The sequence below is a fragment of the Mucilaginibacter robiniae genome (assembly GCF_012849215.1).
GTDB lineage: Bacteria > Bacteroidota > Bacteroidia > Sphingobacteriales > Sphingobacteriaceae > Mucilaginibacter > Mucilaginibacter robiniae.
This window is the reverse complement of record NZ_CP051682.1, coordinates 460,710-691,395: the sequence shown is the minus strand read 5'-3', so window position 1 is coordinate 691,395 and position 230,686 is coordinate 460,710. Positions and strand designations below refer to the sequence as shown.

Sequence of the window (230,686 nt, the reverse complement as noted above, 5' to 3'; positions counted from 1 at the left end):
AGTTACCGATATGCTGATCAATACCTTGTTGTAAACGGATTACATTAGTAACAAACAAATCATCACCAACTAATTGAACTTTTTCGCCTAAACGTTCAGTCAGTAATTTCCAACCATCCCAGTCATCTTCAGACATGCCGTCTTCTACCGAAACAATAGGATATTTTTCTACTAATTGAGCTAAATACTCAACCTGCTCTTCGCTGGTACGAACGGCACCTTTTTCGCCTTCAAACTTGGTATAATCGTATTTGCCGTCAACATAAAATTCTGAAGCAGCACAATCCAAAGCTAAAAATACTTCTTCACCTGGTTTGTAACCTGCTTTTTCAATGGCTTTTAAAATGGTTTCTGCCGCATCTTCAGTGCCTTCAAAAGTTGGTGCAAAACCACCTTCATCACCTACAGCAGTTGATAAATTTCTGTCATGCAAAATCTTTTTCAAGTTGTGGAATATTTCACTACCCCAACGCAGCGCTTCTGAAAAAGATGGAGCACCCGCAGGCATAATCATAAACTCCTGGAAAGCAATAGGCGCATCAGAGTGTGAACCACCGTTAATGATGTTCATCATCGGGATAGGCAGGGTGTTAGCGTTTACGCCACCTACGTAGCGGTATAAAGGCTGACGGCTTTCTTGAGCAGCAGCTTTAGCCACGGCTAATGATACGCCTAGAATAGCGTTAGCACCTAAGTTACCTTTGTTTTCTGAACCATCAATTTCCAGCATCAGCTTATCAATAGCATTTTGCTCGAATACGTCCATGCCCTGTAGTTCTTTAGCCAGTTTATCGTTTACGTTGGCTACAGCTTGCAGTACACCTTTACCCATGTATTTGCTTTTGTCATTATCGCGAAGTTCAACAGCTTCGTGGGCACCGGTTGAAGCGCCTGAAGGTACCGCCGCCCGACCCAGGGCTCCGTTTTCAGTTAAAACATCTACTTCAATAGTAGGATTGCCGCGAGAGTCCAGAATCTGGCGGGCGTGAACATCAATTATTAAGCTCATAGTGCTATCAGTTTGATAAGTGTATAATTATTATACAAAAATTTGCGGGGCTAAGATAAGTGCAATAAATGAAATTGTAAATCTTAAATCACTAGCCTTAGTGTTTTATTTACAATAGCTGCCGCAAATTGTTTTAGCTTAATGAAGCGTTATTTATTTGCGCTGTATATTGTAGGTAGCTGTGAGTATCAGGTAATTTTTATCGTTGCTGGATAGGGTAGCATAATTGCGCTGGTTGATGTAACCCGCCTGTAATAAGAATGCTTTGTTGAACTGATAGCCTAAGGATGGCGAAAAGCGATTTCGCTCCAAATTAGGTTGTTTATTGTTAAAGAAAACCTCTCCAAACGCTGCGGCAAAAAAGGTTGTGGGCGATAGCACAGGTTTATTAATGGGTACAGTTACATTAAGCCGATACCGGAAGCGGTTCAAATAACCGGTATTCAGAAAGCGTTGCTCAATACGGTAACGGTGTTCCAGTTTAACGCGGCTGATATAATGGTTGTAGGTAAGCTGTTCCCATAAGCGGGTTTCAGTAATTTGCGGACCATCATCAACTGCATCATAGCCGTAAGTAGTGTACCGGCCTGTACCTAATAATACATAACTGTTTTTATCCAGATTATAACTAACTCCGGCTTTTACTTCATAGTAATAGAAATGGCTAGTTACATCGTAGTTCCGGTTTTGAGCTTCAGCATAGCCGCCCCAATGGTGCAGGTCATTACCCGGAAGGTTTACGGTAATGATATTCCAGCTACCTAAACCTTTATATTGCGCTTGCGCAGTAAACTTTGTAATTGTTGATAATAGAAGTAAGAGGAAAAGTTTTCGCATAAATGCCATTGTTAAATAATTGTTAACAATGGCGAAAGTATAAATCTTATACTTAATATTAGCTTAATGCACTATTCCCATTTAAAAGTTTTTACAGCAATTATGTAAATGCCAATTCCCCAAAGTAACAGAACAAATAACTGATGAGTAACATCGGTGATGGCGGCACCCTCAAAGGCCACTTTACGCATGGCATTGTTAAGGTGTGTTAAGGGCAACACATTGCTAATGGGCTGTAACCATTTTGGAAAAGCAGCTGTTGAAAAAAACGTTCCTGATAATAAAAACTGGGGCAGGGTAATAATGTTAGACAACGGCGGTACACTGGTTTCATTTTTAGCCAAGCCGGATATGATGAAGCCAAAGCCCATGAAGATAATCAACCCGATAAAAGCTAAAAGCAGCATATTGAGTACGGTAACCGCCCCGTGTACTAAGGTAAAGCCAAACGCCAGATGTCCGATCATGATAATAATAATGGCTCCTAACAAAGCAAAAGCAACACGGGCTAGCATTTCGCCCAGTACAATGCTGTATTTTCTTACAGGTGTTGCAAAAAACCTTTTGATAACCAGGGTTTGCCGTAAGCTTAAAAATACGAAAGCCGTTCCAAATACCCCAATGTTAAGTAGGGAAAAACCGAGCTGTCCAGGCAAAATAAAATCGATGTATTTGTATTCGCGACCTTTTACCGTAGTTTCGGTTAGCTGGGCTACTATAGGAATATCATTTGAAACCTGAGTATTAGTTTGATACAAAATACTACTCAGTATTGATTTTAAGATGCTTCCTTTATCAGGAGAAGCAGAGGTATAATGCACGTTTATTGATAATGACGGTTTTATTTGTCCTGCTAAAGGCGGATAAATTATCCATCCACCTGATTTGTTGTTCTTACTTTGATTGTTAGTGATTTGAACAACTGCATCAATGCTCCCTTTTATTAGGTTCTTTTGCATTTCGGCTTGATTTTGATTAGTAATTATATTAACAACCTTGCTGTGTTTCAATATCTGATACACCGAGTTTAATGTATCACTGCCTTTTGCCAAACCAACATCCACACTAACGCCGCCATTGCCAATATTGGCAAAGATGACAATGAAGATTAATGGAAACAATAAGCTGAATACTACTGCTGAAGGGCTACGCAGTATAGAACGTAAACTGGCACGCGCAATAGCTAACGTAGCATTAAGATTGCTGTAAGGTTTGGTGTTCATGTGTATGGGATAGTGATTGATAGGGGAGATTGATTAGTGCATAATGATATATGAGGAGTTCATTAGCTTATAGTGAATGGTGCCATACTTCAACTAAGAACCATTAACTGTGAACTAATTTATCCTTCACGCCATTCCTTCCCGGTTAGGTTGATAAAGACATCTTCTAAATTGGCTTGTTTAACCTGCTTTTTGCGTTCAAAACCTGAGGCTACCAACTGGTCAATAAAGTGGTCAGGTGTATCTAGACCGATAATTCGGCCACCATCTACAAAGGCGACACGATTGCACAGTTCTTCTGCTTCATCCATGTAATGAGTTGTAATTACTATAGTAGTACCGCTGTCTCGTATTTGTCGTATTAAATCCCAAAGGTTACGGCGGGCCTGTGGATCGAGACCGGTAGTCGGTTCATCCAGAAATATAATACGCGGATTGTTGAGTAGGGTAGTGGCAATAGAAAAACGTTGCTTTTGCCCGCCAGACAGGTCTTTGTATTTTGCTTTCGCTTTATCAGTCAAGGCTACTTTTTCCAGCATATCCATTGGGTTTACCTTTACACCGTACAAGCCCGAAAACAGGACCAGTAGCTCATACAAGTTCAGATTAGGATAATAACCAGCTGCTTGCAACTGCACACCAATACGCTGTTTAATGCTGTTGGCATCCGCATCAATAGAAAAGCCATCTACCATTACCTCGCCCGAAGTTTTGTTGCGAAGGGTTTCAATAATCTCCAGTGTGGTAGTTTTACCTGCGCCATTGGGGCCTAGTAAGCCAAAAATTTCACCCTCGTAAACCGTAAAGCTGATGCCATTCACGGCGGTAAAATCACCATATTTTTTAACCAGGTTGTTAACTGTGATAATAGGTTGTGCTATCATGGTATAAATATATACCAACAAAAAAAAATCCTGATGCACTTTTCGGTAAACAGCATCAAATAAGCGGTGAATGGCAAAAAAACTTGGTTGATTATTATAAACCTTTAATAAAAGGTATGTTGCTGGTATCAGCTAATACTACCCAATAAATAGGCCCGCTTCTAAGGGCGGGTCTATTTATTGGGTATTGGATGTGGATGTTACTTCTTTCCTTTTTCTAACTCGCTTTCTGACTTGAGTACTTTATTGCCGTTAGCCTGTTTAATCTCGTAGGCAGGCTCATCTTTACTGGCATTGCGTTTTACCTTAGTGCCTTTAATGGTTTTTTGAACTGGCTTGTCATGCTTTTCTTCAATTTTGCCTTCAGCTTCTGATTGGCCCCAGTTCCAGTGTACGGTATCTCCCTTTTTCATAGTGATGTTGTTTTCAAGGGATACAACAAAATTGCTGCCGTATTTGGGCCTTAGAACTTTTAAAAGTAAATGAATCTATTTTACAGTAACGGTATCTACAATAGTGTGGGTACTATCGCGGCCTAAAAACTTCAAGTAGTAAGTACCCTTAGCAGTTGGTTTAAATTTGTAGGTAGCAGTTGTAGTATTTACGATGCAGGTTTGGCAACTATTGCTATCTACATATAAAGTAATATGGCTGGTTTGGCCCAGCGTATCTGTTTTAAAGTTGCGAAAGGCGGTGTAAGTGCGGCTATGCGGCCAGGTAACTAAATAGCTTACTTCCTGGTTAACAGAAGTAGTAGTAGGCCCGCTTACACTAGCTACACTAATTTTGATAGTACTTACCGAGTCGGGCGTAATCAGCATATCTTTCAAATCTGCTTTTTGGCAGGAAGCAGCAAAGAAAAGTATAATCAACATTACAATAGGTAAGCTTTTGGCCATAGTTATTTATTAATTAAAAACAGTTTACGCAGTATAGTAATACAAGGTTTTAGTGAGTATGTTTAATTAGTTAATAGTAAAGCTACCCGTTTAGTTTTAACTTAACAATAAGTATGGATGAATATTTAAATTGTATCGGTTAAGTTGCAATTGCAGATATAAAAAAAGCCAGGCAATTATACCTGGCTTTTATACAGAGATTAATCTGTTATATTATTTCATTAAATCTACAAAATCATCAAACAAGTAGCGGCTATCATGTGGGCCGGGAGATGATTCAGGGTGATATTGTACCGAGAATGCTTTTTTATCTTTTACCCGAATGCCTTCAATAGATTGATCGTTCAGGTTTACGTGGGTAATTTCCACTTTATCTGATGCGCGTACCGCATCCTGCACCACACCAAAACCGTGGTTTTGTGAAGTTACCTCGCAATGATCTTTAATCACGTTTTTAACCGGATGGTTCAAGCCACGATGACCGTTAAACATTTTTTTGGTTGGAATGCCATTGGCCAAAGCCAATAACTGGTGGCCTAAGCAAATGCCAAACAAAGGTTTGTCGGCATCTAAAATTTCTTTTACGGTATCAACAGCGTAAGGCATAGCCGAAGGGTCGCCGGGGCCATTGGAAATGAAGTAGCCGGTTGGCTGAAAATCTTTCTCCATTTCTTCGAAAGAGGTTTTAGCCGGATATACCTTAGCATAAACATCACGATCAGAAAAGTTACGCAGAATATTTTTCTTTACGCCTAAATCCAGCACTGCTACCCGGTAAGGAGCATTTTCATTGCCAAAAGTATAAGTTTCAGTAGTAGATACTTGTGAAGACAACTCCAAACCATCCATAGAAGGTACAGCCGCCAATCTGCGTTTCAGTTCTTCCACATCTAAAATTTCTGAAGAAATAATAGCGTTCATGGCGCCTTTATCACGTATGTGGCGTACCAGTTGGCGGGTATCAATATCTGATATACAGGTAATGTTCTGCTCCTGAAAATAATCCTGAATAGATTCATCAGCTTGTTTGCGGCTATAAGCAATGTTATAATTTTTACAAACCAAACCTGCAATCTGTATTTTACTCGATTCGGTTTCTTCCTTGCTGATACCGTAGTTGCCGATATGAGCATTAGTGGTTACCATAATTTGCCCGAAATAGGAAGGATCGGTAAAAATTTCCTGATAGCCGGTCATGCCGGTATTGTAGCAAATCTCGCCTGTAGTGGTACCTATTTTGCCGGCTGCTTTGCCATGAAAAACAGTTCCGTCAGCCAGTAACAATACAGCCGGTAATTTGGTGTAATTTGTCATCTTACAAAAATTATAAAAGGATTAACGATAAGCCGGTTGGCCTGGTGTGCAGCTCCGTGAAAACAGTTGGAAAGAAGAAGTAAACATGCTTCTGTATTCACGCTGCAAAAATACGTAATTTTAATATTGATAGCATGTCAAAAATGCAATAAATTATTAACAGGTAGTTTCTACCTTTGCAGGGCAGCTTTAACCACTGTTTAGCATTTACCATGTCAGTAAATAAAGAAATTAAACGCGTTACCACCCACAGCCTTCAGGCTATGAAAAGTAAAGGCGAAAAAATAGCCATGCTTACTTCCTATGATTACTCAATGGCTGCTATTGTTGATAATGCCGGCATTGATGTGATTCTGGTAGGTGACTCAGCTTCTAACGTAATGGCGGGACATGAAACCACATTGCCTATCACGCTCGATCAGATGATTTATCATGCTTCATCAGTAGTGCGGGCAGCAAGCCGGGCACTTGTGGTGGTTGATTTGCCTTTTGGCTCATACCAAGGCAACTCAAAAGAAGCGCTGAGTTCGGCTATCCGTATCATGAAAGAATCGGGCGCGCATGCGGTAAAATTAGAAGGTGGTATAGAAATTGCCGAATCAGTAAGCCGTATCCTGACTGCCGGTATTCCGGTAATGGGGCATTTAGGTTTAACACCGCAATCTATTTACAAGTTTGGTACTTACACCGTAAGGGCTAAGGAAGAGGCTGAAGCACAAAAGCTGAAAGATGATGCTTTGAAACTACAAGAATTGGGCTGTTTTGCGGTGGTGCTGGAAAAGATTCCGGCTGTATTGGCGGGCGAGGTTACGCAAAGCCTGCAAATACCAACTATTGGTATTGGCGCTGGCCAAGGTTGTGACGGACAGGTGCTGGTTATTCATGATATGTTGGGCCTGAACAAAGGTTTCCGTCCGCGGTTTTTACGCCAGTATGCTAGTTTGTACGAGGTAATGAATGATGCTATAAAGCATTATGTAAGTGATGTAAAAGCACAAGCATTCCCAAGCGATAAGGAACAATATTAAAACTAGAATTAATAAACAAGAGCTGAGAGCCAAGACTCACATTTTAAGTAAAGTTTAAATTAGGTATAGCTTGATTAAACGTTCATTTTATTTAACTGTATCCGAAATATACTTACGGATTTGCTGATATCCGGATTCAAATACCTGCCATGCAAAATTCTCGTACCGACATCACCGACAACGATGTTTTATATGAAGACAACCACCTGATTGCTATTAACAAGCGGGCAGGCGATATTGTGCAGGTGGATGATACCGGCGATGAACCTTTGGATGAAAAGGTAAAAAGGTACCTGGCTCAAAAGTATAACAAACCTAATGGCGCCTTTTTAGGTGTAGTGCACCGTTTGGATAGGCCCGTAAGTGGCGTTATCCTGTTTGCCAAAACCAGTAAAGCGCTTGATCGGATAAATCAAATGTTTAAAACGCGCGAAATGCGTAAGACCTATTACGCCGTGGTACGCAACCAGCCTAATCCGCCTTATGGTGATTTGGTACATTGGCTGGTTAAAAATCCGCAAAAAAATGTAACCAAAGCCCATGACCACGAAGTAAAAGGAAGTTTACGCTCCGAGTTACATTACCGTATGGTGGGCGAACTGCAAGGCTACTATTTAATCCAGGTAAACCCGATTACTGGTCGTCCGCACCAAATACGTGTACAGTTATCTACCCTAAACTGTCCCATAGTAGGCGATAACAAGTATGGCTACCCACGTGGCAGCTTAAAGAAAAGTATTTGCCTGCATGCCCGGCGTCTGCAATTTATACATCCGGTTAAAAAAGAACCCATCGATATCATTGCCTCTCTGCCTAAGGATGGTTTCTGGGACAAGTTTGTTCATTTGGTTCATGAGAAAGATGATGCCATCACTTTGAAAGGACAAGCAGAATAAGCTGCTATCATAATTATTAATCGTTCCCTAATTAGAAAGGCCGAAAATTAGGTCGGCTGATTAAAGGCGAAAATGACCAGGGAATAGAAGATAGGATGATAAGCAGTGCAATGGTAAACCATGTAACCATCGTTTTAAATTTTTGCTGATCGGTAGCTTGGCGTTTAGCTTTTGCCGAGCCTATGGTAATTAGCGTAACAGCTGTGAGCATCATCAAGCTGTGTTCCATCCCGAAAAAACGGAACTGCCGATCGTGTACAGCCGTGCTGAAATGATCCCGGAAGTATTCTGTTAGCGGACTAATAATGTACAGCCAAACGCCCCAAGTAAGTTGTATATGCGCTATCGTAGCCGTAACATGCCGAACGGTGTTATCAAACTTAGTGAAAGGCAAATGCTTGTGTTGCCCCCGGTAAGCACGGTAAATAGCATACATCAGGCTGATCAGAACCAACCACCGGGTAAGCGAGTGTAGGGCTAAAAGGGTAGGGTACATATCAAGCTAATTTAAAAACTATTTACGAAACCAAGTAAATACCGACGGCGCTTTGCAAAAGAACCACAAGGCCAGTAAGCTATCACAAACCGCACATCCGGCTGATGAAGTGGGCAAAAAGGGGATGATGGGACTACCATATAAATGATGCATTACATCCCAGCCTACGTGCAATAACCAACCTGTTCCTATAAAATAATAATGCCTAAAGCCAAAGTAAGCTAAAGCCGTCATGGTAGCGCAAAAAGTAAATTCCCATACACCTAAGCCTCCGCTCAAATAAGTTGCACTGGCTCCAGCAATAAGTAAAGCGTTAAATTTTTGTCGTTCAGGTTCTCGAAATAGGGATAACAAGGTAATGGCTACTAGTGCTACAACAATTGCCATGAAAGCATCTGATAAAGAAAAAATTTCAGTAGTAGTATGTGTCATAACTTTAACATTGATCTATGCAAAAGTATAAAAACATACCAATTGGTATGTTTTTAATGAAAAAAAATTATTTCAACGTTTCTAAGTATATTTTAAGCTCATGCAGGTAAGTGTGGTAACAGTCTGCTCCTAATATTTTACCCAAGTTGCGTATACCACCATAACCTGCCATAACAAACGTGGCTACTTGCGTGGCATTTACTTCATTATGTATTTTGCCGGTTGTTTTACCGTTGTTTATACATTGTTCAATAGCTTTTTGCCATTGTGCAACCAACTTGGATAAGGCTTGATGAAAAGCTTCATTTAAAGGCGACATTTCTTCGATCAGGTTAATAGCCGGGCAGCCATACTTTACTTGAAAAAACGGATTGCCAATTAACAGGGCCTTCATCATGGTATATATTTCTTCGGCTGGATCCTGACCGGCTTCAAGAGGGTGCACTAAAGCCTCGTACATACCTGGGTACATGACATCGTTAATCATGGCCAGGCCCATTTCATCTTTATTTTTAAAATGGTAAAAGAACGCACCTTTAGTGACCTGCGTAGTGGCAATAATATCATCAACGCTGGTAGCCTGATACCCTCGGGTATAAATCAGTTGAAAAGCCTTCTGCAGTATATTTAAGCGGGTAGTTGCACCTTTCGACATAAACGTGTAAGCTCGTATTGCGTGGCAAATATAAGCAGGTAATATTCAGGTTCAGCTATGAGCTAGACCTTTAAGCTTGGTTTTGGCAGCCCTGTTTACAAAGCTAGTACCTTATTCCAGATGGTTTCATCTACCGGAATACCCTCCTGTAAGTTCTGGGCCCTGATTCTTAGGGTGCTTTCACCGGGGTAGCGTATGGCATGGCCTTCATGTTCGGGCGTACTGGTTTTAGTATAGCTGATAATCTGCTCAATCAAGTTTTGAGTCATTTCATCAGAGTTAGGCTTAATGCAAATAAATACCTGCGATACGCCATACTCTGCCTGGCTCTGGGTAACTGCTGCTGTAGATTGTCCCCCGCTCAGGATAGTTACCAGCAAATCCAGCATCATAGATAAACCTGAGCCTTTCCAAAACCCTACCGGCAATAACCGACCCGATTCTACAACTTCACCGGCGTTCAGCGTTAACTCTCCATTTCTATTGTAGCCTCCGGGTAAAGGTAACTCTTCACCACTGGCCTGGTATTGCAGCAGCTTGCCAAATGAATACTGCGAGATAGCCATATCTAAAACCACATGCCCACCTTCACGAGGTACGGCAATAATTAACGGGTTATTACCCAACCGCGGATCAATGCCCCCCAAGGCGGTAAGTTGGCAATTGTGTTGGTAAAGCAAATGCCGATGCCACCGGCTTCGGCAGCCTGCCATCCGTAGGTACCGCCTCGCATCCAATGGTTCGTGTTTCGTATAGCTACACAGCCTATACCATGTTGCCGGGCTAGGTTAATGGCGCGATCCATACAAAATTGAGCATTGAGCATACCAGGGCCCAAATTGCCATTCCAACGTTCCACTAAACCCAAGCCTTCTTCGGCTGTGGGTTCGGCATCGGGCTTTATATAGCCTTCTTTAATGTATTGCACAAACACCGGGAAACGGTTAAGCCCGTGCGTGTAAATTCCATTCAGGCTGTTGTCGGCAAAAATAGAGGCGCAGGCATCTGCTTTGTCATCATTAAAGTTAAGTTGCAGCAGTACGCGTTTAAATTCGGCCTGCATGGTGTCAAATGGAATGCGCATGCTGTTTGAAATTTATTAATTGGGCAAACCACGTTATACCCGCTTTATGCTAAAACCATATTTAGCAGCAGTGGTTTTAAGATATCATACACCAAATAAAAACCTATGGAAAGCACACAAACAAATGCTGATGGTAAGTTGACCTCAGGAACACACTTATCCTACTGGACGGATAGTGTTGAGCCGTTGCAATATGCCAAACTTGGCGCCGACATCAAAACCGATGTGGTAATTATAGGCGCCGGTATAGCTGGCGTAACCATTGGCTACTGCCTGGCCAAAGCCGGCAAGCAGGTAGTTATTGTGGAAGATGGCTATGTAGGCAGCGGCGAAACCGGCCGTACTACCGCCCACCTGGTTAATGCGCTTGATGACCGGTATAGCGAAATTGAAAGTTATTTTGGCGAAGAAGGTGCCCGCAATGCAGCCGAAAGCCATACCGCAGCTATTGATTTAATTGAAAAAATTGTACAAGAAGAAAATATAGATTGTGATTTTAAACGGGTAGATGGCTACCTGTTTCTGCACCCAACTGATAAGCAACAAACTTTAGATGAGGAACTACAAGCTACCCAAAAAGCCGGTATTGCTACTGAAATGGTGTACAGCGTTCCGGGTATTCCAGTGGAAAAAGGGCCAAGTCTAAAGTTTCCGCACCAAGGTCAGTTTCATCCTTTAAAATATTTGAGGGGAGTAGCCGAAGCCTTTGTTCGTCTTGGTGGAAAGATATTTACTGAAACCCGTGCAGATAAAGTAGAGGAGGGGCTGGTAGAAGCCAATGGCCATAAAATAGAGGCAGAAAGCGTGGTTGTGGCTACCAATACGCCTGTTAACGATTGGTTTACCATGCACACCAAACAGTCACCATACCGTTCGTATGTTATTGTGGCTAAGGTGCCGAAAGATAAAATTGAACCTGCTTTATGGTGGGACACTGGCGATAAGGATTCGGTTTGGCCTACTATGCCTTATAACTATGTGCGTACCCAGCCTTACAACGAACAGTATGATTTGCTGATACATGGCGGAGCCGACCATAAAACCGGGCAGGCCAATAAAGAGGAAGAACCGGAAGAAGGCAGATATAAACAATTGGAAACCTGGCTGCGTGAGCGTTTCCCGCAGGTTGAAGATATTGTATACCGCTGGTCGGGCCAGGTGATGGAGCCGGTAGATGATATGGGCTTTATTGGTAAAAATCCGGGTAATGAGAAAGTATATATCGTAACCGGCGATTCAGGTAATGGCATGACCCATGGTACCTTAGCCGGGATATTGATTACAGACCTGATTATGGGTCGGGAAAACCCTTGGACTAAACTGTACGATCCGGCCCGGATAACGGTTAAGCTGCGAACTGCCAAAACTTACCTGGAAGAACAGTACACCACCCTGAGCCAGTTTGTAGATTACTTGCTGCCATCCGATGTAGAATCGCTGAAAAGCATTAAGCCTGGTGAGGCCGCTATCGTGGGCAAGGTGAAGAAAGTAGCCGTTTACCGTACACCCGAAGGTCGTTTTCAAGCGTATAGCGCCATTTGCCCGCACATGGGTTGCGTGGTGCAGTGGAATAACGATGAAAAATCTTTTGATTGCCCGTGCCACGGTTCACGCTTTACTTGCGAGGGTAAAGTAATTAATGGGCCAACCAAACACGATCTGGAATCAGTTGCTGTGCCTGAACAGCAGTAAACTTATAGGTGTAGTGTTACAGGTGTTACATGTTTCAGTGTGTAACACCCTGTAACACTGACAAGCCATTGGCAGTGGTGGCACTGTTTCGTCAGTACTTTAACGAACAGTAACTGTTCGATTATGAACGGTTATTGTTCGTTACTTATATAATATTGTGCTGATATACAATACTTTGAAGGTTTGGTGCGTGGTATGCGATGAAAGAGTGTTAACATCTTGCCGTCATGTTTAAAAACTACTTTACCATTGCTTACCGGCATCTGCTGCGTAACAAAGTTTTTTCACTGATTAGTATTGCTGGTTTAGCCATTGGCTTTGCTTGTGTAATGTGGATCAGCCTGTACACAAAAAATGAACTGGCTTATGATGGCTTCATTCAAGATGCCAACCGTGTATACCGGGTAAACATGGAAGGTAAAATGGGCGATAGCGAATTTAATGCTGGCTACACACCACCACCAGCTGGCGATGCCCTCCTGAACAACTTTCCGGAAGTAGAAAGTTATACCCGTATTTATCGGCCCGGCAATCAGCTCATTCGATATAGCAGCGGCGACACGTACAAGGCATTTACCGAAAGCGGCATGTTTGCGGTAGATGCAAACTTTTTACAGGTACTTACTTATCCGCTAAAGCAAGGCAATGCGGCTACCTGCTTGCTACAACCTAATTCCATTGTTATTACAGAGGCTATTGCCAAAAAATACTTCGGTAATACGGATGTAATAGGCAAGTTGCTGATGACCGATGTAAGCAAAAATCCTTTAAAAGTAACCGGCGTATTGAAAGATGTGGGACCGCAATCCTCTTTAAAGTTTGATATGCTGATACCTGTTCAAAACTGTGGCGAAGTAAAGTATTTTAGCTGGAGCTGGGTTTGGCTGAATATGGCTACCTATGTTAAACTTAAACCAGTTGTGGCGGCCAACCCGGATGTGGTAAAAAACATGGAGGCTAAATTTCCGGCAATGGTGAAAGTACAAGCGGCTACAGCCTTTAATCGTATCGGTCAGCATTATGAAGCGTTTCTGAAAAAGGGTGGACGGTGGAACTTACATTTACAGGCTTTAAGAGATGTCCATCTGCGGTCAGCCGGTATCACATCAGCCATTACCAATCAGGGCGATATTAAGAATCTGTACATTTTTGCTGCCGTTGGGTTGTTTGTAATTACACTGGCCTGCGTTAATTTTATTAATCTTTCTACCGCCCAAGCTGCAAAGCGAGCTAAGGAGATAGGCGTACGCAAGGTGGTTGGTTCTGGCAAAAAAGCACTTGTTCAGCAATTCCTGACCGAAACATTTTTGTTCGGCTTAGTTTCTATGGCTTTAGGCTTGGTGTTGATTATTGCAATAATACCTTTGTTCAACCAGTTATCTGGGAAGAATTTTCAACCGCAGATGATGTTTAACAGTTTCTACCTGGCTTTGATGGTTGCGTTAATTGGGGTAGTTACTTTTCTGGCTGGTGGTTACCCTGCTTTTTACTTAGCATCGTTTAAGCCGGTTAGTGTGCTCAAAGGTGCCGGTTTATATAAAACCGGTATGGGCGTATTGAATATCCGTAACGGTTTGGTTGTTTTTCAATTTACGGTATCTACCGCGCTCATGGTATGTACATTGGTGGTTTACCTGCAACTGCATTATATTCAGAACCGAGACTTAGGTTTCAATAAAGAGAATGTTGTTGTGCTGCCTAATGCTGAAAAGCTGGGTCAAAGCGAAGAAACCTTCAGGCAGGAACTAGCTGCCATGCCGCAGGTGAAAGCGGCAAGCATCTCTACCAGTATATTTACCAAAAGCTCTTTCGGCGATTTTTATGTGCCTGTAGCTAACCAGACAGAACCCCATGTAGCCAAAGATATTACGTTGAACTCTTACCTGGTTGATCAGGATTTTACCGCAGCGCTCAACTTGAAAGTGTTAAAAGGCCGATCATTTAACAAAAATTTTAATGATTCTTTATCCGTAGTTCTGAACGAGGCTGCTGTAAAGCAAATCGGCTGGAAAAATCCGATAGGTCAGTACATACGTTATCCCGGAGGGAAGTATGAAGCCTACAAAGTGGTAGGCGTAGTGAAAGATTTTAATCTGGAATCATTACATGATATAATTACTCCTTTTGCCTTATTTAACCAATCATCTAAAAGTTATGATACCCATACTTCTTTTGTGATTGTGAAATTAAAGGCAGGTAACCCAGCAGCTACACTTAGGCAAATAGCCACTAAGTGGAAAAACTATAACGCTGTTGAACCTTTTGATTACACTTTTTTGAACAACGATTTAAACGCTTTGTACATTACTGACCAGCGTACAGGCAATTTGCTGACTATATTTACTTCACTATCCATATTCGTTGCCTGCCTCGGCTTACTAGGGTTGGTAGTATATACTGCCGAGCGCCGTACCAAAGAGATCGGCATCCGTAAAGTGTTGGGAGCATCTGTGGCGCAAATTACCTTGTTATTGTCTAAAGACTTTGTGCAGCTGGTACTATTAGCCATCCTGATTGCTTCACCCATAGCTTGGTATGCTATGCACCAATGGCTGCAAAACTTTGCCTATCATATAGCCATCAGCTGGTGGATATTTGCCGTAGGCGGAATGCTGGCTATTGTTATAGCTTGTGTGACGCTAAGTTTCCAATCGGTAAAAGCAGCTACGGCCAACCCAGTTAAAAATTTGAAAACAGAATAAAAGATGCTTGATTGTAATTAACCTTGGCTAGCAACGTTATACCAGTATTTGCATTTAGAGCTGTTTTGATAAAACGTTAGTTTGTAATGTCAGCAGTTTTCAGGGAATTTATACTTTTGTAAGGTGCATATCCTAAAAAACAAGTTTTCGGTTTTATTTGTACTAGCTGGTATTTTGCTGGTATGCTGGTTAACTAATGCCTGCAAAAAGCAGGATGAACAAGCCAGTATTACTACTTTTTTAACGGGTTATGGCTCGTGGCAGCTGGCCTCGTTGCAACGGTATAACTATAGTGGCGATACGCTTAAAACTACTGATACTTTAAATACCGCCTGTATGTACACACAGACGGTCAACTTTAATGATGCTGGTACTTATATGTATAATCACTTTAATTGTGCAACCGATTTAAAAAACGGTAACTGGCATTTTAGTACGGATAAGTTGGTGCTTTTGTCTGCTACGCAGTTTAAAGTAGATACAGGATTGGTTATGCCTTTTAAGTATGCACGGATTGTTAACCTGGGGCGTAACTCATTGGTGTTGCAGCAAACTGACACACCAACCAAATACCAGTCAAGTACGGTAAAGAAGTACACCGTAATGCGATACGGTTTTATTCACATAGCCGATTAAGTAACCGCTATTTTATAGTATTAGTCTGCTTTTTGGGTAAAATGTTATTTTTACCCGCAACTAAATATCAATGATCTTGAAAACCAGAGTTGCTGTTTTGGCATCGGGCTCGGGCTCGAATGCACAAAAAATAATGGAGTATTTTAAAGGGCACGCCCAAGGCGAAGTTGTGCTGGTGCTGAGTAACAACCCTAATGCTTATGTGCTGCAAAGGGCTGATAACTTTGAAATACCCACTCATGTATTTACCCGTCATGAATTTTACCAAACTGATGAGGTAGTCAGATTATTGCAGAATATGCAGGTAGATGTAATTGTGCTGGCAGGTTTTTTATGGCTTGTGCCCGCTTCTTTGTTGCAAGCATTTCCGAATAAAATTATCAATATCCATCCTTCGCTATTGCCTAAATATGGTGGTAAGGGCATGTATGGCGATCATGTACATAAAGCGGTGCTGGCTAATGGTGAGGCAGAATCAGGCATCACTATTCACTTTGTAAATGAGCATTTTGATGAAGGCGAAATTATTCATCAGGCTAAATACAAAATTGAGCCGAGCGATACGCTGGAAATAATTAAACTCAAAGGTCAGCAGCTGGAACATCAGCACCTGCCCAAAGTAATAGAAGGTTTATTAAGCAAAATGCGTGGATAACTCATCATTGCTCATTTAGCAGCAATACCGTAAAACAAAAAAGGAGGCACTTGGAAAGTGTCTCCTTTTTTGTTTTACGCAAACTGTCGTTAGTCGATCAGTTTAAAGCTTTTTTGTAGCCGTACATCATCTGATGCGCTGCCGATGAATAAGTCAAACATACCAGGCTGGCTAACCCAATCCAGGTTGTCGTTGTAAAACGAAAGCTTGTCTTTGTTGATCACAAAGGTGATGGTTTTGCTTTCGTTAGGTTGCAACATTACTTTCTGAAAATCTTTTAGCTCTTTCACCGGGCGAACAGGCTGAGCAACTACATCGCGCAGGTATAACTGCGCTACCTCTTCACCTGCATACTTACCGGTATTTTTAAGGGTGAAAGATACCTTTAGCTGGTCGCTGTTGTGCAGCGAATCCTGGCTTAATTTCAGGTTGCTGTACTCAAAAGTAGTATAACTTAAACCGTAACCAAAAGCATACTTTGGTTTTTTAGTTAAGTCGATGTAACCGGAGCTATAGTTCGATACGGCATTATCTTGAGCCGGGCGACCGGTATTTAAATAGTTGTAGTAAACCGGTATTTGTCCTTCCGTTTGCGGGAATGTCATAGGCAGCTTGCCGCTAGGGTTGTACTTGCCGTACAACACATCGGCAATGGCATTGCCACCCTCGCTACCCAGCCACCAGGTATAAACAATAGCCGGAACGTGGTCGGCAGTCCAGTTGAATACCAATGGTCGGCCCGCCATTACTAATACAATAACCGGTTTGCCGGTAGCTTGTATGGCTTTAATCAAATCTTCCTGCACGCCCGGTAAGTGAATATTGGCACGGCTTTTTGATTCACCGCTCATGTTGGCTCTTTCGCCCACAGCCATTACCACTACGTCGGCACTTTGGGCAGCTTTAATGGCTTCTGCAAAGTTTGCTTTAGAAGTATCGGTCACATCGCAACCTTGAGCATAAACTAATTTGGTGTTGCCGGCTTGCTTTTGCATACCTTCAAACAGCGATACAATATGGTCCTGGTTTTGCCACTCTACTGACCAGAAACCTTTCATGTCGCTTTCTGCTTTCACCAATGGGCCAATTAATGCGATAGATTTGGTTTGTTTAGCTAATGGCAGCAGTTGATTTTGGTTTTTCAATAATACAATACTCTTGCGAGCAACATCACGAGCTGCTTCCTGAAATTCTGGTTTGTTCAGGGTTTTCTTTTCACACGCAGCATTACTGAAACGGTACGGGTCATCAAATAAACCTAACTCATATTTTTTGCGCAGAATACGTCTTACCGCATCGTCAATCAATGCAATGTTTACTTTGCCATTGTGCACCAGGGCGGCTAAATGGTTGATATAGCTACGGCTTTCCATATCCATATCACTACCAGCATGTATGGCAAAGTCGGCAGCTTCGTAATTATTGGCGGCATAGCCATGTGGCACCATTTCACCTATCGATCCCCAATCGCTCACTACAAAGCCGGTAAAGTTCCATTTACCTTTCAATATGTCGCGTTGCAGATAGCTGTTGCCGGTAGCCGGTATGCCATTTAAAGTATTAAACGAGTTCATGAAGGTGGCTGCGCCAGCATCTAAAGCGGCTTTAAACGGTGGCAGGTAGTATTGCCACAACGTTTGCAGGCTCATATCTACACTGTTATAATCACGGCCACCAATGGCAGCACCATAAGCGGCAAAGTGCTTCACGCAAGCCATTACCGCATCGGTATGCCCCAAGCCTTCACCCTGAAAGCCGGTTACACGAGCCTTGGCAATCATAGAACCCAGGTAAGGGTCTTCGCCGGCGCCTTCCATTACACGACCCCAACGCGGATCACGCGATAAGTCAACCATGGGGGCAAAAGTCCAGTGAATGCCCGAAGCGGAAGCTTCAGTAGCAGCCACCCGAGCCGATTTTTGTATAGCTGTCATATCCCAACTGGCAGCCTCGGCCAGCGGAATCGGGAAAGTTACCCGATAACCATGAATAACATCCTGACCAAACAATAGCGGAATTTTCAAGCGCGATTGCATGGCGGCTTCCTGTAAAGCACGGGTATGTTCATATCCTCTGATGTTCAGCATCGAGCCGATTTTGCCATCCTTTACATCCTGTAGCTTGTTGCCTTTGTTGGTAACCGGGCCGGTTACTTCCCAGTCGCCGCTGTATTGGTTAAGCTGGCCAATTTTCTCGTCGAGCGTCATTTTGGCCATCAAATCGGTAATCTTGCTCTCAATTTGTTCTGGCGAAATCTGCTTTTTACTTTGCGATATCACCTGATGCGTTTCTATCAGGAGCAATGGAATAAGGAGAAACTTTTTAAACATAATAGGTATTTGAAGCTGCATAGTTAAAGTTATTTCAATTATTTTAAAAGCAATTGCAGGTATTGTTTTTACAACCCTGCTTATTCTTTTAGGGGGGCTACAGTAGTTTGCGGCATGCCATATTCATCTTATCAGGTAATTACTATCAGGGTATGTTATAGATAAATTTAGAAGAGTGCCTTTATGATACTCTTGTGCCAAAAAGTTTCATATTCCGGCGTATATGCACGAGAAATTACACTATGCTTTAACTGGTTTTAGCTTTTACAGGCTAAAAAGCGTTCAATGAATTGTTTCAAAACCTTGTTTTATAATAAATTGTGATAAAAGTATGGCGTAGATGACTATTAAAAATAATGTTCAGCAACTGGACTTATTTTATCTTGCTAAAAACCACTACCTTTGCGGCTCAAAAAACACCGTTGCTATGAGCCAGTCTGTTCAAATCAAAAATGCATTAATTTCGGTTTATTATAAAGATCATCTGGAACCCGTAATACAAGAGCTAAAACGCTTAGGGGTGAAGATATACTCAACAGGTGGTACCGAAACATTTATACGCAGCTTAGGCGCTGATGTTATTGCTGTAGAAGATTTAACTTCTTACCCTTCAATTTTAGGAGGCCGGGTAAAAACATTGCACCCTAAAGTGTTTGGCGGCATATTGGCCCGCCGCAATTTTGAAAGCGATGAACAGCAACTGGCACAATACGAAATACCGCAGATTGATTTAGTGATTGTGGATTTGTATCCGTTTGAAGAAACCGTGAAATCGGGTGCCGGGCAAGATGATGTGATTGAGAAAATTGATATTGGTGGTATATCCCTGATTCGTGCGGCTGCTAAAAACTTTAAGGATGTAGTGATCGTAGCTTCTAAAAACGACTACAACGATCTGGAGAATATCCTGAAAACACAAAATGGCGAAACTTTTTTTGATCAGCGCCGCCGGTTTGCACAGAAAGCATTTAATATTACTTCCGATTACGATACGGCTATTTTTCAATATTTTAACCAGGATGAAGAGTTGCCGGTATTTAAAAAGAGTATACAGCAAAGCCAGGTTTTACGTTACGGCGAAAACCCGCACCAGCAAGGCGTTTTTTATGGTAACCTGGATGCTATGTTTACCAAACTGCATGGCAAAGAACTATCTTACAACAACCTGGTTGACGTAGATGCTGCCGTTGCTTTAATTGACGAGTTCACCGACCCTACCATTGCCATTTTAAAGCACACCAATGCCTGCGGTATAGCTACTCGTTCATTTATTAAAGAAGCCTGGATTGATGCTTTAGCCTGCGATCCGGTATCGGCATTTGGTGGTGTTATCATTGCTAATGACGAGATTAACGCTGAAACGGCGGCCGAAATCAGCAAGATATTCTTTGAAGTATTAATTGCCCCGGCTTATACCGATGAGGCTTTGGAAATACTAAAAGAGAAAAAGAACCGTATTATACTCATTCGTCAGCGCGTGGAGCTGGCTGTTAAGCAGTTTAAAACTTTATTAAACGGCGTAATTGAGCAAGATAAAGATTTGGTGATTGAAGGTCCGGATCAAATGACAACCGCTACCGACAAGCAACCTACCGAGCAGGAGTTAAAAGACTTGTTCTTCGCCAATAAAGTAGTAAAGCATACCAAATCAAACACCATTGTACTGGTAAAAAATAACCAGTTGCTGGCTAGTGGGGTAGGGCAAACTTCAAGAGTAGATGCCTTGCGCCAGGCTTTGGCTAAAGCCGAAAGTTTTGGTTTTGATGTAAAAGGAGCCGCAATGGCTTCTGATGCTTTCTTCCCGTTCCCGGATTGTGTAGAGATTGCTGCCGATGCTGGCATTACAGCTGTAGTACAGCCTGGCGGCTCCATCAAAGACAAAGAATCAGTAGCAATGGCTAACCAAAAAGGAATAGCTATGGTTACTACCAGTGTACGCCATTTCAAGCATTAAAAACCAGGCCTGTGGCTGCCTTGAAAAGTAGCTGGGTTCGTAGTAAAAATAGCTTTGAAAAACAACGGGTTATTTAGATAATTAAACATATTTTTACAAACTTTGCAGATTAACTGAAATACAGATTAAATGGGTTTATTTAATTTTTTTACACAAGAAGTTGCTATTGACTTAGGTACTGCAAATACCCTCATTATACATAACGATAAAGTTGTGGTTGATGAGCCCTCTATTGTGGCTTTCGATCGCAAAACCAATAAAGTAATCGCCATAGGTCGCCAAGCCATGCAAATGGAAGGCAAAACCCACGATAATATACGTACTGTACGCCCGCTGAAAGATGGTGTAATTGCCGATTTTGATGCGGCCGAGCACATGATACGCGGTATGATTAAAATGATTAACAAAGGCAAAGGCTGGTTCTTCCCGTCATTGCGTATGGTAATCTGTATTCCATCAGGTATCACCGAGGTGGAAAAACGTGCCGTACATCAATCTGCCGAAATTGCAGGCGCTAAAGAGGTGTACCTAATTCATGAGCCAATGGCTGCGGCTGTAGGTATCGGTATTGATGTGGAAGAGCCTATGGGTAACATGATTATCGATATTGGTGGTGGAACTACTGAAATTGCCGTTATCGCTTTATCGGGTATTGTTTGTGACCAGTCTATCCGCGTAGCCGGTGATAATTTCGACTCGGATATTGTACAGTACATCCGCCGTCAGCACAATATTATGATTGGTGATCGTACTGCCGAGAAAATCAAAATTGAGGTAGGTGCTGCATTGCCTGAACTGGTAGATCCTCCGGGCGACTTTGCCGTACAAGGCCGCGATTTAATGACCGGTGTGCCTAAGCAAATTACCGTATCTTATACTGAAATTGCGCATTGCCTGGATAAATCTATCTCTAAAATTGAGGAAGCTATCCTGAAAGCGCTTGAAATTACGCCACCCGAACTATCAGCCGATATTTACCAAACCGGTATTTACCTGACTGGTGGTGGTGCTTTACTACGTGGTTTGGATAAACGTGTGGCTGCTAAAACCAAGCTGCCGGTTCACGTAGCCGAAGATCCGTTGCGTGCTGTAGTACGTGGTACCGGTACTGCCCTGAAAAATATTGGTAATTATAAATTTTTAATGCAATAATTGAGTTTCGTGTTGCGGGTTGTAGGTTGCGTGTTTTAAAATAAGCACCTAAATACAGCCCGCAACTTATCACTCGCAACCCGCCACTTACCGAACATGCGTAACCTTTTGATATTTATCAGTAAGTACAACGCATTTTTTTTATTCCTGATTTTTGAGATTAGTGCATTAATAATTTACGTAAAGTATAATACTTTTCAGAAAGCTACTTTTATCAATACCACCAATCAGATTACCGGCAATCTGGATGCTCAGGTTAACCGGCTTACAGGCTATTTATCTTTGCAAAAAGTGAATGATAGTTTAGCCCGCGAAAATGCACGTTTGTACAACCAGTTGAAATCCTCATACTATGTGGATACCAGTACCAAAAAAGCGGTAATTGATACCATATACAAACAACAGTACACCTACATTGAGGCCCGCGTAATTAACAATTCTGTTAACAAGCGCAATAATTATATTACCATACAAAAGGGAAGTGAAGATGGTATTAGTAAAGGTATGGGGGTAATGTCTAGTGCTGGCGTAGTAGGTTTGGTGGTATACACCACGCCACATTTATCATTAGTGCAGTCGTTGCTGCATAAAGATACCAAAGTAAGTGCTATGCTGGCAGGTATGCAGGATATTGGTACCATAATTTGGGGTAATGATATGAATCCGCATAAAGGTTTGCTGATTGATATTCCTAACAACGTAAAGCCTCGTATTGGGCAGGCTGTGGTAACGTCTAACTATTCTACACTTTTCCCGGCAGGTATTCAGGTCGGCAAAATCAGCAATCTGCATGCTCGTGGCGGTGGTTTCTTCCTGAACATGGAAGTAGCGCTTTCCGTTGACTTTAGTAAATTACAATACGTGTATGTGGTAAATAACAAGTTTGCTACCGAGCAGGCGGGAATGGAGGCTCAGGAAAAGAAAGATGATTAGGGTTTTTGTTGTTAACATACTCCGTTTTATAGCGCTGCTATTTTTGCAGGTTTTTTTGCTGAAGAACATCAGCCTATATAACCTTTCGGTGCCGTACCTGTACATTCTGTTTATTCTACTGCTGCCGTTCGAAACGCCTAATTTGCTGCTGTTCGTACTGTCGTTCATACTCGGTATATGCGTTGATGCTTTTTACGATACACCAGGTTTACATGCCGCCGCCTGTGTGTTGTTGGCTTTAGCGCGGGTGTTGTTTATTAGCATTACCGTACAAAAAGAAGGCTTTGATAATGAGCCTGAGCCCACTTTAGGGAATATGGGTTTCCGGTGGTTTTTTGCTTATGCCTCTATTTTAACCCTGTTTCACCATTTCTTTTTATTCAACCTGGAAGTTTTTCGTTTTTCTGAAATACAATATACGCTTATCCGTTTTTTAACTAGTTCAGTTTTTACATTATTTTTGATACTAATCTCCAGCTTCTTATTTTTCAGAAGAAAAGAACGTTAAATGAACAATTATTTTGAGCGCCGTTACGTTATTGCCGGAATATTCATAACGCTGGTCATCATTTTGCTGGCCCGCTTATTTTATATACAAATTGTGGATGACAAGTATACCTTGTATGCCACCCGAAATGTTATTCGCCAAAAAATTATCTTTCCAGCCCGTGGTCCAATTCTGGATCGTAATGGTAAAATATTGGTGCAGAACTTGCCGGTATATGATATTACTGTAATACCTAAAGAGGTAAAGCCGTTTGATACTTTAGAGTTTTGCCGGTTAATTGGTGTTGATAAAGATGGGTTTGATAAACGGTTAATCAAGGCCCGAAAATATTCGCCTTACCGGGAATCCATATTTGAAAAGCAGCTTTCGGTGCAGCAATATGCAGCATTGAGTGAAAGGATGTCTGAATTTCCAGGCTTTGATGTGCAACGGCGTACCATTCGTACTTACCCAGATTCAACCGCCGCTCAGTTTTTAGGTTATATTAGTGAGGTAAACGATCAGGATGTGGAACGCTCTGGTGATTACTATCGTCCTGGTGATTATATCGGTCGTACAGGTGTTGAAAAATCATATGAAACCATTTTGCGTGGACAGCGTGGTGTGCAAAACTTTATGGTTGATTCGCGTGGTGTATTTCAGGGCCAGTTTGCAGGTGGTAAGCTCGATACACCGGCTATTGCAGGAGAGCAGTTAACTTCATCGCTGGATATCCGCATACAAAAATTGGGCGAGGCGCTTATGCATAACAAGGTAGGCAGTATTGTAGCCATTGAGCCCTCAACCGGCGAAATTTTGTGTTTTGTAAGTAGCCCTACTTATGATCCGAATTTGATGGTAGGCCGGCAGCGTGGTAATAATATGGCTGCCATGTACAAAGATTTTTATCGGCCTTTGCTAGTGCGCCCTATTCAGGCGTATTATCCGCCTGGATCATCCTTCAAGCCGTTAGATGCTTTGATTGCTTTGCAAGAAGGTATTATCACACCTCAAACCACGTTTTTCTGTCCGCATTATTACCAAGCTGGCAATCATAGAGTAGGATGTGAGCACTTTGATGGCGTTACTGATTTGCGCAAGGCTATATCACAATCTTGCAATACCTACTTTTGTAATGTATTTGACCGCTTAATTAACAAAAATGGCGGTGGTCATCGTACAGCCGATACTTACATGAACTGGCGGACCAATGTGAACAAATTCGGTTTTGGCGTAAAGCTGGGTTTGGATTTGCCGCACGAACGTAAAGGCTTAGTACCTAGCAGTAAGTTTTATGATAACCGTTATCATAAAGATCATTGGCGGGTAAATACCATTATTTCTGATGCTATTGGGCAGGGAGAGCTATTATCAACCCCGCTGCAAATGGCCAATATTGAATGTACCATAGCGAATCGTGGCTTCTATTATACGCCGCACTTGATTAAAGCTATAGGCGATCGTAGAATTACGAAGGCAGAATATACTACCCGTAATTATGTGGGTATCGATTCTACTTATTTCAACCCAGTAATTGATGGTATGCAGGATGTGGTAGATCGGGGTACAGCGGCCGAGTCTCGTATACCGGGCATCATCATGTGTGGTAAAACGGGTACAGCGCAAAATAGAGGTAAAAACCACTCCATATTTGTGGGCTTTGCCCCACGTGATAATCCTAAAATTGCCATAGCTGTTATTGTTGAAAATGGTGGTTTTGGTGCATCATGGGCAGCACCTATTGCCAGTTATCTGGTTGAAAAGTATTTGCGTGATGCTATTACCCGGCCTAAGGCGCAGGTAGCGTATATTATGAACAAAAATCTGCTGCCGCCGCCGCCGGGATATAAGCCTCCTGTTCCCAAATATAAAATGGGGCCGGATAGTTTGAAAAAGACACAAAAAGACACCGCTCCTAAGCCGGTTATTTTGAAGTCAGTATCAGGCAAGCACAAAAAAGATACTTTTAGCCGGCAGTTGGCGGCTGTACAATTTAAACGCAGAGAGGATGAATAACCAACGCAGCTTTTTTTTCAACGTAGATTGGCTGACGGTAATATTGTACCTGGCGTTGTGTACCGTGGGTTGGTTTAATATTCATGCTGCTGTATTTGATGATCAGCATCCGGGCTTTTTAGATTTAGAAACTAATTACGGTAAGCAATTCATCTTCATCTTGTCGGCAATTGTACTGGGGACGGTTATTTTACTGCTGGATAGCCGCTTTTTTAGTGCCTTAGCTCCTGGCTTTTACGTAGTGACTGTGCTATTGCTGATGCTGGTGCTGATTGTTGGCCGCAATGTGGGTGGTAATCAGGCCTGGATACCTATAGGCAGCTTTAGATTGCAACCCTCTGAGTTTGCCAAGTTTACGACTTGTTTGTTGCTGGCCCGTTACTTAAGCGGAACTAATATTCGCATTACGGAGTTTAAATCTTTCTTAACGGTTGCTGCCATCATTGGCTTCCCTATGTTGCTGATTATGTTGCAGCCGGATACCGGTTCAACACTGGTATTTTGTTCGCTTATTTTTGTGTTGTACCGCGAGGGGTTATCGCCGTTGTTCCTGATTATTGCAGGTTTGCTGATTACCTTATTTGTGCTTTCCTTGTTGTTTAATCAGCTAATTTTAATCGGAATATTGATTGCTCTGGTAGTTGGAGCTATTTTCCTGTTCAAGCTGAGGCGCGAAACATTGGTGGTTCTGGTAGGAGGTTTGGCCATATCTGTTTTGTTCGTTTTTAGTGTAAATTTCATCTACAATAACGTATTAAAAAGCCATCAAAAATCACGCATTGATGAGTTGTTAGGTATTGCAAACGATGTGCGTGGGGCAGGGTATAACGTTAACCAGTCTAAAATTGCTATTGGTTCAGGCAAAATGTGGGGGAAAGGTTATTTGCAAGGCACACAAACCAAATACTCCTTTGTGCCCGAACAAAGCACCGACTTTATTTTTTGTACCGTAGGTGAGGAGTGGGGCTATGCAGGTTCATTAGGCGTTATTGGTTTGTACCTGTTTTTGCTGTTGCGTATAATTTATTTAGCCGAACGACAGCGAGCTCCTTTTTCCAGAATATATGGTTATGGGGTAGCCTCCATTATCTTTTTTCACGTCATTATCAATATCGGCATGACGATAGGCTTGGTGCCGGTTATTGGTATTCCGCTGCCTTTTATCAGCTATGGTGGCTCCTCATTATGGAGCTTTACCATTTTGCTGTTCATCTTGATTAAGCTGGACGCTAACCGACTTGGCTTAATAATTTAAAACAGGTTAGATAACCTATATACTTATCGCCGAAGAAATTCAAACCGTCCATCAGGCTCTAAGCGCATAATGGTGGATGGTTTTTTAGCAGAACGGTTATCTTGCTCCAGGTTAACTACGTAATCTACACCCGTTTTGATCTCTTCTGATACTTGCGCAAAATTTTGTGGTGAAGGCTGTCCGCTGATGTTGGCCGAGGTAGATACCAGAGGCTTGCGTAAACGTTGTATTAGCTGTTGGCAAAAAGGATGAGAAGTAACCCGGATGCCCACGCTACCATCAGCACTAATCAAGGCCGGCGAAATATTTTTAGCGCCAGGCATCACCAACGTCATCGGGTTTTCGGCATACTCAATCAATTCATAAGCAATGGCTGGCACTTCGCGTATGTAGCTTTCCAGTTTATTTTCGGTATCTACCAAAATCAGCATACTTTTGGCTTCGTCCCGCTGTTTAAGCTGGTATATTTTTTTAATAGCTTCGGTGTTGGTAGCATCGCAGCCTATACCCCAAATAGTATCGGTAGGATACAAAATGATGCCGCCTTGTTGTATAACTTCCAAGGCCTTATTTACTTCATCTCTAAGCATAAGTAAGCGTGTTTTTGTAAAGTTGCATGTATTGCTCAGCTAATGCCTCATCATTAAATTGCCTGGCGTAAGTTAAGCCCTGCGTTATCATGCGATTTCTTAATTCTTCGTTATGGAGTACTTGGCTAATGGTTGTTGCCAGTTCCTGTTCATCATCCGGATCAACATACAAACTATGCGGGCCTCCTGCTTCTTCCAGGCACGAACCTTTAGCTGCAATGACCGGAGTGCCTGAGTTCAATGCTTCCAGTATCGGTATGCCAAAACCTTCGTAGCGCGAGGGATAAATAAATGCCTGAGCCAACTGGTACAAGGCCGGCAGTTCATCAAAACTAACCTGATGCAAAAATATAACTTGACTGGTTAGCTGATGTTGCTGAATAAAGGCTTTTACCTCGTTCAGGTAATCTGTAGGTTTTCCTACCACTACTAAAGTAGCTTTAGCTTTTAAGCAAGATAAAGCCTTAACCAGCAGCATTAGGTTCTTGCGTTCTTCAATGGTGCCTACTGTTAGTATAAACTGTTCAGGAAGCTGATACTTTTGTTGTATAGATGCTTTTTGTGCGGGGGGGTGAGCTTGTGCAAAAACCGGATCGCAGCTTTGGTAAATGACACTGATTTTACTAGCAGGTACCTGCAGCAATTCAATTAAGTCATCCTTAGTTTTCTGACTGATGGCAATAATGCTGTCAGCTGTTTTACAGGCGTATTGTAGTTTAGCCCGGTAAATCATTCGGTTTACCCACCCGAAGTACTGCGGAAAGCGCATGAAGATTAAATCGTGCACCGTAAGTACCGATTTGATACCGCTTTGAGCTATACCTAGAGGTAATTCATGGCTTAAGCCATGATAGAGTTTCACACCATCCTGTTTCATGTTGTTAACAATGCCCTTAGTTCGCCACCAGGAAGATAATAGCTTGCTACCTGGTGCAACAGTGTTGGTATGTGGCAAATGGTTTAACAAATACGCGTGACGATTATCCTTAACTTCGGGTGTGTATAAGCTGTATTGATTTTCCGGGTAATACCTAGTCATAACACCAATGAGCCACCGACTGTAATTACCCAGACCGGTATTATTTAAAAAAGCTCTCTTGGCATCATAGCCTATGCGCATGGTGTGGGAGTACTTTAAAACGTCATTGCGAGGTACGAAGCAATCTATGCACCAGACATATTCAATATATCTTTACACCAATTGCTTCGTACCTCGCAACAATGCTTGGTAAATTTAAAACAAAATAACTTTCTTACACAGCCACGTTATTGTCCCGCAGTGCATTATTTAACGAAGTTTTTTTATCGGTTGATTCTTTACGTTTGCCGATAATCAGGGCACAAGGTACCTGGTACTCGCCGGCAGCAAATTGTTTAGAGTAAGAACCTGGAATAACTACAGAACGGGCAGGTACATGGCCTTTGTACTCAACGGGAGTAGAACCGGTTACATCAATAATTTTGGTTGATGCCGTAAGTACTACGTTAGCACCCAATACAGCTTCCTGCTCTACGTGAACGCCTTCCACTACAATAGCGCGTGAACCCAAGAAGCAGTTATCTTCAATAATTACCGGGGCTGCTTGAACGGGTTCTAACACACCGCCAATACCCACACCGCCGCTTAAATGGCAATGTTTACCAATTTGAGCGCATGAACCTACGGTAGCCCAGGTATCTACCATGGTGCCTTCATCTACATAAGCACCAATGTTTACGTATGATGGCATCATGATTACACCTTTAGCCAGGTAAGCACCGTAACGGGCAATACCATGTGGTACTACACGCACGCCAGCTTTGCGGTAATCCTCTTTCAATCTCATTTTATCATGAAATACAAAAGGGCCCACTTTAATTTCTTCCATCTGACGGATGGGGAAGTATAAAATAACCGCTTTTTTAATCCAGTCGTTTACATGCCAACGGTTGGTAATCAGTTCTGCTACACGGATTTCGCCTTTGTCTAATCGGGCAATCACAGTTTCAATCGCATTGATATAGGTATTTTCGCTGAGTAAGGCACGGTCTTCCCAAGCCTCTTCCACCATTTTCTTTAAAGTTTCAGCCATCATTCAAATTTTTGGCAAATTAAGGGATTTTTGAGGAAATTTGTTTTATACATTGTGATATAGGGGCTTAATTCAAAATTGCATGTTCAAGAAAGTTAATTATCTGAGATTACTGTCTAACAGCCTTGTTATGGCCATTTTAGCAATTCTTTCTTTCTTTATTTCATTTGCTGATAGTGAAGGTGGTTTTAGCGATAGTGTTTTCACTATAATCATTGTAGGTCTATTCACTGCATATTTCAAAGTAATTGCTTTACCATCTGTCTGTATTGGTTGGCTTTTAGGGAAAAATCATTTTCCTGGATACTTTTTAATTCTTGCCATAACCTGCCTTCTTTATGGATTGATTATTGAATGGATAATCATTAATTTTCAAAGTAAAACACGTGCTGAAATAGCGGAGAATGATCAATAAAACGAAAATAGAACAACTATAAATGCCTGAAAAAGAAAAACTACGAATAGATAAATACCTGTGGGCTATCCGCATTTTTAAAACCCGTACGCTAGCTACGGAAGCTTGTAAGGCTGGCCGTGTAAAGCTGAATGGCCAGAATGTTAAAGCATCCCACGAGGTGAAACTGGGTGAAACTTACAATGTATCGAAGGGTTTGGAGCGTAAAATATTAACAGTAACCGGCCTGCTCGAAAACCGCGTAGATGCCAAAACTGCGGTGAACTTTTACGCCGACCTTACCCCGGTGGAGCAAACGCCAGCTTTTAAATCCATGTTTCACTCTCCGGTATTGCGACGCGACCGGGGTACGGGCCGGCCTACCAAGCGCGACCGGCGGGAGATTGATGATTTACAGGAAGGGTATTTTGAAAAGCCACAAGGGGAAGAGGAGGAATGAAGCCGACCATCAGTATTGAATATTGCCCCAAGTGCGGCTGGATGCTGCGGGCTGCCTATATGGCGCAGGAACTATTAACCACGTTTACGGATGATGTGCATGGTGTGCTATTGCAACCTAGCGAAGTTAGTGGTAGTTACATCATCAGAGTTAATGAGTTGGAGGTTTTTAACCGTAAACAAATGGGGCGCTTTCCGGAAATTAAAGAATTAAAGCAGCTGGTGAGAGATGTGGTAAACCCTGAAAAGAGTTTAGGCCATTCAGACCGGTAACCTCAACGGAGGTTGATGTTATTAAAAACAAAGCCATCCCATTGTATCAACAGGATGGCTTTTTAGTTAGCATTAGTTACAATAATCTAGTTCAATATTATGCCTAATAATGTGTTTTCTGCGTGTTGATTTCCCATGCTTTAAAGGCGCTTAAAGCTTCCTCGTGCAAGAGTTGTTCTACAGGGAGTTTACGGGCAGTCATGGGCCGGTCTAACTCTTCGTAGATAAATTGGTCGTCAAAACCGATAGCGGCGGCATCGCTTTTGGTATTGGCGTAATAAATCTTATCCAAGCGGGACCAGTAAATGGCGCCTAAACACATCGGGCAGGGTTCGCAGCTGGTGTAAATAACACAGCCTTGCAGATTAAAGGTATTCAGTTGCTGGCAGGCCAGCCGTATGGTTGATACTTCGGCATGAGCAGTAGGGTCATTAGAAGGTACCACTTTATTGGCACTGGCGGCTATAACTTCCCCATCTTTAACAATCACTGCACCGAAAGGCCCGCCTAAGCCCTGAGCTACGTTCTGCTCAGATAAGGCAATAGCCATGCGCATAAATTTTTCGTGTTCTATATTTTCCATAAAATATCAATTCAAATTGGGTTATAGGTTTGATAAATGACCAGCGGTATCAGATATTGTTTTTCAAAAATCAGGAGACTGATTACAGCAGCGTGTTTCACAAGTGTTACATGTTTCAGTGTGTAACACCCTGTAACACTGACAAACCATTGGCAGTGGTGACACTGTTTTGCCAGTACATCGGTTAACTAGCTCTCAAAAACAGTAAATAATGTTCATAAAAAAACCTCAACGGTTTAGCTGAGGTTTTTTCTATCATTTTAACAGTTAAAATTATTTTTTGTCTTTGGCGTAAGCCTCGTTTAGTTTTTTTACCACGTCTGAAGTAATATCCAAGCTAGGGTCGCCGTATAAAATACCGCTGTTGCCTTTTTGGTAAGTCATTACCATTTTGTAACCCTTGTCTTTAGCATAAACCTTCAAGAATTCGGCAACTTTTTCATAAAGCTTACTTTGCTCGCTGGCGGTTTCATTTTGTACTTGGGCGCCTGCATTTTGCTGGTAAGCTTGCAGTTCCTGCTGTTTGCGTTGTAAACGTTGTTCGGTAGCTTGGCGTTGCTCGGCAGTCATGGTACCGGCACTTTTCTGGTATTCAGCTACTTCACGTTGAAAAGCCTGACCTTTGCTTTGTAAATCGCTTTGAGCGGCTTTGCCTTTGGTTTCCAAACGGGCCGACATATCTTTAAAGTAATCGTATTTGTTTAGCAGTGAGTCAGAGTTTACAAATACTATTTTGGCTGATTCATCAACGGCAACCGGGGCAGCAGCTGGTGATGAAGTGGTGGTTGTTTTATCCGCAGGTTTGTTTTGGTTGCAGGCAGCTATGGTGCCGGCTACTAACAGGCTTAAAGTAATTTTCGTAAAAATCGAAGCAGGGTTTTTCATTATGCTAACTTAAAAATTTCACAAATATATAACTTCATTACCAGTATCCTAATGTTTTAATGGCCCGATAATGACGTGTTTAGTTATCCACAGTAGCAAGAAATAGCTGTAAAATGCGTATATTTGTTAGTTAGTTTTTAAAACAAAATAATGAGCGAAGAACAACAGGATAGGTCCAATTATTCGGCAGATAATATCCAGGTTTTAGAAGGCCTGGAAGCGGTGCGTAAGCGCCCGTCTATGTACATTGGTGATACCGGCGTAAAAGGTTTGCATCACTTGGTGTATGAGGTTGTAGATAACTCGATTGACGAAGCTTTAGCCGGCTATTGCGACGATATTAAAGTTTTCATTAAACCCGGTAATGCCATTGAGGTACAGGATAATGGCCGTGGTATTCCAACCGCTATACATACTAAAGAAAAACGTTCGGCACTCGAAGTGGTTATGACCGTACTGCATGCCGGCGGTAAATTTGATAAAGATACTTACAAGGTTTCCGGTGGTTTGCACGGTGTAGGGGTAAGTTGCGTTAACGCCTTATCTACTCATTTAAAAACTACCGTTCAGCGTGAAGGCCAAATTTTTCAGCAAGAATATGAAAAAGGTAAGCCGCAATATGATGTTAAGGTAGTAGGTGAAAGCGAAAGAACCGGTACTACGCAATGGTTTCAGCCCGACCCTGAAATTTTTACTACCACGCTTGAGTATAAATACGATACGCTGGCTGCCCGTTTGCGGGAGTTGGCTTTCCTGAACAAAGGCATACGCCTGAGCTTAACAGATGAGCGCGAGCCGGATGAAACTGGCGAATTTCGCACCGAAATTTTCTTTTCAGAAGGCGGCTTAAAAGAGTTTGTTAAGTTTTTAGATGGCACCCGGGTGTCAATTATTCCTGAGCCTATTTATGTAGAAGGTACCAAGCAAGGTATTCCGGTTGAGCTGGCTTTGCAGTACAATGATACCTACTCAGAAAACGTATTTTCATACGTAAATAACATTAACACTATTGAAGGTGGTACACACGTAGCGGGTTTCCGTATGGGATTAACCCGTACCTTAAAAGCTTATGCTGATAAATCAGGTTTGCTGAAAAACGTAAAAGTAGATATTACCGGCGATGACTTCCGCGAAGGTTTAACCGCTATTATTTCGGTTAAAGTAGCGGAGCCACAGTTTGAAGGTCAAACCAAAACCAAGTTAGGTAACAGTGAGGTAAGCGGTGCGGTAAACGTAGCGGTAGGTGAAATTTTAAGTGTTTACCTGGAAGAGAACCCGAAAGAAGCCCGTCAGATTGTTAATAAAGTAATATTAGCTGCTACAGCTCGTGCTGCTGCGCGTAAAGCACGCGAAATGGTGCAGCGTAAAAGCGTAATGAGTGGTTCTGGTTTGCCGGGTAAACTGGCCGACTGTGCTAACAGTGATCCTGCTGTTTGTGAAATTTACCTGGTGGAAGGTGACTCGGCAGGTGGTACTGCCAAGCAAGGTCGCGCCCGCGAGTTTCAGGCTATTTTGCCGTTAAGGGGTAAAATCCTGAACGTGGAAAAAGCCATGGAGCACAAAATTTACGAGAACGAGGAGATCAAGAACATGTTTACCGCTTTGGGTGTAAGCATTGGTACCCCGGAAGATGATAAGGCCCTGAATATAGCCAAACTCAGGTATCATAAAATCGTAATCATGACGGATGCTGACGTGGATGGTTCGCACATTACTACCCTGATTCTGACTTTCTTCTTCCGTTACATGAAAGAACTGGTAGAAAACGGTTATGTGTACATTGCTTCACCTCCATTATACTTGGTTAAAAAAGGCAAAGATTTTGAATATTGCTGGACAGACGAGCAGCGTATGGCGGCCATTCAGCGTCTGAAAGGTGCCGGTCGTGAAGATAGCGTACACGTGCAACGGTACAAAGGTTTGGGTGAAATGAATGCGGAACAGTTATGGGAAACTACCATGAACCCGGCTACCCGTACTTTGCGCCAGGCCAGTATTGAAAATGCTGCTGAGTGCGATCATACTTTCTCTATGCTGATGGGTGATGAAGTAGCCCCACGCCGTGAGTTCATTGAAAAGAACGCCAAGTACGCACGTATTGATGCGTAATTGAAAGTAGAGTAAAATAAAACATAAATCATCGTCATTGCGAGGTACGAAGCAATCTCTGCACAAGTAGTTTAACTATAAATAGTCCATAGATTGCTTCGTACCTCGCAATGACGATGTGCAAGATAAATCTATAAGTTTATATAAAGCCCTGCTGATCATTCAGCAGGGCTTTTGCTTTTTTATTTTACAACAATTTGGCTTGCAGGTTTGTTGCTGAATATGTTGTCACTTATTTTTAACTTGCAACACAAAACTGCCGCACTACTAACCAATTATAAGTTCTCGCGCAGTTTGGGTACGTAAACTTATACTGCTTTACCGTGAACGATTATGTGTTATTTGTGGATACCGAGGCCTCCGGCTTGCCGGTAAACTGGACTTTGCCTTATTCTACTGAGGGCAACTGGCCTTCGGCTGTACAAATCAGTTGGCTGGTGTACACCAAAGATGGGCAGGAAATTAAACGCGAGAACCATTACATCCGCAATACCGATTTTTTTATAACGCCTAAAGCAATCGAGATTCATGGTATCAACTCCGGTTTTCTGGCGGTTAAAGGGGAAGACCGCAAGCATGTGTTAGAACTGCTTACGCAAGATTTAAAACAGTATGAACCTTTAGTAGTAGGCCATTTTGTACAGTTTGATTACCATGTACTGAGCGCCGATTTTTACCGCGCTAGCTTGCCGAACCCGTTAACTAATCTGCCGGTATTTTGTACCATGTTGGCTACTACCCAACTGGCCTGGACACCGATGCCTAAAAGTTTGTTGCTGGGCGATTTGTATGCTTTCCTGTTTTATAAGCCATTGGAAAATCAGCATGATGCTTTATGTGATGCCAAAGCTACTGCCGATTGCTTTTTTGAACTGCTGAAGCGTACCGAGATTACCGAAAAAATGATTGCCCAGCAGGATGCGCATCCGAGTATCAGGAAATTGCGGGTCTTATCGGGTAACTTGCTTACTTTGGTGATGCCGGTATTTATACTGCTGCTTATAATGATATTAGCCCATACTTTATGAACGAACGTGTCGAATTTTTAAAGCAATCAGCTCCGTTTAATTTACTGCCTGATGAGGTACTACAGGAAGTAGCCGAACGGTTGGAGGAAATCAGCTATAAAAAAGACAAGGTTATTTATGAGCAGGAGGTTAGCAAGCTAAAAGGAGTAGATATTATTGTAAAAGGGGAGTATGAATCTTTCTTTTACGATAGTGTACAAAACCGAAGATTGGTAGAACATCATTATCCGGGTTTTTGCTACGGTGGGGTATCGGTGTTGTTGAACCGTCGTCAGTCGTTACGAACAGTAATCGCTAAAAAAGGCACTGTAGTTTATTTTCTGCATCGTCGAGATTTTAGGGAGCTATGTAAAACTTACGAGGACTTGTTCCTGTACTTTACAGCCGAGTTTGGCAAACGGATGCAGAACGAAGAGTTTGTACATTTTTTTAAGCGTCCGGCTGTGTTTGAAGAAAGCTATGCAGCAGCCGATCAGCTGTACTCGCGCAAAATTGAAAGCGTGGAATATCGTCCCATCGTACAGAGCGATGAGCAGACGCCGATTTATAAGGCTGCCCGCCACATGGCAGCTAGTAAGGTAAGCTGTTTGTTTGTAACTAATCAGCAACAGCAAATTGTAGGCTATGTAACCGATATTACCTTGCGCGATAGCGTAATTGCCGAACTTAAAGATGCCAGCGCGCCGGTAAGCAGCGTAATGGCAAACCCTATAGTTACCATTGATGCCCAGGCTTATGTGTACGAAGCCATACTGATGATGTTCAGTACCAAAACACGGTATTTGCTGGTACGTAAAGAAGGTGAATACGTAGGTTTTCTAAGCCGTAATAAACTACTGAGCGAGCAGGCACAATCGCCGCTAGTATTTATCCAGTCGGTAAAATCGGCCGTATCTGATGAGGAACTGAAGCGTAAATGGGAATCGGTGCCACAGTTTGTCAATCAACTGCTGGAACGTGGCGTGAATGCGCAAATTGCCAATCAGGTAATTACCACTATTGCCGATACTATCGCTCAAAAAGTAATTGAGGATGTAATAGCTCTGGTAGGGCAGCCGCCTGCCAAGTTTGTATTTATGGTGCTGGGTAGCGAAGGCCGTAAAGAGCAAACCTTTAAAACCGATCAGGATAATGCCATTATTTATGAAGATAAGGCTAATGAACATCGTGAAGAAGTGCGTGCTTATTTTCTGGACTTTGCACAGCGCGTATCTGATCGTTTAAACAGTATTGGCTTTGTGTATTGCACTGGCGGCTACATGGCGCAAAACCCGAAATGGACGCACTCGCTATCGCATTGGAAAAGAAATTACCTGAACTGGATGGCCGAGTCATTGCCTGAAACGGTAATTCAGTTTTCTACCTTTTTTGATTGTCGCTTAATCTATGGCGAGCCGGCCATTATGGATGAGCTAAAAGCTTTTCTGAACGAAGAGCTGCAAAAGCCGATGGAAAAGCTTTTTGTAAACATGGCTAAAAACGCTTTGCAGTACGTACCGCCGCTTACTTTCTTCAACACCATCCGTACGTTTACCAAAGGCAAGCGTGAGGTGTTTGATATTAAGAAAACCATGACGCCGATTGTAGATTTGGTGCGGGTGTATGCCCTGAAGCACCGGGTATTTAAAGTAAACACCGGCGAGCGCCTGAAAGCCCTGATCCAGCTAGAGGTGTTTAGTGAAACCGCTTACCACGAGCTTTCGCAATCTTATTATTTCTTAATGAGTATGCGCCTGAAAAAGCAGGCGGTTCAAATTATACAGGATAAAAGCGAACCCGATAATTACATTGACATCTCGCATCTGACAAAAATTGAACGAGTAGCCTTAAAAGAGATTTTTAAAATCATCGATAACTTCCAGACTAAAATCAAAATGGAGTTTACTGGTAATCTGCTGGGCTAGCCTGGCTAATATCCACGATTTTAATGGATATTTCTAAAGTGTTCATGTTTGATTTTGAATATAAATCAGCATAGTTAACCTGTCTGAACGTGGACAACACCTCGCTATTAGCTTTTCCTGTTTGAAGCATCCAAAAGCTTAATCATCAATGCATTGTCATAGCATCGTCATCGTAGTTTTGCGTTATTTTTAATTAAAAAGGTTTCACAAACTTATCCACTTTACCAACATACTTTAATTAATATTAGTCTAATTGGTTGATTTACAAAACCCTTGAATGTGGATAACTTTTCGACAGAAAAAGTTCTGTACACGAATGTTAATAACTATTTCAGGCATGTGAAAAACTACATTAAACAGCATGAAAATCGAAATGTACTTAGTACGTACATTTGATTTACCGGAACATAACAAGGGGTAATCAATCCGTACATGTTAGTTCTGAAAAATAAAAAAAGGCAGCCCAATAATCTGTTGTGGCAGGCCAGGAGTGGTGTAAGCGATTGTTAATAATCAACATCATGCAGCAGAATCTTTAAACTCAATAACAGGTTGAGTCGAGAACTTGTCTGCCAACGTTTGAGACATTAAAAAGAGATTAGAAAGATAAGGTTATGAGTCAGGAAAACGAAGTATTACTAAGAGAGAACAAGGACCGGTTTGTGATCCTTCCAATCAATTATCCGGTTATTTGGGACATGTACAAAAAACATGAAGCCAGCTTCTGGACGGCCGAGGAGATCGACTTGTCGGATGACCTGAAACACTGGGAGAGCCTGAACGATGGCGAACGCCATTTCATCTCGCACGTGTTGGCTTTTTTTGCCGCTAGCGATGGTATTGTAAACGAAAACCTGGCTGTTAACTTCATGAGTGAAGTGCAGGTGCCAGAAGCCCGTTGCTTTTATGGTTTCCAGATTATGATGGAAAACATTCACTCCGAAACTTACGCGCTGCTGATTGATACTTATGTGAAAGATCCGGTGGAAAAAGATCGTCTTTTCCATGCCATTGAAACCGTTCCATGTGTTCAGAAAAAAGCCGAATGGGCCCTGCGCTGGATCAACAATGGTACTTTTGCTCAGCGCCTGGTAGCTTTTGCTGCGGTTGAAGGTATCTTCTTCTCCGGTAGTTTCTGCTCTATATTCTGGCTTAAAAAACGTGGTTTAATGCCAGGCTTAACCTTCAGCAACGAGCTGATTTCACGTGATGAAGGTATGCACTGTGAGTTTGCCTGTTTGCTGTACAGCATGTTGCAAAACAAGTTAAGTAAAGAGGAAGCTACCATGATTATTACCGACGCGGTAGAAATCGAGAAAGAATTTATCACCGATGCGCTTCCGGTAAACTTGATTGGCATGAACGCCAAACTGATGAGCCAGTACATCGAGTTTGTAGCCGACCGCTGGTTACAAGAACTAGGTTATGATAAGGTATACAACGCTACTAATCCGTTCGACTTTATGGAGATGATTTCTCTGCAAGGTAAAACCAACTTCTTTGAAAAACGCGTTGGTGATTACCAAAAAAGCGGCGTCATGAACGCACAACCTGCTAGCCAAGCTTTTTCACTAGACGAGGATTTTTAAAAGAAGTGTCAAGTACTTAGTATCAAGTATCACGATTAATAAAGCTCATAATCAAATTCAACATAAATCAGCCGGTAAAAGTCTTGCTACTTGATACTGGCTACTAAATACTAAAATCATACTACCATGTTTGTAATAAAGAGAGACGGAAGAACGGAGTCGGTAAAGTTTGATAAAATTACCGCGCGGATCGAAAAGTTATGTTATGGTCTGAACCCGAATCTGGTAGATCCGGTGGATGTTGCCAAAAAAGTAATTGAAGGCTTATACGATGGGGTAACCACTTCCGAGCTGGATAACCTGGCTGCTGAAACTGCAGCTTCATTAACCACTAAACACCCTGATTATGCTTTGCTGGCATCACGCATTGCTGTATCAAACCTGCATAAAAATACCATCAAGTCGTTTTCTGAAACGATGCGTAAGCTGTACAATTACAAAGATCCTAAAACCGGCCGCAACGCAGCTTTGCTGGCTGATGATGTTTGGGATGTAATTGAGGCAAACGCTGATATACTGGACAGTAACATTATTTACGACCGCGATTTTGGCTTTGATTATTTCGGCTTTAAAACCCTTGAAAAATCATACTTGCTGAAATTGGATGGCCGCATTGCCGAGCGCCCACAGCATTTATTTATGCGTGTATCGGTAGGTATTCATAAACAGGATATTGACAGCGTAATTAAAACTTACAACTTAATGAGTGAGCGCTGGTTTACCCACGCTACCCCAACCTTATTTAACGCTGGCACACCTAAGCCGCAAATGTCGTCATGCTTTTTATTAACCATGAAAGATGACAGCATTGAAGGTATTTATGATACGCTGAAACAAACCGCACAAATTTCACAAAGTGCTGGCGGTATCGGTTTAAGCATCCATAATGTGCGTGCTACCGGTTCATACATCAGCGGTACCAACGGTACCAGCAACGGTATTATCCCGATGCTACGTGTGTTTAACGATACTGCCCGTTACGTTGACCAAGGTGGTGGTAAACGTAAAGGTGCGTTCGCTATCTATCTGGAGCCTTGGCATGCCGACGTGTTTGAGTTTTTAGATCTGCGTAAAAATCACGGTAAAGAAGAAATGCGTGCCCGCGATTTGTTCTATGCCATGTGGATTTGTGATTTATTCATGAAACGCGTAGAAGCTAACGAAGACTGGAGCTTATTCTGCCCTCATGAAGCACCAGGCTTAGCTGATTGTTTCGGTGCTGAGTTTGAAGCTTTATATACGCAGTACGAAAATGAAGGTCGCGCCCGTCGTAAAGTAAAAGCACAAGAACTTTGGTTTGCTATACTGGATGCTCAGGTAGAAACCGGTACGCCATACCTGCTGTATAAAGATGCTGCTAACAGCAAATCAAACCAGCAAAACCTGGGTACTATCAAAAGCTCTAACCTGTGTACCGAAATTATGGAGTACACCTCTGCTGATGAAGTAGCGGTTTGTAACCTGGCTTCACTGGCATTGCCACGCTTTGTTAAAGACGGTGCTTTCGATCACAATAAATTATATGAAGTAACTTATCAGGCTACGTTGAACCTGAATAAGATTATCGACAACAATTATTACCCGGTTAAAGAGGCCGAGTATTCTAACCTGCGCCACCGGCCAATTGGTTTAGGGGTACAAGGGTTAGCCGATACTTTCATCTGCCTGCGTATGCCGTTTGAAAGCCCGGAAGCTAAACAGCTGAACAAAGAGATATTTGAAACTATCTACTTTGCTGCCATGACTGCTTCAAAAGACCTGGCTATTCAGGATGGCGCTTATGCAACCTTTAAAGGGTCACCGCTATCACAAGGTAAATTCCAGTTCGACCTTTGGGGTGTAACACCAGAAAGCGGCCGTTGGGATTGGGAAAACCTGCGTCTGGATGTAATGAACCATGGTGTACGTAACTCCCTGCTGGTAGCACCTATGCCTACTGCATCTACCTCACAAATTCTAGGTAACAACGAGTGTTTCGAGCCTTACACCTCTAACATTTATACCCGCCGTGTATTGAGTGGTGAGTTCATCATTGTGAACAAACACCTGTTGCGTGATTTAGTAGATTTAGGTTTGTGGAACAGCCGCATGAAAGATCAGATCATCAGCGCTAATGGTTCTATACAGGATATTGCTGAAATTCCGCAGAATATTAAAGAACTGTACAAAACGGTTTGGGAAATTAAGATGCGTAACATCATTGATATGGCTGCCGACCGTGGTGCTTATATCTGCCAGTCACAATCTTTAAACTTGTTCATCAATGCACCGAATGCATCAAAACTGACTTCGATGCACTTCTATGCCTGGAAAAAAGGTTTGAAAACCGGTATGTATTACCTGCGTACCCAAGCTGCATCACAAGCAGTTAAGTTTACAATCGAAAACCAAGGTGGCAAAAACATGGATCCGGTTATTCCGGCCCAGGTTGCCCAAATGAGCGACGATGTTCCAGCTGGCCCAACCTGTTCTATGGAAGAAGGTTGCGTGACCTGCTCTGCATAAGCAATCAACCTTTTATTATAAAATGACTAAGCCTTGAAGTTTCGCACTTCAAGGCTTTTTATATTTGTATAATGTCTATCGTTTTTCAAAAGCACGAAATTATTCAATGCGAACGCTGCCGTGCGCCTTTTGAATGTAAAGCTAATTCGTACACCAAATGCCAGTGCAGTGAGGTGCAGCTTAGCATTAACGAGGTACAGTACGTAAGCGAACTATACGATGGATGCCTATGCGTAAACTGTTTGCGCGAATTACAGCAAGAATACCAGGAATCTGGGTACTAGTTGAAGAATCAAGAGTATAGAGCCAAGAACCAAGACAAAATCTGTCCTTTTACTGTAACAAAAGAAATTAGATAAAAACACGTCATTGCGAGGAACGAAGCAACCTCTGCGCTGACAAGAATAAACGTTTGCCTACCAATGCAGAGATTGCCACGCTATTGCTCGCAATGACGTGCTTTTTTTATGTTATCTTGATTCCTGACTCTATACTCTTGATTCTATCTACTACTCCTTCACATACACCTCACCTTTATACGGGTGTATAGAAGAATGATATTTATATCCGGCTACATGCAGTATGTAGTAAGTCATGATATCGCACCAGCAAATTTCATCATGAAACATGGGCACTTTCGGGAATTTACCTTCTTGCCGGCTTTCGTCTTTATTGTAGTTGTATTCGCCGCCATGCTGGGCAATCCATTCTCTAAATTGATCAAATTCGGCCGGTTCAGAAAAAACGATCTTAAAAAAGGTTTCTTCTTTAACCGATTTCAGGTCATCATTCAGGTAATGATGATATTTATGACGATGACGTATAATTTTAGCGGTGCGCATAAGCTGTTACAATCAAAATGTCCTGTTGTAACAAAAAATATAGGCCAGCGTTTGAGCAAATACTAACTAATGACAAGCAAAAAACATTTAGTAGGCTATCATTGAAATAGCAGCGCACCTTTATATGATCAGGTAAATGTTCATACTTTATTGGCAATAACTTTATGCCCCATTGTAATCGTTATCCCAATATTTCCCTGATATCTTCTGCCGAAAGTGATTTAATAAAACTTTCTTCAGTCGTGATGAGTGATCGGGCTACGCTGAGCTTACGTTGTTGCAGCGCCAGAATTTTTTCTTCTACCGTATCTTTAGTGATAAATTTGTAAATAAACACGTTTTTGGTTTGGCCAATACGGTGGGTACGGTCAATGGCCTGTTGTTCCACCGCCGGGTTCCACCACGGGTCTAAAATAAATACATAATCGGCCTCGGTTAGGTTCAGGCCCACGCCACCAGCTTTAATCGAAATCAGGAATACTCGTGTTTTAGCATCCTGCTGAAAGCGTTTTACCACCTCGCCGCGGTTTTGCGTGCTGCCATCCAAATAAGTGTAAGCAATGCCTTGCTGCTCAAAGTAATGCCGGTAAATAGCCAATTGCTTTACAAACTGCGAAAAGATCAGCACCTTGTGACCGCCATCCAGCACGTTGGCGAGGGTATGCACCACGTTTTCAAACTTGCCCGAATCACCTTCATAAGCCTCGTCAATCATGGAGGGGTGGTTGGCAATCTGGCGCAGTTTAATCAACCCTTGCAATACCTGCATTTGGGTTTGGGCAAAGGTGCCATCTTCCAAGCTTTGCAGCAATTCATTACGGTACTCTGATTTTACTTTCTCATAAACAGCCGATTGCTCGTCGCTCATTTGGCAGTAAAATAGGTTTTCAATTTTGGGTGGCAGCTCGGTAGCTACCTGTTCTTTAGTACGGCGCAGCACGAAGGGCTTAATCAACGCTTGCAGTTTGCGAGCCTTATCTTCATCTTTCTTTTTTTCGATAGGGGTAACAAATTCATTCAAAAAAAACTGCTGATTGCCCAGTAAGCCCGGATTGATAAACGACATCTGCGTCCATAAATCGTTCACCGAGTTTTCAACCGGCGTGCCGCTCAAAATCAGCTTAAACCTGGATTTGAGCTGCCTTACGGCTTGGTATGATTTGGACGATGGATTTTTGATATTCTGACTTTCATCCAAAATTACGTAGTCGAAGAAGAAAGCTTTCAGCAGTTCTGCATCAATACGGCTGATGCCGTAAGTGGTAATCACCACATCATAATTCGCAAACACATCCGGCGATTTATACCGGAATGCGCCGGTATGCACCATAATGCGCAACTGTGGGGTAAACTTGTGGGCTTCGTTAATCCAGTTATAAATTAACGAAGTAGGCATAATAAGCAGGGAAGTAGTTTTAGCATCAATGGCCTCGGCATCTTCCTTGTTTTTTTGTAGTAAAGCCAGCGTTTGTATGGTTTTACCCAAACCCATATCATCAGCCAGGCAGCCGCCAAAATGGTAAGTTTTTAAAAAGTGGAACCAATTATAGCCCGCTTGCTGGTAAGGGCGAAGGCTACCGGCAAAATTTACCGGCGGAGCTACTTCTTCCAACTCTTCAAAGTTGCTAAGCTTTTGCAGCTTACGGTTAATGGTTATGCTGGCCAGTTCACCTTCAGCTAAATCATTAATGAGGCCGATGTGGTGTTTGCGTAATTTTAGTTCTTTATTGCCCTCGGTAAAGTTAAGCAGGTTGCCATATTGGGCAAACCACTCATCCGGAATTACGGCGACTTCTCCCGAAGGCAGCACAAATTCTTTTTTATGGTTCAGAATATGGTTACGCAGTTCCATGAACGGTATCTTGTATGGGCCGAAATGAACGATGGCGTAAATATCAAACCAATCATTATTTTCCTTTACCTGCAGGTCAATTTTTGTATTGCCAAACAGGTAACGTTTTTGCCCTTCAGGTTGCTCAATAACAAAACCGGCTGTTTGTAGCTCGTCGTGGTGCGTATTCAACCATTCAAATACCGAAAAAGCCCGGTCGGTATCTTCATGTTCAGGTTTAACTTCCAGGTTCTGGAACAGTGAAGAGGAAGGCATAAGGCCCATCGCTTCCAGTTGTTGCAACTTATTTTTCTCCCAGGTTACCGAACGTTTAATGCGATGAAAAATGTAATCATCACCGTTGCGTTCCATTTTAACCGAAATTTGCCGGCCATCTCCATACGGAAATACGTAACCTGCATATCTAAAATACAATTGCAATTGCGATATGCCACCCTCTACATAAATGGGTTTTACTACCGGTGTGGCTTCGTGTTTTTCGGTATTGATGGTAAAGCCTTCGGCATGTACGTGGTGCTTTTCAATCAACGGCGCTACAAACTTTTCAAAGTACGATTGCTCGGCACTGCGCGGAACGCCTATGTAGCGCTTGTTTAAAAAGGGTTGCAGTTTTTTACCTTCCACCTCGCGGTCAAAGTAATATAAGGTATCTTCCAGCATCATCCAGGCTGGCTGGTTGCACACAATTTCGGCACCCTTAAACATGAATTCAATTTTCATGCCTTGGTACTTGATGGTAGGGTAGTAACGCACTTCCGTTTCGTTCCGCTTGAAATGGAACAATACCGAAGCTGCCTCGTCAGCTATATGCAGCTTCCGGCCGGCAGGATAGCCTTCTTTACTCATCAGGTAAATCTGTTTATCACGCATTTGGCTCAGCGCTTCTGTTAGCCTTTTTTCAATTTTGGGGCGAATAGTTTCGTACAGCTGCTCATTGAAAATACGACTGAAAAACTCGTAAGGTCGCAGGGGTTTTTTGTAGTACTTTTTAATAATGTTACCCTGTTCAATATCTTCCAGCAACTTAATAAGCTTAACATCGCTCTCGCTGATGCACGAACTGAACTCCTGCGCTGTATTGGAAAATAAACGTTGGTGGGTGAGTGAGAACTCGCCGTTGGGGTTGAGCTGAACTATGTGAGGCTCAAGCAACCACGACAAGTACTCGTGGCGGGCAAGCGAGTAAATTAATTGGCATGGTTTGCTGCTGTCAACACGTAGCATAAGTACTGGTAAAAAATTTATGTAAGCTACAGCAACAAAAAATTCAAACGTAAAGAGAAAATGGAATAATTAAAAGTTTTTTTCGTGAGTGTTGAAAATTTAGAATTAGTTAACTAAAAATACTTTCGCGCAATAACAAACAAAGCCCTTTTTGATAACATCAAAAAGGGCTTTGTTTATGATAGATGGGGATGAATTACCCAGCGTTTTGTTTAGCTTCTTGTTTAAGCTTATCGTTAGCTACAATAACAATTTCCACACGGCGGTTTTGTGCACGGCCGGCTTCGGTGCTGTTATCAGCAATAGGTTCGCTAAAGCCTTTGCCTTGGGTAGCTAAGCGGGAACCGCTTACACCATTAGTAGTAAGGTATGATTTTACTGATTCAGCTCTGCGTACCGATAAATCTTGATTAAGCGCTGCACTGCCGGTATTATCAGTATGGCCTACAACCAGTATATTGGTTTCCGGGTTGTTGTTCATGGTAGTAGCCAGGTTTTGTAAATTGTTTTGTGCTGCTGATTTCAAGGCAGTTTGGTTCACATCAAACAAAATACCTGAATCAAATTTCACCAGGATACCTTCGCCGCTACGTTCTACAGTAGCACCCGGTACGGTTTGTTTAATTTCGGCAGCCTGGCGGTCCATTTTGCGACCAATAAATGCACCAGCTGTACCACCTACAGCACCACCAATAATAGCACCTAAAGCTGTATTACCAGCACTTTTACCAATTAATGCACCTATAGTACCACCGGCACCAGCACCAATAGCTGTACCTTTTTGTGTTTTAGTTAAAGAATTACAGCCTGGATTGATAAAAGCAGCCGCAGCCATAGCTACGCCCACAATGGCTGTTTTGAATGACAATGTTTTCATAATGTTGTGAATGTAAAGTGAATGTTACAAGCGTGTAGCTTGCAAACCCAGTGCCAGTTTTTAAAAAAGGTGTATAAATAATAAAGGAGCATTGTAACCAACGCTCCTTTTTAAAGTGAAAACTTATTAATAATTATTAATTAGAAGGCTGTTCTGAATTATCATCCTCGTCTGGCAAGCCTACTACACGGTAAGCTGTATTGTTATTATCATCTTTTATTTCCTCAAAGTGGATGCCTTCAGGGGATACAAAATAGGTTTTACCGTTTAGTTTAATTTTTGAGCAGTCGGCAGGTAGCTCATCTACAATATCGCCTAAGCGTAGCATGTTGCCGGCGTTGTTGCTCATGTTATCATTATTAACCGTAGTATCTAAAACGCCATCTTTACCGGCTACTACATAAACCGTTTTGCCATCATTGGTTTGGCGGGGTTTGTAGTAAACACCGTTCACTTCATAATACTGTTGCCCGTCAATAACAATTGAACTGGCATTCGAAGGCAGTTTCGGGATTTCGGCACCTACCGGTGGTGTTACTACTTGGTAGTTACCATCACCATAAGGACGATAAAAAATACCATCAGCATAATAGTACTGGTTAGCGCCGATAAAAAACGGATAATAGCCAAATGGCAATACACCAATGCTGAAGCCAATACGCGGATAGCCTAAAACGCGATAGCCGCCACCGTATCCGCCAAGATGTATGCTGCCGCCAAAGCCCCCACGAAAACCTCCGCCGAAGCCGCTACGGAAACCACCGCCGCCATGAAAACCACGTTGTGCATCAGCACCTGTATGTAATAAGGTAACCAGCGCACCGGTTAACAATAAGTGACCTGAATATTGAAATAACTTTTTCATGATTGTAATTCTGCCTATCTGCTGCAAGCCTTGTAAATAGTATGCTGCCGGGATCAAGTAAGTTGCTATATTAGACTTTTTGATAAGCAGAAGGTTTAATCTTTATGCCCGATTTTTCTTAAATTATATTAGGTTTATTATCTTTCAAAAAAGTTAAGCAAACGTTTGCGCAAATTTTTATAGCTGTTTATAGTGCCTTATTTGTAAAATCTGTTAAACTTGCGAATAATTGTTGAAATGACATTTAGTAACTGTGGCCAATTACACAGTAATTGAGTTTACCATTGTAACCTGAAAAACAAAATGCAGCCGCCAAGTGCTGCCTTATGAAATATGAAAAACTTTTTAGATGAGAATTTTTTGCTGCAAACAGCAACTGCTCAACGTTTGTACCATGAGTACGCTAAGGGTTTACCAATAATTGATTACCACTGCCATTTGCCGCCCGATCAGATTGCGCAAAACCTGAACTTTAAAAATATTACCCAGGTTTGGCTTTACGGCGACCATTATAAATGGCGGGCCATGCGCACCAACGGCGTAAATGAAGATTACATAACCGGCAGCAAAACCGATTATGAAAAATTTGAAAAGTGGGCCGAAACCGTACCTTATACCTTAAGAAACCCACTATACCATTGGACGCACCTGGAATTGCAACGCTATTTTGATGTGCATGATTTGCTAACGCCTGATACTTCTCAAAAAATATATGATGATTGTACGGCCAAGTTGCAAACCCCTGAATATTCCGTTCAAGGCTTAATTAAAAAGATGAATGTGGAAACCATCTGTACTACAGATGATCCGCTGGATAATTTGCAATATCATCAGCAACTTAAGCAAAGTGGCGCAGCTATAAAAGTGCTGCCGGCTTATCGTCCTGATAAGGCCATGAATGCCGATGATACTGTTGCCTTGAATGCTTACATAGATAAACTGGCCGAAGTAACCAATACTTCGATTGATAATATAGACAACTATTTGCAAGCTTTAAAAAGCCGTCACGACTTTTTTGCAGAAAACGGCTGCTCAGTATCTGACCACGGCTTGGAGCAAATTTATGCGGAAGATTATACAGATGATGAAATCAGAACCATCTTCAACAAAATACGTGCAGGCGAAACTTTGCTGCCGGGCGAAATTTTGAAGTTTAAATCAGCTATGTTGTTTCATTTTGCCGTTTGGGATCATGAAAAAGGATGGGTTCAACAATATCACTTGGGTGCTTTGCGCAACAACAATACCCGCTTGCTTACTAAACTAGGTCCTGATACAGGCTTTGACTCTATTGGTGATTTTAGCCAAGGCAGAGCTTTATCCAAATTTCTGAATAAACTGGATACCGAAGATAAATTAGCTAAAACCATCATCTACAACCTGAACCCGGCCGATAATGAGTTGATGGCTACCATGATCGGTAACTTCAATGATGGCTCAGTAGCTGGTAAGGTACAGTTTGGTTCGGCCTGGTGGTTTTTGGATCAGAAAGATGGCATGACCAAGCAAATCAATGCCTTATCCAACATGGGCTTATTGAGCCGCTTTATCGGTATGCTTACCGATTCGCGCAGCTTCCTGTCGTTCCCTCGCCATGAATATTTCCGCCGCTTGGTATGTAACTTGTTTGGTGAAGATATTGAAAATGGTGAGCTACCTAATGACATTGAATGGACTGGCAAAATCATTCAGGATATTTGCTACTATAACGCTAAAAATTATTTCACCTTTTAATTGATTTTAAATGAGTGAATTGCTAGAAAAAAATTACAGCACTGGTTCGGTTTTATCTTTTGGCGAACTGCTGTTGCGTATTACACCTGATGCCGACGGCGAATGGTTGCGAGACAACTCGTTGCCTGTTTTTGTAGGCGGTGCCGAATTGAATGTAGCTACGGCGTTGGCTTTATGGGATGTGCCAACCCGTTACTTTACGGCATTGCCGCAAAATGGCATGTCGGCTCAGGTTATTGAATTTTTGAAGGATAAGGATATTGATACCTCATCCATTCTGTACCATGGAAAGCGCATTGGTTTGTACTTTTTAACCAAAGGGCAGGATTTAAAACATGATGCCTTGATTTACGACCGTGCCCATTCGGCCTTTGCCGACCTGACTACCGGCTTGATTGATTGGGATAAAGTGCTTGACGGTATTACCTGGTTCCACTTTAGCGCTATTTGCCCAGCCATCAGCCAAAATGTGGCTGATGTGTGTAAAGAAGCATTGGAGGCAGCCTCACGTAAGGGTATTACTATCTCGGTTGATTTAAATCATCGCGCTAAGTTATGGCAGTACGGCAAAACGCCACAGGATGTAATGACCGGCTTGCTGCCTTATTGTGACGTGGTAATGGGTAACGTCTGGGCGGCCGATACCATGCTGGGCATTCCGGTAATACCGGATATTCATGAGTCGGGGCAAAAAAGCGTGTACTTGAAAGAGGCGCAAAATACCTCGCAGGCTATTATGCAGCAATACCCGAAGTGTAAAGCAGTAGCTAACACCTTTAGGTTTGATGCCAATAACACCAACGTTAAGTACTATACGGTTTTATACACCGATGAAAAACTGTACCAATCGGGTGAGTACGAAGCCGAGCATATTGTAGATAAAGTAGGTAGCGGCGATTGCTACATGGCCGGTTTAATATACGGCTTCTACAACCAGTACACCCCGCAACAAACTATTGATTTTGCCACTGCTGCTGCTTTTACCAAATTATTTGTAAACAGCGATGCCACCAACAAAAGCGTGGACGAAATTGAAAAAGCTATTAAACCATGAAAAGCAAACAAGAAGTTTTAGATAGTATTTTAACCCAGGGCATGTTGCCGCTGTTCTTTTATGAAAATGCAGAAGTAAGCCTGGAAGTTACGCGTACCCTATACAAAGCGGGTGTACGTGTATTTGAATATACCAACCGTGGTAAAGCCGCGCTGGAAAATTTCAAACAACTGAAAGAATTACAACAGGCCGAAATGCCTGATTTGCATTTGGGTATTGGCACCATAAAATCAATTAATGAGGCAGATGCTTTTATTACTGCAGGTGCTGATTTTATTGTGTCGCCTATTGTGAACCCGGAGGTAGCCCGTATGGCGCACGATCAGCACATGCTATGGATACCTGGCTGCATGACGCCTACCGAAATCTACACTGCTCAATGCAATGATGCCGCTTTAATTAAGCTATTCCCGGCCAATATTTTAGGTCCGGCGTTTTTAAGCTCTATTAAAGAGTTGTTTCCTGGCCAATTATTTATGCCAACCGGCGGGGTAGAACTGGAAGCTGAAAACATAGCTACCTGGTTTAAGGCTGGGGTATGTGCAGTAGGGATGGGGAGCAAACTTGTCAGCAAAAAAGTGCTGGAAGACAAACTATACGATCAGTTATTTAATGACACACAAAAGGCTATTGAGTTAGTTCAAACCAGCCGGTAAACACTTTAGCTACGACAACTACATGGAAAAATCCAGCATCGGAAAGTACAGATGGGTAATTGTTACCCTGCTGCTATTTTCAACCACTATCAACTACATGGATCGCCAGGTAATCGGCTACGTGAAAGAATTTTTCTGTATGCCCGTTGCCAAGGGGGGCTTTGGATGGACTGATACCGACTACAGTGATGTAACCTCCGCATTTACCGCTTTTTATGCAACGGTAACTATATTGGCCGGATACATTATTGATAAAATTGGTACCAAGCTGGGTTTGGCTTTATCGCTCATCATCTGGTCAATATTTGGTATACTTAATGCTTTTGTAGGGGGTAGCGTGGCCGTACATGCTTTTGTACGCAGTTTATTTGGTATTGGTGAGGCAGGTAACTTTCCGGCATCTATTAAAACCGTAGCCGAGTGGTTCCCGAAAAAGGAGCGTGCTTTAGCAACAGGTATATTTAATAGTGGAGCAAACCTGGGTGCTATGGTTACTTCGTTGTTTGTGCCTTGGTGCTTAGTATATTTTGGTTATCAGCAAGGCTGGAAGCTGGCTTACATTATTACGGGTGTAGTGGGCTTTATATGGCTGTTCTTTTGGTTTGCTATTTATACCACGCCTGCTAAAAGTAAAAAGTTAGGGCAAGAAGAATTCGATTTCATTCATAGTGATGATGTAGCTGTACATGCAGCGGCATCGGAAGATGTGGCTGTAAAAGAAGTAAATACCAGTGTGCCCTGGAAAAAGCTGTTTGGTTACCGCCAAACCTGGGCTTTTTTTACCGGCAAGTTTGTAACCGATGGCGTGTGGTGGTTTTTGCTGTTCTGGCTGCCTGATTACTTGAAAAAGCAATTTGGCTTTACCGGACATTCAGTAATGCTGCCTACCTTTATTGTGTATGGTATTGCTATTATCGGTAGTGTATTTGGCGGTAGTATTCCACTCTTCTTCATTAACCGGGGTATGGAAGTATATAAAGCGCGCATGACAGCCATGCTGATTATTGCTTTGTTCCCTTTAGTTTTAATATCAACCCAATATTTTGGCGATAAAGCCATATTTGGCGATTCGGCAGCTACGTTGGCTATAGCAGTAATCTGTATTGGTGCTGCGGCACACCAGGCATGGTCGGCCAATTTGTTCTCTACCGTGTCCGATATGTTTCCTAAAAAAGCCATCGGTTCGGTAGTTGGTATTGGTGGTATGGCCGGTGGTATAGGCGGGGTGCTAATCCAGCAAATGGCAGGCAGACTGAATACGCACTATGCTGCTACACCGCAAACCGCTTACCTGATTATGTTTGTATTCTGTGCGGTAGCCTACATTATCCCATGGACAATTATGAAAATTTTAGTGCCTCGTTTCAGACCTATCACCGATTTGTAATCTGTAACAATTCATAAAACTTTGTTACGGCTGGTAATGTTGCACTAACAAAAATCAACCTGAACATATATTTAATCTGAAAACAAAACATCATGAGTTTTAAAGACGAACTGAACAGTCTGTTTGTTGATGAAAGCCAGATACCGGAAGAATACCGGATTGAGCCTATTCATCAACGCGAGTACCTCGTGAACGGGGAAATGCGGACCTGGGATGGCGATGTAAGTGAGGTGTCATCACCTATTTGCGTACCTACCCCCGAAGGCTTGCAGCGTAAGGTTATTGGCAGCTACCCGCTAGGTACCGAAAAGGAAGCCATGGAAGCCTTGGATGCTGCTATAGCAGCTTATGACAATGGCCGTGGCGAATGGCCTACCATGGGCGTAGCCGACCGCATTAAATGTCTGCAAACCTTTGTGTACAAAATGAGCGAGCAGCGCGAACTGGTGATTAAGCTAATTATGTGGGAAATTGGTAAGTCGCTTGCTGATTCTACTAAGGAGTTTGACCGTACCATCGAATATATTAACCTGACTATTGATGCCCTGAAGGAAATTGACCGTGAATCGTCACGTTTCACAATGGCCGAAGGTGTAGTAGCGCAGATACGTCGTTCACCATTGGGTGTGGTGTTGTGTATGGGACCGTTCAACTATCCATTGAACGAAACCTTTACCACCTTGATTCCTGCTATTATCATGGGGAACACGGTACTTTTCAAACCACCAAAGCATGGTACTTTATTACACTACCCTTTACTGCGTGCTTTCCAGGAATCGTTCCCGAAAGGTGTGGTAAATACCGTTTACGGTCGTGGTGCTAATGTAACACCAGGGTTGATGGCTACCGGCAAAATTAACGTACTGGCCTTCATTGGTTCCAGCAAGGTAGCTAACGATTTGAAAAAACGTCACCCTAAAATTAACCGCCTGCGTGCAGTGTTAAGCCTGGATGCCAAAAATGCTGCTATTGTTACCAAAAGCGCTGATTTGAGCATTGCAGTAAACGAATGTATTTTGGGTGCTTTATCTTACAATGGACAACGTTGTACGGCTATAAAAATCATCCATGTACATAAAGATGTTGCTGATGAGTTTTTGAAGTTGTTAAGTGAAGGTGTAGCCAAATTGAAATTTGGTTTGCCTTGGCTGAAAGGGGTAAACCTGACCCCGGTAGCCGAACCCGGCAAACCTGCCTACCTGGAAGAATGTATCACAGATGCGAAAGCTAATGGTGCCCAGGTAGTTAATGAGAACGGTGGTGAAAACGTAGCTTCATTCGTGTATCCGGCTATAGTTTATCCGGTGAATGATAAGATGAAACTGTACCGCGAAGAACAGTTTGGTCCGGTTATCCCGGTGATTCCTTTCGAAAGTATCGAGGAGCCTATTCAATACCAGATTGATTCGCCGCACGGTATGCAGGTAAGTATTTTCAGTAACGACCCTATTGAAACTGCCCAACTGATTGATCCGTTCGTGAACCTGGTAAGCCGTGTAAATATCAACGCTCAGTGCCAACGTGGTCCGGACGTGTTTCCATTTACTGGCCGTAAAGATAGTGCTGAAGGAACCCTGTCAGTAAATGATGCATTACGTTCATTCTCTATCCGCTCGTTAGTAGCTACCAAGCTGAACGATGCCAACAAAGAGTTGTTAAATGAAATTGTGCACGATCATGATTCTAATTTCCTGAGCACAGATTACATTTTCTAGTATTTAGTTTTTTATATAATAAAGGGCGGCAAACGAAAGTTTATCGCCCTTTATTATTGGAGTAAAATTGTCTATTTAGCTGATGGTAGCAACTTTAAAGTGAAGTACATAAATGTATCATCTTTGGCATTACCGAAAGTTCCGTAGCACTGTCCAGGTTGATAACCAGCCTTTGTAATTTTGATTTGAAACTTACCTGCACCCGGATAAGTAAAGTTGGTTACACCATCTTTCTTAGTGACTTGTTTGTCCATCACCGTAGTGTCTTTCAGGTTAATGAATACAGCTGTCGCCTCATTAAGCGGTGTTTCAGATGCCTTATCTTTCAAAGTTAATTTGATGTTTTTGGTTTGAGCATAGCCTTGGTTGTTCAATAAGCATATAAAGAAAATGCTTGCAGATACAATCAGGTTAGTTTTAAGCAGTGGGTTGAAGGTTTTTATACACATATTTAAAAGTTTTGTTTAAATGACACCTGCATTTTCTTAACGTTGCATTTAGGGGAGTTATTTAAGCTTTTTACCACAAACAAATTTTGGCATACCGCCTTTAAACTTATACTTTTGCGTATACGATTATCAAAAAAACATGGCACATCATAGAGAAGAACAAAAAAGCGTTGACAGTTACTACTATCTTATCGCTTTATTAGCCGGCTTGTTTACTGGCGCTATTATCAACCGCGGTTTTATCTACATTCCAATTGGTGGTGTGCTGGGTTTATTATCAGCTGCATTGTTTTTGAAAGCGCTGGTAAAAGGTCATGAAGACATCGACTGATCGGCAGGATTTACCGCCGTTTATTAAAAATTGGAACCAGTTTTACGGTATAGTTATCGTGTGGCTGGTTTTTTTAATTTTTGTATTTTGGCTCATTACTATATCATATAAATGAGCCTGATTGATTGGATTGTTTTAGCCGTTACCTTACTCACCATTATTCTGTACGGGCTCTGGAAAAGCCGCGGCAATAAAAACATTGATCAATATCTTGCCGGGGGGCGCTCATTACCCTGGTATAACGTTGGTTTATCGGTAATGGCTACACAAGCCAGCGCCATCACCTTCCTTTCGGCACCCGGGCAGGCTTATAGTGACGGGATGCGCTTTGTACAGTTTTACTTTGGCTTGCCGCTGGCCATGATTGTACTGTGCACCACCTTTGTGCCTATTTTTCATCGTCTTAAGGTTTATACCGCATATGAGTATCTGGAACAGCGTTTTGATTTAAAAACGCGGGCGTTAACCGCTGTTTTGTTTCTGCTGCAACGCGGCTTATCAACCGGGATTACTATTTATGCACCTTCCATTATTTTGGCTACTATACTACAGCTCAATTTGGTTTATACCACGTTTTTCATTGGGCTTTTAGTTATCATTTATACGGTTTATGGCGGCAGTAAGGCAGTATCATATACACAGATGCTGCAAATGAGCATTATATTTTCGGGTATGTTTCTGGCCGGGTTACTGGTGGTTATGCTACTGCCTGGTGGCGTGAAGTTTGGTCATGCGCTGCATTTGGCTGGCAAGCTGGGCCGCATGAATGTGATTGACTGGAAGTTCAGCCCCAAAAATCAATATAATATCTGGAGCGGATTGATTGGTGGCTTCTTTTTGCAATTATCGTATTTCGGTACCGACCAAAGCCAGGTTGGTCGTTACTTAACCGGTAGTTCGGTAGGGCAGAGCCGGCTGGGGTTAATCATGAATGGTCTGATTAAAATACCCATGCAGTTTTTGATACTGCTGATTGGTGTGTTGGTATTTGCTTTTTATCAGTTTAACCGACCTCCTATGTTCTTTAACCAGTATGAGGTACAGCAGATCAAGCAAAGCCGTTATGCTACGCAGTACCAACAACTAGAAAAAGAATATGACACGGCATTTGCGGTAAAGAAGATTAAAGCAGAAGCGCTGGTGAGTGCTATGGATTCTAAGAACCAAAATGTTATTAATACAGCCAGTCAGGATTTAAAAGCAGCCGAAGCACAAACCGATACTTTGCGTAAGCAGGGTATGGCCTTAATGCAGCAAAACAGTGAAAAGGCTAATACCAACGATACTAACTACATCTTCTTAACCTTTGTAACACACTACCTGCCTCGCGGATTGGTGGGATTATTAATCGCTATTGTTTTTCTGGCATCCATGGGATCAACAGCCAGTGCTTTGAACTCATTAGCTTCTACTACGGTTGTTGATGTTTATAAACGGATTATTAACCCACAGGCTTCGGAACAAAGCTATTTGAACGCTTCCAGGCTGGCTACGGTTTTTTGGGGTGTGGTGTGTATTGGCATGGCTTTATACGCAGGCCATTTAGGTAACTTGCTGGAAGGCGTCAATAAATTAAGCTCGTATGTTTACGGTACGGTGCTGGGCGTATTCGTAGTAGCTTTCTATTTAAAAAAGATAGGCGGTCGTGCTGTATTTATAGCTGCTATCATTACCGAAGCTATAGTAATACTATGCGGATGGAAAGAATGGATAGCCTACCTATGGTTGAATGCCTTAGGCTGTATATTGGTAGTTATGCTGGCAGCCTTATTAGAGATAGTACTTCCTAAACGGGTAGTAACATAAAACAAAAGAGGCTGTCTCATAAGGGACAGTCTCTTGTTGTTTTAAGGAGATTTTTGTATCTTAAAGGCATGGGAGGCAAGATAGTCTTTAAGGAATATGATCCAGACCAGTTAACGTTTTTACCGTACAAACTGGAGGAACTGGTACCGACAGGTCATCCGGTCCGTATCGTTAAACAGGTCGTGGACGCGGTAGATGTCAAACCGATCAACCGGAAGTACAAAGGCGGCGGGGCGTCAAGTTCCCATCCCCGGCTGATGCTGAAGCTGCTGGTTTACGGCTATCTGACCAATACTTATTCCTCACGCAAACTGGAAGAACAGGCCGCGCAGAACGTACACTTCATGTGGCTTTTAGGGATGAAAAAGCCCGACCACAACACCATCAACCGTTTTCGCAGCGAGAAGTTGTCAGGCGTCTTAAAGCAGATCTTCTCACAAATCGTGTTGCTGCTCGAGCAGGAAGGTATCGTATCCTTGAAAGAAGCCGTTTTTACTGATGGTACCAAGATCGAATCAGCGGCGAACAAGTACACCTTCGTATGGGGCAAAAACATCAAGGCGAATAAAGATAAGATGAAAGCCCAGCTTGATGAACTGTGGGGTTATGCGCAAAGCATTGCCGCCGAAGAACTAAAAGATACAGCGCCCTTGGAATATAGTGAGATCAACCCGGAGAAAGTAAAGGAAACCATCTCAAAGATCAATGCAGCCTTAGATGATAAAGAAGACGTAGACAAAAAAGTAAAGCAAAAGCTGAACTACGCAAAGAAGCACTGGCCGGAGAGCCTGGCACGGTATGACGAGCAGGAAAAGTTATTAGCCGGCCGTAACAGCATGTCAAAGACCGACCCGGATGCCACCTTCATGCGGATGAAGGAAGACCATATGCTGAACGGACAACTTAAGCCGGCCTATAACCTGCAGATATCCACCCAGGAGCAATTCATCCTTAATTATACCCTGCATCAAACCTCAACCGATTACCAAACCTTGTCTTCCCATATTGAACAATACCAAGCCTTATATAAAGACCTGCCCAAAGCCATTGTTGCCGACGCCGGCTACGGATCGGATGAGAACTACGGTGTGTTAGCGCGAAAAGGCATTGAGGCTTACATCAAATACAATACGTTCGATAAGGAACAAAAGGACGGTATCAAAGCGTTCAGTAACGACAGCCTGCATTATAACGAAGCGGAGAATTACCTTGTTTGTCCGATAGGTCAATGGATGGCGCATATCGGTAACGGTCAGCGAGTCACTTCATCTGGTTTTGTACAACTGATCAGCCTTTACCGTGCCCAGAACTGTGAAGGTTGCCCGATGCGTGGTGTTTGCCATACTACACAGGGTAACCGGGTCGTTGAGATCAACCACAGCCTAAGACAACATAAACAGGCAGCCAAAGAACGGTTGAATACAGAACAGGGTATCAACCTCAGGAAACGAAGGCCGGCCGATGTGGAACCGGTATTCGCCCAATTAAAGCATAACCATGGCTTCAGACGATTCCTGCTGAAAGGGATGTCCAAGGCCGAGGTCGAAATCGGCTTATTATCCATCGCACATAACCTAAGAAAATGGAAAACCTGAAAACAAGCTTTTTATAGACTTTTAGAACCTGTTAGAATCAATCCCCGGTTCTTAAACGGCTGCTGACATCTTTCACTCAACCTTCCAACCAAAAATCATAACTAAATAAAAAACCGCCTCATATTTGACTTATGAGACGGCCTCTTTTGTTTTATACATTGTGTAGCTGACTATTATTTAGCTTGTGCAATTACGGCTTCATTCAAACGAGCATACTCTTCGTTTTTGGCCTCTTTAGCTAGTTGTGCACCTTCCTGGGCAGTAGTTATAGCAGCAGCTTTATTACCCATCTTTAACTGAATGCGGGCTTTCCAAACTTTATATACCGGGCTTTTCGGGTTCGTTTTTTCTGCTTCGGTAATCCAACCCAAAGCTTTGTTCAGGTCTTTATTGGTATTGTAATAGTACATGGCGGCAGCATAGTAAGGCTTCTTTTCGCCTTGCATAGCCGCATCTATATTCGCCATGGCACGGGTATCTACATCTGTAGTCAGATGCAGGATTACATCAGTACGTTCCCACATCAAATGCAAATCGGCAGTTGAGGGCTCCACATTGGCAAATTGCATAGTAAAGGTTTCCAGCAGGCTGTTTAAATGAGCTGGTTTTACTTTAAAGCGTAATACATCATCACCTTCTTTATAGCTGTAAGCGCCCCATTGCTTGGTGCTTTTATTTAATATAATCGTCCACTCCTTAGGGTTGGGTATGGTAAACAAGGCATACTCACCGGCTGGTATCTGGTGACCATCTATAGTTACCGCATCAGTAAAGTTAATAACGGTAGCCGTGTTGGCACCAGTACGCCATACTTCACCATAAGGTAGCAAACCTCCGAATATTTTGCGGCCATGTACATTTGGGCGAGAGTAGGTAAGGTTAATTTTACCTAAGCCAAAATCTTGCGTAACGGTTTGTGTTGAACTGGGTTGAGGTAATTTAAGCTCCTGAGCCTGGGCCTGCAGCATACTGCCTGTAACCAGCAGCATAAGCGGAGCAAATAACTTTTTCATGTTAGGAATGAGTTTAGGTAACGAAGATACTGGATTATTGCTGTAATCGGTATAAGTAAGCTAATAGCCACTACAAAGAATTACAAAATGCTATAAAAAATAAAAAGCCCCCCGGACTTGCTCTGGGGGACTTTCAACCTAAACCTTATCACAATTAAATTGGTAAGTTTACCAATTCGCTTAATTTATAACAATTACAATGCCAAAAGTTAAATACTGTTAAAGTTTTCTAAAGGTTAAGTTTTAGTAGTAATTAGGCTTGTTTTTGATTTATCGTTAAATATAGGTGTTTCAAAATGTCAGCACCTCCTGTCATGGTGTGTATTATTTTATACAATAGTGTCAGTATTTTCTAACTAGCGAGCTAAATTAGCCTTCCGACGTAAATAACCATCGGCCAGAAATAGTACGAGTACAACATCAAAAAACAAGAAAATTCGTAACGCTGAACCATTGGTATAGCTTTTTACAGGCAATAATGATTTCAGATCAACAGGTACGGTTAAGCTGCTGCCTGGTGCCGACCAGTTCATGTTTGCTAAGGCAATACCTAATAAGGCTAAAATGCTTACTATAAAAAATCCGGCAATGGCTTTTATAATGTGCGGGTTAATAGCTGCCTTTAAAGGTTTTTGGGCTTCTTCGGTACGAATGGCCTCCATCACGTTATAAGTGAAAGCCATAGATGGTTCATCCAACTCAATAGCTTGCAACTCCTGGTTAAAAGCCAGTAGTTGCTGGTATTGGTGGCGGTAAACCTCATCATCTTCAATCAGCCGGATTATGGCTTGCTGTTCTTCAGGCGTACAGGTGCCGTCTATATAGCTCCATAGTTTTTCTTCTATGTTGTTCATAGTAACTCTTTTACTTCGTGTTGTAAATTACGTTCTAGCTTTTCTTTCAAACGCTGGCGTGCTCTAAATAGTTTCACTTTCACATTATTAGGTTCAATCCCTAACGTAGCTGCAATTTCTTCTAAACTTTGTTCGCCTTTGTAAAATAAGGTAATTAATAAAGCATCATCTGCCGATAATTGCTCAATAGCCTGGTTCAGGTAGTATGACCTGGATTTATTTTCAGCACTATTATTATCAAAGCCGCCCGATTGATTTTCTAGCTGTATGAAATTATTTTCATCATCAATAGATGAAGTATCCAGCTTTTTCTTTCGTAAAAAGGTCATGGCGGTGGTATATACAATGCTGTACAACCAGGTACTGAATTTGGACTGCCCCTGAAAGTTTTGTAATGAACGGTATGCTTTTATAAAGCTATCTTGTGCAATTTCTTCAGCATCTTCACGGCTTTTGGCAAAACGCATAGCCAGCGTAAATACAAAACGCTGATGGCGCTTTACCAGATCAGCATAGGCTGATTGGTTGCCCGACAACGTTTCGGTAATTAATTCTATATCGGAGAGCTTGCTTTGCATTTTACAACCTCTCTGACTACAGCTAGTTTGTTAAGGTTACAGGTTAAATGAAAAATAAATTTATAAAAATATATTAAATAAAAGTGTGTAACCCCTGTAACCTGATTAGAAATGAGGTGGTCATAGTTTACAAATCACCGGTTGAAAAAACTTTAAAATAAATTATTAACTTAAAAGAATTAAATATCATGGGAGTCTCTAAAGAATTAGTCGGAATTTTGGTGCCACTTGGCTTTTTTGCTATGGTGTTCGGCATTGTATACTTATACAAACGTGAACGTATGGCGATGATTGAACGCGGGATGGATCCACGCCGTTATAAACCACAATCAGCACCCTATCAAAATTTAAAATGGGGGTTATTATTGATTGGTGCAGGCTTAGGTATGTTCTTTGCCTTTTTACTGGATGAAACAGTTTTTGCACATACAGATAACGATAACGATGTAATTTATACCGCCTTGGTGGCTATATTTGGTGGTGCAGGTTTGTTATTATCTTACCTGATTGAAAAGAAAGATATGCATAAAGACAAAGATAAAGTTGAAGTTCACGTACCTGAAAAAATTTACGAGTAAGCTTACTACCAACAATCAATTTGTAAAAAGCCTTGCCTGTAAAAACAGGCAAGGCTTTTTAGTTTACAAATACCTTTCGTTTAAAATATGCAGATGGTGTAATTCATGGCCGGCCGCAATATAGAGCAGCGCCCTGACAGATATAATATTACCATTGGCTAAGCCAGTCTTCAATGAATCAGGTTCAGTAATGGTGCGGAAAAAATATAAGTTAGATTCACGTACGGTTTTGAATTCCAATGCCAAATCATTCAAATCGCGTTCATTAAAGTGGGCATTGGTTACAAATAAATCCTGATCAAAGCCCGGTAAATTGGTTTGATCGTTGCGAATAAAGCGGAGTGTACGGTAAGCAAAAATACGTTCCGAGTCAATTAAGTGACCCAATACTTCTTTAATGGTCCATTTGCCTTCGGCATAAGCAAAGTCGCCTTTGCCTGCTGGTAAGCTTATGAAAAAGTTATAAGTGCTGTCTTTAAGCCGGGTAAGTGTTTCTATGGTATTGCCTTGACTAGCCAAGCTTATATAGTTGGCGTAAAAAGGAGCATACTCATCAGGCTGCGGTTGGTTGATCATCTTTTACCTTCTTTAATATAATTCTGAAAGTAGTGCCTTTGCCCAGTTCCGAATCTTTTACAAAAATTTGCCCATTATGATAGTTTTCTACCATACGCTTGGTTAACGACAGGCCTAAGCCCCAGCCACGTTTACGGGTAGTGTAACCAGGCCTGAAAACCGTTTTGAATTTAGATCTGGCAATACCTTTACCGGTATCAATCACATCAATATAAATCAGGTTTTTGGTTTTGCTACTGTTGATGTTCACTTTAATGCTGCCTTTACCTTCAATGGCATTCACCGCATTTTTTAGCAGGTTTTCAACTACCCAAGCAAATAAGGGTACATTCAAGCTGGCCATAAATTGCGGGTTGCCATTAAGCTCAAAGCTAATTTTATCGCTAACACGCACCTTAAAGTAATCCATAAAATCTTTTACCACGGCATATACCGAATGTGGCTCCAACACGGGCTTTGAGCCAATTTTTGAAAATCGGTCAGCCACAATTTCCAATCGTTGCACATCATTAGCCATTTCAGCTATGAGTGGGTCGTCCTCGGCATCAAACTTATCTTTCAATAGTTCAATCCAAGCCAGCAATGAAGATATAGGCGTACCCAGCTGATGCGCTGTCTCTTTAGCCAAACCTACCCAAACCTGGTTTTGCTCTGATTTACGTGCCGAACTAAATGCCGTATAGGCGACCACTAAAAACACAGCAATAATAGTAAGCTGTATGTAAGGGAAGATACGTAGTTCGGTAAGCAGCAAAGAATCTTTGTAGTAAACCAACCAATACCCTCCAAAAGATTCTGGCACCTTAATCTTAATAGGGCGGTGCTGATCTTTCATAATGCTTAACTCCCCTTGAAAATAAGCCAAATCATACTTCTTTTTGCCGGCTAACTCTGTAATGCCTTGAGTTGGGATAAAAGTTTTGTTGGTATCTAACCCGCGCTGAAACTTAAAATCTCCTTTTTCATCGGTAACCAGGGCTGGTACAGTTAAACTATCACGTACCTCAAAAAAGTAATTAAGCTGATCGTTATCATCGGTTGATAAAATCTGCTTCATGGTAATAGCCCAAACCTGAGCGCGGGTACGTTCTGATTTGGCTATATTTTTAACCAGGTACTGGGTATATAATAAAGAGCTGCTGGCAATAATGACGGCAAAAATCAGCAGTAAATATTTCCAGCGTTTTTTTCGTTGATAGGGGTTGGGGGTGCTCATAAATCAGTTCAAAAGTACATAAAACCCATTGAGGTTGATACGGTTTGTATTTGCCTAAAGGTTTTATTTGTATAGCGGTTTACTTGTACTGTTAAGGTACTTGTTAGGTGGCTATTACCTATTAACACTTAAATTACTATTTTTTGTTGTTATTTTGAGAGTACTAAGCATAAACTAAATCTGCCGGCATTTATTGTTCATGACCATAACGCAAATACTTCAACATTACTGGAGGCACGATCAGTTCAGACCCTTACAGCAGGAGATAATTGAATCGGTAATGCAGGGGCAGGATACTTTGGCTTTGCTGCCTACCGGTGGTGGTAAATCTATTTGCTATCAGGTGCCGGCTATGGCTAAAGAAGGGATTTGCCTGGTGATTTCGCCGCTGATTGCCTTGATGAAAGATCAGGTAGATAATTTAAAAGCGAAAGGTATTGATGCCATTGCTATTGTATCGGGCATGGGCAAGCGTGAGGTAGATATTGCTTTAGATAATTGTATTTACGGGCCGGTTAAGTTCCTGTATCTATCGCCCGAGCGCCTGCAATCTGATTTAGTGCGCGAACGCATTAAATACATGAAGGTAAGCCTGATTGCAGTAGATGAAGCCCATTGTATATCACAATGGGGATATGATTTCAGGCCGCCTTACCTGCATATTGCCGATTTGCGACAATTACTGCCTAAAACACCTGTGCTGGCGCTTACCGCTACGGCCACTACTGAAGTAAAAGCTGATATTCAGGAAAAGTTATTGTTTAAAGCTACCAATGTATTTCAGCTTAGCTTCGAACGCAAAAACATTAGTTACCTGGTGCAGTATGAAGAAAACAAGCTGCGGAAAATGCTCGATATTGTACGTGGTGTAAAAGGTACAGGCATTATATATGTACGTAGCCGCAAGGAAACTACCGAGATGGCTAAGTTTTTAACCGCTTACGGTTTTGAGGCCGACTATTACCATGCTGGCCTGACTGCCGATTTACGCTCGGCTAAGCAGGAGCAGTGGAAGGCCAATAGTACCCGAATAATTGTAGCTACCAATGCATTCGGAATGGGGATTGATAAGCCGGACGTGCGTTTTGTAATTCATAAAGACTTGCCCGAAAGTTTGGAAGCGTATTACCAGGAAGCAGGTCGGGCTGGGCGCGATGAGCAGAAAGCGTTTGCCGTACTGTTGTTTAACCAAGCTGATCAGCAAAAGCAAGAAAAGAAGTTTGAACTTAGCTTCCCGACGTTGGAAGAAATTAAACAAACTTATCATTACTTGGCTAACTACTATCAACTGGCTTATGGGGCAGGCGAGGGGTTAAGCTTTGATTTGGATTTGGCCGAGTTTTGCAGCCGCTTTAAGCAGGATGCCCTGAAAACGTTGAACGCTCTGAAGTTTTTAGAGCAAGCCGAATACCTGTCGTTTAATGAAAGCGTGTTTTTGCCATCACGATTTAGGTTTGAGGTTTATAATGAAGAGTTGTATAACTTTCAAATACAAAACCCGGCATGGGATCCTTTCATCAAAACCTTATTACGCTCGTATGGTGGTGCTTTTGATAACTTTGTACGCATACGCGAGTTTGATGTATCAAAGCGCACCAACCTTAACGTGCAGCAGGTTATAGATGCTTTGCAGCAACTGCATGATTTTGGTGTGCTCAATTATCAGCGCCAAACTGATAAACCACAGGTAACCTACTTAAAACCTCGCCAAACCTCCGAACACCTCTTGATTGACAAGCGGTATATGGACCAGCGCAAAGCCGTTTACCAAAAGAAGATGGAAGCTATTATTGCTTATGCTCAGCACAAGCAATGCCGCAGTCAGCAACTGTTGGCTTATTTTGGTGAACTGAATGCACCCAAATGCGGCGTATGTGATATTTGCCTGCAAGAAAAGCGCCAGCAAGGTGCCGGTCAGTTGCAGGAGATGATTGTAGATGACATACTACAACTGCTTAATAGCGGCCCGGCCGATTTAGAACATTTGGTGAACACGATTAAACAAGGTCAGAAAGCGGAGCGCTTAACCGCCATACGCCAGCTTTTAGATAGCGGCAGGATAAAAACTAATGGTGAGAAGTATTACCTATAACTTAAATAAGTAGTACTTAAATACCATAGCCTACAAAAAAGAAATCCCTTTGCTTTATTCACAAAGGGATTTTTTATGCTTGATAAAGATTAACTTATTTTACCAGTTGCAGAATCTTGCTGGTACGTTCGCGAGCTTCATTAGCCAGTTGCACGTTTTTAGCCAGCGATTGTCCGTAAGACGGAATCATGCGTTTAAACTTAGCCTGCCATTCCGGTGATTGAGCTTTATCTTTAAAGCAGCGTTCAATCAGCTGAATCATGATAGAAACTGATGTAGATGCACCTGGTGATGCACCCAGTAAAGCGGCAATGCTACCATCGGCAGCGGTAACTACTTCAGTACCAAATTCAAGTACGCCGCCTTTTTTAGGATCTTTTTTAATTACCTGTACACGTTGACCGGCAATATCTAAACTCCAATCTTCCGGACGAGCATGCGGGAAATATTCACGCAACGCTTCCATACGATCATCTTGCGATTGGGTAACCTGGCTAACTAAGTAACGGGTAAGCGGAATATTGTCAATACCGGCTTTCATCATAGGGGCTATGTTGCTCAGTTTGATGGAGCCAAATAAATCCCACAAAGAACCCTGCTTCAGGAAACGGGTAGAAAAACCAGCATACGGGCCAAATAGTAAAGCCTTTTTACCATTAATCATCCGGGTATCCAGGTGAGGAACTGACATAGGTGGCGAACCTACCGAAGCTTTACCATATACCTTAGCCTGGTGCCGTTCAATAACTGATTCATTGTGGCAAACCAGCCATTGTCCACTTACCGGGAAACCGCCAAAGCCTTTGCTTTCTGGGATGCCAGATTTTTGTAGCAGATGTAATGCACCACCACCAGCACCGATAAATACAAACTTGGCGTTTAAGGTACGGCTACTGCCAGATTTTAAATTTTTAACCGAAACTTTCCAGCTTTGGTCTTTATTACGTTTTACGTTGGTTACATCGTGTTGCAAATGCAAGTTTACGCCCGATTGTTTCTGCATGTAATCGAACAAACTGTTAGTTAAGGCACCAAAGTTTACGTCGGTACCTAAATCCATTTTGGTTGCCGATACTTTCAATGATTTGTCGCGGCCTTCCATTACGAGCGGAATCCACTGCATCAGCTGGTCGGTATGTTCAGAGTATTGCATACCGGCAAACAAGTGGTGTTTAGCCAATGCTTCATAACGCTTTTTCAGGTAAGCTACATTATCATCACCCCACACAAAACTCATGTGCGGCACGGGGGTAATGAATGATTTAGGCTCGGGCAATAATTTCTGCTCTACCAAAAACGACCAGAATTCTTTAGTAGTTTCAAACTGTTCCGCAATCTTGATGGCCTTCGAAATATCTACCGTACCATCAGAAAGTTCTGGCGTATAGTTCAGCTCGCAAAAAGCCGAGTGGCCTGTACCGGCATTGTTCATCGCATCCGAGCTTTCGGCGGCCATGGTATCCAGCCTTTCAAACATTTCAATGGTCAGGTCGGGTTGTAGTTCTTTCAGCATGGCGCCCAAAGTAGCGCTCATAATGCCAGCCCCGATTAAAACTACGTCAGCTTCCGTATTTTTATTAAGTTGGTTATTACTCATTTTGGTTTCGAACAGTACAAATGTACACGCAAATTACTTTGTACCTAAATTTTAAGGAACTATTATCCGGTTTAGCTACATAAAAATTACAATTTCATGTACCTGCCCGCACTTTAAACTAAACAGTTACACAATGGATTGTTTTTTCAGAATGCATAAATAAAAAATATACCTGCCTTATGCAATTTTATAAGGAAAGTAGTGAATTTATGATATTCGTAATTTCTCAATATTGTGTACAGCCGTTTGTAAGTGTGGGTAAATTATTCATGATGCTTCAAATACGGGTAAGTCCGTCACGCCACAACTTCAAATGAAAATACAAGCAGTCACAACAAAAAAGCCCGCTACCATAATGAAATGGAAACGGGCTATTACTATAATCTATCTACTTAATGCAGTATTTCCTGCAATAAATCTTTAAACGACTGGCGGATTACGTCTTTTTCTTTGTCGTCGCCTTTAATCAAGGTTTTGGTAAAGTTTACCATCTGGTTAAAGGTAATATGTGGTGGCAGCGGTGGCACTGATGGGTCAACCATGGCTTCAATCAAGGTAGGGCGGTCAGCCGACAAAGCGGCATCCCATGCCGGACCAATTTGCTCTGGTTTGTCAATCTTGATACCTTTCAAACCTAGCAGCTCTGCATATTGCGCAAAGTGGAAATCAGGAATAGATTGTGAACCCACAAATTCAGGGTTACCATTGGTTACGCGTTGTTCCCAAGTTACCATATTTAAATCCTGATTGTTCAGTACCAGGATAATCAGGCGCGGATCGCTCCATTTCTTGTAATACTTAGAAATGGTAATCATGCCATTAATGCCCAGCATCTGCATAGCACCATCACCAATAATAGCAATTGGCACACGGTCAGGATAAGCAAACTTGGCAGCCGTAATATAAGGTACCCCCGGGCACATGGTAGCCAATGAGCCAGATAGCGAAGCCATCATGCCTTCTCTAAATTTCAAGTTACGCGCAAACCAGCTGGCTGATGAACCTGAATCGGCCGTTACAATACAACGGTCGGGTAAACGTGATGATAGTTCTTGTACTACCAACTGTGGGTTCAATGGTTTAGCTTCAACTTTCGATTTGGCTTCTACCACTTTCCACCAATCGGCTACATTTTTCTCAATGCTTTCACGCCATGAGCGGTCTTCATGATATTGTAACAATGGTAATAAGGCTTTTAAGGTAGCTTTGCTGTCGCCAATCAGGTTTACTTCGGTTGGGTAACGCAGGCTCACCATTTTAGGGTCAATATCAATCTGTACTGCACGGGCTTGTCCTTCTTTCGGTAAAAATTCTGAATAAGGGAAACCTGTACCTATCATGAATAAAGTATCACACTCGGACATTAGTTCCCAGCTGGCACTAGTCCCCAGCAAGCCAATTGCACCAGTAACATAAGGCAAATCATCAGGTAAAATGGCACGACCTAATAAAGCTTTAGCAATACCGGCACCTAATACATCAGCCAGTTGCTTTAGTTCTTCGGCGGCATCTTTAGCACCAATACCGGCCAATATGGCTATCTTTTTACCTGCATTTAAAACGGCAGCAGCTTTCTGTAATTCAGATGATGGCGGAACAGGTAATTCAATGCTATGGCCAATGCCCGTAAATACACTACCGTGTTTACGTGGCGGCGCCTCTACCGCATCCATTTCTTGAACATCATTCGGAAGAATTACGCAGGTTACCGTACGTTCAGCTTTAGCAATGCGGATAGCGCGATCAATTACCTGACGCGCTTGGGCCGGGTCGGTAATCATGTGTACATATTCATGAGCCACATCTTTAAACAAGGAAATTAAATCTACTTCCTGTTGGTATGTAGCGCCTAATGATAATTGCGATTGCTGACCTACAATAGCCACTACAGGTTGGTGGTCAAGCTTAGCATCATATAAGCCATTCAGCATGTGTATAGCGCCTGGGCCGGAGGTTGACATACATACGCCTACTTCGCCGGTAAACTTGGCGTAGCCACAGGCCATAAAAGCCGCGTTTTCTTCGTGTGCAACCTGAATGAATTCAATTTTATCCTGGGCTTTATCTAAAGCGCCCATTACTCCGTTAATACCATCACCGGTATAACCAAAAATACGGTTAATTCCCCAGGCATGCAGCCGGTCTACTATGTATTCGCTAACGTTTTTGCTCATGGTTTTGCTGTTAATCTATAATCGGCCTGCGCTTTAGGCAGGTGTAATTATTAACTGGCAGTTGATAAAATTGTTTCCAAAATATCTGATTTAGAAAAATGGCGTAAGCGTAAATAATATATTGACTTTTAATTTTTTTTAATAGAACATTGCTCCGTTTATTATCGTTATAACTTATTAAATATCAAATCTTATGACAAAAAAATTACTTAACTCTTTTGCACTGGCTGTATGCGGTGTTTTGTTGTGTTTGATTGCAGCTGATATTAATGGAAAATGGGTAGGCGCATTTGATTACAACGGAAATGATGTGGCTGTTGCTGCCGATTTTAAAGTAGATGGTGATAAACTAACCGGTACTATAACTACACCATTTGGCTTATCGGAAATTAAAGAAGGCAAGATTGATAAAGACCAGCTTAGCTACAAAATTAATTTGAATGGCGAAGACATTCCAAGTGAGGGAAAGGTTTATTCTGATTCGATTAATGTGAAATTTAACTACCACGGGCAGGATTTTTTAGGTACACTGAAAAGACCCAAAAACTAAAAACATCACCGTGCATAAAAAGAGGCCGTCTCATAAGTCAAATATGAGGCGGTTTTTTATTTAGTTATGATTTTTGGTTGGAAGGTTGAGTGAAAGATGTCAGCAGCCGTTTAAGAACCGGGGGATTGATTCTAACAGGTTCTAAAAGTCTATAAAAAGCTTGTTTTCAGGTTTTCCATTTTCTTAGGTTATGTGCGATGGATAATAAGCCGATTTCGACCTCGGCCTTGGACATCCCTTTCAGCAGGAATCGTCTGAAGCCATGGTTATGCTTTAATTGGGCGAATACCGGTTCCACATCGGCCGGCCTTCGTTTCCTGAGGTTGATACCCTGTTCTGTATTCAACCGTTCTTTGGCTGCCTGTTTATGTTGTCTTAGGCTGTGGTTGATCTCAACGACCCGGTTACCCTGTGTAGTATGGCAAACACCACGCATCGGGCAACCTTCACAGTTCTGGGCACGGTAACGGCTGATCAGTTGTACAAAACCAGATGAAGTGACTCGCTGACCGTTACCGATATGCGCCATCCATTGACCTATCGGACAAACAAGGTAATTCTCCGCTTCGTTATAATGCAGGCTGTCGTTACTGAACGCTTTGATACCGTCCTTTTGTTCCTTATCGAACGTATTGTATTTGATGTAAGCCTCAATGCCTTTTCGCGCTAACACACCGTAGTTCTCATCCGATCCGTAGCCGGTGTCGGCAACAATGGCTTTGGGCAGGTCTTTATATAAGGCTTGGTATTGTTCAATATGGGAAGACAAGGTTTGGTAATCGGTTGAGGTTTGATGCAGGGTATAATTAAGGATGAATTGCTCCTGGGTGGATATCTGCAGGTTATAGGCCGGCTTAAGTTGTCCGTTCAGCATATGGTCTTCCTTCATCCGCATGAAGGTGGCATCCGGGTCGGTCTTTGACATGCTGTTACGGCCGGCTAATAACTTTTCCTGCTCGTCATACCGTGCCAGGCTCTCCGGCCAGTGCTTCTTTGCGTAGTTCAGCTTTTGCTTTACTTTTTTGTCTACGTCTTCTTTATCATCTAAGGCTGCATTGATCTTTGAGATGGTTTCCTTTACTTTCTCCGGGTTGATCTCACTATATTCCAAGGGCGCTGTATCTTTTAGTTCTTCGGCGGCAATGCTTTGCGCATAACCCCACAGTTCATCAAGCTGGGCTTTCATCTTATCTTTATTCGCCTTGATGTTTTTGCCCCATACGAAGGTGTACTTGTTCGCCGCTGATTCGATCTTGGTACCATCAGTAAAAACGGCTTCTTTCAAGGATACGATACCTTCCTGCTCGAGCAGCAACACGATTTGTGAGAAGATCTGCTTTAAGACGCCTGACAACTTCTCGCTGCGAAAACGGTTGATGGTGTTGTGGTCGGGCTTTTTCATCCCTAAAAGCCACATGAAGTGTACGTTCTGTGCCGCCTGTTCTTCCAGTTTGCGTGAGGAATAAGTATTGGTCAGATAGCCGTAAACCAGCAGCTTCAGCATCAGCCGGGGATGGAAACTTGACGCCCCGCCGCCTTTGTACTTCCGGTTGATCGGTTTGACATCTACCGTGTCCACGACCTGTTTAACGATACGGACCGGATGACCTGTCGGTACCAGTTCCTCCAGTTTGTACGGTAAAAACGTTAACTGGTCTGGATCATATTCCTTAAAGACTATCTTGCCTCCCATGCCTTTAAGATACCAAAAATATCCTAAAACAACAAGAGACTGTCCCTTATGAGACAGCCTCTTTTTATGTGTATTCATTTTACTGCCTGGTTGATGGAAACAACAATGCAGTTAACAGTTTATTAAGTACAAAAACAAAGAGTGGGGCTGCCAGTACATCAATGGTATAATGCACGTGTTGTACCAATACCAATACGCCTACCACTACGGCACCCAGTAAGGCAAACCGCTTATCTGATTTTTTATGCAAGCAGTAATACATAGCCAGCAAGGTAGATACGTGGCCTGAATAAAATAAATCTTTAGTAATGTTAGCATGACCGTAAAAAACACCCGTAAGCGGATCTACCAAATTCATAAGATTTGCCGGCGGGGCTAATGGAATTAGCGTAATGGTAATCATGCGCGTAATGCATATAGCTGAATACAGCCACAAGTATTTAATAAAAATTTCAGGTTTATACACGGCCCTAACCAGTGTTAGCAGCGCCATGCTCCAAATAATCAGGAAGAGGTAAATGGACACATTGTAAGCTGGAGTGTGCGACAGTATCCGATCATTCAGCTGTATGCCGGGGCGTTTTTCAATATTTTGAAAAAAAATAGGTAGTACAGAAATAAGTATAGCGGCTATAAAACAGCCAATAAGCATCAATATGCGTAATGATGGCGTTTGCCAAGTAGTTTTCCAGTTGCGTTTCAAAGAAAGTGTTACGTTACGGCTCACAATAATAAAACTAAGGGTGGTCAAAATTAGCGTTTGCTGTTAATATGTTAAATAATTTTTATGTCAATATTAAATTAATGTACAATTTGACTGGTGTACTATAGTTTGGTTTAAAGTAACTTTGACCTGTTAAAAACCTAAGATGATGAAATATAAGTTGGGTGATTTTGTGCGCTTTGTGGATGAAAGGCGGGAAGGCTATGTAACCCGTATAATTGACGACCAGATGATTGGCGTTACCGACGAAGACGACTTTGAGATACCCGTACTGGCCAGTAAAGTAACATCAGTACACGGCCATGTATCCAAACGCGATAAAACCGATGTGGTTCATGATACGCCGGTTGTGCCTGCTGCTGAGTTCAAAACTAAAGGTATCTACCTTGGGGTAGTGAGTGATGCTAAGGCGGCATCAGTAGTGCATTTTCATTTAATTAATAATACTTCTTTCCAGTTATTGGTAGCCCATAGTACCGGTAAGCAGGAGAGTTATAAAGGAGAGTATGCCGGTATTGTAGCGCCACAATCGGCTACAGAAATTTATTCGGCACAGTTGGCCGATATACAACTATGGCCTGAGTTCCAATTACAGGCTTTGTATTTTACCCGCCAGCAAACTGCACCGCATGAGCCGCTTGTGTTTAAAGAAAAATTTAAAGCTAAAGATTTTGCCGGCGCTAAAAAGCCATTGCCTGTACTCAACCAAAATGGTTGGCTCATCAGGTTGGATGAGGATGATCTGGTTATAGATGCTGAAAAATTAAAAGAAAGCTTTTTCAAACCCGCTCAGGAAAAGCAGCAGGTAGATAAACCTGGCAACGAGGTGGATTTGCATATTGAAAAATTACGGCAAGACCACCAGTTTATGAACAGCAGTGAAATACTGAATATTCAGCTGGAGCATTTTAAAAAGGCGCTGGATGCGGCTATTGTACACCAATTGCATGAAATTACTTTTATACACGGAGCAGGAAATGGCATACTGCGCCATGAACTGCATAAGCAATTAGGTAAACACCAAAAGGTAAAAACCTTTTTAGATGCCCGTAAAGAGAAGTTTGGCTACGGGGCTACCAAAGTAATTCTAAAATAGGTATGCCTAATAAGCTGAATAATTCAGTTACTTTGCGCCAATTTTAAATCAAGTTTTACGGGTATAGTTACTTCATGCAGGAGCTAGTTTGCCCATTTGCAAAAATGAAAAGAGTTGTTGTAACCGGATTAGGTGTGGTATCGGCCTTAGGCACTGATGTAAGCACTTTCTGGCAAAATATAGTAAACGGACAAAGCGGCGCTAAAACTATCACCCGCTTTAATCCTGAAAAGTTTAAAACGCAGTTTGCAGCCCAGTTGCCTGATGATTTCAGCACGGCACAGTTTCTGGATCGGAACGAGATTAAACGGAACGATCTGTATACGCAATATGCATTAATTGCTGCTCAACAAGCCATTACAGATTCTGGTTTTGATGTATCTGCCATGTCGCCGTATGATGTAGGGGTGATTTTTGGTTCGGCACAGGGTGGAATGGAAACCTTTGAGGAGCAAATCAGCGAGTACACACAAGCGCAGAATGAGCCGCATTTCAACCCGTTCTTTATCCCTAAAACGCTGGTGAATATGGCAGGAGGTTTAATTTCTATCAAATATGGTTTGATGGGAATTAACTATACTACTGTATCCGCATGTGCCAGTGCCAATAGCGCCATTATGGATGCGCTAAACTACATACGCTGGGGCAAGGCTAAAATCATGATTACCGGCGGCGCTGATGCGCCTATTACCGAAGGTTCTATTGGTGGGTACAATGCATTAAAAGCTTTATCTACCCGTAACAATGACCCTCAAGCGGCATCACGCCCGTTTGATACCGAACGTGATGGCTTTGTAATGGGCGAAGGTGCCGGCGTACTAGTATTGGAAGAGTACGAACATGCTAAAGCTCGCGGTGCTCATATTTATGCCGAACTGGCTGGTGCAGCCATGACATCCGATGCTTACCACATTACGGCTACGCACCCGGAAGGTAAAGGTGCCATTAAAGGTATGGAATTGGCCTTACAAGATGCCGGATTGAATGCCGACGAAGTAGATTACTTGAATGCCCATGCTACCTCTACGCCAGTGGGCGACTTAAGCGAAGCGAAAGCTATACATGCAGTTTTCCAGAACAATGCAGGTTTAGCAGTAAGCGCCACCAAATCCATGACGGGGCATTTGCTTGGAGCAGCTGGTGCAGTAGAGGCTATTATTGCTATCCGGTCGGTTACTGATAATGTGGTTCCACCAACTATCAACACTACACAGTTAGATGAACGTTTACCATCCGGCTTGCAGATTGTAACCGGACAAGCTTTGCAAAAAACTGTTAATGCTGCGCTGAGCAATACCTTTGGCTTCGGCGGGCATAACAGTGTAGTCGTATTTAAAAAGATATAAATTACTTAATCAGGGAACAGGTAATTGTAGCCTTATAGCTCATTAAGCCTATCCAAATAGCTTTCTGCCTGTTCCATGATTTTCTGTTTCTCATCAGGCTTCATCTTTTTTAAAGTCAGGTAAGCCATGCCAATACGCGGATTGCCTTGCAGCTTTTCGGCGTTCCGGTCAAAGAAGTTCCAGTACAAGCTATTGTATGGGCAGGCGCGTTCACCATGTTTGGTTTTATAATCATAGTGACAATGCTTGCAATAATCACTCATTTTATTGATGTAGGCCGCAGTTGCTACATAGGGCTTTGAAGCAATAAAGCCGCCATCGGCAAACTGGCTCATGCCTCGGGTATTGGTAATTTCAACCCATTGTATGGCATCCACATAAACACCCAGATACCAGGCATCCACCTCATCGGGGTGTAAGCCAGCCAGCAGGGCAAAATTGCCGATGACCATAAGCCGTTGTATGTGGTGTGCCCAAGCATGGTTTAAGGACTGACCGATACATTTGTTCAGGCAGTTCATGCGGGTTTTACCATCCCAAAACCAGTGGGGGAGTGGCGTTTGATGATTGAAGAAGTTTTTCTCTTCATAACCCGGCATTTGTGCCCAATATACGCCCCGCATAAACTCGCGCCAGCCTACCACTTGTCTGATATAGCCTTCTACTTGTGCTAATGAAATTTCATCCTGGTGCTGGTTATAGTAGATTAATACCCGACTCACCACCTCGGCTGGTGATATCAGTTTGGAGTTTTGCGCAAACGACATGCGCGAGTGAAATAAGCTGATATGGTCTTGCAACATGGCATCTTCATAAGTGCCAAAATGGGGTAGCAGGTGTTCGCAAAAATAGTCAAGCGATTTCAACGCTTCCTGGCGGGATAATGGCCATTCAAGGTTGGCGGCATCTACATTACCAAAATATTTAACGCCCATTTGGTCAACCAGTGCTTTCAGTTCCGATACATCATGGTGATATTGTATTGGTTCTTCCAGCGGTACCTTGCCATCGTATTTTTTACGGTTATCAGCGTCAAAGTTCCAGCGGTCGCCTACTGGCTCATCGCCTTGCATTAAAATGTGGAGTTTTTCGCGCATGTAGCGGTAGAAGTTTTCCATCAGGTATCGCTTTTTGTCGCCAAAAAAGTTTTTTACATCAAAGCGTTCAGTCAGGAAATGTTCAGTATCTGCATAGGCTGTTTCAATAGCTAACTTTTGGCAAATGCTTTTAAGCTGTTCATCCAAACGGTATTCATCCGGTAACTGGTATTCAAAACGGGTAATCTGTTGCTGCTCAATAATGCGTTGCAGATTCTTTTCAAAGTCTTGCTGGTTATGCTCATCATCCAGCTTGATGTAAATTACCTGATGACCTTTCTTTTGAAGCTGATAAGCAAAGTTCCTCATCGCCCCGAAAAAAGCCAATATTTTTTGTACATGATGCATCACATACGCCTGCTCTTGCATCACCTCAAGCATAATGTAGGTAATGTTAGTATCAATTTGTTTGTACCAGCTATGGTTGCTGTTTAACTGATCGCCCAAAATTAGGCGTAGGGTTTTGGTCATGCATTACATAACGCAGTGGTTAATTTGTGGTTTGGTTAGGTAAGCAGCATGGTACTACTAAAAAGAGTATAGTGTTTACGGTAAACTTATTTTTTAGTGGTGCTTATAGATAGCTGGTTAATCCAACTGGATACTTTTTGTAAAGCTGCTGGATTTGCCGTTTCAGTAATCTCGCTATACTCGGTTGTAGAGCCGGTTTTTGCTTGTTGAAACAAATGGTTCAAGCCAAGCATGGCCACTTCCTGGTGGTTTTTATTACCAGCTTTTTGCAAATTGGTTTTAATAGCAGCTAAGTTAGTGGTACTGTTCACCTGCATATCCAACGTCCCGTTGATAGCCAGCACTGGACATTTTATTTTGGTGAGGTAATCGGCAGGCTTAAAGGTGATAAAGTACCTAAACCAAGGGTTGCTTATTGCATTTACGCTGCTGTTAACAACATCCTCTAATTTGTTGTTACCTAAAGCACCAGCCGGATAGTTGTGAAAATCCTGGTACAAAACGGTAGCTAATTGAGCCTTGAAAGCACTATCGGGTAAGTTTTGGTACTGCTTGGCAGCTGCATAAAGTTTTTGGTTAGTAGCCTCGTTGCGCTGAATAACATCGGCAGGGGTACCAGCCAAACGCATAAAACTGGCATTCTGCTGTACCATCAATTCATTAATCGGTACGCCTGGGCCTGCTAACAGTACAAGGAACTTCACATTGGCATTACGGCTGGCTACCATTGGGGCAATCATGCCGCCTTCGCTATGGCCGATCAGCCCTACAGTCAGCTGCTTCAGATCAGTTCTGGAATGAATATAGTTAACCGCAGCTTCTGCATCATCAGCCAGGTCAGCAGTAGTGGCAGTGGCATAATCGCCAGTTGATTGATCAATACCCCGATCGTCATACCGCAGAGTAGCTATTCCTTGGCGGGTCAGCCAATCGCTCCAAACCAGAAAGGGACGATGATTATACTGTGCTATCTCTTCATTCCTGTTTTCCGGACCTGAACCTGTAATAAATACTACGATTTTACTGGCTTTTCCGTTGGGAGGTAATGTAAGTGTTCCCGCTAATCGGTTACCTGCTTTAGGGTTAGTAAATGTTACATCTTCCCTGTGGTATGGAAAACTGGTTGGATCTTGCGGTCGGGCTGCCAATGCCGACTTGATTCCCAATGGTTTGTTAGCCGATAAGTTAAGCGGAAAGGAGCCGCCGCCTTGCAAAAAGTTGCCAGCAATTTGATTACTATCGGGGTGGTAAGTGCCAACGTATTTGATACCGAATTTGGCTAAATCAATGGTAATCTGGTTACCGGTAACAGCAGTTGCTGTAGCAGGTAAGCCATTAGCCCCTTGTGTAGGGCTATCCATACTGCCGGTGTAAGCATCTCCGGTTTTATTAATATGGAATACCAGCGGTATTTTGTTGCCTTGTACATTTAATGTACCGTACCAGGTACCCACCAAGCTTTGGGCATGCAAGCTAAAAGCTATGATGATAAGGGTTAAGGTGATGAAAAGCTTTTTCATGATGGTTGGATTGGACAGACGAACAGTTGCATACCTCTGCAAGCTATCATCTGCAAAATGATGCTTGATAAGCAGGTGCAGTATACCATAAATTCAGGTTTTTTAAAAGTGCAGGTAGTAACAATTTAAACCATATACTACCCAGGTCTCAATCGGTGTGATTATTTACAAGTGTTACCCGACTTCACAGGTATTTGCTATATGGAGTAAGCTTAAACAAGTGTAATGAATTAAGAGTTATGTTGGATAAGAAGGCTGATTATGAAGCATGGGCTGGAGCAAAAGCATCTGTATAAAACCGCAAAATACTTAGCAGTTGGCACTATGCTGCTGGCGGGTAGGTATGTCATATCTCGGCTGGTGTCTCGTCGATGGGGCAAAAAGCTGCATTGGGCATCACCAGAAAACAGCATTGATGTAACCTGCCCCAGTGGTAACGTATGGTATGCCGAGTTTGACGGAACTGCGAACAAACAAACAATAGTGTTTATTCATGGCATTAATGCCAATCATCGGCAGTGGTATTACCAGCGAGAGCATTTTCGTAATACCTATCGCTTGCTGTTTCTGGATATGCCAATGCATACGGGTAAAAACCTGTCGAGCCAACTATCAATATCCATTTTAGCTGCCGATTTAAATAGTGTATTCAGTCAATTGAATATTCAGCATGCAATTATTTATGGTCATAGTATGGGCGGTATGGTATTACTGCAATATGCGGCACAGTTTACTTCCAATACCAACATGCAGGCTATGATTTTGCAAGGGGCATCATACACGAATCCTATACGTACCAATCCGTTTGCCTTTTTATTGAAACCGTTGCAACAGTCAATACTGATCCCATTATTCAGTTTTATAAAAAGCAATGCCTGGTTTTTTAACCTGCTAAGCTATGTTAATTTATGGAATGGTATATCGTGCCTGGTGTATCGGTTTATCTTGTTTTCAGGTAATCAAACGGCTAATCAACTATTGTATGCATCTGCAATGGCGCCTACTAATGATAGTGCAGCTGCGGTAGAAAGTGTATTACAGTTAATGCGGTATGATGTAACCGAACAATTGCCTCATCTGCAATGGCCAGCCCTTATTATCAGCGGCATACATGACCGGTTTATCACGGTACAGTGTAATCGATACCTGCATCAGCAACTACCGCAGGCACAACTTAAACTTATTAATGCCGGTCACCAGGGAATGATAGAAAACCATGCTGAAGTAAATGCTTTAACAGAAACTTTTATCCGGCAGGTGCTGGCGGTACAGTAGCAGATGGTGGATGGAGCAGGGCTTGTCCAGTAGGGCAAATATCCAACAGTACGCAATTCCGGCAATCGGGCCGATAATGGAAACATACTTTTTGGCCATGTCTCATCGTCACCTGATGGTTGTCGTACACATCTTGTGCAGTAAAATCAGGAGGTAACAAGTTTTCCAGTACACGATTGGCTTTGGTTTCGCCGATTTTAGCTTCAATAATACCTAAACGAACTGCTACACGAAAGTGGTGCGAATCAACCGGTAGGGCCTTGGCCCGAAGCGTACTGAACGACATAACTGCCGCGCTGGTTTTCGGACCCACGCCGGGCAAATCTTCCAGCCATTGCCGTGCGGCGGATACTTCCATGTCGGCTAAAAAGTCCAGATTAAGTACGCCGTGGCGTTCGGTAACCAAGCGTAATACCTGTTGCAAGCGCGGAGCCTTTTGCTCAGGCCAGGTACAAGGGCTGATGGCTGCCTGCACCTCGTGGGTAGGTGCATCACGTACCTGCTCCCAAGTGCCGAAAATTTCGCGTAAGTTGGCAAAAGCCTGTCCGGAGTTTTTGTTTTGCGTACGATGTGAAAGCAAGGCAGATACCAGCTCGCTTAAAGGATCCAGATCATGAAAGTACTTAATTTGCCGGCCATATACAGCCGATAGGCGGTGATGTACTTCCAGTACAAATTCTTCTTTGGTAGGAGCAGAGGCTAGTATCATATTTGAATGGCTTTAAAATGAATCGCAATCCAGCTTAATCAACTTATCGTTGCAACCAAACTGCATAGCATCATTAGCTACCAAATGTTATGCCGTATATAAATTGTCTTGATAAAGAGTATGCACAACTGAGAGTGCTTTACATGAATCAATAGTTTGGTCGAAAAACAACCACGATCAGCAAAAAAAGCCTGAATCGCTCAGGCTTTTATGCTTTTAAACTATTAACTGATCAGACAAATAAAGAGGTTTATAATTGGTTATGGAGTGTGCGTTTTCTTTATCTATCTAAGTACTAAGATAAACAGAGAAACTTAAAATCGTATGCTCATGTTTTCTCAAATTACTACACAAAGTAAAGTGTTTTATGAGTAATAATTGAATAAAGCTACAGTTAACTTATTGTAAACTCCTGCTACTATTAATCTTCTGGCCTTTCTTTCGCTTCAGCCATACGCACAATGCGGGGCTGAAACTTAGCTATAACATCAACCAAATCGTGCTGCGCTTCCATTACGGCATGAATGTTTTTGTAAACTTGGGGAGCTTCGTCAAGGTCGGAACCTAAAAGAGTAATTTTCTTGTCGTGCAGTTCGGCAGTAATTAGTTCCCGCTTCAATGTCTTGAAGGCTGCGCTTCGGCTCATTACCCTTCCGGCGCCATGTGAGGCCGAGTTAATGCTTTTAATATTACCCTTGCCACGCACCACAAAGCCTGGCGTACTCATGCTGCCTGGAATAATGCCCAGCACGCCTTTGCCCGCTGGCGTAGCACCTTTACGATGCACCATTACCGGTGTACCATCAGCCAGTTGCTCCTGCCAGGCAAAGTTGTGGTGGTTTTCAATGCGCAGTAGCGGCTGCAAGTTCATGGCTTTAGCAATTTTGTTATGTATTTCATGGTGGTTGGCACTGGCATAATCGCCGGCCAGGTTCATGGCCAACCAGTATTCTTGTCCCTCATTACTATTTAAATCTAGCCAAGCCAGGTGTTTAGCTTCTTTAGGCAGCTGTGTTTTGGTCATGGCTATTTTTGAATAATAATCGGCAATGCCAGCCCCAAACCCGCGCGAACCAGAATGTGAAAGCAGCCCCAGGTAGTTGCCGGCGGGTACCTCTTTCAAAGCACCTTCCTGTACCGTAAGTTCGCCCCATTCTACAAAATGGTTGCCGGTGCCTGAAGTGCCTAGTTGTCGATAAGCCTTATCTTTCAGTCGATTGATAAGCTGGGTAGCTTGCCATTCCGGGCGGTCAAACAGACTGGTATCATCATGCTTTTTAGTTTCGCTGCCTATACCAAAGTGCGTGTTTTTAAGTAACAAACTTTTTAAATCGTCTACTTTGGTATCAATGGTATCAGCAGGCAGTTCAAACAGGCTGAGGCACATACGGCAGGCAATATCTACTCCAACGGCGTAGGGGATAATAGTACCGGCTGTAGTAGCCAGCACGCCACCAATAGGTAAACCATAACCCTGATGCGCATCGGGCATTAATGCGCCAGCACGTGATACAGGCAGTTGCATAGCAATACGCATTTGCGCCAAAGCACCGGCTTCAATATGTTCAATGCCATACACCGGAAAATCAGCCAGTTCTTTTTTTAACTTCTGTTCAGGCCGGGGCTGCTTAGTTAATTTACCTTGCTGTTGTAATTGAATAACCTGTTCGGCCAAATTTTTAAACTTGCCGCCTTGTTTCAAGGCATAAGGTTCGGGGTTGACCAGCATGGCTTCCAGATTAGCTAAAATCTGTGCTTTGTCCATCACTTGGTGTTTGAGCAAGCCATTAGCAACCCGGCTAAAACTGACCAATACGTCCAAATCTTCTATTCCTAAAGTGCTGAGGTCAGCATTTGTTATCTTTTCCATAAAACTGTCTTCTCTATAAAAAGTAAGCTTACCTAATTACATAAAGTAACAACAGGTCATTTTTGTTCCTTTCATCTTGGAGACGAGCAGTTGAAGTTAATTAATCAGGCATTTCAACCTAAACTATAAAGCAACAAAAAAGGTGCATCAGCTTATGCCGATACACCCTTATGTATATGATGGAGTTAATAGCGCGAATTATTGAGCTTTAGTAAACTCACCGGAAGCTTTGAAAGTTACTTCGTCGCTCAGCATAGGTGCGCCGTATTTGCTGCCGAAACCATAATCAGAACGTTTGATAGTACCTGTAGCTACAAAACCAGCATCAGGAGCTTTAGTCATAGGGTTGGTGATGGTACCACGGTATTGTAAATCAAACACAGCAGGTTTAGTAACACCATGCAGGGTTAAGTTACCATTTACTTTGTAGTGGTTTTTGCTAACGGTTTTAATACCGGTGCTTTTGAAAGTAACGTTAGGGTATTTAGCTACATCAAAAAATTCAGCAGTTTTCAGATGAGCATCACGCTGATCGTTATCTGTGTTTACGCTGTTAGCGTTAGCTGTAAAATCAAATTTAGCATCACTGAAATCAGGTTTAGTAGCAGTGATGGTTGCATCAAAATCTTTGAATGAGCCATCTACATCAGATACAGCCAAGTGAGTGATGGTAAAAGTAATGTGTGAGTGCGCTCTGTCAGCTTTCCAGGTTTGTGCAAATACAGCTGTATTTAATAGAGCTGCTGCGATAAGGGTAATTGCTTTTTTCATGTTCTGTAATATTATCTGCCGCAAATGTAATGGAATAGATGAAATGTCAATAGAGCCTAGCTTAAGTTCTAATAATCAGAAACTTGTGTATATGTATGTTGTAACATGTAATTTGTTTAAAATGAGTTAGTTTGCACAAGGAATAAATTAGTTTTTATTTAATGTATATGATAAATAATGACGTTCTGATGAAAAAGAAGATCTATAGTAGAAGCATCAAATGCTTGTTAAACAAACTCTATAGCTTGAAAATAGGCAGAAGAATAGTAGTATTTCATGTTGTTTAACAACGTATACTTCAGCAATAGTCAATAATCCTCTTTAAATAATTGGATGTTTCATGAAGTCAGGGCAAACCTGTATTAAGTTTATTACTAGCTGTTTGCACGTATTATTCAACCATAACACATGCTTTTCTTCTTAAATTTTGACTAAACAACTATTGCTGTATCGCTCATGGCTTGTGCTATCCATGAAAATACCTGTAAACTTGTAATGTTGGCATGTAGCCTTTCTTCTGCATTATGAAAAAAATAAGTACGCTGCTTTTGTCAGGAGTAGTTTTTTTGATGGCCTTTAGGTATAGTTCTGATAGAGAAATAACGGCAAACTGGCCGGTGTACAAAGGCGACGATTTAGGCGTAAGTTACACACCTAAGCAAACCCGGTTTAAAGTATGGGCACCACAAGCTACAGCCGTAAAGCTGCGGTTATATACAGCAGGCGAGGGTGGAACGCCTATTCAAACCATCAGTTTAACTCAAGCTGAAAATGGAACCTGGCAAACTGTTGTACATCAGGATGTGAAGAACCAGTATTACACTTTTCAAACCGAACAAGATGGTAAATGGCTGTTGGAATGCCCGGATATTTATGCTAAAGCGGTAGGAATTAACGGCCACCGTGGCATGGTGGTGAATATGGCTACTACTAACCCTACTGGGTGGGAGCACGATAAGAAACCTATGCTGAAAAACTTTACCGACATTATTATTTATGAGCTGCATGTTCGTGATTTGTCGGAAAGCCCCACATCGGGCATACAGCACAAAGGCAAGTTTTTAGGCTTAACGGAAATCGGCACTAAAAGCTCAACAGGCGAGGTTACCGGATTAGATCATATCAAACAACTGGGCGTAACCCATATCCACTTACTACCTTCTTTTGATTATAGTTCGGTAGATGAAGCCAGTAATCGTCCGCAGTTTAACTGGGGGTATGATCCGTTAAACTATAACGTGCCTGAAGGTAGTTATGCTACCAATGCCTACAATGGTGCGGTGCGCATTCGCGAATTTAAACGAATGGTGAATACCTTGCATGATAATGGCTTGCGGGTGATACTGGATGTGGTGTACAACCATACTGCTGATTGGCAACATGCTAATTTTACACAATTTGCACCCGGTTATTTTTACCGGCATAACCCCGATGGTAGCTACTCGGATGCAACAGGCTGTGGCAATGAAACAGCCTCTGAACAGGCCATGATGCGAAAATTTATGGTGGAGTCGGTAGTGTATTGGGCAAAGGAGTACCATTTGGATGGTTTTCGTTTTGACCTGATGGGCGTACATGATATAGCTACGATGAATGCCATCAGTGAGGCTCTGCATAAGGTTGACCCTACCATATTTATTTATGGTGAAGGCTGGACAGCAGGAGCAAGCCCATTGGCCGAAAATCTGCGGGCTGTAAAAAAGAATGTGCCCGAACTAAACCAGATTGCTGCTTTCAGTGATGATATTCGCGATGGCTTGCGTGGCCCGTTCAGTGATGTTAAAGCTAAAGGTTTTGTGAGTGGCGCTGTTGGTTCAACCGAAAGCGTAAAGTTTGGCATTGTAGCTTCTACACAGCATCCGCAAATTAATTATCAGCAGGTAAACTATTCTAAAGCACCCTGGGCGCGTGAGCCTTACCAAACTATCAGCTACGTATCATGCCATGATGATAACACTTTGTTCGACCGCCTAAAAATAGCCAACCCGAATGCATCTGAAGCAGAACTGATTCAAATGGACAAGCTGGCTAATGCTACCGTGCTCACTTCACAAGGTGTTACTTTTCTGCAAGCTGGTGCTGAAATGTTGCGCACTAAGAAGGGTATTGCCAATTCATACAATTCGCCTGATTCTATTAACGCATTAGATTGGAGCCGTAAAACAAAATACAAGTCTGTATTCAATTATTATCAGGGACTGATTGCTTTACGCAAACATCATCCAGCTTTTCGTATGCCCAGTACGGCTATGATTCAGCAACATTTAGAGTTCCTGAATATGTCCGATCCACAGGTAATTGGCTATCAACTGAAAGATCATGCCAATAACGACCATTGGAAAAATATTTTGGTGCTGCTTAATGGCAATACTTCAGCCAAAACTGTACAACTGCCAGCCGGAAAATGGATACTGGCTGGTAACGAAAATCAAATTCAGGAAAAGGGAATAGGGCAGCCGCACGAGGGCAGCTTAAATTTACCTGCTACTTCAGCTTATATTTTGTTTCAGCTGTGATGACATGGTAGAAGTAGGGGGGTAATGTTTACTTTCTAATATAAAGGGATAGCAATACTATCCCTTTATATTAGATTATGATTTTACCATTCCATACAATGAATGGCCTATTTATTATGGCTGACCACTACCTCCGGCTGAACCGTACACTTGGCCGTTAGCATAGCTAGCATCTGATGCTGCCAACTGAACATAAATGCTCGCCAACTCGGCTGGCTGACCTGGACGGCCTAGTGGTGTTTGACCGCCAAAGCTTTGCAGCTTTTGTTGGGTGGCACCGCCGCTTACTTGCAATGGCGTCCAGATTGGGCCGGGGGCTACACCATTTACCCGAATACCTTTCGGTCCCAATTGCTTAGCTAACGATTTTACGTAGTTCATGGTAGCGGCTTTGGTTTGCGCATAATCGTACAAATCGGGTGAAGGGTCATAAGCCTGCTCTGAAGTGGTTCCAATAATTACTGAGCCGGGTTGCATATGTGGCAATGCGGCTTTAATAATCCAAAATGGCGCATAGATATTGGTTTTCATCGTCCAGTCGAACTGCTCGCTTGAAATATCCAATATAGATTCATGAGCTTGCTGACGGCCGGCATTGCTTACCAAAATATCTAAACCACCTAATTGGCGTACAGCTTCTGCAACTAATTTCTGGCAAAAAGCTTCATCGCGCAAATCACCAGGAATGGCTACTGCTTTGCGGCCTTCTTTTTTTATCAGTTCAATTACTTCACGTGCATCCGGTTCTTCGGTAGGATAGTAGTTAATGGCTACATCAGCACCTTCACGTGCATAGGCAATAGCTGCTGCACGACCCATGCCTGAATCCCCTCCGGTAATTAATGCTTTGCGGCCGGCTAAACGGCCTGATCCTTTATAACTGGTTTCACCATGATCCGGCCGCGGGTCCATCTGGCTGGCTAAGCCCGGCCATGGCTGCGACTGACTTTTAAATGGTGGCTTGGGGTATTTGGTCGTAGGGTCTTGCAAGGGTTGTGCTGGTACAGCTTCTGATTGTGATGCGGCTTGTGCATCAAAAACAGGCAATACCGTAGCAGCAGCTAACCCAGCCCCTAAACCGCCAATTACTTTACGGCGGTTTATTTTATCTTTCTCGTTCATGGTAGCTTTTGTTTAGGTTAAATAACCGATACTGATAGACTTAGTTTTCCGAAAAGCTCATTTAAAAACCAGTAGTACTAAACGTCGCTCCATTAACAACACCTAATGCATTACAAAAAATTTAAAAGATATTTTAAGTAAATAATCGTTTACTTACTTTTATGTTGTAATTGTTTTTACAGGAACTTGATAGAAGATGAGACCTAAGAACTTAGAAAAGGAACAAGCCATTCGCACACTGGCGTTGGACATTATAGCCAAAGAAGGATTGGAAAATTTAAGTATGCAAAAGCTGGCGCAAGCGGCTGGTGTATCTCCACGAACTATATATATTAAGTACGAGAATAAAGAAGACTTGTTAATTAAGCTTTTTATAAAAGAGGTATTGCAAGTCTATGAGCAGGCTGTATTAGTAAATTTTAGTGAAGAAATGGATTTTGCTACCGGTGTAAAAAAGCTTTGGTTCAATGCTTTTGAATACCTGAAAAATAACCGGTCTGCTTTTGCCTTAATGCAATACGGTAAATCATCGCCCTTGTTAAATAAAGCCTTTCAGCAGGAAAACATTCAGCAAGGGCAGTTTTTTGCACCTATTAATCGCTTTGTACAACTTAAAATTAGTCAGGGCATTATCAAGCCCTTTCATGATGATGTTTACCGGGCTTTGCTGTTCTCGCCTTTGTTGGATTTGGTAAATGAATATTTCGATTATACCGAACGACCAGTACAAATTATTACAGATGATGTGCTGATAGCCTGCTGTGAAACCGTAATAAAAGGATTGCTGAATTAAGTTAAATACATATTTTATGACTGCTATTAAAAACAAAACTGTCGCCATTATAGGCGGCGGTCCTGGAGGGTTAACCTTGGCTCGCCTTTTACAAATGAATGGTGTTGAAGTAAAAGTTTACGAACGTGATACCCACCTCAACGTAAGGGTACAAGGTGCTACGCTGGATTTGCATGATGATTCGGGACTTAAAGCATTGCGTGCTGCTGGATTAATAGAAGCGTTCGAAGCCAATTACCGACCTGGAGCTGATAAAACCTGTGTAACCGATAAGCATGCCCATATTGTATATGCTGATGAAGGTGGCGGCGAAGGTGAAGCCTTCCGACCCGAAATTGATCGTGGACCTTTGCGTGATATTTTGCTTAATTCGTTACAGCCAGATACCATAATATGGGATAGCCAGTTTGTTTCATTACACCAACAAAATGGAGGTGTAAAAATTGAGTTTAAAAATGGTAGTAGTGCTTATGCAGATGTAGTGATCGCAGCTGATGGTGCCAATTCTAAAATCAGGCCATATATTACACCTATAAAGCCATTTTATTCGGGTGTTACCGTAATTGAAGGTAGCGTATATAATGCAGAGAAAAACAGTCCGAATGTTTACCAGCTGTTAAACGATGGAAAGATATTCGCCATAGAGGATGAAAAAACATTGATTGTAGGTTCGAAAGGAGATGGTAGTTTAACGTACTATGCTGGCTTTAAGGCTGATGAGTTTTGGTACAAAGACAGTGGAATTGATTTTACCGACAAAGCACAGGTGCTAGCCTGGTTTAAGAAAGAGTTTGCAGGCTGGGCTTCTATTTGGGATGAACTCTTTGAGAATGCAAGTTCGGCATTCACCCCGCGTCCGCAGTACTGCATGCCTTTAGATCAAACTTGGGAGGCTTTACCTAACCTGACTATGTTGGGCGATGCTGCACACTTAATGCCGCCTTATGCTGGTGAAGGCGTAAACATGGCTATGCTTGATGCGCTGGAATTAGCAGAATGCCTGCTCAATGAAACGTTTGCAGATACTCATGCAGCTATAGCTGCTTATGAGCAGCAAATGCGTGCCAGAGCTTCTGAAGTTGCCCGAATAACGCTGGAACAAACGGCCATTTTGCATTCTGCTGATGGGCTTACCAAGCTGGTAGCAATGTTTCGAGGCATTGAACAATAATTTGTTAAGAATATTTAAGAGTTTTTGATCTTGATAAGGTAAATAACTTATTGGTTTTGCTTTCAATGATAAACTAATATATTTAAGTGTTGCATTGACAATTAAGATATATTTCATTAATTAGCAACGTGTTTGTACACATAAGCATACCAATATAAACCCAAGCATCCAGTTGCTAAATTATAAGTCAGTTTATTGTTCCATAGCATAAGGCTATATTTAACAAAGTAGTACTTAGCATGGTGCTAACGCATGCCTGATTTTAGTTGCTGCTTGCTGAATACGATATCAAACTTTTATGAAAAAAAGTTTAGGACAGGCAGGCTGCTATGCTTCAGCTGTATTGGATAATAAAACCAATGAGGTAGTAATTAAATTTGCAAATACAGCTAACTAAATGCAAAATGCCAGCTTTGTTATTAATGGGGCAAAAGGTATACAGACACAAGGGCAATTAATTACGCTGCAAAACGATCATTTGGATGAGGTAAATTTACTAACTGTTCCGATGGCTGTAAGCCCGAAAGGGGAGCCTCTGAAATTAACCGGTAATTAGGTTAACTTAGTAGTTAAGCCTTATTCATTTAGCGTAATCAGGGTTAAGTTGAATCAATAAATTATTGTAGTGCGTGTGCTAAAAGTTTCGATATCAGGTATAGCAGCATGGCTCGGAGTAATATTATCTGGGCATCATGTGGTGCATGCGCAAGAATTGCAAATTCGTATTCCGGCGCACGATCCGGTAATGATTAAGCAGGATTCAGTTTACCATATGTATTGTACAGGTTGGGGTATCGCTTCCTGGAGTTCAACCGATATGGTGCACTGGAAAGCTGAAAAACCCGTTTTTGCTGCAGCACCTCAATGGGCAGTTGAAGCCGTACTAGGTTTTAAAGGGCATTTATGGGCTCCGGATATTTCGTATTACAATGGCCTGTATTATCTATATTACGCTGTATCAACCTATGGCAGTAATACCTCTTGTATTGGAGTAGCTACCAATAAAACGCTTGATGTCGCAAGTGCTGATTACGCCTGGACAGATCATGGCAAGCTGATACAATCTGTTGCTGGTAAAAACAACTGGAATGCTATCGTCCCCAATTTAATTACCGACAAAGATGGTACGCCTTACTTAGCCTTTGGTTCATTTTGGGGCGGAATAAAAATGGTAAAGCTAAATCCTGATAGGCGTAGTTTAGCCCAATCGTTAGATGACCTGCCTACAATTGCTAGTAGAATCAAATCTGCGCCTGATGTAGCCGGCCTCAATCCGATTGAGGCACCCTTTATATTTAGAAGTGGTAAGTACTACTACCTATTTGCATCGATAGATTACTGTTGTAAAGGGCCTCAAAGTACTTACAAAATAATTGTGGGCCGTTCCAAAAAACTGTTAGGACCTTATGTAGATAAAGAAGGTGTTGAACTGACTTATGGTGGAGGAACCATATTGTTGCAGGGTGATAAGAACTGGTATGGGGTAGGGCACAACGCCGTATGTAATTTTAACGGTACTGATTACCTGATTTTTCATGGCTATGATGCTAACGATCAGGGTAAATCAAAATTAATTATAGACAAGCTGACCTGGAGTAAAGGCTGGCCTGAAGCAAAAGATAGTTCGGTTAATTGATAGTGGGCTATTGAAAGAAGTTATTAGAATTAATGAAAGTTTCATTACTGTAAAATTGTTGAATGTGGCGCCTGAACTTGCAGGATAGTTCAGGATACAGCTTGTTCGTATTCTGTTTATATATTAGCCGCTTAACCAATTGTAATCTGCGGAGCTGCTCCGCTATATAACCAATTCCCATTCAAAACCAACCAAGTTTTGGTGGATGGCTTACGTAATTTTAAGGCTGCTTTTAGGCATAAGTTATACTCATGAGAAAAACATCGGCTATTTTGCTGGCTTTATGCCAGCTTTTGTTTTGGGCAACATCGGCCACATCACAAAGCATCAACAAGCAGGTACAATATTTATCAGGTACAGATAATCTGCATACCACCACTTGGGATTTTTGGTGCACCGGGGGACGGAAAAGCGGTTATTGGACCAACATACAGGTGCCTTCCTGCTGGGAGCAGCAAGGTTTTGGTGCTTACAACTACGGGCGCGATTATGTAACTTATGGTAAAAACTTTCGCTTTGCAGATGAAAAAGGTATTTACCGATACCAGTTTACTGTACCTGCCAACTGGAAAGACAAAACCATAAACTTGGTTTTCGAAGGTTCCATGACGGATACAGAAGTGAAACTAAACGGCAAATCAGTTGGGCGTACCCATCAAGGTTCATTTTACCGCTTTATGTATGATGTTACCGATAAACTGAATTATAACAAATCTAACCAATTGTATGTAACTGTAAATAAAATGTCGGCCGATGGTTCGGTAAACAATGCAGAGCGCCTGGCCGATTACTGGATTTTTGGTGGCATTTTCCGACCAGTTTATTTGGAAGCTGTGCCCCAGCAGCATATCAGCCATATAGCTATTGATGCTAAAGCCAATGGTTCATTTGCCATGAACGTGTTTTTGAAAAGTGCTGCCGTTGGTAGTGAGGTAATTGCCGAAATTATAAATAATAAAAATCAGGTAGTAGGCACTGTTAAAAAAACAACAGCAGCTAATGACACTTTAGTGCAGCTGAAAACCAGCATCAATCATCCGCTGCTCTGGACTGCCGAAACGCCCAACCTGTATTCAGTTAGAGTTTCTTTAGGTAAAAACGGGAAAAAGCTTTATCAAACTACCGAAAAGTTTGGCTTTCGTACTATCGAAATCAGGAAACAGGATGGTATTTACGTAAACGGCGTAAAAATCAAGATGAAAGGCATTAACCGCCATGTGTGGTGGCCGGAAAGTGGCCGTACCGTAAATGCCAGTATTGATTTGAATGATGTAAAGCTGATAAAAGGAATGAATATGAACGCCGTACGGTGTTCTCATTACCCACCCGACCAAAGCTTTTTACGCTATTGCGATTCATTAGGCCTGTATGTGCTGGATGAACTGGCGGGTTGGCAAAAGGCTTACAGCACTAAAGCTGGAACTCCGTTAGTAAAAGAAATGGTAGTTCGAGATTGCAATCACCCTTCTATTATTTTTTGGAGCAATGGTAATGAAGGCGGTCATAACTTTGACTTGGATGATGATTTTGCAAAATATGATTTATCAGCCCGGCCGGTTATTCATGCACATCATAAACCTGGCAATGCTTTTAACGGCATTGATTGTAACCATTATGAAGATTACTATAGCACCAAGAAAATTCTGGCAGACACCAATATTTATATGGTTACTGAATTTCTGCATGCGCAGGATGATGGCGGTGCGGCAGCGGGTTTGTCGGATTTTTGGGATTTACACTGGAACAGCAAAAAGGGTGCAGGTGGTTTCATTTGGGCATTGCTGGATGAAGGTATTGTGCGTACCGATATGAACAACCGCATTGATGTAAACGGCATTAACGCTCCTGATGGTGTACTTGGTCCACACCGTGAAAAAGAAGGAAGCTACAATGCTATCCGCGAAATATATTCGCCGGTAAAAATCACCTTGAAGGAGCTGCCTGAAAACTTTAATGGCATTATACCTGTCGAAAACCGGTACAACTTTACCAACTTAAACCAATGTACTTACCGCTGGGAACTAATCAATTTCAACAAGCCCGGCAACCAGGCAGCGGGTGCACGCATGGGGAAATGGGGAGCAATTACAGCACCCAGTATAGAACCAGTTGAAAAAGGAAACTTAAAGCTCGATTTACCATCCGATTGGAAAAATTATGATGCTTTAGCACTGGCCGCGTATGATCCTTTCAAGAATGAGCTATACCGCTGGACCTGGAAAATTAAAACAGGTATGCAGTTGCTTGATAGCATGGTAACTACTACCGGCGCTAACGCGGTTGATGCTATCGAAACGGATAGTAGCCTTACACTGAAAGCCAGCGGTATAGCTATTACCCTCAGCAAAAAAGATGGTAAGTTAACCGGTTTGGCAAATGATAACAGCAAGCAGTTATCCTTCGGTAATGGGCCAGTTCTGGTAAGCGGTATATCCCATTTTACCGGCTTAAAGCACTACAAAGCTAATGATGCCTACGTAGTAGATTGTAGCTACAGTGGCGATATGAAAAAGCTGCAATGGAAAATGTACCCGAGCGGCTGGGTAGAACTGCATTATGAATATGAGTTAAACGGTACTTATCCGTTTACCGGTGTTACATTCAGTTATCCTGAAAATTATGTTTTTGGTGCCAAGTGGCTGGGGGGCGGTCCTTATCGCGTTTGGAAAAACCGACAGTTTGGTACTCCGCTAAATGTATGGCAAAACATGAACAACAATACCCAAACCGGTAGTTCACCTTGGATATATCCTGAGTTTAAAGGTTATTACAGCAACGTTGTTTGGATGGAAATGAATACTGCTGAAGGCAAATTTACCATAGCTTCTCCCGATGATAACTTGTACGTACGATTGTTTGATTTCTACGGGTTATCAGGTGCCAAGCCTGCACCTGCACTGCCAGCCGGTGATATTTCTTTCTTAGATCGTATTCCGCCTATTGGGGGTAAACTGGCTTTTAACATCAGTAACAATACAACGGCATTAGGCCCATTAAGTGAACCCAATAAGGTAAATGGTTTAACTAAGCGAACTCTTTACTTTTATTTCGGCCTCCCTAAAGCTGCTGTAGAAAATCACCAGTTCACCATGCCTAAAGAGAATATCCTGACTGATGAAAAAACTAATTGAACCAACTCATGAGTAAAATAGCTTTTAAAATGAAATTGAAGCCGGGCTATAAACAAGAATACCAAAAGCGGCACAGTGAAATATGGCCCGAATTGGTCAGTCTGCTTAGTGCTAGCGGTATTAGTGATTATAGCATTTTTCTGGATGAAGAAACCAACAGTTTGTTTGCTGTTCAGCAGCAAAGTGGGCAATCATCGCAAGATTTAGGAAAAACTGAAGTTGTACAGAAATGGTGGGCTTACATGGCCGACATCATGGAAACGAACCCCGATAATTCACCAATTTCTGTTCCTTTAACACCAGTGTTTCATCTGGATTAAGAAAAGTAAGCTGGTTAATATCAATAGTTTGAGCAATTGTAAGTTAAACATTGTAAATTACCGCTCTGTAACCAAGGTTTATGGCTCAAGTATGTAAACCTACCAACCAATTACCTGTAAAATGAAAAATATACTTAGTGTGCTGTTGTTATGTAGCGGATTAACTTATGCGCAGCAAAAAGATTACCCCATTAAACCTGTTGCATTTACAGATGTAAAACTAACCGACCAGTTCTGGAGTAAGCGCATTGAAACCAACCGTACCGTAACTATTCCGGCTTCATTTGCCCGTTGCGAGAATACGGGTCGCGTTAAAAACTTTGAGATGGCTGCTGTACAAAAAGGAAAGTTTTGTACCAAGTTCCCGTTTGATGATACTGATATTTATAAAACCATAGAAGGTGCCTCATACTCGATGGCAGTGCATCCTGACCCTAAGCTGGATAAGTATGTAGATTCATTGATTACTATTGTAGGTAAAGCGCAAGAGCCTGATGGTTATTTGTACACGGCTCGTACTATCGACCCTTTGCATCCGCAGAGTTGGGCCGGGCCTGAGCGTTGGGTAAAAGAAAATGAATTAAGCCATGAATTGTATAATTCAGGACATATGTTTGAGGCCGCCAGCGCACATTACATGGCTACTGGCAAACGCAACTTTCTGAACATTGCCCTAAAAAATGCCGATTTGTTGGTGGAGACCTTTGGTCCGGATAAACGGCATGTAGCTCCTGGGCATGAAATTGTAGAAATGGGATTGGTAAGATTGTACCGCATCACCGGAAAACAAGATTACTTGAACTTAGCTAAGTTTTTTATTGACGAACGGGGGCATCGTAGCTATGATAAGAGTAGCAAAGACGAATGGAAAAACGGTATGTACTGGCAAGATAATGAACCTGTAACCGCGCAGGATGAAGCCGAGGGTCATGCCGTGCGGGCTATGTACTTATATTCCGGTATAGCTGATGTTGCTGCCTTAACCGGCGATAAGGAGTACATAGAAGCGATTGACCGGATCTGGAACAATATGGTCGGCAAAAAAATATATGTACAAGGCGGTATTGGTGCAGTACCTAATGGTGAACGTTTTGGCGATGATTATGAATTGCCCAATACCACTGCCTACAACGAAACCTGTGCTGCTATTGGCAACGTGTTCTGGAACCAACGCATGTTTTTACTCCATGGCGATGCCAAATACGTTGACTTGTTGGAGAAAGTATTATACAACGGATTAATTTCGGGTGTTGGCTTAGATGGCAAATCGTTCTTCTACACCAACGCCATGCAGGTAACTAATGGCTCTACCTATCATGATTTAGAAAAGGGTAGATCGGGTTGGTTTGAGTGTTCTTGTTGCCCTACTAATATGGCTCGCTTTCTGCCTTCCTTATCAGGTTATGTTTATGCACAAAAAGCCAATGATTTGTACGTTAACTTGTTTGTAAGCAGTACGGCTAACTTGCAAATGCACAACCATCCGGTGCAAATTACGCAGCAAAATGGCTATCCATGGAATGGCTTACTGAACTTTACAGTACAGCCGCAATCGGCTGATCGTTTTAACATCCGTATTCGCATACCTGGCTGGGCTCAGAATGAAGCTATACCTTCCAGCTTGTATCACTTTCAGGATAAATCTAATGCATCTTATACTATCAGCATTAATGGCAAACCAGCCAAGTACCATTTAGAAAACGGATATGCTGTTTTAAACAGAACCTGGGTAAAAGGTGATCGCATACAAGTAAATCTGCCTATGCCAGTCAGAAAAGTGGATGCCAACCCAGTACTGACGGTTAATGCTGGTAAAGTAGCGTTGCAACGTGGCCCTGTTATGTACTGCGCTGAATGGAAAGATAATGGTGGAAACGTAAGTAATTTGGAATTACCAGCTAGTGCTACCTTTAAACCACAATACAATGCAGCTTTACTGAATGGCGTAATGGTGTTAAAAGGCCAAGCGTTGCAAAAAGATACTACAGCAACTCAAGCTAAACCGCAGCTGCTTACCGCCATTCCTTATTATGCCTGGGCTAACCGCGGCGAAGGTGAAATGCAGGTTTGGTTTCCGGAGGTAAGTAACGCGGCTAAATAGTTTTATCGTTAGCCGCATGAAAAATATCTTATGTATGAACAGGTGCTGGCTTTGGTGTCTGATGGTTGTTTTTGTACAACAAACCGTTTCTGGCAAGGTCCTTAACCGGAAAGATGTGCCCGATTCTGCCTACTTGTTCTCGTATGCTACAACCAAAAACAATAATCATGATGGGTTGCAATTTGCTTGGAGCCGAGATAAAGAAACTTGGCATGTTATAGGGGAGGATTTCAGCTATTTGAAGAGTGATTATGGCCCTTGGGGTTCCGAAAAGCGAATGATTACGCCTTACTTGTATAAGGATGCAAAGGGCCTATGGCATTGCGTATGGAGCTTAAATGATAAAGACCATATTTTTGCTCATGCAGCTTCAACTGATTTAATTAATTGGCGGCGGCAAAGTTACCCCATGCTGCAGCAGGGGGCTAATTGTCTAAGGCCGGTATTGCAGTATAATCCTGATCAGGATATGTACAACGTTACTTATGCCGATGCCAATCAAAAGTACTATACAGTTGCTACTCATAATTTTAAATCATTTAGTTCAGCAAAAGAGATTCCGGCTGCATCGTATGTAAATTCTACTTTTAATATTGCCTTACCTGAAGGGAGGGTGAATGGCCAGCTAAACCGGGTGCCTTGGGCTGTGATAGATCGTTTAATTAAGTATTATGAGCAGCGGCAGTATAAAATAACTCAAAATGGCGAAGCCTTTAGTCAGGATACCCAGCGCTTTGCCGGATTAAAGACTTTGGAAGCTGCTATTACGGTTGAACCCCAAAAAGCTAAGCCAATTAGCGACATGCTAGTTGGTGTTTTTTTTGAAGATATTAACTATGCGGCCGATGGTGGCCTATATGGCGAATTGATTCAGAACCGCGATTTTGAGTACCAGTTAACCGATAAAAAAGGTCGTGATAAAAGCTGGAACAGCACACATTCTTGGAAGCTAACCGGTGATAACAGCACGTTTACTATTGATAGTGTATCACCCATACACCCGAACAATTCGCATTATGCTGTATTAAACACACAGGTACCCGGCGCGGCATTAATCAATGCTGGTTTTGATGGTATAGCGGTAAAGGCTGGTGAAAAGTATAATTTTTCGGTTTTTACAAAGCAGCTAAATGGTCATGCCGGTAAACTGTTAGTTCGCTTAGTGAGCGATAAAGGAGGCGTATTAGCCCAAGCTACAATCAATGTAGCTAATACACAGTGGAAAGCACAAGCGGCTGTACTTACTGCCAGCGCCAGTGCTACAGATGTTCACTTAGAACTAACCCCCCAAACTTCAGGCAGGTTAGCTTTGGATATGCTTTCCTTGTTTCCGCAAAAAACATTTAAAAGCCGAAAAAATGGTATGCGTGCCGATTTGGCACAGGCCATAGCTGACATTCACCCACGTTTTGTTCGCTTTCCAGGCGGTTGCGTATCTCATGGCGATGGTTTGGCTAATATCTATCGTTGGAAGAACACGATTGGTACTTTAGAAGCTCGTAAACCTCAGCGCAACATCTGGAATTATCACCAGAGTGCGGGCTTAGGATATTTTGAGTATTTTCAATTTTGTGAAGATATTGGTGCACAACCCGTACCGGTAGTGGCAGCAGGAGTACCCTGTCAAAATTCATCAACAGGTGGGAATGGTCAGCAAGGCGGTATTCCGATGAGCGAGATGAACGCTTATGTACAAGATATTCTGGATTTAGTGGAATACGCCAATGGCGATGTTTCTACTACTTGGGGTAAAAAGCGTGCAGAAGCTGGTCACCCTAAGCCTTTTAATCTGAAATATATTGGCATAGGTAATGAAGACCTAATTACCGATGTATTTGAAGAACGCTTTGCCATGATCTATAAGGCTATGAAGCGCGTGCATCCTGAAATTACTGTTATTGGAACTGTTGGGCCATTTTTTGAAGGTACGGACTATGATGAAGGTTGGGATGTAGCCACCCGGATGCATGTACCCATGGTAGATGAACATTATTATGAAACTTCGGGTTGGTTCATCAACAATCAAGACTTTTATGATAAGTATGATCGTTCCAAATCTAAAGTTTATTTGGGTGAATATGCTGCCCATTTACCCGGCAGTAAAACCAATCTGGAAACTGCCTTGGCTGAAGCACTTTACTTAACCAGTCTGGAGCGGAACGGTGACGTGGTGAGCATGTCTTCATACGCACCCTTACTGGCTCGTGAAGGCCATACGCAATGGAACCCTGATATGATTTACTTCAACAATTCGGAAGTGAAGCCAACAGTCGCCTATTATGTACAGCAACTATATGGGCAAAACGCGGGTAATCAGTACTTGCCTTCTACCGTGGCCCTATCAGATACACATACTGCGGTAACAAAAAGGGTAGGTATTTCCGTAGTTCGTGATAGCCAAACGCAGGATTTAATTGTTAAACTGGCTAATCTTTTACCTGTTGCCGTGCACTCCAACGTAGATTTAAAAGGCATATCTGTTGCTAACCAAAAAGCTGTTGCAACAATATTACAAGGTAATCCAGCTGGTAAAGATGCTAAACCAGTTGAGTCGACAATAAATGTAGCTAATAAATTTACTGCTGATTTACCGGCTTATTCATTTACTGTTATTCGCATCAAAACCAAATAGCAGATGTAAACGTCTGATAGCGTATATATACATAACTAAAAAGGGTTGTCTTTTGATCAAAAAACAACCCTTTTTAGTTAAAATTAATTAGCTGATTGCAAATACCATCAGCTAATTAATTGATTACTCTTCGTTTTTGTTGGTAGGCTCCATCATTTTGTGCATGTTTTCAGCTACCATGCTGTCGGGTACTACTTGGCTGGCGGCTACCATGGCTTTATTTTTAAAGCCTGATATCACTTTATCTTTACCGGCCATTAAACCCTCAAACCCATCTTTAGCTACTTCAGCCGGATCAGCTTTGCTACCTTCTTTTACACCTTTGGCTTCTTCTTGAGATGCTTTATGGAAAAAGTCGGTATTAGTTACACCGGGCTCTAACAAAGTAATGCTAACTTGAGTATCTTTAATTTCATTGTTTACGGCTTCGCTAAATGAAGTAACAAAGGCCTTTGTGGCATGGTAAACAGATTGCAGCGGACCTGGCATTTCACCACCTATAGAAGATACGTTCAGGATTTTACCTTCATTGCGGGCTACCATTTCTTTCAAAAAGCATTTGGTGAGCACTACATAAGCCCCAACGTTCAGTTGTATAATATCCAGTTCCCTGTTTACATCAGTTTCGGTAAATGCACCATATTGGCCTTGTCCGGCATCGTTAACCAGTACGTTAATGGCAATACCTTTATCTTTTACTTCTTGATATACCTCAAACGGACTTTCTCTTTTAAACAGATCTTTAGCAATCGTAGTTACTTCAACTCCATATTGTGATTTCAAGTCAGTAGCCATTTTTTCCAGTTCATCCTGGCCGCGGGCTACCAAAACTAAATTATATTTATCTTGGGCGAACAGTTTGGTTAGCTCAAGTCCTATACCGCTGGTAGCGCCGGTAATCAGCGTATACTTCTGATTTGACATGATTATGTTGTTTTAAATGTATAGTTCAATAACAACATCTACTGCTTTAATGTTTAACTAGTAATTAATAAACACAGCCTTTCACGATGATTTTGCTCCGGTCAATTTAATTGAAATAAGTTTGTAAAATATTCGGCTTAACTGATGATGGCTATTTAATAAATTTATGAGCTGATTAAAGAAATGAATTGTTAACTGATATAATCTGGCCAAATTACAGGCTTGATAATAATTGAACATATTATGGCATCATACGAAGAACTTTTTGAAAATAACCGCAAGTGGATTGCGCAGAAAACAGGCAACAATAAAGATTTTTTTAAGGAACTGGCCCGCGAGCAAAACCCTGAGTATTTATATATTGGTTGTAGCGATAGTCGTGTAACAGCAGAAGAACTGATGGGGTTAGGGCCCGGCGAAGTTTTTGTGCATCGCAATGTGGCTAACTTGGTTAATAGTGTTGATTTGAATGCCATGTCGGTAATACAATATGCAGTAGAGTACCTGAAGGTAAAGCATATTATTGTATGTGGCCATTACAACTGTGGCGGTGTAAAAGCAGCCATGACGCCAGCTGATATGGGTATATTGAACCCATGGCTACGCAATATTCGTGATATTTATCGTTTACATAAGTCAGAGCTGAATGCCATAACTGATGAGCAGAAACGCTATGACCGGCTGGTGGAACTGAATGTAGAAGAGCAGTGCATTAATGTGATCAAAATTGCAGCTGTACAACTGGGCGTGGCAGCTGATGGCTATCCGCAGGTACATGGCTGGGTATTTGATCTCCATAATGGAAAAATTATAGACCTGAATATTGATTTTAATCAGGTTTTAAAAGGCATCAGGGAAATTTATGATCTCACTGCCGGAGAAGATAAATAAAATATAAAGTGTAGAATCAGATAGCAGGTATTTGATCTCTACTAATTTATTGATGCTAAAAATTAAACAGGTATTTTACCTTGTAGATACATAGATATTTATGCATATTAACTTTATAATCTGTTAATGTGCATACAACAAAGCAGGCCCATTACGTGTAATGTACTTGATAGGTGCCGAATGCTGTAGTCTGGAAAACCGGCTATTATTTGATAAGAAATTTAAATGAGTAAAGTATTTACGATAACGGAGGGGTTAGAGAACCTGGGTGCCTTGCGTACAGGCGGACAAGGCTCAGTGTACAAGGGCAGAAGAACAGGCACGATCTACACCGCCATTAAGATGCTGCCTACCCCCATTCATGCCGAGAGTGAGGATGACCGCAACTACCGCAACTTTCAAAGCGAAGTAGCCAAGCTGCAAAAGGTTAATGAGCAGCCCTCACCCCATGTCGTCAAGATTATGAGCTGGGGCTTAACTGAGAGCGGCTCTTTTCCTTTTATCGAAATGGAGTACATTGAAGGGCCGGACCTCTCGGAGCTCTTGCAAGCGCCGCATGAACCATTGTTTACCTTAAAGGAGATCTTGAAAATTGCCGATCAGCTAGCGGCTGCTTTAGCGCACTGTCACCGTGTAGGGGTCAAGCATGGCGATCTAAAGAGCAACAATGTCAAGTACAATGTACATAGTGGTAACTACGTACTGCTGGACTTTGGCTTAGCGGTGCTGAGTGATGAACAGCGTAGAAGCAGCTTAAGGCATGCCGGTGCTATTGAGTTTATGGCACCCGAGCAGCATGAGCTGGGTCAGCTGCTGTTGCAAACAGACGTATATAGTTATGGGGTCATCCTGTATGAGCTGCTGACGGGCGAAGTACCTTTTCCTCTGCCTCAGGGAGCCGGTGCAGAAACGAGTAGGAACCAGGTGCTGCTGGCGCATTTGGAAGGACAGGTGCCGGATGCTATAGCCAAGCGGTCGCAAAGCTTACCGCAGAGCTGGGGAGAGAGCAAGCGTCAGCAGGAGATGCAGGTACCGCAATGGCTGCTAGAAGTGATCTACCGTTGTTTGGAGAAAGCGCCGGAAGCCAGGTATGCCAGTGGCGTAGCTTTGCAGGAAGCTATAGTAAGTGGTAGCTTAAGAGCAGCCGAGGGTTGGGGTAAAACCAGCCCGATAGCGCAGGCGCTGAGTGCTGATGTACTGCAACGCGAAAACGAGCAACTGCAACAACAACTCCTCCAACTTCAGGAAGAGCAATATAACCGGCCGCTAAGCGAAGGAGTGGAGGATGAATCTAAAGTATCCTTATCCAAACCTTTGTTTATTATAATGGTGACTTTGTTGGTGCTGTTTATGGGCTTTAGTGTATATTCTGCTTTCTTTAAGCGGACAGCTCAACCGGTAGAAAGCGAGAATATGCCTGATACCACACAAACTACACCATCCAATACCGATAATCAGGTTCAGGAAGGGAACTATGTTCCGATGACGGATAGTGTTAACACCACCCGTAAGAAACAAGTTGCTGATAGTGTGCGAAAGTCTATTGATAGCACGATTAGTGCGCAACGGAAAGCAGAGGCTAAAAAAGCAGCTGCAAAAGATAGTATCGACAATTTAAAACCGGATACTACTGTAAAACCCGAAGAACCTATGTAATGCAGTGCCTTGATTATCACCAACAATGTGATTAACAAGGCACTGCATTTGCTATTACAGCAAACATCCGTAACAGTTTTCCTGTTTCGGTTTACACCAATAAGGCATAACGCTAAAATATTTCAGATGGAATCTAAACCTAATTTCTGGCAGCGCATTGGTTTGCAGGATTGGTTTTTAACTAACGAGGCTACCGAGAAGCTTACCCCTACGCAGGCACTTACTCCCGATACAATTTATAACTACATAGTTGAAAAGTTTAAAGAATCTATTGGTGAGTTATCATTTGCCGGGCGAATTGTATTTTATCACGAGTTCATTGTTAGCTTTAATGCCGATGACTATAAAGAATTTAATGAAAACAAGCAGGGCATTATTGGCCTGATTGTGCAGGAAACGGTTAAAAAGTTTTATGATATACTCAGGGAGTACCGGGCAGCAGGTAAAAGGGTAGAGCCTTCGGGCTCCAAATGGGTGTTTCGTATTGTATCCCATCCTGATTATGCCCGAGGGGATAAAGGCTTTATTGGCAAATTATTGCCCGATAATAATCAGAAAGAAGAGAACCTAAGGGTAACTTTCATTCCCCGCCAAACTGGTATTGCACAAACCTTTGATGTAAACCCTGAAGTGCTGAAAGGGTTTACCTATTACAGTGAAGGTTACTTCGAAATACCGTATGAAGACAATCTGACTTACGATGAGAAAAGCATTGCTAAAGCAGAACAATCCGTTTTAGCACGTTTAGAAACTATCATTCCTAACCCCATGTTTGCCGGTAAAAAGGTGGAATACCTTATGAAGAAAGAGGAAATTACTGTATCGGGCAGTGAGGAAACGCGTGAGGAAGATGATATTTTTAAAATACCTTCCGATTGGCTGAATGTACCACACCTGAAAATACGTTTCAGCCAAGCTGATAATAAGTTTTATGTGGCTTCTTTCGGCGAAGTAACCACCCTGAACGAAGTGCTGGTAACCCGTAGTGAACCTAATGCACCAGTATGGGTTGAACTGCCGGTAAACTCGCGCATGTTGCTGAATGGCATTGTAGGCTTAAATCTTTTTAAATCGTAAATATCATGTCGCATGTTTTATCAATAGCATTACTCGTGATGGTGGCAGGTTTGCTGGTTACGCATTTTATAGACATTAAAAATTCTGGTAAACGTAATGGCTGAAAATATTTTTGGTATAACCGACACGGGCAAAGTGCGGGATAACAATGAAGATACGTTTATTGCTCAACCTGTAAGTAACAATCATTTTTTACTGGCTTCTGTAATTGATGGCGTAGGTGGCTATCATGGCGGTGAAGTAGCGGCTGCCCTGGCCCGCGAGCAATTGCTGGAAAGCCTGGATGCTGTAACAGGTGAGCTGTTGCCAGCTATGGTGCAGTCCATTCGTAAGGCTAGCCAGCGTATATATCTCCGCAAGCAACAAGAGAAAGAATTGGATAGCATGGCCTGCGTAGCTACAGTAGTGCTGGCAGATGTTGAAAATAACCAATTTTATTACGCCCATGTAGGTGATACTCGTTTGTATTTGTTACGTGATAGTTCTTTAGTTAAGATTTCTAAAGATCACTCCTTTGTTGGTTTTCTGGAAGATTCAGGGCGGTTGTCTGAGTCAGCAGCTATGAGTCACCCTAAGCGGAATGAAATCAACAAGGCACTGGGTTTTGATACCCGCATCCTTACGGATGATGACTATATAGAAACTGGTCAGTCGCCTTTTTTACCGGGCGACATGCTGCTGCTGTGCAGTGACGGTTTATCCGATTTGGTAGATAAGAACGAAATTACCGCTATACTTACCCAAGCCGCACCTCTATCTAAAAAAGCAACTCAGTTAGTAGATGCCGCTAATCATAATGGTGGTCGTGATAATATTACGGTGGTGCTGGTGCAAAATCAAAAAGTACCGCAACAGCCTGAAGCCGTTATGCCCGTTGCTGCTGTTAAAAAAAAAGAAGATTTAGTCAATGATGTATCATCACCTGCTCCGCAGGAACCGGCTCATGTTGTTGCTAATACTTTACCTACACATACCGAAAAGAAAGGTAATGGGCTTACTATAACTTTAGGCATACTGTGTTTGGTCTTTCTGGGAGCCGCAGTGTGGTTGTTTTTGCAGAGGCCATCGTCGCAACTTGTAGCGAATCAAACTGCTGCTGTTTCGGCCAAAAAAGTACGTAATGCTCAGGAACTTAAATTGCAGGATTTAATTGATAAAGCAACTGGCGATACGCTGGTGCTGTCTGATACTGTTTTTAAACAACCTGTTGTAATTAGCGATACCTTGCATGTTCAAAAAGATAGCTTGTACATTAAAGCTAAAGGAAACATAATATTAAAACGTGATTCTGCCTATACGGGGCCAGCCATACAGCTGAATGCCAAGTGCAAAAATATTGTGCTGGATAACTTGCACTTTCAGGATTTTGAGGCAGCTATTGCATTAAACAATACATCCTTGTTCTTGAAAAATGTTCAGTTTATAAATTGTAAGCAACCTGTACAAAATGTTTACAACTTTACCAGCAATAAAACCATTACAGCCAATTTGCCGGCTGTGTCTTTCAAAGCCGATTCTTTAGTTAAAACTCCTAACACATCACATGGAAGCCGATAAACCTCAACCTGCCAGCCGTTGGCAGGAACGTTTGTTTTTATTACTGATTACCCTAATTCTTGCGCTGTTCTTTTATCGGCTATATACCGTATTGCAGCTTCGCTTTGCGGATGTGGATAAGCGTTTGCATGAAGGAACTATGGTGAACCTGAATGCAAAAAATCCGGCAGCTCGGTTAAGAGAAGTACTGGAAAAAGGTTATTATTTTGAAGATAAACGCGATGTTGACCTGATTGAAGCTACTGTTGCGCAGAGCATCAACACCGGCGAAAAGATTGATAACATAGGCGAGCTGAACAAACGCAAATACAATATTGTAGCTGATGATGCCTTCGCGCAAGGGGGCAAATCTTTTAAAAATAGGGTAAATGCCTCACGTTCTTTGCTGGGTTACACAGGTGCTGATTCTTTACGTTTTCAGCAAGAGAAGAACAATCCGCCCCAAGTACCTAATGCTACTGATTTAAGTTTAGGTACACATAGCATTCAGGGAACAGTAATCAATAAAGATGAGCAACCTGTTGCCGGCGTACTGATGCGGTTAGATTTGATTTTACCCCAAGATAGTATTACTAACGACGAACCTACAGAAGACTTAAAAATTAGTACTGAAAAAGATAATGACTTTACCAAAACTTACTTGCCTGATAGTGCCGGCAAGCGCCACTTACAGGAGTTAACTGCTTATACCCGCACCGATGCTAACGGACATTATGAGTTTAAAAACTTACCCGATGACAAAGCTTTTAAAGTATTGCCGTTGCAACCCGGCTTTCAGTTTGGTACATCGCAGGGGGTAGAACGTTTGGATGAAGATGTTCAGTTTACTTTTCACCAGGCACCCCATACCATCCGGCTATTTTCCACACGTGACTTTAATATCCTTAAAAAAGAGAAATCTTTAATTGTACGAACGCCCCAGGAGTTTAACCATTGGTTCTGGATGATTGTAGGTGGCTTTTTTGCCGGTTTCTTCATTATACATATCCTGTTATCTTGGAAGTTCAGCAATGCCGATCAGTTGATACTACCGGTTGTTATGATACTTACCGGTTTGTCTTTCCTAACCCTGTTAAGTTTACAAGACCCTTTACGCGATCGCTTTTTGGCTAAAGATATGTTGGTTTACTTGGGTATAGGATGGACTGTGATGATTGGTATGCTGCTTATCAATATGCGCCGTTTTACGGTTGATTCACCTATATACCGAATGCTGGTTTTCAAAAATCGTCCGGGTGCTGCTAATGGCTGGCCTTGGGTAGCGTTGGCTATTACATTGCTGGCCTTAACCATTAAGTTTGGTACAGGGCCGGAGGGTAGCGGCGTTAAGGTAAACCTGTTTGGCTTTCAACCCAGCGAAATTGTAAAGTATTTGATTATTCTGTTTCTGGCTGGCTTTTTCGCTATTAATGAAAAATTGATTAGTGAGTATGCTACTTGGACCAAACGATGGTCGTTTTTTTCGTTTGCGCTCATAGCTATATTAGCTACCCTGATGTTGTTTTTATTACTGGGCGATTTGGGTCCAGCTATGGTGGTTTGTTTTACCTTTATAGCCTTGTTCTCCTTTTCGCGTGGCGATTTTGGCTTTATGGCCGCTGCTGTGGTTATTTATGTGTTGGTATCTTGGGCGTTTAAGAACGTCTGGTTGTCAGTAATAATTACTGCTGCACTGGTAGCCTTACTCATGATGGTGCAACGTCGGCAGTTGAGTGAATCGGCTGTAATGGTGCTGGTCATTATGGCTGCCTTTTTAACTATCGATCAAATTCCATATCTGGATAAAGCTTTTCCTGGCCCGGTACAACGTTTGATTGATCGTAAAGCTATCTGGCAAGATGCTTGGAACAATGAAGTTTATGGAGGCGACCAAGTAGCTAACGGCCTATGGGCTATGGCCAGCGGCGGCGTGTCAGGCCAGGGTATAGGCGAAGGCTTTGCCAAAACCATTCCGGAAGCACATACCGACATGATATTGCCCTCTATGGGGGAAGAGTTTGGCTGGACAGGTATTGTCTGTATCTTCTTGTTGTTCCTCGTTTATCTGCATCGTTCTATCCTCATCGGTCGACGAACGGGTACGCCGTTCTTGTTTTACCTATGTGCGGGTGTAGGTATATCTACATTTGTGCAGTTTTTATTAATTGCAGGCGGGTCTACTGGTGCTTTACCTTTATCAGGAGTATCATTACCTTTCCAGAGCTATGGTGGGTCATCGTTAGTAGCCAATTTATTGGCTTCGGGATTTTTACTGTCGGCATCACTGGTGAAAGGTACTCCGGTACAAATGGGTTATATTTCCAAACAACAGGATAAAAACTTAGTGCCTGCGTTAATGGCAGCATGTGTAGGCTTGATATTGCTAACAGTTAATGTATCCCGCTATTTGTTCAACAACAAAAAATGGGTAGTGCAACCCTCTTTAGTAGCCGATAAAAGTGGTGCGCGTATGTTCAGTTATAACCCGCGTATTGCTATATTGATGAACCGCTTGCAGGCGGGTAATTTATACGATCGTACCGGTACTTTGCTCGCTACCAGCAAGCCGCAAATCATTCGTCAGCAAAGGGCAAAACTGGCTGCCGCAGGTGTAGGCAGGTACAATATTGATTCGGCTGTGCATAAGCGGTTAGACCGCTATTATCCTTTTGAAGAACAAACTTTCTTTTGGATAGGGGATGCCAATACCGGCGTATTCAACGGCAGTAACAATGGTTACTTTGCCGAATACGAGCATGCTGCCGAGTTAAGAGGCTTTGAACTGCCAACAACCAGCTATAACGTAACTGCTAATCGTTATCGTGAAAACCGATTTCTGTCACGTGGCGTTAAGGAGATGACGGTAGTGAAAAAAGATTACAGCGCCTTGGCACCTTTGTTGTTGGCTGGTATTAATAGTCCGCAGGTAGAAGCTTTCCGCAATCGAAATCGTGATGTGCAATTAACCATAGATGCCGGTCTGCAAACCAGTATTCAAAACTCATTGGCTACAGACACTTCACTGGCTGATAACCGGGTATCGGTGGTGGTTATGGAAGCGAATACCGGTGATGTATTAACTTCGGCCATGTATCCTTTACCACCCGTACACAACTGGGAGCAGCTTACCATGAGCTATGCCGACCAGAACCAGTTAGCGGGTTGGATAACCACATCAGACTTAGGCTTTACCTATGCTTCGCAGCCAGGTTCTACCGCTAAGGTATTAACATCTATGGCTGCTTTCAATAAACTAGGTTTAGAAGCAGCTAATAAGCGTTATACCGTCAGTGCAGGAGAACGGATACGTACTAAAGGCTTGGAGCCTGATGAAACCGGCGTTATTACCCTAGAGCGTGCTTTGGTGAAATCTAATAACGTGTACTTTATCAAAATAGCCAATCAAGAGCATTTGCAGGAAGAAATGGTGAACCTGTACCTGAAAACAGGCATGTTTTTGCATGGGGTAGGTGGTTATTATTATGGACGTGAAACAGAGAATAAGACGCAAGAAGAAAAATGGAAAGCTCTGTGGCGCAAAACGGAGTTTAACACTAAGCCACCTTATAACCCGAACAATATTCGGCGTACACGGGCCAAAGGTATATCCGGTATGGCTTGGGGGCAGGGTGAGTTAATTGCCACGCCGGCTGCCGTAGCGCGTTTAGTTTCGGGTGTAGCCAACAACGGTACCATGATGAATAATCGTTATGTATTAAAGGTGAGCAAAACTGTGCAGCCTGTAAAATCCGGCATTACTTTGGCTAATAACTCACAGTATGCACAACTCATACGCCAGTACATGATTGAGCAGAGTGCGCCTAAAGCGGCAACTTTGGGTCTGGCTGTAGCCGGTAAAACAGGTACCCCCGAGCGTATATGGAAAAGGCAGCAAATCAATGATGGCTGGTATGTATTCTTCGCCCCTAAAGCTACAGGGCAAGGCAATATTGTGGTATGTATTCGTATTGAAGCTACCAAAGGCTCATCAGATGCGGTTAAATTAGCAGGACGGCACGTGGTACCCCTTTTGCTGAAAAAGGGCTATATTAGAAGTATTACCTCCTAAAATATAGAATAGCGTAAAAGCTGATAAATGCTGTAGGTGTGCATAAGAGAGTAAATAAGAAAATTTAAGTAAACGTATATGTTTAACTTTTTTAAAAGCGGCGCGACTGATCGTCCTACCGATGTAAAGGGCATCCGTTACGCATTGCTTCAGTTTATTAAACAAGAATTACAAAAAGCCGAAGGCGGAGAAGGTAGTTATATTAAAGGCTTGTGTTTGTATTTAGGTGGTAATGCAGCCGAAAAGCATGTATATGAAGCTGCAGTATATGCCGATGAACCTGACGCCTTTAAGGCTGAGATACAAAAAATAGCAGACGATTATGCTTTGGCTTTGCCGGATAACTGGACATTGGATGTAAACTTCGAACAGGATTTTCCATCTGAAGCAGTTAAAGCGCCCAATTTGGATGCTGCATTTTTTATTAAAACCAACAAGCATTTTATCAGGCAAACGGCTACGGCCTACATTAGTGTGTTAAGCGGTGAAACTTCTCAAAAAGAATATACCATTACCTCAGAAGGCGGCAAAGTAAATATTGGTCGGGATAAGAAAGCGCAGGTGAATGACGGCTTTTTCCGTACCAATCATATAGCTTTTCCATCTGATAGTACAAACCCTGCCAATAAATATGTAAGCCGGCAGCACGCCCATATAGAATGGGATAATGATAGTGCCCGATTTATGATATTTGCCGATGAAGGTGGAGTACCACCCCGAAACAAGGTGAAGGTTCGGGCAGAAGCTACAGAGGAATTGGTAAAGCTACATTCTACCGAAATAGGTTATCCTTTAGCTGAAGGCGATCAGATTGTAGTTGGTGAATCAGCTGTTCTACAATTTAGTTATCATTCGCTTGCTCATGAGTAAAGTATTTACGATAACGGAGGGATTAGAGAACCTGGGTGCCTTGCGTACAGGCGGACAAGGTTCGGTGTACAAGGGCAGAAGAACGGGCACAATCTACACGGCCATTAAGATGCTGCCTACCCCCATTCATGCCGAGAGCGAGGATGACCGCAACTACCGCAACTTTCAAAGCGAAGTGGCCAAGCTGCAAAAGGTGAATGAGCAACCCTCGCCCCATGTCGTCAAGATTATGAGCTGGGGCTTAACCGAGAGCGGCTCATTTCCCTTTATTGAGATGGAGTACATTGAAGGGCCGGACTTGTCCGAGCTCTTGCAACCGCCGCATGAACCATTGTTTACCTTGAAGGATATCTTAAAAGTAGCTGATCAGTTAGCGGCTGCCTTAGCGCACTGTCACCGTGTAGGGGTCAAGCATGGCGATCTAAAGAGCAACAATGTCAAGTACAATGTACATAGTGGTAACTACGTACTGCTGGACTTTGGCTTAGCGGTGCTGAGTGATGAACAGCGTAGAAGCAGCTTAAGGCATGCCGGTGCTATTGAGTTTATGGCACCCGAGCAGCATGAGCTGGGTCAGCTGCTGTTGCAAACAGACGTATATAGTTATGGGGTCATCCTGTATGAGCTGCTGACGGGCGAAGTACCTTTTCCTCTGCCTCAGGGAGCCGGTGCAGAAACGAGTAGGAACCAGGTGCTGCTGGCGCATTTGGAAGGACAGGTGCCGGATGCTATAGCCAAGCGGTCGCAAAGCTTACCGCAGAGCTGGGGAGAGAGCAAGCGTCAGCAGGAGATGCAGGTACCGCAATGGCTGCTAGAAGTGATCTACCGTTGTTTGGAGAAAGCGCCGGAAGCCAGGTATGCCAGTGGCGTAGCTTTGCAGGAAGCTATAGTAAGTGGTAGCTTAAGAGCAGCCGAGGGTTGGGGTAAAACCAGCCCGATAGCGCAGGCGCTGAGTGCTGATGTACTGCAACGCGAAAACGAGCAACTACAACAACAACTCCTCCAACTTCAGCAACAACAGGAAGATAGCCAGCGGCAGCTCTCTGCTTTGCAATCTATTGCCATGGAAGCTGGCGGGCATTTTAATCAGGGTAAGGGTGTGTTTGAACGCAATGAAGGTATAGTGCACCTGCCTAAGCGTTTATTAATTGGCTTGGTGGGCTTGGCGGCTTTGTTTATTGTGTTGTTTATTTATGTATTATCTGCAAAAAAGAACTCCGTATCAACGCCTTCTGTCAATTCTTATACAGCTACAACCAAGGCTTACCATTCACCTTATATTTATCTCAAAAGCTACAAACCAGATACATCAGTAAGGTTACAAAAAGCAGTTCCAGCAGCTATACCTGTAGTAAGGCACAAAATACCGCCAGGTTGGGCCCATAAAAAGTTCAAAAAGAAAAGAAAAAAGTTTTTAGGAATATTTTAAAAGGTTTTCTGTTTTTTTTGGTTTGTGTTGAACAGGATTAATGAACAACAGTACTGCAACTATATAAAGCTAGAAGGCTCATTTATTGCTTGTCATTTAAGCAAGCGTATAATTTTATATATGGCATGAAAATAGCACTGTGATAATTAACTATTTAAATAACTGAAATGCGTAAATTGAAATTACCAGAAATTAATCTGAAAGCTTTCAAATCCAAGTTTAAAAAGAACTTGCATTACTTATCGGAAGGCGGATTTCAGCAGATATATAATCGTATCGACCAATTAGGTATAAAGAAAGGTGTAGATGAACTAGGGATTGATAAGTTTATTATACAATGTGCCATACTGGCAGCTGGTTCGGGTGCTATAACCGGTATAGGCGGTGTAACCAGTATGATTATTGGTGTTCCATTAGATATCATTAACTTGATTACCCAACAATTTCGTGTTACACTGGCTATCTCTTACTATAACACGGGTAGGTATGAAATCAAATTTGCTGATTTCATTAAAATTGTAGCTGCATCATTAAAGGTAGATACCGGAATGGCAATTAGCAAAAACCTGATGGAAGAAGTGGCTGAAAAGCTACTCTTAAATATTGGTTCTAAAACGGCTGAGCGTTTAGTGCCAGTAGTAGGTGCTGTAATTGGCGGTTCTACCAATTACTTATTCATAAAACGAGTAGCCGACTCGTTAAGAAATCCGGAACAAACCGAAAAGGTAATTAAAATATAAGGTTAAGCAATTAGCAGATAAAAAGAAAGGCCTAAAGTTAATTAACTTCAGGCCTTTCTTTTAAGGAGTTTTGTAAACTAAATTAAGCTTCAGCTTCGGGGTAGTCGGCACCTAAACTTAGGTCTTTCCAAGCAGTAAAATTCTCTTTTAAAGAATCAACTTTTTGTAAAGCCAAGTCATAAGCCATTTTACCTAAGATTAGACGAAGTTGTGGAGAATTAGATTCTACTGCTTCAATAATAGCTTCACAACCTCTAATTGGGTCGCCTTTCTGTTTGCCGCTGCCTTCTAAGCTGGTTTTCATGCGGGTACCTACTGTTTCCTGGTAGTCTGCTATTTGTGTTTCTGTTCTGCTGGTAGATCGGCCTGCCCAATCGGTACGGAATGGTCCTGGCTCTATCAGTAGTACCTTAATCCCCAATGGTCCAACTTCTTTCGATAGCGATTCAGATAAACCTTCTACCGCAAATTTAGTGGCATGGTAAAAGCCGGTTGCAGCAAAGCCCACCAAGCCACCAATAGACGAAAAGTTGATAACATGTCCTTTGCGCTTTTCACGCATACCAGGTAATACGGCTTGTGTTACATTAACCAGCCCGAAAAAGTTGGTTTCAAACTGTGCCCTGATTTTATCTTCTTCCCCCTCTTCAATGCTGGTAAAATAGCCGTAACCAGCATTGTTTACCAAAACATCAATCTTACCAAATTTTTCTTGTGCTTTAGCAACAGCAGATTGTACCTGCTCTTTGTTGGTTACATCTAATGGTAAAACCAAAGCAGATTTTTCATAGCCTTCAGCTAAATCTTTTACTTGGTCGGTGTTGCGAGCGGTAATAACTGCATTCCAGCCTTTTTGTAGTACTAACTTAACCAACTCTTTGCCAAAACCAGTTGAGCATCCGGTAATAAACCATACCGGGCTGTTTGTATTTTCCATGATGTGTATCTTTACAATTATTTTTATAATCCTCTTGTAACAGGTAAAACGGTTTGCTTATCTGTTAAAAGCAGATTTTTAATCTACAGCATTTATCAGCAAAAGTTTGATAATTGTATTTGATTACATTGATATGATAGCAACAAATTACTTTAAAAAAGGCACTTAGTTTGGAACAGCATTATACAGGTTTAAACAACTTTCAACATCATTATTTATTAATCAATTACACGGTTGCTCAACTTACTGAAGGTGTTTTGTTACAACATAGTGCTGGTTGGTTGTATGATGGTGTACATGCTGCTAATGTAATTACTGAAACTTTATCTGTTGATGAAGGTACCTTTGCCGTTATAGTAGATAGGCAAGTAGTTGCCACAGTGAAAGTAGAAGGGCAATACCAGCAAGTGCTATTAGCTTGTACATGTCAACAAACTCAACAAGGCCTTTGTGAACATCAGGTACAGGTTTTATCGTTCGTATTACGCAAAGAAGATGTGAAAGCCTTTTTTGATGCTGATCTTCGGTATACCAAATTAAAAAAGGTAGCTGCTGATTATGGCTTGGAGAATGGAACTAATTTAGAGCAGTTTTTTACCATACGCTACACCGATCAGCAGTTAATCGTATTACCTAAGCAAGCATCTCTTCTAAATGCGTCGCCAAGGGCTTTACAAGACATGAGCGAGCGATTATTTGCGACAGACGATATACCTGCAAACCTGAGCCAAGATATAGCCGACGATTATACACGTTGCATTGTGTTACGTCAGCACAAGTACTACAAGCATTTGCTGGTTGAGTTGTATGATGCAGCAGTTACGAAAGAAGGTAAAATCAAGAATCCCTTAACTGCAGTAAACCCTTTAACCTTAATCAGCCCGGATGCTAATGCCTCCGAAATCAAGTTTTTAACAGGTGTTTCTTATTTCCAGCAAGTTACCGATGCTAAACCGTTGGCAGTAATATTAAATCACCTTAAAGCAATCGTCGGCAATCCATTCAATTATGAGATTTATGCACATCGGTTTGATGTTTCTGAAAAAATAACCGCTGTGGCTTTATCACCTTTGCAATTAAACCAGACAACTGAAAATATATCGTTATCAGTTAATTTAGATGCACAATTTTATCAGGTAATTGCTACGCTAATTGTAGAAGGTAAAGTATATAACTTAGGTGATCTACCATTAAGGTACACTTATTTTATTGACCTAAATAATAGGTTATACTTGGTTGAGAACCTGCAAATGCTAGGACTTATACAGCTTTTTAAAGGTAAAGCAGAATTATTAATACACCAGTCACAATACCGGCAGTTCAGGGCTAAAATATTAAGTCCGTTAGAAGAACGATTGCCGGTACAATATACCTACATTAAACCGGCTACTCCTGAGCAGCTGCAGGAACAACAATTCAATAATACACCAGAACGGATTATCTACTTATCTGATTTTGGTAAATATGTTATGATTGTGCCTGTACTACGGTATGCCGAAGTGGAAATACCCATTCGTACTCAGCGCTTAATTTATGCAGTGGATGATAAAGGCGAAGAGTTTTTAGTAAGACGCGATGAAGCCGCCGAGCAGGCGTTTATGGCTTTGCTTATTAAACAACATCCCCTTTTTGAAGAGCAATTGGATGATAGCCTGCAATATTTTTATTTGCACCGGAAGCGTTTTCTGGATGCTGATTGGTTCTTGAATGTTTTTGAAGAATGGCGCAATCAGAACATTACCATACTAGGGTTTAATGAGCTAAGCGGTAACCGCTTGAACCCGCATAAAGTTAAAATAAGTATTAAAGTACTGAGTGGAATAGATTGGTTTAACACCAAAGCGAAAGTATATTTTGGTAAGCACCGCGCCTCCTTAAAGCATCTGCATAAAGCCATCCGTAATAAAAGCAAGTTTGTGCAGCTAGATGATGGTACGCAGGGTATTTTACCTGATGAATGGATAACTCGCTTTTCAGCCTTTTTTGAAGCTGGTAAAGTGCAGGATGATACGCTTATTACACCCAAAGTAAATTTTGCTTTGATAACTGAATTGTATGATCAGGAAATGTTAAGTGAAGAAGTGCGGCATGAAATTGACACCTATCAGCAACGTTTCGCCAACTTTGAAAACATACAGGAAGTGGCAGTGCCGGCTGGTTTGCAGGCGCAACTACGCCCTTACCAACAGCAGGGATTAAGCTGGCTTAACTTTCTAGATGATTTTAATTTTGGCGGTTGCCTGGCTGATGATATGGGATTAGGTAAAACCATCCAGATTATTGCTTTTATACTTTTGCAACGCAGCAAGGTTAAACATAATACGAATTTGCTGGTAGTACCAACTTCGTTAATTTTTAACTGGCAGGCAGAGGTAGAAAAGTTTGCACCTTCTATTAAAATACTTACAACTTATGGACCTGATCGTGCCCGCAATATAGCGAAGTTTGATGCGCATGAAATTGTATTAACCACCTATGGTACATTGTTGTCTGATGTAAATTATTTAAAGTATTATCAATTCAATTATATTTTTTTAGACGAATCACAGAATATTAAAAACCCCGAATCGAGCCGGTATAAGGCAGTCAGGCTTTTACAGTCCCGCAATAAAATTGCCATTACCGGCACACCGATGGAGAATAACACTTTTGATTTGTTTAGCCAGTTATCTTTTGCCTGTCCGGGTTTGTTAGGTGGAAAGCAATACTTCAAAGAAATATATTCGTCACCTATTGACCAGTTTAAGGTAAACCAACGAACAACCGAGTTGCAACAACGCATTCAGCCTTTTTTACTGCGCCGCACTAAGCAGGAGGTAGCACATGAACTGCCAGATAAAACTGAAATGGTATTATATTGTGAAATGCAACTGCAGCAACGAAAAATTTACGATGCTTACGAGAAAGAGTTTCGGGAGTTTATCTCGGCTACAACAAACGAGCAACTTCCTCAAAGCTCCATGCATGTGTTAAAAGGGCTTACCCGATTACGACAAATTTGTAATTCGCCGGCTTTGCTGGGTGATGAAAAACTGCCTGGCGAAGAATCATCAAAAATTAACATGTTGCTGGAACAGATTGAAGTTAAAGCAGCACAGCATAAAATATTGGTATTTTCACAATATGTACATATGCTGGATTTGATAAAAGCGGAGTTAGTTTCCCGAAACATCAGCTTTGCTTACCTAACTGGCAGCACTCGGAACAGGGAAGCAGTAGTAAACGATTTTCAAAATAACTCAAACACTCGTGTATTTTTAATTAGTTTAAAGGCTGGGGGGGCTGGGTTGAATTTGACGGCTGCCGATTATGTGTACCTGGTTGACCCTTGGTGGAACCCTGCTGTAGAAAATCAGGCTATTGACCGGTGCTATCGTATTGGTCAACATAAAAACGTCATGGCTGTGCGGCTTATCTGCCCAAACACGATTGAAGATAAAGTGCAAAAACTGCAATCCACCAAAAAAGAATTAATTAGCAAGCTTATCAAGAACAATGGTGCTATTGTAAATGCACTTACCAGAACCGAACTATTGGATTTGCTGACTGATGATGCTTCGCCTAATTGGGATTACTGATTTTAAGTAGTTCTTCAGCAAAAAGAACAGCCGCCTTATTACGGTAAGCGCCGGTATGCCAGATAATGTACGACTGACGGGTCAGCCGATTGCCGGCAATTGGTACGGCTACCAATTCATTCCAGCCAATCAGGGCTTTTTCATTAATGATACTTACCTGCTCGCCATGTTGCACCAACGATAATAAAGAGTGCATATCATTCAGTTCCATTCGGATGGAAGGCGTAATTTTATGTTGTTCAAATAACTCATCCACAAAGTTACGTGAGCTAAAACCTTTGGCCGGTAAAATCAGGTTTAGGTTTAGTATCTCTTTCAAACTAATCTTTTTCAGTTTAGCTAACTTATTATGTTTAGCAACTACCAGTACAATGTTTGATTTGGATAAAGGCTGCAAATCCAGTTCTGCATCGTCGGTACGGTTATGAAAAGCTAAGATCAGGTCCAGTTCAGATACTTTAAGCTTGCGTTCTAATTCTTCTGGTGCGCCATATTCCAGATTAATTTTCAGGGTAGGGAACCGCTTTGTGAATTCAGGTAGCACCGGCAAAATCAAAGAAGTAAAAGCATATGTAACGCCTATGCGCAATTCACCAGTAATCAGGTTGTTTAAATCAGCAATGGCTTGCTTTCCTTTTTCAACGTTAAGCAACACTTGGCGTGCATGTGGCAAAAATGTCTTTCCTGCTTCGGTTAAGCGTACTTGCTTACCTAAGCGGTCAAACAGCGGCATACCAAGTTCTTGCTCCAGCAGCTTAATTTGTTGTGATAGGGTAGATTGTGTAATATAAACCGCCACAGCTGCTTCAGTAAAGTGCAGCATTTCGGCTGCCTTAACAAAATAAGTTAGTTGCCTAATCTCCATTATCCATCGTTTTTACCTATCAATATCATTAAAACAATCTATTTTACAAATGTATAATTAATCCCGATTTTTGTAAAACGAAATAGCTACAGCAACAGGGTGGATTTATTTAACCGTTGCACTATTCAAAATATATAAGTCATGGATATTTTTCGCTCACTCAAATACCGTAATTTCAAACTGTTTTTCTATGGTCAGTCAGTATCATTAATTGGTACCTGGATGCAGAAAACAGCAGTAAGCTGGCTGGTGTACCAGCTAACCGGATCGGCTGTGTTATTGGGTATTGTTAGCTTTGTTAGCCTTATTCCATCACTTATTTTATCGCCCTATGCGGGTAGTTATATTGATCGGCATAACCGTTTTAAAGTATTAGTAGGTACACAAGTAATATCTATGTTGCAGGCTGGCGCACTGGCTGCCATGATCTACTTCCGGTTTTATAATATGTCGGGTATTATCTTGTTAAGCCTTATTCAGGGTATTACTAATGCCTTTGATGTAACCTGTCGGCAATCATTAATGGTGGAGATGGTAGATAACAAAGAAGATTTGCCGAATGCTATTGCACTAAACTCTACCATGACCAATATGGCGCGCATAGCCGGACCTGCTTTAGCCGGCATCATTTTAAGTACATTAGGTGAAGACTTTTGTTTTATCAGCAACTTCTTGAGCTATATTGCCGTGCTTACTTGCTTATTCATGATGAAGTTGAATACAGCCATAGTGAACAGACCGCAAAAAGATATTTGGACTGAACTGAAAGAAGGTTTCCATTACGTAGCTAGCGACCGAGATATCAGTAGCCTGATTGTAATGCTGACTATCAGCAGCTTGTTTGTGATTCCCTTTAACACCTTGATGCCCATTTTTGCTAAAGATTTGTTTCATGGCAGTGCCAAAACGTTTAGCTGGTTTGAGAGTGCTGCTGGTTTGGGTTCGGTGTTTAGTGCGGTGTATTTGGCTTATTTGAAAAGCAGTAAAGGGCTTATTAAAATTATGGCTGGAGCCAGCTTGCTATTTAGCTTAAGTGTATTATTGCTGGCCTACGCTAAAGTGCTGCCTATAGCATTATTGTTCATGACATTCACCGGCGTGGGTATGATGGCGCAAACATCCTCCATCAATACCTTCATTCAAACGCATTCCGCATCGCACATGCGGGCACGGGCTATTAGCTACTTTGTGATGGCCTACCAAGGCATGATTCCGGTAGGTAGCTTACTAATCGGTTTATTAGCCGGCGCAGTAGGGCCCAGAATGGCAGTATGTGTTGAAGGAATGATTGGCATTGTTGCTACTTTGTGCTTCGTATTATACCGCAATCGGGTTGAGTCCGGACGTATGCTTGGCAGAAAGTCAACTCTCGCAGGTACATCAATTTAATGATCAAAAAAGCTTTAGCTGGTATCAAACCCATATCTTCACTAATCCACCACCTTTGCCTAAAAATGGATCGGTAGTTGGAATAGGCAGATGGGCAATGTTCTGATCGGTTTTTGGCCTCTCGCCTGGTAAACCTTTGTTTACATCCCATTTACGTCCGTCAGGATAAGCGCCTACAATGCCTAAGGCTTCACTACCCAGGTTTTTATGCCCTACACCTGCCGGAATAATAATAATATCACCTGCTTGTACCTGCACCTTCTTTCCTTGCTCGCCACCTAAATGCAGTAAGGCACTGCCCGAATATACACCCAGTACCTCGTGTGAGGTGCTGTGATAATGATGAAACGGGTATACGCCATTTCGCCATGAATTAGTCCAGTTGTTAGCCGCAAAGTGTTTTTCCAGCCACTCGGCGCCAGCACTCTGCCTGTCAGTAAACGCGTTTTTGTAAATCAGTACCGGAAACTTACTATTAGGTATGATGTCATCGTCTTTGAAATGCAGTTGTTCGGGTTCCATAAGTTTGATGTTATTAGTATTGGCAAATGCCGGACGCATCATCCATAAGCTTAATCACGATAGAAATGTTTTCCGTGTAATCATCAGAATGGAGTTAAGAAGTAAAACACTGCTATAATCTTAACAAAGAAACAATATGGAAGTTGTAAGACAAACGGCTAGAAGTACACAAGCTTATAAAGTGTGTTCAGCTGCATAGAATTGTTGTTTTAAAAACAGTATAGTTCCTGAACGGTATTTATTATAATAATGGGTCTGTTATTTACCGATACTCAATACTATATCTGCTCAAGCTTGTAACAAGCTAAATCCCATTAATAAAAATGCTGCTAATATATTCTGCTTTGCTGAATTGCTTTGTTGTGTAAGGTTGTTTGTACAAGTGAAGCTTAAACGAGCCATTCACAACAAGAACAAACAGCTAAGTATAAGACCGAATAAATATTTGAGCAATAAAATTTGATGCTAAGAAAGTTTTACACGATTGATATTCATGATAGAAGTTGAAATAAATACGATAGAAGAATATTTAAATTTAATTAAGCAGAGTAAAGAAGAGAATGTACGTAATGGCAACCAGCAAGATTTCTTATTCAGGGGGCAAATGGCGGATTATCCGTTAATACCTAAACTATGCCGCCTGAAAGCTAAAGGCAATTTGCTGGATGTAGAACGTTTGCTTTTACAAGAGTTTAAACGCACCAACCCTTTGCTGTTGGATAAGCAACAACCTATGGATGATTGGGACTATTTAACCCTTGGTCAGCATTTTGGATTGCCTACTCGTTTGCTGGACTGGTCGTACAATGCTTTAACGGCACTCTGGTTTGCTACCGGATATGCTGATCCCGAGAAATCTCTAATTCAACCTTATTCAGTAGTGTGGATATTAATGGCGCAAGAAGAAGATTTTGCGTTGAATATAGAAGCTATACACCCTTTTGATGTACCTAAAACTAAAATTGTACGTCCGCGCATCATCAAGCAACGCATTAATAATCAGTCGGGGGTATTCAGCGTACCATCATCTCAGGAAATGTTGGATAAGTGTTATATGAATGAAACTGATTCTTATAAAGAAAAGCTGATTAAGGTAAAAATACCGTGTAAAAGATATTGGGATATACGGATCGATATGAATACGCTAGGCGTGAATGCTTTTACTATTTTTCCGGAGCTGGAAGGGTTATGCACTTACCTGCAATGGCGGTATTTTGAATAGAAATAGTAACAAGTAACCGTACTTACTATGGTTTGGTGCTCTTTATAAATATAATTTTATATGAATTTTACTACAAGTTAAATTAGGGAACTACTTATCAACGTTATGGCCTTTGCTGTATAGCTAGACCATAACGTAAGTTAATAAACAATTCTGATTACAATTTTCTTAAGATAAAATAGCTCAAATAAATTATTGAGCTTCAAGTGAGCACTTCACATTGAACAAGTTAAATATCTGCTCAAGTTGCTTAATGATGTTTTCTATCAAGACTTACCGGCATCTGATGTTTATGTAAAGCTGAATCAGCTTGGTCAGTTATGGTAAACTGCCTGATAACGCCTTTTTCCCAAGCATTGGCATCGGGGTCAACACTTGGCATAGGTATATCTGCCCTGTCTTGTTTGTTTTTTGCGGTAGATACATTAAATCGCTTGTCACGATCAGCTAATAACTGATTATTGATCTGACCATCATGAGTAAAGCCCATCATCAGCATAGGGCTACCCATCGGCAGTTTACGGTCTTGGTCAGTATGCCAGGTATGAATGGTTTTGCCATAGGTAGATACCAGTTTCTCCATCAGCTCATGTTCGGCAACTGCCGGCAGCCCAGGCGCAATCAGCTCGCCCGATTTTACTTCGTAATAATGGCTATGCCAAAGTAGTTTTTCTTCTTTGGGGAGAGTTTTAAATAAACGTGCGGTGATAATGTATTCAATACCCATAATCTTGGCATCGGATCCGTTACCATCAAAAATAATGGCTTGGTAAACGTCGTTGTTGAGCTGGGAAACATAATGATGCGCCTCCATTTGTGCATGAGGGTTACCACTATAAAAATGAAAGCCATCTAGGTAAGCGCTAAATGCTTTAAGTGGACTTTTATTTTGCAGCAAATCAGCTCCTGTATTTAAAATTTTGCTTTTTACATCTTTTTTGCTTCCTTCTGCATCTACATAGGAGGATGTGTTTTTACCACCGCAGCCATTAGCGATACAAAGAATACTAGATACTAGAATATTTAGATAAGAACGTTTCATATAATGGTAGTTAATATAAAAGTAAGTTAGCCTTGGGCATCATAACCTGTCAGAACGTAGTGTGTGATAGCTGTTGTCAAAAAGCCCAATTACTATTCCTGATTCCTTTGAAAAAGGTCAGGAGTGAAAGCCAATTAAGAAGGCCGCATCTGTTTTCTTTATGTGTTTTAAAAGAGATTACTTTTTAAGTCCTACAGGAGTGTTGGTCAAAGTACTAGCCAGCAGAAAACCAGTTCCTAATGCTTGATAATTTTGTTGGGTATCGGTATTCAAACCAAGAAGGGGCGGAGCAATAAGCTGAATACCGGAAAACACATAATCTATAATACCGTGCAGCTTAGGGTTAACAGGTTTGTCCATGATTATGAGTAATGTTAAAGAATAAAAGATGTAGTAAGCTCAGGTAGATAATACAAGATTTATAAATTATAAAGTTGCTTTAATCGTTATTTCACCAACCATTTATTATCTGAATATTTTACTCAAATAAATTATGTATGGGCTGTTACTACATCAGTTTTCTCGTGAATGATTTACGATGATGGCCTGCAGATACAGCATAGCAAAAAAATGAAGCGCTAGAATGAATGTTGTATTAGCTTTAACTTGAAATACAAGCGGCGTATCAATGTTTTCATATCTGTAATTAATAGACGGTCAAAATTGTTTTATGATTTTTTATGTGGATAGATTGTAGGCTTCTTTAAGATTTGTTTTAAATTATTAATTATTCTTTTCTTAAAACTCTTTATTGTAACGATAAGTTAATGAGGTGTAATTAATTAATAGTTAAAATAAATTATTGTATAAACTTAAAGTTTGTGAAAGATTTCTGAAAATACACCAAAGATGAAAGTGATGAGTTGGCCGATGCCATTTATGTACGCCATGCGAACCGCCACTTGCACAAAAGGGAGATTTAGATGAAAGCACTAACAGTAATAACGGTTAATAATATTCAACAATGGATTTGATATCAAAAGAAGAATTTGCAGAACTGATTAATTATCATGGTGAAAACTGCATATCAATTTATATACCTACGCACCGCGCCGGGGTTGAAGTAAATGAAAAGCAGGATGCTATAGTTTTTAAAAATGCGCTTCAGCAGTGAATACCAATTTGCAAAATCAGGGCTTAAATTCCCAAGCTATTGAGGGTTTGCTTAAGCCAGGATTTGACCTCTATAACAATGAGATTTTCTGGAATAACCAAATGGAAGGTTTGGCATTCTTTTTAGCTGATGGTTTGGTAAAAACTATTCAGCTGCCTTTTGCTGTAAAAGAAGAAGTTTTTGTAAATCACTCCTTTTTTATCAGTCCGCTACTGCCGGCCATAAGCAACACCGAAGAGTTTTATCTACTAGTGTTAAGCAAGCACGAAGCGAAGTTTTACCAAGGTAATGCTTTTGGGTTGCAACGTGTAGAAGTGGAAGGTTTGCCCAACGGTATGGATGATGTTGTACATTTTGAAGAAAAAGAAGATCAGCAATTGTTTCGTCAGGGTAGTAAAGGTAGTACTAGCTTTCACGGGCATGGTGAAGGCCAATTGGATGATAAAGCCAACTTGGGTATTTACTTTCATGAGGTGGATAAAACATTGTTTACTGAGATATTGCATGATAAACATGCCCCTTTGGTATTAGCAGGCGTGGAGTATTTGATTCCGATCTATAAAGGTTTAAGTAAATATAATTTCATAGCAGAAGATGCTATTACTGGTAACCAAGAGCATGGAAGCCTGAATACCCTTTTAGGCAAAGCTCGTGAGATATTAGAACCTTATTTTAAACAACGCACTAAAAAGGCGCTGCAAAATTATTACAACCAAATAGCTACCCCGCTAACTTCGTCAATGCCTGAAAAGGTGATTCCGGCCAGCTTTTATGCTCAAGTTTCTGATTTATTTATCTGTAAGGATGTGCACTTATGGGGTACGTTTAACGAAGCCGAAAATAAACTGGAGATTCATCAGGAGAAGCAAAATGGCGATGAATGCCTGTTAAATCAGGCTGCTGCTAAAACTTATACCAATGGTGGTGCAGTTTACCTGCTGAATAAAGAGCATATGCCTAAAGAAAGCATTGTGGCTGCATTCATGCGGTACTAATTTATCAATTTAATATTTAACTTATAATATATACTAAAAGGAGGAACTGAATTATGGCACAAGAAGAAGATCAGTTGCAGCAACAAGGCGAAAAGCCTTATGACGAAAAAGAAGGGCTGCAAGAAGCTCATGAATCAGGGCAAGAAATTATAAGCGGAGCTAATGATGAGGACCAATTAGCTAAATTAAAAGAAGCTGCTCCTAAAAACAGCCAAGGTATTAATCCTGAAAATCAGGAAGGTGCAACACCTGATACATACCTTCCGCCAGAAGACAGGCATTAAAAAACAAGTAAACTCTGCTATTTAAATTCACTTTAGTTATAATTACTTTAATTAGAGTGAATTTAATTAATTAATAATAAAACCCAATCAGGGTTCCTAATGTTATCTCTACACTGAATAACAATAAATTGTTCAGTATGCGATACTCTTCAATAACCAAGTACATACGATAGCTGTAAGGCTTATTTATCTTGTTATTACATACTTGCTGCTCATCTTAATTCTAATTCATTTTTAAGTTTTATATAATCAAACAGTAACGTATGTTCTACCATGACAAGAAACTACAGTACCAGGTACGTGTAGATAAGCCGAATCCGGCGTTTGCTAAATTGTTGCAACAAGCAATAGGTGGCATTGAAGGCGAAATCAGAGTGTGTTTACAATATTTATTTCAGGCTTGGGGTAGCCGTGGTCCGGTTAAATACCGTGATATGTTGCTGGATACCGGCACCGAAGAGATTTCACACATTGAAATGCTGAGTACAGCTGTGGCTCTTAACCTAGAAGGTGCTACAAACGAATTGAAAGATAAAGTTGCAGGCGAAAACCCTATTGTAAGCAGCATATTAGGCGGCATGGATCCACGCCATGTACTGTCATCAGGCTTAGCAGCTATGGCTGTGGATAGTAACGGTGTGCCATTTAACGGTTCATGGGTAGTAGGCAGTGGTAACATTGCGGCAGATATGTATGCTAATGTTATGGCCGAATCAACCGGCCGCGTACTAGCTACCCGTCTTTGGGAGTTAACTGATGATTCGGGCATGAAAGATATGCTGGCTTTCTTGATAGCCCGCGACACTATGCACCAAAACCAATGGTTGGCTGTTATAGAAGATTTAGGCGGCGTAACCAGCAATTTGCCTATTCCGAACACCTTCCCGATGAGCGATCAGGTAAGAGAATTTGAATACAAATTTGTATCAACCAATATTGAAAAACCTGCACCTCCTGATGCACGCTGGGCTAGCGGCCCATCTATTGATGGTAAAGGTGAGTTCCAGTATGAATATGCACGTCCTCTTGGTCAAGAACCTAAACTGGCTCCGCCAGATGTAAAAGGTTATGCTCAAGAACAGCAAATGACTGGCGGCATGGACAAAGGTCTGCTTGATAACATCAAAGACACTATACTTCCGTAAATAAGTGTTACATGCCTGCCTGTATTTGCTGTTTCCATGCAAATACAGGCAGGCATTATTTTTAACATCCATTTATTGCTTATTGTTATGACAACTTTTATACCTACAAAGGTTCATGGCGTGCTGGACTACGTTTTGGGTGCAGTAATCACAGCATCACCCTGGCTTTTTAGCTTTACTGATGATGCAGGTGGAGCTGCGTTGTTTATACCTGTTATTTCAGGATCACTGCTGTTAATCATGACCATCTTTACCGATCATGAAGTTGGCTTAGTTAGAGCTATTCCTATCCAGCTGCACTTGGCCATTGATGTAATTGCAGGCTTTACTTTGTTTATTGCTCCGTTTCTGTACGGGTTTTATCCGCATGTATTTCTTCCACATGTGTTGCTTGGGTTACTGCTGATGGGGACTGGTATATTTACCGCACATTCAGTAGTGCTTGATAAAACAGAAGCATTTAATTCTAGAGGGTTTTAACCAACACGCTAAACCAATTTTAAATATCTATGAAAATCAAGAACATTTTTTTAGTAACAGGCCTTATTGCCATTGTGCTTTCAGCTTGTAGTACATCTACTATGATTACTGGCTCATGGCGTAAGCCTAATGCCACAGCTAGTGGATACCATAATATTTTTGTTGCCGCTTTAACCAGCAACATACCGGTTAAGCAATCGGTAGAGAGTGGCTTGCAACAACAGCTTCAGCAAAAAGGCTTTACTGTTGAAAAAAGTACAGATGTGTTTCCGCCAAATTTTAGCACCCAAACTGGCCAAACCAGAGAACTGGTATTAGGAAAAATTCAATCAGTAGGTGCTGATGCTATATTGACCATTACTTTATTAAGGCAAGAAACTGAATCGCGCTATATACCGGGCGGTGGTGCCTGGTACCCGGGAAGGTATGGCTATTATGGACGTTTCTGGAACTATTATAATAATTACTATCCATCTATATACTCGCCGGGCTATTACGACCAGTCGAAAGTATATTACTTGGAAACTAACTTATATGATGCTCGTACCGAAGATTTAGTGTGGGCAGCGCAATCCAAAACTTACGATCCGGCCAATGTAAACAGCTTCATTAAGGATTACCTGAAATCTATCCATGAGCAAATGGTTAAGGATGGATTAATTACCGAGAACGGTACTATGGCTGCGAGACGATAAAAAACAAAAAAAGAGGCCGTCTCATAAGTCAAATATGAGGCGGTTTTTTATTTAGTTATGATTTTTGGTTGGAAGGTTGAGTGAAAGATGTCAGCAGCCGTTTAAGAACCGGGGGATTGATTCTAACAGGTTCTAAAAGTCTATAAAAAGCTTGTTTTCAGGTTTTCCATTTTCTTAGGTTATGTGCGATGGATAATAAGCCGATTTCGACCTCGGCCTTGGACATCCCTTTCAGCAGGAATCGTCTGAAGCCATGGTTATGCTTTAATTGGGCGAATACCGGTTCCACATCGGCCGGCCTTCGTTTCCTGAGGTTGATACCCTGTTCTGTATTCAACCGTTCTTTGGCTGCCTGTTTATGTTGTCTTAGGCTGTGGTTGATCTCAACGACCCGGTTACCCTGTGTAGTATGGCAAACACCACGCATCGGGCAACCTTCACAGTTCTGGGCACGGTAAAGGCTGATCAGTTGTACAAAACCAGATGAAGTGACTCGCTGACCGTTACCGATATGCGCCATCCATTGACCTATCGGACAAACAAGGTAATTCTCCGCTTCGTTATAATGCAGGCTGTCGTTACTGAACGCTTTGATACCGTCCTTTTGTTCCTTATCGAACGTATTGTATTTGATGTAAGCCTCAATGCCTTTTCGCGCTAACACACCGTAGTTCTCATCCGATCCGTAGCCGGCGTCGGCAACAATGGCTTTGGGCAGGTCTTTATATAAGGCTTGGTATTGTTCAATATGGGAAGACAAGGTTTGGTAATCGGTTGAGGTTTGATGCAGGGTATAATTAAGGATGAATTGCTCCTGGGTGGATATCTGCAGGTTATAGGCCGGCTTAAGTTGTCCGTTCAGCATATGGTCTTCCTTCATCCGCATGAAGGTGGCATCCGGGTCGGTCTTTGACATGCTGTTACGGCCGGCTAATAACTTTTCCTGCTCGTCATACCGTGCCAGGCTCTCCGGCCAGTGCTTCTTTGCGTAGTTCAGCTTTTGCTTTACTTTTTTGTCTACGTCTTCTTTATCATCTAAGGCTGCATTGATCTTTGAGATGGTTTCCTTTACTTTCTCCGGGTTGATCTCACTATATTCCAAGGGCGCTGTATCTTTTAGTTCTTCGGCGGCAATGCTTTGCGCATAACCCCACAGTTCATCAAGCTGGGCTTTCATCTTATCTTTATTCGCCTTGATGTTTTTGCCCCATACGAAGGTGTACTTGTTCGCCGCTGATTCGATCTTGGTACCATCAGTAAAAACGGCTTCTTTCAAGGATACGATACCTTCCTGCTCGAGCAGCAACACGATTTGTGAGAAGATCTGCTTTAAGACGCCTGACAACTTCTCGCTGCGAAAACGGTTGATGGTGTTGTGGTCGGGCTTTTTCATCCCTAAAAGCCACATGAAGTGTACGTTCTGTGCCGCCTGTTCTTCCAGTTTGCGTGAGGAATAAGTATTGGTCAGATAGCCGTAAACCAGCAGCTTCAGCATCAGCCGGGGATGGAAACTTGACGCCCCGCCGCCTTTGTACTTCCGGTTGATCGGTTTGACATCTACCGCGTCCACGACCTGTTTAACGATACGGACCGGATGACCTGTCGGTACCAGTTCCTCCAGTTTGTACGGTAAAAACGTTAACTGGTCTGGATCATATTCCTTAAAGACTATCTTGCCTCCCATGTCTTTAAGATACAAAAATCTCCTTAAAACAATAAGAGGCTGCCCTTTTCAGACAGCCTCTTATTTTGTTTTTTATATTGGTTTACTGAACATTGAAAAGCAAACAACTTAAATGAAAACTTTTCAATTCTAAAATGTCATTTTTCTTCTTGTGATAGCTTTTATCAAACTCATGAATTTAAGCTAAGTGTAATATGGCGTATAAAGCAGTTCCTGAAATAGCAATCCATAATGCAATACCTTGCAACAAAGGTTTCAAACCAACTGCAGCTAACACTTTTTTTGACAAACCAGCTCCAATTAAAAACAAGGTAAGTGTTAGGCCAACTTTAGCTATGGTAATTAGGTATGAGCTTACGGCAGCAACAAAGGGCAGGTATGTATTAGCCACCATGGCTATAATAAACACTCCGATAAAGTAAGGAACGCTTATTTTTTTAGATTGATTTTTGAAGATAAAGGCCGACATAAATGCTACCGGAATAATCCATAATGCTCTGGCTAGTTTAACGGTAGTAGCTATCTCCAGCGCATGAGGGCCGTATTTGCTAGCTGCACCCACTACTGAGCTGGTATCATGGATAGCAATGGCGCACCACAAACCAAACTGTGTTTGTGAAAGATGAAGTTGATGTCCAATTATAGGAAAAATAATCAGAGCTATAGAGTTTAGGATGAATATGCAGCCCAATGCTACAGAAATCTGCTTTTCTTCGGCTTTAATAACCGGCGATATAGCTGCGATAGCACTACCACCACAAATTGCCGTTCCTGATGATATGAGATAAGAAGTTTTACGTTCTATATGAAGCCATTTTCCAAGTAGTCCTCCCAAAATCAGAGTACCTGTGATCGATGCAACGGTAAACAAAATACCTGTTTTACCAGCTTGTAATGCATTGTGTACATTCATACCAAAGCCTAAGCCTACTACCGAGGCTTGTAGTAAAAAGTGTGTGGATTTATGATTTAAATGCAGATAGGGGTGCCCGGTAAGCTGTGCTACAGCCAACCCCATAAATAAGGCTATTGCCGGACTAATGAAAGGAGCAAGGCAGAGTACAAGACATGCTATAAAAATTATTTTACGGGTAGTATCACTAACCTGGAACCATGAACTATGTATTTGACGAGAACTATTTTGTTGAGTATGCATAACAATTGTTTTGTGCTTGAATACCCCAAAATGCATCAATAACCGATGGTATTTTCATCATAAAACATGATGTTCAATAACCTGTAGTTATGATGGTAGTAGCTTATCCTTTCATGCTTTTAGCAAACCGCAAGAATATTTCGCTTAAAGATGAGGGCTGACCATGTAATTGAATGAGATGAAACGGACGCTCAATGGTTAAGCCTTTAATATCAATAATTCGGCATTCATTATGGCTCAATTCTTTTAAAATGGCCTGTACCGATATAAAAGCTAAACAGTTACTATGTAGCAGGTAAGATTTTATACTTTCGGTACTACCCAGTTGCATTTCAATTTGCAAATCACTTAGTTTAATATGATGAGATTGCAGCGCATGAGTAATTACCGCCAGCGTACCTGAGCCGGGTTCCCGCAGCAGCAAAGGATAATTTTTAAGTTCTTCAGGCTTGAGAGTATCCTTTTTTATAAGGCGGTTACCAGTTGCACTTACCAACACTAATTCGTCTTTCAGATAAGTTTCATACTTAATCTGTGGGTTTCGGGAGATGCCCTCAACAATACCCAAATTAATTTCTTTATTCAGTAAAGCCTGTTCTATTTGCTCGGTGTTGCCAGTGTACAAACTAACCTGTACATCCCTGAATTTGGCATGAAATTGTGCCAGTGTAGTTGGTATAACATACTGTGCTACCGTGGTGCTGGCTCCTATACGCAACTGCCCTGAATGCTTTTCCGTTAGTAAATTCATGTCATACTCTAGTTCCTGATAGGTGTTCATGAGCTTTTCAGCATAACTAAGCATGAGTTGGCCGGCTGGTGTGAGTACGATAGATTTGTTGCCGCTACGTTCAAACAGTGTAACCTTAAACTGGTTCTCCAGTTCATGAATGTGTTTGGTTACTGCAGGTTGAGATATATGAAGTTCGGCAGCTGCTTTGGTAAAATTGAGTCTTTTAGCTACTTTATAAAATACTTGCAGGCGGAAATCGAACATAATCATTGAACTTTACAAAAGCTTGTATAGAAAAGCAAAAGTAAGATAATAACAATGCTATAGGAGATTAGGCTTTATCTGGACTAGCAGAGCTGCTGGTAATTTTAATGCTTAAGCCTGGTATGTTCTGGAAAATAATAAAGCCGGAAAAAAACAATTCTCTTTCCGGCTTTATGTGATGCTTACTTTTTGCGACGTAAGTAGGCTAAAACGGCGGTAGTTGCTAAGGCTGTTACCAAAACTTTTGTAGCTAAACCTTTAGGGTTGTACTTAAGGTCGGCTTTCCATCCTTTTTCGGCAAAAATGTTTGGAATGTGGCCTTGTTTCAGGTCATCTATAAGGCCTTCAACCACATTAACCCGGTCAGCTAGTAATAAAGGAAGCCAATGTCCATAGCTGGATTCGCTATACTTAAAGGCGTACCGGCGTATAGCGCCGCTTAAGCCTGTAGGTGGCACCGAGGTGCCCAGCACTGCTGATAAGTTAGGCCGCTCGTTTGATTTTAAAATTTCAACGGTTTCCGGCTGTAGTGGTGGGCGCTCCCAGTTTAAGCGTTTATGATCGTCGCCCGTATAATGCTTCATCGGGTGCGTAGGCTCATTGGTTGGATCGGCGTCTATGCCCCAGCCTTTGATATGTGAGTAATTGTTGGTGGTATTTTCCATGACAATATTTTATAGTCGGGCTGATGGTGGAATCAACACGGGTTTAATACAGTTATCCAGTTTTTCTGAAAAGATATGATAAGCCTCAGCCGCTTCTTCTAACGGGAAGCGATGGGTAATGAGAGCTTTCGGGTCAAGACGGCCAGCTTGTATATGCTCGATTAAGCGTGGCAGCAAGCGTTTAACACTGGCTTGGTTAGCACGTATGGTAAGTCCCTTGTTTAATACATTACCTATCGGAACCAGGTTGTCAGTTGGGCCATATACGCCCACAACAGAAACGATACCACCTTTTTTTACTGAGTTAATAGCCCAATGCAATGCAGTAGCCGATCCTGCCTGTAACATCAGTTTACGGCCGGTAATAGTTTGCAGTGCGTTACCTGTTGCATCGGCACCTACGGCGTCAATACAAACATCAGCACCAAACCAATCGGTTGTTTTTTTCAGGAACAGCACCGGGTCACCAACGGATTCATAATTGTAAGCTTCACATTGTGCATAGTTGCGCACAAACTCCAATCGGTATTCCAGCTTATCAATTACAATAACGCGGCCAGCACCAAACAACCAGGCGCATTTGGCGGCCATAATGCCTACCGGGCCTGCACCAAAAACTACAACGGTATCGCCCGTTTTAATGCCACCCATTTCGGCAGCCTGGTAGCCGGTGGGCACCACATCGGTTAATAGCAAGGCATCATCATGGTCCATACCTTCCGGAATTACTGTTGGGCCTACATTCGCGTAGGGTACACGTACGTACTCAGCTTGTCCGCCATCAAAGCCTCCGGCTGTGTGCGAATATCCGAATATACCGCCCACTGCTGTTGCCTGCGAGTTGGATTCATGGCAGTTGCCATACAACCCCTGCTTACAAAAAGCACATTCGCCACAAGCTACATTGAAGGGTACTAAAACAGTATCGCCTACTTTTACTTTGGTAACATCAGAACCTATTTCTTCTACTACGCCAATAAATTCGTGTCCGAAGGTAGAGCCTACGCGTGTATCGGGCACCAAGCCGTTATATAAGTGCAAATCCGACCCGCAAATGCAAGACCGGGTAACCCGAACAATAGCATCACTAGGATGCTGTATTTCAGGCATCGGCTTGTGAGTAACCCTCACTCTGGAAGGGCCTCTATAATTCATTGCTAGCATAATGTGTATTCTGGTTTTATGTAATACTTTTTAACTGGTAATACAACATTAGGTTAGAGCGAATGTTCTTATAGGATAATATTTTTCACTGATGATAAATTATATACCTAATAATTAAGTATGCTTTACAAGAGCTTACAAGACATATACCTTTCGTAAAGCATACTTGAAGCTGCTAGCAGCAATAATTAGTATGATGCTGGTGCCGGTTGGTTGGCTTGTACGTTTACTGTAGTACGATTGATGTAAGGAGATAAAGCAATCAGGATAATTACAATTAGAATAAGGCAGCTAATCATTATGTAATAATCCATAGCGTAGCGCAACGAGGTTTGTGCATGTGCTGTACGAGCTAAAAGAGCATTGGCTACTTTGGTAGCCTGATCGGGTGCCATGCCACGTGCAACAAGTACTTGGCGGTAACCAACCATGCGTTGAACCACTACCGGGTTTAAATCGGTTAATGTTTGCTGAAAGCGATCTAGATGTTCGTTTTGCTTGAAAAGTGAAAAGAAATTAATGAGCGCTATGCTGGTACAAAAACCCATAAACCTGAAAAATACCCCCATTGCGGAAGCCATACTACCCAAGCTTGCCGGTACAGATGATACCATAAAAATAATAATAGGTGTCATGAGCATGCCGGCTCCCATACCTTGTAAAATGAGCGGTATAACGTATTCGGATGGGTTAGCCTGCGTAGCAAACAAGAAGTACATACAAACATGAAAAATCAGCAAAAAGGTAAAACCCATCATCCAGGTAAACCGCATGGGTATACGTATCACAATTAAACGTGAGGAAACTATAACACTCAAAACTACGCCCGATATATTAGCCAGCAGCATATATCCTTGATGAATAGGATCCATCCCCAACACCGCTGCAAAATAAGAGGAAGTAATGCCTAAAGCTCCACGACAGATATATAATATGAATATTAGTAATGCACCAATCCGGAAGTTACGAGACTTGAAAACGGCAAAGTCTAGGTATGGCCGTTTCATTTTAAGTTGTCGAACAACAAAAATGATTGGTAAAACAACAATAGCGATAACGCTTGATAATATACGTTTATCTTGCAACCAGTAGTACTGTTGACCATATAAAAGTACATAGCCTATTAAGCATAGCACCAGTGCATAAATTACAAAACTGGCCCAATCAATCTGGTATAGCGGGAACTTTCGGTTCAGGTGCACATTGTTCATTAAAATAAACAGTAAAATGGTGCCGGGTAGGTAAGCGTAAATTACGGCTTTGTACAATATATTATAATCAAATGCATCAATAATGGGCGCGGTAACTACTGTTGTGAATGGTGAAAGGCATAACAATACGCAGTAAAAAACGGAGTACCCAATTTCACGTGCACGTTCGGTGTGTAAACGGCTAAATATTAGCGTAATGCAAATACTTGTTGAAGCACAATTCGCCATACCCTGTATAAACCGGAAGATGAATAACATGTGCAGGTTATAGGTACGATAACAGATGTAAGAAGTTATCACCTGTATAATGGTGCTGATTAGCAAATATTCTTTTACGGCAATGAAAATGAAAAAGCGACGTTCCAAAGCAAAAAAACTAGCAATAGCGGCATAGAATATTACCATCGAATATTGTACATCGGCTGGTTCAATACCATAATAGCCAGCTGAAGCAGGCCCATCTGCGGTAGATAAGCCAAACAATCCCATAGAAGGCAACACCACCAGTAATATTGCTCCCCGAATGAGCCATTCGGGTGCCCAGGCTTTGAAAACCGGTATTGTATTACTCATCAGACTGGCTTATTGGTTTTTGCGAATAATAACGTTGCAATTCATTCCAGCCCGTAATGGTGCAATAACGGCAGGGCTATCAATAAGCCGGATGCGTACTGGTACACGCTGTACAATTTTTACGTAATTACCGGTTGAGTTATCGGGTGGCAGCAACGAGAAACTGGAACCTGTAGCTGGCGACAATGAAATAATTCGTCCGTTAAATTGGTGTCCAGGAAATGCATCAGCTTCCACTTCGGCTTTGTCACCTACATGCATGTAGCGGAGTTGAGTTTCTTTATAATTGGCAATTACCCATTTGCCTGCATCCTGGTCAACAATAAAAGCCAGGGTTTGGCCTACTTGTATTTGCTGCCCTTCTTGTATGGTTAAACGGCCCATTTTACCATTGTATGGAGCTTTGATAAGTGTATAGCCCACATCCAGTTTATTACGGTTCAATAAGGCTTGTCGTCTCTTGATTTCAGCTTGCAAAACAGCTCTTTGTACCCGTGTATCATTTACTTTAGATAAAGAAGCTTGATAATTATTTAAGGTAGATTGATAATCGGACCGTGCAACAGCCAGTGCTGTTTCTACATTTTCCAGCTGTTGCTGCGTAGCTGATTCTACATCATACAGCTTTTTATAGCGTGCATATTCTTGCTGCTGGTGCCATAAACGTGCCTTGGCAGCTGCAATTTGTGCTTTGTTTACTTGTGAGGTTTGAGCGGAAGTTTGTATGTTACTACCTAAAGCCTGCAGTTGTGCCTGAGCGTTGGCTAAGCCAGCTTCTGCTTCCTGCTGTTGTAGCTGATATTCGCTGTTATCAATAGTTAACAAGGTATCACCCTTTTTTACGTCCTGATTTTCTTCGTAGTTGATTTTGGTAATAAAACCGCTTACCCTAGAAGTAATCGGGTTAATGTATTCTTGTACCTGTGCATCATTAGTTTCTTCGTACAGATATAAATTGTAGATAGCAATACCACCCCAAATGATAAGTGCAAGCAGGATGATACCGGCTATCCAGGCTGTTATGCGGGTAATTAATTTATCCGTTTCGGTGTATTGGTCTTTTTTGCTCATAACTTAAAGGTTGCCTATAACTTTTTGTAACTGATAGTATTGCATTTGTGCGCCTATTTGGGCTGCAGCCAGATCAAATTGAGTTTGGAGCAGTTGAGTGTTAGCCTGCAGCAAATCAGTTACCAGTGATAATTGGTTGAAGTAGGTATTATTGATAATGCGGGAGTTTTCGCTAGCTTGGTTAATGTTGGTTTGCGCTACACTAATTCGGGTTAACGCTTCTTTATAGCGCAAGTAGGCTTCATTAACTTGTTGCCTAATGTTATCCTGCGTATCCAGATGTTCCATTTCCTGCCGTTTGTACTCTAGCTCTGAAGCTTTTACTTTATGCTTATTGAAATAAATGGAGGATATTGGAAATGAAGCTCGTATGCCTGTCATACCTAAACCGTACAAATAGCCACTGTAAGGGAAAAATTGAATTTGTGGATAAGTATAAGCGTAATTGGCAAATAAGCCCAGCTTGGGCGAAACATTAGCTTTAGTATCCTTTACCTGTAAGCGGCGCAGGTTAGTTTCCTGTTCTGATATCTTATTTTCGTGAGCATTACGTAAAGCTATAGCCAAATATTCAGGATATGATTTAATAGAGCTGGAATCTATTTGAGGCATAGGTATCGTAGTAATTAAGGTACTATCAGGCTGCCCAATCAGGATATTTAATTTCTGGTTAGCAATAGCCAAGTCATTCTCAATTTGTACCAGTGAAAGTCTTTGGCGCGATAGCTGTAATTCGGCGCGCAACACATCACTTTTCAACACCACACCGTTTTTCTGCAGTTGCCTGATTTGAGCCAGCTGTTTTTCTTGTTCGGCAATATTACTGAACATTAGTTGCTTGAAAATATTGCTTCGTTGCAAATCCAGATAGTAAGCTACGGCCCGTAATCTTACTTCAGCTGTAGTTAAGCCTTTTTGTTCCTCTCGCAGCTGGTGCTCTGCTTTTTGCTCTTCAATTTTCAAGCTGATTTTACGGCCGTTGTACAAATTCAGGTAAGCATCGCCGCCTAAACGATAATAGGTATGCAGTACCGGATACTGAGTAGGAGTATGCAGCAGCCCATTTTCAAAAATGGGTAGGTTGCTTACATAATCATATTCACCGGCGGCATTAATGTCTGGTAGGCGTTCGGCTTTTGCATCTTTAATATCCTCGGCACTGCTTTGCACGTGCAGCTGTTGCATCTGTATGCTTCTGTTATACTGTTCGGCTTTATCCCAAATCTGCTGCAAAGTAAGCTTAGCTCCGGTTGGGACAACAGTTGGTTGCTGGGCAAATACTGCTTGACTGGCAGCCAGCCAGCCAATTACTAAACATGTTCGTATTATTGAGTAACACATCTTTATTACTATGTAAGCAAAGTTACTACGATAACAAGTGTGTGGTTTTATGTAAATTGCCGAAAAATTGATGATTCCAGCCAGTTAACATGGAGCAATTAACAACTCAAGAATACCTGATACAAATTGACAAGCACCCTAAATCGGTATATGTTCTGCATGAAAGAACAGAAAGACGGTTTCCAGTGCACCATCATGCTAAAGGTCAAATCACTTATGTAGAAGGGGGAGTAGCTTACCTTCATGTGGATGATACGGCTTATATTATACCCGCTCGGCATTATGTTTGGGTGCCTTGCGGGCTCAATCATTTCTTAAAAGTAAGGCATTCAGCTTCAGCTATACGGTCAATTTATTTTTATACTTATGATGATGATAGTTCGCCTTTTTACAGTCGCATGGGTATTTATCCTGTAAATAATTTACTCCATGAAATGATGATTTATACCGGGCAATGGCGCGGGCATATTCATCCGGAAAGCCGGCATTATTCTTTCTTTACAGCCTTAAAAAACTTGCTGTCTGTTTCAGAAACTCAGAATCTGCCCATCGTTCTGCCTACTACGCAGAACGATAGATTACAGCCTGTATTACAATACTTGGATACCTATGCTGCGCAATTACTTACTTTAAGTACAGTAAGCCAGAAGTTTGGGTTAAGTGAACGCACTTTGTCACGCTTATTTCAATCAACTTTAAGTATGTCTTTTCTACAATATTTAAAACAGCTCCGCATGGTAAAAGCTGTAGAATTGATGTTGCAAACTGATTTAACACTTAGTCAAATTGCTTTTGCTACCGGTTATGGGAGCATTTCTGCTTTCAGTAATACTTTTTACCAGCAAACCCAAATGCGCCCTTCTGAATTTTTACATACCATAAAGTAAAAGTATTTGCTAATATTTTTGGTAATTTGAATGTGTATTTGTAATTTTACATGGCTAAGTTGATTAACTACTTTCTGAACACTGGTAAATCTGCCAGCTTCTTTAACCAATAAACAAAGTGTTTTTGATAAAAGAGTAGCATGGATGTTCTTTCCTGTGCTGTTTTCTGCTGCTTAATAGTTGTTATTACTATAATACTTTATAATTTATTTTTATAACCCTTTTATTCTAAAACTATGTCACAATTTAATGTTGCATTTCAAATTACTATGCGCAACGAAGGCGGGTACGCCAACACACCTGAAGATGCGGGCGGTGAAACCTATAAAGGCATTGCCCGGAATTACTGGCCCTCATGGGCCGGCTGGCCAATTGTAGATGGTGTAAAAGCAAAGCATCCAGCCAAATTGAATACCGCGCTAGCTAGTAGCACTGGTTTGCAAACCCTGGTAATGTCTTTTTATAAAAGCAACTTTTGGGATGCTATGTTTATGGATGCTATGCATGATCAGCAACTGGCTAATCAGCTTTTTGATACTGCCGTTAATATGGGTATAGGAACAGCAGCCAAAATTTTGCAAAAAGCAATCAATCAATTGAGACCTGGTACATTAGTGATTGATGGTCAAGCCGGACCTAAAACAATAGCAGCTGCCAATGCCATAGATGCCGAGGTTTTGTATAAAGCTGTTTGTGAATTAAGAAAGCAAAAGTATGAGGCTATTATCCAGGCAAATCCTTCGCAGGTTAAATTTTCCCGTTCTTGGTTTAGCCGTATCGTACCGTATCAGCATCTTTCCTGATTTTACAGTAATTTATCAGGCGTAATTGGCAACTGCCGGATCCGCTTACCTGTAGCATGATAAACTGCATTTGCTATAGCTGCTGTAAAACCAATCAGTCCAACTTCGCCTAAGCCTTTGGCACCCATCGGGTCCAGATAATTGTCAGCTTTATCAATAAAGTGAATGCCCATCTGCGGTATGTCGGCATTTACTGGTACATGATACTCGGCCAGATTATTGTTTACATAACGGCCGTAGCGATGGTCAACCACACCTTGTTCCATTAAAGCAATACCAATACCCCAAACTGCCGAACCTAAAACCTGGCTTCGGGCTGTTTTATGATTCATGATTTTGCCGGCATCAATAACTGAAACAATCCGGTTAACTTTAACCATGCCCGTTGTGGGGTGTACTTGTATCTCAATAAAATTAACACTAAAAGATTTACCCGAATGTTGCTGCGTTTCAAACCCTGGTTTGGATTGAACAGTGGCTTCTAACTCTGTTAATTGATGCTGGCGCAATAAATCAGTATAGTTGCTTGATGATACATTATCTGTGTTAGCCAATGTGGTAAACTTCTGTTTTAAAGCTATAGCAGCATCATGTACAGCCGAGCCGGTTGATGCTGTAGTATGTGAGGCAAATTGTGGCGGCGCCATTGGGTAATCGGCATTACCCCATTCAATAGTAACATGACTAACATCTACGCCCAAAGCATCGGCAGCAATTTGAGTAAGAATAGTGATAGAACCTGGTCCGGTATCAGCCACCGAGCAACGGATAAATACCTGACTATTGGCTTGGATGCGTACACTGGCCGATGCTGGTGCACGTTCCGCTTTATAAATACCCATGCTCATGCCCCAACCCATCAGCATACCATTACGTTGCATGGAGCGTGGAACAGGATTGCGTTTGCTCCATCCAAATTTTTCAGCACCTATTTGGTAGCATTCTTTCAAGTGGTTGCTTGACCAGGGTTTGTTGTTGTTTAAATCTATATTGGCAAAGTTTTTCAATCTTAACTCCAGCGGGTCCATCTTTAGGGCATAGGCTAGCTCGTCCATGGCTGATTCCAGCGCAAAAGAGCCGCTGGTTTCACCGGGGCCACGTGCAGGGCAAGGTGTGCTTACATCTAATGGTACCAGTTTGTAGGTGGTACTCAGGTTAATACAGTTGTAAGCTGATTTGGTAGGTTCAACAATACGTTCATTAAACTGCTCATAACTGGATGTGGAGCCATAAGCCTTATGGGCAATGCCGGTTATAGTACCATCAACCTGAGCGCCTATACTAAATTTTTGCAGCGAGTAAGGGCGGTAACCAACCATATTGAATACTTGGTTGCGCGCTAGTACTGCTTTTACGGGTTTGCCTACTTTTTTTGCACCCAGTACGGCAGCCATTTCCTGCGGCCATACTCTGGACGAGCTTCCGAAAGCACCGCCCACATATTCTGATATAACCTGTATGTTTTCGGGTGGTAATTCAAAATACTGTGAAATGCTTTGTTGTGATGATTTTACACCATTTGATTTATTGAGCAGCATGAGTTTATCCTCAGCCGGCCAATAGGCTATAGTAGCATGAGGTTCCATAGGGTTATGCACCTGTAATGATGTTTCGTATTGCTGCGATATCTTTACGGGAGCTTGCTGCCAGGCATCGGCCTGCCCGCGTGTATAGTCGGAAGGTTTGGCAGGAATAATAGCATTTGGTAATTGTTCGTGTATATCGGTGTGGTGAGGTTCTGCGCTGTATGCTATTTTAACCAGTGAAGCTGCATGTTGTGCACGTTCAAAGGTATCAGCAATTACTAAAGCTACAGGTTGCATATTAAAATGAATCTGGCTGTCCTGAAATAATTTAAATTCCTGACCTGCAAATATGGGAAGTGTAGCAGCCGGGTTTTTCTGGTAACCAGGAACTTCGGGACAATTCAGGTGGCTTATTATACCCAACACGCCAGTAGCTTGTTCGGCAGTTTTAGTATCCAATTTAGTTATATGACCTTTGGTGATGGTACTGGTAACCATAACACCATAAGTCATGCCGGGTAAATCATGCTCGGCGGTGTATTTGGCTTGGCCTGTTACCTTTGCAACACCTTCAACACGATTCAAGGGCTGGCCCACAGCTTGGTTAATTACCGGATGATTCATAACAACAATATTTTATGCACCTGTATTTATCAGCAAACACATTTAACTGGACTTTGTTGAAGTTTTTCATTTTAACAAAAACTAAAAACCAGCTTAGCTTGTAAACTTTAATACGTCACGCTATCTGACACTGCTAGATCATCTTTTACTCAAATATTTTGGTTTATGACAATTCATGTTTACAATCCCGGCAATCACGAAACCGTAAAACTTCATGCTTGGGAAGAAACTAAAAACGGACAGTTAGGCTGGCATATTTGTGTAAATCCGGATGAAGATATTTTTATAGTACAGTGCAATGGCCAATGGGAAGTGACAGAAGGTAAACCGCTTGATCCTGATTTGCTGGATGAATTAGGAAAGTGTTTACACCCATTAGCTTTAGTAAATACGCTTCACCTACGGCGTTTAGCAGCAGTTTATAATTAAAAATAACTTCAATATATTATGGCAAAGTTAAAAGAAGAAGACCAACAAAAATTGGGCAGTACCGAAAAGACATCAAAAGAAGAACCTAAAACAGATCTTCCGATGAGTGAACGCGATGAAGAAAAGGAAGCTGAAGCTCGTACACAAAAGCTGGCTAAAAAGGCACAAAAAACAAACATTGGTAAATAACAAAGCAAGTATTTAATTACTTACCAAAGTAGTACGCTGTCGTAATGTTCATCAAAATATTTTAATAAAAATCTACTACGCTGATACTCATGAGCGATATTGCCAAGCGTTTTCCACAAAATCCTTTACTCCGCCCAGCAGATTTGCAACCTAGTAGTGAAGGTATGCAAATCATTTGTCTGCTTAATCCGGGTGTGTTTACCTTTCAGAATAAAACATGGCTCATTGTGCGGGTAGCTGAAAATACAGTGGCTAAAGAAGGTGTAATTTTTATCCCGGTTCTGAATGATTTGGGAAAGATTGATATTTTAGAAATTCCGGAAGGACACCCGGAACTGATTAATACTGATCCGCGTGTAGTCAAATACATGGGGCTAGATTATCTGACTACCTTATCGCACCTGCGCCTGATGTGCAGTGATGATGGTGCTAATTTTTATGAGCCTGACGGTTACCCGCCTTTGTTTGGCCAAGGTATGTTACAGGCTTATGGTGTTGAAGATTGCCGGGTAACTTTACTGGAAGATAAGTATTATCTTACTTTTACGGCTGTATCAAGTAACGGCGTTGGGGTAGGTATGCGAACTACTACAAACTGGCAGCAATTTGATTCGTATGGCATGATTTTGCCGCCGCATAATAAAGACTGCGCTATTTTTGAAGAAAAGATAAACGGCAAGTATTACGCTTTGCACCGCCCCAGCAGTGTAGATATTGGCGGCAATTTTATATGGCTGGCTGAATCGCCGGATGGCATACATTGGGGAAACCACAAGTGTATTGTGCGTACCCGTAAAAGTAATTGGGATAGTGCACGGGTGGGGGCTGGTGCTGCGCCCATTAAAACCGAACACGGCTGGCTGGAAATTTATCACGGAGCGAATGCAAAGCACCAGTATTGCCTAGGTGCCTTCCTGCTCGATTTAAATGATCCTTTTAATGTGTTGGCTCGAACTACAGACCCAATCATGATTCCGACAGAACCATACGAAACAAGTGGCTTTTTTGGCAACGTGGTATTTACCAATGGGCATGTGGTAAATGGCGATACAGTAACTATTTACTATGGTGCAGCTGATGAATTTGTATGCGGCGCTACTTTCTCTATAAAGGAAATACTTTCAATGCTAGAGTAAAGGTTGTTTTATTTGCTACCAGGTGCCTTGTTCCAGTTTATCAACTTTACGGCGGATTAAGCGATTACCTAGCTTAATCCCCTTTAATTCTATAAAGTGGTAAGCGAGCTTAGCTAATACTGAACTGATTGATAATGTGAGGAGTAACAATATAAAGAACTGTACATATACATTGCCAGGCAGTTGTAGGTAGTCGGCAAGCACGTAAATAACTATAAAGTGTATTAAATATAAACTGAAGCTAATTTCACCGAAAAAACATGTAACCCGGTTGTTTAGTATTTTTACAGGGTGTTGTGCCATCAAAAACACATTCACAGTGAAAAACATAGCAACAATTGCGTATTCGGGTACAAGGTTATATGGGTCAAATGAAACTCTGAAATAAGCAAATACCGCTAGTAGTAAAAGAACACCAGCTAAACCAATATACGTTTTTGTGCTACTTTGAATGCTATAGTTTTTCAAGGCGTAATATAAAACTAAGCCCAACATAAATACAGGCGTTTGGTTGGGAAACCAAAAGTACAGGAACCAGTTTTCGGGCGTTTGATAATCCTTGCCCATACTGGTTAAAACATATCTTATAGCAACTTTTAGAATAAAAGTAAGCACTAGTAAAGTGATAAACCAAATAGTAGCGCTCTTTAACGTTTTTATTCGGGTAAATAAAAATGGCACACAGCAGTAAAAAGCCATTTCAACACCAACTGACCAACCTCCTGGTGGCAAATAGTTAATGGCACCAGGCAGAAATCCATTTAAGTACAATACATTCGCTAACATTTTCCAAAGCACCAAGGGCTTACCATCATTATAAGCTGGTATTTGATAGCAAATAATACCATACACCAGTGCTGCCAGATGATACATTGGACTAATCCGAAAAAGCCGCCTGATAAAAAAGTTATAATTTGTATGTTCTCCTTCAGTTAAAACCCGATTGTTGTAGGATAAAGAAAGCGTGAAAGCACTGGTGACAAAAAATAATTGTACACCAAATGCTCCTTTTCCACATATATACTTGAAAGTTTCTGGCAGTCCATCTATAGCTGCTGATATATGCACTACAATAACCATTAATACAGCTATTCCACGAATAGAATTGATGTAATCAAGCCTGCTGGTTTTTGTATTATTCATTAAGAAAGATGTAGGTTGAAGTATTGATCATAGTGCATCATGAGCTTTCATCATTGCATACGTTTACTGTATTTAAAAGTTCCAGAACCTAGTTTAAACATTTAATTGTATTTGATGCCTGCTATAATGCTATGGTAATATGTTCTTATTAACAAAAGTGTTAACTCTATTTAATTATACCTCCACCTTCAAACGAGCATCTTTGCTGGTTACTTCAAATAGTTCGCCATGTGGCACCATGGTAATTTGCCCAAATTCCTTCAGCAAGGTACGGTAAGCATCGGCTACAGGCCGTGGGTTACGATTTAAATCATACAAACCACAAGCGTTAATGGTGCCCTTTTTTTGAGATAGCTCTATATCCCAATCAATTTGGTCAGTTAAGCTATACCAAGTAAAGCCTAATACAGGTACACCGCTTCTGCGCATCTGCAAAATGTTAACCCATTGCTTCCAAAGCCAGGTTGGAGCAGTATGAGCATCAAAGGTGTTAGTTTCGGTATGCATAACCGGCTTTTTGTAACGTTGGTAGTATTCTTGTGTAATATTGTACCAGCCCATTATATCTTCAGCAATAACAAAATTTCCGTCAGGTAATAATATCTTTTCGTTACGGCCATAATAATCATTTCCCATAATTTGATAACCTGGCGGCTCGCCAGCCATGAACCAATTATACTCATCACGTGTGAGGCCGTTATCCATCAGGTACATACATACGTCTGAATCGGGTGGATAGGCGTAAAGCAAGTCTAATGCAATTAACCTTTGTTTGTTAAACAGTTTGGTTTTTGCGGATGGCGTAGCCTTAATTTCATGTAGGTATTCTGCCGATTCACTTTGGATGATAATAGCGTTTGGATGGTATTGAGCAATACGTTGAGTAGCCAGTATACTTGCTGCTGCCAAGTGCTTAATAGCGGTTATAAAAGCCTTGTCTGATTGAAGCTGCTCATTCCATTTACCTTCCAGTGCACTATTCTTGGCTGTTACAAAAATCTCATTTACCGGTGTGTAGTGGCGTACCCAAGGATAACGCTGGGCCACTTCAGCAGCATATTGTGCAAAATGAATGGGCAATTCTGGATTTTGAAAATTATCCAGCCAATTGGGTAGGCCAAAATGAAGGAGATCTAAAATAGGCGTTATTTCCAAACGCTTCATTTCGTTCATTACCTCATCAGCAAAACTCCAGTCATATTTATTAGGGCCTAAGTGAATATTGTGATAGGGCAGGCCGTAACGTAGAAATTTTAGTCCTAAATCTTTTACCAACTGCAGATCTTTTTTCCAGTGGGTATAATGTCCGCACTCCTCTAACTGGTCGCGACGAATAGCACCATGATTGATAGTAGGATAGGAGCATTCAATACCTGTGGCAAACATAAAGTTACCACTGTAGCCATCTGGTAAACCGTTGCCCGATGAGCCTGCTGCGCCGCCATACTGATCGCCATCATGCCCTTTATTACCAAACTCTTTTTTGATAATGCTCAGAAAATCTGCCATAAATGTTTGAATAAATATGTTTAAGTAGTAGCTAGTGGTTTAACGTGCAGCTGCTGGGTAGTGGCTAAAAACTGGTCGGCCACATGTAGGGAAACAGCCATTATAGTAAGTGCTGGGTTAACACTTAATGAGCTTGGAAAAATTGAATTATCAGCAATGTATAAATTATGTACATCAAAGCTTCGTCCATTAGCGTCAACTACACAAGTGTTACGGTCGGTGCCCATGCGGCAGGTACCAATAGTATGCGGGTTGCGGTTAAATGCCCAAACGTTGTAAGCCCCTGCTTTGTCCCAAATGGCACGCATTATGTTTTCGGCGTGTGCAGTAAGCCGTTGCTCATTTTCATTATTAGTAAAGTAAATTCTGGGCTTAGGCAAACCTCGGCTATCTAATTCATCAGATAGCTCCAAATAGTTGTTGGCTGATGGTAAGCATTCGCCTAAAATATTGATTCCAGCGGTGTGATTGTACCCACGCATATGATGCTTTAAACGCTCTCCCCACAAACCCAAACCACGTGCTGCCTGTGTAGCATACGTTAGTGGCATAACACCGATAGATTGCAACAGGTATCCGCCGGCAAAGTTGGCATCTTTTGGTCGGTGTGTATCTTCAGAAATTAAAGCGCCGGGTATGCCTTTGTAAGGCCGAATGTCTTCATTAAACTGTCCCCACAGCTGCATACCAGTATGCGCCATAAAGTTTCTACCTACTTGGCCGTTGCTATTGGCTAATTGATTAATCAATAATAAGCGTGGCGTTTCAATAGCACCGGCACATAAAAAAATGTTACGGCACTTTTGCCGATACTCCACACCGGCATGTTCATAAACCACAGCCGTTATTAAACCCTTATCATCCTGTTCAAAAGTTTTCACAAAGCTTTCCGCCCTGATTTCGGCACCATGATGTATAGCAAGTGGTAAAAAAGTAACATCCATACTGGCCTTGGCTCCGGTACTGCAACCAGCCTGGCAATAGCCGCGGTTGGTACAGGCGTTACGCCAACCTATATTCGGTTGGTAATAAGGTGCAGATACTGCCGCATTAGCAGCCGGCGAGGTGCGAATACCCAGCGCATCACATCCTTTTTTCATTAACTGGGCTGCACCATTAAGTGGCAAAGGTAGTAGGGAATAACCTTGGCTTCGAACTGGTCCCCAAGGGTAAGGTGTTGGGCCAGATATGCCTAAAAACTGCTCTAGTTCATTAAAGTAAGGTTCGAGTTGCTGGTAGGTTAAAGGCCAGTCAACACCTACACCAAATTCTGTATACAATTTTAAGTCATCAGGCATAAGGCGGGGAGTATAGGCAGTGTAATGCAGGGTAGAGCCGCCTACACCAATGCCCGAATTATTACTACCAAATTGAACCGGGCTATCACCTGCACTCAGGCGTTCATCTTTCCAGAATAACTTTTCTTGATCGCGTTCATCTGTGCTGAAATCTGTATCAGGCTGCCAGAATTTACCGGCTTCCAGCGCAACTACTTTCAGCCCAGCCTTGGCTAATCGTGATAGTAAAGGTGCGCCACCTGCTCCTGTGCCAATAACTACAGCATCTACAACTTCGTGAGTGCTGTAACGTTTCATTTGGCCTTTTTGTCGTAGTATATTCAGCACGTTCTCGTTTGATGGCGTGCTTTTTTTCGTATCTGCTAAAATCATGTAAGTTAATTTTACTGCGTAGGCGGTTCAATAGGCTCTAGTTGGTTCAAACCTATATGCTGCCAGCCAGCTGCATCAGCCCATGATACATCGCCTATTTCATCCTTTGCTGCCGGGTGGCAGTAATAGGCGGCAGTAATGGTAACTAATAACTCTTCAAAGTATCTTGTTGCATTTAAATGCTGCCAAATTGGGCTGTTTACTTTTCCTTCCTGTACGGCTGCTAATATCTTATCTTGCTGGATAGTGCTTAAGGCAGTAAAGCTTTGTTGATATAAGTGTTCGGCAACTTCTTCAATACCCTGCATTCCTTGGGTATGAGCTGTCTGGTCATTTGGTAAAACATCATAGCGCCAGCCGTCACCTTGTTGGCGTTCCAGCTGCAAATCCAAGGTGCCGGCTAAGTCAACTTGTATGGCATCAGTATCTTGTGGTATCAAGCGGCTGCACACGGCCTGTAAAGTTTTGAATAAAGCTGCCGAAAAGAACTTTGGTTCTGTTACTACTGGTTCTTCCATGCGTTTTGTTAATACCTGCTTTGTTTGCGGTGTTACATAAGGTGTGTGCAGCAATTTTAAGCTGCTTCCAGGCATGTAATGATCATTGCGCATAAAACTAACTGCTTGTTAAGAATCGCTGGACAGTTTTCCACCAGTAATTTCAATAAGGCTGCCGGTCATGAAGCTACTATCGTCTGATGCCAGCATAACGTACATAGGCGCTAATTCTTCAGGCTGACCAGGGCGACTAAATACCGTTTCGTGCCCGTAATTGTTAATTTCTTCTGGCGGCATGGTGGCGGTAATGTTAGGTGTCCAAACTGGTCCAGGAATCACACAGTTTACTCTAATGCCTCTTTCACCCAAATTAAGTGCGAGCGATTTGGTAAAGGCATGTACTGCACCTTTGGTAGCAGAGTAATCTATCAAGATCGGGATTCCGGTTTTACCCACAATACTGCCGGTGTTGATAATAACACTACCTTTTTGCAAATGCGGCAGGGCTGCCTGCGCCATAAAGAAGTAACCGAAAATATTAGTGCGGAAGGTTCTGGTCAGTTGTTCTTCAGTAATTTCCTCTAAGCTTTTTTGCGACATCTGGTAAGCAGCATTATTAACCAATATATCCAGCTTGCCATATTCTGCCAAAGTTTGCGCTACAATTTGGCGGCAGTTTTCGGCTTCGCTTACATCGGTTTTAATGATTAAGCATTTACCGCCATTAGCCTCGCATAAGCGTTTGGTTTCATCGGCATCTTCATCATTACTGTTATAAACAATAGTAATTTCAGCGCCTTCTTTTACAAAGGCTATTGAGATAGCACGACCTATACCAGTAGCGCCACCCGTTATAATAGCTGTTTTACCTTGTAGTTTCCCTGCAGCTTTATAAGTGCTCAGGTCGCTAAACGGCTGTATGTGCATTTCCGATTGCTTAGGTGGGTAAGGAAGTACTTGTGCTTTAAACTCTTTTGATAGAGGATATTGATCAGGTGTTGCCATAAGTAAAGTGTTGAAAAGATAAAACTTTCGCTACATCAACCATCAAATTGAAAATATGTTACGAAAAAGTACAACTTTACTCGTTACAAGTAGCATTATACAACTAGGTTGTTTATTTATGATAAAATGCAGTATTTTAGGTGCTTATATGATGCACGAACCTATCTTACAAACTTCAAGGCTTACACTAAGGCATTTTATGCTGGATGATGCCAGCTTTGTATTACAACTATTAAATAGCCCTACCTGGCTGAAATATATTGGCGATCGGGACATCAAAACTTTGCAGGAAGCACAAAGTTATTTGGTTAATGGTCCATTGCTAAATTATCAGTTGCATGGCTTTGGTATGTGTGTGGTTTGTTTAAGAACGGATGGTACACCTATAGGGATGTGTGGCTTAGTAAAACGAGATGTTTTGCCTGAACTGGATTTAGGGTATGCCTTATTGCCAGAATATGAAGGGCAGGGGTATGGTACAGAAATAGCCCGCGGTGTACTTCAGTATTATCAAGCTAAGTTAGGTTTGAAACGACTACTAGCTATTACTATTGCTGATAATATAGCTTCTATACGGGTGCTTGAAAAGCTAGGCTTTCAATTTGAAAAAACAATTACCTTGAAAGATGATTCAGACGAATTAATGTTGTTTGCTGCTCATTTTAATGAGAAGGGTACTCCATAATATTTTGATTAAACTTTTCTCTTTACAGTTGGTCATATTATACAATACTGATTACTGTTATGAAAAGTACATTAAAATTATTGATAGGATTAAGCTTGGTTACAGGTTTATTTTCATCATGTGCAGGCGAGTATTATGTAGCCTCACGACCTGTAGCTCCTTATTACGCCCGTCCGGTAGCTCCTTATGCCGGTGCTGTTTGGGTTCCAGGAGAATGGTATTATCGAGGTGGAGGATATGCTTATAGAAATGGTTATTGGTCACGTCCGCGGCATGGTCGTGCTTATATAGAGGGCCGTTGGGAACAGGGCCCACGTGGGCATGTATGGCGTCACGGTTACTGGCGTTAAATAGTTGTAGGCGTTACTACCAGAAATTGAGTAATTTCTGGTAGTAACGTTTTTATCAATAAGCAAATAGGTGATTATGGTAATTTCACCTTAAACAATCTGAACGGATACTCTACTTTATTCTCACCATGATTGTATTTTTTAGCCCGGTTAATCTGTGAGCAAGTCAGGTATAAATAACCATCTGGGCCTATGGCAAAAGTGTCTGGCCATATCAGTCGCTTATCCTGCACTAAAGTTTCTAAGTGGCCATTAGACGTTACATAGCGTATAGCTTTGTTGGGCGAATCGGTTAAGTACACATTGCCTTTGCTGTCAGCAATCATACCATGTGATATGCCGGTTTCACTCACCAATTCCACATGTTTAGAAAGTTCGGCATCCGTAAGGGATCGGTTTGCCAGATAATCTACAGCAATGCGATACAGTTTAGTTTGATTGATAGCTCTAAAGTAAAAGTATTTAAAATCATGAGTAAGTGCAATACCATTCACGTTCGAGCTAAAAGCTTTTCCTCTATCATCCACTACATCTTTACCATCCAAATGCAATTTAAAACCAGGTTCAGCTTTAGTTGATTTATCTTCTTGTAGTACCTGACGGCTTTTACCTGTCTTTAAATCCAGTATTATGATAGAAGAAGTTTTAGGTTCTGATAAGTAGGCTAATTGACGCTTGGTATCAATCCGCACATCATTCAACGCAATTTTTTCACGTGGTAAATCTTCAAAGCGATACACATGTTCTACCTGATTGTTGGATAGATTAATTTTTAAAAGCTTTACGCCTGTGGGTATTGTAGTACCATCCATAGGGTTAGCCGGATCAAGTATCCACAAATTGTTTTGATCATCAGGCCAGGCGGCTTGTGCGTTTACAAAATGCCGATCGGCTTGAGTTGAGTCATATTTGTTCCATTCAGCATCTGGATAGGGGCGGCGCTGGCCATTCACCAGTTCAGCCACGCCATACTCATACGGCATGTGGCGCGGAAAGGTAATGAATATACGGCCAGTTTGCGTAACTGCTACGCCAATAGGTTGATAATGGCCGAACTGTGCCACTTCTATCAGTTTAGCTGATTCCTGTTTGTCTGGCTGTGCATAGGCAGTTAATGTAGTCATGAGTAGGGTAGTGTAAATCAGAACGAGAGCTTTCATTGCATCGCTTTTGTGTTGGGTTTATTTTGAACGTTTTAATCAGGAGTTAGTTTACCATATCTAATGAGAAGAGGTGTTTATACTGCCTGTTGCTACATAAACATTTATCATAATGTTAACACTTAAAAGCGCCGAATGTATAATTTGTAATATTTCAGATATAAAAATCAACAATCTTTATAGATAATTGCTGAAGTGATTATATTTGCCCGATTAGCGCTTTGAAAAAACGTACGGCCAAAATAGCTGCATCCTGGATGCTTTTACTAACCTTCTTGGTAGGGCAGGCTATTGTATTTGGGCATACGCACGTTTTAAAAAAAGCAGATTATACTACAAGCACTAAAAAGAACAGAGCAGGAGCAACTACTGATGATCAATGTCAGATTTGTCATCAAAGCAGCCATGCGCCTCTTTTTCTGCAAACCTTTCATTTTCATTTCTGGACAATAAGCAGCAGTTATGCTTACCTTACCTATACACCTGTATATGAAGGTGTAAAGCTGTTGTTATCGGGTAACCGCGGGCCTCCGCAGTGCTAAGCTTCCTTATACCGTGCAGTTCTTCAAATTGAGGGCTGTGGCTTTATTTTACCCTATTTTATTGTTTATTACACATTTATGAAACTGAAATTTCTATTCAGCTTACTGCTGTTTACTATACCTGCATTTTTATTTGCTGCCAATTTAAGCTCTTTTACCGGTACGGTAACTGATGCAAAAACACACCAACCTTTACCTGGTGCTACCGTTACTCTATCGCAATTGCGCATAAGTACAGTGGCGGATGTAAACGGCCATTTTACATTTAACACCTTGCCATCACGTGGCCGCTACGTAATCGAAGTTCGGTTTATCGGTTATCAGGATATGGTACAAACCGTTGACTTATCGGCCAATGCAACATTGGATTTTGCTTTGGTACCTAGTATTGTTGAAACCCATGAAGTGGTAATTACCGGAACGCCAATTGCCTCCAATAATAAATACAACAGCACTTCGGCTACGGTAGTAAACAAAGATCAGCTGCAAAATGGCGCTACCAACCTGATTGATGCATTAGCTAAACAGGTACCTGGTGTAAGCCAAATTACTACTGGTCCCGGCATATCTAAACCCGTTATACGTGGTGTGGGTTACAACCGTATAGTTACTGTTAATGATGGTATCAAGCAACAAGGCCAGCAATGGGGCGATGAACATGGTATTGAGATTGATCAAAACCAAGCTGATCGGGTAGAGGTATTGCGTGGTGCAGCATCTCTATTATACGGTTCAGATGCAATTGGTGGTGTAATTAACGTGCTGGAACCATTAGCACCTGCTCCGGGCCAGTTAAAAGGTGAAGTGTTATCGAGCTATTCTACCAATAATGGCTTAACTAACAGTTCGGCAATGCTGACTGGTAATGAAAATGGCTTTGTATGGCGCGGACGCGGTTCTTACCAAAATGCCTATAACTTTAAAACGCCTGATGGCTATTACATTAATAGTGGTTATAATAATACCAGCTTAAGTGGTATGCTGGGGCTGAACAAACAATGGGGATATTCACACCTGAACTTTGAATATTTCAAAAATAACATAGGCTTTAATGATGCAGACCCAGGTGACCCGCTGTACACTAATGATAAATCCCGTACGCTTGATTTCCCTCGTCAAGATATCAGACATTATAAATTAGCGTTAAACAACAACTTCATTATTGGTTCAGGCTCATTGAAATTAGACCTGGGCTATCAGAAAAACCAACGTCGTGAGTTGGATGAGCCAACGCCTGCTTTGTTTTTCGATTTAAATACGTACTCGTTAGATGCTAAATATTACTTAGCTGAAACTAATGGTTGGCAACCGGTATTTGGCGTGAGCAGCAGCGAAGAACATAGCGTAAATAAAGGAACAGAGTACCTGATTCCGGCGTATGATCGTACATCGGCCGGTGCTTTTGCTTACATCAAGAAAACTTGGAATCAAAATACATTCAATGCAGGCTTGCGTTTTGATTACGTGAAAAATAACGGTAAACAGTTAATTCTTGAAGATGAGGAGCAGTTTGCAGGTTTTAAAAACACCTTTAATAGTTTTACCGGTGCATTAGGTTATACGCACGTGTTTAACGATGTGTTTAGCTTTAAAGCGAATGCAGGTACAGCTTTTCGGGCTCCTAACCCTGCCGAGTTGGGATCTAACGGCGTGCATGAGGGTACTACTCGATACGAAATCGGTAACGCCAATTTGAATCCGGAACGCAGTTATCAAGCAGATGCTACTTTAGAGTTTGGACACAACATTGTAACTGGTAGCTTGGGTATATATGAAAATTATATTCATAATTACATTTACGCATCAGGTGCTAAAGGCGATCAGATTACTGTACCAGCAGAAGATCCTGACGGTTCTCCTGAAACCTTTGATGTGTATCGTTATGGTCAGGTAAATGCTAATTTGTATGGCGTGGAAGGTAATTTAAACATTCACCCTACAACTTTTATTCACCTAGATAATAGCTTTGGCTATACTCATGCTCAAAACACATCGCTTGATAGGGCATTACCTTTAATTCCAGCCGGTGTAATTCATAACACGTTACGCCTGGAGCCTAAGGTAAAAGGCTTGGAAAACTTCTATGTGTACGTAGGTGTTGATAACTTCTTTAAACAATACCGAATCGATCCAACTTTTGAAACACCTACTAACGCTTATACTCTGCTGAATGCTGGCGCAGGTGCAACCTTACATATTGGTACCCAGCAATTAAAACTATATGTATCAGGTTATAACTTAACCAACAAGCGTTATTATGATGCCTTGAACAGATTACGTCCTGGCCGCTTTTCGCAAGAGGATCCAACTTATGGTGTGTTAAATCCTGGCCGTAATATCACATTCGGTGTTTACTTGCCATTTAATATTAAATAAGCTACAGGTAAATTATTGCTCAGTTACTAATAAAAGAAAAGGGCTAACCACTAGGTTAGCCCTTTTCTTTTATTAAAATGATCTACAAAAAGCGATTATAATAAATCTTTCTTGTTGGTATCATCAAACCTTTCTGTTTCTACCTCAGTATTGCGCACGGTATCACGTATGGTTTCTTCTTTTTCCTCTACGTCTTTGTTTACACGTACCTCTTCTACCACGCGGGCTTCTTTACTAACTACGGGTACTTCAGCATGTTCAGTTAGTTCAATTTCACCTTCTTTAAAGGTATCCAAATCTGAACCCACTACTGGTCTGTCAACAGGCGTACGTTCTACACGTACGTGTTCTTCTTTCAAGTTAATGGTTTCCTCAACTGGGCGTTCCACAATGTTGGAAGTAACACGTACACCGCCGGTTTCTACTTCGCGTTTTCCTACTTCCAGGTTTTCTTCAATTACCGGGATAGATTGCGCATCGGTAGTAGCATCATGTGCTGGCAAGCGGCGGTTGTATAAACGGTTCTGATCAAACTGCTCATGATTGTAGAACTCTGCATTATGAGTAGCGCCATAAGCACCGGCAGCTACGCCAGCTGCACCTAAACCTGCAAAGATGTCACGAATGCGGCTTTCTGTATCTGCATTTAATGAGTCTTTAGTGTAAAGAGGTAAAGCTGCAATTTGCTCAGCGGTTACGTTAGGCAAAATTACATCATCGTCATCCTCGTCTAGCTCAGCAATACCAATAGGTACTAATACTTTACGGGCTTCTAATGAGAAGTCGTTAGCATCAGTATCCAGCACAATATATCGTACTTTACGGGTATCCGGATTAAACAGCAGCTCTTCTACATCACCTATATTTCGGCCTTGGTCGTCTTTTACATCCCAGCCTTTGATGTTAGGTTCACCGTCAACTATTTCGTAATCACTGCCACCCAGCTCTTCCAGGCGGTTATAATCAGTGTTATTATCATTTAAAGCCATGTTGTTCGAATTTTTAAGTTATTGAACTGATTGTATAAATGAAGCAGGTAAACCTGTTTACCTGCTTCCGTAACGTTAAATTAATGAGATGTACTATCAGGTACTGCTACAATTTCTACGCTGCGATTTTGCTGGCGTCCTTGAGCAGTAGCATTGGTAGCCACCGGTTTAGATTCACCCAAAGATTTAATGTATATTCTGGATGAGTCAATTTTACCATTGCTGATTAGCCAGTTACGTACTGATGCTGCACGCTGTGCACCTAAGCCTTTATTGTATTCTTTGCTTCCCTCGTCATCTGTACGGCCATAAATACCGATCACTGAATTTTTGAAACGTTTGTCTAATGATGACGCAATTTGTTTTAGTTCTTTATCGGCGCTGCTTTGTACGGCACTTTGATCGGTACCAAACAATACGTTTTCACCCAAACTATAAATAGCATATTTATCACCACCTTGTACCGTAATTGTAGTATCGGTAATCTCTTCGTATGATGCTTTTGGTGCATTAAAATCTATACCGCTAAAATCAGCATGAGTAGTGCCTACCTTTGTGGTAGAAGTACTGTCAGTAGTAGTTGCAGTTGAATCAGTTGTGGTAGTTGTACCATTTTTGTTGTTGCATCCACGCAGGAAGAAAAATAATAAACCCAGAGCTATTAACAATAATAAAAGCCAAAGCCACCATGGGGTTTTGCTTTTGGGTTGAACATCTAATTCGGCCATAATTTTGATAGTTTTAGTAAGTTGAAATAAAAAATTATAAAAAAGCCATCAGCTAACATAGTAGCTGATGGCTTTGTATTGCTTATTATAAAGCGCTGGTATCTGTGCTACTGCCTGAAGTGTAAGAATCGCCTTTTTTCAGGTTCTCTACGTCCACTTCGGTGTGGCGTACAGTATCACGTATGGTTTCTTCTTTTTCGGTAACTTCTTTGCCTAAACTTACTTCTTCTACCACGCGGGCTTCTTTATTTACCACGGGTACTTCAGCATGTTCGGTAACTTCAACCGTGCCTTCTTTAAAGGTGTTAAAGTCAGCCTCGGTAGCTGGGCGGTTTACAGCAGTACGTTCTACGTTAACATGTTCATGACGTAAACGGATGCTTTCTTCAACCGGACGTTCCACAATGCGGCTACGCAGGCGTACACCACCGGTTTCTACTTCACGTTTACCAACTTGCAGTTCTTCATTAATTACCGGTATAGCACCGCTAGTGGTTGTATCGGTAGTAGAAGTATAATCGTTATTGCTGCCGGTAAAGTTTTCTTTATCAGCATAGCCCTGGCCCGACCATTCGTTTACGTCAACAGCACCATAGTTATCTAATATTTCTAAAGCACGTTGTGCTTCGTCTTCCGACTTGGCATGTACGGTTACAACGGTGCCTTTACGACCAGCTTCAGTGTATTTAGTGCGGGTATCGTCTTCATCGCTGCTAAATAGGTTGCTGAAAAAGTTACCAACACGATCACTGGTATCGGTTCCTGTTGTGTCACTAACGCCATCTTGAGTGGCTATATCAACGGCATCGTTAGAAAATCCGTTGTTAACTAAATATTGTTTTGCTTCTTGTGCTTCGCTAGTATAGCTAAACACTCCAATTACTGTGTGCGACATAATAATTAATTTTAATTGTTTTTATGTTAGATGTTAATTAATGGAATGTGAGGTTATAAGTTAGTTATCCGGTTAACGGTAACTTCTTCTTTACGTAGGTTTTCCTGAACGTTAGCTGAGGTTTCGGTGCGGCGCTTGGTAATGTGTATTTCTTCAACCAATACCAGTTGTTTTACCAAAATTTCCTTAACTACCGATATAATGGTAGTATCACCTTCCTGACGTACACCAGGCGGAGGCGTATTAATGTACTGGTTAAAAGCTTTTTTCTCAACTACAACGTCTTCTTGTATGACAGGAACACTAACGTTTACCGGCTCTGTAACTACTTTTTTAGATACATGCACTTTGCCGGTTTCAATTTGTTTTTTATCAACGTGCAATTCTTCCTGTACTACAGGGATTACTGAATCCGACGTTTGTGCCGTTTCTTGATTCCTTGTATTCAGGTTTTGTTCCGTGCCTGTAAATATCTTCCAATCTTTCATTACAGTTGATAACTAATAGTTAATATGTGTTTTTTTTAACTATGAAAATGTATGATATAAAGTATTGTAGAGTTATAAAGTTTTTAAAAAGTAAAATTTAATGAACGTTTAAATGCCTAAAAGGCCGTTTTATAGCTGTATTTGTATTGAAATATTGAAGGCATATTAATCTAGTTGTGGATTTACTTAAAAGAAATTTTTATTACAGTTGCAGAAGAAATATCGAATTTGGTTAAAACTAATTTTCGATAAAAGCCTTTAATTAGAAAAAGGATAACCTATGTTTGACCAAATATTAGAAATGGTGAAAGACCACATTGGCGGTAATCCGCAGGTCGCATCAGCTATACCCAACGGACAGCAGGATGCTGTTCATAAAGAAATTGCCAGTCATATTAATGAAGGAATTGTTAACCAAGCATCAGCACAAGGTGGTGTAGGTGGTTTATTATCATCATTAACCGGAAGCTTATCATCCGGTAATCCAGTAACCAGTGCTATTACTGGCGGATTAGTTGGTAGTTTAGGTAGCAAATTTGGTTTGCCACCAGCAGCTACCGGTGCTATTGCTGCGGCTTTACCTGGTATTTTGAATAAGTTTGCTCATAAGGCTAATGATCCTAACGATCCAAGCATTACACCCGACTCAATCCAGAGTTCTTTGCCTGGTGGTTTAGGTGGTGTATTAGGTGGATTATTCTAAAATTGAATGATTAATTATTACATAAAGGTAGGTACATTCGTATCTGCCTTTTTTTATGATAATAAATCAGTTTAAAATTTTTGCTGTTACGTGTAAATCATGAATAAACCCTATGTTGATGTTTTAATTATAGGTGCCGGCCTAGCCGGACTTACAGCCGCAAAGCTGCTGAAACAAGCGGGTAAATCGGTAAAGGTACTGGAGGCATTGGATGGCGTAGGGGGGCGGGTGCGTACTGATAAGGTAAATGGTTTTTTGCTCGATCGCGGCTTTCAAGTGTTGCTTACAGCTTACCCGGAAACGCGAGAGTTGCTGGATTATGAATCATTAAACCTGAAACCATTTGTACCCGGTGCATTAATTGTAAATGAAAAAGGCAGTACCGAATTGGGTGATCCATCACAACAGCCTTCTATGTTACTGGAAACGCTTTTTTCCTCAGCCGGCACTTTGGTTGATAAAGTAAAGGTGTTACAACTAAAATTGAAATTAGCAGGAATCAGCGTTGATGATTTGTTTAAACATCCTGAAACTACCACGCTGGAGTACCTGGAAGATTACGGTTTTAGTAAGCGCATTATTCAGCAGTTTTTCCAGCCTTTTATGGCTGGTATATTTCTGGAACCGGAACTGCGCACATCCAGCCGGATGTTTGAGTTTGTATTCAAAGTGTTTAGTGAGGATGATACTTCTGTTCCGGCTAAAGGTATGGGCCGTATAGCCGAGCAACTGGCGCAAGGCTTAACCCCTGATGAGTTGATACTAAATGAACGTGTGGTGCAACTGGATGGACAGATTGCCATAACTGCATCAGGACAAAAATATTTTGGGAGTAAAATTATAATGGCTACTTACCCGGCTGATTTTCCTTTACCATATCCGCGGCAAAAGGTAAAAAGCCATGCCGTGACAAATTTGTATTTTACGGCTAATCAACCGCCTGTTGCTAAGCCTATCATCGTACTGAATGCATCGGCACAAAAGCTTGTGAATAATTTAGCGGTGATGGACCAGGTGTCGGCAGATTATGCACCATCCGGAAAATCGCTGATTTCGGTTTCTGTGTTAGGTGATCATAGCCGGGAGCCAGATGCAGTGTTAGGTCAAAAAGTTATACAAGAGCTAAGTAAATGGTATCCGGATAGTTTAAGCTGGCAACATTTAAAAACTTATCACATTGCCCATGCTCTGCCTGAAGATGCTTCGGTACGTAATGAAATTAGCCCGCTTGGACTGAAGCGGAGTGAGCACCATTATGTTTGCGGTGATTACTTGCTAAATGGCTCCATTAATGCAGCGCTGAAAACCGGCCGAATGGTTGCCGAAATGTTGATAGCTGGTTAAAACCTAGATTTATGGAAGAGGTAGTTGTGTATAGTGATGATTTCTTATCAACACAGCGATTAGTAGCAGATCCGGTTGTTGATACGTTCATAACCCATACGTTTGCCAACGATCAAGATAAAACAGCACTACGTAATTACTTGGATAGTTTAAAAGCTAATCACCAACTGGATGTTTTGCCAACAGCTTATGCCAATGAAACTTTATTTGCACAGGCTAAGCAATTGCCACCTTGGGCCGATAAGCGGCAAATGCAGCGAGGTGCAGCATTTTTTGCCCGGCATGCCTCATTGGTGCTTAATATGCTGGGGTTATTATCATTACCTTATGATTATGCCGGTGCTAATGGCGCTATGGTGTTGTACCTATCAAAGCGCTTACGAAACGATGCCGCGATGCGTTTGCAGGAAACCGGGCAGTTTGTGTGGGATGTTATGGCGCCCAATGCTTTTGCACCTGAAGGTAAAGGTTTTATCAGCATATTAAAAGTACGGCTGATACATGCCACTGCACGGTACTATACCTTAAAAACCGGTCAGTGGGATGATACTTGGGGCGTACCCGTGAACCAGGAAGATATGGCCGGTACCAACCTTTCGTTTTCGCTACTGGTTATCCGTGGGTTGCGCAAATTGGATTTAGTAGTAAGCTATGATGATCAGCAAGCTTTTATGCACCTCTGGAATGTGGTAAGCTATCTATCTGGCGTGCAGGATAGTTTATTGCCGCAAACCGGGAAGCAGGCTATTGCTTTAGCAAAGGCTATACAGCAACACCAATTCCGTGCTTCTGAACAGGGCAGAGCACTGACCCAAAGCCTTATTGAGTACTTTCAGACTGTTAAACTACAATCACCACTTACAGCTCAGAACATAGTACAATTAATGCGGTACTTACTAGGAAACGAAATAGCCGATTTACTGGCTATCCCGGCCGGAGAAGTATCACAGAGTGTATTAAATCTGCTTAAAATTAGTGGAACCCTGCAAGCGTTAAAGCCTCAATGGTCGGTTAATCAGGATTACCTGAACCAGTATGCAGCTTACAAGAAGCAACAAGAGGAGTGGAATAGTTAACAATAAAAGAGTACCCCTGTATTTTACCTAGTATGAAGCAAACGGTCGACTACATACTTAGGGTTTCGAAAAAAATCATGGTAGGATTGAAATAGTTGTGTTTGCTCATAAGTTCGCACTTGTATGCCTTGCTCGCTAAACTCGTAAATTAAGGCGTTTGGATAAGCCAGTAATATGGGTGAGTGTGTAGCAATAATGAACTGCGATCTTTGCTGTATTAGTTCATTCATCCTAATAAGCATGGCCATTTGGCGTGAGGGGGATAAAGCGGCTTCTGGTTCATCCAAAATGTAAAAACCATTACCACTGAACCGATGTAAAAACAGAGACCAAAAGGATTCGCCATGCGATTGTTCGTGCAGTGATTTCCCTCCATAAGAATCAATTATTTTAATTTGCTTTACGTTTATATGGGTAGTTCCCGGTTCGTCTTCATCCAAACGTTCAATTTCTGAAGCCATGTTAAAGAAGCTTTCACTTCTTAGAAAGAAGCCATCTGTATGTTGATGAGTACCTCGTGAGGTAATTATATGCTTATGCAAAGCAGAATGTGATGCTCGGGTATTGAAATTAAAATTCGCAGACCCACCTTCAGGGTTAAAGCCTGATGCCACAGCAATAGCTTCTAAAAGTGTTGATTTGCCGGTACCATTCTCGCCAACAAAGTAGGTTACTAGAGGGTGAATGCCAATTTTATCATGATTGCTAAAAAATGGCAGAGAAAAAGGATACTTATGGTTGTTTACTCTACTTTTATCAAAGTAAATGTTGGTTAATTCTCCTCTTGAAGGCATAAATTGTTGGTTACTAAACGTAGCTAGTCATAAATATATAAAGCATTTTATTTTGTTGCAAATACAGCTTTATTGGATAAGGTGAGATAATATCTTTCTTCTTATGAACCTAACCTCATAGGCAATACGTAAAATGCTATGTAAAAAAGACTTCTTAATAATGTTGTATAAGGTTGATTGTTGCAAAATGTTGATAACGTATGGAAAACTATTTCCAAACAATTTAAAACAAGTGGAAAAGCCTATTGCCTATCTTTAAACTTATGAATTTAAACTATTGCCCGCGTGTTGTTATAATGTTGCTGCTGGCCATTATGGCTTTAACTTCATGTAAATCTAAACGAGCTGTGATGAAAGGTGCGCCGGGCGAGGTCGTTAGGCCACAAGGCTTTATAGCCGACAAGTATGCTGAGCTGATGGGAGTAGATAGTAAAGATATTACTAACGGTCGGTTGTATAACTTTATTGAGCAATGGGCTGGTACACCTTATCGGTTTGGCGGCATGGATCATGATGGTATTGATTGTTCGGGTTTGGCGCTTTTACTGGAACAACAGGTGTATGGCGTTAATATTCCACGCATGACAAGCCAACAAGTAAATAGCATTAAGCGCAAGTATGAAGATGAACTGCAAGAGGGTGATTTGATATTTTTTGATTTTGACGGTAAAAAGTTTAGTCATGTAGGCGTGTACCTGCAAAATGGATACCTAGTTCATGCCAGCTCTAGGCGTGGGGTAATTGTAGTGAAACTACGCGATCCGGCTATGTATAAATATTTTTCGAGAGCAGGTTCGGTAATATTAGGTAATAGTATAGCAAAAAGTGAATAACTTTGTTAAAATGGCAGCGTTTTAAGAATTATGAAAAATCGCCTATTATTATCCATTTTACTATTTATCGTAAGCATTACCAGTTTCGCGCAGGTAAAGCGCATTACCTTACCACAATTGGAAAAACGCATTAGTAATACGGATACTGTTTACGTAGTTAACTTTTGGGCTACCTGGTGCGGGCCTTGTGTCGCCGAATTGCCTTACTTTAACCAATTGCAAACTACTTATGCTAAGCAGCTCCTCAAAGTGTTGCTGGTAAGTATGGATTTTGATTCTAAGTACCAAGCCGTAAATACTTTTGTACGTACCCACAAGCTGGTTCCTGAAGTTTACTTGGCTTCACGCAAAAGCGATCAGGAGTTTATTGATGGCATTAATAAAGATTGGAGCGGTGCCTTGCCGGGTACACTCATTGTTAATGGCAAAAAAGGCTTCAGACAGTTTTTTGAGCAGGAATTTACTTACGACGAATTGAACAAGCTTTATCAAACCCACAAATAAAATTTACCATGAAAAAATTAATTGTTCTATGCTTTGTTGCGCTGGCTAGCGTAGCCTTTAAGCCAGCCGAACCAGGTTATAAAGTAGGCGATACCGCTACTGATTTTAAGTTGAAAAATGTAAACGGTAAAATGGTATCATTAGCCAATTATAAATCAGCTAAGGGCTTTTTGGTAGTATTTACCTGTAACCACTGCCCATATGCCAAAGCTTATGAAACACGTATTATGGAATTAGATAAGATGTATGCTTCTAAAGGCTACCCGGTAATTGCTATTAGCCCAAATGACCCGGTTGCTGAGCCGGCCGATTCATTTGAAAATATGCAGAAAAGAGCTACTGAAAAGCATTATTCCTTTCCGTACCTGATTGACGAAACGCAGGATGTTACCCGTGCTTACGGTGCTAAAGCTACGCCGCACGTGTACCTATTGCAAAAAACAGCATCAGGTAATGTAGTAAAATATGTTGGTGCTATTGATGATGATACTCAGGGTACCAACGCAAGCAGAACCAACTATGTACAAAATGCAGTGAATGCTTTATTAGCTGGCAAACAACCTGAAGTAACTAGTACTAAAGCTATTGGCTGTACTATCAAATGGAAAAAGAGTGCCTAATAAAAGGTAGCTATAATTAATATTAAAAATCCCCAATGTGCTGAACACGTCGGGGATTTTGTTTAGCTAAATATTAGCAGCTATCATTCATAAAGTTAATACCTTGATAGTGAAAGCTAATTTATTATACTTAAACAACTTTTGGCTATTTTTGTCTTACTATGGCAAAAGAGAAAGAAGATTACTCATTCTGGACTACATACAAGCGCTTTGCCGGTAATGAAATACTCTTATATGTGATTATGATTATCGGTATCATTTTAGGCATTATCATCTTTAGTTAGTTTTAGTTAAAGCCACATTGTAATGATCGGCATCTGATACTGCCTGGTAAAAACTTACTAAATCCTGATAACTTTCTTTACTGTAAGTGCCATCAATAACTTGTAAACTGCGCTTATATATCAACTGGTGGTTGGCATTCAACTGGGCTGTGGCTTTAAATCTGCCAAAAGGTTTACTTAAAGTGACATTAAGAGGTTCAATGTCCAGTTTATAACCTTCGGGTATAGTATAAGTAATTTCATCCACATCGGTGTAACCACGGTTAATGTACAAGTTAGTAGTACGGTTACGAACTTCACGTGGTACGTTGTTGACACGATTTACCGGGTTAACCATGAAATATAGTTTTCCACCTGATTGCGTAGCAAAATCGCGGGCGTTAAATTTTAATTGTTCCTGGTTAGTTGGTTGTATGTTTTTAACTTGTTTAAAGCTCAGGCTTTCTATCTCCAGATTATTAATGGGATAAACTTCTTTCACCATTTTTAAATCTTTGTCGTTATCACTGGCTTCGTCAGGACGGTTTTCATACTGGGTTCCTTCAAAAAAGGTATTCATGTTGCCTGCTAGTTCTCCGTTAGCTTTCAACTCTAAAATAGCAGTACGAATTTGTTTATTTTGCTCGGCTGTATATTTAGGCGTATGCATTAAGCGGCCGCCTGCATCCGTACAGGCCAGTACCCAACGGTCATCAGTAAAGTCGCTTAGGAAACCAAATGGTATTTTCTGACTGGTGCACTCCAGCCAAGTGGTGTCATTTTTAAACGGTAAGCACAATATGATGTGATTGCCTTGCATACTGGCAAAATCAGTAAGTAAACTTTTTTTAGCAGAACCTGCTTGTACAATGCAATAGTATGAATTAATGTTTCCTGCTTTCAGTAAGGCTTGCGTGTAATTAACTAGTGCTTTGCAATCGCCATAACCTAAGCGATCAACATCAGCAGCTGGAAAAGGCTGATAACCGCCAATACCTACTTGTACACTAACGTAACGGGTTTTGCTTTGCATATACTCATAAATTACTTTAGCCTTTCGTTTCGGATCGCTAATAGTATCAGTCAGCTGATGAATATAGCCTATAGTAGCTTGTGGTAGAGTTGAACGTGACTTTAACAGATCATCATATTGCCATTTACCTAGCTCGTTCCAGTTGGTAAATGAACCGCTATGGCCATCGTAGGTGAATTTTTCAGGTGCAATTTTTACTACAGGCAAATACTCTTCTGGATTTGGGCTATAAGGTTCACTACGACGAGCTTTTAGATTACTGATTGTCCAGGTGTAAACCTTTTGTCCGCTAGCATTGGTTGTAATGTTGGCTTGAGTCGGGCAATTTCGTTCTTTGTAATGAATATTAAAATTGGATGGGCAAGTAAAAGTATACGAACTGTTTTGTACTGCAATGCCTACGTCTTCTGCCGGAAACCAATCGGGAAAATTTAGCGATTGCTTAGATAATACTTCATAGTCATACTCGACAGTGTAAGGGTAAGATACTACTGATGGTTTATAATACTTTTCACGAATATCTTCAAAAAGGGAAGCATTGTCGGCTGCACTGTAATCTCTAAAATCTTTTTCGCTGATTTTACTTATAGGTTTACCAAATTCATCATATACTATACCCTTGATAGATTTAATATGATTCGCTTTATTGTAATAAATTGTTAGTTCTGCATCGTCGTCGCCAGTTTTATTCAGTACGGTGATTGCATTTTTGTAATGCTCAACAATGTTGTTTAAATCTTTTACCTCAACAGTTATATTATTACTGCGTACTACTGAGCCTGCATAAGGCAATAAATCTTTAGGAATGGAAGCTGCATCATAGCTTATTTGACCTGTAACTTTTAGTACAAACAAGCTCAGTAAACCAATAAGTAAAATATGCTTCATTATTTCTTTTTAAATATGATTTCTGCTCTTTCCGTTTGAATAATTTTATTGAACAGTTCTTTTAAATAAGGATATTCTTCAGGTGAGTATATTGAATTATTAAGCTGGATTAGATGAGAAAATGTAAACTCGTTATTTTGATTTTCAAATGATGTGATAAACTGGCCTCCTTGATTAGGTAATCTGATGCCTACATTTTCTGGAATAGTTTCCATGGTGTAATTATCTGGTAAATGTATTGTTAAAGTAACCCGACTATCTGAAGGGGCACCCATATCTACGGGGTAAGTACGTTCTGTAAGTTTAAAAGGATTTTCTACCAGCTTGTGTATAATGAAAGGATTAAAGGCTAGGCGTTCGTGGTTTAAGTTATCGTAAGCGTCAATTTCAATATTATACTTTTCAACCAACGTAGCATCCAAGCTATCTACATTCTCAACCTCTGATTTTAAAATTTTTATTTTCGGCATCTTTTCATCCAGGTTTTCCACGTATTCATCAACCGAATTAAATTTCTTTATAGCACGCCGACCATTATAGGCTTCGTATCCTTTCGAGTAATCGATTAACGTGCCGGTAAGTTTGCCATTGTTCTGCAACGTTAAATCAAGAATCATGAAGCTGCTTTTTTTCTGTGTTGCTTTCAAATCAATCCAGTACGATGGCTTATTAAGGCTTAGCACCCGGCCTTGGTCGTTAATGCAATCAACAGGTAGTAATCCAAATGGCAATAGAGGATCGGTTGCGTCCAGCAGGTAAGAAGTACCACCAATATTAGTTTTTGCTATCACATAGTTAAAATCATTAATCACAGGGTAAAGCTTATTAATGATACCATGATTGCGTGTGGAAAGTAAAACAGCTTCTGTGTTAATTCCTGCTGCATTCAGAGCCGCAACAAGTGCTAAGTTTACATCAGCCACGTTACCAGTATGCGTTTCTATAGCCTTGCGGATACCATTATCGGTAGAGTACCCGTAAAAGTTGTTGACTTTAATATTCTTTTGAATATAAGCATATATGGCTTTGGCTTTAGCCAGTTCATCTGTTTTTCCAGCCGTTATGACAGGTAGTTTATCTTTAAACAGATTTTCTTTACGCATTTGGCCGCCAAAATCTTCATCATGTTTTAGCGTGTAATCAATATCGCTCCACTCTTTAGTTATTTTTTGTTTACCGCCATTGTTCAAGTTTATATAATCCGTTAACTCGAAATACATACCCGAAATAAAGTTTTTGGCAGCAGTCATATAATCTTCTTCCTCAAAGGCTGGAATATCGTCCATAGCATATACTATCTTAGAACAATCACACTTAGTACTAGCTATTGAAAAGCAATCTCGTTCAAGTTCGGGTTTGTTACGAGTTAATTTAAATGGGCCGCGTAATGATACATTGTAATTATAAACCGCTGGGATATGTACTTCATATTCAGAAGTTACTTTAGGAATGTCTGATTGAAACATCCAAGATTTGAAGTTAAACAAGTACGGTGAACGTATAGTGTACTTGTAGTCAATTACACAGCCTTTGCCTACGTTGGGCATAGCAAATTTTACCAGATTATGGTATTTATCGCGGTTTTGTGCGAATACTTGTTTGCTGTCCAGATCTGCACTTTGCACCACACCATGATTGTTGTAATAATACGTTTTGCCTTCTACGCTTTGTAGTTCTTCGTAGGTATCATTATCGCTTTTGTTCAGTACAATCTCAACATTGCCTTGATCAAAAGCTTTGCTATCAAAAATTTTTATTTTAACATGATATTCATGAATCAGCCTAACCTGCTCATTGCTGCTGACCCAGGTTTTACCGTACTCCTGTAATACTACAGCATGTGCATTAGTGCTTTTGGGATAAGATTTCATTTCCATATCTTCCATTTTGTAGGTGCCATATGGAAAATCATCAGCTTGAGTAACAACAGAAAAAAGAATAAGAAAAAAGACTAGTAAAAATTGTTTCATAAAGGAATTTTAGGTTCTACTAAGGTATTTAAATTTTAGCAGGTTGAATATAGATATAGTGTGATAATTTTAGAGATTAAAGTGGTTGAGTAAGGTAAATTTATACGATAGGAAATTACAACAGTTATTCGATTTTAACTTTGCTATGTAAATTTTTAAATACAAAAATCTAGCTACTTATTTAAAGATTAAGTATTTTTTACTTAGATGTTGTGCTAAAATGCATTAACTCAAAAAATCTTCCTTGTCAATATTTTAAAAGAGTTTTACGACCTTTGCAGAAATACGTTGTGCATGAAACTAAACTTAAAACGCCCGCTTGCTTTTTTTGATCTGGAGACTACCGGCACTAGTGTCGGCACGGATCGGGTAGTGGAAATTGCCATTATCAAACTATTGCCTGATGGTATGGAAGAAAGCAAAACCTGGCTTATTAATCCAGATATGCCAATTCCACTGGAAACATCTTTAATACACGGCATTTATGATGATGATGTGAAAGATGCACCAGTATTTAAAACCGTAGCTGCTGAGATAGCTGATTTTTTAACTGACAGTGATTTAGCTGGCTATAACTCCAATAAATTCGATATTCCGATGCTGATGGAGGAGTTTTTACGTGCAGGTGTCGAATTTGATTTGAACGGGCGCCATTTTGTGGATGTGCAAAACATTTTCCACCAGATGGAGCAGCGTACGCTAAAGGCAGCTTATCAGTTTTATTGCAATAGACAAATTGAAAATGCGCACTCTGCTGAAGCTGACACCCGGGCTACCATGGAAGTATTACTGGCTCAGGTGGAACGCTATGCCAACATCGAGTGGGAAGATAAAAAAGGCAAACGTAGCATTCCGGTGGTAAATGATGTAGCAGGGCTGCATGAATTTACTAATTTGCACCGCACGGTTGATTTTGTGGGCCGCATGGTTTATAACGATGCAGGCGAGGAGGTGTTTAATTTTGGCAAGCACAAAGGTAAACGTGTGGAAGATGTGTTTGATATGGAACCTAGCTACTATGCCTGGATTATGCACGGTGATTTTCCATTATATACTAAGCGCAAAGTAGAAGAAATTTACAAACGCTGGAACCAGAACAAACCGGCAAAGCCAGCTCAGGCTAAACCTATACAGCCAAAACCAGCACCAGCAAAACCCATGCAAGGTCAACAGCCAGATAATAATAGGCCGAAAAAGGATTTTCAAAGAAACAATAACTTTAAGCCAAAGCACCAGCAACCTGTTAACCGTAAGAATGATGAACCGGCAACCCCGGTTAATAATGATATGCTGCAAATGCTGGCCAACAAGTTTAAAAAAGGATAAAATTTAATTTATGCCTTATCTGAACTACATTAGTAAGTTCTGAATAGTTTATTTTGGGTCTATGTTAGGATGATTATATTAAACAGGCATATTGCTTTATATAAATTATAATCTTATATTTGCACCTCAAATTTTTAACCATTTTAATTAATAATAACAAATGTACGCAATAGTAGATATAGCCGGACAGCAATTTAAAGTTGCTAAAGACCAGCAAATCTTTGTACACCGCTTACAGGGAGATGAGGGCGCTAGTATTGAATTTGACAAAGTATTGTTAGCTGAAAACGAAGGTAAATTTAGCTTAGGCAGCGCGCTGCAAGGTGCTAAAGTATCAGCCACAATCGTGTCTCATGTAAAGGGTGATAAAGTTCTGATCTTCAAAAAGAAAAGAAGAAAAGGCTACAAAAAGAAAAACGGTCACCGTCAGCAATTTACTAAAATCGCCATTACTGGTATTACATTATAATTAATGATGGAGGGATTGAAGGACTGAGGATTGAATTTTATATTCTCTTCATCAAAAAATCACTCATTCACTCATTCAAAAAATCAATAATTAAAAAAACATGGCACACAAAAAAGGAGCGGGTAGTTCCAAGAACGGCCGCGAATCGCATAGCAAACGTTTAGGTATCAAAATTTTTGGTGGTCAGCCTGCTATTGCTGGTAACATCATCGTTCGTCAGCGTGGTACCAGACATAATCCTGGTCAAAATGTAGGTATCGGTCGTGATCATACCTTATTTGCACTGATTGATGGTCAGGTAGTTTTCAAAAAGAAAGCTGATAACCGTTCATACGTTTCAGTATTACCGTTTGAAACTGCTGATGTTGCTGTTGAACACAAACCAGTAGTAAACGTTAACGTTGAAGAAGCTGCTTTACCAGTACACACCAATGGTTCAGCTACAGCCGTTGAAGCACCACAAACTGAAGCAGCTGCTGAAAGTGAAGAAGTAGTAGCTGAGTAATCAGGTACACTTACCAACAAAACAACTTTTAAATAGATACAAAAAAGACCTTCCACTTTTGGGAAGGTCTTTTTTGTTTTATGTTGATAGTGCTTGTCTTTTTAGCTTTTTATAGAACCTATTACCAAGGAATTTAAAACAGAAAGGTAGTTTAAGTTTTGCTTAATTCAAAAAGGAAAAATCAACTGTATGTTAGATAGTCTTATTTAAGGCATAGGGTAAACGTCCTTTAACAAACTTTCTTGATCATTGCAGGCTTTGATATAGAATAATAACAAGATACATTTGATGCAATGTCATGGATAGTATGAGACAAAGAGTACTATTCAAGCCTTATCAGGAAGGATATACGGCAGTATATATACTTAATTAGACTTTTTTTAGCGGCTTAACTGTTGGTGGTAGGCATGGTAAACACAAAATGTGTTACCAAACGATCAAAAATAATGAAGGCTGCAATAATCAGTGCAGCTCCAGCCACGTAGTTAAGACGGTGAACTAAAGTGACCGATATTTTGTTGCGCAGCTTATTGGCATAAAATGCCTTGATCACATCCATCGAGAATTGAACCAGTAGGATGGTTGAAAACATGATAGCAATTTTAATCTGCCGGTGTGGTACCCCCAAGTGGTAAATAGTGCTGGCTGTACCAATTACTGTAATCCAATGAAATAGTAGGGTAGGGTTGAAAATACACATCAAGAACCCTTTAAAAAAGTACCCAGCACGGTTTACGCTGACTGGTGTATGTGTGTTAAAGCTTACTTCAGCTTTTTTCAGCAGGTAGTAAACGCCTATTCCCAACAAAATAACGCTGCCGGTGATACCAGCCCACATTTTTGCTTGTGAAGAGACTTCAAAAAACTGCGATCCATACAGAATGGCACCTACAAATACAACATCACTGCATACTACACCTAATGCTAGGGCAGCGCCAGCATGAAATCCTTTTTCAATGCTGGTTTTTATTAATGCAAAAAAAACCGGACCAGTTATGAAGGTTAACACCAAACCAATTCCTATGCCCGAAATTACGGCTTCTATCATGCTACGGCTTAAAAATTAACCAATGCGAATATGCAAACTTATCTGATAAACAAAAAAAAGTAATAATGTTGCTTAAAGAAGTTGAAAAAGTATGGTTGATAATTGCGCAAATACATTTATGTTAGCGGGCTTAAAACATTTGCTACTAACTAACATTTTTTATGCAACAAACAGCTACAAAGAGCTACGGCTCCGCGTTGTATACCTTAATTACGGTATTCTTCTTCTGGGGCTTTCTGGCAGCTTCTAACGGTGTATTCATCCCTTTCTGTAAAGCTCATTTTAATTTAACACAGTTTGAGTCACAATTGATTGACTTTACTTTCTATGGTGGGTACTTTATTGGTTCCCTGATTTTATACTTTGCTTCTCAAGCCAGTAAGGTAGATATTCTAAATAAATTAGGCTATAAAAATGGTATTATTTTAGGATTGGTTATTTCTGCAGTTGGAGCCTTAGGAATGGTGCCGGCTATCAATTCAGGCGTTTTTGGTCTTATTTTGGCTGCCTTCTTTGTGATAGCAGTAGGTTTCTCACTACAGCAAACTGCAGCCAACCCCTTTGTAATTGCGTTGGGCCCACCTGAAACCGGATCAAACCGTTTGAACTTGGCTGGTGGTATTAACAATTTCGGTGCCTTGATGGGGCCAGTTATTGTTGGTGTGGTTTTATTCGGTACAGCAGCTAATAATACAGGAAATGCACCTGTAGCTATATCTTCTGTAAACAACCTATACTTTGCTTTAGCAGGTTTATTTATTGCGGTAGCTGTATTTTTCTGGGTATCTAATTTACCTAAAGTGACCAGTGATGAAGAAATTGAAGCCAGTACTAAAGCAAACTTGCCTTTGTTTGTTTTGTTTCTTGCCTTTTGCCTGATTTTAGCCGCAGGACCACTAAGTACACTTACATCATTATCAAAAGCATATTTTGTTTATACCTCTTTGATTATTATTCTAGTAACGCTGATTACTTCTCTATTATCAGCCAGACGGAATAACCAAGGCTGGGGGGCAATGCAATTTCCACAACTTATTTATGGTATGCTGGCCATTTTTACCTATGTAGGTACCGAGGTAACCATACAAAGTAATATGGGAGCCTTGTTAAAGCTGCCTGAATTTGGTGGTTACAGTGAATCAGCCATTGCACCATTTATTGCCTTATATTGGGGTAGTTTAATGATTGGAAGGTGGGCAGGCGCTATTGGTGCATTTAACTTATCTAAATCAGCAAAAAATATTTTAACCATTATTATTCCTTTTGTTGCCTTTGGTGTAGTGTTATTAACCAACTACTTAACCAATGCAGCTATAAAGCCATTGTTGCCTTATGCAATATGCATTGTTGTGATGATTGTAGGTTTCTTTTTAGGCCAGCAAAAACCAACACGCACATTAACTGTGTTTGGCTTATTAGGTATGGTATTTATGCTAATAGGGTTATTTACCAGTGGCATCGTAGCTGTTTTTGCTTTCATTAGCGGTGGCTTATGTTGTTCTATTATGTGGCCTTCCATTTTTGCTTTGTCTGTAACTGGTTTGGGCAAATACACCAGCCAGGGGTCGGCGTTTTTAATCATGATGATTTTAGGTGGTTCTATACTGCCACCGGTGCAAGGCATTTTGGCCGACACAGCAGGTATTCACTTATCTTATGTAGTACCAGTATTAGGCTTTGCTTACTTGGCATTCTTCGCGTGGAAAGTAAGTGGTGAATTACGTAAACAAGGCATTGATTTAGATCATATTAAAGCAGAAGGCGGTCACTAAACGACAACATGAGCAAACTAAGCTTCGGGCAAATATTTATGAATCTGGCTAGTGATCTGGCTAAACGCTCGCATTGTGTGAAGGCACAAGTAGGAGCTGTTTTAACCAAAGATACCCGGATTATATCGGTAGGTTATAATGGTCCGCCAGCAGGTACACATAACTGCGACGAGGAGTGGCCGGAAAACGGTTGCCCACGTGATGCACGTGGTAGCTGTTCGCTTGCCCTTCATGCCGAAGAAAACGCCATATTGTATGCCGTGAAAAATGGAGCTAAATTGGAAGGTGCTACCATGTACACAACCTTGTCTCCTTGTTTACCTTGCGCAAGGCTGATTTTTTCGGCAGGTATTAGCACTGTATATTATAGATATTCATATGCTGAGTATAAAGGTTTGCCCAGTGATGAGGGTGTCGACTTTTTAAACCGCTTTGGTGTAAAAGCTACCAAGTTTGAAGAACAACCTGATCAAGTTATTTTTTAAACACAGTTATAAATAAAAAGAGGGTTAGCATATTATTTATGCTAACCCTCTTTTTGTTTCAATTGAATTTTGCGAACTACCCGAACTATCACATCCGAGCCTTTAGCAAAAAACATAGAGTATGGCTGCTTTAAATAAGGTACAAAAGTCTCACCGTAGAATTGTGCTACATCTGCCCCAAAAGTACAACTACTTACTGGTGCTATTTGCCAGGGTACATGCTCAACGGCATACTCGAGCGTAGTAGTGCTGTTAATAGCATTGTAGCCCCAGTAATGTTCAAAAATAAATTCTTCGGCGCTGTTGGGGGCTATATCAATGAATGTATTGCCTACAGTAGCACCTAAACGGTTCCAATTGCCGTTCAATTTCCATTCGTACATGTAAGTAGTTTCATTACTCGGCAGAGGGGTAACTGAATGGCGTATAGGCAAAGCTTTATAATGCTCATTGTATAGGTTGTTAGCTACCAAAGGAATTAAAGCTTTAAGTACCAGTTCGCTAATAAAAATGGCTCCACGCCTGCATTGTACGCCATCAAAGTGCTTTACATAGAAGCGAAGATTTACTTCTTCAAAATTCACGTGAAAAGGCCATTTTACACCGGGCACACGCGTGTTCAAAAACATGAAACCAATCATGCTCACGAAGGCTTTCCTTGCCATAAATCTAATTCAGTAGATGCAGGTAAATAGGGCTTTAGCACTGCCGGGTTAACCTCATAATTCAACATGATGAGATCATCCGTTGTGCTTGCAAGAACTTTAGTTTAGACATGATATAACGAAGCCTGCTTAAAGCAGGCTATTTGGTTATTTAGAATAGTATTTCATGGCCTCAGGAATCCGGTTTTCAATGTCCCTGATACGGGTTTGATCGGATGGGTGAGTACTTAAAAACTCAGGTTGTTTGTTGCCATTGGCGCTTAATTGAGCCATTCGCTGCCAAAAAGCTACGGCTTGGTGCGGATCATAACCTGTCATGGCCATAAATGTAAGGCCCAGTCGGTCGGCTTCGCTTTCCTGGCTGCGGCTGTAATGTAAAAGGGCTATTTGGCTGCCAGTGCCATACAGTTGATTGGTGATTTGTACTAAAGCAGATGTCGAGTTATCGGCTGCTATGCCTACTGCTGCACCTAAGCCTTGTGCTACATACTGTTGTGATATGCGTTCTGCAGAGTGACGCGCAATAGCATGACCGATTTCATGGCCCATTACTGTAGCTAATCCGGCATCATCACGAGTAATAGAGAGTATGCCACTATATACGGCAACCTTGCCGCCGGGCATACACCAGGCGTTCACTTCATTGCTTTGTATCAAGTTAAACTCCCATTGAAAGTTATAACGATTAGCATAACCATTAGCATTTAAGTAGCGCTGTATAGCGGCAGCTAATTGGTTGCCTACACGTTTTATGCGAATAGCATCATTAGTACCCGCAATAACTTTGGTTTTAGGGCTGGTAAGCAGTTGCTGATAGCTCTGTGCGGCCGATTGGTTTACTTCGGCATCACTTACTGCCATAAATTGCCGGCGACCTGTTAAAGGCACCGTTGAACACGAATAAAATAATAGAGCCGCAATTGCAAACCCTGTAAGCTTAGGCATTTTCATAATTATTATACAATTATTTAAGCCGTTTTGCTTTTAAACAGATTTACTTTTGACTCTTTACCTTTTAATAAGCGTTCAATATTTTTCTGGTGGGTAACCAATATTAGTACACAGATACACATACCATAAATAACTACCGATTTTATTTGGGTATGAAATATAAAGGTAATACCTAATGGGTAAGTGAAGCCTGCCATAATGGAGCTTAATGATACGTAACGTGTTATCAACAACACGACAATAAATACCATAACGCAAAGCAAGGCCGCTTGCAAATGTATAGCCAGTACCATCCCGAATAAGCTGGCAATGCCTTTACCTCCTCTAAAACCGGCAAAGATAGGGAACAAGTGTCCCATTACGGCAGTAATACCCAGAGCCAGTTCATAATTAGTAAAAGCAACCGAATGGTGGCTGCCGGTGGTAGATACGCCAATGAGATAGGCCAGATTAGTAGCTGTCCAGCCTTTGAGTATATCAATCAACATAACCGGAATGCCCGCCTTTTTACCCAAAACTCTAAACGTATTGGTAGCGCCGGCATTACCGCTGCCATATTCGCGTACGTCTATTCCGTAGAAGGCCTGGCCTATCCAAACCGCTGTAGGGATGGAGCCCATCAGATAAGCCAGTATAAGTACCAGGATAGAATAGATTGAAATCATTTCAGCACAATATTACAAAAATGGATGAGGTTATTATTGTTTTTTACGCTTTAACCGCTTTCAAGCTCAAATCCAAGCTTTTTACAGAATGTGTTAAAGCGCCTACTGAAATGTAATCAACTCCGCAGGCAGCATAATCAGCAATAGTCTCTAGTGTTATTCCGCCTGACGCTTCTGTAGCAAAGCGACCTGCTATTATATTTACTGCCTGTTTTAGCGTGTTTAAATCAAAATTATCCAGTAATATACGGTCAACACCGCCTATTTGTAATACCTGCTCTACTTCATCCAGGTTACGCACTTCAACCTCAACGGGTAGTTGTTTGTTTTGTGAGGCCAGGTATTGTTGTGTATTTTGTATAGCCTGCCGGATACCACCCGAGTAATCCACATGATTATCCTTAATCAAAATCATATCATACAACCCAAAACGATGATTTACACCACCACCAATAGCGACAGCCCATTTTTCAAAATAGCGGAAACCTGGGGTCGTTTTACGGGTATCCAGCACTTTGGTGTGAGTACCAGTCAGTAGGTGCACAATATGGTTGGTTTTAGTAGCTATGCCTGACATGCGTTGCATGCAGTTAAGCACCAAACGTTCGGCTTTTAATATGCTATGTACACTGCCTTCTACCTCAAAGGCAACATCTTGCGGCTGAACAGTAGCGCCATCTTGTAAAAACAAGGTAAGTTTCAACTCCGGATCAATCAGCTTGAATATTTCTTGGGCCAGTTCTATGCCAGCCAGTATGCCGGTGTCTTTAACCAGCAATCTGGCTTTGCCCGTAGTACCTGCCGGTATGGTTGATAACGAAGTGTGGTCGCCATCGCCTACATCTTCGGTCAGGGCTTTTGTAATAAAATCATCTACAAGTTGAGTATCCAAAACAATAGGTGTTAGTGCGTCAAAAGTAAAAACAATTGTTTAGTATTTAGTTTTTGATTGATTATCGTAGTATATTCGATACAATTTCTTACTCCTGCAAGATGTATGCTGGTAAATAAGCAATGTGTTTAACTTATGCTTCGGTTAACCACGCGAACCAATTGTCTACTTGGAACTGGTAATGAAGGGTATAAGTTAACACTTGGCTATCTACTATTTTCCAACTTTGTAGTTCGTCAACAAATGTAGGTAAGGGTAATCCCGACCGGGCTGCTGCCATTTTATAAAACTCTTGCTTGGGTGGATGATGGGGAGAACAGGCATCGATAATGGATGCAGTTATAGGCTGCGTAATTACAGCTAAAGCAATACTTACACAATCGTTCTGGTGAATTAAATTAACCGGAGCTTGTCCGTTTGGAACATCTTGTTTGCCAGCAAAAAAGCGGCCGGGATCACGCCCTGGGCCTACTAGGCCACCAAAGCGAATAATGCTAGTTTGAAAGCTACTTTCTGTTAGAAAAAGCTTTTCTGCCTGTAGCAAGATTTTGCCAGAGGCTGTATCTGGCATGGGTTCATCAGTTTCGGTAAATTTACGATTGCTATTTGCATAAACTCCAGTTGAACTAATAAGTATTACGCGTTTAATTTGGTGGGTAGTTGCTGCTTGAATAATGCTTTTCATCTTGTCAACATACAGATCATCTTCGCCCGAGCGACTTTTGGGTGGTATGGCAATAACCAGCACATCACATTGATAAAACTCTTCATCCACTTTAGTGTCAGTGCTTGGTAAAGCAATCAGGTAAGGGTGAATACGAACTTCAGACAATTGCGCTAGTTTATCTGATGAAGTAGTAGAACCGTTTACTCGTATGCCTTGCTTTACCAATGCTTTGGCTAACTCAAAGCCAAACCAGCCACAACCTAAAACACTAACAATCATTTTCTAAAAATAAAAAGTTGGTAAAAGTAAGTAATGCATGTCAGGTATTTAGGTATGATGATTCTGTAAATTATGTAAACAAGCTGTTAAGTATGTTACTTTATTAATGGCATATTCATCAGCAACCCTATATTTGCACTGTGGAAAATAACAAAAAAGTTGCCTTATTAATACTGGATGGCTGGGGCTACGGCCGTCGTGATAGTTCAAATGCTATTTATACGGCTAATACGCCGTTTTTTGATTCGATGTTGCAAGAGTATCCTAACTCTAAATTAGTAGCTTCGGGTACAGCCGTGGGTTTACCTGAAGGGCAGATGGGAAACTCGGAAGTAGGCCACATGAACCTTGGCGCTGGCCGAATTGTATATCAGGAATTGGGCCGTATTAACAAAGCAGTAGATGACCACGAACTACCTGGCAACCCTGTGTTAAAAGAAGCTTTTGAATACGCTAAACAAAATAATAAGGACGTCCACTTCATCGGACTGGTGTCTGATGGCGGTGTACATTCACATATCAATCATGTTAAAGGTTTGTGTGATGCAGCTGGCGAGTACGGTTTAGATAAGGTTTACATTCATGCTTTTTTGGATGGTCGTGATACTGACCCTAGTTCAGGTGTAGGTTATATTACTGACTTAGAAAACTATATTAGCGATAAACCAGTGCAAATTGCTTCGGCTATTGGCCGTTATTATGCTATGGATCGTGATAACCGCTGGGAGCGTGTTAAGCTGGCATACGATTTATTAATACATGGTACTGGCACACTAAGTACAAATTTAGTTGAATCTATCCAGACATCATACAACGAAGGTGTAACCGACGAATTTGTAAAACCGATTGTAAGGGTTGATGCAAATGGACAGCCTGTTGCCGTGATTAAAGAAGGAGACGTGGTACTTTGCTTTAATTTCCGTACTGATCGTGGTCGTGAAATCACCCTTGCTTTAACACAGCGTGATTTTCCGGAGCAGAACATGCATCCGCTTAGCTTACGCTATATCACCATGACACCTTATGACGAAACCTTCAAAAACGTGCAGGTGGTATTTAATAAGGAAGATTTAACGCAAACTTTGGGTGAGATATTAGAAAAGGCAGGTAAACACCAAATCCGCATTGCTGAAACTGAAAAATATCCTCACGTTACATTCTTCTTTTCGGGGGGGCGTGAAAAAGAATTTACTAACGAGAAGCGGATTATGATACCGTCACCTAAAGTGGCTACTTATGATTTGCAGCCAGAAATGAGTGCTGAAGGCATACGCGATGCAATTTTACCTGAATTACAAAGTGGTTGGGCTGACTTTATCTGCCTGAACTTTGCCAATACCGATATGGTGGGGCATACTGGTGTATTTGAAGCTGTAGTAAAGGCTGCTGAAACCGTAGATAGCTGTGTTAAAACTCTGGTAGAAACAGGCATTCAAAATGGCTACTCATTTATCATTATTGCCGATCATGGTAATGCGGATTATATGGTGAACGATGACGGTTCACCTAATACAGCACATAGCACCAACTTAGTACCTTGTATCATAATTGATAAAGACGTTAAGCAAGTAAAAGACGGGAAATTAGGTGATATAGCGCCAACTGTACTGGAACTATTAAATGTAGAAATACCTCAAGCCATGACTGGTAATGTATTGGTGTAATCAATTCATTAAACAGGTTGCTATATGGGGAAGTGTTGTTTTTTTAACATCCGGCTTGTATGCATGCAAACCGGATGTTAAATCAACCGAAGGCTCGGTTAAATACTTTGAATTAAAGAAGTTTATCAAAGCCGATTCTGCTCGTCTTACCCGTGCACAAGTAATAGTTACTAAAACTGTTCAGCATAATAATAGCGTTAGTGAAACCAAGCAACTGCGTATTGTTAATTGGGGGCGCGAACTGGAACCATTTAGTGCGTCAGATTTAAATAAACCCGCTTGGCGGCAAAGCTACACTATACAGCAAGCAGCCGATTCAATTATTTATACTGCAAAATATTCGGAGCTGATTACCCACCGTATGGTAATTTATAAACAGGATAAAACTGTTAAAAAGATTATTATAAGTAATTACACCAAAAACTTACTATATCAAACAACTGAACAGTTGGTGTATTTTCCAGATTCGTTGTACTTGATTGATAAACTACAGCAAGTGAAGTTTTTAGGCAGTAACCGCTACCAGATTAAAGGAACTATTGGTACTTTGAAATAAAATTTCTTGGCAGGTTTTAGTGGTGGCCAACTACAGTAGCTAATTTCTCTTTAGCTATATCAAGCAAGGAGGCGATATCCATACGGCCTGGATTTTCGTTCATTACTTTTTCGAAATCAGCGATTTCTGCTTTCAAAGCATTTATACCACGATTACGGTCGTAATAATGCATATTAGCTTGTAGTTTGAAGGTGGCATAATCCCGGTATGCTAGTCCTCGAGTTTGATAGAAACGTGTTTCGTTAGGTTTAATTAATAGAGCTTTAGTTAAATCATTGATAGCACCCAGCATGCATTTCTCTTTGTCATCTAATGATAACTGTACATCTTTAGCCAAGTTACTTTTTGCTTTAGAGCGGAAGTAGTAGGCATCCTGATCGGTTGGGTTAAGAGTAATTACACGAGTATACGTCGTTACTGATTTTTTGTAATTATCACTATGAAAGTAAGAGTAAGCCAGCATCCACAAAGCATTAGTATTGTTGGAGTCGGCCATGCAGGCTTTTTCTAACTGGCGTACGGCTGTTTTAAAGTCTTTATCCATAAAAGATTGGTAGCCCAGCTTAAAATAAGCGTTTTGCGCAATACCATCTAAAGAAGAAACAAGCAGGAAAGACAAGATGACAGAGAGTCTCATGACCAGTTAATTTGTTAAACAAATTTAATACTACAATAACTTAGGCCTTTGTTATTTATTGTATCTACAACAACTTTTGTGAAAAACTTTTTCGAGCTGAGCACCATATGCTTACTACTGCCTAAACTAAGCATTTCTATATAAATAGAATAAAATTGGGTAATGTTTTTCCCATGCTGATTTACTGTTACTCTGTTGCCTAAGGTGTTTGCAGCATAAATGTTTGGTAATTAAGGGAAAATCTTAGTTTAGTTATGACAAAAAGTAATAACTTATAAATTTAATATAACAGGTTTGAGTTGATGCTTAATGTATAAATATCTGTTATACAAAGCGTTGAAAATAATATTTCTATTAAGCGTTAGCCATGAAGTATTGGCATATCAATTGAGCTAGTACAGGCTTAAATTATAAAACGTTACTTTTGCTTGTTTAGTAAGGTTTACAGTCTTGTAAACTGACAACATGACGTTTTTCTACCATATAGAAAGGGTATTTAATGAGTTTTGATCCATTTGATTTTAATAGTGCTTTACCTGTAATTAATGAAGATTCAGAATTCTTCCCGTTGATGTCGACAGAGGATGAGGAAGAAATGAATAATCAACAGGTTCCGGAAGTGCTTTCTATATTGCCACTCCGAAACACGGTGCTGTTTCCAGGCGTTGTCATCCCAATAACGGTAGGTCGTGATAAATCTATCAAATTAATACGGGATGTAAATAAAGGTGACCGCATTATTGGCGTTGTTGCCCAACAGGATGTAAGTGTTGAAGACCCAACCTTCAATCAGTTACATCAGGTAGGTACTACAGCTCTGATTATTAAAATGCTGCAAATGCCCGATGGTAATACTACCGTTATTTTGCAGGGTAAAAAGCGCTTTGTATTGAAAGAAGAATTGCAAAACGATCCTTACCTAAAAGCATCGGTTGAGCCTTTTCATGAAACCGCTTTTAACGAAGATAAAGAATTTAAGGCCATGGTATCCTCCATTAAGGATATGGCTATGAGCATCATCCAGCTTTCGCCAAACATTCCGAGCGAGGCAGGTATTGCTATAAGAAATATAGAGAGTACCTCGTTTCTGATCAACTTCATATCCTCGAACATGAATGCGGATATGGCAGCTAAACAGTTGCTGTTAGAAACAGCCAGTTTGCGTGATCGGGCTAAAATGGTTTTAGAGCACCTGACTACTGATTTGCAGATGCTGGAGCTAAAAAATCAGATACAAACTAAAGTACGTACAGATTTAGATAAGCAGCAGCGTGATTATTTTTTAAATCAGCAGCTGAAAACCATTCAGGAAGAGTTGGGTGGTACATCTCCTGATCTGGAAATTGAAAACCTGCGAAATCGCGGTGCTAAGAAGAAGTGGAGTAAAGAAGTAGCCAGCCACTTTAACAAAGAGTTGGAAAAGCTACAACGCATTAATCCGGCTGCTGCTGATTATTCAGTACAGATTAATTACTTGGAACTGCTGTTGGATTTACCTTGGGACGAGTTCACTAAGGATAATTTCGATCTGCAGCGTGCTCAAAAGGTTCTGGACAAAGATCATTTTGGCTTAGACAAAGTTAAGCAACGTATTATTGAATACTTAGCCGTGCTAAAACTGAAGCACGACATGAAAGCACCTATTTTGTGCTTGGTAGGTCCTCCTGGGGTAGGTAAAACCTCTTTGGGTAAATCTATAGCTAAGGCTTTGGGGCGTAAATATGTGCGTATGGCTTTAGGTGGGGTAAGGGATGAAGCCGAAATACGTGGGCACCGTAAAACATATATCGGCGCTATGCCAGGTCGTATTATCCAATCTATCAAAAAAGCAGGTGCAGCTAATCCTGTATTTATTTTAGACGAGATTGATAAAGTAGGTAACGATTTTAGAGGTGACCCTTCATCAGCTTTGCTTGAAGTGCTGGATCCTGAACAGAATAGTTCTTTTTATGACCATTACGTAGAATTGGATTTCGATTTATCCAACGTAATGTTCATCGCGACAGCCAATAGTTTAAGCACCATTCAGCCGGCATTGCTTGACCGAATGGAAATTATTGAAGTAAACGGTTATACTATTGAAGAGAAAATAGAAATTGCTAAGCAACATTTATTGCCTAAGCAACGCGAAGCTCATGGTTTAAAATCCAAAAACGTGATGATTAAAAATGACGTGATGGAAAAAATCATTGAGGATTATACGCGTGAGTCGGGTGTTCGTGCATTGGAGAAGAAGGTGGGTTCGGTAGTTCGTGGTATTGCCAAAAGCATTGCTCTGGAGGAAGAATACAGTTCAAACGTGAGCAAGAAGGATGTTGAAAAAATATTAGGTGCACCGCTGTACGATAAAGATTTATATGAAGGCAACGAGGTGGCTGGTGTAGTTACCGGTTTAGCTTGGACACAGGTAGGCGGTGATATTTTGTTTATTGAGGCCAGCTTAAGTCCCGGTAAAGGACGACTTACCTTAACCGGAAGCTTGGGTGATGTAATGAAGGAATCAGCTACTATTGCTTTGGCTTATTTACGAGCACATGCCAGCTATTTTGATATTGATCCACGGCTTTTTGAGCTATGGGATGTACATATACACGTTCCGGCAGGCGCAACACCTAAAGATGGCCCATCGGCTGGTATTACTATGTTAACGGCACTTACTTCGGCCTTTACCCAGCGTCAGGTAAAACCGCATTTGGCCATGACGGGTGAGATTACCTTACGAGGACGTGTACTGCCAGTAGGTGGTATTAAGGAAAAAATATTGGCTGCTAAACGGGCTAACATCAAGGAAATTATTTTGTGCCAATCCAACCGCAAAGATATATTGGAAATTAAAGAAGATTATATTAAAGAGTTGGCCTTCCACTATGTAAAAGATATGCGCGAGGTGATTAACTTGGCGTTGCTTGATCAGAAAGTTCCGGATGCGCTTGATTTAACTATCAAAAAAGAGCCTAAGCCAGTTAACGAATTGAACTATTAATAATTGATTTGCCATCTGCTTTTAGAGTGCAAATCAGTTACTTTGAATAATATAAAGCCGGAAATTTATCCGGCTTTTTTATTTTAGCAAATCTTTACACCCTTTCATGAAATTTAAACTTTTAACGGCTACCATTCTGTTTAGTTTTAGCCTAAGCAATTTGCTGGCACAAGTAGAGCAGGTTAAAGTTCGCACCCACGAAATAGGCATACAAACTGATAATGATTCGTACTTAGGGCAGGGCTCCGATCAGTATTATACCAACGGCATATTTATTTATTATAGACAGGCCTTGTCTATCAATAATCCGAGTGCTACACGTTTGGCTAACCGTGTATTGGGTATTGAGTTAGGACAGAAAATGTATAACCCACAAAGCGGCTCAGTACCTGATAAAGAATTTATTGACCGGCCGTTTGCTGCTTATCTTTATGCAGGGGCTAACTTGAACTTACTGTACAAAAATGAAAGTAACTTGAAAATAAGTTTGCAAACAGGCATAATAGGCCCGGCTGCTTTAGGAGCAGAGGCGCAAAACCTCATTCATAATACTTTTGGTTTTTACACCTTACAAGGCTGGCATTATCAAGTTAAAAACAGTTTTCAACTAAACTTTTCAGGCGAGTATAACAAGTTATTGGCAAGAGCAAAATGGATTGATGTGTCGGGCAGTACTTACGCTAATATAGGTACGGGCTTTATTGGCGCAGGCATAGGCCCTTTATTACGTGTGGGCAATTTTAATGCGCTTTACAATTCAGTAAGTACACAAAGTACTGCCAGCAAAGTTGGATTAACACCGTTACATCAACACGAAGTGTTTTTGTACTACAAGCCTATGTATAATTATATAGGTTACGATGCTACGGTACAAGGCAATATTTTCAAACATACAGCAGGCGATGAAGTAACCGGGACACCGGAGCATTCTGTTTTTAGTCAGCAAATAGGAGTAGCTTATTCGGGTAGTCGCTGGGTACTTGATGCTGGAGCTGTTATTCATAGCCGTGATGTAACGCGTATGGTACGTACTCATAAGTGGGGTACCGTTACGTTGTTATATCGCTTTAAATAATGGTTAACATGATATCAAAAGCGTGAAACTACTAGATAACTATTTTTAAGTTTTTCTGTAACAATGCTTTTGGTATTTCATCCAACGTATAGCAAAACACAAATGCTATGCAGTGGAAATTCAACCGTAAATCAAAAAATGATCAAAGTAACTCACCCAAGAAATCAGCACTTCGTGAATGGGGAGATGCTATCTTATTTGCATTGATAGTTTCCACGCTTGTACGTGGGCTGCTATTTTCGGCTTATGCCATTCCTTCCGGATCAATGGAGGGCACTTTGCTTACGGGCGATTATTTGTTTGTAAGCAAAATTAGCTACGGGCCACGCATGCCTTTTACCCCAGTGTCTATCCCCTTCTTAGAACCAACGATTACTTCTCATCAAATTAAAACCTATTGGGATGGTATCAAGCTGCCTTACTTTCGCTTGCCAGGCTTATCCGAAGTAAAGAAAGGCGACATTGTGGTATTTAACAAACCTGAAGAAGCCGATCCGAGTTATAACAAACCTGTTGATGAAAGAACTGCATTAATCAAACGTTGCCAAGCAACGCCTGGAGATAAGCTCACCATCGTAAATGCGCAAGTTTACATTAATGGCAAGGCCGCACCTAATGCTGAAAAAGCACAAACATCTTACAAAGTAGTTACAGATGGTGCTGATATTAATCCGCAGTTATTGCATAATTTACATGTTGAGGTATTACAGCAATTTAATGAGCAAACCTATATCATGATTATTCCACAAGATGGATTAGCTGCTTTTAAAAGTTACAGCAATATCAAACAAGTATCACCCGTGGTTGAGCCAGCAGGCATGTACGATGCTAATGTGTTTCCGCACAATGCTAAATTTAAATGGAATGAGGACAATTATGGCCCATTGGTGTTGCCCAAAAGAGGAATGACGATAGTATTGAATGAAGCAAACTTAATTTTGTATCGGAGAGCTATTGAACTGTATGAGAATAACAAAGTGCAGCTAAAAGGCACTGAGGTTTTCATAAACGGTAAAAAGGCAAATACCTATACTTTTAAAATGAATTATTATTGGATGATGGGTGACAACCGACACAATTCACTTGATTCACGCTTTTGGGGTTATGTACCCGAAGATCATATTGTTGGTAAAGCTATGATTACCTGCATGAGTTTGGATTCTACAGAAAGCTTGCTAAACAAAGTCCGCTGGAACCGGATTTTAAAACCCATTCACTAATTACTTAAACCCTCTGCTGCGCAACTGCTTTTTTACTGATTGCAGGCGCTTGTTTTGCAATCTGACAGCTTTAGCTGCCTTACTTATTTGAGTTGGTTTACGTACTTTGGGTATGTGTAAGGCATGAGCCAGCAAAAGGTATAATTTACCTAAAGCACGTTCTTTGTTTAGGTACTGGCTACGTTCCTCTTCGCTAATTACCTGTACCAAGCCGTCTTTATTAAACCTGTTTTGCAACTTATGGCTTAGTTGTGCTTTCTCTTCATCCGTAAACAAAACGGATAATTGTATGCTGAACAGTAATTCTGCTTTGGTAGATACTTTGTTTACATTTTGACCACCCTTGCCACCGCTGCGGGATGTTTTGTAGCTTACTTCTTTTTGCAAGTCGGCTTTAGTAAAATTCATGATCAAAGCTAAGTTTAATCTGGGCGGTACACAAAATAAGTACATAATTTGTACCTTAGCACCCCGATGAGCAACAACATTGTGGTAGCCATTGATGGCTATTCATCCTGCGGAAAAAGTACTTTAGCTAAGGCCCTCGCCAAGAATTTACACTTTATTTATGTTGATAGTGGCGCTATGTATCGCGCTGTAACCTTGTATTTCTTGAGGCACAACATTGATATTCATAACACAGGCCAGGTGGTTGAAGCTTTAGAAAACATTCACTTAAATTTTCACTCGCGCGATTACGAAACACATATTACGTTGAATGGCGAAGAGGTATCAGATGAGATTCGTTTGATGCCAGTATCAGAAAACGTAAGCCCAGTTTCAGCTATTCGTGAGGTGCGTAAAGAGATGGTGGCCCAGCAACAACGCATGGGGCGGTCTAAAAACATTGTAATGGACGGGCGGGATATTGGAACAACCGTGTTCCCGAACGCTCAAGTGAAAATTTTTATGACCGCCGACCCGAAAATACGTGCCGAGCGCCGCTATAAAGAGCTAATGCCTAAAAACCCAGATGTTACATTAGAGGAAATTTTTGAAAATTTGGCTCATCGCGATTATTCAGATACTACCCGTAAAGAAAGCCCATTGATGCGTGCAGAAGATGCTATTATTCTGGATAATACTAACATTACCCCAGAACAGCAGCTAGAGTTTGCTTTGCAAAAAGTGGCACCATTTTTAAAGAGGTCCTAAGTTATTATGTATCAGCTTTTCGAAAGGTGTAATAGGATTATTTCTTTATAAAAAGCAAGCTATATCTGTGCGTTCAGCACCTGCAAAATAGCTTTAGCTTTCAGTAAGCATTCATCGTACTCCTGTTCGGCTACGGCATCATGGGTGATAGCGCTGCCTACTTGAAAAGATAAGTACCGGTTAGCTTCATTGTAAAGTAAACTTCGGATAACCACATTAAAATCGAAATCGTCATCAGGAGCGAAGTAACCTATGGTACCCGAATAAATACCACGTCGAGTACGTTCCTGCTGCTCCATCAATTGCATGGCCTTCAACTTGGGAGCTCCTGTCATGCTGCCCATGGGAAAGGTGTTTTTAAGAACTTCAACAGCTGGTATATTATCCTGTAACGTACAGGTAACAGTCGAAATCATTTGGTGTACCTGCCTGAAGCTGTATATGCCAAACAGTTCTTCTACTTTAACACTGCCAGGTTGCGCTGATTTGGTCAGATCATTACGTACCAAATCTACAATCATCACGTTTTCCTGCTGTTCTTTAATGCTGTTGCGCAAGCAATTGATGATTCGCTGGTCTTCTTCGGATGTGGCACAACGCTTAGCCGTGCCCTTGATAGGCTGTGAAATAAGTTGATGTTCCCGCTTAGCTAAAAAGCGTTCGGGTGAAGCACAAAGAATGTATTGCTGATAATGCTTGAAAAAGCAAGTGAACGGATTAGGCGAGAGATGATGAAGAGCCGTAAATAACTGTAAAGGATTGATGTTAGCTCCTTCTGCATAAAACTCCTGGCAAAAGTTGGTTACATAGATGTCTCCGCGGTTTATATACTGCTTAATCTGTGCAAAAGCATCCAGATACTCTTGTTTACTAAATCGTGATTGTAAGTGGATGTCAAGGGCAATGTTGTCCTGAATTAATTCTTGCTGGTTGATATCCCGCCATACGGCTTCTGCATTTTGAGTGTTGATTTGAACCTGATTGTCTTTAATCATCAGCAAATGTTGTGGGGCAAAAAAGTATAAATCAGGGAAGTGCAGATAATCGCTGTTTTTAGAAGTTAGATGTTCAATCTCATTCTTTAAATCATAGCCCAAAAATCCGGTTATCCAATCTGGGTTTTTGTTGCGAAAATTATGTAAAGCGTCAAAAGCTTGCCCAGCCTGTGCCGTTACTTCATCTCGTACACCTACCGCAATCAATGCATCAAACTTGCTGTATTGATCTTTAAACTGGTTGGAATCCAGGTAGCAGCACACATTAAAAGCTGAAGCCCATCGCAGGGATTTTTGCTTGAAAACGGTTATGTTATCTGCCTCAAAAATCATCGTAGATAATTAAAAAGGCCGGTAAATCCGGCCTTTTTAAACTTTATGTCATTATGCGAAAGGCGATCCTCCTGCAAGAATGTTTAACGTTATTAGCTTAATACTAAAGTCTGTTTTCTATCTGGGCCAACAGACAAGTATTTTACAGGTACACCCAATTGTTCTTCTAAAAATGCAATGTATGATTGCAGCTTAGCAGGTATCTGGTTAGGTTCAGTAATACCGGTAAGGTCTTCATGCCAACCATCAATTTCCTGCAACAAAGGCTCAGGTTTAACAGAGCAGATATCGTAAGGCATGTAATCAATGGTTTCGCCCTGATAGTTGTAGTGGGTGCAAGCATAAATCTTTTCAAATCCGCTTAAAACATCGGCTTTGGTCATTACCAATTGAGTAACGCCGTTCAGCAGAATAGCATATTTCAGCGCAGGTAAGTCAATCCAGCCAGTACGGCGCGGGCGACCAGTTGTTGCACCAAACTCATGACCAATCTGGCGAAGTTCTTCACCAGTTTCGTTCTCTAACTCAGTAGGGAAGGGGCCACCACCAACGCGAGTACAGTAAGCTTTAAATATGCCAATTACATCGCCAATTTTGTTAGGAGCAATGCCTAAACCGGTACAAGCACCGGCAGTGGTAGTGTTTGATGAAGTTACAAAAGGGTATGAGCCAAAATCAATATCCAGCATAGTGCCTTGTGCACCCTCAGCCAATACTTTCTTACCTTGTTTTAGGTAATCATTCACCAAGTGCTCTGAATCAACCAGCGGAAACTGGCTAATCAAGTCAATGGCTTCAAAAAACGCTTGTTCACGTTCGCTGAAGTCAACTACTTCACCATATAAAGCTTGCAGCATTGAGGTATGTTTAGCCACCAGCTTTTGGTAACGTTCTTTAAAATCGGACAGGGTAATATCGCCAATGCGCAAACCGTTACGACCGGTTTTATCCATATAAGTTGGGCCAATGCCTTTCAGCGTTGAACCAATTTTGCCTTCACCCATCTTTTTTTCACTAGCCGCATCCAGCAACTGGTGGGTAGGTAAAATCAGGTGAGCTTTTTTAGCAATCACCAGGTTCTTTTTAGCTAACAGGTCATGGCCGGCATCTTTCAGCTTATCCAGTTCCTTTTTTAACGTAATAGGATCAATTACTACACCGTTACCAATCAGGTTTAGTGTATTATCAAAGAATATCCCGGAAGGGATCGTATTCAGTACAAATTTTTTACCGTCAAACTCCAACGTGTGCCCGGCATTAGGGCCACCCTGAAAGCGGGCAATTAAATCATAGCCAGCACTTAGTACGTCAACAATTTTTCCTTTGCCTTCGTCGCCCCACTGGAGGCCTAATAAAACATCAACAGCCATTTATAGTTGAATTATTAATTTTTAAGCGGCAAAGTTAAATTTTTCTGTCACAGTAGCCCTCTTTTAATTTAGTACAATTACCATATAAGTTTAAAGAGTGGTGTTTAATATCAAATTTTAGCAAGTCGCCCATCATACTTTGTATTTGTTGTATGCGCGGATCGCAAAATTCAACTACTTTACCACAATCAATGCAAATAATATGGTCATGTTGTTTGTAGCCGTACGATTTTTCAAACTGCGCCATGTTTTTGCCGAACTGGTGCTTGGTGACCAAATCACATGATACCAAAAGTTCAAGCGTGTTGTATACTGTAGCACGGCTTACGCGGTACTTTTTATTTTTCATGTGGATGTACAATGATTCCACATCAAAATGGTCATTACGTGAGTAAATTTCCTCCAGTATGGCGAAGCGTTCAGGAGTTTTCCGTAAACTTTTATTTTCGAGATACGCCTCGAAAATTTTCTTCACCATATCAATGGTTTCTTGTAGAGGCATAGAATTGGGAATTAAGTTTTCAAAGATAGAATAAAGAGAATAGAGACAAGCATCAGGAGTATAGATTTCAAAAAACAGTAAACTATTTTGACGCTATACTCCTGATGGCTGACTTTGTTGATTATGATGCTTTTTCAAACGGAGTAGAGGCTGAGTCGAAACGGGTTACGGCAGTTACTCCTTTAACTTGTTTCAAACGTTTAATTAGGCTATCCAAATGTTCGGTATCATTAACGTATACCATGATGGTGCCTTCAAAAATGCCATTATCACTATCAACAGTTATCGATCGCATATTTACTTTAAAATCGTTAGAGATAACGGTAGTCAGCTTATTAATCAAACCTACATCATCTATACCGGTAATGCGCAAGCCGGTTAAAAAGGCTAATTCATGTTGCGTGGTCCAACGGGCCTTCACAATACGATAGCCATAATTAGCCATCAGCTTGGTGGCATTCGGGCAATTGGTACGGTGTATTTTAATACCATCGTTTACCGTAATAAAGCCGAAAACATCATCGCCAGGTATTGGGTTACAGCAGGAAGAAAGTTTGTAGTCAATTTTCTGCATATCTTCGCCAATCAGTAATATATCACTGTCTTTGGTTTTGATATTGCGCAGAATATTTTGTACTTGCTCTTGCTCAATCTTGTCTTGTGGCTTGTTTTCGATTACCCGTTCTGATGCCTGATATTCTTTTAGGTCTTTCAGATCAATAATGCCCTTGGCTACGTTATAAAATAGATCCTGTGAAGTAGTCAATTTAAAATGCAGCGTAAGCTTATTAATATTATCGCTGTTATAAGTAATCTTAAGCGATTTTAGCTTGCGTTCTAATATCTCTTTTCCATCTTCGGCAATGCGACGCTTTTCCTCTTTTAAAGAAGATTTAATTTTGGCTTTAGCTTTAGCAGTAACAACAAAGTTCAGCCAGTCTTCCTTAGGTGTTTGCTTGCTGGAGGTGATAATTTCTACCTGATCGCCGTTTTGCAAATTGTAGCTTAAGGGTACCAGCTTGTGGTTCACCTTTGCACCAATACAGCTGGCACCTACATCTGAGTGTATTTCAAAGGCAAAATCGAGCGCTGTAGCGTTTGATGGCAACTGGATTAGCGCACCTTTAGGCGTAAAAATGAAAATCTCATCCGAAAACAAGTTCATTTTAAAATCGTCCAAAAAGTCGAGTGCGTTTGATTCCGGGTTGCGCAACAGCTCGCGTACTTTATGAATCCATTGGTCTAAACCACTGTCTGAGGATGATTCTTTGTACTTCCAATGTGCGGCAAAACCTTTTTCGGCAATCTCGTTCATACGCTTGGTGCGTATTTGTACTTCTACCCATTGTCCGCGTGGCCCCATTACCGTAGTGTGCAATGACTCATAGCCATTAGCTTTAGGTGAGGATACCCAATCGCGCAAACGGTCGGGATTAGGCCGGTAAGAATCCGTTACAATGGAGTAGGCCTTCCAGCAATCGGCTTTTTCATGTTCTGGCGAACTATCCAGAATAACACGGATAGCAAACAAATCGTACACCTCTTCAAATGGAATGCCCTTTTTCTTCATCTTATTCCAGATGGAATGTATGGATTTAGGGCGACCAAATATATCGGCATGAATGCCTTGTTCTTCTAAAGTATTTTTTACCGGCTGAATAAAGTCATGAATAAACTTCTCGCGCTCTGCTTTTTTCTCGTTTAGCTTTTTCTTAATAAACTGGTAAGTTTCCCGCTCCATATACTTCATAGATAGGTCTTCCAGTTCTGACTTGATAGCATATAAACCCAGGCGGTGTGCCAAAGGGGCGTACAAATAAACTGTTTCTGACGATAATTTCAGCTGTTTATCGCGCGGCATAAACTCCATCGTACGCATGTTATGCAAGCGATCGGCCAGCTTGATCAAAATCACGCGTACATCATCTGCCAACGTAAGCAGCATTTTTCGGAAGTTTTCAGCTTGCAGTGAGCTATTGGTATCAAATACACCCGAAATTTTAGTGAGCCCATCAATAATTTTGGATACCTTTTTACCAAACTCACGTTCAATATCTTCCAGAGTTACATCAGTATCTTCTACCACATCGTGTAGCAGGGCACATACGATAGATGTAGGGCCTAAACCAATTTCTTCGGCGGCTATTTGCGCTACAGCTATAGGATGGTATATATAAGGTTCGCCCGACTTGCGGCGCATGTCTTTATGGCTTTCAACAGCAATCTCAAAAGCTTTACGAATCAGCCTTTTGTCCCCTTTTTGCAAAGTGGATTTAGATGCACGCAGCAATGCCCGGTACCTTTTAAGTATCTCGTTCTTTTCAGCTTCCAGGTCAATTACTAAATCTTTCATTTATAAGTGTTTGTCAATCCCGTATCATTAATGCGGCAACAAAATAAATTATAGCGGGTTGTTGTTAAATCACAGGAAAATAGCGTTACTTTTGTATTACGTAAATATATGAAATTTATTGGCCTTTTGCTACTGTTTTGCTGTATAATAATGGGACAGGCCATGTCTCAAAATGCATTGCCGCACCCTAAAACAGGCAAAAATGATACCATAAAAACTTACCTGACTGAACTGAATGGCGAACTGGTTCCGTGGATTGTGGGGTCAGATGTGGTGATTAAAGATTCGCGCATATTTGCCAGTGATGCCGACCGTCAGGCTTATAACCGTTTGCGTTATAATGTGTATAAAGTAATACCTTATGCCCGTATGGCAGGTGATAGGTACCGCCAATTACAACGTGATTTAGCTACCACTGGCGACAAGCATAAGCAGAAAGAAATGATTAATGCTTGTGAAGCGCAGATTAAAGATATTTTCAATAAACAGGTGAAAAACCTGACTATTAGTCAAGGCGAAATATTAATTAAACTGATTGACCGTGAAACGGGGAATAATACCTACACTTTGGTGAAAGAATTAAAAGGTGGTTTTCATGCTTTCATGTTTCAATCAGTAGCACGTATATTTGGCCACGATTTAAAAGAAACTTACGATCCATCAGAGGAGCGTGACATTGAGGCTATCCTTCAACAGGCTGGCTACTATTCTTACAATAGATATTAATAGATGATTGATCAGAGTATTTACCAGTTTAACGTTCAAAAGTTAAACGGTGAAGAAGTTAATTTAAGCAGCTACAAAAATAAAGTACTGTTAATTGTAAATACCGCTTCGCAGTGTGGCTTTACTCCACAACTGAAAGATTTGGAAAAATTGCGACTGGAATTTGAAGGTCAGGATTTTGAAATATTGGCTTTTCCGTCAAACGATTTTGGCGGGCAGGAACCGCTGGAGGGTAAATCAATAGGCAAGTTTTGCCAGATTAATTTTGGCGTTCACTTTCCGGTATTCAGTAAGTTAAAAGTAAAAGGCCGCGATGCACATCCATTGTTTAAGTTTTTGGGCAATAAAAAGCAGAACGGACATGTCCAATCGTCACCATGGTGGAACTTCCATAAATACCTGGTTGATCGTAATGGCGAGGTGATCGACTTCTTTTATCCTTTCACCAAGCCAAGTTCAGGGCGCTTGAAAAAACAAATTGAAAAGTTGCTCGCTGCTGGGCAAGAACCTGTTAAGGCATGGTAAAATTAGATATTCTAGTATTGCCTGTGCATCCGGATGATGCTGAACTGGGTTGTGCCGGTACATTATTAAAGCATCATGCTTTGGGTAAAAAAACAGGTATTGTTGATTTAACCCGTGGTGAATTAGGCACCCGTGGCTCTGCCGAAATACGGATGCAGGAAGCCGCTGCTGCTGCTGATATTTTAGGTTTGACTGTGCGAGATAACTTGGGGTTGCCTGATGGATTTTTTCAGAACACGCCTGAGTATCAAATAAAGGTAATTGAGGTAATACGCCGCTATCAACCAGAAATTGTAATTACCAATGCTTATTACGACCGTCACCCCGATCATGGCCGTGCTAGTGATTTGGTAGCTACTTCTTGTTTCCTTTCGGGTTTGCGTAAGATAGAAACTTATGATAACGGGCAACTGCAGGAAGCTTGGCGCCCTAAGCATGTATTGCATTTTGTACAGGATAGTTACATTAAGCCCGATATATTAATAGATATTACAGATCACTTCAGTACAAAAGTAGAAAGTATCAAAGCTTATGGTTCACAGTTTCACAATCCTGATTGGATAGATGAACCGCAAACTTATATTTCCAACCCTGACTTTATTTTAAAAGTAGAAGCACGCGATCGTGAATTTGGCCGCCCTTTGCAGGTTACGTATGCGGAAGGCTTTTTATCGCAGAAAATATTAGGAGTAGATAATTTATTTAATTTAAGGTAGTAGGAGAGTAGCCCACTCCCTGTATAAGTAAAAAGCCCTAGTTTATCAAACAAGGGCTTTTTACTTTAAGAAGCTTTAACATATTCGTAACGATTGTTATCATTACTGCGTTCACGACGTAACTTGTTTTCGTTTGAAAGTTTCAGCAGAATGCCAGATAACTCAGATGTTTTAAAATCTGAATCATACTGTTCTTTGCAGTATTGTGCAATATCTGCAATGGAATGCGGTTCATCGAAAAAACTAGTGTGCAACAATTGATTTAACACTTTTGTAGCACCTGGCTTTTTGGATGATGCATAATCTCCGCTACCGCTATGTAAAGTTAAGTTCCGCGTTCTTTTGTTCACATGGTCGGTATGTTCTACTTCACCACGTTCCCATTCAAGCATCACATCCAATAAGCGATCAACAATTTTTACTTGTACAGCTTCGGATTGAAATGAATTAATTACATCAGAAATTTCGAGAAGCTGCTTTTTTAGTTTCTCTGTTTGCCTGTTCATGTTCAGTTGTAGATTCCCCTCTAAATCTTTGTAGTTTATTTAATGTTGTTATATGTAATACAGTTAGTTGCTACTAAAATTAAGCCAATATTCTTAGCATGTACATAATAAACGTAAACGTATAATAATAGTATGTTTGTGATGAGAAAAAAATACGATTTGTGCCAAACTGATTATCCTCGCCATTATTATTTATAATTTATAACGTATGAAGAATACGGCGCATAATATCTAAGCCCATATCAATATCTTCTTTTTGAATAATGAGAGCTGGCCTGAACCTGATAGTTTGCCGGGCACAACCCAGAAACATAGCATGATGATTGATTCCTTGCTGAATAAATGAATCGCGTGTGGCTTGATCAGGAAAATCAAAGGCAGTAAGTAAGCCTTTACCTCGTATGTTACTTATTATTGAGAACTCGTTGGCTAATAAGGAGAGCTGCTCTTGTAAATACTTGCCGGTTTTAGCAGCCTGCTCAACTAATTGATCTTGCGAAATAACTTCGAGTATTTTGGTTACCCGTACCATATCAACCAAGCTGCCACCCCAAGTGGAGTTAATTCGAGATGATACGTTAAACACGTTTTCTTCATTCTCATCTACACGCTTGTTGGCCAGCATACCGCATACCTGCATTTTTTTTCCAAATACCAATATATCAGGTTGGGCCTTTGGGCCAAAATGTTCGTAACACCAAAACTTGCCGCTCAGGCCTACGCCGGTTTGTATTTCATCATAAATCAACATAGCCTCATTTTCGTCGGTTAGTATGCGCAGTTGCTCCATAAACTCGGGCCGCACATGATTGTCGCCGCCTTCAGCTTGTACTGGTTCAATAATGATAGCACAAATGTCATCTTTATGGTCGGCAAAAGCCTGTTTGACTTGAGCTATCGATTGAGCCTCCCTTTGCTCTAAATCTTCCAGATTAGCCTCCGTAAGCGGGAACTGAATAGTAGGATGTGAAACCCGTGGCCAATCAAATTTAGCGTACCATTTAGTTTTTACCGGTAAGGTGTTGGTTAAGCTAAGGGTGTAACCCAAACGACCATGAAATGCTTTTTCAAAATGTAGTACTTGAAAGCCTTTCTCGTAAGTGTAGCCTTTTTTGAAGTTCTTCTGTACTTTCCAATCCATCGCTGTTTTTAACGCATTTTCTATAGCAGGCCCACCACCGGCTACAAAAAAAGCATGCGGCAGGTAGTCGGGCATACCTAAGTGGCTAAAAGTATCTACAAAACGAGCGTATTGTGTGGTATAAATATCGGAGTTGGAAGGGTTGGTAAGCGCTGCCAACATCAAATCTTTCTTAAATTCCTCATCATTTAATAAGGCTGGATGATTGTAGCCTAGTGGTACGGAAGCAAAGCAGGTAAAAAAATCAAGTAGCGTACGGTTGTTTTTAGAATCATAAATATGTACGCCCTGACTTTTCTCCATATCAAAGGTCAAATCGAATCCATCCGCAATTAAATGCTTCTGCAAGACGGAATGAACGTCTTGCGGAGAAATTATAGAAGACAGCATAGGCAAATATTTTCTGCAAGGTAGCAAAAAAGCCGTAAAGACAGCCGTATATGGCTACTGGGAAGAATTATGAGCAAAATATTGAACCAAACCCGTGATAATTTTTGGTTTTGGTGCCTGAATTTGCTTTAACAATAATTGGGGGTTAAGAATTTAATGTAAATTTATCCTTCATACCTAATAATCCCCATATACCACCGCTATGTATGGCTAATATTTGACTGCCAGCAGCAAAGTATTGCTGTTGCGCCAGTTGGAGTAAAGCATAAAGCATTTTGCCGGTATAAATAGGTTCAATCAAAATACCGGTTGAGGCGGTAAACTGTTGTATAAATTGTAACAGTTCGGGCGTAGTTTTGGCATAGCCGCCAAAATGGGAATCAGTATGCAAAGTATAATCAGCCGGTGTAGTTAAATAAGCATTGATTTCCTGCCGCATAAAGTCGCCATTCTTTAAAACAGGTACTGCATGCATATGAGTAGGTAGGTGGTGCTGTTGCAACCCAGTAATGATGCCTGCTGCAGTAGTTCCGGTACCACAAGCACAAAATAGATGGTGGTAAGTTTGCGGGAGTTCGGCAACTAGTTCGCTACAGCCTTGAATAGCTAAGGGGGAAGCTCCACCTTCGTCAATAAAGTAGGCCTGTTCGTCATGCCAAAAATGCTCCTGAAACAATTTAAGTTTGTTGCGGTAACTGTCTCGATCTACAAAAATCAGGTTCATGCCATGTAGGCGGCATAAAAAAAGTGTGTCGTTACTTACTGCTTCACCCCGTACTATGCCGGTGGCTTTGAAGCCAAAGCGGGCTGCTGCTGCAGCAGTAGCCAGTAAGTGGTTGGAGTAAGCGCCGCCAAAAGTAACCAGATGGTTCTTGCGTTGTGCACGTGCATGCTGCAATACGTATTTCAGCTTGCGCCATTTATTACCCGATATAAGCGGGTGTATCAAATCATCACGCTTAATAAAAACATTCAGCCCCTGTGCTGCAAACACCGGGTGCTGCCAAGGGTGCACAGGGCTGAATATTTCTAAATCTATAAGCGTTTCCAAATATTAAAAACCTAAGCCAATACCTGCGTTAACAGATTTATATTCTCCCAAACTGCCTGACGCATAAAATTTAAATACCGACAAATCTAACTGAAAACCGGCATCTAATTTCACAGTATTAATACTATTTTGCTTAATGCGAATTGGATCAGTATAAACGGTGTAAGTAGTAAGGCCGCTAGTTACCGGGTAATTGCCTAACAAACCCACGTTAGTTTTAGCTGTACTGTAACCTACTGCTGCAAAAGGAGTAAAGAACATTAGCTTTTTGGAAATAATCACTTGTGCATTAAAGCCGTTCAGGTGCCCTTGTATGCGCTGGGTGCTAAAGTCAGTTTTGCCAGTGCTGCTGGCATCGGGTGCTTTACCGGTGCTGGGTTGTACACTCAACGGGTCTTCATAACTAAAATGGGTATATCCAGCTAGTACTGCCAAATTGAAAGGCACTATCTGTGCGGCAGTATTGCCAATAATATCCGACATAATATCATGTTTTAGCCCAAAGCCAAACATGCCTATCGAACCTATATCATCAGATATTTTGGTTTTAGGTATAGCTCTGATTGTAACATCCGTATTGCCAGGTAAACCTGCGGTAAGCTGCAACTGTGGGGTAGGTATAGACGATATTTGGCGAGCAGGCAGCGTAAAACGATCTACCCTGATGCCATTGTTAGAATACAAATCAAGCGTTGGGGGGGTAACATTTTTTGAACCCGTGAATGTTGGTGCAATGGATGAACTGCCTGAAGCTACTTTCACGCTACTGGATAAACCAAGCTGGTTGATATCAAAAGTTTTGTCGGATGCCGGGGTAAAAACATCCGATACGCTAACACGTAGTTCAAAGTGTAGTAAACCTTTGGTTTTAGCGGTGTTGGTCCATCCGTTATTTAGGCCTGTGCCTAAGCTTTTGAATAGCGGATTCGCGTAAGCACTAAATAATTTAGTGGCATCGCCTGGTGCCGTTCTTAATAATTGGGAAACACCATCACTGGTTTGTGCAGTAGCCCTTAAAGTAATAAATGACAGTATTGCCATTACAGAAAGTAAAGGTTTTTTCATCTGTTAAAATATGAGTATCTAATAAAATTTCTTACAAAGCCTGGTAACACTAAAAATCAGCTATTTTTGCCCGAATGAGTACCGAAAACGCCTTTCAGGAAGCTGATGAACAGGATTTATACGAGCATCTGCGCATAATAGTTGACAAAGGCCAGTCATTATTACGAATTGATAAATTTTTAATGCACCGCATTGAAAATGCATCGCGCAATCGCATCCAAAATGCAATTGACTTGGGCAATGTGCTAGTGAATGATAAACCAGTAAAGCCCAGCTATAAGGTAAAGCCACAAGATGTAATTTCGGTAGTATTACCACATCCTCCTCGTGATACGGAAGTATACCCGGAAAATATACCGCTGAATATTACGTATGAAGATGATGATGTGCTTATTGTAAATAAACCTGCTGGCTTGGTAGTGCATCCGGGGTATAATAATTATACAGGTACATTGGTGAATGGGTTAGTTTACCATTTTCAGAAATTACCTACTTTGCCTGGCAACGATGGCCGTCCGGGTTTGGTGCATCGCATAGATAAAGATACATCAGGCTTGCTGCTAATTAGTAAAAACGAACGAGCCATGACCTGGCTGGCGCGGCAGTTTTTTGAACATACCATTGCCCGTAAATACCTGGCTTTGGCCTGGGGCGATTTGGAGCAAGATGGTATCATTAGCGGATACATAGGCCGTAGCGTGGCCGACCGCAGAGTAATGTCGGTTTATGATGATCCGGAAAAAGGCAAATGGTCGGTTACGCATTACAAGGTACTGGAACGTTTTGGCTATGTTACGTTAATTGAGTGTCAACTGGAAACCGGGCGTACGCACCAAATCAGGGCACACATGAAGCATATTGGTCACCCATTGTTTAGTGATGCAACTTATGGAGGCGACCGGATTGTAAAGGGCACTACCTTTAGCAAGTACAAGCAATTTATAGAAAATTGCTTTGAATTAATGCCCCGTCAGGCCTTACATGCACAAAGTTTAGGCTTTGTACACCCTACTACACGTAAATTTATTTATTTTGAAGCACCTTTGCCTGCTGATTTTGAAGCCGTTTTGCAAAAATGGCGTAAATATATTGTCAACACAGTAGAGCAAAACGACTAATTAGTTGTTTAAACCATCGCATGATGCCTTCTTTTGTTAATATTAATGGTAAGTTGATCCCGGCGGATGCTCCGCAAATAACAGTAGCTAACCGAGCCTTTAAATATGGGGATGGTTTGTTTGAAAGCATGCGCCTGGTTAATGGGCAGCTTAAATTTGCTAATCTGCATGCCAGCCGGCTTCAACAAGGTATGAAAACCTTGAAAATAGAGGGGTACTCCCTGATGGATACCTGGTTTTTAAAAGAAAAAGCCGAAGAGTTAGCTGTATGGAACAAGGCTAAAAATGGTCGAATCCGTCTTACCGTTTACCGTGAAGGTGACGGACTTTATACTCCCACCGATAACAAAGCCGGCTGGGTGTTGGAGCTACAACCAGATGAGATAAGCGGTTACCAGCTGAATAACAAAGGCTTACTGATGAATGTATTTACCGAGTTGCAAAAGCCGGTAAACTATTTATCTAACCTGAAAACCTGTAACTCGTTGTTGTATGTAATGGCGGGTTTGTATAAAAGCCAGCATCGGCTGGACGATGTCTTTTTATTGAATGAGCATAATTTTTTATGCGAAGGCATTAGCTCCAATGTATTTGTGTGGTATCGTGATCATTTATACACCCCGGCTTTGAGTGAGGGGTGTGTAGATGGTATTATGCGGCAGGTAATCATCAATATTGCGCTTGAATTGGATATACCAGTAACTGAAGCACAAATGAGCCCTGATATTTTGAATGAAGCGGATGAGGTATTTTTAACCAACGCTACCCGCGGCATACAATGGGTAATTGGCTATGGTGTAAAACGTTATTTTAATAGCTTAAGTAAGAACTTAATTGACGAGCTCAACAAGTAAAACCTCAAATATGCTCATGCCTGTTGGTTTCGGCATGAGAGTGATATCTGACAGTTATACGGTTTCTCGAAGTGTGATAGCTTCCAGAATGCCATCCCACAAAGCAATACGGGATTTTAAAGCAGCTTCAACAGCCTCGGTAGCCTCACTCCATTTAGTTTCGTCATCACCGCATAACTCCGCTGTCATTTGGTAAGCCAGTTGCGAGTGGTGATCGCCATCAACTTCAATATGGCGTTCTAAATAATACAGTAATAAATCTACCTTGCCCGGAAACTGTCGGCTTATTTCTTTTACCATGCTGATGAACATGTCTGGGATTAAATCTTCACGCCCAAAGGTAAATACAGCAGCCTGTAGGTAAGATTTACGAGTATCAATTACATCAAAAGTGTGCTGCACAAAGTTGCGGGCTGCGATAGGTATAGATGCTATTAGCAAAGCTTCATCAATAGTTTTGCCGTTACGCAGTTCATTGAACAAGGCATCAATAGCATTCGCTTTTCCGCCGGCCTGCTGCATAGCTTGCAGGTACAATTCAAAATGGCTGGTACGATTACCTTGTTCATCAACATCACTTTCTTCACCAGTCACAATCTCATTAATTAAGTAACGCGTGGTGGCATTACCTACAGGCATCCAAGGCACATGTACACAGGTAAGAGTTTGTTGCAGCGCCTTCAGCAACGACATGAAGTCCCATACAGCAAAAGCGTGGTGCTCCATAAACGTGTGTAAATCATCCAGCGTGGCGATATGCCGATATAATGAATGCTGAATTAACTGTTGCCGTAAAGGTTCAATTTGTGTTTTTAAACGTTCAATGCGCAAATCCTGAAATGCCATAATCTTAATCAATCAACTACTTATAGGTTACAAATTTAAACGGCATTTATGTACAAAAGTCATGTACCTGCATTTTTGACGTTATTTTGATGAGAAATGTAAAGCTGTTGTAACCAAACATAATTCGTGCTGGTTGTTGCTTTGACAACATACTTTAGTGAAATGGTTATAAAAAAAGCTATTGTGTAGCGCTAGTTTATTAGCGTTATAACAATAGCTTTTCTATTAGTTGCTGTTATAAAATGATTGGGTTTTACAACTTTACGCCACGTAAAAATTCCTCAATTCCCATACGTTTTTTTCCTTCCATTTGTACATCAGTAACGCTAATATAACCATCACGACAAGCGAACTTCAAATAAGTTTTATGATCTGTTGCATAGCTGCCTGGATGCTCGGTAGGCTGAGCCTGCTCTTTAGCGGCTTTATAAATTTTAAAGGTCTTATCGTTTAAGTCAGTATAAGCAGCTGGGCTAGGACTTAAACCACGTATGCGGTTATAAACCTTGCTTACAGGTTGGTTCCAATCTATCAGGCAATCTTCTTTAAAGATCTTGGGGGCATGCTTTAGTTCTTGTCCGTCGCCTAGTTGTTCTTGCGGCTGCTCGGTATAACGGCCGCTTTCAATGGCTTTAACGGTTTTTACCAGCAGACCGGCACCTTTAATCATCAGGCGATCGTGGTACTCACCGGCCGTTACATCAGGGTCAATACCTACCTTTTCTACAAACAGCAAATCGCCAGTATCAATTTCATGCTTTAAAAAGAAAGTACTGACACCGCTTTCCGGTTCGCCGTTAATAATGGCCCAATTGATAGGAGCCGCGCCTCGATATTGTGGCAAAAGTGAAGCATGCAGATTTATAGTGCCCTTAGCTGGCATATTCCATACTGCTTCGGGTAGCATACGGAAGGCTACAACTACTTGCAAATCGGCTTGCAAGCTTTTTAGTTCTTCTAAAAACTCAGAATTTTTTAATTTTTCAGGTTGCAGTACTTTTAGCCCTTGTGCAACAGCATACTGCTTTACTGCCGATTCTTTTAGCTTTTGGCCGCGGCCGGCTGGCTTGTCGGGTGCGGTTACTACGCCCACAATTTGGCAGCCAGCTTCCAGTAAAGCTTCCAGCGAAGCTACTGCAAAGTCGGGCGTGCCCATAAATACAATTCTCATAGATAAATATTAAGATTTAAGGTTGTTATATTTTATTTAGGTTAGTTAATTTCATAAGTTCATCAAGCACAACAAGGTAGTTAATGTTTTTAGGTGATAAAAATATTACTGGAAAGTGAATTACTGCGCAAGTTACAACATTTAGGAGTTTAAGGGTATATCAGGTATTTTTTACGCAGTTGTTTAAAACGGCTTAAACCGGGTTCCCAACTTTGGCGAATAGCCTGTTCATTAAGTCCGGCTTCAATTTGTTCACGCAACTTTTTGCTTCCAGTTAACCTGGTAAAGTAATCGTTAAAAAAGTGTAATTTATCTGGAAAGTTATGGTACAAGCTCAATAACCAGCTTAAGTTAAGTTGCCCACTTTGTTTAAGCTGATTTACATTGTAATTACGTAAATCAATCCCATAGCAAATTTGGTTTTTTTGCGGTGGGTTTTCGCTCATGCCAGGCATACTTACCGGTGTAAATGAAAAATTATACTGCCCTTTTAACGCCGGATGGCCAACTACCTGAAAAGGAAACAACGTACCCCGACCCAAGCTTAATGTAGTACCTTCAAACAAACATATACTAGGATATAGCAGGATAGATTGTGCCGTGTTCAGGTTAGGAGATGGGTTAACTGGCAGCGTGTAAGACAACTGGTGATTGTAGTTGGCGAGTTTGATAATTTTAAGCCTGCATTGTACGTGGTTTTTCAACCAGCCTTCACCATTAATCATTTGAGCATATTCGGCTATGGTAAGGCCGTGCATAATGGGGATGGGATGCATGCCTACAAACGAACGATAAGCCGTATCTAATATCGGACCATCCACACAGTAGCCATTAGGGTTTGGACGGTCTAGTATCACCAGCTCCAAATTGTTTTCCGCACAAGCTTCCATCACATAATGCAGAGTAGAAATGTAAGTATAAAAGCGGGTACCTACATCCTGTATATCAAACACCAGCACATCTATACCTTTTAAGTCGCTTACAGATGGCTTGTATTTACTGCCATACAAGGATATAACCGGAATTCCGGTTTTACTATCCACACTGTTATTTACCGTATTACCATTACTGGCATCACCCCGAAACCCATGCTCGGGACCGAAAATTTTGGTAATGTGAATACTCAGCTTAACTAAGCTATCTACCAATGGCATTTTGCGATTACCGATAATAGAAGTAGGGTTAACTACCATACCTACATTCTTGTTATGCAAGTAGCTAAGGTATGCGTTCGGCTGGTCGGCACCAGTAATAATCTGAGCCGTTTTTTTGTGAGTACCTGATTGGCCGGTTACCTGACCAGTACTCGTGATAGCGGCAAGGCCTAACATTAAAGTGAAAGCGAAATGAACGATAAATTTCATGGTAGCTGGTTGTGTAAAACAATTTAGCAGTTGGCGAGGTTTAATCGCAAAAACCGCATATTTGCGAAAGTACAAAAAAACTGTCGGGCTTGAATTTCTCTTCGTTTGTTGCATCACGTATTACTTTTAAAACCAAGCGTACTTTCTCAAAATTGATTGTACGTATTGCTATTGTGGGCATTATGCTGGGCTTAGGCGTCATGATCTTGTCAGTAGCGGTGTTGAAAGGATTTAAGCAAGAAATACTAACTAAGGTGCGCGGCTTTGCCGGCGATATTCAAGTAACTAAATTCGATAATAACTTCTCATATGAAAATTCACCATTCATGGTGGATAGCAACTTGGTGCGAAAAGTACATCGCATACCTTTGCTGTCGCATATTATGCCTTTTGCCACTAAGCCAGGCGTAATAAAAGCCAACGATGAAATTGAAGGTGTTGTACTGAAAGGGGTAGATAAAACCTACGACTGGACGGCCTTCAAACCTACGCTGGTAGCCGGGCAGGTCATCAACTTTGCTGATTCTGCCGCTGCTCAGGAATCAGTTATGATTTCGAGTTATACCGCCGCACGATTAAAGTTGAAGGTGGGCGATAATTTCTTAATGTTCTTTGTGCAGGAAAGGTTACGCAAACGTAAGTTTAAGATTGTAGGTATTTATGATGCTGGGCTGGAAGATGTAAACAAAACGTTTGTTATCGGCAATTTAGGGGTAATACAGCGCCTCAACAACTGGACTAATCGGGAAGCTGGAGGATATGAAGTGCAAATTACAGATTTCAGTAGGCTGGGTGAAGCTGCTGATACTTTAAGTAACCTGCTGCCGGTTTACCTGAAAGCCTACACAGTAGATGAAAACTACCAATCCATATTTGAATGGTTGCAATTGCTGGATGGTAATACCCGTGTTATGCTGGTATTAATGCTGATTGTAGCCGTTATTAACATGATATCGGCCTTGCTGATTATGATACTGGAACGCACGGCCATGATTGGTATGTTTAAAGCTTTAGGCGCTACTAACTGGGCCATTCAGCGGGTGTTTTTGTACAACGCTACTTACCTGATTGGCTTAGGCTTGCTACTGGGCAATGTATTTGGCTTAGGCTTAAGTTGGCTGCAGCAGCAAACCCATTTCTTTAAACTTGACAAAGCATCATACTACATGAACTTTGTGCCGATACAAATTAATAGCAGCGATATCATACTACTTAATGCTGGTACGCTGATTATCTGTTTGCTGGTACTACTGCTACCCTCTATGCTGGTTAGTAAAATAACTCCGGTAAAAGCTATCCGCTTTAAATAAAAGCGATCGCTTAAAACAAGCGATAAGCCAGCCCTAATCTAGCAATATGGCTATGGGAGCCTTCATCTGCTGTTTTTAAATATTTAATCAGCCCATAAGCATAGCCGCCTGTAATACTCCATCGTTGAATGTGTACTGCTAATCCGCCCCGTAGCCTTAAGTCTGAGCCTTGTACAGCTGAGTTGTAAGGGTCATCAGCCGTACCGGTTGAGCCAGAGTAAGAATACTCTGTTTTGCCAGTGCTGGATAATCTTATTCCTAGTTCTAAGCCTGGCATTACATCAATGCTAATGTCTTTCATGATAAAACGGTAACCCAAGTAAGGATTGATGTTTAAAAATTTATTGGTAAAAATAGTTTGAACATGATCCGGAATCATATAATCAACCGGGGAGGTGCCGGAAGCTGTTGGAACTGTTGCGTAATAAAGAGGGTTATCAAAGTAAATAGGACTATAATGTGATGAATTTTTTAGTGCTTCGTACCCGGCATACAGACCAATTAGCCATCCTGATTTAAAATTCTGCTGTAGCTGTAATCCGGCTTGATAGCCAACCCGGCTTTTGGTTCCCAAACTGTTATAAGCTTCAGCATTGGTGCCTGAATAGTGCGACAAGTTACCCCCAGCCTGAACAGCTACTTCCAGATTTTGTGCCCGTAACTCAGCCATGCTAATCAGCCATGCAATGAGTGTTAAAACCTTTTTCATTTTTTATGTGATTGAAATTTAAACTTTAAATTAACGCCACCGGCACCAAACTGAATTTGCTGCGAGCCCAAGCCATCCAGAGGATACTTTAAAAAGGGCTCAATGATAATACGGTTGCTTCCTAAGCGATAGCCTACGCCAAACGATAAGTTAAGTACATGGGCAATATCAAACCGGCTGAAGTTAGTGCGTGTAGTAACTTCAGTAGTTGTTTGGGTGTTTGATGTGGAAAAAGAAACCGGATTAGCGTACTGGTATCGGTAGTTTTCGGTAATGAAGGTGCCTGAACTTAAACCGGCGGCAATGTAAGTATCTGAATGGGAATTAAACTCGTATTTTAAATTGATGGGAATGTCTAAACCCGTAAAATTAGCTTGGTACCTTTTTACAGTCGATACAGCAGCACGGCTTACCGGAAAACTGCTGGTTAAACTGTTCACTGTTGTGTTGGCGATAACAGGAGCGGCTGCTATAGCCGCAGCAGCTAAGTTACCTTGCGAGGGCAATCCGTTATAACTTAAAGAGTTTTGTCCGATAGCCAAGCCGGTAGATAACTTCAGTTTACCCGACAAGCGAATATCGGAGGTGAACCCGGCACCAGCATTTACTTGGTTGCTGCTGCCCTTCGCGTAGTTAAAGTAGGTAGCGGCATAAACACTGTATAGTACCCGTTTACTGGTGTTTTCTTTTTTCACCAGTTTAGATTTAGTATTATTGTTTTTTTCGTCTTGTTCAAACAAAGTATAAATGGAAGGTTTGGATGTAGCTTTTGCTACCGCCGAATCCTTTTTGCCGATGGTAGGAGGAATAGTTTTTTGAACAATAAGTTGTTGGTTAACCTTGGCAGAACTATCCAGCAGAGCGGCCATAGGTATCTCTGATTTACTGATAGGCTTTTTACCAGTTTGGGCTATTGCTACTTGAGTATTTACAGGTGGTAGGTTGAGCTGGGAGATTGGATGTGATTGGCCTGAATCTACCGCATTATTCTTATAAGTATAGCTATTTTGAGGTGAAAGGGTATAAGGTTGACCAGTATCATTTGAGGGCTTTTCGGTTTGTGCTGGTGTGTTCTTATGGATTGTTGTGGGGTGATGATGGGCAACTAAATAATCGTGGTCAGTTAAAGTAGCTGAAATATGGTCCAAGCTATCTTGGCTTTTTGCAGTAGAAAGCATAGTTGAGCGACGGGTTGGTTTTGTATGGGCCAAGTTTGACTTTGTCGCTTGTTTTTGGTAAAACCAGATGCCAGTCAAGCAAAATAGCAATAACAAAGCTGCCGTAGCCAAAGGCCATATCCAGAAAGCACCGCGACGCTTTTGCTGCGGCGGATATTTTTGGCGTAGCAATTCCCAGCCCGCATCAGCAGCCATGGTATCTTCCTCATAATGGTCGAATACCTCGCTTATGCGTTTACTGAGTTCGTTATCTGGCTGTTCACTCATCGCTATTATGCTTCCGCAGTTAATAATTTTCTTAATTTCTCTTTAGCCCGACTCAAGTACACCCGACATGAACTAGCCGGTACGCTTAACAGTACGGCAATCTCATCATGATTATAACCATCAATTTCATACAGGTTAAAAATGGCACGTTGTAAAGGGGGAAGTTTATCCAATAATTCTAAAATGTTTTTAGCATTCAAGCTGGCTATGGTGGTATCGGTAAAGCTTACTTGTACCGCATCATCAATAGTAGTATGTAACTGAAATTTTAAATCTTTTCGTCGCCTATCAATAGCTGTATTTACAATAATGCGACGTATCCAGGCTTTAAAGGGGCGCTCGGCATCATAAGTATGCAGCATGTTGAAAATCTTGATAAAAGCGTCATTTACAGCTTCTAAAGTGTCATCCCGGTTAATGGAATAACGCAAACTTATACCCATAGCATAGCCATAATACTGTTTATACAATATCTCCTGATGTCTTAGATTACCAGTTTTGCAATGCCTGATCAGTTCAGCTTCGGCATTACTGATAGGAGCATGCATTCAGTTTAGATTTCGGTTGGGTTAAGTAGCCGTTTGCGCCCCCGTTAATTAGACTTTTTTAAATTATAGTAGTAAATCAAGGTATCATTACTGGCCCTAAGTTGTAAGGTGATGCCATCATACGCATACACGTATGATCCGATTAGGTGTATTTTGGGCAGTAAAGTTACTGGTGTAGTATTAGTAGCTGGAACGGTATTGTCGGCAAAAGTTAAGTAAGTATTATCATACTGGAATGTACCATGGCTACCCGCATGTTTTGTAGTATCACCGCCTACACTAAAATTACTGCTACTTAGTAATAGTGAAAGGCTGATTTTTAAAGAATCTACACTGTTGTTGATGCGGTTGTAATGATATCTTGTAAATTGACCGGAAAACGTTCCTTGTGGTTGTACTACCGGTGTAGCATCTTCTTGTTTAGATTTCAAACAACCTGCTGATAAACCTAGTAAGGCAATTAAAGCAAAAGGGAGTATTCGTTTTTTCATAAGTTTCTGTCGTTTATACCAAGCATTACGGCAGGAAGTATCTTAATGCAACAAGCTGTGTGAAAAAAATTACAAGTTCTTGGCTTCGTTCCAATAAATATCCATTTCGGCTAGTGTCATGTCTTGCAACAGTTTGCCTTGTTCGCGGGCACGGTTTTCCAGGTGCTGAAAACGTTTGATAAATTTACGATTGGTTTTTTCCAGTGCATCCTCCGGGTTGATGTTGATGAACCGGGCGTAGTTAATCAGCGAGAACATTAGGTCGCCGAATTCGGCTTCAGCTTTTTCATGATCAATAGCTTCATTGTTTTCTACATTGAACTCTGTCTTAAATTCCTGCATTTCTTCTTCTACCTTTTCCCAAACCTGGCTTTTGTTTTCCCAATCGAAGCCAATGCCACGAGCTTTTTCCTGAATACGGGTAGCTTTTACCAGAGCAGGTAATGAAGCAGGTACACCACCCAAAACAGATTTGTTACCTTCTTTCAATTTAATTTGTTCCCAGTTGCGTTTAACGTCTTCATCATTATTTACATCAATATCGCCATAAATATGTGGATGACGGTTAATCAGCTTATCGCATATGCTATTCAGTACATCAGTGATATTAAAGTCGTTGGTTTCTGAACCAATTCGAGCATAAAAAACCAGGTGTAGCATAATATCACCCAACTCTTTCTTAATCTCGGTCATATCACCTGAGAGTATAGCGTCTGATAGTTCGTAAGTTTCTTCGATAGTCAGGTGGCGCAAGCTTTCTAAGGTCTGCTTCCTGTCCCAAGGACAGTTTTCACGCAGGTCGTTCATGATGGTTAGCAGGCGCTCAAAAGCTGTTGCTGAATTATGGGCAGTAGTGGGAGCTGTTATAGGCATACAAGGTCTTTTTTACAAAAGTACGTATTGCAGCCTTAAGGCAAACCGTTTTTTGTACAGACTGTTGCTTATAAAACTTACACTATGGAGGCTATTGGAAAAAAAGTATGGGCTATTGCCGAAGGTTACATTCCGCCGTTTGGTACTGGGCCCGAACCGGAGTTTACCAGCCATGAGGCCGCATGTATGCTCAACACCAGCGATGAAGACGCACATGTTGAAATTATCTTGTTTTTTGAAGACAAAGAACCTATTGGTCCTTACCACATAACCATACCAGCTCGCCGTACCCTGCACTTGAGATTTAATAATTTGAAAGACCCTGCTCCGGTACCGCGCGGAACAGGTTATGCGAGTGTTATTGTGAGCAACGTGCCTATTGTGGTGCAGCACACCCGGTTGGATTCACGCCAAGCTGCCAATGCACTCATTTCGGCTATTGCGTACCCTGCTAGTTAAATTAATTTTGTAGCCCGTAGCATTTCACGTTTTCCAGGTGCACCAGGAGCTTTTTCTACTTTCAAGCCCAAAGCTTTGATCTGGCGTTTCAGGTTGCCGGTAATGGCATAGGTCACGAATACACCACCCGGTTTTAAAAATTGTAGGGTATGCGCAATGGCTTTCTCGTTCCACATATCAGGTTGATGAATGGCGGCAAAGGCATCAAAATAAATTACATCATACTGTTGTGTTGTGCTAAAGTTAAGCAACGTGCAGTGAGCCGTTTGCAGTTGTATATAAGAGTTTAAATGAACCGATTGCTGTAACGAAGCCGGATATTTTTGAATAAAATTTTGCCACAAAGGTGCCGATACATAAGCCTCATAACCCGTTTGCTGAATCATATTGGCAGAGAGAGGATAAGCCTCGATACCAGTATAGATTAAATGGATTTCTTTACCTGTACAAAAATCCGCACTGAGTAAAAAGTTCAGTCCGGTGCCTAAGCCAACTTCCAGTACAGCAACCTGCGGCGCATTATCCCCGGCTAGAAAATAACGTAAGCCAGAATTTAAAAATACATGTTGGCTTTCCTGCAAGGCTCCGTGTTTGGAGTGATAATTTTCTCCCACCTCAGCATTGAAAATAGTTTTAGAGCCATCGGCTGTAGTAACAAATTGTAAGGGTTGAGAAGCAGGTATGTTGAGGTTCTGATGAGTTAAGCTATCCATAGCAGGGCAAATATCTTACTTAATCGTGTATATTTAAGCAGTAAAATTTACAGTATGGTACATTACTTAAAGTTTATACTTTTAATAATGATGCCTAGCATATTGGTAGGCTGTCAATCATGAGGCAAAAGGCCAGATAAAAAAGTTCAGAGCTCTAAGGCACATAAACCTTCACCAACAAGAACAGATACGTTTGTTGTGAAAGGCAGAACGGTGGTGTTTTTTGGACCAACAGAAGCTGAGTTTGAGCAAATGCTTAAAAAAGAAGGATAGGATTCGGGTTTAAATGAAGTAACCGACGACTTTAATGAATATACAGGCCGGGTAATAGATTCGTTAAATAAGCATCCAACTTTAAAGGCCATGTTTACTAATAAAACTATTATTGTTTTTCAACTAAATAATGGTAAACAAGTACAATTTAACCGGACTAAAGGGGATAGCATTGTTGGATCGGTGCTTACAGATGGTGTGCATAAACCGCAGATTAACTATGGAGTAGCAACCGACATAGACTATTGGGAAATGATAAATAAATATTTTGGTAATCAGCTCTAAATATTTTTAAAGCTGATTACCAAAGTAAGTTACGCCCATTCCAACACGGCATCGCTCAAATCATATACCGGCACGTTAGGTAAATGAGCAGCAATAATGCTTCGTGCTGCGGCCGAACGGTAACCGGCAGCACAGTGTACTACAATGGGCTTATCGGTAGGTATTTCGTGCAAGCGGTAACGTAGTTCGGGCAAAGGAATCATTAAGCTATCGGCAAATAATAATCCGGCGTTAATTTCATTCCAGTTGCGGGTATCAATAAGCGTGTATTTTTCTGGATAGGCTTTAAAGTCGTCCATATCCAAAGGAGCGAAGGTTTGCTGGGCAGAATAATCGGCTATCAATGCACCTTTTATGTATTGTTCGTAACCAATTTTAGCAGCTCTTTTTAGGGCAACAGCTAGCGCTTCTTCATCGGCTGCAACTAAGTAAAATGGTTCGTGTGGTGCAATTACTGCACCCAGCCAAGTCTCGAATTTTCCTTGCAGTTGCAAGTTGATGGCATTGGTATAATGTCCCTCGTTAAATAAGGCTTTCGGCCGGGTATCTACAATAGTGATGCCTGCTTCCAGTTGGCTCCCGGTTTCCAGATGAGGTATAGCAGCTAGGCTGGCAGCCAAAGCTGGTGCACCTTGTTTGTTTAGTTCTACATCATACCCAAAATAAAGCGGCATAAAGGGCTGGTCGGTAGTTAACGTTTGTACAAATTGCAACTCGTCCATCAGTTGTAAAGCATAGTTTTGGCGCAATTCACGGCCAATAGTGCTATGCAAATCCGGACTCATGTTTTTGCCACACAATGAACCGGGACCATGAGCTGGGTAAACTACTACATCGGCAGGTAAGGTCATGAGTTTTTGACGGGTAGATTGGTACATCTGCCGGGCCAAATCTTCTTTCTTGGCTTTGATGTTGCCTACACCTTCACGCAAATCTGGCCGGCCTACATCGCCCACAAATAAGGTGTCTCCCGAAAATAGCGCTGTTTCTTGTCCTTGCTCATCAATCACCAAAATGCAAATAGAATCAGGCGAATGCCCAGGCGTGTTCATCGCTTTTAACTGGACGTTACCTAAGTTAATCACATCACCATCATCAAATGCTTGGTGCGGGTAGGTAGCCCCTAGTAAGCGGCTGGCATAAATAGTGGCACCAGTAGTTTGGTGTATTTCTAAATGAGAGCTGATGAAGTCGGCATGCGGATGGGTTTCAATTACTCCAACAATGCGGCTCTCATGTTGGTTAGCAAAATCGTAATAAGGCTGCGGATCTCGTGCAGGGTCAACTACAATAGCCTGCCCAGCCTCAATAATAGCGTATGAGGCATGTGCCAAATCTTTATCGTAAAACTGATGAATAATCATACTAAGTGCAAAGATAAGCATGTATAATTACTTTGTTATAGGTTATAACTTTTTTTAATAATAAGGCTTTTGGTAAAACCACATTTGTAAATTGCTTTACTGCTGATCGAAAAAGTTTACTTAAACATTTGAACATAAAACTTTTAATGTTTACAATTGTGATATCATTTTAATATCAAATTAAATAAAGATGAAAACCGAAAAAATTATCATGCCGTTTAATGGTTATATAGCCTTAGGTTTAGCTACAGCTTGCGCAATTGCTGCTTTTGTGGGTATTGTTCATGAGCAGCCTATATTTGTAATTGGATTTATGCTGCTGTTCGTGTTTATTGTTAAAGGGCTAATTATTGTGAGTCCTAATTCATCACAGGTTTTACTGTTATTTGGTAAGTATGTGGGGAGTATCAACAAGAGCGGCATGTTCTGGATTAATCCGTTTTACTGGAGGCGCAGCTTATCTTTAAGGGCTATGAACTTTGAAAGTACGCCCATTAAAGTGAATGATAAAATGGGTAACCCAGTACTAATTAGTGTGATATTAGTTTGGCGTGTGCAAGATACTTTTAAGGTATCGTTTGAGGTGAACGATTATCAGCAGTTTGTAAAAGTACAAACAGATTCAGCTGTACGTAAGCTGGCAGGTAGCTTTCCATACGATCATTTTGAAGATGAGCGAGCCACCATAACCCTAAGCACCAATTTTGATGATATTAACCATGCCCTGGAGCAGGAAATTAACGAACGCATGCACATGGCTGGCATTGAAGTAGTAGAAGCCCGCATCGGCCATTTGGCTTACGCACCCGAAATTGCCCATTCTATGTTGCGGCGCCAGCAAGCATCAGCTGTAGTAGCCGCCCGGCATAAAATTGTGGAAGGCGCCGTAGGTATGGTGGATAGCGCACTCAAACTTTTATCGGAAAAAGATATTATTGAATTGGATGAAGATAAAAAAGCTACCATGGTGAGTAACTTGATGGTGGTATTATGTGGCGATCGTGAAACGCAGCCTGTAGTGAATACAGGAACTCTTTATCAGTAAGCTATGGCCGAAAAAAAATCATTTGCTCTGAGGGTTGATGCTGAAACTATGAAAACCATTGAAAAGTGGGCTACTGATGAGTTCAGAAGTGTTAACGGGCAAATAGAATGGATTTTGCACCAGGCTTTGAAAGAAGCAGGACGCATCAAGAACAAAAGCGAGCAGAAAGACAAATAGAAAAGAATGTTATCTGCCACAGCCTGTACAAACTTAATCATTAAACACAGCGGAAATAATTTAATTTTGTAGCTTAACAGCCCTGCCTGATACATGAAGATATATCATCACCTGGATGAGTTTACGCCACTGAAGAATGCAGTGGTTACTATTGGTACTTTTGATGGGGTGCACTTAGGGCACCGGCAAATTATTTCACGCATTAAGGCTTTAGCTGATGAGTGTGGAGGCGAAACCGTAATTCTTACCTTTTTTCCACACCCGCGCATGATTATCCACCCCGAAAATCAGGAACTAAAGCTTATTACCACCATACAGGAACGTGCCGAACTACTGGAAACACTAGGTGTAGATCATTTAATTATTACTCCATTTTCGCGTGATTTTTCCAACCAATCTGCCGAAACTTATATTCGTGATATCTTGGTGCAGAAAATTGGTACCCGTAAAATCATCATTGGTTATGACCACCGTTTTGGTAAAGACCGCCAAGGTGGTTTAACCGATTTGCAACAAAACGGACCAGTTTATGGTTTCGAGGTGATTGAAATACCAGAACAGGATGTAAATGATGTAGCTGTAAGCTCAACTCGCATTCGGGAAGCGTTGTTACAGGCCGATATTGCCCAGGCAGATGCGTTTTTAGGTTATCCGTTTTTTATTACCGGCAAGGTAATACGTGGTAACCAGATTGGCCGGCAACTAGGCTATCCTACAGCCAACTTGCTGGTGGAAGAAAATTACAAATTGATTCCTGCCGATGGGATATTTGCTGTTACGGTTGAAGTAGATAGCCGAACTCATAAAGGAATGGCCTACATTGGGCACCGACCCACTATTAACGGCATGACGCGGAATATCGAAGTAAACATCTTTGACTTTAACCAGGACATCTATAACCAAACGTTACGTATGCACTTCCATTACTTTGTGCGCCATGATGTTAAGTTTTCTTCATTAGATGGTTTGAAGGAGCAACTAGCCTTAGATCAGATAGAGGTACAACGGTTATTGAGTAGCCTTTAACGTAAAGTACATAGCTGAAAGTAAAAGTTTTTTGTAAGTTAGTGTTTCGTAAGTTGGCTATAGTTAGCCTTTTTAAGGTAACTGGCTTGAACATAATGACGAACGCTGAACTGACTTTATGAAACTCAACCTCGATAAACAAGAAAGTGAATTCTTGAATAAAGCCATTAGTCACTGGGAGAAAGAACAGTTAGTATCAACTGAACAGGCTCAGGCTTTGCGCAATTCGGTAGAGGTAAAAGGGTTTGATTGGATGAGGCTGGCTAAGTATTCTTTCTGGATAGCTTTGATTTGTGGTGGCATAGCTATAGGTTCATTAATCATCAACGATGCCATTATTAACTGGATTAAAAGCCTGTATTATACGCCCGATGTGGTGATTGCGATAGGTTCGGGCGCTTTGGCAGCTGGTGCTTTTTATCTAGGCCGCCGTCGCGAAACGCTTTTCCCGGAGCGAGTGTTCAGTAATGAGGCTACCATTTTCACGGGTGTACTCTTTACTGCTTGCTGCATTGCTTATTTGGGCAAAACGTTTGATAATGGCTCGGGACATTATTCCTTATTGTTTTTGATATCGGTATTTATATATGGCTTTTTAGGCTGGCAGCTAAATTCAAGGCTGATCTGGTTGTTTGCGTTGGTATCGCTGGGTAGCTGGTTCGGCACCGAAACAGGTTATCAAACCCGCTGGAGCTACTACTTTCTAGGTATGAATTACCCTTTACGCTTTGTGGCTTTCGGGGTAATATTACTAGCTGCCTGTTACCTGCTACGTGGCCGTAATTGGGTAAAGCCTTTTTGGGAACTTACCTATGTGGTAGGCTTATTATATCTGTTCTTATCCTTATGGCTGCTGAGTATATTCGGGAACTTCGGTGAACTGGAACGCTGGTTTGAGGTAAAGCAAATCAGTTTATTTTATTGGGGCTTCTTTTTGGCGGCTGTTGCGGCTGGTTTTTTGCTGTACGGCTTACGCAGCAAAGATGCTATTGCCCGCGAGTTTGGCATTACCTTTTTACTTATTTTTATTTATACCGAATACTTTGAGTGTTTGTGGAACCATATTCCATACACGTTATTCTTTGCTATTCTGGCGGCCTCATTTTGGTTGATTGGTCGTCGGGCAGAAAAGATTTGGAACCTGGATGCACTGAAAGATTCTATTGGCTAAACAATCGATAGTATAAAATAATAAAAGGCTTTTTACTGTATATTTTCATTAATGGTGATGAATAATTAAATAAACTTGTTTAATCAGGTGATAAGCTGAGAATGCAAAAAACAGCACTGCTATACTAGTATTAATTACCTGCGTACTTAAATCAAATTTGCTTTGCAGGTACCGGGCAAATAATGCATATAGGTATAAGCATAAAAAAGCACCGCAAGCTGAGCCCAAACTGAATATACCTAATGCCCACAAGCCGGGCAATATCCATTGGTGAGCTAGCAGATAAGTACCGGCAAATAGCCAGAATATAATTTGCATCGGATTAACCAGCCCTAAAATAAGTCCGTAGCGAATGCTTTCACGGTCAGAATATTTGGTTTTAGGTGGGTTTTTGCGGTTGAGCCAAGTTATAGTGCCCAACACGCCAAATAATACGACCATAAACCAATCGATGATTGTTCCGATATGCGCTTGTGCCGAAAGCCATTTGGCACCCTGCATAATGGCAAAAGTAAAAACCAGCTCCATACTCGAAAACGCAGTAATAAACCGAATAGCTTGCCGCATGCCCCGGTTAATGGCTAATTGTACTAAGGTTAAGTTAATATTACCGGGTGGAATGTAACCTATAAAGTTTACAACCAATCCTAAAACGAAGGTCAAAACAATCATTGCTCAAAGGTAACCTGATTTTTGAAAGTTCAATTAAACATGTTTCAGTTCACTTTAAATACCGTTATTTGTACTTTTGACTACCAAACATGCCTGCCGAAAAAATCATATCCTTATTACCTGCTGCTACCGAAATTGTTTGTGCTCTGGGCCTGGAAGCTCAGTTAGTAGGCCGTTCGCACGAATGTAATTATCCATTCTCTGTAAAGCATTTGCCTGCTTGTACACGTGACCGTATTGGAACAGACCTGAACAGTGGCGCTATTGACCGCAGGGTGAAAACGTTGTTAACTGATGCATTGTCGGTGTATGAAGTAAACCGTGAGGTAATCAAGGAGCTGAAACCGGATGTGGTAATTACGCAAGACCAATGCGAGGTTTGTGCCGTATCTTTGCCCGAGGTAGAGCAGGCATTGGCCGGCTATTTGGATAAGCCTGCACAAATCATCTCCTTACAGCCTAATAGCCTGGACGATATTTTTGATAACATCAATCAGGTTGCTGCTGCCTTGCAGACGCTGCCAGCTGCCCAGATTTTATTAGAAGATTTGCAGGAACGGGTAGATATAATTCGGCATAAACTGAAGTTCATGGAAAACAAGCCTACTGTGGCTTGCATAGAATGGCTTGATCCACTCATGACCTCTGGCAACTGGGTGCCCGAACTGGTAAGTATAGCTGGTGGTACACCGCTCATGGCTGATTCAGGTAAGCATTCTGCTTACATACAATGGGAAGATTTACGCTTGGCCGATCCGGAGATTATGGTGCTGATGCCTTGCGGTTTTTCTATCGAACGTACGTTACAGGAAATTGACTTGATACTGCAACTACCCGGCTTAACCGATCTACAAGCGGTAAAAAACAAACGCTTTTATATAGTTGATGGTAACCAGTACTTCAATCGTCCCGGCCCGCGTATTGTTGATTCATTAGAAATTATGGCCGAAATTATTTATCCTAAACAATTCTTTTTTGGCTACGAAGGCGAAGGATGGATTAAGTTTGATGTGTGATTGAAGGATAATATTAAGAGTACAAAATCAGGACTCAATATTTCGGTTGAAAAAGCGGCAACCCACTAGAAAGATAACTGCTTGACAGGTAAACAGCTTAACAAATAAGCTGATTACTGAACAAAAAACGTTTTGCAGAAAAAGAGTTCGGCAAAACGTTTTTTGTTTTCATACACGGTAGAATTAAGTATTTACAAAACCAGACTCACCCCCACATAGTAATTTCGTAACGGTGCCGGGTTGTAATAGCGGTTACCAATTGCATTTAAATCATTTCCTAAGCTATAATGGTGGTTTAACAAATTATCTGCACCAGCATACAAATTCAGGCGGGTTTTGCGATTAAGTGAGTATTCCCAACCAGCTTTAGCTTGCAACAAGTGGTAGGAAGAAGCATAGGCTGTGTTTGCATCATTTACCGGTAGTTTGTCTGTATAATTGTATTGTACAAACAGGTAAATAGCTTGCGGAAATTTAAACTGTAAGCTGCTTACATTTACTTGCCGTGGCACGCCAGTAAGGCGATTGCCCGAATAGTTTACACCTAGCGGATTATAATTGCGGAAAGTAAAACGACTCAAGGTATAAGCTTCAATAAATTGTACACCCCGAATAAATCCTGTATTTTTTTGCCGAACAAGCCAGTAGCTTAAGCTGGCTTCCAGTCCGGGCTGATTGGTGCCGCCCGCATTAATAAAGTATTGGGTTTCATTAGCATTGTATTGTGCTACAATACTGTTGTTTAATCGGTAATAGAAAACAGAGGCATCCAGCACTAAACGCTCATGCGGTGTACGCAAGCGAAAACCGGTTTCATAGTTCCAACCATATTCGGCCTGCAAATTTGTATTGATGAGGTTGTTGCTTGGCCGTACCTCTGCAATAGTAGGGGTAGAATACCCGCGACTAACAGAGGCTCGCCAGATGAAATTGGGTGTAATTTCATAAGACAAAGCAATACGTGGCATTACTTGTGGCGAAAAATGTTGTTTGGTAAAATCGGTTTGATTAAGCGGGTAGTTGTTTTTAAACCGATACTGGTAATAGTTCAGGCTCAGAGCAGCTTCCAGGTTCAGGCTCTTAAACAACGTGGCAGCATAGCGGGTAAAAATAAAATGCTGGTTGGTGTTCACGCGGTCTAACGATTGCGGATTACCTTGTAAGCCTTTCAGGTTATCGTAGTCGTTAATATTAGCATTGGTTTGCTGCCATTCTATGCCTAAGTTCAGTTTCCAATCTAAGTTTGGGTGGGGTAAACTGCTCAATTCAAAATAAGTGCGTAGGCCATATGTGTTTTCCACACGGTGCTCGTAATTGGTGATAAACGGATTGGTAAAATCAACATGCGTACCGAAAATGGTAGCCACATTACGTAAACGATGGGTTAGGTGAGCTTCATTTACCACTCCGCCAAATAATACTTTCTGATCAATACCGATATTTTGCGCAATAGCTCCAGGTACGGCAGCAGTAGAAGGCCGTGCTGCCCGCGGGTTAGCCTGCATCTGACTCAGGGTTAAACCACCAGGCGTTTGGTAATTTAAGTCAGAGTAAAAGCCTAAAAGCTTTATTTGGTTGTTAGTGCCATAATGATAGCGATCAGCCCCTTGTATGAAGTGCCGTTGCATGTAGCTGTGGTCGCGGTAGCCATCATAAGTTTGATAGCCCTGATTCAGGTTGATTTCGTTATTAGCCTGACGGCTATGTACTGCCGCGTTTTCGTGAAACAAACCGTATGAGCCTGCATTAACATTTATCGATGCTGATGTACTGTCGGCAAAGCGGTTAACCGGATTGATTAGTACTACACCACCTGAGTTGGCGCCAAATAAGCTACCATCAGGGCCTTTCAATACCTCCAGGCTATGCAAGCTGTTTACATCCAGCGCATTCAAATAGGTATTGCCACCGGCATCGGTAAGTGGTATTTCATCATAATAAATTTTTACGTTGCGTACCCCGAATGGCGAGCGTAGTAAGCTGCCGCGGATGGACAAACGATAGCTGCCTGGTGTACGTTCTTCCATGCGTACGCCTGGCAGGGTATTCATGGCGCTTACCAGCGAGTTTTGCGGTTGCAAGGCCAATTGACTGACACCTAATACATCGACAGAAGCTGGTACACGCAGCACTGGCTGGTCTGACAGATAACCACGGATAGTTACCGGCAGCAAACGGTGATTAATATCGGTACTTAACGTATCTGGCCGATTTTGTGCGTACAGGTTGGCTGTGAAGAATAGTAGAAAAAAGGAGGTAGAAAGTTTAATCATGCACTGGTATAACAAAGTACAAGCTCATTAGTGAGCGGTTATTTTTTAATCGTTCAAAGGTAATTGCAGAAAAATGATTTGCATGGGTGTGTTTTATTATTGCATCAAACTGAATACCTTAGCTTAAACCGTCATTGCAAATGAAGCCCTACCTTTTCATTTTCTTAATTCTGTTGGTAAGTAGTGCCCATGCCCAAATGATAAAAAATGATCAAATTATTATGGGGCGTGTTGATAGTGTGCAGTCAAAAACATTGAATGAGCAAAGAAAAATATGGGTATATGTACCGGCAAGTGCTAATGAGAGTACCACTACAAAGCCGAAATACCCAGTAGTGTACTTGCTGGATGGTGAAGCTCATTTTTCTTCCCTTACCGGGGTATACAACAGTTAAGCACAGCCAATGGCAATACGGTTTTACCGGAGATGATTGTAGTTGCCATTACCAACACTGATCGTACCCGTGACTTGACGCCCACTAACTCCTTAACCGAACCTGGTGGTAAGCATAACGAGGAATTTAAAAACTCGGGAGGTGGCGAGCAGTTTATCTCGTTCATTGAAAAAGAATTGATGCCGCATGTAGATTCTTTATATCCTACGGCTCTTTACAAAGTTTTGATTGGTCATTCTTTTGGTGCCTTAACTGTAGTAAAAGTATTAATCAATCATACAAAATTATTTAACGCCTATGTGGCTATTGATCCTAGCATGTGGTGGGATCAACAAAAGCTTTTGCAGCAAGCAGGATAGGTACTCAAAGAGAAAAATTATACCGGCAAAAAACTTTTTTTAGGTATGGCCAACACCATGCCAGCTAATATGGATACGACACAAGTTCGTAAAGATACCACAAGCAATACGGCACATATCCGTTCTATAATGGTTTTGAATGATGTGTTAAAAAGCAATTTGGGTAATGGTTTGAATTACAGCTATAGCTATTATAAAAACGATAATCATAATTCGGTACCCTTGATAGCAACTTACGATGCCTTGCGCTTTCTGTTTAAGTCTTACGCTTTATCAGCTAACCAAAGTGCCGAATTGTATAATCCGGCCAGCAAAGCTAATGTAAGTACGCTTTTAGCGGCCCGCTATCAGGAGCTTTCCAACCAGTTCGGTTACCAGGTACTACCGCCTGAGGGGATGGTTAATGAGTTGGCTTACTATCATCTGCAAAATGGTGGTGATAGTAACGCTTATGCTTTATTTGCGCTCAATATAAAAAATTATCCAACCAGTGCCAATGCGTTTGATAGTATGGGAGATTACTATAACTTTAAAAAAGAAAAGAAAAAAGCAATAGAATACTACAATAAAACCTTGAAGCTATATGATAATCCTGATACCCGCGAAAAGTTGAAGAACTTACAGGACAAAAAATAAGGAAACAAACTTGTTTCCTTATTAAATGATTGTTCATTTATGATGAACTGACAAATTATTGTCAGCGTTTACGAATATTCGCAGTGTTTATTGGCGTTCGCATTCTCAAAAAATATACATCTTATTTGAACCTTACAGTAGGCATTTAAATTAAATTACTTAACTGCACTTACCCGCCATATTTTATTACCCGAATCGTCAGCTACCAGCAAGGCGCCGTCTTTAGCAACTGCTACACCCACCGGGCGGCCATGTACTTCTTTTTTGTCCAGATTGGCAATAAAACCTGTTAGAAAATCTTCAGGTAAGCCAGGTTTACCGTTGCTAAAGGGCACAAATACTACTTTGTAACCCACCAGTTTTGAACTGTTCCAGGAACCATGCTGGCCGATAAAGGCTCCGTTTACATACCGTTGCGGAAACTTATTACCGTTGTAAAAAGTTAATCCCAATGAAGCTGTATGCGAACCTAATGACACATCAGGAACAATGGTTTTCTTCACTAAATCCATGCGCGCACCTTTTAAGCGTGGGTCGGGGTGCGGGCCCCAGTAAGCGTAAGGCCAGCCATAGAAGCCACCCGGTTTAACGCTGGTCAGATAATCAGGTACCAGCATGTCACCCAGTTTATCGCGCTCGTTTACCGAAGCCCATAACACGCCGGTTCCTGGCTGAAAGCTAATACCAGCTGGATTACGCAACCCGCTAGCATAAATCTTCTCGCCAGAGCCATCCGGATTAATTACCAATACGTTGGCCCGTCTAACTTCATTAGCCATGCCATGTTCGGCCACATTACTGCCCGAACCTACAGAAACATATATTTTGCTGCTGTCTTTATCTGCAATAATATTACGTGTCCAATGGTTGTTGTAACCACCTGCTGGCAGCTTCATAATTTGCTGCCCTTTAGCAGTTATATGAGTAGCACCGGGTGTATAAGGGTACCGCCACAAACCATCTGTATTGGCCACATAAAAGTATTTACCCAAAATTAGCATACCATAAGGCTGGTTCAGGCCACTTAAAAATATACCTTTCTGGTCTACAACACCATCACCGTTGGTATCTTTGAAAATGATAATGTTGTTCGGGCTTTTGCCCATATTTTGCGACTGGTTTTGACCCGCCAACGCTGAACCTGCCTTTTTCAAACCTTTCGCCTCAGTGGTAGCTTGCGCGGCAAACACATCGCCGTTAGGTGCTACATAAATGTTACGTGGATTATTTAAACTATCAGCATACAAATTCACTTTAAAACCAGCCGGCGCCTTAGGTATAGCACCTTTCGGCCAGCCAATTACCTTACAAAAGTTCATCACCGATTTGGTTTCATAAGGGGCCGGCAAGTTTACTTCCTGACCACTTTTATCGTCCGCTACATCCGCTTTGGTTGGATCGGGCTTGTGGTTGGGGCAACTGGCTGCTAAAAGGCCAGTTGCTATAAAAATATGGTAAAAGTAATTTTTAGTTTTCATCACTAAGCGCAACTATTTATTTAAAAACTAACCCTTAAAGCAAAGAGTTGTTTTAGCTGCGGCTGGTGATGAAAAGTAAGATAAGTTTGCTGAATTGTTATTTTCTGCCAAATAAGTAATGTACACCAGCATTATAAGTGGTTATATTGCCTGAAAAAGCAATATAGTTTGCAGTTATAGATACTGATGGAGTATAATTGGCATAAAGTTCAAACCTTTTATTTAAAACAACTCCTGCTTTAAGTGGATAGGTAAGCCAAAAAGATTTGAGTTGAGTGTAGGTGTCATCATATAGAATAACCCCGGTGTTTATGATATACTTATTGTTGGTGTAAGCAGAAAAATTAGCCATGATTCCAGCAGATAAGTAAAATTTAAAATTTGCTTTGTTATAAAAGTTATATATGAACTGCGGAGCTACTGCCATCGTGTACTGCTTGAACGTGCGAGTATATTCAGTATTATTGAATAAATAGTTATTAGTAGTAGATGCTGTCACCTTGTAATCGGATGCGTAAAGATCCCCTTCAATACGTAAAATTAGTCTGCCTACGTTCACATTTTGAAATAAATCAATACCACCAGATATTTTTGGACCAATTGAAGCTTTATTACTTGCGTTGGCTTGAGCTAGTGAGATAGTACCTTCAAAAGTTAATTGATTCACATTTACACCTGCACCTATAAAGTAAGCAGTTCCAAACTTTGATAATGACTTGCCGGCTTGTTGGTTATTATTGATTTTGTTAACTATAGGCAGAATATCTGATTGTATATAACGTGCTTGTTGAATTTCAGTAATTAGATTTTTTGGGTCAGTATTGTACAGCATAGCTACCTTGATTAGCTGCGCTTTATATGAGTTTGATTCTACTACCCTACCATCTATATCATTACTAATGTATACATTTTTATAAAGCTCATAGGGTTGAGATTTATCAGCTTCTTGAACATAAAATCTGTTTTTAACATTATCATTATACTGATAAAGGGTTAAGTTTTTACCTGTGATAATGGTGCGCAAGAAAACAGTATCTGTACGATAACTTGTATCAATGCCGGTGGATAAATCGGAAAGGTTAACCTTGCTTGTAGATATATTACCTACATAGCGCTTGTATATCTCAAAATTAATAACGCTGAATGCATTACAATTTTGAGGCGTGAATTTTTCTACATTATTTTGGGTTAAAGAATTTCTATAAAAGATATTCCGTGGATTTTGTTCCCACTCTTTATAATCGATATAACCTCTTAATGTATCACCGTGCAACGTAACTACATAACCTGGTTTGTAATTACTTTGTGCTAAAGATAATAATGGAAGTAAAAGGGCTGCAAGCAGCAAGGAGTAAAAGTATTTCATGCAATAATAAGGCTAAATAAGCGCTTTGTACGCTGGTTGAAGCGGCGAAGTTAGCTATTTTACATGAATGCAGTTTCCTTAAATTTAGAACTTAATAAATTTATCTACCTGTTCGTTTACAAACTTTATTGTATCTTCTTTAAACAGGCGGTTCTGCTCATCCAGCTCTTTGTGAATAGCTGGAATATGTAATTTTAAGGGCATTACATGCATGTTCAGGTAATGACATACACCAGTAAAATGTTCAATGCCACGTATGTTACCATACTTGCCGGATGATAAACCTACTAAAGCAGCTTTTTTATCATAAAAGCTTTCCGGAAAGTTGCAGGCATCTACAAATGTTTTCAGTACTCCCGGGAAGCTGCCATTATACTCAGGTATGATAAAAAGAAACTTTTGAGTTTCTGTTACCATTTGCTGTAATGGTTGAAAATTATTACTTCGCTGGCCGTACATATCAGTCTGGATAAAGTTAGCAGGTAACTCTTCCAACGAGAACAAGTTAGATGTTACACCTTTATTTGATAGAAGTTGCTGATAATATTTTGATAGTTTTAACGTAGAACTTTCAGGGCGGTTGGTAGAGGCAATAATAGTAACCATACAAGGGGAATGTTTATCAATAAGCGCAACGTACCGGGTTGCTAATTGTTTAATTTTGTATCTTTATCCCCCGGAATAACGCGTAGCGAAAGTATAAATTTTTACTTTTACTTTTCATTACCGGCTAATAGGTTTGTGTTGTACATTTTGGCGTATATAAAATGAGTAAGATTATTGCTTTGGCTAACCAGAAAGGTGGTGTAGGGAAAACTACATCTTCTATTAATCTGGCTGCAAGTTTAGCTGTATTAGAATATAAAACATTGCTGGTGGATGCCGATCCGCAAGCTAATTCTACCTCGGGGATAGGGTTTGATCCACGTACAATCAAGAACAGTATTTACGAATGTATCATTAATCATCTTGACCCTTACACCGCTATACAAAAAACAGAAACTCCCAATTTAGATTTATTACCGGCTCACATTGACCTGGTTGGTGCCGAAATAGAGATGATTAACCTGGATGAGCGTGAATATAAAATGCGCCAGGTGCTGGAAAAGGTAAGTAAGGACTATGATTTCATTATTATTGACTGCTCCCCTTCATTAGGTTTAATTACCATAAATGCTTTAACTGCTGCCAATTCGGTAATTATACCTGTACAATGCGAGTACTTTGCGTTAGAAGGCTTAGGCAAGTTACTGAACACTATAAAGATTGTGCAAAACCGCCTGAACCCGCAATTGGATATTGAAGGTATTTTGTTGACGATGTATGATGTGCGCCTACGCTTGTCAAACCAGGTAGTAGAAGAGGTGCGCAGCCATTTTGAAGACTTAGTATTTGATACTATTATACAACGTAATACCCGTTTAAGCGAAGCGCCTAGCTTTGGTATATCGGTTATTATGCACGATGCTACTTGTAAAGGGGCAGTTAATTATTTGAACTTGGCTCGCGAAATTATCCGTAAAAACGGTTTACTCAAATCGGCCGTACAGCCTACTACAGCAGCTTAACATTATAAATGAGCGCAGAAAAGAAAAAAGGATTAGGACGAGGATTAAGCGCCTTGCTGGATGATTCGACGAGCCTGTTACAACATAAGCAGGCTGCTGTAGCCATGCCAGCTAGCAATACATTGGGTTCGGTTAATGAAATTCAGATTGCTGAAATTGAGGTAAATCCTTTTCAGCCCCGTACTGATTTTGACGAACATAGTATGCAGGAACTGGCCGACTCCATCAAGTTGCAAGGACTAATACAGCCTATTACTGTACGCCGTGTTAACGCACATGCCTATCAGCTTATATCGGGCGAGCGGCGCTTGCGGGCTTCACGTCGTGCCGGGTTAAATACCATTCCTGCTTATGTACGTACGGCTAACGACCAGCAACTGCTGGAGATGGCTTTAATTGAAAACATACAGCGTGAAGACCTGAATGCTATGGAAGTAGCTATTAGTTTTCAACGTATGCTGGAAGAATGCAACCTGAAACAAGAAGAATTAGGGGAGCGGGTAAGCAAAAACCGTTCAACGGTAACTAATTATTTACGGTTGTTAAAGCTTCCACCTAGTGTGCAAGCTTCCATCCGTGATGGTGAAATCAGCATGGGGCATGCCCGTGCGCTGATTACGGTGAATGATCCGGCAGCACAGTTGCACTTGCATCACTTGATTCTAGAGCAAGGGCTTTCTGTACGTAAAGTAGAAGAAATGGTACGTAATCTGCATGCAATGCCGGCTAAAAAGCCAGCTAAAAAAGCAGAGTCTTTATCTTTTCAGGTACAAAAAATACAAGATGATCTGGCTTCTAAATTTAGTACTAAGGTAAGGCTCAAAGTAAGTAGCAGGGGAAGCGGCAGTATAGAAATTCCTTTTTTATCACAGGATGATTTGGGTCGTATTCTGGAAATGCTGGATTGGTAACACATGCATAAACTATTTATCCTTGTTAGTCTGTTTGTTGGTTTGGCGCTATGTGCCAGAGCACAGCAGCCTGATACCTTAAAAGTTAAAAACCGTACGGATAGTCTAAATCGCAAGCAGGATTCAATAACTTCAAAACCTTTTGTACCTCGGGCCTCAAAAAAGATAAGGCAATATCATCCGGATAGCACGCATAGTCCGGGGTTGGCTTTCCGCCGGTCAGGTTATATACCTGGCTGGGGGCAGCTTTATAACCATAAATGGTGGAAAGTTCCCATTATATATACCGGCATAGGATTGTTGGGTTCAGCTATCATATTTAATCAAACCAATTATCACCATTATTTAAAGCTGTATAACATAGCCCGTAAAGGAACGGGTGAAAGTAGCGGTAATGATACCCAAAGTGCAGACTATCTAGAATATGAGAGCTTATCCAAAAACGGAGTAACCGAAACACAACTTCAAACAGCAGTGGTGGGTTATCAACGTAATTTTCAGTTAAGTATATTAGGTTTGATGGGTGCTTGGGGCATACAAATGATAGATGCTTATATTGATGCAAAATTTATTCATTCTTACAGTATGGATAACAATTTGTCATTTAAGGTAACACCCGGTATTGCACCGCAGCTTACGTATGCAGCCAATTACAATGTAAGTTTGATGCCGGTTATAAAACTGAGTATATTAATAAAGTAAAGTTCAATTTAACTGGGCTAAAATTAGTTATAAATCAATCATAAACTATATTCATGAAAATAGCACTATCAGGTTATGGTAAAATGGGCAAAATTATTGAACAGATAGCCTTGAGCCGTAAGCACGAAATTGTACTAATAATTGACAAAGATAACCTGCACGAATTTACTGCTGAAAACTTGAAAAATGCTGATGTAGTTATTGAGTTTAGTACACCAACTTCGGTACTAACCAACATACGCTCTTGCTTTGCGGCTGATGTACCGATTGTGGTGGGTACTACCGGTTGGTACGATGAGCTTAGTAACATCAAAGCAGAATGTGAAGCAGGTAATCATGCACTAATGTATGGCACTAACTTTAGTGTAGGGGTAAATATATTTTTTCACATTAACCGTTTGCTGGCTAAAGTGATGAATAACTACCCGTACTATGAAGCGCAGGTAGAAGAGATTCATCATACTAAAAAATTGGATTCACCAAGTGGTACTGCTATAACCATTGCCGAAGGTATTCTGGAAAATGTGGATAATAAAAGAGGCTGGAAAAATGTATTGGTAAGTGATAGCCCAAATGCAGATAATGAAACTGATGCACAAGCGGAAGAGTTATTGATTGAATCGCACCGGATTGATAGCGTACCAGGTACGCATACTGTATTGTATGATTCGGATGTGGATAGCATTGAGTTTAAGCACACCGCCCATAACCGTAATGGGTTTGCTTTAGGTGCAGTATTGGCAGCCGAGTGGTTGCAACACAGAAAAGGCTGCTTTCCTGTAACAGATATGTTTAACTTTTAATACTTGGGTAATTAGTAGCGTTTTATACCTTTACAGATGATATGAACTGGAAAATCTGGAATAAAAAAGATAAGGCAGACAAAAAGAAAAAGAGTGCCACTCGCGAGTGGGTGGATGCTATTCTTTTTGCTGTAATTGCCGCTACTTTGATTCGCACTTTGTTTATTGAAGCTTATACAATACCTACTGCCTCCATGGAGCGTTCATTGCTGATTGGCGACTTTTTGTTTGTAAGCAAAGTAAACTATGGTGCACGTACGCCCATGACGCCGATTGCTTTTCCGTTTGCTCATCATACTATGCCTGTACTGGGAACTAAAGCTTACTGGGATGGTGTTAAGTTGCCGTACTATCGTTTACCGGGTTTGAGCGAGGTAAAGAAAGGTGATGTAGTGGTATTTAACTATCCTATGGAAGCTGATTCACCTTTTTACCGGCCGGTTGATAAGCGAGAAAACTACATTAAACGTTGTCAGGGTGGCCCTGGTGATACCTTAAGCCTGGTAGATGCGCAGGTATATGTTAATGGTAAAGCTGCTCCTAACCCTCCCGGTGAGCAGATAGATTATACAGTAACCACCAGTAGTCAGGAAGTTAATCCGAAAATATTTGAGGATCTGGAAGCTACACAGTACGATGGCAGCCCATATTTCACTATGACTAAAGCTTCGGCTGACGTTTTGAAAAAAAGTTCAGGTATCGCATCTGTACAGCCACGCATTGCACCTAAAAATTCGCCAGTACTTGATCCGGTTTTTCCAAGCATGAATATGTACGATCATGCTATACATACCAGTCATTATTATGATCGTTGGAATGCCGACAATTACGGCCCAATTCTTATTCCTAAAAAAGGCTTGACTGTAAAGCTGGATAGTATAAGCTTGCCTTTGTATGAACGTGCCATTACTGTATATGAAAGTAATAAGTTAACTGTTAGTGGAAATGATATTTTAATTAATGGTAAAAAAGCCGATAGCTATACCTTTAAGATGAACTATTATTGGATGATGGGAGATAACCGCCATGATTCGGCCGATTCACGTTACTGGGGTTTTGTGCCTGAAGATCATATTGTAGGTAAAGCTCTATTTATTTGGATGAGCTGGGATGACAATGCTTCATTTTTACACAAAATACGCTGGAGCCGCATATTCAAAGGCATACATTAATATAGTTGGAAACTAACATTTATAAAAAGAGAAGGCTTTCTAATTAGAAAGCCTTCTCTTTTTATAAATGATCTTACGCGCAATGCAAATATAAGTTAATGTGCTTTTTCTTCCTGGCTTTTAATTACCAACTTATCAACGGTAAGGGTACCTACCTGCAAATCTTTAATCACCATACGTTTAATAGCTACGAAGCTAATAGCTAGTGCACCGATGGCAACTGCACCTACAGCTAACGCACCTATAGCTGTAGCTCCGACTGCTGAGGCACCTAATGCGGTAGCTCCTGAATTTTTAAAACTTATATCTTTTGTAAACGCATTTTTTGGAAGTTTCATAATGTGATTTATTAACTTAATAGCTTTTAAACATTTTGTTCACGAAAATGATTTACACGTTGTCAATAAACCAACTGCTTAGTTTAAAAAAACAGTGTTTTGTAAAAGTAACTTAAACCTGTTTATTCTGGCAGTTTAAAAAAGTTGTGCCTTAAAGCAAACAAAACCAAACCTACTGTATTGCGGCAACCTGATTTAATGAGCAGGTTGTTGCGGTGCCCTTCTACGGTTCGAACACTAATAAATAACTTGTCGGCAATTTCACTATTGCTTTTTTCTTCACAAATCATCACCAATACTTCAATCTCACGTTTGGTTAAGCCAGCTGATAATTGATCGTCTGCTGCTTTTTTGGCCGCTGTTCGTTTTTTCTGCGCAGCGGATATAGCCTTTAGAGTAAGTTGATTAATATAAAACCCATCACGCATTACAGCATGAATAGTTTTAATTAGATCCTCTTTATCGCAGTTTTTATTAAGGTAGGCAGCTGCGCCATCTTCAATCAACCGGGTAATCAATTCTTCTTCCAAGTGTACTGAAAGCATGATGACCTTAATTTGCGGATAATCTTTCTGCAACTGCTTGTTCAGCTTAACGCCATCCATGCCCGGCATGTCAATATCCAGCATGGCTACTTGGGGTGGTACTGGAGATTGCTTAAGTTGTTCTAGAAAGTCCAGACCATCTGAAGCTACAAAAAGCAGCTCGAAATCAGATACGGTACCAATGAGCATAGCTAACGCCTGACTGAACAGCTTTTGGTCGTCGGCAATGGCAATATGAATTTTAGACATGGCTTAGTACACGGTTAAGTGGATATTCTATTTCCAAATGAAAACCGCTGGTTTGCTGGTCCAGAATATGATAGCTTGCTTCAATCATAGATAACCGGCTTTCAATATTTTGTAAGCCCATGCCTTTAGCCTTAATGTTGGATGTGATAGGCAAGCCGATGCCATTATCTGAATAGTGGATGCGCAATGTATTCCCTACAGCGTTAAAGTTGATGTTGATGTTGGTTGCTTTAGCGTGTTTAATGGTGTTATTAATTAACTCTTCCAATACCCGGTAAATGGCTGTAGTCACTTCAATGGTCAAGCTGTCGATCAACTCAGGTACGGTATTATCAATTACTGCCTGTAGGTGATCGGTACGATTAATAAACTCCAATTGCCGGTTTAAAGCTGCAACCAGCCCGTGCAAGCTAAGCATGGAAGGAGACAGGTTATGCGAAATGTGCCTTACTTCAGCAATAATAGAATCAATAGCTGTTTTACAATTGCTTTTAAATTTGAAATGCTGGCTTCCATCGGCTTTGGTAGGTTCAAAAACATCAATAGAGAGTCTTAAACCCGATAGGGCAGCACCAATATCATCATGCAAATCGCGCCCAATGCGTTTGCGTTCAGCTTCCTGCGATTGAATAACGGCATTCAGTAGTTGTTTTTGATGAGCTATCTCGGCCAACTGTGTTAATTCACGTTGTTTCAGCATGCGGTTTTGATTACGAACCTGCAATAAAACAATTGAAATAGCCAATAGTAACATACCTGTTGTGCCTAAGGCTAACAGGAACAGAATATTATCATGCATGTTTGTAACGGATAAAGCCTATACTGAAAAGGATGTAAAGTATAAGAAGTAAGGTGGCATGTGCAGCTTGAAACATAAAAAGAATGTATAAGGGGAAACCAATCAGGTAGTTAGATAACATAAAATAGAACAAGGCCCCAGAAAAGTAGATGAGTATGCCTGTGTTGAACCAGTTATCCAGATTGTCCTGCCATCTTTGATTCAAGGAGTCATTTTCTTTGCTCATGAAAGCTACACTCATGATAATGAGCATTATAAACTCTACCGAAGTAGTGTAGGTGTCGAATAAATATACATTCTGTAAAAAAATGGGGTTGATTATACAGAATACAGTAAATATTATGATAGTCCATAGTATTGTTTCTCGTACTATAAGCGATTCAAATGAACCCCGGTAAAAGCTGGCAAGTAATAGAAATTCAATTGGGGTGTAAACATGCAGAACATCGGCGTTTACTCGATGATGCATATTCATAGTAATAATAACCAAATCTGAAAACGCAGACCAAAATAGAAAGTAGAGTAGAAAACGGTGAGGACCTTTGAGACTTTTGTAGCGTGTTAGCCCTAAAATAATAGGAATAATTACACTTGGTGATACGATATATCGAGAGTAGAATTGTAGCATACAACTATCTTGAACAAGGCGAATTTACGTGAAATTATGCCTACCCAAGATAGTTGTACGCTTAATTAGCTCCAAAAATGTGTTTAAACTTATGAATTTAACACATTGTTGACTGGGCAAAGTGGGGGACAGGAGTCTGTACGGTCATAAACGTTGCTATCATCTTCACTATCAGGATTATTTGAACTGTCCGACATAAAAATAATGTCATTGTCGCCTATTGTAGGAACAATGACAAGTTTACCCGAATCTGCATCACTGGCATCTTCTAAGCCTAAATAAACGCGTACGCCTTCTGCATCCGGGTTGTTTGCTAATAAGTTTTTAATAGAGTTAATAGGAATCAAAAATGCTTTGGTTTGAAAATCTTGTCCTGATGTAGCCAGATAGCTGCGCCAGTTTGCTGTAAGTGTAGCCGCGGTTGAAACACTGATTTTGCCTGATGCATCAGGCAATGAACTGTTGGTATCGTACATAGAATTTTAAATAGTTTATAAAGCACCCCTATACGTACTTTCTACACTATAGGTTTAAAAGGCTGTGGATATTTCGCAGTTCTAACCGCTATATATTGCTTCTTAAAAGCTATCAAGTTGTTGTTAATCAATTCGCTATATTTCTTCTTTCTTAAGAATCAAGTACTAATACGTATTCCCTAAATCAGGTAGTTATACGTATTTTCTTGTACTGGTCTTGTATTAATTTCGAACGCCAGGAACAGTACTATCTGATCAGCTTTTCCCCGTAGTTATCATCAGAGATATGGATTACTGTTCTTAGTCAGCAGGCCGATAAATGCGGCAGGCTAAGCAGCCAAAGAAAAAAATAAGCTTTTACACAAATCAACCGAATACGTCACTTGAAACACGCGCCTTCAATATCCAACCACGATACGGATGAAAAAATATACCGGCTGCTTGCAGCTACCTCTAAAAGTGCGGCATTGATTTGCATAGATGCCAATGGGTATATTCTAAGCCGCAACCAGGGGATTGAATGCATTTATGGCTACGCTGCTGATGAAGTGATAGGCAAGCATTTCTCCATATTTTATAAGGCCGACGAGGCCGGCAAAAAAACATTTTCGCAATAACTTAAATACTGCGCTAAAAAGTGGAATACAGGAAACACAAGAGTGGCAGCTAAAAAAGGGTGACCACTTGTTTTATGCGCATACCGTTTTTACTACAGTTTATAATGAGAATGGCCATCTGAGTGGCTTTGTAGTTATGGTTCGTAATACAGACGAGATTAGTAGGCAAGAAAAAGAAAAAGCTGCACTGCAGGCCCAGTTTGAAAAAAAGCTAAGGCTGAATACTTTAAAAAACCTATCGAACGAGTTACGGTTCAGGAAGCTGATTGAAAACAGTTATGATGGTATTGCCTTGTTTGATCAAGCGTTTCGGGTAATTTACCGGAGCATATCTGCTGAGCGTATTGACGGGTGGAGCAATGCAGAAATGCTGCATCAGAATATGCGTAACTATACCCACCCTGATGATGTGGATATGACCAGCAACCTACTGGCCGAAATTTATCATCAGCCTTTTGTTCCGGTAATTGCTACGAGTCGCGTGAGGCACAAACAGGGTCATTATATCTGGATTGAGTGTGTTTTTACCAACATGCTTGAGGATGAAAATATTAATGCCATTGTTTGCAATTTCAAAGACATTACCGAGCGCCGCCAAGCCGAAATTGAACGTAAGCGCATCACCGCCGATCTTATTCAGCGGAACCGTGACTTGGAACAGTTTACCTATATCATTTCGCATAACCTGCGGGCTCCTTTAGCCAATATTATGGGCCTGTCTGACTTGCTGGGCAGCGAGGTAGAACTGGATACCGACAACCAAATACTGGCGCAAGCCCTATCGGCTTCTATCAAAAATCTGGATCAAATTATTCTGGACTTGAACCATATACTGCAAGCCCGAAATGAAGTGAGTGACCGGTTGGAGCAGGTTGATTTAGCCGAAATTGTGGAAGAAATTAATTTAAGCGTCAACCAGATGATAGAAACTAACCAAGCTTCTATCATCTATGATTTTCACGGGGCAAGCGGCCTTTTAACCATTAAAAGTTACTTGTACAGCATTTTTCAAAACTTGATTATGAATAGCATTAAATACCGGCGACTTGATGTTGCGCCGGTAATTCACATCAGCAGTGCAATAGTTAATCAGGGCATTCGCATTCTTTTTAAAGATAACGGGAAGGGGATAGATATGGCTCGCTATGGGCACCAGTTATTTGGCCTATACAAGCGCTTTGACAAGAGCGTGGAAGGGCGAGGCATGGGGTTGTTCATGGTGAAAATGCAGGTAGAGCGGCTAGGGGGTACCATATCGGTACAAAGTGAACCCCAGGTGGGTACTGAGTTCCTGATTGAGATGCCTATTGCGTAAGCAGTTAAAACTGCCTCTCTAAGCATATTACGGTAAATAATTTATATAAAACTAATAAGGTTGATGAAGTGACGTGAGTGGAAAATACTCACACCCAGATCGGGCAGCTGATGCTTTGGCCCATAATGAGAAACAATATGAAGATCAACCGTATGATGGATATATCGGCTATAGAGACACAACTGATTGGTTCGTGGAAGAATAAATATGGCGATACGATCTGGCAGTTTAAGCGCGATCGTGACAATGCCGCCTGTACGCTATTGGTGATTCATCAAAACGCCGCCAAGATTTATGCTTTCGAACTACTGTACAGCCCGGTACATAAAAAGCCGGTTTTAAGAACCCAGGAGCATGGCGACTTTGTAGTTTTCAAAGTAGATGATAAATCCTTATGGCTAATTTACAATCAAATGGCCTATATTTTTGAAAAGACGGTTGTGTGGAGTTTTTGATGTGGAGATAGATTTGTGCAGGTTATTATATATTAGAACCTGCATATTTGTTGCCCCAAGTCGCCAATGAAGATGCTAATGCATTTGGTAGATATGTTTTACTCGGTTTTGATACTTGTGAAGGAAATATTTCACTTAATGACAGTTGCAGTGTAAAGTTTACTTCAGTTCGGTGCTTAGAATAAATGCTGCGAAAAATTGTATTCAGGTTAGCTAAAGTTTGTTGATTTAAGTAAAGCTTTTTACGAATTATATCAATATCAACCTTGCCGTCTTTTTCGATTACCACTTCTTCAATTTCATAGCTATCGTTTATATAAAACGCAAAAGGATTCAGAGTTTTTGTAAAGCCATATCCAAAATTAGAGGCTTTTATAACACCTACAGGAATTGATCCTTTAAATCCTTTGTAAATAAATCTTTTGATTGTTTTA

General features: G+C 41.3%; 212 protein-coding genes and 2 pseudogenes (2 of these 214 only partly in view). 112 read left to right on the top strand and 102 right to left on the bottom strand.

Features of this window, described 5'->3' with window-relative positions; translation table 11 throughout:
- The 7 genes from eno to carA form a co-directional block, all read right to left on the bottom strand.
- Positions 1 to 1,009, bottom strand: partial view of a phosphopyruvate hydratase gene (eno, locus tag HH214_RS03165; RefSeq protein WP_169605966.1) — the 5' portion only. It extends 290 nt beyond the left edge of the window; the window shows 1,009 of its 1,299 coding nt (coding positions 1-1,009); it begins with the start codon at positions 1,007 to 1,009; the stop codon falls past the left edge of the window.
- A 153-nt stretch (positions 1,010 to 1,162) separates the two neighbouring features.
- Positions 1,163 to 1,846, bottom strand: coding sequence for a DUF2490 domain-containing protein (locus HH214_RS03160; RefSeq protein ID WP_169605965.1), 684 nt, complete (start codon positions 1,844 to 1,846; stop codon positions 1,163 to 1,165).
- 71 nt (positions 1,847 to 1,917) lie between these two features.
- A complete protein-coding gene (locus tag HH214_RS03155) occupies positions 1,918 to 3,069 on the bottom strand; it encodes an ABC transporter permease (RefSeq protein WP_169605964.1) in 1,152 nt (383 codons plus the stop codon).
- A 119-nt stretch (positions 3,070 to 3,188) separates the two neighbouring features.
- On the bottom strand, positions 3,189 to 3,953 hold the full coding sequence (locus HH214_RS03150; protein ID WP_169605963.1) for an ABC transporter ATP-binding protein: 765 nt from the start codon (positions 3,951 to 3,953) through the stop codon (positions 3,189 to 3,191).
- A 200-nt stretch (positions 3,954 to 4,153) separates the two neighbouring features.
- A complete protein-coding gene (locus HH214_RS03145; protein ID WP_211166299.1) occupies positions 4,154 to 4,366 on the bottom strand; it encodes a hypervirulence associated TUDOR domain-containing protein in 213 nt (70 codons plus the stop codon).
- Between the two features lie 75 nt (positions 4,367 to 4,441).
- On the bottom strand, positions 4,442 to 4,852 hold the full coding sequence (locus tag HH214_RS03140; RefSeq protein ID WP_169605962.1) for a hypothetical protein: 411 nt from the start codon (positions 4,850 to 4,852) through the stop codon (positions 4,442 to 4,444).
- A gap of 213 nt (positions 4,853 to 5,065) precedes the next feature.
- A complete protein-coding gene (gene carA / locus HH214_RS03135) occupies positions 5,066 to 6,166 on the bottom strand; it encodes a glutamine-hydrolyzing carbamoyl-phosphate synthase small subunit (protein WP_169605961.1) in 1,101 nt (366 codons plus the stop codon).
- Between the two features lie 212 nt (positions 6,167 to 6,378).
- Here carA and panB point away from each other — a divergent pair, with 212 nt between their 5' ends.
- Together panB and HH214_RS03125 are read left to right on the top strand one after the other, a co-directional pair.
- Positions 6,379 to 7,194, top strand: a complete 816-nt coding sequence (gene panB, locus HH214_RS03130) for a 3-methyl-2-oxobutanoate hydroxymethyltransferase (RefSeq protein WP_169605960.1) — start codon at positions 6,379 to 6,381, stop codon at positions 7,192 to 7,194.
- Positions 7,195 to 7,343: 149 nt separating this feature from the next.
- A complete protein-coding gene (locus HH214_RS03125; protein WP_169605959.1) occupies positions 7,344 to 8,090 on the top strand; it encodes an RluA family pseudouridine synthase in 747 nt (248 codons plus the stop codon).
- Between the two features lie 31 nt (positions 8,091 to 8,121).
- Here HH214_RS03125 and HH214_RS03120 read toward each other — a convergent pair whose 3' ends face one another.
- From HH214_RS03120 to yiaK, 4 genes and pseudogenes are all read right to left on the bottom strand, one after another.
- Entirely contained in the window at positions 8,122 to 8,586 is a 465-nt protein-coding gene (locus HH214_RS03120; RefSeq protein WP_169605958.1) for a hypothetical protein, read from the bottom strand.
- Between the two features lie 18 nt (positions 8,587 to 8,604).
- Positions 8,605 to 8,973, bottom strand: a complete 369-nt coding sequence (locus HH214_RS03115; RefSeq protein ID WP_169605957.1) for a DUF6010 family protein — start codon at positions 8,971 to 8,973, stop codon at positions 8,605 to 8,607.
- 112 nt (positions 8,974 to 9,085) lie between these two features.
- Positions 9,086 to 9,673 carry a TetR/AcrR family transcriptional regulator gene (locus HH214_RS03110; protein WP_169605956.1) on the bottom strand — a complete coding sequence of 196 codons (588 nt, stop codon included), beginning with the start codon at positions 9,671 to 9,673 and terminating at the stop codon, positions 9,086 to 9,088.
- 95 nt (positions 9,674 to 9,768) lie between these two features.
- A pseudogene (yiaK, locus tag HH214_RS03105) lies at positions 9,769 to 10,736 on the bottom strand (3-dehydro-L-gulonate 2-dehydrogenase).
- A gap of 126 nt (positions 10,737 to 10,862) precedes the next feature.
- Between yiaK and HH214_RS03100 the strand changes: the two are divergent.
- The 4 genes from HH214_RS03100 (at position 10,863) to purN (ending at position 16,442) form a co-directional block, all read left to right on the top strand.
- Positions 10,863 to 12,449, top strand: coding sequence for an FAD-dependent oxidoreductase (locus HH214_RS03100; RefSeq protein ID WP_169605955.1), 1,587 nt, complete (start codon positions 10,863 to 10,865; stop codon positions 12,447 to 12,449).
- Between the two features lie 227 nt (positions 12,450 to 12,676).
- Entirely contained in the window at positions 12,677 to 15,151 is a 2,475-nt protein-coding gene (locus HH214_RS03095) for an ABC transporter permease (protein WP_169605954.1), read from the top strand.
- Positions 15,152 to 15,274: 123 nt separating this feature from the next.
- Entirely contained in the window at positions 15,275 to 15,787 is a 513-nt protein-coding gene (locus tag HH214_RS03090) for a hypothetical protein (protein WP_169605953.1), read from the top strand.
- A 76-nt stretch (positions 15,788 to 15,863) separates the two neighbouring features.
- Positions 15,864 to 16,442: a phosphoribosylglycinamide formyltransferase gene (gene purN, locus HH214_RS03085; RefSeq protein ID WP_169605952.1), complete on the top strand. Its 579-nt coding sequence runs from the start codon at positions 15,864 to 15,866 to the stop codon at positions 16,440 to 16,442.
- A gap of 89 nt (positions 16,443 to 16,531) precedes the next feature.
- On the opposite strand, the gene bglX is transcribed toward purN, so the two are convergent.
- Positions 16,532 to 18,793 carry a beta-glucosidase BglX gene (gene bglX / locus HH214_RS03080; protein WP_248282191.1) on the bottom strand — a complete coding sequence of 754 codons (2,262 nt, stop codon included), beginning with the start codon at positions 18,791 to 18,793 and terminating at the stop codon, positions 16,532 to 16,534.
- A gap of 406 nt (positions 18,794 to 19,199) precedes the next feature.
- Here bglX and purH point away from each other — a divergent pair, with 406 nt between their 5' ends.
- The 6 genes from purH (at position 19,200) to rodA (ending at position 26,569) form a co-directional block, all read left to right on the top strand.
- A complete protein-coding gene (purH, locus tag HH214_RS03075) occupies positions 19,200 to 20,726 on the top strand; it encodes a bifunctional phosphoribosylaminoimidazolecarboxamide formyltransferase/IMP cyclohydrolase (protein WP_169605950.1) in 1,527 nt (508 codons plus the stop codon).
- A 129-nt stretch (positions 20,727 to 20,855) separates the two neighbouring features.
- Positions 20,856 to 21,878, top strand: coding sequence for a rod shape-determining protein (locus tag HH214_RS03070; protein WP_169605949.1), 1,023 nt, complete (start codon positions 20,856 to 20,858; stop codon positions 21,876 to 21,878).
- 96 nt (positions 21,879 to 21,974) lie between these two features.
- Positions 21,975 to 22,811 (top strand): rod shape-determining protein MreC, encoded by an 837-nt coding sequence (gene mreC / locus HH214_RS03065; RefSeq protein WP_169605948.1) that lies wholly within the window; start codon positions 21,975 to 21,977, stop codon positions 22,809 to 22,811.
- Positions 22,804 to 23,319, top strand: a complete 516-nt coding sequence (locus HH214_RS03060; protein WP_169605947.1) for a rod shape-determining protein MreD — start codon at positions 22,804 to 22,806, stop codon at positions 23,317 to 23,319. Before mreC ends, HH214_RS03060 begins: the two co-directional genes overlap by 8 nt.
- Complete coding sequence (mrdA, locus tag HH214_RS03055; RefSeq protein ID WP_169605946.1) at positions 23,320 to 25,314, top strand: penicillin-binding protein 2; 1,995 nt, start codon at positions 23,320 to 23,322, stop codon at positions 25,312 to 25,314.
- On the top strand, positions 25,307 to 26,569 hold the full coding sequence (rodA, locus tag HH214_RS03050; protein ID WP_169605945.1) for a rod shape-determining protein RodA: 1,263 nt from the start codon (positions 25,307 to 25,309) through the stop codon (positions 26,567 to 26,569). The genes mrdA and rodA overlap by 8 nt, the downstream gene beginning before the upstream one ends.
- Positions 26,570 to 26,592: 23 nt before the next feature.
- Here the strand turns inward: rodA and HH214_RS03045 are convergent, their stop codons facing one another.
- From HH214_RS03045 to HH214_RS03035, 3 genes are all read right to left on the bottom strand, one after another.
- Entirely contained in the window at positions 26,593 to 27,159 is a 567-nt protein-coding gene (locus HH214_RS03045) for an L-threonylcarbamoyladenylate synthase (protein ID WP_169605944.1), read from the bottom strand.
- The gene (locus HH214_RS03040) at positions 27,152 to 28,279 is read right to left on the bottom strand and encodes a glycosyltransferase family 4 protein (RefSeq protein ID WP_169605943.1); all 1,128 of its coding nucleotides are present in this window, start codon (positions 28,277 to 28,279) and stop codon (positions 27,152 to 27,154) included. Before HH214_RS03040 ends, HH214_RS03045 begins: the two co-directional genes overlap by 8 nt.
- Positions 28,280 to 28,412: 133 nt before the next feature.
- Positions 28,413 to 29,231, bottom strand: coding sequence for a 2,3,4,5-tetrahydropyridine-2,6-dicarboxylate N-succinyltransferase (locus HH214_RS03035; protein ID WP_390622379.1), 819 nt, complete (start codon positions 29,229 to 29,231; stop codon positions 28,413 to 28,415).
- Between the two features lie 130 nt (positions 29,232 to 29,361).
- On the opposite strand from HH214_RS03035, the gene HH214_RS03030 reads away from it, so the two are divergent.
- The 3 genes from HH214_RS03030 to HH214_RS03020 are packed head-to-tail and all read left to right on the top strand — an operon-like array spanning position 29,362 to position 30,357.
- Positions 29,362 to 29,646: a hypothetical protein gene (locus tag HH214_RS03030; protein ID WP_169605941.1), complete on the top strand. Its 285-nt coding sequence runs from the start codon at positions 29,362 to 29,364 to the stop codon at positions 29,644 to 29,646.
- 22 nt (positions 29,647 to 29,668) lie between these two features.
- Positions 29,669 to 30,085 (top strand): RNA-binding S4 domain-containing protein, encoded by a 417-nt coding sequence (locus HH214_RS03025; protein ID WP_169605940.1) that lies wholly within the window; start codon positions 29,669 to 29,671, stop codon positions 30,083 to 30,085.
- Positions 30,082 to 30,357 carry a SelT/SelW/SelH family protein gene (locus tag HH214_RS03020; protein WP_169605939.1) on the top strand — a complete coding sequence of 92 codons (276 nt, stop codon included), beginning with the start codon at positions 30,082 to 30,084 and terminating at the stop codon, positions 30,355 to 30,357. Before HH214_RS03025 ends, HH214_RS03020 begins: the two co-directional genes overlap by 4 nt.
- A gap of 103 nt (positions 30,358 to 30,460) precedes the next feature.
- Here HH214_RS03020 and HH214_RS03015 read toward each other — a convergent pair whose 3' ends face one another.
- On the bottom strand, positions 30,461 to 30,940 hold the full coding sequence (locus tag HH214_RS03015; RefSeq protein WP_315853184.1) for a nucleoside deaminase: 480 nt from the start codon (positions 30,938 to 30,940) through the stop codon (positions 30,461 to 30,463).
- 273 nt (positions 30,941 to 31,213) lie between these two features.
- Positions 31,214 to 31,825 carry an OmpH family outer membrane protein gene (locus tag HH214_RS03010; RefSeq protein ID WP_169605938.1) on the bottom strand — a complete coding sequence of 204 codons (612 nt, stop codon included), beginning with the start codon at positions 31,823 to 31,825 and terminating at the stop codon, positions 31,214 to 31,216.
- 150 nt (positions 31,826 to 31,975) lie between these two features.
- Between HH214_RS03010 and gyrB the strand changes: the two genes are divergently transcribed.
- The 6 genes from gyrB (at position 31,976) to HH214_RS02980 (ending at position 41,244) form a co-directional block, all read left to right on the top strand.
- Positions 31,976 to 33,934, top strand: coding sequence for a DNA topoisomerase (ATP-hydrolyzing) subunit B (gyrB, locus tag HH214_RS03005; RefSeq protein ID WP_169605937.1), 1,959 nt, complete (start codon positions 31,976 to 31,978; stop codon positions 33,932 to 33,934).
- Between the two features lie 323 nt (positions 33,935 to 34,257).
- Positions 34,258 to 34,962, top strand: coding sequence for a 3'-5' exonuclease (locus tag HH214_RS03000; protein ID WP_169605936.1), 705 nt, complete (start codon positions 34,258 to 34,260; stop codon positions 34,960 to 34,962).
- Positions 34,959 to 36,866, top strand: coding sequence for a DUF294 nucleotidyltransferase-like domain-containing protein (locus HH214_RS02995; RefSeq protein WP_169605935.1), 1,908 nt, complete (start codon positions 34,959 to 34,961; stop codon positions 36,864 to 36,866). The genes HH214_RS03000 and HH214_RS02995 overlap by 4 nt, the downstream gene beginning before the upstream one ends.
- A 614-nt stretch (positions 36,867 to 37,480) precedes the next feature.
- Positions 37,481 to 38,455 carry a ribonucleoside-diphosphate reductase small subunit gene (locus HH214_RS02990; RefSeq protein WP_169605934.1) on the top strand — a complete coding sequence of 325 codons (975 nt, stop codon included), beginning with the start codon at positions 37,481 to 37,483 and terminating at the stop codon, positions 38,453 to 38,455.
- 126 nt (positions 38,456 to 38,581) lie between these two features.
- On the top strand, positions 38,582 to 40,960 hold the full coding sequence (locus HH214_RS02985) for a ribonucleoside-diphosphate reductase subunit alpha (protein ID WP_169605933.1): 2,379 nt from the start codon (positions 38,582 to 38,584) through the stop codon (positions 40,958 to 40,960).
- Between the two features lie 71 nt (positions 40,961 to 41,031).
- The gene (locus tag HH214_RS02980; protein ID WP_169605932.1) at positions 41,032 to 41,244 is read left to right on the top strand and encodes a cysteine-rich CWC family protein; all 213 of its coding nucleotides are present in this window, start codon (positions 41,032 to 41,034) and stop codon (positions 41,242 to 41,244) included.
- 225 nt (positions 41,245 to 41,469) lie between these two features.
- On the opposite strand, the gene HH214_RS02975 is transcribed toward HH214_RS02980, so the two are convergent.
- The 4 genes from HH214_RS02975 to HH214_RS02960 form a co-directional block, all read right to left on the bottom strand.
- Complete coding sequence (locus HH214_RS02975; protein WP_169605931.1) at positions 41,470 to 41,802, bottom strand: hypothetical protein; 333 nt, start codon at positions 41,800 to 41,802, stop codon at positions 41,470 to 41,472.
- A 181-nt stretch (positions 41,803 to 41,983) separates the two neighbouring features.
- Positions 41,984 to 44,878 carry a DEAD/DEAH box helicase gene (locus tag HH214_RS02970; RefSeq protein ID WP_169605930.1) on the bottom strand — a complete coding sequence of 965 codons (2,895 nt, stop codon included), beginning with the start codon at positions 44,876 to 44,878 and terminating at the stop codon, positions 41,984 to 41,986.
- Positions 44,879 to 45,074: 196 nt separating this feature from the next.
- Positions 45,075 to 45,755 carry an OmpA family protein gene (locus HH214_RS02965; protein WP_169605929.1) on the bottom strand — a complete coding sequence of 227 codons (681 nt, stop codon included), beginning with the start codon at positions 45,753 to 45,755 and terminating at the stop codon, positions 45,075 to 45,077.
- A gap of 136 nt (positions 45,756 to 45,891) precedes the next feature.
- The gene (locus tag HH214_RS02960) at positions 45,892 to 46,620 is read right to left on the bottom strand and encodes a DUF6515 family protein (protein ID WP_169605377.1); all 729 of its coding nucleotides are present in this window, start codon (positions 46,618 to 46,620) and stop codon (positions 45,892 to 45,894) included.
- A gap of 333 nt (positions 46,621 to 46,953) precedes the next feature.
- Between HH214_RS02960 and uxaC the strand changes: the two genes are divergently transcribed.
- The 5 genes from uxaC to HH214_RS02935 all read left to right on the top strand — a co-directional run bounded on the left by uxaC (position 46,954) and on the right by HH214_RS02935 (position 53,166).
- On the top strand, positions 46,954 to 48,354 hold the full coding sequence (uxaC, locus tag HH214_RS02955) for a glucuronate isomerase (RefSeq protein ID WP_169605928.1): 1,401 nt from the start codon (positions 46,954 to 46,956) through the stop codon (positions 48,352 to 48,354).
- A gap of 10 nt (positions 48,355 to 48,364) precedes the next feature.
- On the top strand, positions 48,365 to 49,408 hold the full coding sequence (locus tag HH214_RS02950; RefSeq protein WP_211166297.1) for a sugar kinase: 1,044 nt from the start codon (positions 48,365 to 48,367) through the stop codon (positions 49,406 to 49,408).
- Positions 49,405 to 50,064, top strand: a complete 660-nt coding sequence (locus HH214_RS02945; protein WP_169605927.1) for a bifunctional 4-hydroxy-2-oxoglutarate aldolase/2-dehydro-3-deoxy-phosphogluconate aldolase — start codon at positions 49,405 to 49,407, stop codon at positions 50,062 to 50,064. Before HH214_RS02950 ends, HH214_RS02945 begins: the two co-directional genes overlap by 4 nt.
- Before the next feature lie 22 nt (positions 50,065 to 50,086).
- Complete coding sequence (locus HH214_RS02940; protein WP_169605926.1) at positions 50,087 to 51,451, top strand: MFS transporter; 1,365 nt, start codon at positions 50,087 to 50,089, stop codon at positions 51,449 to 51,451.
- 92 nt (positions 51,452 to 51,543) lie between these two features.
- Positions 51,544 to 53,166, top strand: a complete 1,623-nt coding sequence (locus HH214_RS02935) for an NADP-dependent glyceraldehyde-3-phosphate dehydrogenase (protein WP_169605925.1) — start codon at positions 51,544 to 51,546, stop codon at positions 53,164 to 53,166.
- A gap of 71 nt (positions 53,167 to 53,237) precedes the next feature.
- Here HH214_RS02935 and HH214_RS02930 read toward each other — a convergent pair whose 3' ends face one another.
- Complete coding sequence (locus tag HH214_RS02930) at positions 53,238 to 53,615, bottom strand: hypothetical protein (protein ID WP_169605924.1); 378 nt, start codon at positions 53,613 to 53,615, stop codon at positions 53,238 to 53,240.
- Between the two features lie 139 nt (positions 53,616 to 53,754).
- Here HH214_RS02930 and HH214_RS02925 point away from each other — a divergent pair, with 139 nt between their 5' ends.
- From HH214_RS02925 to HH214_RS02915, 3 genes are all read left to right on the top strand, one after another.
- Positions 53,755 to 53,946, top strand: coding sequence for a hypothetical protein (locus tag HH214_RS02925; RefSeq protein ID WP_169605923.1), 192 nt, complete (start codon positions 53,755 to 53,757; stop codon positions 53,944 to 53,946).
- 111 nt (positions 53,947 to 54,057) lie between these two features.
- The gene (locus HH214_RS02920) at positions 54,058 to 55,752 is read left to right on the top strand and encodes a sodium:solute symporter (protein ID WP_169605922.1); all 1,695 of its coding nucleotides are present in this window, start codon (positions 54,058 to 54,060) and stop codon (positions 55,750 to 55,752) included.
- Between the two features lie 68 nt (positions 55,753 to 55,820).
- Positions 55,821 to 57,347, top strand: coding sequence for an IS1182 family transposase (locus HH214_RS02915; protein ID WP_169605921.1), 1,527 nt, complete (start codon positions 55,821 to 55,823; stop codon positions 57,345 to 57,347).
- Positions 57,348 to 57,520: 173 nt separating this feature from the next.
- Here the strand turns inward: HH214_RS02915 and HH214_RS02910 are convergent, their stop codons facing one another.
- From HH214_RS02910 to HH214_RS02900, 3 genes are all read right to left on the bottom strand, one after another.
- On the bottom strand, positions 57,521 to 58,360 hold the full coding sequence (locus HH214_RS02910; protein ID WP_169605920.1) for a DUF2911 domain-containing protein: 840 nt from the start codon (positions 58,358 to 58,360) through the stop codon (positions 57,521 to 57,523).
- 356 nt (positions 58,361 to 58,716) lie between these two features.
- Positions 58,717 to 59,214 carry an anti-sigma factor gene (locus HH214_RS02905; protein WP_169605919.1) on the bottom strand — a complete coding sequence of 166 codons (498 nt, stop codon included), beginning with the start codon at positions 59,212 to 59,214 and terminating at the stop codon, positions 58,717 to 58,719.
- Positions 59,211 to 59,792, bottom strand: a complete 582-nt coding sequence (locus HH214_RS02900; protein WP_169605918.1) for an RNA polymerase sigma factor — start codon at positions 59,790 to 59,792, stop codon at positions 59,211 to 59,213. Before HH214_RS02900 ends, HH214_RS02905 begins: the two co-directional genes overlap by 4 nt.
- A 188-nt stretch (positions 59,793 to 59,980) precedes the next feature.
- Between HH214_RS02900 and HH214_RS02895 the strand changes: the two genes are divergently transcribed.
- Positions 59,981 to 60,370 (top strand): DUF6249 domain-containing protein, encoded by a 390-nt coding sequence (locus tag HH214_RS02895; RefSeq protein ID WP_169605917.1) that lies wholly within the window; start codon positions 59,981 to 59,983, stop codon positions 60,368 to 60,370.
- Between the two features lie 63 nt (positions 60,371 to 60,433).
- On the opposite strand, the gene HH214_RS02890 is transcribed toward HH214_RS02895, so the two are convergent.
- Together HH214_RS02890 and HH214_RS02885 are read right to left on the bottom strand one after the other, a co-directional pair.
- A complete protein-coding gene (locus HH214_RS02890; protein ID WP_169605916.1) occupies positions 60,434 to 60,946 on the bottom strand; it encodes a DinB family protein in 513 nt (170 codons plus the stop codon).
- Positions 60,924 to 62,162 carry a sensor histidine kinase gene (locus tag HH214_RS02885; RefSeq protein ID WP_169605915.1) on the bottom strand — a complete coding sequence of 413 codons (1,239 nt, stop codon included), beginning with the start codon at positions 62,160 to 62,162 and terminating at the stop codon, positions 60,924 to 60,926. The genes HH214_RS02890 and HH214_RS02885 overlap by 23 nt, the downstream gene beginning before the upstream one ends.
- Positions 62,163 to 62,361: 199 nt before the next feature.
- Here HH214_RS02885 and HH214_RS02880 point away from each other — a divergent pair, with 199 nt between their 5' ends.
- Positions 62,362 to 64,254, top strand: a complete 1,893-nt coding sequence (locus HH214_RS02880; RefSeq protein WP_169605914.1) for a RecQ family ATP-dependent DNA helicase — start codon at positions 62,362 to 62,364, stop codon at positions 64,252 to 64,254.
- A gap of 94 nt (positions 64,255 to 64,348) precedes the next feature.
- Here HH214_RS02880 and HH214_RS02875 read toward each other — a convergent pair whose 3' ends face one another.
- Both HH214_RS02875 and HH214_RS02870 read right to left on the bottom strand, forming a co-directional pair.
- Positions 64,349 to 65,851 carry a malate:quinone oxidoreductase gene (locus tag HH214_RS02875; protein WP_169605913.1) on the bottom strand — a complete coding sequence of 501 codons (1,503 nt, stop codon included), beginning with the start codon at positions 65,849 to 65,851 and terminating at the stop codon, positions 64,349 to 64,351.
- Positions 65,852 to 66,243: 392 nt separating this feature from the next.
- Positions 66,244 to 68,025: a thiamine pyrophosphate-requiring protein gene (locus HH214_RS02870; RefSeq protein WP_169605912.1), complete on the bottom strand. Its 1,782-nt coding sequence runs from the start codon at positions 68,023 to 68,025 to the stop codon at positions 66,244 to 66,246.
- A gap of 193 nt (positions 68,026 to 68,218) precedes the next feature.
- Here HH214_RS02870 and HH214_RS02865 point away from each other — a divergent pair, with 193 nt between their 5' ends.
- Positions 68,219 to 68,575: a hypothetical protein gene (locus HH214_RS02865; protein WP_169605911.1), complete on the top strand. Its 357-nt coding sequence runs from the start codon at positions 68,219 to 68,221 to the stop codon at positions 68,573 to 68,575.
- Positions 68,576 to 68,741: 166 nt separating this feature from the next.
- On the opposite strand, the gene HH214_RS02860 is transcribed toward HH214_RS02865, so the two are convergent.
- On the bottom strand, positions 68,742 to 70,268 hold the full coding sequence (locus tag HH214_RS02860) for an IS1182 family transposase (RefSeq protein WP_169605910.1): 1,527 nt from the start codon (positions 70,266 to 70,268) through the stop codon (positions 68,742 to 68,744).
- Between the two features lie 79 nt (positions 70,269 to 70,347).
- Positions 70,348 to 71,019, bottom strand: a complete 672-nt coding sequence (locus tag HH214_RS02855; RefSeq protein ID WP_211166296.1) for a phosphatase PAP2-related protein — start codon at positions 71,017 to 71,019, stop codon at positions 70,348 to 70,350.
- Between the two features lie 118 nt (positions 71,020 to 71,137).
- Here HH214_RS02855 and HH214_RS02850 point away from each other — a divergent pair, with 118 nt between their 5' ends.
- Positions 71,138 to 72,088: a Smr/MutS family protein gene (locus HH214_RS02850; RefSeq protein WP_315853183.1), complete on the top strand. Its 951-nt coding sequence runs from the start codon at positions 71,138 to 71,140 to the stop codon at positions 72,086 to 72,088.
- Between the two features lie 104 nt (positions 72,089 to 72,192).
- Entirely contained in the window at positions 72,193 to 73,434 is a 1,242-nt protein-coding gene (gene fabF, locus HH214_RS02845; RefSeq protein WP_169605908.1) for a beta-ketoacyl-ACP synthase II, read from the top strand.
- 32 nt (positions 73,435 to 73,466) lie between these two features.
- Here the strand turns inward: fabF and HH214_RS02840 are convergent, their stop codons facing one another.
- Positions 73,467 to 75,002: a cryptochrome/photolyase family protein gene (locus tag HH214_RS02840; protein ID WP_169605907.1), complete on the bottom strand. Its 1,536-nt coding sequence runs from the start codon at positions 75,000 to 75,002 to the stop codon at positions 73,467 to 73,469.
- An 86-nt stretch (positions 75,003 to 75,088) separates the two neighbouring features.
- Entirely contained in the window at positions 75,089 to 76,522 is a 1,434-nt protein-coding gene (locus HH214_RS02835) for an alpha/beta hydrolase family protein (protein ID WP_169605906.1), read from the bottom strand.
- A gap of 261 nt (positions 76,523 to 76,783) precedes the next feature.
- Between HH214_RS02835 and HH214_RS02830 the strand changes: the two genes are divergently transcribed.
- Positions 76,784 to 77,797: an alpha/beta fold hydrolase gene (locus tag HH214_RS02830; protein ID WP_169605905.1), complete on the top strand. Its 1,014-nt coding sequence runs from the start codon at positions 76,784 to 76,786 to the stop codon at positions 77,795 to 77,797.
- Here the strand turns inward: HH214_RS02830 and HH214_RS02825 are convergent.
- The 3 genes from HH214_RS02825 to HH214_RS02815 all read right to left on the bottom strand — a co-directional run bounded on the left by HH214_RS02825 (position 77,769) and on the right by HH214_RS02815 (position 81,147).
- Positions 77,769 to 78,506 (bottom strand): endonuclease III domain-containing protein, encoded by a 738-nt coding sequence (locus tag HH214_RS02825; RefSeq protein WP_169605904.1) that lies wholly within the window; start codon positions 78,504 to 78,506, stop codon positions 77,769 to 77,771. The genes HH214_RS02830 and HH214_RS02825 overlap by 29 nt on opposite strands.
- A gap of 421 nt (positions 78,507 to 78,927) precedes the next feature.
- Positions 78,928 to 80,376 carry an RtcB family protein gene (locus HH214_RS02820; protein WP_169605903.1) on the bottom strand — a complete coding sequence of 483 codons (1,449 nt, stop codon included), beginning with the start codon at positions 80,374 to 80,376 and terminating at the stop codon, positions 78,928 to 78,930.
- Positions 80,377 to 80,574: 198 nt separating this feature from the next.
- Positions 80,575 to 81,147: a YceI family protein gene (locus tag HH214_RS02815; protein ID WP_169605902.1), complete on the bottom strand. Its 573-nt coding sequence runs from the start codon at positions 81,145 to 81,147 to the stop codon at positions 80,575 to 80,577.
- Positions 81,148 to 81,671: 524 nt separating this feature from the next.
- Here HH214_RS02815 and pulA point away from each other — a divergent pair.
- A complete protein-coding gene (pulA, locus tag HH214_RS02810; protein WP_169605901.1) occupies positions 81,672 to 83,663 on the top strand; it encodes a type I pullulanase in 1,992 nt (663 codons plus the stop codon).
- A 114-nt stretch (positions 83,664 to 83,777) separates the two neighbouring features.
- On the opposite strand, the gene HH214_RS02805 is transcribed toward pulA, so the two are convergent.
- A complete protein-coding gene (locus HH214_RS02805) occupies positions 83,778 to 84,785 on the bottom strand; it encodes an SDR family oxidoreductase (RefSeq protein ID WP_169605900.1) in 1,008 nt (335 codons plus the stop codon).
- 196 nt (positions 84,786 to 84,981) lie between these two features.
- Here HH214_RS02805 and HH214_RS02800 point away from each other — a divergent pair, with 196 nt between their 5' ends.
- From HH214_RS02800 to HH214_RS02765, 8 genes are all read left to right on the top strand, one after another.
- Positions 84,982 to 85,578: a TetR/AcrR family transcriptional regulator gene (locus tag HH214_RS02800; RefSeq protein WP_169605899.1), complete on the top strand. Its 597-nt coding sequence runs from the start codon at positions 84,982 to 84,984 to the stop codon at positions 85,576 to 85,578.
- Positions 85,579 to 85,594: 16 nt separating this feature from the next.
- Entirely contained in the window at positions 85,595 to 86,749 is a 1,155-nt protein-coding gene (locus HH214_RS02795; protein WP_169605898.1) for an FAD-dependent oxidoreductase, read from the top strand.
- Positions 86,750 to 87,146: 397 nt separating this feature from the next.
- Positions 87,147 to 87,305, top strand: coding sequence for a hypothetical protein (locus HH214_RS02790; RefSeq protein WP_169605897.1), 159 nt, complete (start codon positions 87,147 to 87,149; stop codon positions 87,303 to 87,305).
- 69 nt (positions 87,306 to 87,374) lie between these two features.
- On the top strand, positions 87,375 to 88,385 hold the full coding sequence (locus HH214_RS02785; RefSeq protein WP_248282190.1) for a family 43 glycosylhydrolase: 1,011 nt from the start codon (positions 87,375 to 87,377) through the stop codon (positions 88,383 to 88,385).
- 251 nt (positions 88,386 to 88,636) lie between these two features.
- Positions 88,637 to 91,516 carry a glycoside hydrolase family 2 protein gene (locus HH214_RS02780; RefSeq protein WP_169605896.1) on the top strand — a complete coding sequence of 960 codons (2,880 nt, stop codon included), beginning with the start codon at positions 88,637 to 88,639 and terminating at the stop codon, positions 91,514 to 91,516.
- A gap of 8 nt (positions 91,517 to 91,524) precedes the next feature.
- On the top strand, positions 91,525 to 91,836 hold the full coding sequence (rhaM, locus tag HH214_RS02775; protein WP_169605895.1) for an L-rhamnose mutarotase: 312 nt from the start codon (positions 91,525 to 91,527) through the stop codon (positions 91,834 to 91,836).
- Between the two features lie 121 nt (positions 91,837 to 91,957).
- Positions 91,958 to 93,937 (top strand): glycoside hydrolase family 127 protein, encoded by a 1,980-nt coding sequence (locus HH214_RS02770; protein ID WP_169605894.1) that lies wholly within the window; start codon positions 91,958 to 91,960, stop codon positions 93,935 to 93,937.
- Between the two features lie 16 nt (positions 93,938 to 93,953).
- Entirely contained in the window at positions 93,954 to 96,569 is a 2,616-nt protein-coding gene (locus HH214_RS02765; protein ID WP_248282189.1) for an alpha-L-arabinofuranosidase C-terminal domain-containing protein, read from the top strand.
- Between the two features lie 123 nt (positions 96,570 to 96,692).
- Here the strand turns inward: HH214_RS02765 and HH214_RS02760 are convergent, their stop codons facing one another.
- The gene (locus tag HH214_RS02760) at positions 96,693 to 97,493 is read right to left on the bottom strand and encodes an SDR family NAD(P)-dependent oxidoreductase (protein WP_169605892.1); all 801 of its coding nucleotides are present in this window, start codon (positions 97,491 to 97,493) and stop codon (positions 96,693 to 96,695) included.
- A 243-nt stretch (positions 97,494 to 97,736) separates the two neighbouring features.
- Between HH214_RS02760 and HH214_RS02755 the strand changes: the two genes are divergently transcribed.
- The 8 genes from HH214_RS02755 (at position 97,737) to HH214_RS02720 (ending at position 109,761) form a co-directional block, all read left to right on the top strand.
- Positions 97,737 to 98,384, top strand: a complete 648-nt coding sequence (locus HH214_RS02755; RefSeq protein WP_169605891.1) for a carbonic anhydrase — start codon at positions 97,737 to 97,739, stop codon at positions 98,382 to 98,384.
- A gap of 225 nt (positions 98,385 to 98,609) precedes the next feature.
- On the top strand, positions 98,610 to 100,040 hold the full coding sequence (locus tag HH214_RS02750; RefSeq protein WP_169605890.1) for a serine/threonine protein kinase: 1,431 nt from the start codon (positions 98,610 to 98,612) through the stop codon (positions 100,038 to 100,040).
- A gap of 126 nt (positions 100,041 to 100,166) precedes the next feature.
- A complete protein-coding gene (locus HH214_RS02745) occupies positions 100,167 to 101,117 on the top strand; it encodes a hypothetical protein (protein ID WP_169605889.1) in 951 nt (316 codons plus the stop codon).
- A 96-nt stretch (positions 101,118 to 101,213) separates the two neighbouring features.
- On the top strand, positions 101,214 to 102,674 hold the full coding sequence (locus tag HH214_RS02740) for a PP2C family protein-serine/threonine phosphatase (RefSeq protein ID WP_169605888.1): 1,461 nt from the start codon (positions 101,214 to 101,216) through the stop codon (positions 102,672 to 102,674).
- Entirely contained in the window at positions 102,661 to 106,722 is a 4,062-nt protein-coding gene (locus tag HH214_RS02735) for an FtsW/RodA/SpoVE family cell cycle protein (protein ID WP_169605887.1), read from the top strand. The genes HH214_RS02740 and HH214_RS02735 overlap by 14 nt, the downstream gene beginning before the upstream one ends.
- A gap of 78 nt (positions 106,723 to 106,800) precedes the next feature.
- Positions 106,801 to 107,592, top strand: a complete 792-nt coding sequence (locus HH214_RS02730; protein WP_169605886.1) for an FHA domain-containing protein — start codon at positions 106,801 to 106,803, stop codon at positions 107,590 to 107,592.
- Positions 107,585 to 109,021: a serine/threonine protein kinase gene (locus HH214_RS02725; protein WP_169605885.1), complete on the top strand. Its 1,437-nt coding sequence runs from the start codon at positions 107,585 to 107,587 to the stop codon at positions 109,019 to 109,021. Before HH214_RS02730 ends, HH214_RS02725 begins: the two co-directional genes overlap by 8 nt.
- Before the next feature lie 167 nt (positions 109,022 to 109,188).
- Positions 109,189 to 109,761, top strand: coding sequence for an EcsC family protein (locus HH214_RS02720; RefSeq protein ID WP_248282188.1), 573 nt, complete (start codon positions 109,189 to 109,191; stop codon positions 109,759 to 109,761).
- 82 nt (positions 109,762 to 109,843) lie between these two features.
- Here the strand turns inward: HH214_RS02720 and HH214_RS02715 are convergent, their stop codons facing one another.
- The gene (locus tag HH214_RS02715; RefSeq protein ID WP_169605884.1) at positions 109,844 to 110,698 is read right to left on the bottom strand and encodes an oxidoreductase; all 855 of its coding nucleotides are present in this window, start codon (positions 110,696 to 110,698) and stop codon (positions 109,844 to 109,846) included.
- Between the two features lie 170 nt (positions 110,699 to 110,868).
- Between HH214_RS02715 and HH214_RS02710 the strand changes: the two genes are divergently transcribed.
- The gene (locus tag HH214_RS02710) at positions 110,869 to 114,276 is read left to right on the top strand and encodes a DEAD/DEAH box helicase (protein ID WP_169605883.1); all 3,408 of its coding nucleotides are present in this window, start codon (positions 110,869 to 110,871) and stop codon (positions 114,274 to 114,276) included.
- On the opposite strand, the gene HH214_RS02705 is transcribed toward HH214_RS02710, so the two are convergent.
- The gene (locus HH214_RS02705) at positions 114,260 to 115,141 is read right to left on the bottom strand and encodes a LysR substrate-binding domain-containing protein (RefSeq protein ID WP_169605882.1); all 882 of its coding nucleotides are present in this window, start codon (positions 115,139 to 115,141) and stop codon (positions 114,260 to 114,262) included. The two genes, HH214_RS02710 and HH214_RS02705, sit on opposite strands and share 17 nt — an antisense overlap.
- 141 nt (positions 115,142 to 115,282) lie before the next feature.
- On the opposite strand from HH214_RS02705, the gene HH214_RS02700 reads away from it, so the two are divergent.
- Positions 115,283 to 116,530: an MFS transporter gene (locus HH214_RS02700; protein WP_169605881.1), complete on the top strand. Its 1,248-nt coding sequence runs from the start codon at positions 115,283 to 115,285 to the stop codon at positions 116,528 to 116,530.
- A gap of 24 nt (positions 116,531 to 116,554) precedes the next feature.
- Here HH214_RS02700 and HH214_RS02695 read toward each other — a convergent pair whose 3' ends face one another.
- A complete protein-coding gene (locus HH214_RS02695) occupies positions 116,555 to 117,052 on the bottom strand; it encodes a cupin domain-containing protein (RefSeq protein ID WP_169605880.1) in 498 nt (165 codons plus the stop codon).
- A gap of 493 nt (positions 117,053 to 117,545) precedes the next feature.
- Between HH214_RS02695 and HH214_RS02690 the strand changes: the two genes are divergently transcribed.
- The gene (locus tag HH214_RS02690; RefSeq protein WP_169605879.1) at positions 117,546 to 118,274 is read left to right on the top strand and encodes an FRG domain-containing protein; all 729 of its coding nucleotides are present in this window, start codon (positions 117,546 to 117,548) and stop codon (positions 118,272 to 118,274) included.
- 250 nt (positions 118,275 to 118,524) lie between these two features.
- On the opposite strand, the gene HH214_RS02685 is transcribed toward HH214_RS02690, so the two are convergent.
- Together HH214_RS02685 and HH214_RS02680 are read right to left on the bottom strand one after the other, a co-directional pair.
- Entirely contained in the window at positions 118,525 to 119,316 is a 792-nt protein-coding gene (locus HH214_RS02685) for an OBAP family protein (protein ID WP_169605878.1), read from the bottom strand.
- Between the two features lie 177 nt (positions 119,317 to 119,493).
- A complete protein-coding gene (locus tag HH214_RS02680) occupies positions 119,494 to 119,676 on the bottom strand; it encodes a hypothetical protein (RefSeq protein WP_169605877.1) in 183 nt (60 codons plus the stop codon).
- 604 nt (positions 119,677 to 120,280) lie between these two features.
- Between HH214_RS02680 and HH214_RS02675 the strand changes: the two genes are divergently transcribed.
- The 6 genes from HH214_RS02675 (at position 120,281) to HH214_RS02650 (ending at position 124,029) form a co-directional block, all read left to right on the top strand.
- Positions 120,281 to 120,430, top strand: a complete 150-nt coding sequence (locus HH214_RS02675; protein ID WP_169605876.1) for a hypothetical protein — start codon at positions 120,281 to 120,283, stop codon at positions 120,428 to 120,430.
- Positions 120,427 to 121,425, top strand: a complete 999-nt coding sequence (locus HH214_RS02670; RefSeq protein ID WP_169605875.1) for a baeRF7 domain-containing protein — start codon at positions 120,427 to 120,429, stop codon at positions 121,423 to 121,425. The genes HH214_RS02675 and HH214_RS02670 overlap by 4 nt, the downstream gene beginning before the upstream one ends.
- 53 nt (positions 121,426 to 121,478) lie before the next feature.
- Positions 121,479 to 121,709: a hypothetical protein gene (locus HH214_RS02665; RefSeq protein ID WP_169605874.1), complete on the top strand. Its 231-nt coding sequence runs from the start codon at positions 121,479 to 121,481 to the stop codon at positions 121,707 to 121,709.
- A gap of 263 nt (positions 121,710 to 121,972) precedes the next feature.
- Positions 121,973 to 122,854: a manganese catalase family protein gene (locus tag HH214_RS02660; protein WP_169605873.1), complete on the top strand. Its 882-nt coding sequence runs from the start codon at positions 121,973 to 121,975 to the stop codon at positions 122,852 to 122,854.
- Positions 122,855 to 122,941: 87 nt separating this feature from the next.
- Positions 122,942 to 123,334 (top strand): SPW repeat domain-containing protein, encoded by a 393-nt coding sequence (locus HH214_RS02655; RefSeq protein ID WP_169605872.1) that lies wholly within the window; start codon positions 122,942 to 122,944, stop codon positions 123,332 to 123,334.
- Positions 123,335 to 123,363: 29 nt separating this feature from the next.
- Positions 123,364 to 124,029, top strand: a complete 666-nt coding sequence (locus HH214_RS02650; protein WP_169605871.1) for a hypothetical protein — start codon at positions 123,364 to 123,366, stop codon at positions 124,027 to 124,029.
- 157 nt (positions 124,030 to 124,186) lie between these two features.
- Here the strand turns inward: HH214_RS02650 and HH214_RS02645 are convergent, their stop codons facing one another.
- From HH214_RS02645 to HH214_RS02610, 8 genes are all read right to left on the bottom strand, one after another.
- Positions 124,187 to 125,713, bottom strand: a complete 1,527-nt coding sequence (locus tag HH214_RS02645; RefSeq protein ID WP_169605870.1) for an IS1182 family transposase — start codon at positions 125,711 to 125,713, stop codon at positions 124,187 to 124,189.
- A gap of 178 nt (positions 125,714 to 125,891) precedes the next feature.
- Positions 125,892 to 126,869: a YeiH family protein gene (locus HH214_RS02640; RefSeq protein ID WP_169605869.1), complete on the bottom strand. Its 978-nt coding sequence runs from the start codon at positions 126,867 to 126,869 to the stop codon at positions 125,892 to 125,894.
- 103 nt (positions 126,870 to 126,972) lie between these two features.
- Positions 126,973 to 127,866, bottom strand: a complete 894-nt coding sequence (locus HH214_RS02635) for a LysR family transcriptional regulator (protein WP_169605868.1) — start codon at positions 127,864 to 127,866, stop codon at positions 126,973 to 126,975.
- 182 nt (positions 127,867 to 128,048) lie between these two features.
- Positions 128,049 to 128,531 carry a hypothetical protein gene (locus HH214_RS02630; RefSeq protein WP_169605867.1) on the bottom strand — a complete coding sequence of 161 codons (483 nt, stop codon included), beginning with the start codon at positions 128,529 to 128,531 and terminating at the stop codon, positions 128,049 to 128,051.
- A gap of 9 nt (positions 128,532 to 128,540) precedes the next feature.
- On the bottom strand, positions 128,541 to 129,686 hold the full coding sequence (locus HH214_RS02625; protein ID WP_248282187.1) for a zinc-dependent alcohol dehydrogenase: 1,146 nt from the start codon (positions 129,684 to 129,686) through the stop codon (positions 128,541 to 128,543).
- A 197-nt stretch (positions 129,687 to 129,883) separates the two neighbouring features.
- On the bottom strand, positions 129,884 to 131,479 hold the full coding sequence (locus HH214_RS02620) for an MFS transporter (RefSeq protein ID WP_169605865.1): 1,596 nt from the start codon (positions 131,477 to 131,479) through the stop codon (positions 129,884 to 129,886).
- A gap of 9 nt (positions 131,480 to 131,488) precedes the next feature.
- The gene (locus HH214_RS02615; protein WP_169605864.1) at positions 131,489 to 132,550 is read right to left on the bottom strand and encodes an HlyD family secretion protein; all 1,062 of its coding nucleotides are present in this window, start codon (positions 132,548 to 132,550) and stop codon (positions 131,489 to 131,491) included.
- Positions 132,551 to 132,553: 3 nt separating this feature from the next.
- On the bottom strand, positions 132,554 to 133,891 hold the full coding sequence (locus HH214_RS02610) for a TolC family protein (protein WP_169605863.1): 1,338 nt from the start codon (positions 133,889 to 133,891) through the stop codon (positions 132,554 to 132,556).
- A gap of 89 nt (positions 133,892 to 133,980) precedes the next feature.
- Between HH214_RS02610 and HH214_RS02605 the strand changes: the two genes are divergently transcribed.
- The gene (locus tag HH214_RS02605) at positions 133,981 to 134,778 is read left to right on the top strand and encodes a helix-turn-helix domain-containing protein (RefSeq protein ID WP_169605862.1); all 798 of its coding nucleotides are present in this window, start codon (positions 133,981 to 133,983) and stop codon (positions 134,776 to 134,778) included.
- A gap of 236 nt (positions 134,779 to 135,014) precedes the next feature.
- On the top strand, positions 135,015 to 135,581 hold the full coding sequence (locus tag HH214_RS02600) for a glycoside hydrolase family 108 protein (protein ID WP_169605861.1): 567 nt from the start codon (positions 135,015 to 135,017) through the stop codon (positions 135,579 to 135,581).
- 2 nt (positions 135,582 to 135,583) lie between these two features.
- Here the strand turns inward: HH214_RS02600 and HH214_RS02595 are convergent, their stop codons facing one another.
- Positions 135,584 to 137,731 (bottom strand): xanthine dehydrogenase family protein molybdopterin-binding subunit, encoded by a 2,148-nt coding sequence (locus tag HH214_RS02595; RefSeq protein WP_169605860.1) that lies wholly within the window; start codon positions 137,729 to 137,731, stop codon positions 135,584 to 135,586.
- Positions 137,732 to 137,896: 165 nt separating this feature from the next.
- On the opposite strand from HH214_RS02595, the gene HH214_RS02590 reads away from it, so the two are divergent.
- From HH214_RS02590 to HH214_RS02580, 3 genes are all read left to right on the top strand, one after another.
- Entirely contained in the window at positions 137,897 to 138,160 is a 264-nt protein-coding gene (locus HH214_RS02590; RefSeq protein WP_169605859.1) for a hypothetical protein, read from the top strand.
- Positions 138,161 to 138,178: 18 nt separating this feature from the next.
- Positions 138,179 to 138,349 (top strand): hypothetical protein, encoded by a 171-nt coding sequence (locus HH214_RS02585; protein WP_169605858.1) that lies wholly within the window; start codon positions 138,179 to 138,181, stop codon positions 138,347 to 138,349.
- A gap of 89 nt (positions 138,350 to 138,438) precedes the next feature.
- On the top strand, positions 138,439 to 139,485 hold the full coding sequence (locus HH214_RS02580; RefSeq protein ID WP_169605857.1) for a glycoside hydrolase family 130 protein: 1,047 nt from the start codon (positions 138,439 to 138,441) through the stop codon (positions 139,483 to 139,485).
- A 15-nt stretch (positions 139,486 to 139,500) separates the two neighbouring features.
- Here HH214_RS02580 and HH214_RS02575 read toward each other — a convergent pair whose 3' ends face one another.
- The 5 genes from HH214_RS02575 to HH214_RS02555 all read right to left on the bottom strand — a co-directional run bounded on the left by HH214_RS02575 (position 139,501) and on the right by HH214_RS02555 (position 145,309).
- Positions 139,501 to 140,628, bottom strand: a complete 1,128-nt coding sequence (locus HH214_RS02575; RefSeq protein WP_169605856.1) for an acyltransferase family protein — start codon at positions 140,626 to 140,628, stop codon at positions 139,501 to 139,503.
- Positions 140,629 to 140,802: 174 nt separating this feature from the next.
- Positions 140,803 to 142,137, bottom strand: coding sequence for a family 1 glycosylhydrolase (locus tag HH214_RS02570; protein WP_169605855.1), 1,335 nt, complete (start codon positions 142,135 to 142,137; stop codon positions 140,803 to 140,805).
- A gap of 20 nt (positions 142,138 to 142,157) precedes the next feature.
- Positions 142,158 to 143,807, bottom strand: a complete 1,650-nt coding sequence (locus tag HH214_RS02565; RefSeq protein WP_211166295.1) for a GMC family oxidoreductase — start codon at positions 143,805 to 143,807, stop codon at positions 142,158 to 142,160.
- Positions 143,808 to 143,818: 11 nt separating this feature from the next.
- Entirely contained in the window at positions 143,819 to 144,418 is a 600-nt protein-coding gene (locus tag HH214_RS02560; protein WP_211166294.1) for a gluconate 2-dehydrogenase subunit 3 family protein, read from the bottom strand.
- 15 nt (positions 144,419 to 144,433) lie between these two features.
- Positions 144,434 to 145,309: an SDR family oxidoreductase gene (locus HH214_RS02555; protein ID WP_169605853.1), complete on the bottom strand. Its 876-nt coding sequence runs from the start codon at positions 145,307 to 145,309 to the stop codon at positions 144,434 to 144,436.
- A 118-nt stretch (positions 145,310 to 145,427) separates the two neighbouring features.
- Between HH214_RS02555 and HH214_RS02550 the strand changes: the two genes are divergently transcribed.
- Positions 145,428 to 145,994 (top strand): GNAT family N-acetyltransferase, encoded by a 567-nt coding sequence (locus HH214_RS02550; protein WP_211166293.1) that lies wholly within the window; start codon positions 145,428 to 145,430, stop codon positions 145,992 to 145,994.
- 59 nt (positions 145,995 to 146,053) lie between these two features.
- The gene (locus HH214_RS02545) at positions 146,054 to 146,344 is read left to right on the top strand and encodes a YXWGXW repeat-containing protein (protein ID WP_169605852.1); all 291 of its coding nucleotides are present in this window, start codon (positions 146,054 to 146,056) and stop codon (positions 146,342 to 146,344) included.
- Between the two features lie 74 nt (positions 146,345 to 146,418).
- Here HH214_RS02545 and HH214_RS02540 read toward each other — a convergent pair whose 3' ends face one another.
- Positions 146,419 to 147,504: an SMP-30/gluconolactonase/LRE family protein gene (locus tag HH214_RS02540; protein WP_169605851.1), complete on the bottom strand. Its 1,086-nt coding sequence runs from the start codon at positions 147,502 to 147,504 to the stop codon at positions 146,419 to 146,421.
- A 221-nt stretch (positions 147,505 to 147,725) separates the two neighbouring features.
- On the opposite strand from HH214_RS02540, the gene HH214_RS02535 reads away from it, so the two are divergent.
- Together HH214_RS02535 and HH214_RS02530 are read left to right on the top strand one after the other, a co-directional pair.
- A complete protein-coding gene (locus HH214_RS02535) occupies positions 147,726 to 148,046 on the top strand; it encodes a hypothetical protein (RefSeq protein ID WP_169605850.1) in 321 nt (106 codons plus the stop codon).
- A gap of 78 nt (positions 148,047 to 148,124) precedes the next feature.
- Entirely contained in the window at positions 148,125 to 150,422 is a 2,298-nt protein-coding gene (locus HH214_RS02530; protein WP_169605849.1) for a TonB-dependent receptor, read from the top strand.
- A gap of 95 nt (positions 150,423 to 150,517) precedes the next feature.
- Here the strand turns inward: HH214_RS02530 and HH214_RS02525 are convergent, their stop codons facing one another.
- From HH214_RS02525 to HH214_RS02510, 4 genes are all read right to left on the bottom strand, one after another.
- The gene (locus HH214_RS02525) at positions 150,518 to 151,411 is read right to left on the bottom strand and encodes a DUF2382 domain-containing protein (protein WP_211166292.1); all 894 of its coding nucleotides are present in this window, start codon (positions 151,409 to 151,411) and stop codon (positions 150,518 to 150,520) included.
- A gap of 80 nt (positions 151,412 to 151,491) precedes the next feature.
- On the bottom strand, positions 151,492 to 152,139 hold the full coding sequence (locus HH214_RS02520) for an OmpA family protein (protein WP_169605848.1): 648 nt from the start codon (positions 152,137 to 152,139) through the stop codon (positions 151,492 to 151,494).
- Positions 152,140 to 152,224: 85 nt separating this feature from the next.
- Positions 152,225 to 153,034 (bottom strand): YsnF/AvaK domain-containing protein, encoded by an 810-nt coding sequence (locus tag HH214_RS02515; RefSeq protein WP_169605847.1) that lies wholly within the window; start codon positions 153,032 to 153,034, stop codon positions 152,225 to 152,227.
- Positions 153,035 to 153,087: 53 nt separating this feature from the next.
- Positions 153,088 to 153,522: a YsnF/AvaK domain-containing protein gene (locus HH214_RS02510; RefSeq protein WP_169605846.1), complete on the bottom strand. Its 435-nt coding sequence runs from the start codon at positions 153,520 to 153,522 to the stop codon at positions 153,088 to 153,090.
- A gap of 280 nt (positions 153,523 to 153,802) precedes the next feature.
- On the opposite strand from HH214_RS02510, the gene HH214_RS02505 reads away from it, so the two are divergent.
- From HH214_RS02505 to HH214_RS02495, 3 genes are all read left to right on the top strand, one after another.
- Positions 153,803 to 154,225, top strand: a complete 423-nt coding sequence (locus HH214_RS02505; RefSeq protein ID WP_169605845.1) for a hypothetical protein — start codon at positions 153,803 to 153,805, stop codon at positions 154,223 to 154,225.
- A gap of 99 nt (positions 154,226 to 154,324) precedes the next feature.
- A complete protein-coding gene (locus HH214_RS02500) occupies positions 154,325 to 155,569 on the top strand; it encodes an NAD(P)/FAD-dependent oxidoreductase (RefSeq protein ID WP_169605844.1) in 1,245 nt (414 codons plus the stop codon).
- An 11-nt stretch (positions 155,570 to 155,580) separates the two neighbouring features.
- Positions 155,581 to 156,645, top strand: coding sequence for an oxygenase MpaB family protein (locus HH214_RS02495; RefSeq protein WP_169605843.1), 1,065 nt, complete (start codon positions 155,581 to 155,583; stop codon positions 156,643 to 156,645).
- 23 nt (positions 156,646 to 156,668) lie between these two features.
- Here HH214_RS02495 and HH214_RS02490 read toward each other — a convergent pair whose 3' ends face one another.
- The gene (locus HH214_RS02490; protein WP_169605842.1) at positions 156,669 to 157,439 is read right to left on the bottom strand and encodes an AAA family ATPase; all 771 of its coding nucleotides are present in this window, start codon (positions 157,437 to 157,439) and stop codon (positions 156,669 to 156,671) included.
- Positions 157,440 to 157,702: 263 nt separating this feature from the next.
- On the opposite strand from HH214_RS02490, the gene HH214_RS02485 reads away from it, so the two are divergent.
- From HH214_RS02485 to HH214_RS22205, 4 genes are all read left to right on the top strand, one after another.
- Complete coding sequence (locus tag HH214_RS02485; protein WP_169605841.1) at positions 157,703 to 158,272, top strand: C40 family peptidase; 570 nt, start codon at positions 157,703 to 157,705, stop codon at positions 158,270 to 158,272.
- 30 nt (positions 158,273 to 158,302) lie between these two features.
- Positions 158,303 to 158,776: a TlpA disulfide reductase family protein gene (locus HH214_RS02480; protein ID WP_169605840.1), complete on the top strand. Its 474-nt coding sequence runs from the start codon at positions 158,303 to 158,305 to the stop codon at positions 158,774 to 158,776.
- Positions 158,777 to 158,784: 8 nt separating this feature from the next.
- Positions 158,785 to 159,396, top strand: coding sequence for a thioredoxin family protein (locus HH214_RS02475; protein WP_169605839.1), 612 nt, complete (start codon positions 158,785 to 158,787; stop codon positions 159,394 to 159,396).
- Positions 159,397 to 159,557: 161 nt separating this feature from the next.
- A complete protein-coding gene (locus HH214_RS22205) occupies positions 159,558 to 159,680 on the top strand; it encodes a hypothetical protein (protein ID WP_256367682.1) in 123 nt (40 codons plus the stop codon).
- Here the strand turns inward: HH214_RS22205 and HH214_RS02470 are convergent.
- On the bottom strand, positions 159,673 to 161,580 hold the full coding sequence (locus HH214_RS02470; RefSeq protein WP_169605838.1) for a DUF3857 domain-containing protein: 1,908 nt from the start codon (positions 161,578 to 161,580) through the stop codon (positions 159,673 to 159,675). The two genes, HH214_RS22205 and HH214_RS02470, sit on opposite strands and share 8 nt — an antisense overlap.
- A complete protein-coding gene (locus HH214_RS02465) occupies positions 161,580 to 163,550 on the bottom strand; it encodes a transglutaminase domain-containing protein (RefSeq protein WP_169605837.1) in 1,971 nt (656 codons plus the stop codon). The genes HH214_RS02470 and HH214_RS02465 overlap by 1 nt, the downstream gene beginning before the upstream one ends.
- A gap of 294 nt (positions 163,551 to 163,844) precedes the next feature.
- Here HH214_RS02465 and HH214_RS02460 point away from each other — a divergent pair, with 294 nt between their 5' ends.
- The 3 genes from HH214_RS02460 (at position 163,845) to rpmA (ending at position 165,850) form a co-directional block, all read left to right on the top strand.
- Positions 163,845 to 164,876 (top strand): 3'-5' exonuclease, encoded by a 1,032-nt coding sequence (locus tag HH214_RS02460; RefSeq protein WP_169605836.1) that lies wholly within the window; start codon positions 163,845 to 163,847, stop codon positions 164,874 to 164,876.
- Positions 164,877 to 165,036: 160 nt separating this feature from the next.
- On the top strand, positions 165,037 to 165,345 hold the full coding sequence (rplU, locus tag HH214_RS02455; RefSeq protein ID WP_169605835.1) for a 50S ribosomal protein L21: 309 nt from the start codon (positions 165,037 to 165,039) through the stop codon (positions 165,343 to 165,345).
- Between the two features lie 100 nt (positions 165,346 to 165,445).
- Positions 165,446 to 165,850, top strand: a complete 405-nt coding sequence (gene rpmA, locus HH214_RS02450) for a 50S ribosomal protein L27 (RefSeq protein ID WP_169605834.1) — start codon at positions 165,446 to 165,448, stop codon at positions 165,848 to 165,850.
- 388 nt (positions 165,851 to 166,238) lie between these two features.
- On the opposite strand, the gene HH214_RS02445 is transcribed toward rpmA, so the two are convergent.
- Positions 166,239 to 166,898 (bottom strand): LysE family translocator, encoded by a 660-nt coding sequence (locus tag HH214_RS02445; RefSeq protein ID WP_169605833.1) that lies wholly within the window; start codon positions 166,896 to 166,898, stop codon positions 166,239 to 166,241.
- A 161-nt stretch (positions 166,899 to 167,059) separates the two neighbouring features.
- Between HH214_RS02445 and HH214_RS02440 the strand changes: the two genes are divergently transcribed.
- Together HH214_RS02440 and HH214_RS02435 are read left to right on the top strand one after the other, a co-directional pair.
- Entirely contained in the window at positions 167,060 to 168,670 is a 1,611-nt protein-coding gene (locus HH214_RS02440) for an MFS transporter (protein ID WP_169605832.1), read from the top strand.
- 8 nt (positions 168,671 to 168,678) lie between these two features.
- On the top strand, positions 168,679 to 169,155 hold the full coding sequence (locus HH214_RS02435) for a deoxycytidylate deaminase (RefSeq protein ID WP_169605831.1): 477 nt from the start codon (positions 168,679 to 168,681) through the stop codon (positions 169,153 to 169,155).
- Between the two features lie 41 nt (positions 169,156 to 169,196).
- Here the strand turns inward: HH214_RS02435 and HH214_RS02430 are convergent.
- The 5 genes and pseudogenes from HH214_RS02430 to HH214_RS02410 all read right to left on the bottom strand — a co-directional run bounded on the left by HH214_RS02430 (position 169,197) and on the right by HH214_RS02410 (position 173,274).
- Positions 169,197 to 169,888 (bottom strand): annotated as a pseudogene (locus HH214_RS02430) (YqjF family protein).
- Positions 169,889 to 169,967: 79 nt separating this feature from the next.
- Positions 169,968 to 170,765 (bottom strand): M48 family metallopeptidase, encoded by a 798-nt coding sequence (locus HH214_RS02425; protein WP_449288823.1) that lies wholly within the window; start codon positions 170,763 to 170,765, stop codon positions 169,968 to 169,970.
- A 23-nt stretch (positions 170,766 to 170,788) separates the two neighbouring features.
- A complete protein-coding gene (gene plsY / locus HH214_RS02420) occupies positions 170,789 to 171,436 on the bottom strand; it encodes a glycerol-3-phosphate 1-O-acyltransferase PlsY (RefSeq protein WP_169605829.1) in 648 nt (215 codons plus the stop codon).
- A 43-nt stretch (positions 171,437 to 171,479) separates the two neighbouring features.
- Positions 171,480 to 172,328, bottom strand: a complete 849-nt coding sequence (gene nadC, locus HH214_RS02415) for a carboxylating nicotinate-nucleotide diphosphorylase (RefSeq protein WP_169605828.1) — start codon at positions 172,326 to 172,328, stop codon at positions 171,480 to 171,482.
- Positions 172,329 to 172,461: 133 nt separating this feature from the next.
- Positions 172,462 to 173,274: an SDR family oxidoreductase gene (locus HH214_RS02410; protein WP_169605827.1), complete on the bottom strand. Its 813-nt coding sequence runs from the start codon at positions 173,272 to 173,274 to the stop codon at positions 172,462 to 172,464.
- A 140-nt stretch (positions 173,275 to 173,414) separates the two neighbouring features.
- Here HH214_RS02410 and gpmI point away from each other — a divergent pair, with 140 nt between their 5' ends.
- On the top strand, positions 173,415 to 174,938 hold the full coding sequence (gpmI, locus tag HH214_RS02405; RefSeq protein WP_169605826.1) for a 2,3-bisphosphoglycerate-independent phosphoglycerate mutase: 1,524 nt from the start codon (positions 173,415 to 173,417) through the stop codon (positions 174,936 to 174,938).
- 55 nt (positions 174,939 to 174,993) lie between these two features.
- Positions 174,994 to 175,494 (top strand): hypothetical protein, encoded by a 501-nt coding sequence (locus HH214_RS02400; protein WP_169605825.1) that lies wholly within the window; start codon positions 174,994 to 174,996, stop codon positions 175,492 to 175,494.
- A 16-nt stretch (positions 175,495 to 175,510) separates the two neighbouring features.
- On the opposite strand, the gene HH214_RS02395 is transcribed toward HH214_RS02400, so the two are convergent.
- Positions 175,511 to 176,131, bottom strand: a complete 621-nt coding sequence (locus tag HH214_RS02395) for a tetratricopeptide repeat protein (RefSeq protein ID WP_169605824.1) — start codon at positions 176,129 to 176,131, stop codon at positions 175,511 to 175,513.
- Positions 176,132 to 176,630: 499 nt separating this feature from the next.
- On the opposite strand from HH214_RS02395, the gene lon reads away from it, so the two are divergent.
- From lon to lepB (HH214_RS02380), 3 genes are all read left to right on the top strand, one after another.
- Positions 176,631 to 179,114: an endopeptidase La gene (lon, locus tag HH214_RS02390; RefSeq protein ID WP_169605823.1), complete on the top strand. Its 2,484-nt coding sequence runs from the start codon at positions 176,631 to 176,633 to the stop codon at positions 179,112 to 179,114.
- A gap of 106 nt (positions 179,115 to 179,220) precedes the next feature.
- Positions 179,221 to 180,189, top strand: coding sequence for a lipid A deacylase LpxR family protein (locus tag HH214_RS02385; RefSeq protein ID WP_169605822.1), 969 nt, complete (start codon positions 179,221 to 179,223; stop codon positions 180,187 to 180,189).
- 107 nt (positions 180,190 to 180,296) lie between these two features.
- The gene (lepB, locus tag HH214_RS02380) at positions 180,297 to 181,409 is read left to right on the top strand and encodes a signal peptidase I (protein WP_169605821.1); all 1,113 of its coding nucleotides are present in this window, start codon (positions 180,297 to 180,299) and stop codon (positions 181,407 to 181,409) included.
- On the opposite strand, the gene arfB is transcribed toward lepB (HH214_RS02380), so the two are convergent.
- On the bottom strand, positions 181,410 to 181,817 hold the full coding sequence (gene arfB, locus HH214_RS02375; RefSeq protein ID WP_169605820.1) for an alternative ribosome rescue aminoacyl-tRNA hydrolase ArfB: 408 nt from the start codon (positions 181,815 to 181,817) through the stop codon (positions 181,410 to 181,412).
- Between the two features lie 66 nt (positions 181,818 to 181,883).
- Between arfB and cmk the strand changes: the two genes are divergently transcribed.
- Positions 181,884 to 182,564 carry a (d)CMP kinase gene (gene cmk, locus HH214_RS02370; protein WP_169605819.1) on the top strand — a complete coding sequence of 227 codons (681 nt, stop codon included), beginning with the start codon at positions 181,884 to 181,886 and terminating at the stop codon, positions 182,562 to 182,564.
- Between the two features lie 59 nt (positions 182,565 to 182,623).
- On the opposite strand, the gene HH214_RS02365 is transcribed toward cmk, so the two are convergent.
- From HH214_RS02365 to HH214_RS02350, 4 genes are all read right to left on the bottom strand, one after another.
- Entirely contained in the window at positions 182,624 to 183,892 is a 1,269-nt protein-coding gene (locus HH214_RS02365; RefSeq protein WP_169605818.1) for an anthranilate synthase component I family protein, read from the bottom strand.
- Positions 183,893 to 183,984: 92 nt separating this feature from the next.
- On the bottom strand, positions 183,985 to 185,262 hold the full coding sequence (locus tag HH214_RS02360; protein WP_169605817.1) for an adenylosuccinate synthase: 1,278 nt from the start codon (positions 185,260 to 185,262) through the stop codon (positions 183,985 to 183,987).
- A 34-nt stretch (positions 185,263 to 185,296) separates the two neighbouring features.
- The gene (locus tag HH214_RS02355) at positions 185,297 to 185,764 is read right to left on the bottom strand and encodes a Fur family transcriptional regulator (RefSeq protein ID WP_169605816.1); all 468 of its coding nucleotides are present in this window, start codon (positions 185,762 to 185,764) and stop codon (positions 185,297 to 185,299) included.
- Positions 185,765 to 185,885: 121 nt separating this feature from the next.
- Complete coding sequence (locus HH214_RS02350) at positions 185,886 to 188,117, bottom strand: RelA/SpoT family protein (protein WP_169605815.1); 2,232 nt, start codon at positions 188,115 to 188,117, stop codon at positions 185,886 to 185,888.
- Positions 188,118 to 188,279: 162 nt separating this feature from the next.
- Between HH214_RS02350 and HH214_RS02345 the strand changes: the two genes are divergently transcribed.
- Genes HH214_RS02345 through bshB1 form a run of 3 tightly spaced genes read left to right on the top strand, consistent with a single transcriptional unit; the run spans position 188,280 to position 190,084 of the window.
- Entirely contained in the window at positions 188,280 to 188,843 is a 564-nt protein-coding gene (locus HH214_RS02345) for a DUF4294 domain-containing protein (RefSeq protein WP_248282186.1), read from the top strand.
- A 3-nt stretch (positions 188,844 to 188,846) separates the two neighbouring features.
- Positions 188,847 to 189,368 carry a glutathione peroxidase gene (locus HH214_RS02340; protein ID WP_169605813.1) on the top strand — a complete coding sequence of 174 codons (522 nt, stop codon included), beginning with the start codon at positions 188,847 to 188,849 and terminating at the stop codon, positions 189,366 to 189,368.
- A complete protein-coding gene (gene bshB1, locus HH214_RS02335) occupies positions 189,362 to 190,084 on the top strand; it encodes a bacillithiol biosynthesis deacetylase BshB1 (RefSeq protein WP_169605812.1) in 723 nt (240 codons plus the stop codon). The genes HH214_RS02340 and bshB1 overlap by 7 nt, the downstream gene beginning before the upstream one ends.
- A gap of 65 nt (positions 190,085 to 190,149) precedes the next feature.
- On the opposite strand, the gene HH214_RS02330 is transcribed toward bshB1, so the two are convergent.
- The 4 genes from HH214_RS02330 to HH214_RS02315 all read right to left on the bottom strand — a co-directional run bounded on the left by HH214_RS02330 (position 190,150) and on the right by HH214_RS02315 (position 194,237).
- Positions 190,150 to 190,590, bottom strand: a complete 441-nt coding sequence (locus HH214_RS02330) for a hypothetical protein (protein WP_169605811.1) — start codon at positions 190,588 to 190,590, stop codon at positions 190,150 to 190,152.
- A 199-nt stretch (positions 190,591 to 190,789) separates the two neighbouring features.
- Positions 190,790 to 192,121, bottom strand: coding sequence for an L-lysine 6-transaminase (lat, locus tag HH214_RS02325; RefSeq protein WP_169605810.1), 1,332 nt, complete (start codon positions 192,119 to 192,121; stop codon positions 190,790 to 190,792).
- A gap of 145 nt (positions 192,122 to 192,266) precedes the next feature.
- Positions 192,267 to 193,172 (bottom strand): 1-aminocyclopropane-1-carboxylate deaminase/D-cysteine desulfhydrase, encoded by a 906-nt coding sequence (locus HH214_RS02320; RefSeq protein ID WP_248282184.1) that lies wholly within the window; start codon positions 193,170 to 193,172, stop codon positions 192,267 to 192,269.
- A 3-nt stretch (positions 193,173 to 193,175) separates the two neighbouring features.
- A complete protein-coding gene (locus HH214_RS02315) occupies positions 193,176 to 194,237 on the bottom strand; it encodes a DUF6588 family protein (RefSeq protein ID WP_169605809.1) in 1,062 nt (353 codons plus the stop codon).
- A gap of 74 nt (positions 194,238 to 194,311) precedes the next feature.
- On the opposite strand from HH214_RS02315, the gene HH214_RS02310 reads away from it, so the two are divergent.
- Both HH214_RS02310 and HH214_RS02305 read left to right on the top strand, forming a co-directional pair.
- Positions 194,312 to 195,355 carry an RluA family pseudouridine synthase gene (locus tag HH214_RS02310; RefSeq protein ID WP_169605808.1) on the top strand — a complete coding sequence of 348 codons (1,044 nt, stop codon included), beginning with the start codon at positions 194,312 to 194,314 and terminating at the stop codon, positions 195,353 to 195,355.
- 20 nt (positions 195,356 to 195,375) lie between these two features.
- Complete coding sequence (locus HH214_RS02305; RefSeq protein ID WP_169605807.1) at positions 195,376 to 196,209, top strand: aminotransferase class IV; 834 nt, start codon at positions 195,376 to 195,378, stop codon at positions 196,207 to 196,209.
- A gap of 54 nt (positions 196,210 to 196,263) precedes the next feature.
- On the opposite strand, the gene HH214_RS02300 is transcribed toward HH214_RS02305, so the two are convergent.
- The 3 genes from HH214_RS02300 to HH214_RS02290 all read right to left on the bottom strand — a co-directional run bounded on the left by HH214_RS02300 (position 196,264) and on the right by HH214_RS02290 (position 199,590).
- Positions 196,264 to 197,055 carry a DUF3050 domain-containing protein gene (locus HH214_RS02300; RefSeq protein ID WP_169605806.1) on the bottom strand — a complete coding sequence of 264 codons (792 nt, stop codon included), beginning with the start codon at positions 197,053 to 197,055 and terminating at the stop codon, positions 196,264 to 196,266.
- A 253-nt stretch (positions 197,056 to 197,308) separates the two neighbouring features.
- Entirely contained in the window at positions 197,309 to 198,226 is a 918-nt protein-coding gene (gene fmt / locus HH214_RS02295; protein WP_169605805.1) for a methionyl-tRNA formyltransferase, read from the bottom strand.
- A 149-nt stretch (positions 198,227 to 198,375) separates the two neighbouring features.
- A complete protein-coding gene (locus tag HH214_RS02290) occupies positions 198,376 to 199,590 on the bottom strand; it encodes an exo-beta-N-acetylmuramidase NamZ family protein (RefSeq protein WP_169605804.1) in 1,215 nt (404 codons plus the stop codon).
- 89 nt (positions 199,591 to 199,679) lie between these two features.
- On the opposite strand from HH214_RS02290, the gene HH214_RS02285 reads away from it, so the two are divergent.
- Positions 199,680 to 200,900 carry an ABC transporter permease gene (locus tag HH214_RS02285; protein WP_169605803.1) on the top strand — a complete coding sequence of 407 codons (1,221 nt, stop codon included), beginning with the start codon at positions 199,680 to 199,682 and terminating at the stop codon, positions 200,898 to 200,900.
- Positions 200,901 to 200,910: 10 nt separating this feature from the next.
- On the opposite strand, the gene HH214_RS02280 is transcribed toward HH214_RS02285, so the two are convergent.
- The 5 genes from HH214_RS02280 to mazG all read right to left on the bottom strand — a co-directional run bounded on the left by HH214_RS02280 (position 200,911) and on the right by mazG (position 204,966).
- Positions 200,911 to 201,609: an outer membrane beta-barrel protein gene (locus HH214_RS02280; RefSeq protein ID WP_169605802.1), complete on the bottom strand. Its 699-nt coding sequence runs from the start codon at positions 201,607 to 201,609 to the stop codon at positions 200,911 to 200,913.
- Positions 201,606 to 203,054, bottom strand: coding sequence for a hypothetical protein (locus HH214_RS02275; RefSeq protein WP_169605801.1), 1,449 nt, complete (start codon positions 203,052 to 203,054; stop codon positions 201,606 to 201,608). Before HH214_RS02275 ends, HH214_RS02280 begins: the two co-directional genes overlap by 4 nt.
- A 5-nt stretch (positions 203,055 to 203,059) precedes the next feature.
- The gene (locus HH214_RS02270; RefSeq protein WP_169605800.1) at positions 203,060 to 203,602 is read right to left on the bottom strand and encodes an RNA polymerase sigma factor; all 543 of its coding nucleotides are present in this window, start codon (positions 203,600 to 203,602) and stop codon (positions 203,060 to 203,062) included.
- 44 nt (positions 203,603 to 203,646) lie between these two features.
- Complete coding sequence (locus HH214_RS02265; RefSeq protein ID WP_169605799.1) at positions 203,647 to 204,093, bottom strand: hypothetical protein; 447 nt, start codon at positions 204,091 to 204,093, stop codon at positions 203,647 to 203,649.
- A 69-nt stretch (positions 204,094 to 204,162) separates the two neighbouring features.
- Positions 204,163 to 204,966 carry a nucleoside triphosphate pyrophosphohydrolase gene (mazG, locus tag HH214_RS02260; protein ID WP_169605798.1) on the bottom strand — a complete coding sequence of 268 codons (804 nt, stop codon included), beginning with the start codon at positions 204,964 to 204,966 and terminating at the stop codon, positions 204,163 to 204,165.
- An 84-nt stretch (positions 204,967 to 205,050) separates the two neighbouring features.
- Here mazG and HH214_RS02255 point away from each other — a divergent pair, with 84 nt between their 5' ends.
- Entirely contained in the window at positions 205,051 to 205,425 is a 375-nt protein-coding gene (locus tag HH214_RS02255; protein WP_169605797.1) for a sensory rhodopsin transducer, read from the top strand.
- On the opposite strand, the gene mnmD is transcribed toward HH214_RS02255, so the two are convergent.
- Entirely contained in the window at positions 205,422 to 206,138 is a 717-nt protein-coding gene (gene mnmD, locus HH214_RS02250) for a tRNA (5-methylaminomethyl-2-thiouridine)(34)-methyltransferase MnmD (protein WP_169605796.1), read from the bottom strand. The two genes, HH214_RS02255 and mnmD, sit on opposite strands and share 4 nt — an antisense overlap.
- A gap of 363 nt (positions 206,139 to 206,501) precedes the next feature.
- Here mnmD and HH214_RS02245 point away from each other — a divergent pair, with 363 nt between their 5' ends.
- Positions 206,502 to 206,696: a hypothetical protein gene (locus tag HH214_RS02245; protein ID WP_169605795.1), complete on the top strand. Its 195-nt coding sequence runs from the start codon at positions 206,502 to 206,504 to the stop codon at positions 206,694 to 206,696.
- Between the two features lie 29 nt (positions 206,697 to 206,725).
- Here the strand turns inward: HH214_RS02245 and HH214_RS02240 are convergent, their stop codons facing one another.
- Entirely contained in the window at positions 206,726 to 208,081 is a 1,356-nt protein-coding gene (locus HH214_RS02240; RefSeq protein ID WP_248282183.1) for an MBL fold metallo-hydrolase, read from the bottom strand.
- Positions 208,082 to 208,250: 169 nt separating this feature from the next.
- Here HH214_RS02240 and HH214_RS02235 point away from each other — a divergent pair, with 169 nt between their 5' ends.
- The 4 genes from HH214_RS02235 (at position 208,251) to HH214_RS02220 (ending at position 211,479) form a co-directional block, all read left to right on the top strand.
- Positions 208,251 to 209,105, top strand: a complete 855-nt coding sequence (locus tag HH214_RS02235) for an SPFH domain-containing protein (RefSeq protein WP_169605794.1) — start codon at positions 208,251 to 208,253, stop codon at positions 209,103 to 209,105.
- 3 nt (positions 209,106 to 209,108) lie between these two features.
- Positions 209,109 to 209,282: an Arc family DNA-binding protein gene (locus HH214_RS02230; protein WP_169605793.1), complete on the top strand. Its 174-nt coding sequence runs from the start codon at positions 209,109 to 209,111 to the stop codon at positions 209,280 to 209,282.
- A gap of 93 nt (positions 209,283 to 209,375) precedes the next feature.
- Positions 209,376 to 210,308, top strand: a complete 933-nt coding sequence (locus tag HH214_RS02225) for a bifunctional riboflavin kinase/FAD synthetase (RefSeq protein ID WP_169605792.1) — start codon at positions 209,376 to 209,378, stop codon at positions 210,306 to 210,308.
- A gap of 118 nt (positions 210,309 to 210,426) precedes the next feature.
- Positions 210,427 to 211,479, top strand: coding sequence for a DUF2157 domain-containing protein (locus HH214_RS02220; RefSeq protein WP_169605791.1), 1,053 nt, complete (start codon positions 210,427 to 210,429; stop codon positions 211,477 to 211,479).
- A 48-nt stretch (positions 211,480 to 211,527) separates the two neighbouring features.
- Here HH214_RS02220 and HH214_RS02215 read toward each other — a convergent pair whose 3' ends face one another.
- A complete protein-coding gene (locus tag HH214_RS02215; protein ID WP_169605790.1) occupies positions 211,528 to 212,151 on the bottom strand; it encodes a LysE family translocator in 624 nt (207 codons plus the stop codon).
- Between the two features lie 89 nt (positions 212,152 to 212,240).
- Here HH214_RS02215 and HH214_RS02210 point away from each other — a divergent pair, with 89 nt between their 5' ends.
- Positions 212,241 to 213,167, top strand: coding sequence for a cobalamin-binding protein (locus HH214_RS02210; RefSeq protein WP_169605789.1), 927 nt, complete (start codon positions 212,241 to 212,243; stop codon positions 213,165 to 213,167).
- A gap of 191 nt (positions 213,168 to 213,358) precedes the next feature.
- Here HH214_RS02210 and HH214_RS02205 read toward each other — a convergent pair whose 3' ends face one another.
- Positions 213,359 to 215,440, bottom strand: coding sequence for a TonB-dependent receptor (locus tag HH214_RS02205; protein WP_169605788.1), 2,082 nt, complete (start codon positions 215,438 to 215,440; stop codon positions 213,359 to 213,361).
- Between the two features lie 140 nt (positions 215,441 to 215,580).
- On the opposite strand from HH214_RS02205, the gene HH214_RS02200 reads away from it, so the two are divergent.
- The 3 genes from HH214_RS02200 to HH214_RS02190 are packed head-to-tail and all read left to right on the top strand — an operon-like array spanning position 215,581 to position 216,830.
- Positions 215,581 to 215,835: an alpha/beta hydrolase-fold protein gene (locus HH214_RS02200; protein ID WP_169605787.1), complete on the top strand. Its 255-nt coding sequence runs from the start codon at positions 215,581 to 215,583 to the stop codon at positions 215,833 to 215,835.
- Between the two features lie 32 nt (positions 215,836 to 215,867).
- On the top strand, positions 215,868 to 216,194 hold the full coding sequence (locus HH214_RS02195) for an alpha/beta hydrolase (RefSeq protein WP_169605786.1): 327 nt from the start codon (positions 215,868 to 215,870) through the stop codon (positions 216,192 to 216,194).
- A gap of 45 nt (positions 216,195 to 216,239) precedes the next feature.
- Positions 216,240 to 216,830, top strand: coding sequence for a hypothetical protein (locus tag HH214_RS02190; RefSeq protein ID WP_169605785.1), 591 nt, complete (start codon positions 216,240 to 216,242; stop codon positions 216,828 to 216,830).
- A gap of 155 nt (positions 216,831 to 216,985) precedes the next feature.
- Here the strand turns inward: HH214_RS02190 and HH214_RS02185 are convergent, their stop codons facing one another.
- The 3 genes from HH214_RS02185 to HH214_RS02175 all read right to left on the bottom strand — a co-directional run bounded on the left by HH214_RS02185 (position 216,986) and on the right by HH214_RS02175 (position 220,280).
- Positions 216,986 to 218,308 carry a PQQ-dependent sugar dehydrogenase gene (locus tag HH214_RS02185; protein WP_169605784.1) on the bottom strand — a complete coding sequence of 441 codons (1,323 nt, stop codon included), beginning with the start codon at positions 218,306 to 218,308 and terminating at the stop codon, positions 216,986 to 216,988.
- Positions 218,309 to 218,405: 97 nt separating this feature from the next.
- Positions 218,406 to 219,674, bottom strand: coding sequence for a hypothetical protein (locus HH214_RS02180; protein ID WP_169605783.1), 1,269 nt, complete (start codon positions 219,672 to 219,674; stop codon positions 218,406 to 218,408).
- 84 nt (positions 219,675 to 219,758) lie between these two features.
- Positions 219,759 to 220,280 (bottom strand): NADPH-dependent FMN reductase, encoded by a 522-nt coding sequence (locus tag HH214_RS02175; RefSeq protein WP_169605782.1) that lies wholly within the window; start codon positions 220,278 to 220,280, stop codon positions 219,759 to 219,761.
- A gap of 161 nt (positions 220,281 to 220,441) precedes the next feature.
- Between HH214_RS02175 and HH214_RS02170 the strand changes: the two genes are divergently transcribed.
- Genes HH214_RS02170 through lepB (HH214_RS02150) form a run of 5 tightly spaced genes read left to right on the top strand, consistent with a single transcriptional unit; the run spans position 220,442 to position 224,830 of the window.
- Complete coding sequence (locus HH214_RS02170) at positions 220,442 to 221,242, top strand: ParA family protein (protein WP_169605781.1); 801 nt, start codon at positions 220,442 to 220,444, stop codon at positions 221,240 to 221,242.
- Between the two features lie 8 nt (positions 221,243 to 221,250).
- On the top strand, positions 221,251 to 222,153 hold the full coding sequence (locus HH214_RS02165) for a ParB/RepB/Spo0J family partition protein (protein WP_169605780.1): 903 nt from the start codon (positions 221,251 to 221,253) through the stop codon (positions 222,151 to 222,153).
- A 3-nt stretch (positions 222,154 to 222,156) separates the two neighbouring features.
- On the top strand, positions 222,157 to 222,855 hold the full coding sequence (locus tag HH214_RS02160) for a DUF5683 domain-containing protein (RefSeq protein ID WP_169605779.1): 699 nt from the start codon (positions 222,157 to 222,159) through the stop codon (positions 222,853 to 222,855).
- Positions 222,856 to 222,908: 53 nt separating this feature from the next.
- Positions 222,909 to 223,658: a 4-hydroxy-tetrahydrodipicolinate reductase gene (gene dapB / locus HH214_RS02155; protein ID WP_169605778.1), complete on the top strand. Its 750-nt coding sequence runs from the start codon at positions 222,909 to 222,911 to the stop codon at positions 223,656 to 223,658.
- A gap of 41 nt (positions 223,659 to 223,699) precedes the next feature.
- On the top strand, positions 223,700 to 224,830 hold the full coding sequence (gene lepB, locus HH214_RS02150; RefSeq protein WP_169605777.1) for a signal peptidase I: 1,131 nt from the start codon (positions 223,700 to 223,702) through the stop codon (positions 224,828 to 224,830).
- Positions 224,831 to 224,925: 95 nt separating this feature from the next.
- Here lepB (HH214_RS02150) and HH214_RS02145 read toward each other — a convergent pair whose 3' ends face one another.
- The 5 genes from HH214_RS02145 to HH214_RS02125 all read right to left on the bottom strand — a co-directional run bounded on the left by HH214_RS02145 (position 224,926) and on the right by HH214_RS02125 (position 227,865).
- A complete protein-coding gene (locus HH214_RS02145) occupies positions 224,926 to 225,168 on the bottom strand; it encodes a hypothetical protein (RefSeq protein WP_169605776.1) in 243 nt (80 codons plus the stop codon).
- Positions 225,169 to 225,290: 122 nt separating this feature from the next.
- Positions 225,291 to 225,962, bottom strand: coding sequence for a response regulator transcription factor (locus HH214_RS02140; protein WP_169605775.1), 672 nt, complete (start codon positions 225,960 to 225,962; stop codon positions 225,291 to 225,293).
- Positions 225,955 to 226,761, bottom strand: a complete 807-nt coding sequence (locus tag HH214_RS02135; RefSeq protein WP_169605774.1) for a sensor histidine kinase — start codon at positions 226,759 to 226,761, stop codon at positions 225,955 to 225,957. Before HH214_RS02135 ends, HH214_RS02140 begins: the two co-directional genes overlap by 8 nt.
- A complete protein-coding gene (locus HH214_RS02130; protein WP_169605773.1) occupies positions 226,754 to 227,230 on the bottom strand; it encodes a hypothetical protein in 477 nt (158 codons plus the stop codon). The genes HH214_RS02135 and HH214_RS02130 overlap by 8 nt, the downstream gene beginning before the upstream one ends.
- A gap of 248 nt (positions 227,231 to 227,478) precedes the next feature.
- On the bottom strand, positions 227,479 to 227,865 hold the full coding sequence (locus tag HH214_RS02125) for a hypothetical protein (protein ID WP_169605772.1): 387 nt from the start codon (positions 227,863 to 227,865) through the stop codon (positions 227,479 to 227,481).
- A gap of 383 nt (positions 227,866 to 228,248) precedes the next feature.
- On the opposite strand from HH214_RS02125, the gene HH214_RS02120 reads away from it, so the two are divergent.
- The 3 genes from HH214_RS02120 (at position 228,249) to HH214_RS02110 (ending at position 230,252) form a co-directional block, all read left to right on the top strand.
- Positions 228,249 to 228,482, top strand: a complete 234-nt coding sequence (locus HH214_RS02120; RefSeq protein ID WP_169605771.1) for a PAS domain S-box protein — start codon at positions 228,249 to 228,251, stop codon at positions 228,480 to 228,482.
- 67 nt (positions 228,483 to 228,549) lie between these two features.
- Positions 228,550 to 229,797, top strand: coding sequence for a sensor histidine kinase (locus HH214_RS02115; protein ID WP_169605770.1), 1,248 nt, complete (start codon positions 228,550 to 228,552; stop codon positions 229,795 to 229,797).
- Positions 229,798 to 229,934: 137 nt separating this feature from the next.
- The gene (locus tag HH214_RS02110) at positions 229,935 to 230,252 is read left to right on the top strand and encodes a hypothetical protein (RefSeq protein WP_169605769.1); all 318 of its coding nucleotides are present in this window, start codon (positions 229,935 to 229,937) and stop codon (positions 230,250 to 230,252) included.
- A 25-nt stretch (positions 230,253 to 230,277) separates the two neighbouring features.
- Here HH214_RS02110 and HH214_RS02105 read toward each other — a convergent pair whose 3' ends face one another.
- Positions 230,278 to 230,686: the 3' portion of a hypothetical protein gene (locus HH214_RS02105; RefSeq protein WP_169605768.1), read on the bottom strand. The gene runs 167 nt beyond the window's last position; the window shows 409 of its 576 coding nt (coding positions 168-576); its start codon lies beyond the right edge, outside the window; it ends in the stop codon at positions 230,278 to 230,280.

What these genes read in the sequence shown, in the direction of transcription:
- HH214_RS02195 (WP_169605786.1), top strand. Translation starts at nt 215,868, where the DNA reads ATGATTGTAGTTGCCATTACCAACACTGATCGTACCCGTGACTTGACG.
- rplU (WP_169605835.1), top strand. Translation starts at nt 165,037, where the DNA reads ATGTACGCAATAGTAGATATAGCCGGACAGCAATTTAAAGTTGCTAAA.
- HH214_RS02840 (WP_169605907.1), bottom strand. Translation starts at nt 75,002, where the DNA reads ATGACCAAAACCCTACGCCTAATTTTGGGCGATCAGTTAAACAGCAAC.
- HH214_RS03115 (WP_169605957.1), bottom strand. Translation starts at nt 8,973, where the DNA reads ATGGCAATTGTTGTAGCACTAGTAGCCATTACCTTGTTATCCCTATTT.
- HH214_RS02270 (WP_169605800.1), bottom strand. Translation starts at nt 203,602, where the DNA reads ATGCATGCTCCTATCAGTAATGCCGAAGCTGAACTGATCAGGCATTGC.
- HH214_RS02830 (WP_169605905.1), top strand. Translation starts at nt 76,784, where the DNA reads ATGAAGCATGGGCTGGAGCAAAAGCATCTGTATAAAACCGCAAAATAC.
- HH214_RS02595 (WP_169605860.1), bottom strand. Translation starts at nt 137,731, where the DNA reads ATGAATCATCCGGTAATTAACCAAGCTGTGGGCCAGCCCTTGAATCGT.
- HH214_RS02780 (WP_169605896.1), top strand. Translation starts at nt 88,637, where the DNA reads ATGAGAAAAACATCGGCTATTTTGCTGGCTTTATGCCAGCTTTTGTTT.
- HH214_RS03145 (WP_211166299.1), bottom strand. Translation starts at nt 4,366, where the DNA reads ATGAAAAAGGGAGATACCGTACACTGGAACTGGGGCCAATCAGAAGCT.
- HH214_RS02770 (WP_169605894.1), top strand. Translation starts at nt 91,958, where the DNA reads ATGAAAAATATACTTAGTGTGCTGTTGTTATGTAGCGGATTAACTTAT.
- HH214_RS02765 (WP_248282189.1), top strand. Translation starts at nt 93,954, where the DNA reads ATGAAAAATATCTTATGTATGAACAGGTGCTGGCTTTGGTGTCTGATG.
- HH214_RS02915 (WP_169605921.1), top strand. Translation starts at nt 55,821, where the DNA reads ATGGGAGGCAAGATAGTCTTTAAGGAATATGATCCAGACCAGTTAACG.
- HH214_RS02895 (WP_169605917.1), top strand. Translation starts at nt 59,981, where the DNA reads ATGGGAGTCTCTAAAGAATTAGTCGGAATTTTGGTGCCACTTGGCTTT.
- HH214_RS02570 (WP_169605855.1), bottom strand. Translation starts at nt 142,137, where the DNA reads ATGGCAGATTTTCTGAGCATTATCAAAAAAGAGTTTGGTAATAAAGGG.
- HH214_RS02975 (WP_169605931.1), bottom strand. Translation starts at nt 41,802, where the DNA reads ATGCGCACCGCTAAAATTATACGTCATCGTCATAAATATCATCATTAC.
- HH214_RS02310 (WP_169605808.1), top strand. Translation starts at nt 194,312, where the DNA reads ATGAGTACCGAAAACGCCTTTCAGGAAGCTGATGAACAGGATTTATAC.
- HH214_RS02815 (WP_169605902.1), bottom strand. Translation starts at nt 81,147, where the DNA reads ATGAAAAAAGCAATTACCCTTATCGCAGCAGCTCTATTAAATACAGCT.
- HH214_RS02795 (WP_169605898.1), top strand. Translation starts at nt 85,595, where the DNA reads ATGACTGCTATTAAAAACAAAACTGTCGCCATTATAGGCGGCGGTCCT.
- lat (WP_169605810.1), bottom strand. Translation starts at nt 192,121, where the DNA reads ATGCTGTCTTCTATAATTTCTCCGCAAGACGTTCATTCCGTCTTGCAG.
- HH214_RS02345 (WP_248282186.1), top strand. Translation starts at nt 188,280, where the DNA reads ATGTCTCAAAATGCATTGCCGCACCCTAAAACAGGCAAAAATGATACC.
- HH214_RS03110 (WP_169605956.1), bottom strand. Translation starts at nt 9,673, where the DNA reads ATGTCGAAAGGTGCAACTACCCGCTTAAATATACTGCAGAAGGCTTTT.
- lepB (WP_169605777.1), top strand. Translation starts at nt 223,700, where the DNA reads ATGAACTGGAAAATCTGGAATAAAAAAGATAAGGCAGACAAAAAGAAA.
- HH214_RS02790 (WP_169605897.1), top strand. Translation starts at nt 87,147, where the DNA reads ATGCAAAATGCCAGCTTTGTTATTAATGGGGCAAAAGGTATACAGACA.
- HH214_RS02210 (WP_169605789.1), top strand. Translation starts at nt 212,241, where the DNA reads ATGCCTGCCGAAAAAATCATATCCTTATTACCTGCTGCTACCGAAATT.
- HH214_RS02360 (WP_169605817.1), bottom strand. Translation starts at nt 185,262, where the DNA reads ATGGCTGTTGATGTTTTATTAGGCCTCCAGTGGGGCGACGAAGGCAAA.
- bglX (WP_248282191.1), bottom strand. Translation starts at nt 18,793, where the DNA reads ATGCAGCTTCAAATACCTATTATGTTTAAAAAGTTTCTCCTTATTCCA.
- HH214_RS03155 (WP_169605964.1), bottom strand. Translation starts at nt 3,069, where the DNA reads ATGAACACCAAACCTTACAGCAATCTTAATGCTACGTTAGCTATTGCG.
- HH214_RS02385 (WP_169605822.1), top strand. Translation starts at nt 179,221, where the DNA reads ATGAAATTTAAACTTTTAACGGCTACCATTCTGTTTAGTTTTAGCCTA.
- HH214_RS02170 (WP_169605781.1), top strand. Translation starts at nt 220,442, where the DNA reads ATGAGTAAGATTATTGCTTTGGCTAACCAGAAAGGTGGTGTAGGGAAA.
- HH214_RS02485 (WP_169605841.1), top strand. Translation starts at nt 157,703, where the DNA reads ATGAATTTAAACTATTGCCCGCGTGTTGTTATAATGTTGCTGCTGGCC.
- HH214_RS02530 (WP_169605849.1), top strand. Translation starts at nt 148,125, where the DNA reads ATGAAACTGAAATTTCTATTCAGCTTACTGCTGTTTACTATACCTGCA.
- HH214_RS02645 (WP_169605870.1), bottom strand. Translation starts at nt 125,713, where the DNA reads ATGGGAGGCAAGATAGTCTTTAAGGAATATGATCCAGACCAGTTAACG.
- HH214_RS02965 (WP_169605929.1), bottom strand. Translation starts at nt 45,755, where the DNA reads ATGAAAACATTGTCATTCAAAACAGCCATTGTGGGCGTAGCTATGGCT.
- HH214_RS02625 (WP_248282187.1), bottom strand. Translation starts at nt 129,686, where the DNA reads ATGAATTATAGAGGCCCTTCCAGAGTGAGGGTTACTCACAAGCCGATG.
- HH214_RS02110 (WP_169605769.1), top strand. Translation starts at nt 229,935, where the DNA reads ATGAAGATCAACCGTATGATGGATATATCGGCTATAGAGACACAACTG.
- HH214_RS02545 (WP_169605852.1), top strand. Translation starts at nt 146,054, where the DNA reads ATGAAAAGTACATTAAAATTATTGATAGGATTAAGCTTGGTTACAGGT.
- HH214_RS02585 (WP_169605858.1), top strand. Translation starts at nt 138,179, where the DNA reads ATGGCAAAGTTAAAAGAAGAAGACCAACAAAAATTGGGCAGTACCGAA.
- HH214_RS02885 (WP_169605915.1), bottom strand. Translation starts at nt 62,162, where the DNA reads ATGAGCACCCCCAACCCCTATCAACGAAAAAAACGCTGGAAATATTTA.
- HH214_RS03120 (WP_169605958.1), bottom strand. Translation starts at nt 8,586, where the DNA reads ATGTACCCTACCCTTTTAGCCCTACACTCGCTTACCCGGTGGTTGGTT.
- HH214_RS03100 (WP_169605955.1), top strand. Translation starts at nt 10,863, where the DNA reads ATGGAAAGCACACAAACAAATGCTGATGGTAAGTTGACCTCAGGAACA.
- HH214_RS03140 (WP_169605962.1), bottom strand. Translation starts at nt 4,852, where the DNA reads ATGGCCAAAAGCTTACCTATTGTAATGTTGATTATACTTTTCTTTGCT.
- HH214_RS02225 (WP_169605792.1), top strand. Translation starts at nt 209,376, where the DNA reads ATGAAGATATATCATCACCTGGATGAGTTTACGCCACTGAAGAATGCA.
- HH214_RS02700 (WP_169605881.1), top strand. Translation starts at nt 115,283, where the DNA reads ATGGATATTTTTCGCTCACTCAAATACCGTAATTTCAAACTGTTTTTC.
- HH214_RS02560 (WP_211166294.1), bottom strand. Translation starts at nt 144,418, where the DNA reads ATGCGCAATGATCATTACATGCCTGGAAGCAGCTTAAAATTGCTGCAC.
- HH214_RS02140 (WP_169605775.1), bottom strand. Translation starts at nt 225,962, where the DNA reads ATGTCTAAAATTCATATTGCCATTGCCGACGACCAAAAGCTGTTCAGT.
- carA (WP_169605961.1), bottom strand. Translation starts at nt 6,166, where the DNA reads ATGACAAATTACACCAAATTACCGGCTGTATTGTTACTGGCTGACGGA.
- HH214_RS02935 (WP_169605925.1), top strand. Translation starts at nt 51,544, where the DNA reads ATGAGTTTTAAAGACGAACTGAACAGTCTGTTTGTTGATGAAAGCCAG.
- HH214_RS02630 (WP_169605867.1), bottom strand. Translation starts at nt 128,531, where the DNA reads ATGGAAAATACCACCAACAATTACTCACATATCAAAGGCTGGGGCATA.
- HH214_RS02425 (WP_449288823.1), bottom strand. Translation starts at nt 170,765, where the DNA reads ATGCCTAAGCTTACAGGGTTTGCAATTGCGGCTCTATTATTTTATTCG.
- HH214_RS02870 (WP_169605912.1), bottom strand. Translation starts at nt 68,025, where the DNA reads ATGAGCAAAAACGTTAGCGAATACATAGTAGACCGGCTGCATGCCTGG.
- cmk (WP_169605819.1), top strand. Translation starts at nt 181,884, where the DNA reads ATGAGCAACAACATTGTGGTAGCCATTGATGGCTATTCATCCTGCGGA.
- mrdA (WP_169605946.1), top strand. Translation starts at nt 23,320, where the DNA reads ATGAACAATTATTTTGAGCGCCGTTACGTTATTGCCGGAATATTCATA.
- HH214_RS02265 (WP_169605799.1), bottom strand. Translation starts at nt 204,093, where the DNA reads ATGAAAAAACGAATACTCCCTTTTGCTTTAATTGCCTTACTAGGTTTA.
- HH214_RS02480 (WP_169605840.1), top strand. Translation starts at nt 158,303, where the DNA reads ATGAAAAATCGCCTATTATTATCCATTTTACTATTTATCGTAAGCATT.
- HH214_RS02440 (WP_169605832.1), top strand. Translation starts at nt 167,060, where the DNA reads ATGCAACAAACAGCTACAAAGAGCTACGGCTCCGCGTTGTATACCTTA.
- HH214_RS02190 (WP_169605785.1), top strand. Translation starts at nt 216,240, where the DNA reads ATGGCCAACACCATGCCAGCTAATATGGATACGACACAAGTTCGTAAA.
- HH214_RS02165 (WP_169605780.1), top strand. Translation starts at nt 221,251, where the DNA reads ATGAGCGCAGAAAAGAAAAAAGGATTAGGACGAGGATTAAGCGCCTTG.
- arfB (WP_169605820.1), bottom strand. Translation starts at nt 181,817, where the DNA reads ATGAATTTTACTAAAGCCGACTTGCAAAAAGAAGTAAGCTACAAAACA.
- HH214_RS02500 (WP_169605844.1), top strand. Translation starts at nt 154,325, where the DNA reads ATGAATAAACCCTATGTTGATGTTTTAATTATAGGTGCCGGCCTAGCC.
- HH214_RS02650 (WP_169605871.1), top strand. Translation starts at nt 123,364, where the DNA reads ATGAAAATCAAGAACATTTTTTTAGTAACAGGCCTTATTGCCATTGTG.
- HH214_RS02590 (WP_169605859.1), top strand. Translation starts at nt 137,897, where the DNA reads ATGACAATTCATGTTTACAATCCCGGCAATCACGAAACCGTAAAACTT.
- HH214_RS02185 (WP_169605784.1), bottom strand. Translation starts at nt 218,308, where the DNA reads ATGAAAACTAAAAATTACTTTTACCATATTTTTATAGCAACTGGCCTT.
- HH214_RS02460 (WP_169605836.1), top strand. Translation starts at nt 163,845, where the DNA reads ATGAAACTAAACTTAAAACGCCCGCTTGCTTTTTTTGATCTGGAGACT.
- HH214_RS02520 (WP_169605848.1), bottom strand. Translation starts at nt 152,139, where the DNA reads ATGGCCGAATTAGATGTTCAACCCAAAAGCAAAACCCCATGGTGGCTT.
- HH214_RS02920 (WP_169605922.1), top strand. Translation starts at nt 54,058, where the DNA reads ATGAGCCTGATTGATTGGATTGTTTTAGCCGTTACCTTACTCACCATT.
- HH214_RS03060 (WP_169605947.1), top strand. Translation starts at nt 22,804, where the DNA reads ATGATTAGGGTTTTTGTTGTTAACATACTCCGTTTTATAGCGCTGCTA.
- HH214_RS02705 (WP_169605882.1), bottom strand. Translation starts at nt 115,141, where the DNA reads ATGGAGATTAGGCAACTAACTTATTTTGTTAAGGCAGCCGAAATGCTG.
- HH214_RS02555 (WP_169605853.1), bottom strand. Translation starts at nt 145,309, where the DNA reads ATGGCAACACCTGATCAATATCCTCTATCAAAAGAGTTTAAAGCACAA.
- HH214_RS02540 (WP_169605851.1), bottom strand. Translation starts at nt 147,504, where the DNA reads ATGAAAGCTCTCGTTCTGATTTACACTACCCTACTCATGACTACATTA.
- HH214_RS02665 (WP_169605874.1), top strand. Translation starts at nt 121,479, where the DNA reads ATGGCACAAGAAGAAGATCAGTTGCAGCAACAAGGCGAAAAGCCTTAT.
- HH214_RS02280 (WP_169605802.1), bottom strand. Translation starts at nt 201,609, where the DNA reads ATGAAAAAGGTTTTAACACTCATTGCATGGCTGATTAGCATGGCTGAG.
- HH214_RS02235 (WP_169605794.1), top strand. Translation starts at nt 208,251, where the DNA reads ATGAAAACCGAAAAAATTATCATGCCGTTTAATGGTTATATAGCCTTA.
- HH214_RS02525 (WP_211166292.1), bottom strand. Translation starts at nt 151,411, where the DNA reads ATGGCTTTAAATGATAATAACACTGATTATAACCGCCTGGAAGAGCTG.
- HH214_RS03150 (WP_169605963.1), bottom strand. Translation starts at nt 3,953, where the DNA reads ATGATAGCACAACCTATTATCACAGTTAACAACCTGGTTAAAAAATAT.
- HH214_RS02760 (WP_169605892.1), bottom strand. Translation starts at nt 97,493, where the DNA reads ATGTCAAATCAGAAGTATACGCTGATTACCGGCGCTACCAGCGGTATA.
- HH214_RS02835 (WP_169605906.1), bottom strand. Translation starts at nt 76,522, where the DNA reads ATGAAAAAGCTTTTCATCACCTTAACCCTTATCATCATAGCTTTTAGC.
- HH214_RS02805 (WP_169605900.1), bottom strand. Translation starts at nt 84,785, where the DNA reads ATGAACGAGAAAGATAAAATAAACCGCCGTAAAGTAATTGGCGGTTTA.
- HH214_RS03045 (WP_169605944.1), bottom strand. Translation starts at nt 27,159, where the DNA reads ATGCTTAGAGATGAAGTAAATAAGGCCTTGGAAGTTATACAACAAGGC.
- HH214_RS02135 (WP_169605774.1), bottom strand. Translation starts at nt 226,761, where the DNA reads ATGCATGATAATATTCTGTTCCTGTTAGCCTTAGGCACAACAGGTATG.
- HH214_RS03125 (WP_169605959.1), top strand. Translation starts at nt 7,344, where the DNA reads ATGCAAAATTCTCGTACCGACATCACCGACAACGATGTTTTATATGAA.
- HH214_RS02160 (WP_169605779.1), top strand. Translation starts at nt 222,157, where the DNA reads ATGCATAAACTATTTATCCTTGTTAGTCTGTTTGTTGGTTTGGCGCTA.
- HH214_RS03030 (WP_169605941.1), top strand. Translation starts at nt 29,362, where the DNA reads ATGGCCATTTTAGCAATTCTTTCTTTCTTTATTTCATTTGCTGATAGT.
- HH214_RS02575 (WP_169605856.1), bottom strand. Translation starts at nt 140,628, where the DNA reads ATGAATAATACAAAAACCAGCAGGCTTGATTACATCAATTCTATTCGT.
- HH214_RS02900 (WP_169605918.1), bottom strand. Translation starts at nt 59,792, where the DNA reads ATGCAAAGCAAGCTCTCCGATATAGAATTAATTACCGAAACGTTGTCG.
- HH214_RS02910 (WP_169605920.1), bottom strand. Translation starts at nt 58,360, where the DNA reads ATGAAAAAGTTATTTGCTCCGCTTATGCTGCTGGTTACAGGCAGTATG.
- HH214_RS02465 (WP_169605837.1), bottom strand. Translation starts at nt 163,550, where the DNA reads ATGAAACAATTTTTACTAGTCTTTTTTCTTATTCTTTTTTCTGTTGTT.
- HH214_RS02720 (WP_248282188.1), top strand. Translation starts at nt 109,189, where the DNA reads ATGCGTAAATTGAAATTACCAGAAATTAATCTGAAAGCTTTCAAATCC.
- HH214_RS02600 (WP_169605861.1), top strand. Translation starts at nt 135,015, where the DNA reads ATGTCACAATTTAATGTTGCATTTCAAATTACTATGCGCAACGAAGGC.
- HH214_RS02685 (WP_169605878.1), bottom strand. Translation starts at nt 119,316, where the DNA reads ATGAAACGTTCTTATCTAAATATTCTAGTATCTAGTATTCTTTGTATC.
- HH214_RS02695 (WP_169605880.1), bottom strand. Translation starts at nt 117,052, where the DNA reads ATGGAACCCGAACAACTGCATTTCAAAGACGATGACATCATACCTAAT.
- uxaC (WP_169605928.1), top strand. Translation starts at nt 46,954, where the DNA reads ATGAAAAACTTTTTAGATGAGAATTTTTTGCTGCAAACAGCAACTGCT.
- HH214_RS02890 (WP_169605916.1), bottom strand. Translation starts at nt 60,946, where the DNA reads ATGATCAACCAACCGCAGCCTGATGAGTATGCTCCTTTTTACGCCAAC.
- HH214_RS02550 (WP_211166293.1), top strand. Translation starts at nt 145,428, where the DNA reads ATGATAAAATGCAGTATTTTAGGTGCTTATATGATGCACGAACCTATC.
- HH214_RS02865 (WP_169605911.1), top strand. Translation starts at nt 68,219, where the DNA reads ATGACAAAAAAATTACTTAACTCTTTTGCACTGGCTGTATGCGGTGTT.
- HH214_RS03010 (WP_169605938.1), bottom strand. Translation starts at nt 31,825, where the DNA reads ATGAAAAACCCTGCTTCGATTTTTACGAAAATTACTTTAAGCCTGTTA.
- HH214_RS02515 (WP_169605847.1), bottom strand. Translation starts at nt 153,034, where the DNA reads ATGTCGCACACAGTAATTGGAGTGTTTAGCTATACTAGCGAAGCACAA.
- rpmA (WP_169605834.1), top strand. Translation starts at nt 165,446, where the DNA reads ATGGCACACAAAAAAGGAGCGGGTAGTTCCAAGAACGGCCGCGAATCG.
- HH214_RS02290 (WP_169605804.1), bottom strand. Translation starts at nt 199,590, where the DNA reads ATGAAATTTATCGTTCATTTCGCTTTCACTTTAATGTTAGGCCTTGCC.
- HH214_RS02995 (WP_169605935.1), top strand. Translation starts at nt 34,959, where the DNA reads ATGAACGAACGTGTCGAATTTTTAAAGCAATCAGCTCCGTTTAATTTA.
- dapB (WP_169605778.1), top strand. Translation starts at nt 222,909, where the DNA reads ATGAAAATAGCACTATCAGGTTATGGTAAAATGGGCAAAATTATTGAA.
- HH214_RS02960 (WP_169605377.1), bottom strand. Translation starts at nt 46,620, where the DNA reads ATGAAAAAGTTATTTCAATATTCAGGTCACTTATTGTTAACCGGTGCG.
- fmt (WP_169605805.1), bottom strand. Translation starts at nt 198,226, where the DNA reads ATGAGAATTGTATTTATGGGCACGCCCGACTTTGCAGTAGCTTCGCTG.
- HH214_RS02205 (WP_169605788.1), bottom strand. Translation starts at nt 215,440, where the DNA reads ATGATTAAACTTTCTACCTCCTTTTTTCTACTATTCTTCACAGCCAAC.
- HH214_RS03095 (WP_169605954.1), top strand. Translation starts at nt 12,677, where the DNA reads ATGTTTAAAAACTACTTTACCATTGCTTACCGGCATCTGCTGCGTAAC.
- mreC (WP_169605948.1), top strand. Translation starts at nt 21,975, where the DNA reads ATGCGTAACCTTTTGATATTTATCAGTAAGTACAACGCATTTTTTTTA.
- HH214_RS02940 (WP_169605926.1), top strand. Translation starts at nt 50,087, where the DNA reads ATGGAAAAATCCAGCATCGGAAAGTACAGATGGGTAATTGTTACCCTG.
- fabF (WP_169605908.1), top strand. Translation starts at nt 72,193, where the DNA reads ATGAAAAGAGTTGTTGTAACCGGATTAGGTGTGGTATCGGCCTTAGGC.
- HH214_RS02605 (WP_169605862.1), top strand. Translation starts at nt 133,981, where the DNA reads ATGGAGCAATTAACAACTCAAGAATACCTGATACAAATTGACAAGCAC.
- HH214_RS02300 (WP_169605806.1), bottom strand. Translation starts at nt 197,055, where the DNA reads ATGGCATTTCAGGATTTGCGCATTGAACGTTTAAAAACACAAATTGAA.
- HH214_RS02470 (WP_169605838.1), bottom strand. Translation starts at nt 161,580, where the DNA reads ATGAAGCATATTTTACTTATTGGTTTACTGAGCTTGTTTGTACTAAAA.
- HH214_RS03015 (WP_315853184.1), bottom strand. Translation starts at nt 30,940, where the DNA reads ATGGAAAATATAGAACACGAAAAATTTATGCGCATGGCTATTGCCTTA.
- HH214_RS02255 (WP_169605797.1), top strand. Translation starts at nt 205,051, where the DNA reads ATGGAGGCTATTGGAAAAAAAGTATGGGCTATTGCCGAAGGTTACATT.
- HH214_RS03020 (WP_169605939.1), top strand. Translation starts at nt 30,082, where the DNA reads ATGAAGCCGACCATCAGTATTGAATATTGCCCCAAGTGCGGCTGGATG.
- HH214_RS02655 (WP_169605872.1), top strand. Translation starts at nt 122,942, where the DNA reads ATGACAACTTTTATACCTACAAAGGTTCATGGCGTGCTGGACTACGTT.
- HH214_RS02475 (WP_169605839.1), top strand. Translation starts at nt 158,785, where the DNA reads ATGAAAAAATTAATTGTTCTATGCTTTGTTGCGCTGGCTAGCGTAGCC.
- gyrB (WP_169605937.1), top strand. Translation starts at nt 31,976, where the DNA reads ATGAGCGAAGAACAACAGGATAGGTCCAATTATTCGGCAGATAATATC.
- HH214_RS02275 (WP_169605801.1), bottom strand. Translation starts at nt 203,054, where the DNA reads ATGAGTGAACAGCCAGATAACGAACTCAGTAAACGCATAAGCGAGGTA.
- HH214_RS02860 (WP_169605910.1), bottom strand. Translation starts at nt 70,268, where the DNA reads ATGGGAGGCAAGATAGTCTTTAAGGAATATGATCCAGACCAGTTAACG.
- HH214_RS03025 (WP_169605940.1), top strand. Translation starts at nt 29,669, where the DNA reads ATGCCTGAAAAAGAAAAACTACGAATAGATAAATACCTGTGGGCTATC.
- HH214_RS02355 (WP_169605816.1), bottom strand. Translation starts at nt 185,764, where the DNA reads ATGCCTCTACAAGAAACCATTGATATGGTGAAGAAAATTTTCGAGGCG.
- HH214_RS02820 (WP_169605903.1), bottom strand. Translation starts at nt 80,376, where the DNA reads ATGGAAAAGATAACAAATGCTGACCTCAGCACTTTAGGAATAGAAGAT.
- HH214_RS02675 (WP_169605876.1), top strand. Translation starts at nt 120,281, where the DNA reads ATGGATTTGATATCAAAAGAAGAATTTGCAGAACTGATTAATTATCAT.
- HH214_RS02410 (WP_169605827.1), bottom strand. Translation starts at nt 173,274, where the DNA reads ATGATTGTTAGTGTTTTAGGTTGTGGCTGGTTTGGCTTTGAGTTAGCC.
- panB (WP_169605960.1), top strand. Translation starts at nt 6,379, where the DNA reads ATGTCAGTAAATAAAGAAATTAAACGCGTTACCACCCACAGCCTTCAG.
- HH214_RS02945 (WP_169605927.1), top strand. Translation starts at nt 49,405, where the DNA reads ATGAAAAGCAAACAAGAAGTTTTAGATAGTATTTTAACCCAGGGCATG.
- HH214_RS02615 (WP_169605864.1), bottom strand. Translation starts at nt 132,550, where the DNA reads ATGAGCAAAAAAGACCAATACACCGAAACGGATAAATTAATTACCCGC.
- HH214_RS02505 (WP_169605845.1), top strand. Translation starts at nt 153,803, where the DNA reads ATGTTTGACCAAATATTAGAAATGGTGAAAGACCACATTGGCGGTAAT.
- HH214_RS02445 (WP_169605833.1), bottom strand. Translation starts at nt 166,898, where the DNA reads ATGATAGAAGCCGTAATTTCGGGCATAGGAATTGGTTTGGTGTTAACC.
- HH214_RS02880 (WP_169605914.1), top strand. Translation starts at nt 62,362, where the DNA reads ATGACCATAACGCAAATACTTCAACATTACTGGAGGCACGATCAGTTC.
- bshB1 (WP_169605812.1), top strand. Translation starts at nt 189,362, where the DNA reads ATGGTAAAATTAGATATTCTAGTATTGCCTGTGCATCCGGATGATGCT.
- HH214_RS02740 (WP_169605888.1), top strand. Translation starts at nt 101,214, where the DNA reads ATGGCTGAAAATATTTTTGGTATAACCGACACGGGCAAAGTGCGGGAT.
- HH214_RS02510 (WP_169605846.1), bottom strand. Translation starts at nt 153,522, where the DNA reads ATGAAAGATTGGAAGATATTTACAGGCACGGAACAAAACCTGAATACA.
- HH214_RS02735 (WP_169605887.1), top strand. Translation starts at nt 102,661, where the DNA reads ATGGAAGCCGATAAACCTCAACCTGCCAGCCGTTGGCAGGAACGTTTG.
- rhaM (WP_169605895.1), top strand. Translation starts at nt 91,525, where the DNA reads ATGAGTAAAATAGCTTTTAAAATGAAATTGAAGCCGGGCTATAAACAA.
- HH214_RS02565 (WP_211166295.1), bottom strand. Translation starts at nt 143,807, where the DNA reads ATGATTTTAGCAGATACGAAAAAAAGCACGCCATCAAACGAGAACGTG.
- HH214_RS02365 (WP_169605818.1), bottom strand. Translation starts at nt 183,892, where the DNA reads ATGATTTTTGAGGCAGATAACATAACCGTTTTCAAGCAAAAATCCCTG.
- HH214_RS02340 (WP_169605813.1), top strand. Translation starts at nt 188,847, where the DNA reads ATGATTGATCAGAGTATTTACCAGTTTAACGTTCAAAAGTTAAACGGT.
- HH214_RS02145 (WP_169605776.1), bottom strand. Translation starts at nt 225,168, where the DNA reads ATGAAACTTCCAAAAAATGCGTTTACAAAAGATATAAGTTTTAAAAAT.
- HH214_RS02950 (WP_211166297.1), top strand. Translation starts at nt 48,365, where the DNA reads ATGAGTGAATTGCTAGAAAAAAATTACAGCACTGGTTCGGTTTTATCT.
- HH214_RS02930 (WP_169605924.1), bottom strand. Translation starts at nt 53,615, where the DNA reads ATGTGTATAAAAACCTTCAACCCACTGCTTAAAACTAACCTGATTGTA.
- HH214_RS02240 (WP_248282183.1), bottom strand. Translation starts at nt 208,081, where the DNA reads ATGCTTATCTTTGCACTTAGTATGATTATTCATCAGTTTTACGATAAA.
- HH214_RS02220 (WP_169605791.1), top strand. Translation starts at nt 210,427, where the DNA reads ATGAAACTCAACCTCGATAAACAAGAAAGTGAATTCTTGAATAAAGCC.
- lon (WP_169605823.1), top strand. Translation starts at nt 176,631, where the DNA reads ATGAGTTTTGATCCATTTGATTTTAATAGTGCTTTACCTGTAATTAAT.
- purH (WP_169605950.1), top strand. Translation starts at nt 19,200, where the DNA reads ATGAGCCAGTCTGTTCAAATCAAAAATGCATTAATTTCGGTTTATTAT.
- HH214_RS02245 (WP_169605795.1), top strand. Translation starts at nt 206,502, where the DNA reads ATGTTTACTAATAAAACTATTATTGTTTTTCAACTAAATAATGGTAAA.
- HH214_RS02620 (WP_169605865.1), bottom strand. Translation starts at nt 131,479, where the DNA reads ATGAGTAATACAATACCGGTTTTCAAAGCCTGGGCACCCGAATGGCTC.
- HH214_RS02330 (WP_169605811.1), bottom strand. Translation starts at nt 190,590, where the DNA reads ATGAACAGGCAAACAGAGAAACTAAAAAAGCAGCTTCTCGAAATTTCT.
- HH214_RS02315 (WP_169605809.1), bottom strand. Translation starts at nt 194,237, where the DNA reads ATGAAAAAACCTTTACTTTCTGTAATGGCAATACTGTCATTTATTACT.
- HH214_RS02970 (WP_169605930.1), bottom strand. Translation starts at nt 44,878, where the DNA reads ATGCTACGTGTTGACAGCAGCAAACCATGCCAATTAATTTACTCGCTT.
- HH214_RS03160 (WP_169605965.1), bottom strand. Translation starts at nt 1,846, where the DNA reads ATGCGAAAACTTTTCCTCTTACTTCTATTATCAACAATTACAAAGTTT.
- HH214_RS02850 (WP_315853183.1), top strand. Translation starts at nt 71,138, where the DNA reads ATGATGAAATATAAGTTGGGTGATTTTGTGCGCTTTGTGGATGAAAGG.
- pulA (WP_169605901.1), top strand. Translation starts at nt 81,672, where the DNA reads ATGAAAAAAATAAGTACGCTGCTTTTGTCAGGAGTAGTTTTTTTGATG.
- HH214_RS02715 (WP_169605884.1), bottom strand. Translation starts at nt 110,698, where the DNA reads ATGGAAAATACAAACAGCCCGGTATGGTTTATTACCGGATGCTCAACT.
- HH214_RS03035 (WP_390622379.1), bottom strand. Translation starts at nt 29,231, where the DNA reads ATGGCTGAAACTTTAAAGAAAATGGTGGAAGAGGCTTGGGAAGACCGT.
- HH214_RS02395 (WP_169605824.1), bottom strand. Translation starts at nt 176,131, where the DNA reads ATGAGACTCTCTGTCATCTTGTCTTTCCTGCTTGTTTCTTCTTTAGAT.
- HH214_RS03070 (WP_169605949.1), top strand. Translation starts at nt 20,856, where the DNA reads ATGGGTTTATTTAATTTTTTTACACAAGAAGTTGCTATTGACTTAGGT.
- HH214_RS02690 (WP_169605879.1), top strand. Translation starts at nt 117,546, where the DNA reads ATGATAGAAGTTGAAATAAATACGATAGAAGAATATTTAAATTTAATT.
- HH214_RS02660 (WP_169605873.1), top strand. Translation starts at nt 121,973, where the DNA reads ATGTTCTACCATGACAAGAAACTACAGTACCAGGTACGTGTAGATAAG.
- HH214_RS02750 (WP_169605890.1), top strand. Translation starts at nt 98,610, where the DNA reads ATGAGTAAAGTATTTACGATAACGGAGGGGTTAGAGAACCTGGGTGCC.
- HH214_RS02610 (WP_169605863.1), bottom strand. Translation starts at nt 133,891, where the DNA reads ATGTGTTACTCAATAATACGAACATGTTTAGTAATTGGCTGGCTGGCT.
- HH214_RS02200 (WP_169605787.1), top strand. Translation starts at nt 215,581, where the DNA reads ATGAAGCCCTACCTTTTCATTTTCTTAATTCTGTTGGTAAGTAGTGCC.
- HH214_RS02305 (WP_169605807.1), top strand. Translation starts at nt 195,376, where the DNA reads ATGATGCCTTCTTTTGTTAATATTAATGGTAAGTTGATCCCGGCGGAT.
- HH214_RS02230 (WP_169605793.1), top strand. Translation starts at nt 209,109, where the DNA reads ATGGCCGAAAAAAAATCATTTGCTCTGAGGGTTGATGCTGAAACTATG.
- HH214_RS02490 (WP_169605842.1), bottom strand. Translation starts at nt 157,439, where the DNA reads ATGCCTTCAAGAGGAGAATTAACCAACATTTACTTTGATAAAAGTAGA.
- HH214_RS02175 (WP_169605782.1), bottom strand. Translation starts at nt 220,280, where the DNA reads ATGGTTACTATTATTGCCTCTACCAACCGCCCTGAAAGTTCTACGTTA.
- HH214_RS02905 (WP_169605919.1), bottom strand. Translation starts at nt 59,214, where the DNA reads ATGAACAACATAGAAGAAAAACTATGGAGCTATATAGACGGCACCTGT.
- HH214_RS02875 (WP_169605913.1), bottom strand. Translation starts at nt 65,851, where the DNA reads ATGAGTAATAACCAACTTAATAAAAATACGGAAGCTGACGTAGTTTTA.
- HH214_RS02640 (WP_169605869.1), bottom strand. Translation starts at nt 126,869, where the DNA reads ATGCATACTCAACAAAATAGTTCTCGTCAAATACATAGTTCATGGTTC.
- plsY (WP_169605829.1), bottom strand. Translation starts at nt 171,436, where the DNA reads ATGATTTCAATCTATTCTATCCTGGTACTTATACTGGCTTATCTGATG.
- HH214_RS02495 (WP_169605843.1), top strand. Translation starts at nt 155,581, where the DNA reads ATGGAAGAGGTAGTTGTGTATAGTGATGATTTCTTATCAACACAGCGA.
- mazG (WP_169605798.1), bottom strand. Translation starts at nt 204,966, where the DNA reads ATGCCTATAACAGCTCCCACTACTGCCCATAATTCAGCAACAGCTTTT.
- HH214_RS02825 (WP_169605904.1), bottom strand. Translation starts at nt 78,506, where the DNA reads ATGATACTAGCCTCTGCTCCTACCAAAGAAGAATTTGTACTGGAAGTA.
- HH214_RS02350 (WP_169605815.1), bottom strand. Translation starts at nt 188,117, where the DNA reads ATGAAAGATTTAGTAATTGACCTGGAAGCTGAAAAGAACGAGATACTT.
- lepB (WP_169605821.1), top strand. Translation starts at nt 180,297, where the DNA reads ATGCAGTGGAAATTCAACCGTAAATCAAAAAATGATCAAAGTAACTCA.
- HH214_RS02985 (WP_169605933.1), top strand. Translation starts at nt 38,582, where the DNA reads ATGTTTGTAATAAAGAGAGACGGAAGAACGGAGTCGGTAAAGTTTGAT.
- HH214_RS02580 (WP_169605857.1), top strand. Translation starts at nt 138,439, where the DNA reads ATGAGCGATATTGCCAAGCGTTTTCCACAAAATCCTTTACTCCGCCCA.
- HH214_RS03040 (WP_169605943.1), bottom strand. Translation starts at nt 28,279, where the DNA reads ATGCGCATAGGCTATGATGCCAAGAGAGCTTTTTTAAATAATACCGGT.
- HH214_RS02800 (WP_169605899.1), top strand. Translation starts at nt 84,982, where the DNA reads ATGAGACCTAAGAACTTAGAAAAGGAACAAGCCATTCGCACACTGGCG.
- HH214_RS02980 (WP_169605932.1), top strand. Translation starts at nt 41,032, where the DNA reads ATGTCTATCGTTTTTCAAAAGCACGAAATTATTCAATGCGAACGCTGC.
- HH214_RS22205 (WP_256367682.1), top strand. Translation starts at nt 159,558, where the DNA reads ATGGCAAAAGAGAAAGAAGATTACTCATTCTGGACTACATACAAGCGC.
- rodA (WP_169605945.1), top strand. Translation starts at nt 25,307, where the DNA reads ATGAATAACCAACGCAGCTTTTTTTTCAACGTAGATTGGCTGACGGTA.
- HH214_RS02130 (WP_169605773.1), bottom strand. Translation starts at nt 227,230, where the DNA reads ATGCATCATCGAGTAAACGCCGATGTTCTGCATGTTTACACCCCAATT.
- HH214_RS02635 (WP_169605868.1), bottom strand. Translation starts at nt 127,866, where the DNA reads ATGTTCGATTTCCGCCTGCAAGTATTTTATAAAGTAGCTAAAAGACTC.
- HH214_RS02755 (WP_169605891.1), top strand. Translation starts at nt 97,737, where the DNA reads ATGGCATCATACGAAGAACTTTTTGAAAATAACCGCAAGTGGATTGCG.
- HH214_RS02925 (WP_169605923.1), top strand. Translation starts at nt 53,755, where the DNA reads ATGGCACATCATAGAGAAGAACAAAAAAGCGTTGACAGTTACTACTAT.
- HH214_RS02990 (WP_169605934.1), top strand. Translation starts at nt 37,481, where the DNA reads ATGAGTCAGGAAAACGAAGTATTACTAAGAGAGAACAAGGACCGGTTT.
- HH214_RS02745 (WP_169605889.1), top strand. Translation starts at nt 100,167, where the DNA reads ATGGAATCTAAACCTAATTTCTGGCAGCGCATTGGTTTGCAGGATTGG.
- HH214_RS02180 (WP_169605783.1), bottom strand. Translation starts at nt 219,674, where the DNA reads ATGAAATACTTTTACTCCTTGCTGCTTGCAGCCCTTTTACTTCCATTA.
- HH214_RS02730 (WP_169605886.1), top strand. Translation starts at nt 106,801, where the DNA reads ATGTTTAACTTTTTTAAAAGCGGCGCGACTGATCGTCCTACCGATGTA.
- HH214_RS02435 (WP_169605831.1), top strand. Translation starts at nt 168,679, where the DNA reads ATGAGCAAACTAAGCTTCGGGCAAATATTTATGAATCTGGCTAGTGAT.
- HH214_RS02725 (WP_169605885.1), top strand. Translation starts at nt 107,585, where the DNA reads ATGAGTAAAGTATTTACGATAACGGAGGGATTAGAGAACCTGGGTGCC.
- HH214_RS02680 (WP_169605877.1), bottom strand. Translation starts at nt 119,676, where the DNA reads ATGGACAAACCTGTTAACCCTAAGCTGCACGGTATTATAGATTATGTG.
- HH214_RS02215 (WP_169605790.1), bottom strand. Translation starts at nt 212,151, where the DNA reads ATGATTGTTTTGACCTTCGTTTTAGGATTGGTTGTAAACTTTATAGGT.
- HH214_RS02125 (WP_169605772.1), bottom strand. Translation starts at nt 227,865, where the DNA reads ATGTACGATACCAACAGTTCATTGCCTGATGCATCAGGCAAAATCAGT.
- mnmD (WP_169605796.1), bottom strand. Translation starts at nt 206,138, where the DNA reads ATGGATAGCTTAACTCATCAGAACCTCAACATACCTGCTTCTCAACCC.